The organism is Citrobacter sp. CK191, assembly GCF_030333435.1.
Taxonomy (GTDB): domain Bacteria; phylum Pseudomonadota; class Gammaproteobacteria; order Enterobacterales; family Enterobacteriaceae; genus Citrobacter_B; species Citrobacter_B koseri.
In genome coordinates, this window is sequence record NZ_JAOWFX010000034.1 from 462,706 (window position 1) to 679,460 (window position 216,755).

Genomic DNA, 216,755 nt, shown 5'->3' on the forward strand with positions numbered 1-216,755 from the left:
ACCAGGATAAAGGCATTCCTGCTCTTGAAGAGTGGCTGGCCTCCGCGCTGACCACCCCTTTTGACGTACAAACCCGACTGATCCCGGATGAGCAGGCGATCATTGAGCAAACGCTGTGTGAGCTGGTGGATGAAATGAGCTGTCACCTGGTACTGACGACGGGCGGTACGGGGCCAGCGCGTCGTGATGTCACGCCTGACGCGACTCTGGCCGTCGCCGACAGAGAAATGCCCGGCTTTGGCGAGCAGATGCGCCAGATCAGCCTGCACTTTGTTCCTACGGCGATCCTTTCCCGCCAGGTTGGCGTGATCCGCAAGCAGGCGCTGATCCTGAACTTACCGGGGCAGCCAAAATCCATCAAAGAGACCCTGGAAGGGGTGAAAGATGCCGAGGGTAAGGTTGTCGTGCCGGGAATTTTCGCAAGCGTACCGTATTGTGTACAGTTGCTTGAAGGGCCTTATGTGGAAACCGCAGCGGAAGTGGTAGCATCTTTCCGCCCGAAAAATGCCAGACGCGACATAAACGCCTGAAGTTGGCCTTTCTGTGACATAAATTACGCAGGTGGTGGAGTATTGAATTGTTTACGATATAGTAATTTTTGATTTACACATATCGATAAGCGCCCTCAATAACTCCACTGACTCATGGTTTGCTATGTCACGACACACACGACCTCTGAATCGCCAGGATTATAAGACTCTTTCACTTGCCGCTCTCGGCGGCGCGCTCGAGTTTTACGACTTCATCATCTTTGTTTTCTTCGCAGCGGTTGTGGGCGAACTGTTTTTCCCCGCCGATATTCCTGAGTGGCTTCGTCAGGTTCAGACGTTTGGGATCTTCGCCGCCGGTTATCTGGCGCGCCCGCTGGGCGGCATTATCATGGCGCACTTTGGCGATCTGGTAGGGCGCAAGAAGATGTTCACCCTGAGTATTCTATTGATGGCTGTTCCAACGCTGGCGATTGGCCTGCTGCCGACTTACGCCTCAATGGGCATCCTTGCGCCGTTGTTATTGCTGCTGATGCGTATTTTGCAAGGCGCAGCGATTGGCGGCGAAGTGCCGGGAGCGTGGGTGTTTGTGGCTGAACATGTGCCGGAGCGCCGTATCGGCATCGCCTGCGGCACGCTGACTGCGGGACTGACGGTCGGTATCCTGCTTGGCTCTGTCGTGGCGACGCTGGTGAATACCAGTATGACCCAGCAGGCGGTGCATGATTATGGCTGGCGTATTCCCTTCCTGCTCGGCGGCGTATTTGGTCTGATTGCGATGTATTTACGTCGTTGGTTGCAGGAAACGCCCATCTTCCTTGAAATGCAGCAGCGCAAAACGCTCGCGCAGGAATTGCCCGTCAAAGCGGTAGTGGTGAAACATAAAAAAGCGGTGGCGATTTCGATGCTGCTGACCTGGTTGTTATCGGCCGGCATTGTCGTCGTGATTTTGATGTCGCCGGTCTGGTTGCAAAAGCAGTACGGGTTTGCGCCCGCGTTAACTTTACAGGCAAATAGCGTGGCGACCATTATGCTGTGCGTGGGATGCCTGCTGGCAGGGTTCATTGTCGATCGGGTTGGCGCCAGCAAAACCTTTATTGTAGGTAGTTTTCTGCTGGCCTGCTCAAGCTGGATCTTCTATCACTTGTCTGGCGCGCATCCCGAGCAGTTGTTTTTATTATACGGGCTGGTGGGGCTGTGTGTTGGTGTTGTTGGCGCGGTGCCGTACGTAATGGTGCGAGCCTTCCCGGCGGAAGTGCGTTTCACCGGCATCTCTTTTTCTTACAACGTCTCGTATGCCATTTTTGGCGGCCTGACGCCAATTGCGGTCACCATGTTGATGGGCGTGTCGCCAATGGCGCCGGCCTGGTATGTGCTGGCGTTGTCACTGGTGGGGCTGGGGTTGGGCGTCTGGTTGCGACAGGATATTTATTATCGCGATGCGGATGTGCAGGCAGAATTACAACAGCTGTAAAAATTATCCCCCCGGTCGGGGGGATAACGGAAGATTAGTGCGCTTCACCGATTGGCAGGATGGTGCGGCCAAACTGTTCGTTCAGCACTTCGCCCATCGCCAGGTAAATGGCGCTGGCGCCACACACTAAGCCAATCCAACCCGCAACGTGGATCACCGCTTCATTACCCGCGATGTTGCCGAAGGCCAGCAGGGCGAACAGTACGGTCAGGCTCAGGAAGACAAACTGTAGCGCGCGAGCGGCTTTCAGCGTGCCAAAGAACATGAACAGTGTGAACACGCCCCACAGCCCCAGGTAGGCGCCCAGGAACTGCGCGTTCGGCGCTTCTGTCAGACCCATTTTCGGCATTAACAGGATCGCGACCAGCGTCAGCCAGAAAGAACCGTAAGAGGTAAATGCGGTTAAGCCGAAGGTGTTGCCTTTTTTATATTCCAGCAGGCCAGCAAAAATTTGCGCGATACCGCCGTAGAAAATGCCCATCGCCAGAATAATGCCGTCTAAAGCGAAGAAACCCGCGTTGTGCAGGTTAAGCAGAATGGTGGTCATGCCGAAGCCCATCAGGCCCAGCGGAGCCGGGTTAGCCAACTTAGTGTTGCCCATAATTCCTCAAAATCATCATTAATTGAATGGTGAAATAGTTTCCCCGAACAACCGATACCGTATTCGGGGCGCGGCATGATAATCAGGGGAATAGAGGCTGTCTATGATCTAATAGGGGGAAAATGAAATATTTCCCCTTGTGATGACGATCACGGAAGAAAAAGGCTTAACCGTTGCGCCGGCAGAGGTGTTTTCCATATGCCCGGTGAAGAAAATTATCGTTTTTCGCAAAAAAAATTTTTCATGCCCCCCTTGATGACGTGGGTTACGACCCCATCTTGTAGTCAACCGCAGTGAGTGAGTCTGAAAAAAAACGATTCAGGGTAGTTGAAACCGCACGTTTCGCCCTTATTACAGATTCACAACCACATGATGACCGAATTTTTAGTGGAGACGTTTAGATGGGTAAAATTATTGGTATCGACCTGGGTACTACCAACTCTTGTGTAGCTATTATGGATGGCACAACTGCACGTGTGCTGGAGAACGCCGAGGGCGATCGCACCACGCCTTCTATCATTGCTTATACCCAGGATGGTGAAACTCTGGTTGGTCAGCCGGCTAAACGTCAGGCAGTGACAAACCCGCAAAACACCCTGTTTGCGATTAAACGCCTGATTGGCCGCCGCTTCCAGGACGAAGAAGTTCAGCGTGACGTTTCCATCATGCCGTACAAAATCATCGGCGCCGATAACGGCGACGCATGGCTTGATGTGAAAGGTCAGAAAATGGCACCGCCGCAGATCTCTGCTGAAGTGCTGAAAAAAATGAAGAAAACCGCAGAAGATTACCTGGGCGAACCGGTAACTGAAGCTGTTATCACCGTACCTGCTTACTTCAACGATGCTCAGCGTCAGGCAACGAAAGATGCCGGTCGTATCGCAGGTCTGGAAGTAAAACGTATCATCAACGAACCAACCGCCGCCGCGCTGGCTTATGGTCTGGATAAAGAAGTCGGCAACCGTACTATCGCGGTTTACGACCTCGGTGGTGGTACTTTCGATATCTCTATTATCGAAATCGACGAAGTTGACGGCGAAAAAACCTTCGAAGTTCTGGCAACCAACGGTGATACCCACCTGGGTGGTGAAGACTTCGACAGCCGTATGATTAACTACCTGGTTGAAGAATTTAAGAAAGATCAGGGCATTGACCTGCGTAACGACCCGCTGGCGATGCAGCGTCTGAAAGAAGCGGCAGAAAAAGCGAAAATCGAGCTTTCTTCCGCACAGCAGACCGACGTGAACCTGCCGTACATCACCGCAGATGCCACCGGTCCGAAGCACATGAACATCAAAGTGACTCGCGCGAAACTGGAAAGCCTGGTCGAAGACCTGGTGAACCGTTCCATCGAGCCGCTGAAAGTCGCGTTGCAGGATGCTGGCCTGTCCGTATCTGATATCAACGACGTTATCCTCGTTGGTGGTCAGACGCGTATGCCGATGGTGCAGAAAAAAGTGGCGGAGTTCTTTGGTAAAGAACCGCGTAAAGACGTTAACCCGGACGAAGCTGTTGCTATTGGCGCAGCGGTGCAGGGCGGCGTACTGACCGGTGATGTGAAAGACGTTCTGCTGCTGGACGTTACCCCGCTGTCTCTGGGTATCGAAACCATGGGCGGCGTAATGACGGCGCTGATCAGCAAAAACACCACTATCCCGACCAAGCACAGCCAGGTGTTCTCTACCGCGGAAGACAACCAGTCTGCGGTAACCATCCATGTGTTGCAGGGTGAGCGTAAACGCGCGTCTGATAACAAATCTCTGGGTCAGTTCAACCTGGATGGCATCAACCCGGCGCCGCGCGGTATGCCGCAGATCGAAGTCACCTTTGATATCGATGCTGACGGTATCCTGCACGTTTCCGCGAAAGACAAAAACAGCGGTAAAGAGCAGAAGATCACCATCAAGGCTTCTTCTGGTCTGAACGAGGACGAAATTCAGAAAATGGTTCGCGATGCTGAAGCGAACGCAGAATCTGACCGTAAGTTCGAAGAGCTGGTTCAGACGCGTAACCAGGGCGACCATCTGCTGCACAGCACGCGTAAGCAGGTTGAAGAAGCGGGCGATCAGCTGCCAGCAGACGACAAAACGGCTATCGAGTCTGCACTGAGCGCGCTGGAAACGGCGCTGAAAGGTGAAGACAAAGCGGCTATCGAAGCGAAAATGCAGGAACTGGCGCAGGCTTCCCAGAAACTGATGGAAATCGCTCAGCAGCAGCATGCACAGCAGCAGGCTGGCGGCGCTGACGCTTCTGCAAACAACGCGAAAGATGACGATGTTGTCGACGCTGAGTTTGAAGAAGTGAAAGACAAAAAATAATCGCCCTTTGAACGGGTAAAATACTGGCACGGGCGAAGAGGGTTCCTCTCCGCCCGTGCACGCATGTTAGGGGCAGATAAAAACAAGATGGCTAAGCAAGACTATTACGAGATTTTAGGCGTTTCCAAAACAGCGGAAGAGCGTGAAATCAAAAAGGCGTACAAGCGCCTGGCCATGAAATATCACCCGGACCGTAACCAGGGTGATAAAGAGGCCGAGGCCAAGTTCAAAGAGATCAAGGAAGCCTACGAAGTTCTGACCGATGCGCAAAAACGTGCGGCATACGATCAGTACGGGCACGCTGCGTTTGAACAAGGCGGTGGTGGATTTGGCGGCGGCTTCGGCGGCGGTGCTGACTTCAGCGATATCTTTGGTGACGTTTTCGGCGATATCTTTGGCGGCGGACGTGGTCGTCAGCGCGCAGCGCGTGGTGCTGATTTACGTTACAACATGGATCTCACCCTGGAAGAAGCCGTACGTGGCGTGACCAAAGAGATCCGTATTCCGACGCTGGAAGAGTGCGACGTTTGCCACGGCAGCGGTGCGAAAGCAGGCACTCAGCCGCAGACCTGTCCAACCTGTCATGGCTCCGGTCAGGTGCAGATGCGTCAGGGCTTCTTCGCCGTGCAGCAAACCTGCCCGCACTGTCAGGGGCGCGGTACGCTGATTAAAGATCCGTGCAACAAATGCCACGGTCATGGCCGCGTGGAGAAAACCAAAACCCTGTCGGTTAAAATCCCGGCGGGTGTGGACACAGGCGATCGTATTCGTCTTTCCGGTGAAGGTGAAGCGGGCGAGCATGGCGCGCCAGCGGGCGATCTGTACGTTCAGGTGCAGGTGAAGCAGCACCCGATCTTCGAGCGTGAAGGCAACAACCTGTATTGCGAAGTGCCGATTAACTTTGCAATGGCAGCGCTGGGTGGTGAGATTGAAGTCCCGACGCTGGATGGCCGTGTGAAGTTGAAAGTGCCGCACGAAACGCAAACCGGCAAGCTGTTCCGTATGCGCGGAAGAGGCGTGAAATCCGTACGCGGCGGCGCACAGGGCGATCTGCTGTGCCGTGTTGTGGTCGAAACGCCGGTAGGTCTGAACGAGAAGCAGAAGCAGTTGCTGAAAGATCTGCAAGAAAGCTTCGGTGGCCCGACAGGCGAGAAAAACAGCCCGCGTTCGAAGAGTTTCTTCGACGGCGTGAAGAAGTTTTTCGATGATTTGACGCGTTAATTACCGCTGTTACATTGCATAAAAAGCCCGGGATTGCACAATCCCGGGCTTTTTTGTTTGTCGGCGGTGATGATTTTATTTCGTAAAAACCGAATGTTTCACCATAAATAATCTAATTTTAACGATAGATCATGCGAGGTAAGATAGACGCCACGAGGTTTGATTATATTGAGAGAATAAAAAGTGAAACACCTGCATCGTTTTTTTAGCAGTGATGCCTCCGGGGGCATCATTCTCATTATCGCCGCCGTGCTGGCTATGCTGATGGCGAACAGCGGATTCACCAGCGGGTGGTATCACGCCTTTCTGGAGACGCCCGTTCAGCTACGGGTTGGGGCGCTTGAGATCAACAAAAATATGCTGCTGTGGATCAACGACGCGCTAATGGCGGTATTTTTCCTGCTGATTGGTCTGGAGGTCAAGCGTGAGCTTATGCAGGGCTCGCTTGCCAGTTTACGTCAGGCGGCGTTTCCGGTGATTGCCGCCATTGGCGGTATGATTGTTCCGGCGCTGCTCTATCTGGCTTTTAACTATTCCGACCCGATTACGCGCGAAGGCTGGGCGATCCCGGCGGCAACGGATATTGCTTTTGCGCTGGGCGTATTGGCCTTGCTGGGCAGCAGGGTGCCGCTGGCGTTGAAGATATTCCTGATGGCGCTGGCTATTATTGACGACCTGGGCGCGATTGTGATCATTGCGCTGTTCTACACCAGCGATCTTTCGATGGTCTCGCTGGGAGTTGCGGCATTTGCGATTGTGCTTCTGGCCGTGCTGAACCTGTGTGATGTCAGACGAACAGGGGTTTATATCCTGGTCGGCGTGGTGCTGTGGACTGCCGTATTGAAATCTGGCGTCCATGCCACTCTTGCCGGGGTGATCGTCGGTTTCTTCATCCCATTGAAGGAGAAGCATGGTCGTTCTCCGGCGAAGCGTCTGGAACATGTGCTGCACCCGTGGGTGGCGTATCTGATTCTGCCGCTGTTCGCCTTCGCCAATGCGGGCGTCTCGCTACAGGGGGTAACGCTTGACGGGCTGACCTCAATACTCCCGCTGGGAATCATTGCCGGGTTGCTGATCGGTAAACCGCTGGGGATTAGCCTGTTTTGCTGGCTGGCGCTGCGTCTCAAACTGGCGAAGCTGCCGGAAGGAACACGTTTTCAGCAAATAATGGCGGTCGGTATTCTGTGCGGGATCGGTTTTACGATGTCGATTTTCATCGCCAGTCTGGCGTTTGGTAGTGTAGATCCGGCACTGATTAACTGGGCGAAGCTGGGGATTTTGATTGGTTCTCTGCTTTCGGCAGTGATCGGCTATAGCTGGCTGCGTACACGTTTAAGCCCGGTGGTCTGAGCGGGGAGAGGGGGGGGCTGATGTGGCCCCCCTTGCGACACAGATCAGGGAGAGGAGTGAGCATGTCTCATATTAACTACAACCATCTTTATTATTTTTGGCATGTGTATAAAGAAGGTTCCGTTGTCGGGGCGGCAGAAGCGCTTTACCTGACGCCGCAAACTATCACCGGTCAGATCAAAGCCCTTGAGGAGCGCTTGCAGGGAAAATTATTCAAGCGTAAAGGGCGTGGGCTGGAGCCCAGTGAATTAGGGGAACTGGTGTTTCGCTATGCGGACAAAATGTTTACCTTAAGCCAGGAAATGCTGGATATCGTTAACTACCGCAAAGAGTCTAACCTGCTGTTTGATGTCGGCGTGGCGGATGCGTTGTCAAAACGTCTGGTCAGCAATGTGCTGGACGCGGCCGTGGTTGACGACGAACAAATTCATTTGCGCTGTTTTGAATCCACCCATGAGATGCTGCTTGAGCAGCTTAGCCAGCATAAGCTGGATATGATTATCTCGGATTGCCCAATCGACTCTACTCAGCAGGAGGGGCTGTTTTCGGTGAAGATAGGTGAATGCAGCGTGAGCTTCTGGTGTACGAAACCGCTGCCTGCAAAACCCTTCCCGGCGTGTCTGGAAGAGCGTCGGCTGCTGATCCCTGGCCGTCGCTCTATGCTCGGTCGCAAATTATTAAACTGGTTTAATTCGCAGGGCTTAAACGTCGAAATCCTTGGCGAGTTTGATGATGCGGCGCTGATGAAAGCGTTTGGCGCTACCCACAATGCGATTTTCGTCGCGCCGACGCTCTATGCGCATGACTTTTACGCCGATGAGTCGATTGTTGAGATTGGCCGTGTGGAAAACGTCATGGAAGAGTACCACGCCATTTTTGCCGAGAGGATGATTCAGCACCCGGCCGTACAGCGTATTTGTCACGCGGATTACTCGGCGCTATTTAGCCACAAAGGGTAAGCGCTACAGGCCGGATAAGGCGTTTGCCCGCCATCCGGCAGACATAAAAAAACCCGCTTGCGCGGGCTTTTTTACAAAGCTGATAACAAGCGGGCGATTAAGCCAGTTTGTTGATCTGTGCAGTCAGGTTTGCTTTATGACGTGCAGCTTTGTTTTTGTGGATCAGACCTTTAGCAGCCTGACGGTCCACGATCGGTTGCATTTCGTTAAATGCTTTCAGTGCAGCAGCTTTGTCGCCAGCTTCGATAGCTGCGTATACTTTCTTGATGAAAGTACGCATCATAGAGCGACGGCTTGCGTTGTGCTTACGAGCCTTTTCAGACTGAACGGCGCGCTTCTTAGCTGATTTGATATTAGCCAAGGTCCAACTCCCAAATGTGTTCTATATGGACAATTCAAAGGCCGAGGAATATGCCCTTTTAGCCTTCTTTTGTCAATGGATTTGTGCAAATAAGCGCCGTTAATATGGCGGCACTCGTTACGTAGTGATGGCGCAGGATTCTACCAGCTTGCGGGTCGTGAATACAGCTTTTCCATGATAAAAATTACATTGAATGGGCAGTTTCTTGTTCTGATTTGCCCCATAACAATGAAAACAATCTTCTTTATGTTTCACAGGGGCAATCGTCGGTTAACCTTGACCGCTGTACAAGGTATACTCTGACGATTTTCACTGTTTTGAGCCAGACATGAAGCTGATACGCGGCATACATAATCTCAGTCAGGCCCCGCATGGGTGTGTGCTGACTATTGGTAATTTCGACGGTGTGCATCGTGGCCATCGTGCATTGCTGCAGGGCTTGCGGGAAGAAGGGCGCAAGCGGGGTTTACCAGTGATGGTAATGATTTTCGAACCGCAGCCGCTGGAACTCTTCGCTACGGAAAAGGCCCCTGCGCGCCTGACCCGCCTGCGGGAAAAACTGCGTTACCTGGCGGAATGCGGCGTGGACTACGTGCTGTGCGTACGCTTCGATCGCCGCTTTGCCGCCCTGACCGCACAAAACTTTATCAGCGATCTGCTGGTGAAGCGTCTCGGCGTGCGGTTCCTCGCTGTCGGTGATGATTTCCGTTTTGGCGCTGGTCGCGAAGGCGATTTCTTGTTATTACAGAAAGCCGGAGCGGAGTACGGTTTTGACATCACCAACACGCAGACCTTTTGCGAAGGTGGCGTACGAATCAGCAGTACGGCCGTGCGTCAGGCGCTGGCGGAGGACAACCTGCCGCTGGCTGAAAGTTTGCTGGGGCATCCATTTACCATCTCCGGGCGTGTCGTCCACGGCGATGAGTTAGGGCGCACCATTGGTTTCCCGACGGCGAATTTACCGCTGCGTCGTCAGGTCTCCCCGGTAAAAGGGGTTTATGCGGTGGAAGTGATGGGGCTGGGTGATAAACCCATGCCTGGCGTTGCCAATATCGGCACGCGTCCGACAGTGGCAGGTGTACGCCAACAGTTAGAAGTGCATCTGCTGGACGTTGTAATGGACCTCTATGGTCGCCATATAGATGTAATACTGCGTAAAAAAATACGCAACGAACAGCGATTCGCATCGCTGGATGAACTCAAAGCGCAGATTGCGCGTGATGAGTTAACTGCCCGCGATTTTTTTGGGCTATCAAAACCGGCTTAATGCCTATACGAGTTTTAAATACGGAACCGAGAATCTGATGAGTGACTATAAATCAACCCTGAATTTGCCGGAAACAGGGTTCCCGATGCGCGGCGATCTCGCCAAGCGTGAACCGGGAATGCTGGCGCGTTGGACCGATGATGATCTGTACGGCATCATTCGTGCGGCCAAAAAAGGCAAAAAAACCTTCATTCTGCATGATGGCCCTCCTTATGCGAATGGCAGCATTCATATTGGTCACTCGGTTAATAAGATTCTGAAAGACATTATCGTGAAGTCCAAAGGACTCGCGGGATTTGACTCGCCTTACGTTCCGGGCTGGGACTGCCACGGTCTGCCGATCGAGCTGAAAGTCGAGCAGGAATACGGTAAGCCGGGCGAAAAATTCACGGCTGCGGAATTCCGTGCGAAGTGTCGCGAATACGCCGCCACCCAGGTTGACGGCCAGCGTAAAGACTTCATCCGTCTGGGCGTGCTGGGCGACTGGTCGCATCCGTATTTGACGATGGACTTCAAAACTGAAGCCAACATCATTCGCGCGCTGGGTAAAATCATCGGCAACGGCCATCTGCATAAAGGCGCGAAGCCGGTGCACTGGTGCGTGGACTGCCGTTCCGCGCTGGCGGAAGCGGAAGTTGAATATTATGACAAAACGTCTCCGTCTATCGACGTGGCGTTCCACGCCGCTGACCAGGATGCGGTGAAAGCGAAGTTTGGCGTTTCCAGCGTCAACGGCCCGATCTCGCTGGTTATCTGGACCACCACCCCGTGGACGTTACCTGCGAACCGCGCGATCTCTCTGGCGCCGGATTTTGATTACGCGCTGGTACAAATTGACGGCCAGGCGCTGATTCTGGCGAAAGACCTGGTGGAAAGCGTGATGCAGCGCCTTGGCGCGGCTGACTATACCATCCTCGGCACCGTAAAAGGCGCGGAGCTGGAGCTGTTGCGCTTTACCCATCCGTTTATGGACTTCGACGTTCCGGCGATCCTCGGCGATCACGTCACGCTGGATGCCGGTACGGGGGCGGTGCATACCGCGCCTGGTCATGGCCCGGACGACTATGTCATCGGTCAAAAATACGGTCTGGAAACCGCTAACCCGGTCGGACCGGACGGCGCTTACCTGCCAGGCACGTATCCGACGCTCGATGGCGTGAACGTTTTCAAAGCGAACGACATCGTCGTTGCGCTGCTGCGTGAAAAAGGCGCGCTGCTACACGTTGAGAAGCTGCAACACAGCTATCCGTGCTGCTGGCGTCACAAAACGCCGATCATCTTCCGTGCGACGCCGCAGTGGTTCGTCAGCATGGATCAGAAAGGCCTGCGCGAGCAGTCGCTGAAAGAGATCAAAGGCGTACAGTGGATCCCGGACTGGGGTCAGGCGCGTATTGAATCAATGGTTGCGAACCGTCCTGACTGGTGTATTTCTCGTCAGCGTACCTGGGGCGTGCCGATGTCTCTGTTCGTACATAAAGACACTGAAGAGCTGCACCCGCGCGCCATCGAACTGATGGAAGAAGTGGCGAAGCGCGTTGAAGTGGACGGCATTCAGGCATGGTGGGATCTCGATCCGAAAGAGATCCTCGGCGACGACGCTGACCAGTACGTGAAAGTGCCGGATACGCTGGACGTCTGGTTTGACTCCGGTTCGACGCACGCTTCTGTGGTCGATGTGCGTCCTGAGTTTGCCGGTCATGCGGCGGATATGTATCTGGAAGGTTCCGACCAGCATCGCGGCTGGTTCATGTCCTCCCTGATGATCTCCACTGCGATGAAGGGCAAAGCGCCGTACCGTCAGGTACTGACCCACGGCTTCACCGTGGATGGTCAGGGCCGCAAAATGTCCAAATCCATCGGTAACACCGTTTCTCCGCAGGATGTGATGAACAAACTGGGCGCGGATATTCTGCGTCTGTGGGTGGCGTCTACCGACTACACTGGCGAAATGGCCGTTTCCGACGAGATCCTGAAACGCGCTGCTGACAGCTATCGTCGTATCCGTAACACCGCGCGCTTCCTGCTGGCGAACCTGAACGGGTTTGATCCGGTAAAAGATATGGTGAAACCGGAAGATATGGTGGTGCTGGATCGCTGGGCGGTGGGCTGCGCGAAAGCGGCGCAGGACGATATCCTGAAAGCCTACGAAGCCTATGATTTCCACGAAGTGGTACAGCGTCTGATGCGCTTCTGCTCCGTTGAGATGGGCTCGTTCTACCTCGACATCATCAAAGACCGCCAGTACACCGCGAAAGCCGACAGCGTGGCGCGTCGTAGTTGCCAGAGCGCGCTGTACCATATCGCAGAAGCGCTGGTGCGCTGGATGGCGCCGATCATGTCCTTCACCGCAGATGAAATCTGGGGTTATCTGCCAGGCGATCGTGAGAAGTACGTCTTTACCGGTGAGTGGTATGAAGGGCTGTTTGGCCTGGCCGCGACTGAGCCGATGAACGATAGTTTCTGGGACGAGCTGCTGAAAGTGCGTGGCGAAGTGAACAAGGTTATCGAGCAGGCGCGTGCGGATAAGAAAGTCGGTGGTTCTCTCGAAGCGGCTGTCACCCTGTACGCTGAACCGGAACTGGCGGCGAAGCTGACTGCACTGGGCGATGAATTACGATTTGTCCTGTTGACCTCTGGCGCGAAAGTCGCTGACTATGCGGAGGCTTCTGCTGATGCGCAGCAGAGCGAACTGCTCAAAGGGCTGAAAGTCGCGTTGAGTAAAGCCGAAGGTGAGAAGTGCCCACGCTGCTGGCACTACACCACGGATGTCGGCAAGGTAGCGGAACACGCAGAGATCTGCGGCCGCTGTGTCAGCAACATCGCCGGTGACGGCGAAAAACGTAAGTTTGCCTGATGAGTAAGCCTCTTTGTTCAACAGGACTGCGCTGGCTGTGGCTGGTGGTAGTCGTGCTGATTATCGATTTAGGCAGCAAGTACCTGATCCTCCAGAACTTTGCTCTGGGGGATACGGTGTCGCTGTTCCCGTCGCTTAATCTGCACTACGCGCGCAACTATGGTGCGGCGTTTAGCTTCCTCGCCGACAGCGGCGGCTGGCAGCGCTGGTTCTTTGCCGGTATCGCCATCGGTATTTGCGTTATCCTGATGGTGATGATGTATCGCTCGAAGGCGACGCAAAAGCTGAATAACATCGCCTATGCGTTAATCATTGGCGGTGCGCTGGGCAACCTGTTCGACCGCCTGTGGCATGGCTTTGTTGTCGATATGATCGACTTCTATGTTGGCGACTGGCATTTCGCCACCTTTAACCTGGCCGATAGCGCGATTTGTATCGGTGCGGCGTTGATTGTGCTGGAGGGTTTCCTGCCGAAAAAGCAGGCGTAATAAAATGCCGGATGGCGGCGTAAGCGCCTTATCCGGCCTACAAAATAGCGCGATTCTTGTAGGCCCGGTAAGCGTAGCGCCACCGGGCAAACAGGTGACCCAAAACAAGTGAGCAAACCTGCATGTCTAAATCAGTACAGAGTAACAGTGCGGTGCTGGTGCACTTCACCTTAAAGCTTGACGATGGCTCTACCGCTGAGTCAACGCATAACAATGGTAAGCCAGCGCTATTCCGCCTGGGTGACGGCTCCCTGTCCGAAGGGCTGGAGCAGCATCTTCTGGGACTGAAAGACGGCGACAAAACCATGTTTTCTCTGGAACCGGATGCCGCGTTTGGCGTACCGAGCCCGGACCTGGTTCAATACTTCTCTCGCCGCGAGTTTATGGACGCGGGCGAGCCTGAAGTGGGGGCAATTATGCTCTTTACCGCAATGGACGGCAGTGAGATGCCTGGCGTGATCCGCGAAATTAACGGTGACTCGATTACCGTCGATTTCAACCATCCGCTGGCCGGGCATACCGTTCATTTTGATATTGAAGTGCTGGAAATCGATCCGGCACTGGAGGCGTAAAATGCAGATCCTGTTGGCCAACCCGCGCGGCTTTTGCGCAGGTGTAGACCGCGCTATCAGCATTGTAGAAAACGCGCTGGCTATTTACGGCGCGCCAATTTATGTCCGTCACGAAGTGGTGCACAACCGCTACGTGGTGGATAGCCTGCGTGAGCGCGGGGCGATTTTCATCGAGCAGATCAGTGAAGTGCCGGACGGCGCGATCCTGATTTTCTCCGCACACGGGGTTTCCCAGGCGGTACGTAACGAGGCGAAAAGCCGCGATCTCACCGTTTTTGACGCCACCTGTCCGCTGGTAACAAAAGTGCATATGGAAGTGGCGCGCGCCAGCCGTCGCGGCGAAGAGTCAATCCTGATCGGCCACGCCGGGCACCCGGAAGTGGAAGGGACGATGGGGCAGTACAGCAACCCGGAAGGGGGCATGTATCTGGTCGAGTCGCCGGACGACGTTCTGTCGCTTGATGTCAAAAACGAAGGCAAACTCTCCTTTATGACCCAGACGACGCTCTCCGTCGACGACACGTCTGATGTGATTGACGCGCTGCGTCAACGCTTCCCGAAAATTGTCGGGCCGCGTAAAGATGACATTTGCTACGCCACGACGAACCGCCAGGAAGCGGTGCGCGCGCTGGCGGAACAGGCCGATGTCGTGCTGGTGGTCGGTTCGAAAAACTCCTCCAACTCCAACCGTCTGGCTGAACTGGCGCAGCGTATGGGGAAAGCGGCGTTTCTGATCGACGATGCCACCGACATCCAGGAAGCCTGGGTGAAAGAGGCGAAGTGCGTTGGCGTGACCGCTGGCGCTTCCGCACCGGATATTCTGGTGCAGAATGTGATCGCTCGCCTGCAAGAGCTTGGCGGCGGCGAAGCCATTCCGCTGGAAGGCCGCGAAGAGAACATTGTTTTCGAAGTGCCGAAAGAACTGCGTGTGGATGTTCGTGAAGTAGAGTAATTACGCTTTGACGCCGGTCTGCTATCCGACCGGCATCTTTTATGCCATTACGTTTCGCTCAGGCGATACATCCTGCGCGGATGCCCTGGCTTGCCATACAGCATTTCGACGCGAAGAAAACCCGTCTCGACACCGTGTTCAACATAGCGGCGTGCCGTGGTTTTACTTAACCCCGTTCCGGCAACCACATCGTCAACGGAGAAGCTGCGCGTGCTGTTTTCTGTAAAAAGCTTCTGCACCAGCGCCAGCGTGATTTCTTCAATCCCCTTACTGCTATTCTCCTGACGGTAATTCTTCGCCTGTAACAGGTAGAGTGAATCGACGTTTTGCTGATCGACAATTTTCCATACCCGCTGCTGTTCGGCAAACTGGACAAAACGTTCCAGCGACTGGCTGAGCCGTTTCCACGAGATTGGCTTCAGGATATAGTCAAACGCGCCGTTGCGAATCGCCAGGCTACAGGTATCCATATCACTGGCGGCAGTAATAAAGATCACTGAGCAATTCGTGTTCATGACTAACGGATCGCTGATGAGCGTAATACCCTTACCATCCGGTAGATAGTTGTCCAGCAGCAGTAGCTGAGGCCGCAGCTGGTTGAGTTTTTGCCGGGCATCGGCAAGCGTGGAGGCAATGCCTGCCAGTCGGAGTCTCGGATGTTTGTCGATCAGTTCAGCGTGCAGCTGCGCCAGTTCGTTCTCGTCCTCAACGATCAGGACATCGATAAGTTCAGGTTGCATAATCGGTACCTTCCAGTTCCTGTACGGGACTGCGGGAAATTCCCGTAGCGGGAATAAACAACGTAAATATGGCGCCGCGCGGCGAATTATCAGCGACTTCTATCACCCCTCCCGCCTGAGTGACATAACTTTCAATCAGATACAATCCAATGCCATGATCGCCCCGGGTTTTCGTGGTGACGCCACGTTCGAAAATATGCTCGCGAATCTCCGGTTTAATACCGACTCCCTGATCGGCCACTTCGATAATCAGCTCATGCTCGTTGAGTCTGATCAGCACGTCCACTGGCGCATGCGGTAATGGCGATCGCTGCGTTGCTTCGATCGCGTTATCGAGTAAATTGCCCAGGATCGAAATCAGTTCTGATTCCGCAAGTGGCGGAAAAGGCCTATCCATCCGGCAACTGGGATCGAAATTCAGTTCCACCCCTTTTTCACCCGCTCTTGCCGCTTTACCTAACAACAGGCCGCACAACGTCGGTGAACTGAAGCGCGATGAGATAAAGTCCAGCAGCTCCTGGGCATGTTCCGACTGGGCCTGAATATAATCAATGGCTTCATTGTAACGACCCATATGCAGTAAACCAGAAAGGGTCGTCATGCAATTGAGCTGCTCGTGGCGCATGATGCGCAAATTATCTACGTAACGTTTTACCTGGCTTAGCTGAGCGCTCAAACTGTCTATTTCATTGCGATCGCGGAAGGTTATCACCCATCCCTGAAGCGAGTTCTCCAGCATGATGCGCACCCGGCTGGCGATAACCGTCAATTCATTGAAACGGCAGATTTCATCATGAGTGTCATTCTTCAGCATTACCTCTTTAAGGAAGAAGGGGGATGGCGTAATCACTTCGGTAATGTGTTGACCGCGTATCGCCTGCGCAGGCTGGCCTAAACCCAGCAGCTCGCGGGCAGCCTGATTGATCACCTCAATGTGCAAATTATTATCAATGGCGATTACCCCTTCATAAATCGATTCCATCATCGCTTTTTGCTGACGAACCAGCAGGCCTATCTCTCGCGGCTCCAGTGAAAAAATCTGTTTTTTAATACTGCGGGTGAAGAACCAGGAAAAGACAAAAAGGGATATCAGCAGCAGGATGGCGGCAACCAGGATACTGACGGCTTTATTCACCGTAATAGTGTTGAGGTAACTGGTGAGGTATCCAACGGAGACGATACCAATAACCTCGCCCTGATCGTCAACAATGGGCGCTTTACTGCGCAGGGAGATGCCCAGGCCGCCACGGCGAATTGTCGTGGTGCTCTTTCCGTGAAGCACTTCAGTGTTATCGTCGCCAACCAGCTTTTTTCCTACTCTGTCGGCATAAACCGAATGAAACAGATGGATGCCTTCTTTATCTCCGATAACAATAAAACTGGCGTCGCTATGCGCGGCTATTTTTTGCATAAATTGATGAATCGCCGTGGTATCTCTTTCTACGACTTCTTTTCGCAAATTCGGAATAAGCGCAATTTCTTCCGCCTGTATTTTCGCCCTGGCTCCCATCTCCTGATAAAGCTGTTTTTCTACGTGCATATAATAGTATCCACCCAGTAAGGCAAATAATATGGAGAAAAAAGCAATCAGCGATATAAACAGTTTGATCTGAAATGAAACTTTCATAATGTTCAGGCATCGTCATCAGGGATACGTCACTGTATCATCTTTTGGCCTGAATGAAGCGATTTTGCCAGAAACCTGTGATCTTTTGCACAGCAGAATATATTGCAGTAGGCAGCGCGCAGGCGCAACGGTGTTGCCAAACGTTGCTTTAAATACGCGCTGAAAAGAAACCATAAAAACCACGGCGTTAAATAAGAGATAAATCACATAAAATAATAGAAACCATTAAAACTATAGAGACCATTAAAACTTCTTTTTGAATTCGTCAGTACTCACACAAAGTAAATATTGAAGCCCATAAACTAACCCTGAAAAATAACCGAGGGCTTAATAATGAGCACGACTGATGATTCTTTCTCTGTTACTCATGAACCGTTAAACATTCAGCGCTTGTCACTTAAAGAGCGCTGGTGGCACATTATGGATACATGGAAAATCGGTATTATTCCATTACCGATGTTTTTGTTGGCCGGCGCATTAATCGCGATTGATTGCCTGGGCGGGAAGCTGCCGAGCGATATTGTCGTGATGGTCGCCACGCTGGCTTTTTTTGGCTTTGCCTGCGGAGAGTTTGGGAAGCGTTTGCCCATCGTCGGCAAACTGGGGGCCGCCGCAATTTGCGCGACCTTTATTCCTTCCGCGTTAGTTTACTATGGCCTGCTGCCGGATGTGGTGGTGGAGTCGACGACCAAATTCTATAAATCTACCAACATCCTGTATCTCTATATCTGCTGCATTATCGTCGGCAGTATTATGAGTATGAATCGCACCGTGCTGATTCAGGGTTTCCTGCGTATTTTCTTCCCAATGTTATGCGGTGAAATCGTCGGCATGGTTGTTGGTATGGGCGTCGGCCTGGCGCTTGGCCTCGAACCCTTTCAGATTTTCTTCTTTATTATTTTACCCATCATGGCCGGCGGCGTTGGCGAAGGCGCCATTCCGCTTTCAATTGGCTATGCGACCCTGTTACACATGGATCAAGGGGTGGCGCTTGGTCGTATCTTACCGATGGTGATGCTGGGCAGTCTGACCGCCATTATCATCTCCGGCTGCCTGAACCAACTGGGCAAGCGCTTCCCGCATCTGACCGGCGAAGGTCAATTGATGCCAAACCGTGCGAATGCCGATGAACAATCGCCGTCACTGGCGGAAGGCGTCTCTGGCAAAACGGATGTGACCACGATTGCCGCAGGCGCGCTGCTGGCGATACTGCTCTATATGCTGGGGATGTTAGGGCACAAGCTGATTGGCTTGCCCGCACCGGTTGGCATGTTGTTTGTGGCTGTGCTGGTCAAGTTAGTTAACGGCGTATCGCCCCGCGTTCTTGAAGGCTCGCAAGTGGTGTACAAATTCTTCCAGACTTCAGTGACTTATCCCATTCTGTTCGCGGTTGGCGTAGCCATTACGCCGTGGGAGGAGCTGGTGAACGCCTTCACCCTGACCAATCTTCTGGTCATTATCAGTACCGTTGCTGCGCTGGTCGCGACAGGATTCTTTGTCGGTAAAAAAATCGGTATGCATCCTATTGATGTCGCCATTGTCTCCTGCTGTCAGAGTGGGCAAGGCGGTACGGGCGACGTAGCGATTTTAACCGCAGGCAACCGCATGAGCCTGATGCCATTCGCACAAATTGCGACGCGTATCGGTGGGGCGATAAATGTTTCCATTTCGCTGCTGGTGCTGGGTAACTTTCTTATTTAATTGAAGTATGCAGGATTGATAATTATGAAACTCGCAAGCTTTCTTTATCAGGGCACTCGCAGCTATGGCATCGTTACTGCCGGAGGCGTTATTGATTTGGGGAACCGCATCGGCGACCAGTATCGGGACCTGAAGGCGCTATTGCAGGGGGATGGTCTGGAGCAGGCGCGGCGCTTCGCGCAGGCGCCGGTCGATCTAAAAATGGATGCAATCACCTTTTTACCGGTAATAGAGCGACCGGAAAAAATACTCTGTGTCGGCATGAACTACGCCGAAAAGCGCCAGGAGTTCGATCAGCATGACCCCGCGCCGACGCTGTTTGTTCGTTTTGCGGATTCGCAAACCGGGCACAACATGCCGGTACTCAAGCCACGTCATTCGCATGAGTTTGATTACGAGGGGGAGCTGGCGGTGATCATAGGTAACGGTGGCGAGAATATCTCCCGCGACCATGCGCTTGACCATGTCGCCGGATACAGCTGCTATATGGATGGCTCCGCACGCGACTGGCAGCACAGCTGGTTTACTGCGGGGAAAAACTGGCGGCAGACCGGCGCTTTTGGCCCGTGGATGGTCACTGCCGATGAAATTCCCGACCCGCATCAGCTGGCGATCCGCACCTGGCTCAACGGCCGCATGGTACAGGAAGATAACACCAGCAGTATGATCCATAAAGTTGCTGAATTAATTGAGTATATAAGCACTTTCACCCGTCTTAATTCCGGTGACGTCATCATTACGGGCTCGCCGGGCGGCGTAGGGAAAAAGAGGAATCCGCCGTTATTCATGCAGGAAGGCGATCGTATTGAGGTGGAGATTGAGCACATTGGCCATCTGAGTAATGTCATTATGGAAGCCCCGCTACAGGCCTTTGCGGCGGCGCATTAATACGATGAGCCAACACGTTTTGGCGTATGGGATTAATGACAAATTTTGTTTCGTCTCCTTTTGTCGGTCGGTCGCTTGCCAACCGGCAAAAGGTTTGCCAATAATCGGATGCCAACCCTGGAGCTTGTCATCTTTTTATGGAGGAAACATGCGCCTGCCCATTATTCTGGATACCGATCCGGGTATCGACGATGCCGCCGCCATTGCCGCCGCCCTGTTTGCCCCGCAGCTTGACCTGCAACTGATGACCACCGTCGCGGGGAATGTCTCCGTAGAGAAAACCACCCGCAACGCGCTGCAACTGCTGCATTTCTGGAACGTGGATATCCCGCTGGCGCAGGGGGCCGCCACGCCGCTGCTGCGCCCGTTGCGCGATGCTGCTTACGTCCACGGCGAGTCGGGCATGGAAGGCTATGACTTTGTTGCCCATGATTGCCAGCCACTGGCAAAACCGGCCTTTATCGCCATTCGGGATGCCCTGATGAGCGCCCCGGAACCCGTCACGCTGGTCGCGATCGGCCCGTTAACCAATATTGCGCTGCTGCTGACTCACTACCCGGAATGCGCTTTTAACATTCGTCGTCTGGTGATCATGGGCGGCTCTGCGGGGCGGGGGAACTTTACGCCGAACGCTGAATTCAATATTGCCGTCGACCCGGAAGCCGCTTCCCGCGTTTTTCAGAGTGGGATAGAGATTGTGATGTGCGGGCTGGATGTGACCAACCAGGCCCTGCTGGCGCCGGATTATCTGGCAAAACTGCCCGAACTTAACCGGACGGGAAAAATGCTGCATGCGTTGTTTAGCCACTACCGCAGCGGCAGCATGAACACCGGGCTGCGCATGCACGATCTCTGCGCCATCGCCTGGCTGGTTCGCCCGGATCTGTTCACCGTTAAACCCTGTTTTGTCGCGGTAGAGACGCAGGGGGAATACACCGCAGGCACAACGGTTGTTGATATTGAAGGCCGGCTGGGTAAAAGCCCTAACGTGCAGGTGGCGCTGGAGATTGATGTGGCTGGCTTCCAGCAGTGGGCCGCCGACGTGCTGGCGCTGGCGCCCTAGGATTTTAGTTGTTGGCTAAGGTAATCAATCATGGCCCGTATTTTGAGAGGCATATGCTTGTTTCCAGCCCACAAAAGCCATAGCTCGCCGGAGTAGTTGCTGATAAACGTCCACTCCGGCAACACCTGCATGATTTCGCCGTCTTGTAACGCTTCTCTGGCTGTGAATGCGGGGAGACTGCCAATTCCCAGATGGCGCTTTACTGCGTCCAGTCTTACACCCGTATGATTAGCCGCATAGCGCCCCGTTGTTTGAACGACTTCTGTCTTACCTTGTTTACGAAATTTCCAGCGTGAGTCCGTTGGCGTCTCTCCGAGGCTAATGCAACTGTGCTGACGTAAATCTTCCGGGTGCGTCGGTGTCCCCTGTTTTTGCAGATACTCTGGCGTGGCGCAGAGGATGTGGGTGATTGGCATTAACGGCTTGCCATGCAACCCGGGCGAGGGGGTATTGGTGATTTGCAGCGCCAGATCGACACCATCATCAATGAGATCCATATAGCGGTCTTCGAGCCTCAGGCAAACATCAACCAGGGGAAAACGTTCAAGAAATTGCGGGATCAGTGGATGAATAACGAAGCGTCCGACGGCTTTGGGTACGCTGAGCGTAATCTTTCCCTGAGGAACGTGTTGTACGCTTCCCCCGGAATCAATGGCCTGTCGCGCTGCTTCCAGCATCATTTTTGCGTGTTCATACACCATCTTTCCTGTTTCACTTAATGCCAGCTTACGTGTTGAACGATGCAACAACTGGCTGCCCGTTTCGCGTTCAAGGCGTGAAACGCTGCGGCTCATGGCTGATGGGGTCACACCTGCTGCGCGCGCTGCGGCAGAAAAGCTACCGTGATCAACAATCAACACAAAAGTGGCCAGATCGGGAAGGAGTGTCAAATTCATTTGTGTTTCTCAGGCAAAGATTCATTGCCGGGCAGGCGGATTATCTGCTCCGGGATAAATAATATACTGCCCTTCACGACAGGAGGACATATGACAGAACGTCTTTATTACAACACCGATGATACAGAAGGCATGGCATGTGTGACGGGGTGCTCTCCACAAATGGATGGCCTGTATGCCGTTACGCTCGATAAAACATTATTCCACCCTCAGGGAGGTGGACAACCCGCAGACAAAGGCTGGATTGCGGATATTCCGGTTTGCGGAATCATGTTACGTGATAATCAAATTATACATATTCTGCCGCAACCCGTTGCAGCGGGAGTGGTGCAGCTAAAAGTCGATGCACAGACACGTTTGCTCAACTCTCGTCTGCATTCAGCAGGCCATCTTATCGGGTGTGCGGGAGAAACATGGGGTTGGTCGCCAGTGAAAGCGCACCACTGGCCGGGTGAGGGGCGCATTACCTTTTCAGCAGGTGAACATGCTCGTCTTCCTGATGCTGAAAATCTGCTGGCGTGTATTGAACAGTGGCAGGCGAAGGATTATGCCCGCCGAATTGAGTTTGACGGTGAGCGACGTAAAGTGGGGTTTGGCGAACTTCCGATGTACTTCTGTGGAGGAACACATGTCACTTCGCTCGGCCAACTTGGTCGTATAATGATCGGTGGGATTAAAATGAAGAAAGGGCAGCTCATCATTAACTATTCCATTGAATAGCGCCCATTTGCTCTTGATCGCAGGCAGAGTTGCCTGCGGTGTCCCGCTTTTCCCGCATATAGCTTTTACTGATATCTCTCCCTGTTTATCATTAAATTCTAATTATCGACGTTTTTGGCTAGCGGCGCGGCGTGGCGCTGGTTAATCTGAAAACGATTTACGCAAAATTAACAAAAGAGAATAGCTATGCATGATGCACAAATCCGCGTTGCCATCGTGGGAGCCGGGGGACGCATGGGACGTCAGCTGATTCAGGCCGCCCTGGGGATGGACGGCGTTCAACTCGGCGCGGCGCTGGAGCGGGAAGGTTCTTCATTACTGGGCAGCGATGCCGGTGAATTAGCAGGCGCAGGGAAAACGGGCGTCACCGTGCAAAGTAGCCTGGAAGCGGTAAAAGATGATTTTGACATCTTTATCGATTTCACTCGCCCGGAAGGGACGCTGGCGCACCTGGCGTTTTGCCGTCAGCACGGTAAAGGCATCGTCATTGGCACGACGGGATTTGATGACGCAGGCAAGCAGGCCATTCGCGATGCCGCGCAGGATATCGGCATTGTGTTCGCCGCCAACTTTAGCGTCGGTGTTAACGTCATGCTGAAGCTACTTGAGAAAGCGGCGAAAGTGATGGGCGACTATACCGATATTGAAATTATCGAAGCGCACCATCGCCATAAAGTGGATGCGCCGTCAGGCACCGCGCTGGCGATGGGGGAAGCGATCGCCCACGCGCTGGACAAAGATCTGAAAGCGTGCGCGGTATACAGTCGTGAAGGTTATACCGGCGAACGCGTGCCGGGCACCATCGGTTTTGCGACGGTTCGTGCTGGCGACATTGTGGGTGAACATACCGCGATGTTTGCTGATATCGGTGAACGTATTGAAATCACGCATAAGGCCTCCAGCCGTATGACGTTTGCGAATGGCGCGGTCAGATCGGCTATCTGGCTAAAATCAAAGCCAAATGGTCTTTTTGATATGAGTGATGTACTGAATTTAAACAATTTATAGCTGGTTTTTACCCTTCGTGATGTGGTTATGGTAATCATAATTTGTTGATTACATAGGGCAATAATTTATTGCCCTATTATTTTTAGCATTATCTTTCTGTTTTTTATTTAAACTCGTGAATTTATCTGTTTTCTTCTGTTTATTTGTTGCTTTTATGTAAATTTTGACCAAATGGTCCACTTTTTCCTTCTCTCTGGTTTCATAATGCATTCTTTCAGCCACGCAAGCGTTTTCCAGGACAAGTTAGCTGATCTTTTTGCCTGTTAAATCAGAACATCCTTCCCTGAGTCGTAAAACAATACAAAAAATACCGCCTTTAAGTTGACTTTTACCCGCCTTATCTTCAGAATGCCGCCGTTTGCCAGAAATCCACGGGTAAGCAGATTTGCATTGATTCAGGTTATACAAATGAATTAATATGCAAATAAAGTGAGTGAATATTCTCTGGAGGGTGTTTTGATTAAGTCAGCGCTATTGGTTCTGGAAGACGGAACCCAGTTTCACGGTCGGGCCATAGGGGCAACAGGTTCGGCGGTTGGGGAAGTCGTTTTCAATACTTCAATGACCGGTTATCAAGAAATCCTCACTGATCCTTCCTATTCCCGCCAAATTGTCACTCTTACTTATCCTCATATCGGTAATGTCGGCACCAATGAAGCCGATGAAGAATCCTCTCAGGTTCATGCGCAAGGTCTGGTCATTCGCGATCTGCCGCTGATTGCCAGCAACTTCCGCAATACTGAAGACCTCTCTTCTTACCTGAAACGCCATAACATCGTGGCGATTGCCGATATTGATACCCGTAAGCTGACGCGCCTGCTGCGTGAGAAGGGCGCACAGAACGGCTGCATTATCGCGGGTGATAACCCGGATGCGGCACTGGCGCTGGAGAAAGCGAAAGCCTTCCCGGGCCTCAATGGAATGGATCTGGCGAAAGAAGTGACCACCGCTGAATCCTATAGCTGGACGCAGGGAAGCTGGACGCTTGCAGACGACCTGCCGGAAGCCAAATCAGAAACTGACCTGCCGTTCCACGTTGTGGCTTACGACTACGGCGCGAAACGCAACATCCTGCGTATGCTGGTAGACAGAGGCTGCCGCCTGACGGTGGTTCCGGCGAAGACCTCCGCCGAAGAGGTGCTGAAGATGAACCCGGACGGTATCTTCCTCTCTAACGGCCCTGGCGATCCGGCGCCGTGCGACTACGCTATCGAGGCGATTCAGGCATTCCTCGAAACCGATATTCCGGTTTTCGGCATCTGCCTCGGCCATCAGCTGCTGGCGCTGGCGAGCGGCGCGAAAACCATCAAGATGAAGTTCGGCCACCACGGCGGTAACCATCCGGTAAAAGATATCGATAACAATACCGTGATGATTACGGCGCAGAACCACGGTTTTGCGGTGGATGAGGCTTCTATGCCTGCAAATCTGCGAGTGACGCACAAATCGCTGTTCGACGGCACTCTGCAAGGGATTCATCGCACCGATAAACCGGCGTTCAGCTTCCAGGGACACCCTGAGGCGAGCCCTGGCCCGCATGATGCCGCGCCATTGTTCGACCACTTTATCGAGTTAATTGAGCAGTACCGTCAGTCCGCGAAATAATCAGGAGTAAACAGAGCCATGCCAAAACGTACAGACATAAAAAGTATCCTGATTCTGGGTGCGGGCCCGATTGTTATCGGCCAGGCGTGTGAGTTTGACTACTCTGGCGCCCAGGCGTGTAAAGCGCTGCGCGAAGAAGGTTATCGCGTCATCCTGGTGAACTCTAACCCCGCGACCATCATGACCGACCCGGAAATGGCCGATGCGACCTACATCGAGCCGATTCACTGGGAAGTGGTGCGTAAAATTATTGAGAAAGAGCGCCCGGATGCGGTGCTGCCGACGATGGGCGGCCAGACGGCGCTGAACTGCGCGCTGGAGCTGGAGCGTCAGGGCGTGCTGGCTGAGTTCGGCGTGACCATGATTGGCGCCACTGCCGATGCGATTGATAAAGCCGAAGACCGCCGCCGTTTCGATGTGGCGATGAAGAAAATCGGCCTCGACACTGCCCGCTCCGGTATTGCGCATACGATGGAAGAGGCGCTGGCGGTTGCCGCTGACGTCGGTTATCCGTGCATTATCCGTCCATCCTTTACGATGGGGGGCACCGGCGGCGGTATTGCCTACAACCGCGAAGAGTTCGAAGAAATTTGCGCGCGCGGTCTGGATCTCTCCCCAACCAACGAACTGCTGATTGATGAGTCGCTGATTGGCTGGAAAGAGTACGAAATGGAAGTGGTGCGTGATAAGAACGACAACTGCATTATCGTCTGCTCCATTGAGAACTTTGACGCGATGGGCATCCACACCGGTGATTCCATCACGGTGGCTCCGGCGCAAACGCTGACGGACAAAGAGTACCAAATCATGCGTAACGCCTCGATGGCGGTACTGCGTGAAATTGGCGTGGAAACCGGCGGTTCCAACGTTCAGTTTGCGGTGAACCCGAAAAACGGTCGTCTGATTGTCATCGAAATGAACCCGCGCGTCTCCCGCTCCTCGGCGCTGGCGTCAAAAGCCACCGGCTTCCCGATTGCCAAAGTGGCGGCGAAACTGGCGGTGGGTTACACCCTCGACGAACTGATGAACGACATCACCGGCGGCCGTACTCCGGCATCGTTCGAACCGTCCATCGACTACGTTGTCACCAAAATTCCTCGCTTCAACTTTGAAAAATTCGCGGGCAGCAACGACCGTCTCACCACCCAGATGAAATCCGTCGGCGAAGTGATGGCGATTGGTCGCACTCAGCAGGAATCCTTACAGAAAGCGCTGCGCGGTCTGGAAGTGGGCGCCGCCGGTTTTGACCCGAAAGTGAGCCTGGATGACCCGGAAGCGCTGACCAAAATTCGTCGCGAGCTGAAAGATGCGGGCGCCGAGCGTATCTGGTACATCGCTGATGCGTTCCGCGCGGGTCTGTCTGTCGATGGCGTCTTTAACCTGACCAACATCGACCGCTGGTTCCTGGTGCAGATTGAAGAACTGGTTCGTCTGGAAGAGAAAGTGGCGGAGCTTGGCATCACCGGCCTCGACGCTGACTTCCTGCGGATGCTGAAGCGCAAAGGCTTCGCCGATGCGCGCCTGGCTAAACTGGCGGGCGTGCGCGAAGCGGAAGTGCGCAAACTGCGCGACCAGTTCAACCTGCACCCGGTTTACAAGCGCGTGGATACCTGTGCGGCGGAATTTGCTACCGACACCGCCTACATGTACTCCACTTATGAAGATGAGTGCGAAGCGAATCCGAACCAGGATCGCGACAAAATCATGGTGCTCGGCGGCGGCCCGAACCGTATCGGCCAGGGGATTGAATTTGACTATTGCTGCGTACACGCCTCGCTGGCGCTGCGCGAAGACGGTTACGAGACCATTATGGTCAACTGTAACCCGGAAACGGTCTCCACCGACTACGACACCTCCGACCGCCTGTACTTCGAGCCGGTCACGCTGGAAGATGTGCTGGAAATCGTGCGCGTCGAGAAACCGAAAGGCGTCATCGTACAGTACGGCGGCCAGACTCCGCTGAAACTGGCGCGCGCGCTGGAAGCGGCAGGCGTGCCGGTTATCGGCACCAGCCCGGATGCGATTGACCGCGCGGAAGACCGTGAACGCTTCCAGCAGGCGGTTGACCGTCTGAAACTGAAACAGCCTGCTAACGCCACCGTGACGGCGATTGAACAGGCCGTTGAGAAGGCAAAAGAGATTGGCTATCCGCTGGTGGTTCGCCCGTCCTACGTGCTGGGTGGCCGCGCGATGGAAATCGTTTACGACGAAGCTGACCTGCGTCGTTACTTCCAGACCGCAGTCAGCGTCTCTAACGATGCGCCGGTACTGCTGGACCGCTTCCTTGATGACGCGGTGGAAGTGGATGTGGATGCTATCTGCGACGGTGAAATGGTGCTGATTGGCGGCATCATGGAACACATCGAACAGGCGGGCGTGCACTCCGGTGACTCCGCATGTTCTCTGCCGGCCTACACGTTAAGCAAAGAGATTCAGGACGTGATGCGCCAGCAGGTGCAGAAGCTGGCCTTTGAGTTGCAGGTGCGTGGTCTGATGAACGTGCAGTTCGCGGTGAAAGACAACGAAGTCTACCTGATTGAAGTGAACCCGCGTGCGGCGCGTACCGTACCGTTCGTCTCCAAAGCGACTGGCTTACCGCTGGCGAAAGTGGCGGCGCGCGTGATGGCGGGCAAATCGCTGACCGAGCAGGGCGTGACGAAAGAAATCATCCCGCCGTACTACTCGGTGAAAGAAGTGGTGCTGCCGTTCAACAAATTCCCGGGCGTTGACCCGCTGTTAGGGCCAGAAATGCGCTCTACCGGGGAAGTGATGGGCGTCGGCCGCACCTTCGCTGAAGCGTTCGCCAAAGCACAGCTTGGCAGCAGCTCGACGATGAAGAAATCGGGCCGTGCGCTGCTCTCCGTTCGTGAAGGCGACAAAGAACGTGTGGTGGACCTGGCGGCGAAGTTGCTGAAACAGGGCTTCGAACTGGATGCGACTCACGGTACGGCGATTGTGCTGGGTGAGGCGGGCATCAACCCGCGTCTGGTCAACAAGGTGCATGAAGGTCGTCCGCACATTCAGGACCGTATCAAGAATGGCGAATACACCTACATCATCAACACCACCGCAGGTCGTCAGGCGATTGAGGACTCTAAACTGATTCGCCGCAGCGCGTTGCAGTATAAAGTGCATTACGACACGACCCTGAACGGCGGCTTCGCCACGACGATGGCGCTGAACGCCGATGCGACTGAAAAGGTGATCTCCGTACAGGAAATGCACGCGCAAATTACGAAGTAAGCGGCAGACGCATTTATCTGGTGATATAAAAAGGTTCCTGCAAAGGAACCTTTTTTTACGCCATAAGGTCATTCCTGGTCACATACGCTTCCTGGATGTGGTTTTCAATGTAACAAGCACGATTTCGCTCACACTAATCAACAATTAAGTCGCATACTATCCCCTTATATCCACAATTTATTTATGGTTAATGGCGTTATTTATATTCAGGCCATAACGAACCGTAGCAAGATTTTTAATTTGTAAAATGGTGTGCTTATGAGTGAAAAATATGTTGAGAAACCACTTTATTTGTTAATTGCTGATTGGGTAATGGCAGAAAACCGGTGGGTGAGCGCCAAAGAGATCGCGAAGCAATTTAATATGGATTATTGCAAAGCGATTAATACAGTTTCGTATATTCTTTCTGAAGTGGGGGAAATAGAGTGCGAGACCAGGACGATCCCTAATCAGCTGGAAGGGCGAGGATGCCAGTGCCAGCGTCTGGTGCGTATTAAGCGTATTGACGCGCAGCTCTATGCGCGTTTGGGTCATAGCGCGCAGGAGAAGATGGTAAAAGCGGAGAGAACCCCGCGAATGCCGGTTCCGCCCGCAGAGCTAAACCGCGAGCAGAAATGGCAGATGATGCTATCAAAAAGTATGCGTCGGTAATGTCGGCGTAAATGCCTTATCCGGCCTGCAACGGTGTGTTGACTCGTAGGCCGGATAAGCGCCAGCGCCATCCGGCACAAAGCGCTACGCCGATTTTGGCTTCACCTCCGTCGTGCCTTTCAGGCGCGGTCGGTTCTTTTCGACCTGGGTTAAGGGTTGCGTTTCACATAGCGATGCCCGACAGCGTACCGCGAGATCCTGATATTCCTGCGTGTTGAGCCGTTTCCAGTGCAGCTCTTCATCCGTGACATCACGTTTGACGCGTGCAGGCGCGCCAACCAGCAGCTGCCTGGGCGCGCCGACAAAACCTGCTTTTACAAAACTCATGGCGGCAACGATACTCTCTTCGCCGATGATTGCGCCATCCATGATTACGCTGTTCATGCCCACTAACGCATCACGACCAATCACGCAGCCGTGAAGGATTGCGCCATGCCCGATATGCCCGTTTTCATGCACGATGGTGTCGGTATCGCAATAACCGTGCATGATGCAGCTATCCTGAAGGTTAGCGCCCGCCTCAAGAATCAGACGCCCATAGTCGCCGCGCAGCGATGCAAGCGGGCCGATATAGACGCCGGCACCGACGATGACATCGCCAATCAACACGGCGCTGGGATGCACGTACGCCTCTGGATGTACTACCGGAATCAGGCCTTCAAAGGCGTAATAGCTCATGGTTATTCCTCCGTGATTGTTGTCGGATGGCGACAGCGCCTTATCCGACCTACGGCAGTAGGCGGATAAGCGTTAGCGCCATCCGGCAGTACGGCGCTAGCGGCCTTTCCAGACCGGATCGCGTTTTTCGGCAAACGCCTGCGGGCCTTCGATCGCATCTTCAGAGTGCAGTACCGACGGGTAGTGCTTCAATGCGCCGCTGCGAATGTAGCGATAACCTTCTTCCACCGGCATTTCACTGGTTGCGCGGTAGATCTCTTTGAGGGCGGCGATCGCCAACGGCGCGCTGTTCACCAGCTGTTGCGCCAGTTCACGGGCGCTGTCCATTAACGCTTGCTGGCTGACAACCCGGTTCACAATTCCCCAGCGCAAGGCTTCTTCTGCGTCCATTCGTCTGCCGGTCATCAGCATTTCGTTGACGACAGCAGGCGGCAACAGCTTAGGCAGGCGCAGCACGCCGCCGCTGTCAGGCACAATGCCGAGCTTTGCTTCAGGCAGCGCGAAACTGGCGTTATCGGCGCAGACGATAAAATCCGCCGCCAGCGCCAGTTCGAACCCGCCGCCGAAGGCATAGCCGTTAACGGCGGCAATCACCGGTTTATCCAGGTCAAAGATCTCGGTTAAACCGGCAAACCCGCCGGGGCCAAAATCGGCGTCCGGGGCTTCGCCTTCGGCCGCCGCTTTTAAATCCCAGCCTGCGGAGAAGAATTTTTCGCCGCCACCGGTGATGATCGCCACACGCAATTCGGGATCGTCACGGAAATTGAGAAAAACTTCGCCCATCTCAAAACTGGTTTTTGCGTCTATTGCATTCGCTTTCGGGCGATCCAGCATAATTTCCAGAATTGGGCCGTGACGGGTCAAATGTAATGATTCACTCATATCTTCACTCCATTATTTAAAATCGGACGGGTAAGAATGCTTATTTCAGGTTCTTTTTAATTATTTTTCCTGAACAGTTTCGGGGCAGATCATTTCTTATCTCAAGAAAAGAGGGGACTTTGAATTTCGCCATATTTTGTTCACAGAAAGCGAAAAACTCCTCTTCCGTTAATGTTTCACCTTCATTAAGCACCACAAAGGCTTTAATGGCTTCATCGCGAATCGAATCGTGAATACCAATAACGACGATGTCCTGAATTTTGGGATGAGCCGAAATAATGTTTTCCAGTTCGACGCAGGAGACATTTTCGCCGCCGCGCTTAATCATGTTGCAACGCCTGTCGACGAAATAGAAAAATCCTTCCTCATCCCGATAGCCGGAATCACCGGTATGCAGCCAGCCGTTGGCTTCCAGCGCTTTGGCGGTGGCTTCCGGCCTGGCGTAATACTCTTTAAAGATGGTTTTTCCCGGCACGCCTTTAATACAGATTTCACCGATTTCTCCGGCGGGCAGCGAGCGGTTCTGCTCATCGCGGATGTCCGCCTCATAGCAAAATCCAGGGCGACCAATAGATGGCCAGCGCCGTTTATCGCCGGGACGATCGCCAATAATGCCGACAATGGTTTCCGTCATCCCGTAAGAGGTCAGCAGCCGGACGCCGAAACGTGCAATAAAAGCGTCTTTTTCCTGCACGGAAAGGTTGAGATAGAACATCACTTCGCGCAGACAATGCTGCCTCTCTTCCGGGGAGGCGGGCTGCACCATCAGCGTCCTGATCATCATCGGAATACATTCCGTGACGGTGGCGCGATACTTTCGTACCTGTCCCCAGAACGCGCGGGCGCTGTATTTTTCGATCAGCACAAAGGTGCTGCCTGCGGAGAATGCCGCCATTGCCGCAGTACACTGACAGTCAATATGAAAGGCGGGCATCACCGTCAGATAGACGTCATCTTCACGCAGCGCACACTGCCAGGAGGAGTAGTAACCCGCAAAACGCAGGTTGTAATGGGTAATGACCACGCCTTTTGGCCGCGAGGTGGTGCCAGAAGTAAACAGAATCTCCGCCGTGTCGTCAGTGGATAACGGCGGCGCATAGCACAATGTGGCAGGCTGCTGGTCTTTCAGTTGAGAAAAATGGCTAACGTTATCTTCAACGGGCGCATTTTCGCCAATCAGACAGATATGATTGAGCAGGGTATCGTCCTCAAGCAGTATCTGGCGATACATCGGATAAAATTCAGCGCTGGTGACGATGAGCTGCGCGCGGCTGTTTTGTAAAATCCAGGCGCTCTCTTCGCGCAGGAGCCTGGCATTGATCGGCACCATGATGGCGCCAATTTTGGCCAGACCAAACCAGCAGAAAAAGAACTCCGGGCAGTTATCCAGATGCAGCGCGACGTTATCGCCTTTCTGAATGCCTGAGGCGAGGAAAAGGTTCGCCGTGCGGTTGATCTCCTCATTCAGCGACGCGTAGCTGAATTGCCGGACAACGCCTTCGCTGGATTCAAAAATAAGCGCCGTTTTATTTCCGTATACCTCGGCCAGGTCGTCCCACATCTGACGTAAGTTTTGTCCGCCAACGATATCCATTGCACTGTTATCCGTTCGAAAATAGGCATGCGCGCTAACCGGATAAACCGGTTAGCGCTTTGCGTTTAATCCTCAACTTTGGCCAGACCCTTGCTGACCAGTTCCTGTATATCTGCTTCGTTGTAACCGATGTTTTTTAGAATGGCGGCGGTGTCCATGCCATGCGACGGCATGCCACGCCAGATTTTCCCTGGGTTGTTTTTGAATTTCGGCATGATGTTTGGCCCTTTACAGGTGCGGCCATCCATCGTGTGCCACTCGGTAATGGATTCGCGGGCGACGTACTGCGGGTTGCTTTCCAGTTCTGGAATGGTCAGCACTTTCGCGCAGGCGATATTCAGCTCGGCGAAACGCGCCTGCACGTCGGCGATGGAACGGGTCGCCAGCCACGCATCCAGTTTTTCCTCGACTAACGGCCCGTAAGGGCACTCAACGCGATGGATAAGCTGGGTGCCTTCCGGCACCTCTGGCGTACCCAGAATGTGCGCCAGGCCGATATCCTTAAAGCACTCGTTGATCTGCGTAATACCGACCAGCTCCATCACGATGTAACCGTCTGCGCATTTATACAGCCCGCATCCGGCGTAGTAGGGGTCTTTGCCTTTGGTCATGCGCGGGCAAATTTCGCCGCCGTTGAAGTAATCCATCATGAAGTACTGGCCCATACGCAGCATCACTTCATACATCGCCACATCAATGCTTTCGCCTTTGCCGGTTTCACGCACTCTGTGCAAAGCCGCCAGCGCGGCGGTGGTGGCGGTCATCCCGGAAAAATAGTCCGCCGTATACGGGAACGCGGGCATGGGTTGATCGACATCGCCGTTCTGAATCAGGTAGCCGCTAAAGGCCTGGGCGATGGTGTTGTAAGCCGGGAGGTTGGTGTACTCCTCCGTGCCGTACTGGCCGAAACCGGAAAGGTGGGCGATCACCAGTTTGGGGTTGTGTTCCCACAGCACGTCATCGGTAATTCCGCGACGGGCAAACGCCGGGCCTTTGCTGGCTTCGATGAAGATGTCAGTGGTTTCCATGAGTTTCAGAAACGCTTCCCGACCTTCATCTTTGAAGATGTTTAGGGAGAGGGCATGCAAGTTTCGGCGTGAAAGCTGCGGATAGTTCGGCTGGACGCGAATGGTATCGGCCCAGGCGACGTTTTCAATCCAGATCACTTCCGCGCCCCACTCTGCGAACATTTGTCCGGCGAACGGCCCGGCGATTTCAATCCCGGAGAACACGACCCGCAATCCGGCGAGCGGCCCGAAAGTGGGCATCGGTAAACGGTTCATAAATAAATTCCTGCATTTTTTGTAGACCCGGCAAGCGCAGCGCCACCGGGCAAATTGCCGGATGGCGGCATAAACGCCTTATCCGGCCTACGATGGTTTGTAGGCCTGGTAAGCGCAGCGCCACCGGGCATGTTGCCGGATGGCGGCGTAAACGCCTTATCCGGCCTACGATGGTTTGTAGGCCCGGTAAGCGCAGCGCCACCGGGCATATCGCCGGATGGCGGCGTAAACGCCTTATCCGTCCTACGATGGACCGGGCAATGTTTAACGGTATTGCTTCAGCACGGCGCGGCCGAGCGTCAGGATCTGCATTTCGTCAGAGCCGCCGGAGACGCGGTCAACGCGCAGGTCACGCCAGAAACGCGTAATGCGGTGGTTGCCCGCAATCCCGACGCCGCCCAATACCTGCATGGCGCTGTCTACCACGTCAAACGCGGCGTTGGCGCAGAAGTATTTACACATCGCGGCATCGCCCGAGGTGATGGTGCCGTTATCCGCTTTCCACGCGGCTTCCAGCAGCATGTTTTTCATGGAGTTTAATTTGATCGCCATATGCGCGAACTTCTCCTGAATCAGCTGGAAGCGGCCGATCGTCTCGCCAAACTGCACGCGCTGATTGGCGTAACGCGCAGCGTCTTCGAACGCGCACATCGCCGTACCGTAGTTGGTTAAAGCCACCAGGAAACGTTCGTGGTCGAACTCTTCTTTTACGCGGTTAAAGCCATTACCTTCCCGGCCGAACATGTCTTTTTCGTCCAGCTCAACATCGTCAAAATTGATTTCACAGCAGCTGTCCATGCGCAGGCCGAGCTTCTCAAGTTTGTTAACCTTGATGCCGGGTTTGCTCATATCGACAAACCATTCGGTATAAATCGGTTTGTCCGGGGAGGCGCCGTCCCGTGCCATCACCACGATGTAGGGGGTGTAGGCGCTACTGGTGATGAAACACTTGCTGCCGTTAAGATAAACCTTACCATTTTTACGGGTATAGGTAGTTTTTAAACTGCCAACATCCGATCCCGCTCCCGGTTCGGTGATCGCCGAGTTCCACATCTGCTTGCCGGTTCCCTGGAACGCCATGATTTTATCAATTTGCTCCTGGGTCCCTTCACGCAGGAAAGTGTTAAAACCTCCCGGCAATTGGTACAACACGTAAGTGGGCGCGCCCAGACGCCCCAGTTCCATCCATACGGCGGCAACGGTGACGAAACCGGCTTCCAGCCCGCCGTGTTCTTCCGGGATCAACAGGCTGTCGATGCCCATATCCGCCAGCGCTTTCACAAAACGTTCCGGGTAGACGCTGTCGCGATCGCACTCGGCAAAGTAGGCTTCCCAGTTCTCACTGGCCATCAGTTCACGAATACCGGCGACAAACAGTTCCTGCTCGTCATTCAAATTAAAATCCATCTTCCAGCCTCATTTGTAAGGAGTTTATTGAGTTTATTTATCTTTCCAGTGCACTTTGGCGTCTTTGATAAAGGAGAGCGTTACCATGATGTTGACGAAGAACAGCGGGCATCCTCCGGCGATAATCGCGGTTTGAATGGGTTTTAACCCGCCGAGTGCTAACAGGACGATGCCGATAACGCCAACCAGCACCGACCAGCCGATACGTACCAGCAGCGGCGGCTCTTCACCGTCGCGCACTTCGCGGCAGGTGGACATGGCCAGCGTGTAGGAGCAGGCGTTAATCAGCGTGACGGTAGCGATAAAGCAGAGGATGAAGAATCCCCACATCGTAGCCGTGCTGAATGGCAGTGCGGCCCAGGTTTCGATGATGGCGCGCGCCACGCCGTGCTGTTCGATAAGTTGTGGAATATTGAGAATATTTTTATCCATCAGCAGCAAGGTGTTGTTGCCAAGAACGGTCCACAGAATCCAGGTGGAGGCGGTCAGGCCGAGCACCATCCCAAAGCACAGTTCGCGCACGGTACGGCCGCGGGAAATACGCGCGAGGAAGATACTCATCTGGATGGCGTAAATGACCCACCATGCCCAGTAGAAAACGGTCCAGCCTTGCGGGAAGCCGCCTTTGCCGATCGCATCGGTGTAGAACAACATGCGTGGCAGATACATCAACAGCATACCGACGGAATCGGTGAAGTAGTTCATGATGAAACTGGCGCCGCTGACGATAAACACCCAGCCGAGCATCAGGAAGCTGAGATAGCTACGCACGTCACTGGCGATTTTCACCCCTTTTTGCAGGCCGCAGGCCACGCAAATGGCGTTCAGAACGATCCAGCAGGTAATGATGATGGCGTCCAGTTCCAGCGTATGAGGGATGCCGAACAGATACTGCATACACTCTGTCACCAGCGGCGTCGCCAGACCGAGGCTGGTGCCCATCGCGAAGATCAGCGCCACCAGATAGAAGTTATCGACAATAGTACCGAATAACCCTTTCGCGTGTTTCTCGCCCACTAAAGGTACCAGCGTGGAGCTGGGACGAATCACGTCCATTTTGCGAACAAAAAAGAAGTAGGCGAACGCGACGGAGAGGAAGCTGTAAGTTGCCCACGGTAACGGCCCCCAGTGAAACAGGCTGTAGGCGAGGCCGATCTCTTTGGCGCCGTTGGAGCCAGGTGCCAGAGCAAAGGGCGGCGTCGAGATGTAATAATAAATTTCGATTGAGCCCCAGAACAGCACGGCGGCGGAAGTGCAGGAGGCGAACATCATGAAAATCCAGCTGGCGGTGCTGAATTCAGGCGGTTCATCACCTAATCTTTTTTTAGCGTAAGGGCCGAAGACCAGCCAGAACCAGCCAAAAAGCATCACCACCATGTACCATTCAAATGCCCAACCCCAGATATTTGTGACATAACTGAAGACGGCATTAATAACAATATTCGCAGCGTCGAGATCTCTGACGGTTAGCCAACAAAGTATCCCTACAATTATTAACGGCGGGAAAAAAACCTTAGGTTCAATCCCGGACTTTCTCTTTTCATTTTTCATGAGTCAATTCCAGTGTCAAAACGAAATTTATGTTACGTTCCCGTTTGTTATATTTTGTTTATTTTTCTTAGTAATAATCTGATGACAGTTAGACCTCAGAGTCGCTTTGGCGAGTAACTCATAATGGGTATTCATTTTGCGGTAATCCGTTATGTTGATCACACTTTTTTGTCTGGTGTTTTTGACCCTTATTTTCAAATAAAATCAATGTAAAACAATTAGATGTGTTGCATTTTGGTCGAATTGTGCGCATCTCTCATTCAATATTGGTGATCCATCAAACAATATTGAAAATTTTTATGTTCTATGGGGGCTGTTCAATATTAGTGAGGTGCTTAACAATATTGAAAGTTGTAAATATCAGCGTGTGACATTTTCAATATTGGTGATTAAAGTTTTATTTCCGAATTAAAGAGCGTGATATCTGTATTTAACACCGCCGATATGGATGACGTTTCCTTCATGATTTCTGGAGATGCAATGAAGATAATTACTTGTTACAAGTGTGTGCCTGATGAGCAGGATATTGCGATCAATAATGCCGATGGTTCATTAGATATCAGCAAAGCGGATGCCAAAATCAGTCAGTACGATCTGAATGCGATTGAAGCTGCCTGCCAGTTAAAGCAGCAGACAAGCGATGCCCAGGTGATTGCCATGAGCGTAGGCGGCAAGGCGCTGACCAACGCCAAAGGGCGTAAAGATGTGCTTTCCCGTGGGCCAGATGAACTGGTCGTGGTGATAGACGACCAGTTTGAACAGGCTTTGCCGCAACGCACCGCCGTAGCGCTTGCCGCCGCCGCGCAAAAATCAGGCTTTGATCTGATCGTTTGCGGCGACGGTTCCTCCGACCTTTATGCCCAGCAGGTCAGCCTGCTGGTGGGTGAAACGCTGAACATTCCGGCCATCAACGGCGTGAGCAAAATCCTCTCCCTGACGGAAAGTGCGCTTACCGTTGAGCGTGAACTGGAAGATGAAATTGAAACCCTGAGTATTCCCCTGCCTGCGGTGGTGGCGGTCTCCACAGACATTAACGCTCCGCAGATCCCGTCGATGAAAGCGATTCTGGGCGCGGCGAAAAAACCGGTGCAGGTCTGGTCTGCGGCGGATATTGGTTTCAGTGCGCCAGACGCGTACTCCATTCAGAAGGTCGCCGCACCGAAACAACGCGAGCGTCAGCGCATCGTTATTGAAGGCGATGGTGAAGAACAGATCGCCGCGTTCGCCGAACATCTGCGCAAAATCATTTAATTACCGGGGGATATTATGAACACGTTTTCTCATGTCTGGGTATTCAGCGATACCCCTTCTCGTCTGCCGGAACTGATGAGCGGCGCACTGGCTTCAGGCGAGCAGATTCATGCGTTTGTGCAGCACGACGCCGAGGGCGAGACGGCACGCCAGCTGGGGGCGAATCACATCTGGCATTTACGCGGTAAACCGGACGACCGCATGGTGGAAGATTACGCCGGGGTGATGGCGCAGACGATTCGCCAGCAGGGGGATTCGGGTCTGGTGCTGCTGCCTAATACCCGCCGTAGCAAACTGCTGGCGGCAAAGCTGGGATTTCGTCTCGCGGCGGCCGTTTCTAACGACGCCAGTGCGGTAACGCAGCAGGAGGGCCATGCGACCGTCCGACATATGGTCTACGGCGGGCTGGCGATTGGCGAAGAGACCATTACATCACCGTATGCGGTGATCACCGTCGGCAGCGGCACGTTCGAGGCGCAACAGGCGGATGTGTCCCGCCACGGCGAGTCGCATGACGTGCAGTGGCAGTCGCCAGATGTCGTCGTAACGCGCACCGCAACGCAGGCGCGCCAGAGCAACACGGTCGATCTTGATAAAGCGCGACTGGTGGTCAGCGTCGGGCGCGGCATCGGCAGCAAAGAGAATATCTCGCTGGCCCAGGCGCTGTGTCAGGCCATTGGCGCGGAACTGGCGTGTTCTCGTCCGGTGGCGGAAAACGAAAAATGGATGGAGCACGAGCGTTATGTCGGCATCTCCAACCTGATGCTTAAACCAGAGCTTTACCTCGCGGTGGGCATTTCCGGGCAGATCCAGCACATGGTGGGCGCGAACGGTTCACAAACCATCTGCGCCATCAACAAAGATAAAAATGCGCCGATATTTCAATACGCTGATTACGGCATTGTCGGCGATGTGATGAAGATTCTGCCTGCGCTTACGAGCGCTTTAGCACGCTGATCCACTCGGGCAGGGCCTGTGGGTATCGGCCCTGCCGCTGACAGGTAAATCTGGAGTTCTTATGTCCGAAGATATCTTTGATGCCATCATCGTGGGGGCCGGACTGGCGGGTTCCGTCGCGGCGCTGGTGCTCGCCCGCGAAGGGGCGCAGGTGCTGGTTATTGAGCGCGGCAATTCCGCCGGCGCGAAGAATGTCACCGGCGGGCGCATCTACGCGCACAGTCTGGAGCGCATTATCCCCGGTTTTGCTGAACATGCCCCGGTTGAACGCGTGATCACCCATGAAAAACTCGCTTTTATGACCGAAAAAGGGGCGATGGCGGTGGATTACGTCAATGGCGAGGATGCCGCGCCTTCGCAGGTTTCTTATTCCGTCTTACGCAGCAAATTTGACGCCTGGCTGATGGAACAGGCTGAAGAGGCGGGCGCGCAGCTGATAACCGGCATCCGCGTGGATAATCTTGTTCAGCGCGACGGCAAAGTGGTGGGCGTTGAGGCGGATGGCGACGTTATTGAAGCGAAAACGGTCATTCTTGCTGATGGCGTGAACTCGCTGTTGGCGGAAAATCTGGGAATGGCGAAACGTGTAGATGCCGCCCATGTCGCGGTAGGCGTAAAAGAGTTAATTGAGTTGCCTGAATCGGTCATTGTGGATCGCTTCGGATTACAGGGAGATGAAGGTGCGGCCTGTCTGTTTGCCGGTTCTCCGACCGACGGTCTGATGGGCGGCGGCTTCCTCTATACCAATAAAACGACCCTCTCTTTGGGGCTGGTTTGCGGTCTGCATCATCTGAAAGAGGCGAAAAAGTCGGTTCCACAAATGCTGGAAGATTTTAAACAGCATCCGGCGGTGGCGCCGCTGATTGCGGGCGGAAAACTGCTGGAGTACGCCGCGCACGTCGTCCCGGAAGCGGGAATGAATATGCAGCCGGAGCTGGTGGGCGACGGCGTGCTGATTGCCGGTGACGCCGCCGGTATGTGTATGAACCTCGGTTTTACGATTCGCGGTATGGACCTGGCCGTCGCGGCAGGGGAAGCGGCGGCGAAGACCGTACTTTCGGCCATGCAGAGCAACGATTTCAGCCGACAGGGGCTGGCGGAATATCGACAGCATCTCGACAACGGGCCGATGCGGGATATGCGTATGTACCAGCGCTTACCGGCGTTTCTGGACAACCCGCGTATGTTCACGCGCTACCCTGAAATGGCGGTGGGCATTGCCCGCGATCTGTTTACCGTCGATGGCAGCGCTCCCGTCCCTGTGCGTAAAAAAATCCTGCGCCACGCGAAGAAAGTGGGCTTCATCAACCTGATGAAGGATGGCATCAAAGGAGTGACCGTATTATGACTTCTCCCGTCAATGTGGACGTCAAACTGGGCGTCAATAAATTCAATGTGGATGAAGACAATCCGCACATCATCCTGAAAACCGAACCGGATAAGCAGGCGCTGGAGGTGCTGATCAAGGCGTGTCCGGCCGGGTTGTATAAAAAGCAGGACGACGGCAGCGTGCGTTTTGATTACGCCGGGTGCCTGGAGTGCGGCACCTGTCGAATTCTCGGGTTGGGGACGGCGCTGGAGAAATGGGAATACCCGCGCGGCACCTTTGGCGTGGAATTTCGCTACGGCTGAGGTTGATGCCGGATGGCGTCGCTGACGCGTCTTATCCGGCCTACAAAATACGTGATTCGTAGGCCTGATAAGCGTCGTGCCATCAGGCATCAAGTGAAAACAAAACAGGACGCGGCTATGCAGCAGCCCAGGAACTTTGACGACATTAAATTCTCCTCTATTCACCGCAGAATTATGCTGTGGGGAAGCGGCGGGCCGTTCCTGGACGGTTACGTACTGGTCATGATTGGCGTGGCGCTGGAGCAGCTCACGCCTGCGCTGAAGCTGGATGCGCAGTGGCTGGGGTTACTGGGGGCAGGCACGCTGGCCGGGCTGTTTGTCGGTACGTCGCTGTTCGGCTATATCTCAGACAAAGTGGGGCGACGTAAAATGTTCCTCATCGATATCATCGCCATTGGGGTGATATCGGTAGCGACGATGTTTGTCTCATCGCCGATGGAGTTGCTCGTCATGCGCGTGCTGATTGGGGTGGTGATTGGCGCGGATTATCCTATCGCCACCTCGATGATTACCGAGTTTTCCAACACCCGCCAGCGCGCCTTCTCGATCAGTTTTATTGCCGCGATGTGGTACGTCGGCGCCACCTGCGCCGACCTGGTCGGCTACTGGTTGTACGATGTGGCGGGCGGATGGCGCTGGATGCTGGGGAGCGCGGCAATTCCCTGCATTATGATCCTGATCGGACGCTTCGATCTTCCCGAATCACCGCGCTGGCTGTTGCGTAAGGGGCGGGTGAAAGAGTGCGAGGAGATGATGATTAAACTGTTTGGCGAACCGGTGGCGTTTGATGAAGAACCGCCCCAGGAGACGCGCTTCTTACAGCTGTTTAATCGCCGTCACTTCCCGTTTGTTTTGTTTGTCGCCGCCATCTGGACCTGCCAGGTCATCCCGATGTTCGCCATCTATACCTTTGGCCCGCAGATTGTCGGCCTGCTGGGGCTGGGCGTCGGGAAAAGCGCGGCGCTGGGCAATGTGGTGATCAGTTTGTTCTTTATGCTGGGCTGTATTCCGCCGATGTACTGGCTGAACAGCATAGGGCGACGGCCATTGCTGATCGGCAGCTTTGTCATGATGACGCTGGCGCTGGCTGTGCTGGGGCTGATCCCAGAAATGGGGATCTGGCTGGTGGTTGCGGCCTTTGCGGTGTACGCCTTTTTCTCCGGCGGCCCGGGGAACCTTCAGTGGCTCTATCCGAATGAGCTGTTCCCGACGGATATTCGCGCGTCTGCCGTGGGCGTCATTATGTCCCTGAGTCGAATTGGCACCATCCTTTCAACGTGGGCGCTGCCGATCTTCATCACCAGATATGGGATCAGCTACGTCATGCTGATGGGGGCGGGAATTTCACTTATCGGTCTGCTTATTTCCATCGCCTTTGCGCCGGAGACGCGTGGACTGACGCTTGCCCAGACGAGCAGTATGACGATTCGCAACAAGCCTCTGTGCTAGGGGATATCTTCAGAGTGTTCTGTATTTTCTTTTAAGGTCAGTCAGTTAGTCTATAGTTAATGGGTATACCACTGAAAATGACTGAAAAGCAGGGAGAACACCATGCAAAAACAACTTCTTATTGCGTCTCTTTTTGCCGCTGCGACGGTATTTACCGTAGCGGGCTGTTCATCAAACCAGGCCATAAAAACCACCGACGGCAAGACGATCGTCACTGATGGTAAACCACAGGTCGATGATGATACCGGACTGGTGTCCTACAAAAATGCAGAAACCGGTAAAACGGAACAGATCAACCGCGATCAGGTGAAGAACATGAGCGAACTGGATAATTAATTCAGTTTTATCCATTTAGCTGCTCAATAATATTCACTATTAGCCTGTTAAATTACTGACTACACTCTGTGGTAAAACAGAGATGTAAAATAACAGGCTACTTCATGATCCTCATTATTTATGCCCATCCGTATCCGCAGCACTCGCATGCGAATAAACGGATGCTGGAACAGGCAAGGACGCTGGATGGCGTCGAAATTCGCTCGCTCTATCAACTTTACCCTGACTTCAATATTGATGTTGCCGCCGAGCAGCAGGCGCTGGCGCGCGCGCGTCTTATCATCTGGCAGCATCCAATGCAGTGGTACAGCGTTCCCCCTTTACTCAAACTCTGGATGGACAAAGTCCTCGCGCATGGCTGGGCCTACGGGCATGGCGGCACGGCGCTCCGGGGTAAAGATCTGATGTGGGCCGTGACGACCGGCGGAGGCGAAAGCCACTTCGCTATTGGCGCCTATCCGGGCTTTGATGTGCTCTCGCAGCCGTTACAGGCTACCGCGCTCTATTGTGGGCTCAACTGGCTGCCGCCTTTTGCGATGCACTGTACGTTTGTCTGTGATGACGAAACGCTCCAGGCGCAGGCGCGCCACTACAAGCAACGTTTGCTGGCGTGGCAGGAGGCAAATCATGGATAGCCATACGCTGATACAGGCGCTGATTTACCTGGGGTCGGCCGCGCTGATTGTGCCGATTGCCGTCCGGCTGGGCTTAGGGTCGGTGCTGGGCTACCTCATTGCCGGGTGTATTATCGGCCCGTGGGGGCTGCGTCTGGTGACGGACGCTGAAGCTATTCTTCATTTCGCCGAAATTGGCGTGGTGCTGATGCTGTTTGTGATTGGGCTGGAGCTGGACCCGCAGCGTTTGTGGAAACTGCGTGCGTCGGTTTTTGGCGGCGGCGCGTTGCAGATGGTGGTATGCGGTGGGTTGATTGGCCTGTTCTGTATGTTCCTCGGTCTGCGCTGGCAGGTGGCGGAGCTGATCGGCATGACGCTGGCGCTCTCTTCCACGGCTATTGCGATGCAGGCGATGGATGAGCGTAACCTGACCGTCTCGCAAATGGGCCGTAGCATATTCGCCGTGCTGCTGTTTCAGGATATTGCCGCTATTCCGCTGGTGGCGATGATCCCCTTGCTGGCCGCCAGCAGCGCCTCAACGACGCTGGGCGTCTTTGCGCTGTCTGCGTTAAAAGTGGCGGGAGCGCTGGCGCTGGTGGTGCTGTTAGGGCGCTATGTCACGCGCCCGGTGTTGCGTTTTGTCGCGCGTTCCGGTTTGCGTGAAGTGTTCAGCGCCGTGGCTCTATTTCTGGTCTTTGGCTTCGGCTTGCTGCTGGAAGAAGTGGGGCTGTCGATGGCGATGGGGGCGTTTCTGGCGGGCGTATTGCTGGCAAGCTCGGAATACCGGCATGCGCTGGAAAGCGACATAGAACCGTTTAAAGGGCTGCTGCTGGGGCTGTTCTTTATCGGCGTCGGCATGTCTATCGACTTTGGCACGCTGATCGATAATCCGTTACGCATTCTTATCTTGCTGGTCGGTTTCCTGGTAATTAAAACGGTAATGCTGTGGCTGGTCGCCAGGCCGCTACGGGTGCCAAATAAGCAACGTCTCTGGTTTGCCGTATTATTAGGACAGGGGAGTGAGTTTGCCTTTGTGGTATTCGGCGCGGCGCAAATGTCCAGTGTACTCGACCCGGAATGGGCGAAGGCCTTGACGCTCACCGTTGCGCTCTCAATGGCGGCGACGCCCATTTTTCTGGTGCTCCTGAGCCGTCTGGAAAAATCCGCAATCGGCGAAGCGCGTGAAGCGGATGAGATCGATGCGGAGCAACCGCGCGTGATCATCGCCGGATTTGGCCGTTTTGGGCAGATTACGGGACGTCTGCTGCTGTCGAGCGGGGTAAAAATGGTGGTTCTCGACCATGACCCGGATCATATTGAAACGCTGCGCAAATTTGGCATGAAGGTCTTTTACGGGGACGCGACGCGTATGGATCTGCTGGAGTCTGCCGGTGCGGCGAAAGCGGAAGTGCTGATCAACGCGATTGACGATCCGCAAACCAGTTTACAACTGACAGAAATGGTAAAAGCCCATTTCCCCGACCTGCAAATTATTGCCCGCGCCCGCGATGTCGATCACTACATTCGTTTGCGACAGGCCGGTGTTGATATGCCGGAGCGTGAAACGTTTGAAGGCGCGTTAAAAACAGGGCGTCAGGCGCTGGAGAAATTAGGGCTGGGACGCTACGAGGCGCGCGAGCGTGCCGATCTGTTCCGTCGTTTTAATACGCAGATGGTGGAAGAGATGGCGAAAGGGGAAAACGATCCAACGTCCCGCGCGGCTGTCTATAAACGCACCAGCGCTATGTTGAGCGAGATTATTACTGAAGACCGTGAACATTTATCGTTAATTCAACGCCACGGCTGGCAAGGCACGGATGAAGGTAAACATACGGGTGATGCAGCTGATGAGCCGGAAGTGAAACCGTCAACGTAGGCCAGGTAAGGCGTTTACGCCGCCATCCGGCAATTTGCCCGGTGGCGCTAAGCTTACCGGGCCTACAAACCATCGTAGGCCGGATGGCGCGTCTGATTGCCTGATGGCGGCCTGCGAGCTGACACCGCTTTAAATAAGTCGGGTTGCCAGCAGAACGGAAAATTTTCGTGCTATTCCTCTTTTCGTTAGTCGACGAAAGATTGCTCTTTCCGTATAGTGGCGACAATTTTTTGTATCCAGGAAATATTCAATGATCAGTCTGATTGCGGCGTTAGCGGTAGATCGCGTTATCGGCATGGAAAACGCCATGCCGTGGAACCTGCCTGCCGATCTCGCCTGGTTTAAACGTAACACCTTAAACAAGCCTGTGGTTATGGGGCGCCATACCTGGGAATCCATCGGGCGACCGCTGCCAGGGCGTAAAAACATCGTCATCAGCAGCCAGCCTGGCACTGACGATCGCGTGCAGTGGGTGAAATCGGTCGATGAAGCGATTGCCGCCTGCGGCGATGCGCCAGAGATTATGGTGATTGGCGGCGGACGCGTGTACGAACAGTTCTTGCCGAAAGCGCAGAAACTGTATCTGACGCATATTGATGCCGAAGTGGAAGGGGACACCCATTTCCCGGACTACGAACCGGATGACTGGGAATCGGTCTTCAGCGAGTTCCACGACGCCGATGAGCAGAATTCTCACAGCTACTGCTTCGAGATTCTGGAACGTCGTTAATCCGGCATGTTGTAATGCGGATTTGTAGGCCTGATAAGCGAAGCGCCATCAGGCAATAATGTGGCGTGAATGCCGGATAGCGGCGTAAATGCCTTATCCGGCCTACAAAATAACGCTCAGGCGTTTACCGCCTCGCCTTTGCCTGAATCAAGATGACGATTCGACGGCTGCACGAAGTAGCGCTTATCTTCCCAACGCAGGCAGGTTAAATCCCCGCCCCAGCAGCAGCCGGTATCCAGACCATAAATGCCTTCCGGCGTCCCTTTACCTTCCAGCGACGCCCAGTGACCAAAGACAATGCTGTATGCTTCGCTAACCGGTCCCGGAATGGCGAACCAGGGTTTCAGCGGCGCAGGGGCGTTTTCCGGCGACTCTTTGCTGTACATATCCAGTTGGCCGTTCGGGAAACAGTAACGCATACGGGTGAAGGCATTCGTGATAAAACGCAGCCGCGCCAGACCCGTTAGCTCCGGCGTCCAGTTGTTCGGCATATCGCCGTACATCGCGTCGAGGAAAAAGGGGTAGGAGTCGCTCGACAGCACGGCTTCAACATCGCGCGCGCAGTCTTTCGCTGTCTGTAAATCCCACTGCGGCGTAATGCCCGCATGCGCCATCACCAGCTTCTTCTCTTCGTCTACCTGCAACAGCGGCTGACGGCGCAGCCAGTTGAGCAGTTCGTCGGCGTCTGGCGCTTCCAGCAGCGGAGTCAGCCTGTCTTTCGGCTTATTGCGGCTAATGCCCGCAAAGACGGCCAACAGATGTAAATCGTGATTGCCAAGCACCAGACGCACGCAGTCGCCCAGTGATTTCACGTAGCGGAGCACTTCCAGAGAACCAGGGCCGCGAGCGACCAGATCGCCGGTAAGCCACAGGGCATCTGAACCGGGGGTAAATTCCACCTGGTGTAACAATGCGATCAGTTCGTCGTAGCAACCGTGAACGTCGCCAATGAGGTATGTTGCCATTGCTTTAGTTTTAATGAATAAGTGTTGGAACGGCGAGTCGGAACACGGGAATATCGATAGTAAAGGCGACGCCTTTTTCATCGATCATTTCGTAGTGACCCTGCATGGTGCCCAGCGGCGTTTCAATAACGGCGCCGCTGGTGTACTGGTACTCTTCTCCGGGCGCGATGTGCGGCTGCACGCCAACCACACCTTCGCCCTGTACTTCGGTTTCGCGGCCATGACCATTGGTTATCAGCCAATAACGCCCCAACAACTGCACTGGCGCTCGCCCCAAATTGCGGATGGTTACCGTGTATGCGAATACGTAACGTTCATCATCAGGTGAAGATTGCGCTTCAATGTAGACGCTCTGAACCTGAATACACACTCGGGGCGAATTGATCATGCTTAACTCTCCTTCGAAGGCGCGTTTTCTGACAGATAGTTCGCCATCTGGCAATATTGCGCGACAGAGATATTTTCCGCTCGCAATGCCGGGTCAATGCCCAGTTCCGTCAGCACCTCGACGCTGAACAGATTGCCGAGGCTGTTGCGAATCGTTTTACGACGCTGGTTAAACGCCTCGGTGGTGATGCGGCTCAACACGCGTATGTCTTTCACCGGATACGGCATCGTCGTGTGAGGCACCAGACGCACAACGGCGGAATCGACTTTAGGCGGCGGCGTGAAGGCGGATGGTGGCACTTCCAGCACCGGGATCACCTGGCAATAATATTGCGCCATGACGCTTAATCGACCATACGCCTTACTGTTCGGCCCTGCAACCAGACGATTGACCACTTCTTTTTGCAACATAAAGTGCATGTCGGCAATGGCATCAGTATAGCTAAAGAGGTGGAACATCAACGGGGTGGAGATGTTGTAGGGCAAGTTGCCGAATACGCGCAGCGGCTGACCTATCTTCTCAGACAGCTCACCGAAGTTCATGGTCATGGCATCTTGCTGATAAATCGTCAGTTTCGGCCCCAAAAACGGGTGCGTTTGCAGACGCGCGGCCAGATCGCGGTCAAGTTCGATCACCGTGAGCTGGTCCAGACGTTCGCCGACAGGCTCCGTCAGCGCCGCCAGACCGGGGCCGATTTCGACCATTGCCTGACCCTTTTGCGGGTTAATGGCGGAGACAATACTGTCGATCACAAACTGATCGTTGAGAAAGTTTTGCCCGAAGCGTTTACGGGCTAAGTGGCCCTGATGGACTCGATTATTCATTGGGTATTAACAATCATTTTGATGGCGAGATTAAGCGCCGTAATAAAACTGCCGACATCCGCTTGCCCCCGACCCGCCAGTTCAAGCGCGGTGCCGTGGTCTACGGATGTTCGAATAAAAGGCAGGCCCAGCGTGATATTCACGCCGCGACCAAATCCCTGGTATTTTAGCACGGGGAGACCCTGATCGTGGTACATCGCCAGCACGGCATCGGCATGATCGAGATATTTAGGCTGGAAAAGCGTGTCGGCGGGCAAGGGGCCGCTTAAGCGCATCCCCTGAGCGCGCAGATCATCCAGTACCGGAACGATCGTGTCGATCTCTTCGGTTCCCATATGGCCGCCTTCACCCGCATGGGGATTTAGCCCGCACACCAGAATATGCGGATCGGCAAGGCCGAATTTCGTGCGTAAATCATGATGCAGAATGCCGATCACCTCATGCAGCAAAGCGGGCGTAATGGCGTCGGCAACCGCTCTTAACGGCAGGTGCGTTGTCGCCAGCGCGACCCGCAGCTCCTCGGTGGCCAGCATCATCACCACTTTCTTCGCCTGCGAACGCGCTTCAAAAAACTCCGTGTGCCCAGTAAACGGTACGCCTGCGTCATTGATGACGCCTTTGTGAACCGGCCCGGTGATCAGCGCCGCAAATTCCCCTTGCAGACAACCGTCGCAGGCGCGCGCCAGCGTATCCACCACATACTGCCCATTCTCAACGCTGAGTTGACCTGGGGTGACAGGAGCGCGAAGCGCTGTCGGCAACAGGGTCAGCGTGCCGGCGGATTGCGGTTTTGCAGGGTGATTTGGCGAGTAGGGAAGAAGCGAGAGGGGCAAACCGAGCAACGCGGCCCGGTCGGTTAACAGACGGGCATCTGCGCAGACGACGAGTTCGACCGGCCACTCACGCTGTGCGAGCTGAACGACTAAGTCAGGACCAATCCCGGCGGGTTCGCCGGGAGTGATAACAACGCGTTGAACAGTAGCCATTAATTGCTCAGGATTTTGACGTAAGCGCTGGCGCGTTGTTCCTGCATCCAGGTCGCCGCTTCTTCCGAGAACTTACGGTTCATCAGCATACGGTAAGCTCTGTCTTTCTGCGCCGCGTCGGTTTTATCAACGTTACGCGTATCCAGCAGTTCGATCAGGTGCCAGCCAAATGAGGAGTGCACCGGGGCGCTCATCTGGCCTTTGTTGAGGCGGGTCAGCGCGTCGCGGAAGGCAGGATCGAAAATATCCGCTGCCGCCCAGCCCAGATCTCCGCCCTGGTTGGCAGAACCTGGGTCCTGTGAAAACTCTTTCGCTGCGGCAGCAAAGGTCGTTTTGCCGCTCTTAATGTCTGCTGCGATCTCTTCCAGTTTCAGGCGCGCCTGTTGATCGGTCATGATCGGCGAGGGTTTCAGCAGAATATGGCGGGCATGAACTTCAGTGACGGAGATGCTCTGGCTCTGGCCGCGCAGATCGTTCACTTTCAGAATGTGGAAGCCAACGCCGGAACGAATCGGGCCAACGATGTCGCCTTTTTTCGCCGTGCTCAGCGCCTGCGCGAAAATGCCCGGCAGCTCCTGAATACGTCCCCAGCCCATCTGGCCGCCTTTCAGCGCCTGTTGGTCGGCGGAGTAGGTGATCGCCAGTTTGCCGAAATCGCTGCCGTTACGCGCTTCATCAACAATCGAGCGCGCCTGGGCTTCCGCTTCGCTTACCTGATCCGACGTCGGGTTTTCCGGCAGCGGGATCAGAATGTGGCTCAGGTTCAGCTCTGTGCTGGCATCGTTCTGGTTACCGACCTGTTGGGCCAGCGCATCCACTTCCTGCGGCAGGATGGTGACGCGACGACGCACTTCGTTGTTACGCACTTCGGAGATGATCATCTCTTTGCGGATCTGGCTACGGTAGGTTGAGTAGCTCAGACCATCGTAAGCCAGACGGCTGCGCATCTGGTCCAGCGTCATGTTGTTCTGTTTAGCGATATTGGCGATAGCCTGATCCAGCTGTTCATCAGAGATTTTCACCCCCATCTTCTGACCCATCTGGAGAACGATTTGATCCATGATCAAACGTTCCAGGATCTGATGACGTAGCGTGGCATCATCAGGAAGCTGCTGACCAGCCTGACCCGCATTAAGTTTTACTGATTGCATTAAGCCATCAACGTCGCTTTCCAGCACGACGCCGTTATTGACGACGGCTGCGACTTTATCGACCACCTGCGGGGCAGCGAAACTGGTATTCGCGATCATGGCGATACCGAGAAGCAGCGTTTTCCAGTTCTTCATACTTTTTCCATTTCAATTAACCGCAATGCGGATTACGTGGTAAATCAATCAAATCACAGAGAGCTTTGATACGGCAAAATGTTCGAACGCAACATCTCTTTGGTGCCGAGACCGTAGTTGGAGCTCAGACCACGCAATTCAATGTTAAAGCCGATCACGTTGTCATAAACAGCGTGTTCTTTATCGTTATCCCAACCGTTCAGCTTACGCTCATAACCGAAGCGAATCGCATAGCAGCAGGAGTTGTACTGCACGCCGAGCATCTGGTCGGCAGGCTTATTCACATTGGTATCAAAGTAGTAAGCGCCTACGATAGACCAACGATCGGCAATCGGCCAACTGGCAACGCCCCCGACCTGGGAAATCCCGTTTTTATACTGCTCCGCAGTGGAATAAGACGGCAGCGTAGCCTGAATATATTCCGCGCTGGCATAACGGTAGTTCAACTGCAAGAGACGATTTTCATCGCGACGGTATTCGATCGTACTGCTGCTGGTCGCGACGCTGTCCAGACGCGTGTCGTACTGAATGCCGCTACGCAGTCCCCAGCGGTCGGAGATACGCCAGTAGGTGTCGCCCGCCCAAACCAGTGAGCCCGTTTTGTCGTCATTCTCCCAGGTTATGTTGTCATCGCCGGTGCGAGACTCCGTGAAATAGTAGATTTGACCCACGGAAACATTAAAACGTTCAATTGCGGCATCATCATAAATACGCGATGTGACGCCGGTCGTGACCTGGTTTGCGGAGGCGATACGATCCAGACCGCCATATGTGCGGTCGCGGAACAGACCGCTGTAGTCGGACTGCAATAATGAGGAGTCGTAGTTATTGATGCTGCTCTGGTTACGATAGGGAACGTACAGATACTGCGCGCGCGGCTCCAGCGTCTGGGTGTAACCCGGCGCCAACGTCGTCATATCGCGTTCAAACACCATCCTGCCGTCGACTTTGAACTGCGGCATTACGCGGTTAACCGACTCATCGAGTTTATTGACGTTTCGCGAATTGTTGTTGTACGAGTCCAGATTGGTTTGCTGGTAGTGCGTCGCCAGCAGCTTCGCTTCAGTATTGATGCTGCCCCACTGATTCGATAACGGCAGATTGATGGTTGGCTCCAGGTGAACGCGAGTCGCTTCCGGCATGTTGTCTCGGGTGTTCACAAACTTCACGGCCTGGCCGTAAATACGCGTATCGAATGGACCAACGTCATTCTGGTAGAAGTTAACGTCTAACTGCGGCTCAGCGGAGTAACTGCTGGTATTCTGATCGCTGAATACCTGGAACTGTTTGGTTGACACCGTGGCATCAAAGTTCTGCACGGCATAGCCGACGCTGAATTTCTGCGTGGCGTAACCGTCGGTACTGGAACCGTACTTATTGTCAAAGTCATTGAAGTAGCTGGAGTCGCTGACCTTGGTATAGTCGACATTAAAGCGCCATACCTGATCCATCACGCCGCCATGACGCCAGTAGAACAACCAGCGACGGGAGTTGCTGTCGTTCGGATGCTCATCGTCGTAAACGCGATCGGAATTCAGATAGTCGAATTCCATTAAACCCGCGCCCGCCTGGCTGAGGTAGCGGAACTCATTCTCCCACATGATACCGCCACGACGGTGCATATAATGCGGCGTAATGGTGGCGTCCATATTGGGCGCGATGTTCCAGTAATACGGCAGGTAGAACTCAAAATAGTTCTTGGTGGTATACTTCGCGTTCGGGATCAGGAAACCGGAGCGGCGTTTGTCACCGACCGGCAGCTGTAAATAAGGGCTGTAAAAGACGGGAACCGGACCCAGTTTAAAACGGGCGTTCCAGATTTCCGCTACCTGCTCTTCACGATCGTGAATCACTTCGCTGCCCACAACGCTCCAGGTATCGGAGCCTGGCAGACAGGAGGTAAAGCTGCCATTTTCCAGAATGGTATAGCGGTTTTCGCCACGCTGCTTCATCAGATCCGCTTTCCCGCGCCCCTGACGGCCGACCATCTGGTAGTCGCCTTCCCACACGTTTGTGTCTTTGGTGTTCAGGTTCGCCCAGCCTTTCGGCCCCTTCAGAATAACCTGATTGTCGTCATAATGGACGTTGCCGAGCGCATCGACGGTACGAACCGGTTCCGGCTGGTCTGGCGCCTCTTTTTGATGGAGTTGCACCTCATCAGCTTGCAGGCGACTGTTACCCTGGTTGATATCGACATTACCGGTGAATACCGCGTCGTCCGGGTAGTTCCCTTTCGCGTGATCGGCGTTGATCGTCACGGGTAATTCGTTCGTCTCGCCTTTCACCAGAGGACGGTCGTAGCTTGGCACACCCAACATGCACTGCGAGGCAAGGTCGGCGGCCAGGCCCTGCTGACTATAAAGGGCGCTGGCGATCATGGTGGCCAGGAAAGTGGGAATACGTTTTTTCATACGTTGTATTTATTGTTCCATCATCAGTAGCGTTGCGCGTGACAAACGGTCAGAGACTAACGTACTCATCTTCACTACGCTAGTGTTAATCCTGTCCCTTTTCTACCCGTCGTCTTTCAGGTTGCGCTTTCGTGGACGTTATTCGCATGCCCCCGGCGACTTGCCTGGATAAGCGTCTGGCGGCTGTGCGGCGGTCTTGCTGCAACGTGAAATCCAATGGGTATGTGTCTGTGGTGTTAGGCACGGCATTGAATGACAGGTATGATAATGCAAATTATAGGCGATGTCCCACAATTGACCGCAGCCTTCATTCCAGGAAAAGCACTCTATATTGTGGGACATAGCCTCACTGTCAGCGTAAAGATTTGGGGAGTCTATGCAGTACTGGGGAAAGATTGTAGGTGTCGCAGTGGCGCTGATGATGGGAGGCGGCTTCTGGGGCGTGGTATTAGGTCTGCTGATAGGCCACATGTTCGACAAAGCCCGCAGCCGCAAAATGGCATGGTTCGCCAATCAGCGTGAACGGCAGGCACTGTTTTTCGCCACCACTTTTGAGGTCATGGGGCATTTAACCAAATCGAAAGGGCGCGTGACGGAAGCGGATATCCATATTGCCAGCCAGTTGATGGACCGGATGAACTTACACGGCGAATCACGTACCGCCGCCCAACACGCGTTTCGCGTGGGAAAATCGGATAATTACCCGTTACGTGAAAAAATGCGCCAGTTTCGCAGCGTCTGCTTTGGGCGGTTTGATCTGATACGGATGTTTCTGGAAATTCAGATTCAGGCGGCGTTTGCGGATGGAACGCTCCATCCGAACGAGCGGGAAGTGCTGTACGTTATCGCCGAGGAGCTGGGGATTTCCCGCGCTCAGTTCGATCAGTTCTTACGCATGATGCAGGGCGGGGCGCAGTTTGGCGGCGGTTATCAGCAACAGCAGTCCGGCGGCGGCTGGCAGCAGGCGCAGCGTGGCCCTACGCTGGAAGATGCCTGCAACGTGCTGGGGGTTAAGCCGACAGATGATGCGACAACCATTAAACGCGCGTACCGCAGACTGATGAGCGAGCACCACCCGGACAAACTGGTCGCAAAAGGGTTGCCGCCGGAGATGATGGAGATGGCGAAGCAAAAAGCGCAGGAAATTCAGAAAGCGTATGAAATGATTAAAGAGCAGAAAGGTTTTAAATAATGCTTTTGCCGGATGGCGACGTAAAGCGTCTTATCCGGCTTACGTTGAGAACGGTAGGCCGGGTAAGCGAAGCGCCCCCGGCACAAATGGGCACAGAATTTAAAAATCTACCGGGGCTTTAAAGGTCATACTGTTGCCATACGCGGGATGGGTGATGGTTAGCGTTTCGGCATGCAGCAACAGACGCGGTGCCATCGCCAGCGCTTCTGGCGACGCGTAGAAGCGATCGCCGAGAATGGGGTGTCCCAACGCCAGCATATGCACACGTAGCTGATGAGAACGCCCGGTAATCGGTTTAAGCACCACCCGTGCGGTGTTATCCGCAGCGAAGTCCACCACCTCATACCCGGTTTGCGCAGGTTTACCCGTCTCATAACACACTTTCTGTTTTGGCCTGTTCGGCCAGTCGCAGATCAGCGGTAAATCAACCAGCCCTTCGGCAGGGGCTGGATGCCCCCACACGCGCGCAACGTACTGTTTTTTCGGTTCACGCTCGCGGAACTGGCGTTTCAGCTCCCGTTCCGCCGCTTTGGTCAGCGCCACTACAATCACGCCGCTGGTCGCCATATCCAGACGATGCACCGACTCCGCCTGCGGATAATCGCGTTGAATACGCGTCATCACGCTATCTTTGTGCTCCTCAAGGCGGCCCGGCACGGACAACAAGCCGCTGGGCTTGTTGACCACCATAATATGCTCATCCTGATACAGGATAATCAGCCAGGGCTCCTGCGGCGGATTGTAGTTTTCCATCCCCATTTTTTGCTCCGTTACTGATGCGTGACGACGATAAGACGTAAGGCATCCAGACGCCAGTTGGCCTGATCCAGGCTTTCCATTACCTGCTGACGGTTGCTGTCGATCGCCGCAAGTTCATCATCACGGATGTTCGGGTTAACGGCGCGCAGCGCTTCCAGACGCGACAGTTCGGCAGACAGTTTTTCATCCGCTTCGCTACGCGCGGCGTCGATCAGCGCCCGGGCCGATTTCTCCGCCTGCGCTTCGCCCAGTTGCAGAATCGCGTGTACGTCCTGTTGCACCGCGTTGACCAGCTTGCTGCCGGTATGACGGTTAACGGCGCTCAGCTGGCGGTTGAAGGTTTCAAACTCCACCTGCGCGGCCAGGTTATTGCCGTTTTTATCCAGCAGCATGCGCACCGGCGTCGGCGGCAGGAAACGGTTAAGCTGTAAATGTTTCGGTGCCTGCGCTTCAACGACATACACCAGTTCCACCAGCAGCGTTCCCACCGGCAACGCTTTGTTTTTCAACAGCGAAATCGTGCTGCTGCCGGTATCGCCAGACAGAATCAGATCCAGTCCGTTGCGAATCAGCGGATGTTCCCAGGTAACAAACTGCGCATCTTCACGCGACAGCGCCACATCACGCTCGAACGTAATGGTGCAGCCATCTTCCGGCAGGCCAGGGAAGTCCGGCACCAGCATATGATCGGAAGGCGTCAGCACAATCAGGTTCTCACCACGGTCATCCTGGTTAATCCCGACGATATCAAACAGGTTCATGGCGAAGGCGATCAGGCTGGTGTCGTCATCCTGTTCTTCAATGCTCTCTGCCAGCGCCTGCGCTTTCTCGCCGCCGTTAGAGTGGATCTCCAGCAGACGGTCGCGCCCTTGCTCCAGCTGCGCCTTCAGCGCTTCGTGCTGCTCGCGGCAGGTTTTGATCAGCGCGTCAAAACCGTCGGTGTTTTCAGGCGTCGCCAGGTAAGCGATCAGATCGTGACACACCGTATCGTAGATGGCGCGACCGGTCGGGCAGGTGTGCTCAAAGGCATCCAGCCCTTCGTGATACCAGCGAACCAGCACGGACTGCGCGGTTTTTTCCAGATACGGAACGTGGATCTGAATATCGTGCGCCTGGCCGATACGGTCCAGACGGCCAATACGCTGCTCCAGCAAATCCGGGTTAAACGGCAGGTCAAACATCACCAGGTTGCTGGCGAACTGGAAGTTACGGCCTTCAGAACCGATTTCCGAGCACAGCAGAACCTGCGCGCCGCTGTCTTCTTCGCTAAACCACGCGGCGGCGCGGTCACGTTCAATAATGGACATGCCTTCATGGAATACGGCGGCGCGGATGCCTTCGCGCTCGCGCAGCACCTGCTCCAGTTGCAGCGCGGTGGCGGCTTTCGCGCAGATCACCAGCACTTTCTGCGAGCGGTGGCTGGTCAGATGCCCCATCAGCCACTCCACGCGCGGGTCGAAGTTCCACCAGGTGCCGCTATCCCCTTCGAATTCCTGATAAATCTGCTCCGGGTAGAGCATATCGCGCGCTCTGTCCTCCGCGCTTTTACGCGCGCCCATAATGCCGGAGACTTTAATCGCCGTCTGATATTGCGTTGGCAGCGGCAGCTTGATGGTGTGCAGCTCGCGTTTCGGGAAGCCTTTGACGCCGTTACGGGTGTTGCGGAACAGTACGCGGCTGGTGCCGTGTCTGTCCATCAGCATGGAGACCAGCTCCTGGCGGGCATTCTGCGCGCCATCGCGGTCGCTGTTCGCCGTTTGCAGCAGCGGTTCGATGTCCTGCTCGCCAATCAGGTCGCCGAGCATGTTCAGCTCTTCGTTGCTCAGCTTGTTGCCTGCCAGCAGCATGGCGACGGCGTCGGCGACCGGGCGATAATTTTTTTGCTCTTCGACAAATTGTTCGAAGTCGTGGAAACGGCTCGGGTCGAGCAGACGCAGACGGGCGAAGTGGCTTTCCATTCCCAGCTGTTCCGGCGTTGCGGTCAGCAGCAGGACGCCAGGCACGCGTTCCGCCAGTTGTTCAATCGCCATATATTCGCGGCTTGGCGCGTCTTCGCTCCACACCAGGTGGTGAGCTTCATCGACGACCAGCAGGTCCCATTGTGCGTCGCACAGATGTTCCAGACGCTGTTTGTTGCGACGCGCGAAGTCCAGCGAGCAGATAACCAGTTGCTCGGTTTCAAACGGGTTGTAGGCATCGTGCTGGGCTTCGGTGTAACGCTCGTCGTCGAACAGCGCGAAGCGCAGGTTGAAGCGGCGCAGCATTTCAACCAGCCACTGATGCTGCAAAGTTTCCGGGACGATGATCAGCACGCGTTCCGCCGCGCCAGACAGCAGCTGTTGGTGCAGGATCATCCCGGCTTCGATGGTTTTTCCTAAGCCCACTTCATCCGCCAGCAGGACGCGCGGCGCGTGGCGGCGACCGACATCATGGGCAATGTTGAGCTGGTGGGGAATCAGGCTGGTGCGCTGACCGCGCAGGCCGCTCCACGGCATGCGGTACTGCTCGCTCTGAAATTTACGTGCGCGGTAGCGCAGAGCGAATCGGTCCATCCGGTCGATTTGCCCGGCGAACAGGCGATCCTGCGGTTTACTGAAAACCAGCTTGCTGTCGAGCAGGACTTCACGCAGCGTGACGGCGGTTTCTTCGGTATCAAGGCGGGTGCCAGTATAGGCAAGCAGACCGTTTTCTTCTTTTACTTCATCGATTTGTAGCTGCCAGCCTTCATGGCTTGTAATCGTATCACCAGGGTTAAACATCACGCGGGTCACGGGGGAGTCACTGCGCGCATACAGACGGTTTTCACCTGTCGCCGGGAAAAGTAAGGTGACAGTTCGCGCATCCATCGCGACGACGGTTCCAAGTCCCAGTTCGCTTTCTGTATCGCTGATCCAGCGTTGACCAAGTGTAAAAGGCATATATGTTCGGCTCTATATCTTTAATTGCAGGCAATAATCACCCGCTACCAAAATAGAATGGCAGCAGTGTTAATTGGGTCCAGGAATGGAAAGGGCGCTATGGTAATGGATGGCGGCGCATTCGTCACGCGTCAAAATAACCCCAGTTGTCCTGTGAGTAGTGTAGCAAAATTATCATCGATGAAGGGAAGTATTCCCTCTGCGACCGGCTGTAGCTGGCGGGTTAAATAGTGCTCGTAATCCAGCGGTGAATGCCGGTAATCCAGCGGCTCAGGGCCGTTAGTCGTCCACACGTATTTGATCGTGCCGCGGTTCTGATACTGCGCCGGGCGCCCCAGCTTGATGTTTTGTTCATCGGCGAGCCGGGCGGCGCGAACGTGCGGCGGAACGTTACGCTGATATTCGCTCAACGGGCGGCGCAGTCGCTTGCGGTAAACCAGCTGTTCATCCAGCTTGCCCGTCATCAGGTTATCGATGGTTTCCCGGACATACTCCTGATAGGGTTCCTGGCGGAAGATACGCAGGTAAAGCTCCTGCTGGAATTGCTGCGCCAGCGGCGTCCAGTCGGTGCGCACGGTCTCCAGCCCTTTAAATACCATTCGCTGCTTCTCGCCTTCCTGAATCAGCCCGGCATAGCGCTTTTTGCTACCGGTGTCCGCCCCGCGAATGGTCGGCATCAGAAAGCGGCGGAAGTGGGTTTCAAACTCTAATTCCAGCGCGCTGGTCAGCTTTTGCTGTTGCAGGGATTGCGTCCACCAGTCATTCACATGACGCACCAACTCGCGGCCAATCCTTGCCGCCTCGTCTTCAGAATGCGCGCCTTTCAGCCAGACGAAAGTGGAATCCGTATCGCCGTAGATCACGTCATAGCCCTGCGCCTCGATCAGCGCTTTGGTCTGACGCATGATCGCGTGGCCGCGCATGGTGATCGACGAGGCCAGTCGGGGATCGAAAAAGCGGCAGGCCGTCGTCCCGAGCACGCCGTAAAACGCATTCATGATGATCTTCAGCGCCTGGGACAGCGGTTTATTGCCGTGGCGTTTGGCCTCATCGCGCCCGTGCCAGATCTGCGTGACGATCTCCGGGAGACAGTGCGTTTCTCGCGAGAACCAGGCGTCAAGAAAGCCTTCGGTACTGTGTGTCGGGTCCGGTTGCGCCATCCCTTCCACCAGCCCAACCGGGTCGATCAGGAATGTGCGGATGATCGACGGGTACAGGCTCTTATAATCCAGCACCAGTACGGAGTCATACAGGCCAGGGCGCGAGTCCATCACGTAACCGCCAGGACTGGCATGCGGCGGGACTTCACCGAGATTCGGCGCAACGTAACCGGCGCGATGCATACGGGGAAAATAGAGATGACCGAAGGCGGCGACAGAACCGCCGTGGCGGTCAGCGGGCAGACCGTTAACGGTGGCGCGCTCCAGTAAAAACGGCATGATCTCCGTCTTATGAAAAATCTGCGTCACCAGCTCGCAGTCCTTGAGGTTATACGTGGCGAGCGCGGGCTTATCTTCGGCGAAACGGCGGTCAATTTCGTCCATTCTGTCCCAGGGATTATCGATCGATTTCCCTTCGCCAAGCAGCTCCTGGGCCACGGTTTCCAGTGAAAATGATGAGAAATTCCAGAACGCGGATTTGAGCGCCTCAATGCCGTCAATAATCAACCGCCCTTTGGCCTGGGCGAAAAACACGCCGTTCTTGAAACCGTGCTCGCGCCATTCCAGCTCGGTGTTGTCGCGCCCCAGACGTAGAGGGATACGATAGCGCTCGGCATGTTTTTGCAGGATGCGTAAATCAAACTGCACCACGTTCCAGCCGATGATCACATCGGGATCGTGCCGGGCAAACCAGTCGTTGAGTTTTTCCAGCAGCAGCGGGCGACTCGCCGCATACTCAAGCTGGAAATCCAGCGCCGAGGCATCGCCATTCGCCGGGCCGAGCATAAAAACGACGCGTTGCCCGCAGCCTTGCAGACCAATGCAGTACAGCTCGCCGTGTCGGGTGGTTTCAATATCCAGCGATACCCATTTCAGCGGGGGACGGTAGTCTGGGTGCGGTTTCAGGCGGGCATTGACGATCGCGCCGTCTTTTGTGTCGCCCTCCAGCCAAACGGGAGCGGTGATAAACCGCTCCATCAGGTAACGTTCCGGCGGGCGCACATCGGCTTCATAGACCGTTACGCCCTGTTCTTTCAGCTGTTTTTCCAGACGCATCAGCTGTCGGTGAGAGCGGCAGTACAACCCCGAGACGGGCTGGCGATGAAAATCCTGCAAATTGAGCGGCGTCAGGCGATAGCCGTTTTCTGTGCGCAGCAGCGAGGTGACGCGGGCGGCCTGATGCGTAGGGATAAACGCGACCGACTCCTGCGGCGCGAGCGTGACCTGCAAAGGACCGGTGTCCGTTGCCAGCCAGAATGAGACCTCCGTTCCTTGCGGGGTATCCCGCCAGTGCCGGGTTAAAATAAAACCTGCCTGCGCCACGCTGCGTACTCATTAAAAAACCAGGCATGATTATAGCCTGGTTTGGAACGTTTTGCTGTGGTTTTATACAGGTGTGGTTGCGCCGTCGGGCTATCCATTACTGCCCGTAATAGGCCTTCGCCCCGTGTTTGCGCAGGTAGTGCTTATCCAGCAACGTTTGCTGCATATCCGGCAACTGTGGCGCAAGCTGGCGGCAAAAGATGCCCATACAGGCGACCTCCTCCAGCACAATGGCGTTATGCACCGCGTCTTCGGCGTTTTTGCCCCAGGTGAACGGACCGTGTGAATGCACCAGCACGCCGGGCATCTGCGCGGCATCGATACCCTGTTTTGCAAAGGTTTCAACGATGACGTTGCCCGTTTCCCATTCATATTCGCCGTTGATCTCCGCATCGGTCATTTTGCGTGTGCAGGGGATCGTGCCGTAAAAATAGTCCGCATGGGTCGTCCCCGTCGCCGGGATGGATTGCCCGGCCTGCGCCCAGATGGTCGCGTGGCGCGAATGGGTGTGGACGATGCTGCCAATCGACGGGAAAGACTGATACAACAGACGGTGGGTCGGCGTATCGGAGGAGGGCTTTTTCGTTCCTTCCACCACTTCACCCGTGGCAATGCTGACCACCACCATATCCTCTGCGCTCATCACGCTGTAGTCGACGCCGGAAGGTTTGATGATGAAGACGCCGCGCTCGCGATCGACGGCGCTGACGTTCCCCCAGGTGAGAGTCACCAGATTGTGTTTTGGCAGCGCCAGATTGGCTTCCAGTACCTGACGTTTGAGGTCTTCTAACATAGCTGTCTCCACGCCGGATGGCGCTGCGCTTATCCGGCCTACGAGGTTGGTGCGACCTGTAGGCCGGATAAGGCATTTACGCCGCTATCCGGCAACTGTTAACGTTTGAAACCGTAATAAACTTCGTTCCAGCGCAGCGCGTCTTTAAAGGCGGGCAGACGGGTATCGTTATCGATGACGGTGATTTCGATATCGTGCATCTCTGCGAACTGGCGCATATCGTTCAGATCCAGCGCATGGCTGAAGACGGTGTGATGCGCGCCACCGGCGAGAATCCACGCTTCGGATGCGGTGGTCAGATCCGGCTGGGCTTTCCACAGCGCGTTGGCGACCGGCAGCTTCGGCAGGTCATGCGGCGTTTTTACGGTGTCGATGCAGTTGACCAGCAGACGATAGCGATCACCGAGGTCGATCAGGCTGGCGACGATCGCCGGGCCGGTTTGGGTGTTGAAGATCAGACGGGCGGGCGCGTCTTTACCCCCGATGCCGAGGTGCTGCACGTCGAGGATCGGTTTTTCTTCCACCGCGATAGACGGGCATACTTCCAGCATGTGCGAGCCGAGCACCAGATCGTTGCCCTTCTCAAAGTGGTAGGTGTAATCCTCCATAAATGAGGTGCCGCCCGGCAAACCGCCAGACATCACTTTCATGATGCGAAGCAGCGCGGCGGTTTTCCAGTCACCTTCGCCAGCGAAACCGTAGCCCTGTTGCATCAGGCGCTGTACGGCCAGTCCTGGGAGCTGCTTCAGGCCGTGCAAATCTTCAAACGTCGTGGTGAACGCGTGGAAGCCGCCCTGTTCCAGAAAGCGCTTCATGCCCAGTTCAATACGCGCGGCTTCCAGCACGTTCTGCCGCTTGTCGCCGTGAATTTGCGTCGCGGGCGTCAGGGTATAGCGGCTTTCGTATTCATCCACCAGCGCGTTAATGTCGCCGTCGCTAACCGCATTCACGACCTGCACCAGGTCGCCCACCGCCCAGGTATTCACCGAGAAGCCGAACTTGATCTGCGCCGCCACTTTATCGCCGTCGGTCACGGCCACTTCACGCATGTTGTCGCCAAAGCGGCACACTTTCAGGTGGCGGGTGTCCTGCCTGGAGACCGCCTGGCGCATCCATGAGCCGATACGCGCGTGCGCGTGTTTATCCTGCCAGTGACCGGTCACTACCGCGTGCTGCTGACGCATACGCGCGCCGATAAAACCAAACTCGCGTCCGCCGTGCGCGGTCTGATTCAGGTTCATAAAGTCCATGTCGATGCTGTCCCACGGCAGGGCGGCATTGAACTGGGTGTGGAACTGCAACAGCGGCTTGTTGAGAATACTCAGCCCGTTAATCCACATTTTCGCGGGCGAGAAGGTGTGCAGCCAGACCACCAGGCCCGCACAGCGATCGTCATAACTGGCGTCACGACAAATCGCGGTGATCTCGTCAGGCGACGTCCCCAGCGGCTTCAGCACCAGTTTGCAGGGCAGTTTTGCTTCGGTATTCAGCGCCTTTACCACATGTTCGGCATGCTGAGTAACCTGGCGCAGCGTTTCAGAGCCATACAAATGCTGGCTGCCAATCACAAACCACACTTCATAGTTGTCAAAAATCGTCATTGTCGTGTCCTTAATGGGTCAGGGTTGCCTAGCTGACCGGGGTTTTTGGCGCCGGGGCGGCAGTCGGAAGATAGTGTTGTTCAGCGCTGACCGCCCACTGCCGGTAGCGCTGATAAAGCTGTTCGAAGCGTTGAGCCTGTTCCGGGCGCGGTTGCAGGGTGTTCTCTACGGCGCTGGCCATTTTTTGTTGTGCGGCAGGGATATCGACATGCGCTTTTGCGGCGACGGCGGCAAAAATGGCGGCGCCTAACGCGCAGCACTGGTCTGAGGCGACAATCTGTAGCGGGCGGTTGAGCACGTCGCAGCAGGCCTGCATGATCACCTGATTCTTACGGGCGATGCCGCCCAGCGCCATCACGTTGTTGACGGCAATGCCCTGTTCGGTAAAGCATTCCTGAATGGCGCGTGCGCCGAAGGCGGTGGCGGCGATCAGCCCGCCAAACAGCGCTGGCGCATCGGTGGCGAGATTCAGATCGCTAATCACCCCTTTCAGACGCTGGTTAGCGTTCGGCGTGCGGCGACCGTTAAACCAGTCGAGTACCACGGGCAGATGATCCAGCGATGGATTCTTCGCCCACGCCTCGGTCAGCGCCGGGAGTAGCTGCTTTTGGCTGATGGCGATTTGGTCTTTCAGTTCAGGATGCTGCGCCGCAAGCTGCTCCAGCGGCCAGCCGAGAATGCGGCCAAACCAGGCATAGATATCGCCGAACGCCGATTGTCCCGCTTCCAGGCCAATAAAATCAGGCACGACGCTGCCGTCTACCTGGCCGCAAATGCCTTTCACCGCACGGTCGCCGACGCTCTGCTTGTCGGCAATCAGAATGTCGCAGGTCGATGTGCCGATCACTTTCACCAGCGCATTCGGCTGCGCGCCCGCGCCAACCGCGCCCATATGGCAGTCAAACGCGCCGCCAGAAATGACCACGCTTTCCGGCAGGCCGAGGCGTTGCGCCCACTCCGCGCACAGCGTGCCAACCGGCAGATCGGCAGTGAAGGTGTCGGTAAACAGCGGCCAGGCGAGGTGGCGGTTGATGATGGGATCGAGGTCATCGAAGAAACTGGCGGGCGGCAAACCGCCCCAGCTCTCATGCCACAGCGATTTATGTCCGGCGCTACAGCGACCACGGCGAATATCCTGCGGGCGCGTGGTGCCGGAGAGCAGGGCAGGCACCCAGTCGCACAGCTCAATCCAGGAGGCGGCAGCCTGCGCGACGGCGCTGTCCTGACGCGTAACGTGCAGAATTTTCGCCCAGAACCATTCGCTGGAGTAAATGCCGCCGATGTAGCGGGAATAATCGGTTTTGCCCGGCGTATGGCACAGGCGGGTGATGGCTTCCGCTTCTTCGACCGAGGTGTGATCTTTCCACAGGACGAACATCGCATTCGGGTTTTCGGCGAACTCAGGACGCAGCGCCAGTACGTGGCCGTCGACATCAATGGGGGCAGGGGTGGAGCCGGTGCTGTCGACGCCGATGCCGACCACCTCGCCACGCTGTGACGCGCTCAGGGTCGCGAGGACGTTTTTCAACGCGGCTTCCATTGACTCTATGTAGTCGCGTGGATGATGGCGGAACTGGTTGTTCGGGGCGTCGCAATAGCGCCCTTCCTGCCAGCGGGGATACCACTCTACGCAGGTGGCGATCTCTTCCCCGGTGGCGCAATCCACCGCCAGAGCACGAACTGAATCACTGCCAAAATCGAGGCCAATTGCAATCGCCATCGTCTTACTCCAATCGAAAAAAACAGGTATGGAGAAACAGTAGATAGCGGGGATAAAAACCGTCAGGCAGGATCCGCTAATCTTATGGATTAAAATGCTATGGCATTGCAAAGTGTGACGCCGTGCAAATATTCAATGTGGACATTTCTGCCGTAGTTATAGACACTTTTGTTACCCGTTTTTATCGCCTTCGCAATCGGCCTTTGTTACAAATCTCTTTTCGCAAGCGGGGTTGATGGTCCGTAACCGCAATGACGGCGGGGCGCAGAGGGGAAGGTGAAGATGTCTCACTCAATATGGACAATTGGTTTCTTCTCAGAACGCCGGGAGTATTGAATTTATGGCTGAAACGCAAAATGATCCCCTGCTGCCGGGTTATTCGTTTAATGCGCATCTGGTTGCCGGGCTGACGCCCATTGAGGCGAACGGCTATCTGGATTTTTTTATCGACCGCCCGCTGGGGATGAAGGGATATATCCTTAATCTTACGATTCGCGGGGAAGGGGTGATCAATAACCACGGCAAACAGTTTGTCTGCCGTCCGGGGGATATTTTGCTTTTTCCGCCTGGCGAGGTACACCACTACGGTCGCCATCCCAATGCGAGCGAATGGTATCACCAGTGGGTGTACTTCCGACCGCGCGCCTACTGGCAGGAGTGGCTCACCTGGCCGACGATTTTTGCGCAGACCGGTTTTTTCCGCCCTGACGAAGCGCACCAGCCGCGCTTTAATGAGCTTTTTGGTCAAATCATCAATGCCGGGCAGGGGGAAGGGCGCTACTCTGAACTGCTGGCGATTAACCTGCTGGAGCAGCTTCTGCTGCGACGTATGGAGGCGATCAATGAATCGTTGCATCCGCCGATGGACAGCCGGGTGCGCGACGCCTGTCAGTACATCAGCGATCATCTGGCGGACAGCCAGTTTGATATTGCCAGCGTGGCGCAGCACGTCTGCCTGTCGCCGTCCCGCCTGTCGCACCTGTTCCGCCAACAGTTAGGCATTAGCGTACTGAGCTGGCGCGAGGATCAGCGCATCAGCCAGGCGAAGCTGCTGCTCAGCACGACGCGGATGCCGATAGCCACCGTCGGGCGCAATGTCGGGTTTGACGATCAGCTTTATTTCTCTCGCGTCTTTAAAAAATGTACCGGGGCCAGCCCGAGCGAGTTCCGCGCTGGTTGTGAATAAAAAGTGAATGATGTGTCTGCAAAGATGTCATAACGCGTAATCTATTCAGACAATTGGCGACTTGACGAAGCGGGTGAGGGTTAGCAGAATCGCTGCTTCGTAAATCTGACGGACACATTATGCAAGCATTGCTGGAACACTTTATTCTCCAATCCGCTCTGTACTCGCTAATTGCGGTGGCGCTGGTGGCCTTTCTGGAGTCGCTGGCGTTGGTCGGTCTGATTCTGCCCGGTACGGTGATGATGGCGGGGCTGGGGGCGCTTATCGGCAGCGGTGAGCTGAATTTCTGGCATGCGTGGCTGGCGGGCATTATCGGTTGCCTGCTGGGGGACTGGATCTCCTTCTGGTTGGGCTGGCGCTTCAAAAAGCCGCTGCACCGCTGGTCTTTTATGAAAAAGAACAAAGCGCTGCTGGACAAAACCGAACACGCGCTGCATCAACACAGCATGTTCACCATTCTGGTCGGGCGTTTTGTCGGCCCGACGCGGCCGCTGGTGCCGATGGTGGCGGGGATGCTGGATCTGCCCGTCGCGAAATTTATCGTGCCGAATATTATTGGCTGCGTGCTGTGGCCGCCGTTCTATTTCTTGCCGGGGATTCTGGCGGGCGCTGCGATCGACATTCCGGCCGATATGCAGAGCGGCTATTTCAAATGGCTGTTGTTGGCAACGGCGCTGCTGCTGTGGCTGGCGGCCTGGCTGTGCTGGCGGTTATGGCGTAGCGGTAAGGCCGCCGCCGATCGCTTAACGCCGTTTTTACCGCGAGGCCGCCTGTTATGGCTGGCGCCGGTGATGCTCGGCGCGGGCATTGTCGCGCTGGTGATGCTGCTTCGTCATCCGCTGATGCCGGTGTATATCGATATTCTGCGTAAAGTCGTGGGTTACTGAGGAATCTTTTGCCGGATGGCGCTGACGCTTATCCGGCCTACAACGGATGCCTGTCCGTAGGCCCGGTAAGCGTAGCGCCGCCGGGCATCCTATTACGCTTTAATGCCCAGTAATGCCGAAGCGCTGGTATTGCCGCTTAATAACTCATCCGTTTTGCCCTGCCATGCGATACGCCCGTCGGCCACGACAATCGAGCGTGACGCAATGCGCGCGGCATCCTCCACGCTATGTGACACCATCAGCAGGGTTAATTGCTGGTCGCGGCAGACGTCGCTGACCAGCGTCAGCATCTCCTGACGCAGGGCGGGATCGAGAGCGGAAAACGGCTCGTCGAGCAGCAATACCGGCTGCTCGCGCACCAGGCAGCGCGCAAGCGCCACGCGTTGACGTTGCCCGCCGGAAAGCTCGCCCGGCAGGCGCTCCAGCAGATTTTCGATCCCCATCTGGCGTGCAATATGATGCAGCTTCTCCCGCTGAGCCGCGTTCAGCTTTAGCCCAGGGTTTAACCCCAGCCCGATGTTCTGCTGCACGTTCAGGTGGCTGAACAGATTATTTTCCTGAAACAGCATGGAAACGGGACGGCGGGAGGGCGGTGTCGTGGTGTGATCCTGACCTTCAATCATTATTGTGCCGCTGGCCGGTGTCAGAAACCCGGCGATTAAATTCAGCAACGTACTTTTCCCGGCGCCGCTTGGCCCGAGAACCGCCACCTGTTCACCGCGCGCCACCGACAGTGTGAAGCGCATGGGCAAATGGTGATAAAGCCAGGTGATATCAGTCAGTTTTAACATTTCGCCCCGGTAATTTTTCGATAACGGTAAACAGCATAAAGCAGAGCATCAGCAGTAATAATGCGGTAACTGCGCCATCCTGGCTGCGATAGGAGCCAATTTGCTGATACAGATAAAACGGCAGCGTGCGGAAATCGTCGTTGCCAAACAGCGCCACCACGCCAAAATCACCGATGGAGAGCACGCAGGCAAAGGCCAGCGCCTGCGCCAGAGGGCGTTTCAGGGCGCGCAGTTCCACCACCTTCAGTCGCGACCATCCCTCAATGCCCAATGACTGACACAGCATACTGTAGCGTGCGGTCACGTCGCGCATGGGGTTTTCCAGCACTTTTAGCGCATAGGGAATCGCCATTAGCGCGTTGGTGAAAATCACAATACCGTCAGCCGACTCCGGTAGTCCAATGCTGTTGTTGAGCAGTAAAAAGAAGCCGGTCGCCAGCACGATGCCGGGCATGGCAAGGATCAACATCCCGCTCAGTTCCAGCGCCTGACCTGCCAGCACCTGCTGGCGGGCGCGCAGTTCGCGGCTGCTCCATAAAAGCATCATCGTCAGGATGACGCACAGCACTCCCGCCGCCAGCGCAATGCGCAGAGAGGTCCACAGCGCCTGCCACAAAATGGGTTGCGCCAGCACGTCCAACAGGCTGCGATTGACGCCATCAATAATAACCGCCAGCAGCGGCGGGAGAAGCAACAGGAGCGCCAGGGCGATCAGCAGGCTGTCCGTCAGGCGGCTGTGGAGCCGATCGTCAGGGTCGCGCCAGCCTTGCACCAGCGTGACGCCGGGGGCAATGGCTTTACTCAGCCGCTGGCTCAGCAGCACCAGCGCCAGACAACATATCATCTGGATCAGCGCCAGCATGGCCGCACGGGCAGGATCGTAGTCGTAGCTCAGCGCCTGATAGATGGCCAGCTCGATAGTGGTAGCCTGCGGGCCGCCGCCAAGTGACAACACGGTGGCGAAACTGGCGAAACAGAGCATAAAAATCAGCGCCGCCACCGGCGGGATTTGACGACGCAGCCACGGCCATTCAACAAAGCGGAAGAAGTGCCAGCCGCGCATGCCTAGCTGTGCGGCGAGCTGTCGCTGTTCGCCGGGAATGTTTTCCAGCGCCTGAAGCAGCAGGCGGCTTGCCATCGGCAGGTTAAAAAAGACGTGCGCCAGTAAAATCCCCTGCAAGCCGTAGGGCGAGAAATGCCACTCCAGCCCCAGCGTATGCCACAGCGAGGCCAGCCAGCCCTGACGACCGTAGACGCTGAGGATACCGAAAACGGCGACCAGCACCGGTAAAATCAGCGTCATGGCGCACAGGCGCAATAACGCCAGACGTCCGGGAAAACGGCGACGATAGAGCGCTCTGGCGAGGAAAATCGCCGGGATGACGGAGAGCAGCGCCGACAGGAACGCCTGCCAGAACGAGAAACGCACGACGTGCCACAGGTAGCTGTCCTGCCACAGCGACGACCATTCACCCTGCGGCGCGTTAAGCCATAGCGCCAGAAATGCCGCCAGAGCTACTGCCACCATCAGCGCGGCGGCAGAAAGCCCGGGTATCAGCCAGCCGGGAATTAGCGGCTGACGGCGCGTTGCCATTCGCTAATCCATGCCTGACGCTGGGATGCCACTTCCGCAGGCGTAAATTCCAGCGTGGTGGATGGCTTCGTCAGTTGTTCAAATCCTGCGGGCAGGGCGACGTCAGCGACCGGATACATCCAGTTGCCGGTGGGAATGGCGTTCTGGAATGCCGGTGAAACCATAAACTTGAGGAATTTTTCTGCCAGTTCCGGCTGTTTGCTGGCGGCAGTGCGCGCAGCCACTTCCACTTGCAGGTAATGACCTTCGCTGAAGCTGGCGGCGGCGTAGTTATCTTTCTTCTCTTCGATGATGTGATACGCCGGAGAGGTGGTGTAGCTCAGCACCAGATCGCTTTCGCCTTTCAGGAACAGGCCGTAGGATTCGCTCCAGCCTTTGGTGACGGTGACCGTTTTGGCCGCCAGTTTTTGCCAGGCTTCCGGTGCGTTATCGCCGTAGACTTTCTGCATCCACAGCAGCAGACCCAGCCCTGGTGTACTGGTGCGCGGGTCCTGATAAATCACGCGCCATTTCCGATCGCTCTCTACCAGTTCTTTCAGGCTTTTCGGCGGATTTTTCAGTTTGTTTTTGTCATAGATGAAGGCGAAGTAGCCATAATCAAACGGCACGAATGTGTCGTTATGCCAGCCGCCTGGCACGTTAACCGCATCAGGCGCAATGCCGCTTTTCGCGAACAGGCGGGTTTGCGTGGCGGCTTCCAGCAGGTTGTTGTCCAGGCCAAGCACCACATCGGCTTTGCTGTTTTTCCCTTCCATTCGCAGGCGGTTGAGCAGCGAAACGCCATCTTCCAGCGCCACCAGCTTCAGTTCGCAATCACAGTCAGCTTCAAAGGCTTTTTTGATTGTCGGGCCAGGCCCCCAGTCGGCCGCGAAGGAGTCATAGGTATAGACGGTCAGAACAGGTTTGGCGAAGGCAGGCGCTGCGCACAGGAGTAGCAAGGGAAGACATTTTTTTAACACTTTGCACCTCATAAAGTGGGTGGCAAAGGACTTGAGAAGCAGTCTCAAATCCCTTCGCCGGCGTTATCCGGATCAGGTTCGACGGGTATTTTCTCAGCCCATACACTTCACGAATGGTTTTGCGTATGTTTATCAGCACCCCGTTGAGGACGGCGTTAGTGTAGTGATTTTGTTGCTAAGCGGCAATCATGGGTCGGGTGGCGCAAACCATGCCGATTTAAAGTCAAACCAGCCGAGGGTGTTCATACGTAGCCCGCGCATACTGCGCTGCCCCTGGATGATCAGCCAGTGGTGGATCAGCGGGACGATCGCTTTACTGGCGAGCAATTGCTGGCACCACACAGCCAGGTTCATCTCGCCGTTTCGCCACTGCGCGGCGTCGCCCTCCCAGTCCAGCGGGATGCAATGCTGCAACAGCGGGACTTCGCACAGGTGCGCAAACAGGGAAAAATCGAGCGGTAGCGTAAAGTTGGCGCTGTTGAGCCAGATGTCGCTTGTGACCTCCCCCGCATGCCATTGATCGTAGTCGATCTCATGGATATCCAGATGGACCTGATGTTCAGCCAGCAGCTGGCTCATGATCTGCGCGATCACCCGATGTTCAATGTGGTCGTGGTAGTAGGTCAGCGTGATTGTCTCCAGCCCGGCGGGTTTTTCGCCGTGTCCCGGGCGGGCATGGTGCCAGCGGGGCAGTAATCCGTAAGCCGGGAACCAGTGGCGCTGGTATTGCTCGTCGGCATAGAAGAGCAAATTGCTGGGGGAGAGCACGCGGCTTATCCACTCTCTGACTTCCTGATTCGCGCCGCGATTCGTCCGGGCGTCGAACAGCATATAGTAGCAGCCCTCTTCCAGCCGGCTTTCGATGGCTTTTTCATCTTCGGTCGGCCCTTTTAACGTCAGACCGCCGTTCGGCTCGTCACCAATGTCCGGCAATACCCAGACGTTCACTTCATCAATCAGCGCCCGATAGCCGAAGAAATCATCAAAGGCGTGGATTTTTAGCTGGTTGCGCGTATTACGCATCACCGCGTAAGGGCCGGTGCCGATCGGATGGCTGGAGAAATTATTCAGCGTTTCCCACTCCCGCGGCAGGATCATCGCCGGAACCTGACCCAGCAGCCACGGCAGCCAGCGATCCGGCTGCGACAGGTGAATATCCAGCGTCCAGGCGGTGGGGGAGACTATCTCGGTAATGTGCGAGTAGAGCGGCAGGGCGTTGATGCGCGTCAGTGAGGTTATGACATCCTCTATCTCCAGCTCGCGTCCGTGATGGAAGTGAATCCCCGGACGAAGAAAAAAACGCCACTGCAAAGGGGAAATCTGTTGCCAGTGGTGGGCAATATCGGCTTCCAGTTCCCCATTTTCCTCATTTACGCGCGTCAGTGCGCTGAAAATTTGCCGGGCGATATGGGTTTCTGAACGACGCAATGCGGTGCCAGGCAGCAGGTTGTGCATTGGACGATAGTAGAGCACGCGCAGAATATGCCGCCCCTGGCGAAAGCTGCGCCCCAGGTGGGACACCAGCATTTGCCGCACGGCGGTTTTGTCGCCCACCAGTTGTACCAGCTGGTCGATGCGATCTTGCTCCAGCAGGTCTTCCGCCCGCTGCTGCTGTAGCGCCAGCCCGGTATAGAGGAAGGTCAGACGGGAGCGTTTCCCGCGTCCGACCTCCGCCTCCCACGTCAACCAGCCACGTTCCTGCATGGTATTCAGCAGCGTACGCATATGGCGGCGGGAGCAGCTCAGCAGGTCCGCCAGCTCGTTGAGCGTGGTGTCTTGCGTTTTGCCGTCGCAGCATTGCCACAGACGGATGAACTGTTGTTGCAGACGACCTGAAGACATAAAAGGGGAACTCCTGCGCAAAACTCAGCAATTTTACTATCCCCATATTAGGTCAATAATGGATTCTGATGAAGCAATATGGAGAGGTCTTCGATGCGTCAGTTTTATTTGAAGTACTTTACCGCGACAGAAGGGTTGTCCTGGTTGGCTTGTCCGAGCGCGCCGCAGCGCTTAAAGATGCTTGAAGAACTGATGCAGTGGGAGGTGACTGCCTGACCTCGGATTTCCGAATTGCAGACATCATGTGTGACTGAGTATTGGTGTTTATCGCCGCGCCAGCAGATAATTCCTGCTGGCTTTTTTCGTTTCGGCTGCGTTTAGCCATAAAAAGGGAAAGTATGCTCTGGTTAATGACGATGGGACGGCGCCTCAACGGTGTTTATGCCGCTTTTATGCTGGTTGCCTTTATGATGGGCGTGGCGGGAGCGTTGCAGGCACCGACGCTGAGCCTGTTTTTGAGTCGTGAAGTCGGTGCGCAGCCGTTCTGGGTCGGCCTTTTTTACACGGTCAACGCGATTGCCGGGATTCTGGTCAGCCTTGCATTAGCAAAACGCTCGGACAGTAAAGGCGATCGCCGTAAGCTGATTATGTTCTGCTGCCTGATGGCGATTGGCAACGCGCTACTGTTCGCCTTCAATCGCCATTATCTCACCCTGATCACCTGCGGCGTGTTATTCGCGTCGCTGGCCAATACCGCCATGCCGCAGCTATTTGCGTTGGCGCGGGAATATGCCGATAACTCCGCGCGTGAAGTGGTGATGTTCAGCTCGGTAATGCGTGCGCAGCTTTCACTGGCATGGGTGATTGGCCCGCCGCTGGCTTTTATGCTGGCGCTGAACTATGGCTTCACGGCGATGTTTTCCATTGCCGCCGGCATATTCGCCATCAGCCTGGCGTTGATTGCTTTTATTCTGCCCTCGGTGGCGCGCGTTGAGCAGCCTGCCGATGTTCCGGTCACGGAAGCGGGCGGCTGGCAGGATAAAAACGTCCGTATGCTGTTTATCGCCTCCACGCTGATGTGGACCTGCAACACCATGTACATCATTGATATGCCGCTATGGATAAGCCTTGAGCTGGGTTTACCGGATAAACTGGCTGGAATATTGATGGGGACTGCGGCAGGTCTGGAGATCCCGGCGATGATTCTGGCTGGCTACTCGGTGAAGCGCTTCGGTAAGCGGCGGATGATGGTTATCGCCGTGGCTGCGGGGGTACTGTTTTATCTCGGCCTGATTTTCTTTCACAGCCAGACGGCGTTGCTTATCCTGCAACTGTTTAACGCGGTGTTTATCGGCATTGTGGCGGGGATTGGTATGCTGTGGTTTCAGGATTTAATGCCTGGCCGCGCCGGTTCAGCCACCACGCTGTTTACCAACAGTATCTCCACGGGAGTGATTCTGGCCGGGGTGATTCAGGGCGCGGTCGCGCAAAGCTACGGGCATTTCGCTGTTTACTGGGTGATAGCGGCGATTTCGCTGGTGGCGCTGGTGATGACCGGGCGGGTGAAGGATGTGTAAAAAATGCCGGATGACGGCTTCGCCTTATCCGGCCTACACAGAGTGGCAGGCCGGATAAACGAAGTGCTATCCGGCAGGTATGCTGAGAATCAGCGCATAAACGACGGTTGTTTCTCTTCGTATGCCGCAATTGCGCTTTCGTGTTGCAACGTCAGGCCGATGCTGTCCAGACCGTTCAACATGCAGTGGCGGCGGAAGTCGTCGATTTTAAAGCTGTAGGTCTTATCGCCCGCTTTTACTACCTGCGCTTCCAGATCCACTTCAAATTTAATCCCCGGATTGGCTTTCACCAGGGCGAACAGTTCATCGACCTCTTCATCGCTCAGTTTTACCGGCAGCAGCTGGTTGTTAAAGCTGTTGCCATAGAAGATATCCGCGAAGCTCGGCGCGATGACCACTTTAAAGCCGTAATCAGTCAGCGCCCACGGCGCGTGCTCGCGCGATGAACCGCAGCCGAAGTTTTCCCGCGCCAGCAGAATCGACGCGCCTTTATATTCCGGGAAGTTCAGCACGAACTCCGGGTTCGGCTGCTGACCCTTTTCATCCAGAAAACGCCAGTCATTGAACAGATGCGCGCCAAAACCGGTGCGGGTGACTTTCTGTAAAAACTGTTTCGGTATAATCGCGTCGGTATCGACGTTAGCAGCATCCAGCGGGACGACCAGGCCGGTGTGTTGGGTAAATTTCTCTGCCATGGTGTGCTCCTTATTTGATGCTGCGAATATCGGCGAAATGACCGGTGACGGCGGCAGCGGCAGCCATCGCCGGGCTAACCAGATGCGTGCGTCCGCCGCGCCCCTGACGACCTTCAAAGTTACGGTTGCTGGTGGAGGCGCAGCGCTCGCCCGGATTCAGACGGTCGTTGTTCATCGCCAGGCACATGGAACAGCCTGGTAAACGCCATTCAAAACCGGCTTCGATAAAGATCTTATCCAGACCTTCCGCCTCTGCCTGCGCTTTTACCGGGCCGGAGCCGGGAACCACCAGAGCCTGAACGCCCGGTGCAACTTTACGCCCTTTGGCGATTTCCGCCGCCGCGCGTAAATCTTCAATACGCGAGTTGGTGCAGGAACCGATAAACACTTTGTCGATCGCCACGTCGGTTAACGGAATGCCCGGTTTCAGCCCCATATAGGCCAGCGCTTTTTCGGCGCTTGCGCGCTCGACAGGATCGGCAAACGAGGCTGGATCGGGGATGTTGTCGTTGACGGAGATAACCTGACCCGGGTTGGTTCCCCAGGTAACCTGCGGCGCAATGTCTTCCGCTTGCAGGGTCACGACGGTATCGAACGTTGCGCCGTCGTCGGTTTTCAGGGTTTTCCAGTATGCGACGGCATCGTCAAAATCGCTGCCTTTCGGGGCGTGCAGACGCCCTTTTACGTAGTTGAAGGTGGTGTCATCCGGCGCGACCAGACCGGCTTTGGCGCCCATCTCGATCGCCATGTTGCACAGGGTCATACGACCTTCCATGCTCAGATTGCGAATGGCTTCGCCGCAGAACTCGACCACATGGCCCGTACCGCCCGCGCTGCCGGTTTTACCGATAATCGCCAGCACGATATCTTTCGCCGTAATACCCGGCGCAGCCGTGCCTTTCACCTCAATCTTCATGGTTTTTGCGCGGCCCTGTTTCAGGGTCTGCGTCGCCAGAACGTGTTCAACTTCGGAGGTGCCGATGCCAAACGCCAGCGCGCCGAATGCGCCGTGCGTGGCGGTATGGGAATCGCCGCAAACAATGGTCATCCCCGGTAAGGTCACGCCCTGTTCCGGCCCCATTACGTGGACGATCCCCTGATACGGGTGGTTCAGGTCATACAGCTCCACGCCGAACGCTTTGCAGTTTTTGATCAACTCCTGCATCTGAATCCGCGCCATCTCGCCAGAGGCGTTGATGTCTTTGGTTTGCGTAGAGACGTTATGATCCATCGTCGCGAAGGTTTTACCCGGCTGGCGAACCGGGCGACCGTGGGCGCGCAGGCCGTCAAACGCCTGCGGGGAGGTCACTTCATGCACCAGATGCCTGTCGATGTACAGCAGCGGGGTTTCGTTCTGCGCCTCATAGACCACATGCGCATCGAACAATTTTTCATACAACGTTTTAGCCATGATTACACCCCTTCGGCGACATAACGGGCAATGATGTCGCCCATCTCATCGGTACTGACAGCGGCAGCGCCACGGGCTAAATCACCGGTGCGAATACCTTCTTCTAATGCGCGGTTAATGGCGCTTTCAATGGCCGTTGCCGCATCGTCGGCATCCAGGCTGTAACGCAGCAGTAACGCCAGCGACAGGATCTGCGCGATCGGGTTGGCGATGTTTTTCCCGGCGATATCCGGCGCAGAACCGCCCGCCGGTTCATACAGGCCGAAACCCTGTTCGTTCAGGCTGGCAGAAGGCAACATCCCCATTGAGCCGGTGATCATCGCGCATTCGTCAGACAGAATGTCGCCAAACAGGTTGGAGCACAGCAGCACGTCAAACTGAGAGGGATCTTTAATCAACTGCATCGTGGCATTGTCGATGTACATGTGCGCCAGTTCGACATCCGGGTACGCTTTGGCGACCTCATTGACGATCTCGCGCCACAAAATGGACGTTTGCAGGACGTTGGCTTTGTCGATTGACGTAACCTTACGGCGACGTTTACGCGCCGATTCGAAGGCGATGCGCGCAATACGTTCGATTTCAAAACGGTGATACACCTCGGTATCGAAGGCTTTTTCATGTTGCCCGCTGCCTTCGCGGCCTTTCGGCTGACCAAAATAGATCCCGCCGGTTAATTCACGCACGCACAGGATGTCGAAACCGTTGGCCGCGATGTCGGCGCGCAGCGGGCAGAAGGCTTCCAGCCCCTGGTACAGCTTTGCCGGACGCAGGTTGCTGAACAATTTGAAGTGTTTACGCAGCGGCAGCAGTGCGCCGCGTTCCGGTTGGCTGTCCGGCGGCAGATTTTCCCATTTCGGGCCGCCGACGGAGCCAAACAGAATGGCATCCGCCTGTTCACAGCCTTCAACGGTCGCTTTCGGCAGCGGTTGACCGTGGTTGTCGATAGCGGCGCCGCCGACATCGTAATGGCTGGTGGTAATGCGCATGGCAAAACGACTGCGAACGGCTTCCAGGACTTTCAGGGCTTGCGCCATCACTTCCGGGCCAATACCGTCACCCGGCAAAACAGCAATATGGTAATTCTTCGACATCACACGGTTTCCTTATTGTTCTCTTTATTCTGAGCTTTGCGTTGCAATTCTTTTTCGACTTCGGCGGCGCGCCAGATGTTGTTCAGGACATGCACCATCGCTTTCGCGGAGGATTCGACGATATCGGTCGCCAGACCGACCCCGTGGAAACGACGGCCGTTATAGTTGGCGACGATATCCACCTGGCCCAGCGCATCTTTGCCGTGGCCTTTCGCCGACAGGCTGTATTTCACCAGTTCAATGTTGTAATCGGTGATGCGGTTGATGGCCTGGTAAATGGCATCGACCGGGCCGTTGCCGTTCGCGGCTTCCGCTTTGATGTCGTCGCCGCAGGCCAGTTTGACGGAGGCCGTGGCGATATCGTTAGAGCCGGACTGCACGCTGAAATAGTCCAGACGGAAATGCTCTGGCTCTTCCTGTTGTTTATTGATGAAGGCCAGCGCCTCCAGGTCGTAATCGAATACCTGACCTTTTTTATCCGCCAGCTTCAGGAAAGCGTCGTACAGGTTATCCAGATTGTATTCACTCTCTTTATAGCCCATCTCGTCCATACGGTGTTTTACGGCAGCACGCCCGGAGCGAGAGGTCAGGTTCAACTGGATCTGGTTCAGGCCGATAGACTCTGGCGTCATGATTTCGTAGTTTTCACGGTTTTTCAGCACGCCGTCCTGGTGAATGCCGGAGGAGTGGGCGAACGCGCCGCTGCCGACAATAGCTTTGTTCGCCGGGATCGGCATGTTGCAGATCTGACTGACCAACTGGCTGGTGCGCCAGATCTCCTGGTGATTGATGCGGGTATGCACATTCAGAATGTCCTGGCGTACCTTGATCGCCATGATGACTTCTTCCAGCGAGCAGTTACCGGCACGTTCGCCGATACCGTTCATGGCACCTTCAACCTGACGCGCGCCCGCGTGGACGGCCGCCAGCGCGTTGCCGACGCCCAGACCTAAATCATCATGGGTATGTACGGAGATGATGGCCTTGTCGATATTCGGTACGCGCTCATACAGCCCGGAAATAATACCGCCGAACTCGAAGGGCATGGTGTAGCCCACGGTATCGGGAATGTTGATTGTTTTCGCGCCCGCATTGATCGCCGCTTCCACGACGCGAGCGAGATCGTCAATCGGGGTACGACCTGCGTCTTCGCATGAGAACTCCACGTCATCAGTGTAATTACGCGCACGCTTAACCATATAGATAGCACGCTCAATCACTTCATCCAGCGTGCTGCGCAGCTTGGTGGCGATATGCATCGGCGAGGTGGCGATAAAGGTATGGATGCGGAAAGCGTCCGCGACCTTCAGTGATTCTGCCGCGACGTCGATATCTTTTTCCACGCAGCGGGCTAACGCGCAAACGCGGCTGTTTTTGACCTGGCGGGCGATAGTCTGTACCGACTCAAAATCGCCAGGTGAAGAGACGGGAAAACCCACTTCCATCACATCGACGCCCATACGTTCAAGGGCCAGGGCAATTTGCAGCTTTTCTTTCACACTCAGGCTAGCCTGTAACGCCTGTTCACCGTCGCGTAAAGTGGTATCGAAAATAATGACTTGCTGGCTCATGGTTTAGGTCCTTGTCTCTTTAGGGCGCCTTGCTTCGAGCATAAAAAAACCCGCGCAACGGCGCGGGTTTTTAATCTTACTGATGCTGACTTAATGCTGAATGTCGCTCACCAGTCTACCGCGCAACGAAGATGCGTTTAGTAGTAGTAGACCGTTAAAGCGAGCGATACGAATCATTAAATCAACTCCAGATGAATGCGATATGCTTTTAGTGGTACTGGATACGCTGCGCGATGTCAACCCTGTTGCAGATAAACCCTCCCATGCAGAGGGGATCTTGCGTTCTGTACTTTAGCTAATTGTGCTGAACTTTCAGGCGAATGCAAAATAAATCGACAGGAGGTGCGTACATACTTTTCACTGTTTGACATATTTGAGCATGTTTATTTGCAACTACAGCAAGCTGAAAGGGGGGTAAAGGTATTGCAAAGGTCGTACTTATCTTTTTGATTTTATTTATTTTTATATCTTTCGTGAATAAATTAATGAATCCGTTGCACACATTATTGATAAATTATTGTTAAGAGTAAAAGCACAACTAATATAAACAATTAATTAAAACTTAATTTATTATTCACCAAAAGCATGATTGTGTATTCGCCACGCTTATGTTTATATTGCTTTTGTAATTTAAACATTATGAATCATCGTGCTGTGGCCTCTGCCGTATTGTACTGGCATGGGCTTTCGCCTTTTCCTGAACGATGCCTTTATGTTTTCCTAATTTTTATGTTTTCTCTTTTTCTTATTTTATATGCATGATAAATCATATTTCCTGAGATTATTTCTGCATTTCGTCAAGAAAAAGGGAGTTTAGTGTGACAGTGGAGTTAACTATGCCAGAGATAGAAATAGATAAACCGCATCCGATAGAAATGGTTAAGCCTCAGCTTCGTATGGTTGATCTGAATTTACTGACCGTCTTTGACGCCGTGATGCAAGAGCAGAATATCACGCGGGCTGCCCACTCCCTGGGGATGTCGCAGCCTGCCGTCAGTAATGCGGTGGCGCGTCTGAAAGTCATGTTTAATGACGAGTTGTTTGTCCGGTACGGACGCGGTATCCAGCCAACGGCGCGCGCTTATCAGCTATTTGGCTCCGTTCGCCAGGCGTTACAGTTGGTGCAAAATGAGTTGCCCGGTTCAGGTTTTGAACCCGCCAGCAGCGAGCGTGTATTCCATCTTTGCGTGTGCAGCCCGCTGGATAATATTCTGACGTCGCTTATTTATAATCGCGTTGAAAAGATTGCGCCGAATATTCATGTCGTTTTTAAATCATCGTTAAATCAAAATACGGAACATCAGCTGCGTTATCAGGAAACGGAATTTGTTATTGGGTATGAAGAGTTCCGCCGTCCTGAGTTTACCAGCGTATCGTTATTTAAAGATGAAATGGTGCTGGTCGCCAGCAGAAAACATCCGCGTATCAGCGGTCCGTTGCTGGAGAGCGATGTTTATAATGAACAACATGCGGTCGTTTCACTCGATCGTTATGCCTCATTTAGCCAGCCGTGGTATGACACGCCAGACAGACAAAGCTGCATCGCTTATCAGGGAATGGCATTGATCAGCGTGCTTAATGTTGTCTCTCAAACGCAACTGGTGGCAGTTGCGCCGCGTTGGTTAGCCGATGAATTTGCCGAGTCATTAGCGTTACAGATATTACCGTTGCCTTTAAAACTGAATAGCCGGACCTGTTATCTTTCCTGGCATGATGCCGCGGGTCGGGATAAGGGTCATCAATGGATGGAAGAGTTATTGGTTTCTGTCTGTCAAAAGTGAATACGGGCGGAATAAATCAGAGTGAAATATCTGGTTTATTCTGCTTTTTCGTCTGTGTGTGAAATTTTATACTGAATTGTGCATCCAGGCGCTTTACGCATATCGCAAAAAATGGCGATATTGCTGTAAGTCCCCATTTTTAAGCGATTATTTATCATTACATCTGCTTATCCTGGTGTAATTCGCCGTTTCTTCTGCGCTTTCATCTCATTTATTCTTATTTATCTTCGAACGACGACATCAGCCTGAATTGCCTGCGTCATGGCGAGCAGTTAATGTGTTAGCAAAAGGTAAATCATCATAATAGTGGAGCAAGCCATGGAGATGTTGTCTGGAGCCGAGATGGTCGTCCGATCGCTCATCGATCAGGGCGTGAAGCAGGTATTCGGTTATCCCGGGGGCGCGGTCCTCGATATTTATGATGCGCTGCACACGGTCGGTGGTATCGATCATGTGCTTGTCCGTCATGAACAAGCGGCTGTGCATATGGCGGATGGCCTGGCGCGGGCAACAGGTGAAGTCGGGGTCGTTCTGGTCACTTCCGGGCCAGGCGCCACGAATGCGATCACCGGTATTGCCACGGCCTATATGGACTCCATTCCTCTGGTCATCCTTTCCGGGCAGGTGGCGACGTCGTTGATTGGCTATGACGCCTTTCAGGAATGCGACATGGTGGGGATATCACGTCCGGTGGTGAAACACAGCTTCCTCGTTAAACAGACGGAAGACATCCCGCAGGTGCTGAAAAAAGCGTTCTGGCTGGCGGCAAGCGGGCGTCCTGGACCCGTGGTCGTGGACCTCCCGAAAGATATTCTGAATCCGGCGAAAAAGTTGCCTTACGTCTGGCCGGAGTCGGTCAGTATGCGCTCTTATAACCCGACCACGACAGGGCATAAAGGGCAGATTAAGCGCGCGCTGCAAACGCTGGCGGCGGCAAAGAAACCGGTGGTCTACGTCGGCGGCGGTGCAGTGAATGCGGGTTGTCATGAACAACTGCGGCAAACCATTGAAGCGCTCAACCTGCCGGTCGTCTCGTCGCTGATGGGGCTGGGCGCATTCCCGGCCACGCATCGTCAGTCGTTAGGGATGCTGGGGATGCACGGCACCTATGAAGCCAACATGACCATGCATCATTCCGATGTGATTTTTGCCGTCGGGGTGCGTTTTGACGATCGCACGACCAATAATCTGGCGAAATACTGCCCGAATGCGACCGTGCTGCATATTGATATCGATCCGACGTCTATCTCTAAAACCGTGACGGCGGATATTCCCATTGTGGGCGATGCGCGCCTGGTTCTGGAGCAAATGCTGGAATTACTGCCGCAGGAAGTCGCGCAGCAGCCGCTGGATGATATTCGCGACTGGTGGCAACACATTGAACGCTGGCGCGCTCGTCAGTGCCTGAAATATGACACCCAAAGCGAGAGCATTAAACCGCAGGCGGTGATCGAAGCTATCTGGCGTCTGACGAAAGGCGATGCGTATGTCACTTCTGATGTCGGCCAGCACCAGATGTTCGCCGCGCTCTACTACCCCTTTGATAAGCCGCGTCGCTGGATTAACTCCGGCGGTCTCGGCACGATGGGCTTTGGCCTGCCAGCGGCTCTGGGCGTGAAGATGGCGCTGCCGGATGAAACGGTAGTGTGCGTCACGGGAGATGGCAGCATTCAGATGAACATCCAGGAGCTGTCGACGGCGCTGCAATATGAACTGCCGGTGCTGGTGCTCAACCTTAACAACCGCTATCTCGGCATGGTCAAACAATGGCAGGACATGATCTACTCCGGGCGCCACTCCCAGTCTTACATGCAGTCGCTGCCGGATTTTGTACGCCTTGCCGAGGCTTATGGGCATATCGGTATCCAGATTAATCATTCAGATGAACTGGAGAGCAAGCTGGGCGAAGCGCTGGAACATGTGCGTAACCATCGTCTGGTGTTTGTCGATGTCACTGTCGATGGCAGTGAGCATGTCTACCCGATGCAGATTCGTGGGGGCGGGATGGATGAAATGTGGTTAAGCAAAACGGAGAGGACCTGATTATGCGCCGGATATTATCAGTATTGCTGGAAAACGAGTCGGGTGCATTGTCGCGTGTGATTGGCCTCTTCGCCCAGCGTGGATACAACATTGAAAGCCTTACCGTCGCGCCGACCGACGATCCGACGTTATCGCGTATGACCATCCAGACAGTTGGCGATGAGAAAGTTCTGGAGCAAATTGAAAAGCAACTGCACAAGCTGGTGGATGTTCTGCGCGTAAGCGAACTTGGGCAGGGCGCGCACGTTGAGCGAGAAATCATGCTGGTGAAGATTCAGGCCAGCGGATACGGAAGGGAAGAGGTGAAGCGTAACACGGAGATTTTCCGTGGGCAGATTATTGATGTCACGCCTTCTATTTATACCGTCCAGCTGGCAGGCACCAGCGATAAGCTGGACGCGTTTCTGGCGACGCTGCGTGAAGTGGCGAAAATTGTTGAAGTTGCCCGTTCCGGCGTCGTCGGGCTTTCGCGCGGCGACAAGATCATGCGTTAATCATTGTGTTGTCTTTCAATTGTAGGCCTGATAAGACGCGGTAGCGCCGCCATCAGGCCATTTACCCTGCCGGATGGCGCTAATGCTTATCCGGCCTACAGGCGACGTCTCAACCTCCGCCGACGCTACCCGTTGGCTTTTTTTTGCGAAATCAGTGGTAACCCGGAATAAAAGCGGTTGCCGCAGTCACTATTCTGCGCTTAGATGTTAAGAAATTTAACCCATGCCGTCACAATGGTTATGGTTTGTACATTTTACGCAAGGGGCAATTGTGAAACTGGATGAAATCGCTCGGCTGGCCGGTGTATCGCGAACGACTGCAAGCTACGTTATTAACGGAAAAGCAAAGCAATACCGCGTGAGCGACAAGACCGTCGAGAAAGTCATGGCGGTGGTGCGTGAGCATAATTACCACCCGAATGCTGTGGCCGCCGGGCTGCGTGCTGGACGCACACGTTCTATCGGACTGGTCATTCCCGATCTGGAGAACACGAGTTATACCCGTATCGCAAACTACCTGGAGCGCCAGGCGCGCCAGCGCGGTTATCAACTGCTGATTGCCTGCTCAGAAGATCAGCCGGATAACGAAATGCGGTGCATCGAACATCTTCTACAACGCCAGGTGGATGCGATCATTGTATCAACCTCGTTACCGCCGGAGCATCCGTTCTACCAGCGCTGGGCCAATGGTTCATTCCCCATCGTGGCGCTGGATCGCGCGCTGGATCGCGAACATTTCACCAGCGTTGTCGGGGCGGATCAGGATGATGCGGAAATGCTGGCGGCAGAGTTACGTAAATTCCCGGCGGAAACGGTGCTTTACCTGGGCGCGTTGCCGGAGTTGTCCGTCAGTTTCCTGCGCGAGCAGGGGTTCCGTACCGCATGGAAAGACGATCCGCGCGAAGTACACTATCTGTACGCCAACAGCTACGAGCGGGAAGCGGCGGCGCAGCTGTTCGAAAAATGGCTGGAAACTCACCCGATGCCGCAGGCGCTGTTTACCACGTCGTTTGCGCTCTTGCAGGGCGTGATGGATGTGACGTTACGTCGTGACGGGAAGCTGCCTTCCAACCTGGCGATCGCCACCTTTGGCGATAATGAACTGCTCGACTTCTTGCAGTGTCCGGTTCTGGCGGTCGCACAGCGTCATCGTGATGTTGCTGAACGCGTCCTGGAGATCGTCCTGGCCAGCCTGGATGAGCCGCGTAAACCGAAGCCAGGTTTAACGCGAATCAAACGTAATTTGTACCGTCGCGGTATTCTTAGCCGCAGTTAGTCCATTTCTGTATGCCGGATAAGGCGGTTATGCCGCCATCTGGCAAATCGCCCGGCGCGTTGTCGCTGACCGGGCAAATATTCACCTGCCAACAATACTCACACCATAATTAAGATTATTCCTTAGAATTATCCGACTTATCTTTCAAATATGCTGATTTTAAACCTGTCGATACCGACTTCAGGTTTATTGAGACGTCGTATTGAACCCGTTTTGTATTATTTTGTTACATGCGGGCGACGAATTGCCGAATTAACAAACACTTTTTTTCGATGTGGCCTCTACGTCGCGGCTGGCTTGTCGGTGCGGGGCGTAGAGAGCGATAAACAGGTACTGTTATCTCGCTGCATATTGTCCTAAAATGCCGCTCGCGTCGCAAACTGACACTTTATATTTTTATCAGATGATATTGAGTCGTTTTAAACGGTGATGAGTTTTTGGATCTTTTTTCTTACAAATATTCATAACGTTAATTTGCTTCGCTCGTTGGACGGAATTTAATCAACGCTGATATTAGCCGTATACATTGGGTTTTTTACTCCGGTAAGCGTCCTGACTTGCTTGACAAGCTTTTCCTCCGCTCCGTAAACTCCTTTAAGTGGGAATTTGTGGGGCAAAGTGGTAATAAGGGGTGAGGCTGGCATGTTCCGGGGAGCAACGTTAGTCAATCTCGACAGTAAGGGGCGCTTATCTGTGCCCACCCGTTACCGGGATCAACTGATCGAGAACGCTACCGGTCAAATGGTTTGTACCATTGACATCCATCACCCGTGCCTGCTGCTTTACCCCCTGCCTGAATGGGAAATTATCGAGCAAAAATTATCGCGTCTGTCGAGCATGAACCCGGTTGAGCGCCGCGTGCAGCGTTTACTGTTGGGGCATGCCAGCGAATGTCAGATGGATAGCGCGGGTCGCTTATTGATCGCGCCGATTCTGCGGCAACATGCCGGGCTGACGAAAGAAGTGATGCTGGTTGGACAGTTCAATAAGTTTGAACTGTGGGATGAAACGACCTGGTATCAACAGGTCAAGGAAGATATCGACGCTGAGCAGTCAGTAACCGAAACCTTGTCGGAACGACTGCAGGACTTGTCTCTATAATGATGATGGAAAATTTTAAACACACTACGGTGCTGTTGGACGAGGCCGTAAACGGTCTGAACATTCGCCCTGACGGCATCTACATTGATGGGACATTTGGTCGCGGCGGCCACTCACGTCTGATCCTCTCCCGGCTTGGCGAAGAGGGACGTTTGCTGGCGATCGATCGCGATCCGCAGGCTATTGCCGAAGCCCAGGCCATCAATGATCCTCGCTTCTCCATCATTCATGGACCTTTCTCTGCGCTTGCTGATTATGTAAGTGAGCGCGAACTTATCGGCAAGATCGACGGGATTCTCCTTGATCTTGGCGTCTCTTCACCGCAACTCGATGATGCTGAACGCGGTTTTTCTTTTATGCGCGATGGCCCGCTGGATATGCGTATGGACCCAACGCGCGGTCAGTCTGCCGCAGAATGGCTGCAAACCGCGGAAGAAGCCGATATTGCCTGGGTGCTGAAAACCTTTGGCGAAGAGCGTTTTGCGAAACGTATTGCCCGCGCCATTGTGGAGCGCAACCGCGAACAGCCCATGACCCGCACCAAAGAACTGGCGGAAGTGGTCGCAGCGGCGACGCCGGTGAAGGACAAATTCAAACATCCCGCGACCCGTACCTTCCAGGCGGTGCGCATTTGGGTGAACAGTGAACTGGAGGAGATAGAGCAGGCGCTAAAAAGCTCGCTCAGTGTGCTGGCCCCGGGTGGGCGGCTTTCCATTATCAGTTTCCACTCGCTGGAAGACCGTATTGTGAAGCGCTTTATGCGTGAGCAAAGCCGCGGTCCACAGGTTCCAGCAGGGTTGCCGATGACGGAAGAGCAGCTCAAAAAACTGGGCGGTCGTGAGCTAAGAGCATTAGGCAAGTTGATGCCGGGCGAAGAAGAAGTGGCGGAAAATCCACGCGCCCGTAGTTCAGTTCTGCGTATTGCAGAGAGGACGAACGCATGATCAGCAGAGTGACAGAAGCCCTGAGCAAAGTGAAGGGATCGACGGGAATCACCAATCGCCATGCTTTGCCTGGCGTGATCGGTGACGATCTTTTGCGATTTGGGAAGCTGCCACTCTGCCTGTTCATTTGCATTATTTTAACGGCGGTCACCGTCGTGACAACGGCGCACCATACGCGCCTGTTAACCGCGCAGCGCGAGCAACTGGTGCTGGAGCGTGATGCGCTGGATATCGAATGGCGCAACCTGATTCTTGAAGAAAACGCGCTCGGCGATCATAGCCGGGTAGAACGGATCGCAACGGAAAAGTTGCAGATGCAGCATGTCGATCCCTCACAAGAAAATATCGTAGTGCAAAAATAAGGATAAACGCGACGCATGAAAGCAGCGGCAAAGACGCTCAAACCAAAACGCCAGGAAGAACAAGCCAACTTTGTCAGTTGGCGTTTTGCGTTGCTGTGCGGCTGTATTCTGCTGGCGCTGGGTTTCCTGCTGGGGCGTGTGGCCTGGCTGCAAATTATTGCGCCTGACATGTTAGTGCGTCAGGGCGACATGCGCTCTTTGCGTGTACAGGAAGTCTCCACCTCTCGTGGCATGATCACCGACCGCTCTGGTCGCCCACTGGCGGTGAGCGTGCCGGTAAAAGCCATCTGGGCGGACCCGAAAGAACTGCATGATGCAGGCGGGATCACGCTGGACAACCGCTGGAAAGCGCTGGCGGACGCGCTGAAAATGCCGCTCGACCAACTGGCGGCTCGCGTCAATGCGAACCCGAAAGGCCGCTTTATCTATCTGGCGCGTCAGGTTAACCCGGATCTCGGCGACTACATCAAAAAACTGAAGCTGCCAGGCATTCATCTGCGCGAAGAGTCCCGCCGTTACTATCCTTCCGGGGAAGTGACCGCTCACCTCATTGGCTTCACTAACGTCGATAGCCAGGGGATTGAAGGAGTTGAGAAGAGCTTCGATAAGTGGCTGACCGGCCAGCCAGGCGAACGTATTGTACGTAAAGACCGTTATGGCCGGGTTATTGAAGATATCTCTTCTACCGACAGCCAGGCCGCGCACAATCTGGCGCTGAGCATTGATGAGCGCCTGCAAGCGTTGGTCTATCGCGAACTGAACAACGCCGTGGCCTTCAACAAAGCGGAGTCAGGCAGCGCCGTGCTGGTGGATGTCAATACTGGCGAAGTGCTGGCAATGGCGAACAGCCCGTCCTACAACCCGAATAATCTGACCGGTACGCCGAAAGACGCTATGCGTAACCGTACCATCACGGACGTGTTTGAACCCGGTTCAACCGTCAAACCGATGGTGGTGATGACCGCGTTACAGCGCGGGGTCGTGCGTGAAAATACCGTGCTGAACACGGTGCCATATCGAATTAATGGTCACGAAATCAAAGACGTGGCGCGTTACAGCGAATTGACCCTGACCGGGGTTTTACAGAAGTCGAGTAACGTCGGCGTTTCTAAGCTGGCGTTAGCGATGCCGTCCTCAGCGTTAGTAGATACTTACTCACGTTTTGGGCTAGGAAAGGCGACCAATTTGGGGTTGGTCGGAGAACGCAGTGGCTTATATCCTCAAAAACAACGGTGGTCTGACATAGAGAGGGCCACCTTCTCTTTCGGCTATGGGCTAATGGTAACCCCGTTACAGTTAGCGCGAGTCTACGCAACGATTGGCAGCTACGGCGTTTATCGTCCGCTGTCGATTACCAAAGTTGATCCTCCTGTACCGGGCGAGCGCGTCTTCCCGGAAGCGACCGTTCGTACCGTCGTCCACATGATGGAAAGCGTGGCGCTGCCGGGCGGCGGCGGCGTGAAGGCGGCGATCAAAGGTTATCGCATCGCCATTAAAACCGGTACGGCGAAAAAAGTGGGGCCGGATGGCCGCTACATCAACAAATACATTGCTTATACCGCAGGCGTTGCGCCTGCGAGTCAGCCGCGCTTCGCGCTGGTGGTTGTTATCAACGATCCGCAGGCGGGTAAATACTACGGCGGCGCCGTTTCCGCGCCGGTATTCGGTGCCATTATGGGCGGCGTACTGCGCACCATGAACATCGAACCGGATGCGCTGGCAACGGGCGAAAAAAGTGAATTTGTAATTAACCAAGGCGAGGGAACAGGTGGCAGATCGTAATTTGCGCGACCTTCTCGCTCCGTGGGTGCCTGGCGCACCGGAGCGAGCACTGCGGGAGATGACACTCGACAGCCGTGTGGCTGCATCGGGCGATCTCTTTGTGGCAGTGGTGGGTCATCAGGCGGACGGGCGTCGATATATCCCGCAGGCGATAGCGCAAGGTGTGGCTGCCATTATTGCAGAGGCCAAAGATGAGGCGACCGACGGGGAAATCCGTGAAATGCACGGTGTGCCGGTTATCTATCTGAGCCAGCTCAACGAGCGTTTATCTGCACTGGCGGGCCGCTTCTACCACGAGCCATCTGAACATATGCGTCTGGTCGGCGTGACCGGAACGAACGGAAAAACCACCACCACGCAACTGCTGGCGCAGTGGAGCCAACTGCTTGGCGAAACCAGCGCGGTAATGGGAACGGTGGGTAATGGCCTGTTGGGCAAAGTGATCCCGACGGAGAACACAACCGGTTCCGCCGTTGACGTACAGCATGTGCTGGCCGGTCTGGTTGAGCAGGGCGCAACATTTGGCGCAATGGAAGTCTCTTCCCACGGCCTGGTGCAGCACCGGGTCGCCGCGCTGAAATTTGCCGCCTCTGTTTTCACGAATTTAAGCCGCGATCACCTTGATTATCACGGTGACATGGAACATTACGAAGCGGCGAAATGGATGCTCTATTCAACGCACCATTACGGCGAGGCTATCGTCAATGCCGATGATGAAGTCGGACGCCGATGGCTGGTGAGGTTGCCGGATGCCGTTGCGGTCTCGATGGAGGATCATATCAACCCGAACTGCCACGGACGTTGGCTGAAAGCGGTTGAGGTGAAGTACCACGATAGCGGCGCGACGATCCGTTTCGACTCCAGTTGGGGCGAAGGCGAGGTTGAAAGCCGTCTGATGGGCGCGTTTAACGTCAGCAACCTGCTGCTGGCGCTGGCAACGTTGCTGGCGCTTGGCTATCCCCTGGCGGATCTGCTGAAAACCGCCCCCCGACTGCAACCGGTTTGCGGGCGGATGGAGGTGTTCAGCGCGCCGGGCAAAACCACGGTGGTGGTCGATTACGCCCACACGCCGGATGCGCTGGAAAAAGCGTTGCAGGCTGCGCGGTTGCACTGTACTGGTCAACTGTGGTGCGTCTTTGGCTGCGGCGGCGATCGCGATAAAGGTAAACGTCCGCTGATGGGGGCGATTGCCGAAGAGTTCGCGGACGTGGTGGTCGTGACGGACGATAACCCACGCACCGAAGAGCCGCGCGCGATCATCAACGACATTCTGACGGGTATGCTGGATGCCGGGCACGCGAAAGTGATGGAAGGCCGCGCGGAGGCGGTGACCTGCGCCATTATGCAGGCGAAAGAAAACGACGTGGTTCTGGTCGCGGGTAAAGGGCATGAGGATTACCAGATTGTCGGTACTCAGCGCCTTGATTACTCCGACCGCGTGACGGCTGCGCGTCTGCTGGGGGTGATCGCATGATTAGCGTAACGCTCAGCCAACTGGCCGGTATTCTGCACGGCGAATTACAGGGCGCCGACCTGACGATTGACGCAGTCACGACCGATACGCGTAAAGTGACGCCGGGCTGCCTGTTTGTGGCGCTGAAAGGCGAGCGTTTCGACGCCCATGATTTTGCGGATAACGCGAAAGAGGGCGGCGCCGGTGCGCTGCTGGTGAGTCGCCCGCTGGATTGCGACCTGCCGCAGCTGATCGTCAAAGATACGCGGCTGGCCTTCGGCGAACTGGCCGCATGGGTTCGGGCGCAGGTTCCCGCTCGCGTCGTGGCGTTAACCGGCTCCTCCGGCAAAACATCCGTTAAAGAGATGACCGCCGCCATTCTGAGTCAGTGTGGCAACACCTTATACACCGCGGGCAACCTGAATAACGATATCGGCGTACCGATGACGTTGCTGCGGTTAAACAACGATTATGACTATGCCGTCATTGAGTTAGGCGCCAATCACCAGGGCGAAATTGCCTGGACCGTCGGCCTGACGCGTCCTGAAGCGGCACTGGTTAATAATCTGGCGGCAGCGCACCTGGAAGGATTCGGTTCGCTGGCGGGCGTGGCGAAAGCGAAAGGCGAAATCTATACCGGCTTGCCGGTGAATGGGATCGCCATTATGAACGCCGATAACAACGACTGGCTGAACTGGCAGGGCATTATTGGCGATCGCAAAGTGTGGCGTTTTTCACCGAATGCCGCCAACAGCGATTTTACCGCGACCAATATCCATGTGACCTCGCACGGTACGGAATTCACGCTGCAAACGCCGACGGGCGACATTGACGTCCTGCTGCCGCTTCCTGGTCGTCACAATATTGCAAACGCGCTGGCGGCGGCTGCGCTGTCGATGGCGGTAGGGGCGACCCTTGACGCCATTAAAACCGGTCTGGCGAACCTGAAAGCCGTGCCGGGGCGCCTGTTCCCCATCCAGTTGAATGACAACCAGCTGTTACTTGATGACTCCTATAACGCCAACGTCGGTTCGATGACCGCCGCTGTGCAGGTGCTGTCTGAAATGCCGGGCTACCGGGTGCTGGTGGTCGGCGATATGGCGGAGCTGGGCGCGGAAAGCGAAGCATGCCATGTTCAGGTCGGTGACGCGGCAAAAGCGGCGGGTATCGACAGCGTGCTGAGTACAGGAAAACTGAGTCAGGCGATCGGCAATGCCAGCGGCGTTGGCGAGCATTTTGCGGATAAATCGGCTCTGGTCGCGCGTCTTAACACGCTGATTGCGGAGCATCAGATTATTACCATTTTAGTGAAGGGTTCACGTAGTGCCGCCATGGAAGAGGTAGTACGCGCATTACAGGAGAATGGAACATGTTAGTTTGGCTGGCCGAACATTTGGTCAAATATTATTCCGGCTTTAACGTCTTTTCCTATCTGACGTTTCGCGCCATCGTCAGCCTGCTGACCGCGCTGTTCATCTCCTTGTGGATGGGCCCGCGTATGATTGCCCGCTTACAAAAATTGTCTTTTGGCCAGGTCGTGCGTAATGACGGCCCGGAATCGCACTTTAGCAAGCGCGGTACGCCGACAATGGGCGGCATTATGATTCTGACGGCGATTGTGGTCTCCGTCCTGCTGTGGGCTTACCCGTCTAACCCGTACGTCTGGTGCGTGCTGGTGGTGCTGGTGGGCTACGGCATTATTGGTTTTGTCGATGATTACCGCAAAGTGGTGCGTAAAGACACCAAAGGGCTGATTGCTCGCTGGAAATATTTCTGGATGTCGGTGATTGCGCTGGGCGTGGCGTTCGCGCTGTATCTGGCGGGGAAAGACACGCCGGCCACCGAACTGGTGGTGCCGTTCTTTAAAGACGTGATGCCGCAACTGGGTCTGTTCTACGTGCTGCTGGCGTACTTCGTGATCGTCGGAACGGGCAACGCGGTTAACCTGACCGATGGCCTGGACGGCCTGGCGATTATGCCGACCGTATTCGTCGCCGCTGGTTTTGCGCTGGTGGCGTGGGCAACCGGCAACATGAATTTCGCCAACTACCTGCATATTCCGTACTTACGTCATGCCGGTGAACTGGTGATTGTCTGTACGGCGATTGTCGGCGCGGGCTTAGGTTTCCTGTGGTTTAACACCTATCCGGCGCAGGTCTTTATGGGAGACGTCGGGTCGCTGGCGCTGGGCGGCGCGCTGGGCATCATCGCGGTGCTGCTGCGTCAGGAGTTTTTGCTGGTGATTATGGGCGGCGTGTTTGTGGTGGAAACCCTGTCAGTCATTTTGCAGGTCGGTTCCTTTAAATTGCGCGGACAGCGCATCTTCCGCATGGCGCCGATTCATCATCACTATGAACTGAAAGGCTGGCCGGAACCGCGCGTTATCGTGCGCTTCTGGATTATTTCGCTGATGCTGGTCCTGATTGGCCTGGCAACGCTGAAGGTACGTTAATCATGGCTGATTACCAGGGTAAAAAAGTCGTCATTATTGGTCTGGGATTGACCGGGCTTTCCTGCGTGGACTTTTTCCTGGCGCGCGGCGTAACGCCGCGCGTAATGGATACCCGTGCGACGCCGCCGGGTCTGGACAAATTACCGGAAGCGGTAGAGCGTCACGTCGGCAGCCTGAATGATGACTGGCTACTGGCGGCGGATCTGATCGTCGCCAGCCCTGGTATTGCTCTGGCGCATCCTTCACTGAGCGCTGCCGCCGATGCAGGTATTGAGATTGTCGGCGATATCGAACTGTTCTGTCGCGAAGCGCAGGCGCCGATCGTGGCGATCACCGGATCGAACGGTAAAAGCACCGTGACCACGCTGGTAGGCGAGATGGCGAAAGCGGCGGGCGTGAACGTGGGCATTGGCGGTAACATCGGTCTGCCTGCGTTGATGCTGCTGGACGCCGCTCGCGAGCTGTACGTACTGGAGCTTTCCAGCTTCCAGCTGGAAACGACATCCAGCCTACAGGCCGTTGCCGCAACCATCCTGAACGTTACCGAAGACCATATGGACCGATATCCGTTTGGTCTGCAACAGTATCGCGCGGCAAAACTGCGCGTGTATGAGAATGCGAAAGTTTGCGTGGTGAATGCCGATGACGCGCTGACCATGCCGGTACGCGGCGCGGATGCGCGTTGCGTCAGTTTTGGCGTCAACATGGGGGATTATCACCTCAATCGCCAGCAGGGCGAGACCTGGCTGCGGGTGAAGGGTGAAAAAGTGTTGAACGTGAAAGAGATGAAGCTTTCCGGCCAGCACAACTACACCAATGCGCTGGCGGCGCTGGCGCTGGCCGATGCGGCGGGTTTACCGCACGCCAGCAGCCTGAAAGCGTTGACGACCTTTACCGGCCTGGCGCATCGCTTCCAGCTGGCGCTGGAGCATAACGGCGTGCGCTGGATTAACGACTCCAAAGCCACCAACGTAGGCAGCACGGAAGCGGCGCTGAATGGCCTGCACGTAGACGGTACGCTGCACCTGCTGCTCGGCGGCGATAGTAAATCGGCGGATTTCTCTTCGCTCACCCGTTACCTGGGCGGCGATCGCGTTCGCCTGTACTGCTTTGGTCGTGATGGCGCGCAGCTGGCGGCGCTGCGCCCAGAAATCGCAGAACAAACTGAGACGATGGAAGAGGCGATGCGTCTGCTGGCGCCGCGTTTGCAACCGGGCGATATGGTCCTGCTGTCTCCGGCCTGCGCCAGCCTCGATCAGTTTAAGAATTTTGAGCAACGGGGCGATGTCTTTACCCGTCTGGCGAAGGAGTTAGGTTGATGCGTTTATCTCTCCCTCGCCTGAGAATGCCGCGCCTGCCGGGATTTGGAATCCTGGTATGGGTCTTTACGGCGCTTAAAGGCTGGGTGATGGCGTCGCGCGATAAAGACGACGATAGCCTGATCATGTACGACCGCACGTTGCTCTGGCTGACATTTGGCCTGGCGGCGATCGGTTTCATCATGGTGACGTCGGCGTCAATGCCTGTCGGACAACGTCTGGCGAACGATCCTTTCCTGTTTGCCAAGCGTGACGCGCTGTACATACTCCTGGCGTTTTGCCTGGCGATGATCACGCTGCGTTTACCGATGGAGTTCTGGCAAAAGTACAGCACCACGATGCTGATCGCGTCGATCATCATGTTGTTGATCGTGCTGGTGGTGGGTAGCTCAGTTAACGGGGCATCGCGTTGGATTGCGCTGGGGCCGCTGCGTATTCAGCCTGCGGAATTTACCAAACTGTCGCTGTTCTGCTACCTCGCCAACTATCTGGTGCGCAAAGTTGATGAAGTGCGTAATAACCTGCGCGGCTTCTTAAAACCGATGGGCGTGATTCTGGTGCTGGCGATTTTGCTGCTGGCGCAGCCCGATCTCGGGACGGTGGTGGTGCTGTTCGTTACCACGCTGGCGATGCTGTTTCTCGCCGGGGCGAAGTTATGGCAGTTCATTGCCATCATCGGCATGGGGATATCGGCGGTGATCCTGCTGATCCTCGCCGAACCGTATCGTATTCGCCGTGTGACCTCTTTCTGGAACCCCTGGGAAGATCCGTTTGGCAGCGGCTACCAGCTGACGCAATCCCTGATGGCATTTGGCCGTGGTGAGATGTGGGGGCAGGGGCTGGGGAACTCGGTACAAAAACTGGAGTATCTGCCGGAAGCGCATACTGACTTCATCTTCGCCATTATTGGGGAAGAACTGGGTTATATCGGTGTGGTACTGGCGCTTTTAATGGTATTCTTCGTCGCTTTTCGCGCGATGTCGATTGGCCGTAAGGCGCTGGAGATTGATCACCGTTTTTCAGGGTTCCTGGCCTGCTCGATTGGAATCTGGTTCAGTTTCCAGGCGCTGGTCAACGTCGGCGCGGCGGCAGGCATGCTGCCAACGAAGGGGCTGACGCTGCCGCTGATCAGTTATGGTGGTTCCAGTTTGCTGATCATGTCGACGGCCATCATGTTTTTGTTACGTATTGATTATGAAACGCGTCTGGAAAAAGCGCAGGCGTTTACACGAGGTTCACGATGAGTGGTCAACCGAAGCGGTTAATGGTGATGGCGGGCGGTACTGGCGGACATGTGTTCCCGGGACTGGCCGTCGCGCACCATTTAATGGACCAGGGCTGGCAAGTACGCTGGCTCGGAACCGCCGATCGTATGGAAGCGGATTTAGTGCCGAAGCATGGCATTGAGATTGATTTTATTCGCATTTCCGGTTTGCGCGGAAAAGGCGTGAAAGCGCTGCTGGCGGCACCGCTGCGTATTTTTAACGCCTGGCGTCAGGCGCGGGCGATCATGAAGCGGTTTAAGCCTGATGTGGTGCTCGGCATGGGCGGCTATGTCTCTGGCCCCGGCGGTCTGGCGGCGTGGTCGCTGGGTATTCCGGTTGTGCTGCATGAGCAAAACGGCATTGCAGGGTTGACCAATAAGTGGCTGGCGAAAATCGCCACGACGGTGATGCAGGCTTTTCCCGGCGCGTTTCCGAAAGCGGACGTGGTCGGAAACCCGGTACGTACTGACGTACTGGCGCTTCCCTTGCCGCAAGAACGCCTGGCCGGACGTGAAGGGCCGATTCGCGTGCTGGTGGTGGGCGGCTCTCAGGGGGCGCGGGTATTGAACCAGACGCTGCCGCAGGTTGCGGCAAAACTGGGCGATACGGTCACTATCTGGCATCAAAGCGGTAAAGGCGCGCAGCAGACCGTAGAGCAGGCTTATGCCGGGGCGGGGCAACCGCAGCATAAGGTGACGGAATTTATTGATGACATGGCCGCAGCCTATGCGTGGGCGGATGTTGTCGTTTGCCGCTCTGGCGCGTTAACGGTGAGTGAAATCGCCGCCGCCGGTTTGCCCGCGCTGTTTGTGCCGTTTCAGCATAAAGACCGGCAGCAGTACTGGAATGCCCTGCCGCTGGAGAAAGCGGGGGCCGCCAAAATTTTTGAGCAGCCGCAGTTTACTGTGGATGCCGTCGCCAGCACCCTGGCCGGGTGGTCGCGAGAAACGTTATTAACCATGGCAGAACGTGCCCGCGCTGCATCTATTCCAGATGCCACCGAGCGTGTTGCAAATGAAGTGAGCCGGGCTGCCCGGGCGTAATTGTGGCGGTGCCTTTTGCACCGCATGAATTGAGAAGTGAATGGCGTAAAGAATGAATACACAACAACTGGCAAAACTGCGTTCTATCGTGCCCGAAATGCGTCGCGTTCGGCACATCCACTTTGTCGGCATCGGTGGTGCCGGTATGGGCGGTATTGCCGAAGTTCTGGCCAATGAAGGGTATCAGATCAGTGGTTCTGATTTAGCGCCGAATCCGGTTACGCAGCAACTGGCGAACCTCGGCGCCACCATTTTCTTTAATCATCGCCCGGAAAACGTGCGCGATGCGAGCGTGGTGGTGGTTTCCAGCGCGATCTCTGCGGATAACCCGGAGATTGTCGCGGCGCATGAAGCGCGTATTCCGGTGATCCGCCGCGCGGAGATGCTGGCGGAGTTAATGCGTTTTCGTCACGGCATCGCCATTGCTGGGACGCACGGTAAAACAACGACCACCGCGATGGTCTCCAGCATTTACGCGGAAGCGGGGCTGGACCCGACCTTCGTCAACGGTGGGCTGGTGAAAGCGGCTGGCGTGCATGCGCGTTTAGGCCACAGCCGTTATCTGATTGCGGAAGCGGATGAGAGCGATGCGTCGTTCCTGCATCTGCAACCGATGGTGGCGATTGTCACCAATATTGAAGCCGACCATATGGATACTTACCAGGGCGACTTCGAAAATTTGAAGCAGACCTTTATTAATTTCCTGCACAATTTGCCGTTTTATGGTCGTGCAGTGATGTGTGTTGACGATCCGGTGATCCGCGAGCTGCTGCCGCGCGTGGGCCGTCAGACCACAACTTATGGTTTTAGCGACGACGCTGACGTGCGTGTGGAAGAGTACCAGCAGGTTGGGCCGCAGGGGCATTTTACGCTGCTGCGTCAGGATAAACCTGCAATGCAGGTGACGCTGAATGCGCCGGGCCGCCACAATGCGCTGAATGCGGCGGCTGCCGTGGCGGTGGCGACCGAAGAGGGGATTGACGACGAGGCGATTCTGCGCGCGCTGGAAAGCTTCCAGGGTACCGGGCGTCGCTTCGATTTCCTCGGCGAATTCCCGCTTGAGCCGGTAAACGGTAAAGCAGGGACGGCGATGCTGGTCGATGATTACGGCCATCATCCAACGGAAGTCGACGCCACCATTAAAGCCGCGCGTGCAGGCTGGCCGGATAAAAATCTGGTGATGGTTTTCCAGCCGCACCGCTTCACGCGTACGCGCGATCTGTACGACGATTTCGCCAACGTGCTGACGCAGGTTGACGCGCTGTTAATGCTGGATGTTTACGCCGCAGGCGAAGCGCCAATTCCGGGAGCGGACAGCCGTTCGCTGTGCCGTACGATTCGCGGTCGCGGTAAAATTGACCCGATTCTGGTCTCCGATCCGGCGCAGGTTGCGCAAATGCTGGCGCCGGTATTAACCGGTAATGATTTGATTTTGGTGCAAGGCGCGGGAAATATCGGCAAAATTGCGCGCACCTTAGCTGAAATTAAACTGAAGCCGCAAACCCAGGAGGAGGAGCAACATGGCTGATAAAATCGCGGTCCTGTTGGGTGGAACCTCCGCCGAACGTGATGTTTCGCTGAATTCCGGCACGGCGGTGCTGGCCGGGTTACGCGAAGGCGGCGTGGATGCGCATCCGATCGACCCGAAAGAGGTTGATGTCACCTTGCTGAAATCAATGGGTTTTCAGAAGGTGTTTATTGCGTTGCATGGTCGCGGCGGTGAAGATGGCACGCTGCAAGGGATGCTGGATCTGATTGGCCTGCCCTATACCGGCAGCGGGGTGATGGCTTCAGCAATCTCAATGGATAAACTGCGCAGCAAATTGCTGTGGCAGGGCGCCGGATTACCGGTTGCGCCGTGGGTGGCATTGACGCGCGCTGAGTTTGAAAAAGGGCTTAGCGACGACGCGCTAACGCGAATTTCTGCGCTGGGTTTGCCGCTGATTGTGAAGCCGAGCCGTGAAGGTTCCAGCGTCGGCATGTCGAAAGTGGTAGAAGAAAATGCTTTGCAGGCAGCATTAGCATTGGCTTTTCAGCATGATGAAGAAGTACTGATTGAGAAATGGCTCAGTGGCCCGGAATTTACGGTTGCGATACTCGGTGAAGAAATTTTACCGTCAATTCGTATCCAACCCGCCGGAACCTTCTATGATTATGAGGCGAAGTATCTCTCTGATGAGACACAATATTTCTGCCCGGCAGGTCTGGAAGAGGAACAAGAGGCTATTTTGCAGACATTGGTCCTGAAAGCGTGGACCGCGTTGGGTTGCAAAGGATGGGGCCGCATCGACGTCATGCTGGACAGCGATGGCCAGTTTTATCTGCTGGAAGCGAATACCTCGCCGGGTATGACCAGCCACAGTCTGGTGCCGATGGCGGCGCGTCAGGCGGGCATGAGCTTCTCGCAGTTGGTGGTACGAATTCTGGAGTTGGCGGACTGATATGTCGCAGGCTGCGCTGAACACGCGAAACAGTGATGAAGAGGTGTCTTCTTCACGGCGCAATAATGGAACGCGTCTTGCAGGAATACTGTTCCTGCTGACGGTGCTCTGCACCGTGTTTGTCAGCGGCTGGGTTGTGTTGGGCTGGATGGAAGACGCGCAGCGTTTGCCGTTGTCGAAACTGGTGTTGACCGGCGAGCGGCATTACACGCGCAATGATGACATCCGCCAGTCGATTCTGGCGTTGGGCGCGCCGGGTACGTTTATGACTCAGGATGTGAACATTATCCAGAGCCAGATAGAGCGTTTACCGTGGATTAAACAGGCCAGCGTCAGAAAGCAATGGCCTGATGAATTGAAGATTCATCTGGTTGAATATGTGCCGATTGCGCGTTGGAATGATCAGCATATGGTTGATGCCGAAGGCAATACCTTCAGCGTACCGGCAGAGCGAACCAGTAAACAGGTATTACCCATGTTGTATGGCCCGGAAGGCAGCGCGAGTGAAGTGTTGCAGGGGTATCGCGATATGGGGCAGGTGCTGGCTAAGGACAGATTCACCCTGAAGGAAGCGGCAATGACCGCGCGTCGTTCCTGGCAGTTGACGCTGAATAACGATATTAAGCTCAACCTCGGCAGGGGCGATACGATGAAACGTTTGGCTCGCTTTGTAGAACTTTATCCGGTTTTACAGCAGCAGGCGCAAACCGATGGCAAACGGATAAGCTACGTTGATTTGCGTTATGACTCGGGGGCGGCAGTAGGGTGGGCACCCTTACCTCCAGAGGAATCTAATCAGCAACAGAATCAGGCACAGGCAGAACAACAATGATCAAGGCGACGGACAGAAAACTGGTAGTAGGACTGGAGATTGGCACCGCGAAGGTTGCCGCTTTAGTAGGGGAAGTTCTGCCCGACGGTATGGTCAATATCATTGGCGTGGGCAGTTGCCCGTCGCGAGGTATGGATAAAGGCGGGGTGAACGACCTCGAGTCAGTGGTGAAATGCGTACAGCGCGCCATTGACCAGGCGGAGCTGATGGCGGATTGCCAGATCTCCTCGGTGTATCTGGCGCTTTCTGGCAAGCACATTAGCTGTCAGAATGAAATTGGTATGGTGCCGATCTCCGAAGAAGAAGTGACGCAGGAAGATGTGGAAAACGTCGTGCATACCGCGAAGTCGGTGCGCGTGCGTGATGAGCATCGTGTACTGCATGTCATTCCGCAGGAATATGCGATCGATTACCAGGAAGGCATTAAGAATCCGGTTGGCCTTTCCGGCGTGCGTATGCAGGCAAAAGTGCACTTGATCACATGCCACAACGACATGGCGAAAAACATCGTTAAAGCGGTGGAACGTTGTGGCCTGAAAGTTGACCAACTCATATTTGCCGGGTTAGCGGCCAGTTACTCCGTTTTAACGGAAGATGAACGTGAACTGGGCGTCTGCGTGGTTGATATCGGTGGTGGTACAATGGATATCGCCGTTTATACTGGCGGGGCGTTGCGCCATACCAAGGTAATCCCTTACGCAGGGAATGTCGTGACCAGCGATATCGCGTATGCCTTCGGTACGCCGCCGAGCGATGCTGAAGCCATCAAAGTGCGTCACGGCTGCGCGCTGGGTTCTATCGTCGGCAAAGACGAAAGCGTTGAAGTGCCGAGCGTGGGCGGTCGTCCGCCGCGTAGTCTGCAACGTCAGACGCTTGCGGAGGTGATTGAGCCGCGTTACACCGAGCTGCTCAACTTGGTCAACGAAGAGATTTTGCAATTACAGGAACAGCTTCGCCAGCAGGGTGTGAAACATCATCTGGCGGCGGGGATTGTATTAACCGGCGGCGCGGCGCAAATTGAAGGTCTTGCTGCCTGTGCTCAGCGCGTGTTCCATACGCAAGTGCGTATTGGCGCGCCGCTGAATATTACCGGACTGACGGATTATGCCCAGGAGCCGTACTACTCAACGGCGGTGGGGCTGCTTCACTACGGGAAAGAGTCCCACTTAAGTGGCGAAGCGGAAGTGGAAAAACGTGTTACGGCATCAGTTGGCTCGTGGATCAAGCGACTTAATAGCTGGCTGCGAAAAGAGTTTTAATTTTTATGAGACCGGCGACTATTAACGGTCTCAGGCGACAGGCACAAAACGGAGAGAAACTATGTTTGAACCTATGGAACTGACCAACGACGCGGTGATTAAAGTCATCGGCGTCGGTGGCGGCGGCGGTAATGCCGTTGAACACATGGTGCGCGAGCGCATCGAAGGTGTTGAATTCTTCGCGGTGAATACCGACGCTCAGGCGTTGCGTAAGACTGCGGTTGGGCAGACCATTCAGATTGGTAGCGGCATCACCAAAGGTCTGGGCGCGGGTGCAAACCCGGAAGTCGGTCGCAATGCGGCGGACGAAGATCGTGAAGCACTGCGTGCAGCGCTTGACGGCGCAGACATGGTGTTTATCGCAGCAGGCATGGGCGGCGGTACCGGTACCGGTGCAGCGCCAGTGGTTGCGGAAGTGGCAAAAGATTTAGGTATCCTGACCGTTGCCGTGGTGACGAAGCCTTTCAACTTCGAAGGCAAGAAGCGCATGGCATTCGCGGAGCAGGGTATTACTGAGCTGTCCAAACATGTGGACTCGCTGATCACCATCCCGAACGACAAACTGCTGAAAGTGCTGGGGCGCGGTATCTCCCTGCTGGATGCGTTTGGCGCGGCGAACGACGTGCTGAAAGGCGCGGTTCAGGGTATCGCTGAGCTGATTACCCGCCCGGGTCTGATGAACGTCGACTTTGCAGACGTGCGCACCGTGATGTCCGAAATGGGCTACGCGATGATGGGCTCCGGCGTGGCAAGCGGTGAAGATCGTGCGGAAGAAGCGGCAGAAATGGCGATCTCTTCTCCACTGCTGGAAGATATCGATCTGTCTGGCGCGCGCGGCGTGCTGGTTAACATCACTGCGGGCTTCGACCTGCGTCTGGATGAGTTCGAAACCGTCGGTAACACCATCCGTGCTTTTGCGTCGGATAACGCGACCGTGGTTATCGGTACTTCTCTGGACCCGGATATGAACGACGAACTGCGCGTCACCGTTGTGGCAACCGGTATTGGTATGGACAAGCGTCCTGAAATCACCCTGGTGACCAACAAACAGGTACAGCAGCCGGTGATGGATCGTTACCAGCAGCACGGCATGGCGCCGCTGACGCAAGAGCAGAAGCCGGTCGCAAAAGTGGTGAACGACAATACGCCGCAAACGGCAAAAGAACCGGATTATCTGGATATCCCTGCGTTCCTGCGTAAGCAAGCCGATTAAGAATTGGCTGGAATTTGGGATTCACGGCTCTTTGTGCTAAACTGGCCCACCGAATGTATAGTACACTTCGGTTGGATAGGTAATTTGGCGAGATTATACGATGATCAAACAAAGGACACTTAAACGTATCGTTCAGGCGACAGGTGTCGGTTTACATACCGGCAAGAAAGTCACCCTGACCTTACGCCCTGCGCCGGCCAACACCGGGGTCATCTATCGTCGCACCGACTTGAATCCACCGGTAGATTTCCCGGCCGATGCCAAATCTGTGCGTGATACCATGCTCTGTACGTGTCTGGTCAACGAGCATGATGTACGGATTTCAACCGTAGAGCACCTTAACGCTGCTCTGGCGGGTCTGGGTATCGATAATATCGTTATCGAAGTCGATGCGCCGGAAATCCCGATCATGGATGGCAGTGCTGCTCCGTTCGTCTACCTGCTGCTTGATGCGGGTATTGATGAGCTGAACTGCGCCAAAAAATTTGTACGCATCAAAGAGACGGTTCGCGTCGAAGATGGCGATAAGTGGGCTGAATTTAAGCCGTACAATGGTTTTACGTTGGATTTCACCATCGACTTTAACCATCCGGCGATTGATTCCAGCAGCCAGCGCTATGCGATGAACTTCTCTGCGGATGCGTTCATGCGCCAGATCAGCCGTGCGCGTACCTTCGGTTTCATGCGTGATATCGAATATTTGCAGTCCCGTGGCCTGTGCCTGGGCGGCAGCTTCGATTGTGCCATCGTTGTTGACGATTATCGCGTACTGAACGAGGACGGCCTGCGTTTTGAAGACGAATTTGTTCGTCACAAAATGCTCGACGCGATCGGTGATTTGTTCATGTGTGGTCACAACATTATTGGTGCGTTTACCGCGTATAAGTCCGGTCACGCATTGAATAACAAACTGTTGCAGGCTGTCCTGGCGAAACAGGAAGCCTGGGAATATGTGACCTTCCAGGACGACGCAGAACTGCCGTTGGCTTTCAAAGCGCCTTCGACTGTACTGGCATAATAGCTATACACAAAATCATTCAAGTTGCATCAAGACGGCAACTGAGCGAATTCCCAGGAACGTACGACCAGTACGTGACTGGGGTGAGAGAAGGCAGCCAACAAAGAGGCAGCTTGAAGGATGAAGTGTATACCTGTCGCATAAATTCGACTGGTTAATCTGGCACCCTCTCCGGCCAGGTAAGCCAGTCGTTTTTTTATCTCTTCCGTCCGGCGTTTGCCTTCGCCTTTTTCTCTGTCGCTGAACCGAGATACAGTGCGTTCGCTGCTTTCTTAAGCATTTTTATCCTCAGCGCCATGTCATTACTGCTGTAGAGCGTACGCTTTAATGGTAAGATTTGTGCGCAAAAAACGTTTTGAATTCGTAAGCCCACATGCCGGGCATATCAGGGTGGCAATGACGTGAGTGGAATACTGACGCGCTGGCGACAGTTAGGTAGACGGTACTTCTGGCCGCATCTCTTATTGGGGATGGTCGCGGCTAGCTTTGGTCTGCCCGCTCTCAGTAACGCAGCCGAGCCTAATACGCCGGCGAAAGCGACCGCCAGTAACCACGATCAATCCGTTAAGGTTAACTTCAGCCAGCTCGCGCTGCTGGAGGCGAGTAACCGCCGCCCGAATTTTACCGTCGACTACTGGCATCAGCATGCGATTCGCACGGTTATCCGCCATCTCTCTTTTGCCATGGCGCCGCAAACGCTGCCGGTTGTTGAAGAGTCTTCGCCACTTCAGGCGCACCATATTGCGTTACTGAACACGCTCAGCGCGATGCTGACGCAGGAAGGCACACCGCCAACGATTGTACGTCGCGTCGCCCGTGCGCACTTTACGCCTCAGGCCTCATTTAGCGTTCCCGCCTGGATAAGTCAGGCGCAGGGAATCCGCGCTGGCCCTCAACGCCTCAGCTAAAAACAAAAAACCTTCAACTAATTATAGAGACTCCGCATCGCGGGGCGTTTGAGATTTTATTATGCTAATCAAATTGTTAACCAAAGTATTCGGTAGTCGTAACGATCGTACCTTGCGTCGTATGCGTAAAGCGGTCGGCATCATCAATGCCATGGAACCGGAGATGGAAAAACTCTCCGATGACGAACTGAAAGGGAAAACGGCAGAGTTCCGCGCGCGTCTGGAGAAAGGCGAAAGCGTTGAAAGCCTGATCCCGGAAGCGTTCGCCGTGGTTCGTGAAGCGAGTAAGCGCGTATTCGGCATGCGTCACTTTGACGTCCAGTTGCTGGGCGGTATGGTGCTGAACGATCGCTGTATCGCGGAAATGCGTACTGGTGAAGGTAAAACCCTGACCGCAACGCTGCCTGCTTACCTGAACGCATTAAGCGGTAAGGGCGTACACGTCGTCACAGTGAACGACTATCTGGCGCAACGTGATGCTGAAAACAACCGCCCGCTGTTTGAATTCCTCGGGATGAGCGTCGGTATTAACCTGCCGGGCATGCCTGCCCCAGCAAAACGTGAAGCTTACGCCGCCGACATCACTTACGGCACCAACAACGAATACGGCTTTGACTACCTGCGCGATAACATGGCGTTCAGCCCGGAAGAGCGCGTACAGCGTAAGCTGCACTATGCGCTGGTGGATGAGGTCGACTCCATCCTGATCGATGAAGCGCGTACGCCGCTGATCATTTCCGGCCCGGCTGAAGACAGCTCGGAAATGTACAAGAAAGTAAACAAGATCATCCCGCACCTGATTCGCCAGGAGAAAGAAGACTCTGATACCTTCCAGGGCGAAGGCCACTTCTCCGTTGATGAGAAAGCGCGTCAGGTCAACCTGACGGAACGCGGTCTGGTGCTGATCGAAGAACTGCTGGTGAAAGAAGGCATTATGGATGAAGGCGAGTCCCTGTACTCTCCGGGCAACATCATGCTGATGCATCACGTAACCGCCGCGCTGCGCGCGCACGCGCTGTTTACCCGCGACGTGGATTACATCGTTAAAGATGGCGAAGTGATCATCGTTGACGAACACACCGGTCGTACCATGCAGGGTCGCCGCTGGTCCGACGGTCTGCACCAGGCTGTGGAAGCGAAAGAAGGCGTGGAAATCCAGAACGAGAACCAGACGCTGGCATCCATCACCTTCCAGAACTACTTCCGTCTGTATGAGAAACTGGCCGGTATGACCGGTACCGCAGATACCGAAGCGTTCGAATTCAGCTCCATCTATAAGCTGGATACCGTTGTGGTTCCGACCAACCGTCCGATGATCCGTAAGGATATGCCGGATCTGGTCTACATGACCGAAGCGGAAAAAATTCAGGCGATCATTGAAGACATCAAAGAGCGTACCGCGAACGGCCAGCCGGTGCTGGTGGGTACGATCTCGATCGAGAAGTCTGAAGTGGTCTCTAATGAGCTGACCAAAGCGGGCATCAAGCATAACGTTCTGAACGCCAAATTCCACGCCAACGAAGCGGCGATTGTCGCGCAGGCGGGCTACCCGGCTGCGGTCACTATCGCCACCAACATGGCCGGTCGTGGTACGGACATCGTGCTGGGCGGTAGCTGGCAGGCTGAAGTGGCGGAGCTGGAAAACCCAACGCCAGAGCAGATCGCGCAGATCAAAGCGGACTGGCAGGTTCGTCATGAGGCGGTGCTGGCGTCTGGCGGTCTGCACATCATCGGTACTGAGCGCCACGAATCTCGCCGTATCGACAACCAGTTGCGTGGTCGTTCCGGTCGTCAGGGCGATGCGGGTTCTTCCCGTTTCTACCTGTCAATGGAAGATGCGCTGATGCGTATTTTTGCCTCTGACCGTGTATCGGGCATGATGCGTAAACTGGGTATGAAACCAGGTGAAGCCATTGAGCACCCGTGGGTGACTAAAGCGATTGCTAATGCACAGCGTAAAGTTGAAAGCCGCAACTTCGATATTCGTAAGCAGCTGCTGGAATACGACGATGTCGCGAACGATCAGCGTCGCGCCATTTACACCCAGCGTAACGAACTGCTGGATGTCAGCGACGTCAGCGAAACCATCAACAGCATTCGTGAAGACGTCTTTAAAGTGACGATCGATGCGTACATTCCGCCGCAGTCGCTGGAAGAGATGTGGGATATTCCGGGTTTGCAGGAACGTCTGAAAAACGACTTCGATCTGGATATGCCAATTGCCGAGTGGCTGGATAAAGAGCCGGAGCTGCACGAAGAGACGCTGCGTGAGCGTATTCTGGCGCACTCAATCGAAGTGTATCAGCGTAAAGAAGAAGTGGTTGGCGCAGAGATGATGCGTCACTTCGAAAAAGGCGTCATGCTGCAAACTCTTGATTCGCTGTGGAAAGAGCACCTGGCGGCGATGGATTACCTGCGTCAGGGTATCCACCTGCGTGGCTATGCGCAGAAAGATCCGAAGCAGGAATACAAACGCGAGTCCTTCTCCATGTTTGCAGCAATGCTGGAATCGCTGAAGTATGAAGTGGTCAGTACGCTGAGCAAAGTTCAGGTTCGTATGCCTGAAGAAGTGGAGGCGATGGAACAACAGCGCCGCGAAGAAGCCGAACGTTTAGCGCAGATGCAGCAGCTTAGTCATCAGGATGACGACAGCGCAGCGGCGGCTGCTCTGGCAGCGCAAACGGGCGATCGTAAAGTGGGTCGTAACGATCCTTGCCCTTGCGGTTCCGGTAAAAAATACAAACAGTGCCACGGCCGTCTGAGCTAAGGTCTGAATAAAGACAATGAGGCGCAGGTGACTGCGCCTTTTTTATGGATGTAACCGTATGAAAAAACTGCAAATCGCTGTCGGGATTATTCGCAACCCGAACCACGAAATTTTTATTACCCAACGTGCGGCCGATGCTCATATGGCCAATAAACTGGAGTTTCCCGGCGGGAAAATCGAAGCGGGCGAAACGCCGGAGCAGGCGCTGATCCGGGAGTTGCAGGAAGAAGTGGGGATCACCCCGCGTGAAGCAACGCTATTTGAAAAGCTGGAATATCAGTTCCCGGACAGGCACATCACACTGTGGTTCTGGTTAGTTGATCACTGGGAAGGGGAGCCGTGGGGAAAAGAGGGGCAACCGGGGCGGTGGATTGCGCAAGATGCTCTGAATGCGAAAGATTTCCCGCCCGCGAATGCGCCAGTAATTGAAAAGCTGATTGCTGGCTAATGGTGTTTGTAGGCCGGATAAGGCAACGCCGCCATCCGGCAAATTATGGCGGGGGCGCTACGCTTGCCCGCCCTACGTTTTAGTGGAATTACTTCTGCTCTTCACTCCAGTCGTCGCTTTCTGACAAGTCGCCAGAGCTTGGAATACGCTTCTCTTCAGCGGCCCACTCGCCGAGATCGATCAACTGGCAGCGTTTGGAACAAAATGGACGGAACGGACTCACTTCGCCCCAGACAACGGTTTTCCCGCAGGTTGGGCAGCTAACGGTGATAGTTTCTGACATCTTTACTCCTTAACAACATGCCAGTTCGAAATCGAGGCGCTCAGGCACCAGCCCATTTTCGCTATCCAGCGGCATAAAGCGAATCGCAAAGCGGCTCTTATGCCCGGAAATTTGCGGATAGAGCTGTGAATCAAGCGCCAGTTGCAAACGCAGCAGGTCGGCATCATCGCCATTGTCCTGATAAAAACCATTCAGGCTGGTTTGCTTACGGAACGGCGAGGAATTACGAATCAAATCCAGGATCAGCGTTAATGCCTGATTGAGCGGATTCAGGCTGGCGATCCAGGTTTCAACTTGCGCATCACGCTGTTCCTGCGGCAAATGCAGCCAGATATGCAGGGTCGGCAAATCAAAACTACAACAACCGCCCGGAATACTCAGGCGCTGACGAACCAGAGCAATCAGGCGATCTTCACGTAGCTGCTGTCCGATACGCGGAGCAGAAATCAGAATGCTGCCCGCCGTCTTCAATTGCTGGCGCAGAGCCTCAATTCGACTCTGGTCAACCCCCGGCACTTCAACCCAGGCCTGAAGTTTGCGCTGCTGACGCTCAAGCTCTTTTAGCAACTCGGTCCGCACTTCACCACGTTCGAACACATCCAGCAAATCACCGATGTTACGGAAAAAATGCAGGGCGTCCGCATGATCTGCAAGGGGCAAATTGACGGAGAGTTGCTGAATCAGAAACTCAATGCGCAGCCATGTACGCATCTTCTCATTGAGAGGGTGTTCAAAAAGGACCTGGGTGTGCATTACGGTTTTTCCTGTGAGACAAACTGCGACGCAAGCTGTAAATAGCGCGCGTGCAGGCGGGCGACATCCGACGCGATAGCGTCCGGTGCGCCATTATTATCAATAACATCATCTGCCACGGCAAGGCGTGCTTCACGCGTTGCCTGGGCAGCCAGAATTTGTTCAACATGTTCACGCGTCACATCATCGCGCTGCATGGTTCGCAAGAGCTGCGTTTCGGGCGTCACGTCGACCACCAGAACGCGATTGGCTTGTTTATACAGCGCATTTTCGACGAGCAGGGGCACAACCCATAGCACGTAAGGGGACGTTGCCTGCTGAAACTGACGCCGGGTTTCCTGCTGAATTAACGGATGGAGCAGGGCATTCAGCCAGGATTTCTCTTCAGGACTGGCAAAGATACGTTCGCGCAACATCCGGCGTTGTAGCGAACCGTCTGGCGCGATAAGTGCAGAACCAAAATGTTCAGCGATCGCCATAAGGGCGGGTTGACCGGGTTCAACCACCTGACGCGCAATAATATCGGCGTCGATAACGTTTATTCCGAGGTCAGCGAATGCATTCGCAACGGTGCTTTTACCACTGCCAATGCCGCCGGTTAAGGCTACTGTATACCTCATAAGTCCAGATCCTGGGATTTAGGTTTGATAATCAAATGGTTAAAAGTTGAGCGCGCGAAGGCGATATTACTGTAGGCATTATCTACTATTCGCCAGGTAAATTTATGGGATTGTAGCGTAAAAAAAGAGAATTTCGCAGTCTTGCGCAAGCCTGATTAGTGCGTATGATAACGTCACTGGAGTTGTGAGTTTCGCTTTTTTGCCATTAACCCCAGGAATCCGCACATGCGTATCGAAGAAGATCTGAAATTAGGTTTCAAAGACGTTCTTATCCGCCCTAAACGCTCTACCCTCAAAAGTCGTTCTGATGTTGAACTGGAACGTCAATTCACCTTTAAACATTCAGGTCAGACCTGGTCCGGCGTGCCGATTATCGCGGCCAATATGGACACCGTCGGGACTTTCGAGATGGCAAGCGCTCTGGCATCGTTCGACATTCTGACTGCCGTACATAAGCACTATTCCGTTGAGGACTGGAACGCCTTCACCAGTACCGCCTCTGAGGATGTTCTCAGGCATGTGATGGTTTCAACAGGCACCTCCGATGCTGATTTCGAAAAAACCAAACAGATTCTGGCGCAGAGCCCGGCACTGAACTTTGTTTGTATTGATGTGGCAAATGGTTACTCCGAACACTTCGTGCAGTTTGTTTCAAAGGCGCGTGAAGCATGGCCGACAAAAACCATTTGTGCCGGTAACGTGGTGACCGGTGAAATGTGTGAAGAGTTGGTTCTCTCCGGCGCGGATATTGTAAAAGTCGGGATTGGTCCTGGCTCCGTATGTACCACGCGTGTGAAAACTGGCGTGGGCTATCCGCAGCTTTCTGCGGTGATTGAATGCGCCGATGCCGCGCATGGTCTGGGCGGTATGATTGTCAGCGATGGCGGTTGCACCATGCCTGGCGATGTCGCAAAAGCGTTCGGCGGCGGCGCGGATTTCGTGATGCTGGGCGGTATGCTGGCAGGCCATGAAGAAAGCGGCGGTAAAATTGTTGAAGAGAATGGCGAGAAATTTATGCTGTTCTATGGCATGAGTTCTGAATCTGCTATGACCCGTCACGTTGGCGGCGTTGCGCAATATCGTGCAGCAGAAGGGAAAACCGTTAAGCTGCCGCTGCGTGGCCCGGTGGAATACACCGCGCGTGATATCCTCGGTGGCCTGCGTTCAGCCTGTACTTACGTCGGCGCCTCCCGTCTGAAAGAGCTGACGAAACGCACGACGTTTATTCGGGTACAGGAACAAGAAAACCGCGTTTTCAATAGCCTGTAATCCCTTGCGCTGGCGCAGCACAATGCGCCAGCATTATCCCATACCGCTCATCGCATCCCCCAAATGGAAAACGGGCAAATACATTGCCACGACCAACGTACCAATAATGACCCCTGTGATAACAAGCAAGGCGGGTTCCAGTAGCGCCGCCAGGTTATCCGCCAGTGATAGCGTATTCTCGCCGTGGTGTCGGGCAAGGTTATGCAACATTGCATCCAGCGCGCCGGAAGTTTCACCGGTCATGACCAACTGTATGCACAATGGGCTGAACTCACCGGCATTTTTAAGCGCCTGCCAGACCGGTTTTCCGGCATGAATATCGCGATGAACCTGAGCTAAACGCTGAGACCAGTAAGGGCAATTCAGGGTTTCTGCGACACTTTCCAGCCCTTGTGAAAAGGGAATTCCGGCGCGTTGCGTTAATGCCAGGATGGTGAAAATCTGCGTAAGTTTTTGGCCTCTGACCAGGCGTGCAATAACGGGACAGCGCAGCAGAAGACGCTGGCGTTGAATCTGCCAGTACGGTTTTTTTATTATTAAACCGTAGATTACCCCCGTTGCGATACCGAGCAGCGCCATCAGCCAGCCCCATTGGGCACTCCACTGCGCCAGTGTGATGATGCCCTGCGTCAGTGCCGGTAACGGCGTATTGAATGTCCGGTAGATAGCGGCAAACTCTGGCAGGACAAAGTGCAGCATGGCGAAAACAACCATCACGGCCATCGTCAGAATTATGATGGGATAACGCAGCGCTTTTTTGACTTTGTCAGCAAGCTGTTTTTGGGCATTTTGCTGACGCGCCAGCTCAAAGCAGCATTCATCGAGTTTTCCGGTAAGTTCCCCGGTACGGATCATCGCCTGATAGAGTGGAGGAAAGACCTGCGGCCATTGCGCCAGCGCGGAAGAAAGCGGGGCGCCTTGCTCCAGGTTATGGGCCAGCGTTTGCAGCAGCGCCTGCCATTGTCGACTGGGATGCTGCCCGGCAAGCAATGTCAGTCCTTCGGAAAGCGTAAGCCCCGCTTTGAGAAGCGTCGCCAGTTGGTGGACGATCTCCGCGCTTTGCTCTGCGCGCCAGTGTGCCGCTTTAACGCTCAAACGTTTTGCGCGTATCGGCATGATGTGCTGATGTTCCAGAGCAACGAGTAGTGCGGCACGATCGTCAGCCCATAATGCCCCCTCTTCCGAATGGCCCGTGGCATTAATCCCTTGCCAGCGCCAAAGCTGTTTAGCTGACATGGGGTAGCCCCAGAACGCGCAGGAGTTCTTCAAAGGTCGTCAATCCTTGTTCAACCGCATGACAGCCGTTCTCAAAAAGCGTACTCATCCCTTCCTGTCGGGCGCAGGACTCCAGCGCCTCAACGGTTGCATTGTTGATAAGCAACTGTCGCAATGCGGGCGTAACAGGCAAAACCTCGAAGAGCGCGGTACGCCCATAAAATCCGTGGTAGCAACGTTCGCAACCGGGCGCTTGCCAGCGGGGAAGCGTGGTAGGCCATAGCGCGGCGGGAAGCGAGACAGACTCTGCGGCAATATGACGGCAGTACGGACATAATTTTCTGACCAGTCGCTGGGCGACGACCAGCGTCAGGGCGGATGAGATCATCCAACGCGCGACGCCCATCTGCTGTAAACGTATCAGCGTTTCACTGGTGGAGTTAGTATGCAGCGTAGACAGCACCAGGTGGCCGGTTTGCGCGGCTTTAATCGCAATTTCTGCCGTTTCGCCATCACGGATTTCGCCCACCATTATAATGTCGGGGTCCTGACGCAGCAGCGCGCGTAATACGCTCTGAAAGGTAAGTCCGGCGCGCGGATGAATTTGTGTCTGATTAAGGCCCTCGACAGGGATTTCGACCGGGTCCTCTACGCTACAGAGATTCACATCCTGGGTGTTGCGCGCCTGTAGCGCGCTGTAGAGCGTTACGGTTTTTCCACTGCCGGTAGGGCCAGTCACCAGAACCAGTCCCTGCGGTTGCCGTAGCGCCTGCATGAACAGGGCGAGTTGCGTATCAGGCATGCCTAACGCGTTGAGATCAAGCGCCTGCTCGACCTGGTGAAGTAACCGCAGTACCACTTTCTCACCGTCCCGGCAGGGGATGACCGCGACACGAAATGAAACCGCATTGCCCGCAAGCGTCACGGTAAATTGCCCGTCTTGCGGGAGTCGATGTTCGGCAATATCCAGATTGCCCAGTACCTTTAACCTTGCCGTCAGTGTCGCGCCGGTGACGGATGACACGCCGGGCAAGGCATGAAGTACGCCATCCACGCGCAGCCTGATTCGGTAGTGGTTTTCCGCAGGTTCAATGTGGATGTCGGAAGCGCGTTTTGCCAGCGCGGATTCCAGCGTCTGCTGCAAAAGTTCCGCCGCCGTGCGGCTATCGTCGGCGATGACGGCCGGGAGCATTTTCCGGGGCTTATGCATATGGCCTTCCATCTGCTGACGAGTCCAGCAGACAATGTCGATCCGCTTTGTTGTGGCAAAGTGCAGGGCGTCCAGTAGTTCATGGGACGGTGAATCTACGACCGCGACGTGAACCACCTCGTTATCGGCATCGAGCAATATTCCCTGATGACGCAGGCACAGCGCCGTAAGTTGCGTGATGTTCATTGCTTTCTCCTTAGCTGGCGTCAAAGCGGAAAACATCTTCACAAGCCTGTTGCAGCGCGCTGTCGCTCTGGATGTTGCAACTGCGCGTCCAGCCGGTGATGCCGTTGGCGTTATCCCAGTTGGGCGTCATGGTGATGCTCAGACCGTTGAGGCTCTCCTGCCCGGTGAGCATTACCACGCCTTTTTCTATGCTCATGCCAGAGACGTAGCGGGTGGTGGTCGGAGAGGGGATGCCGTTGCTGCTGGCGTCGCAGGTTGCAATGCCGCCGTGTTCCAGCGCGCAGAGTTCGACGGCGGTGCGGTAAGGAACGAATGTCTGCAACATATCCGTCAGTGCGGCTTTGCGCAGGTAGTTCTGGTAGGCCGGAATGCCGATGGCGCTCAGGATGGCGATAATGCCGATCACCACCATCAGTTCGATAAGCGTAAATCCGCGTTGTTTGTCCATTGTCTGCTCCTTGAGTTAACAGGCGCTACTTTGGCAAACGCAGGATATGATCCGCGAGCGGCAAAAATCGAAACGGGAAAGGGGATTCAGAAGATTGTTAGCGGGTTGCATAGCAAGGCAGCAGGTTTGCGAGGCCGCCCGAAAAAATGTGCCGGATGGCGGCGTAAACGCCTTATCCGGCCTACGGATTTACATCGTTTGTAGGCCCGATAAGCGGAGCGCCACCGGGCATTATCAGCCGGGATTTGCATCATTTGTAGGCCCGATAAGCGGAGCGCCACCGGGCATTATCGGCAGGGTGTTGCATCGTTTGTAGGCCCGATAAGCGAAGCGCTATCGGGCATTATCGGCAGGGCGTTGCATCATTTGTAGGCTCGATAAGCAAAGCGCCATCGGGCATTATCGGCAGGGATTTGCATCGTTTGTAGGCCCGATAAGCGAAGTGCCATCGGGCATGACAATCCGGCGTTAGCGAAAACGCATGGAGAGATCGAGCGCTCTCACATGTTTGGTCAGCGCGCCAACGGAGATAAAATCCACACCGGTTTCGGCAAATTCGCGCAGGGTTTCATCAGTGACATTGCCGGAAACTTCCAGCCGCGCCTGTCCGTTGGTGCGTTTCACCGCTTCACGCATCTGATCCGTTTCGAAGTTATCCAGCATGATGATGTCTGCGCCCGCTTTCAGCGCGTCGTCCAGCTCATCCAGATTCTCAACTTCAACTTCAACCGGCACATCAGGATGCAACCAGAAGGCTTTCTCGACCGCCTGGCGCACTGAGCCGGAAGCGATGATGTGGTTCTCTTTAATCAGAAAGGCGTCGGAAAGCCCCAGGCGGTGATTCGCGCCGCCGCCGCACAATACGGCGTATTTTAATGCGGTTCGCAGACCCGGCAGGGTTTTGCGGGTGTCCAGCAGTTGCGTTTTTGTCCCCGCCAGCAAATCAACGTATTTACGGACTTCGCTTGCGACGCCGGAAAGCGTCTGAACAAAGTTCAACGCGGTGCGCTCGCCGGTCAGCAGGATGCGAGACGGGCCGTCCAGTTCAAACAGCGGCTGGTTGGCTTTAATGCTGTCGCCGTCCTGTACGCGCCAGGTGATGCTGACATCATCGCCGGCCAGTTGAATAAAGACCTCTTCTACCCAACGTTTTCCGCAGAATACGCCATCTTCACGGGTAATCACCGTGGCGTGAGAACGGGTGTTCTCCGGTAAAAGCTGCGCGGTAATATCGTTATTTGCGTCAACTTCTCCGCCTAAATCTTCACGCAGTGCCTGGGCGACAGCGGTGGGGATATCCAGATTTATGCGTTCCAACAGCGCGTCACGTCGGTAGTCAGGGTTGTAGCGGCGAGGCGGCATGATAAAACTCCAAATTGGTAACGAATCATAAGGTAGAAACATGCTACTCTGAACCGGATAACTGCACCATATAAAAGGAGGTTCTGTATGCTGTTAGACAAGGGTTGGCTGGCGGAGGCGCGACGCGTCCCCTCTCCTCATTTTGACTGCCGCCCGGATGACGAAACCCCTTCTTTGCTGGTGGTGCACAATATCAGCCTGCCGCCGGGCGAGTTTGGCGGTCCGTGGATTGATGCGCTATTCACCGGAACACTCGATTCCGCTGCCCATCCTTTTTTTGCCGAGATTGCCCATTTGCGCGTTTCGGCACATTGTCTGATTCGCCGTGATGGCGAAATTGTGCAGTATGTCCCTTTCGATAAACGTGCCTGGCATGCGGGCGTGTCGAACTATCAGGGGCGTGAGCGCTGTAATGATTTTTCCATTGGTATCGAGCTGGAGGGAACGGACACGCTGGCTTATACCGATGCGCAGTATCAGCAACTGGCCGCCGTGACGCGCACGCTGATTGCGCTTTACCCGGCGATAGCCGACAACATGACCGGACACTGCAATATTGCGCCTGAGCGTAAAACCGATCCCGGTCCGTCTTTCGACTGGGCGAAGTTTCGCGCGCTGGTCACCGCCTCGTCACACAAGGAGATGACATGACGCTGTTTACGACATTACTGGTGCTGATTGTTGAGCGCCTGTTCAAGCTGGGTGAGCACTGGCACCTCGACCACCGACTGGAGGTGCTGTTCCGCCGGACGACGCATTTTTCGATGGTGCGTACGCTGGGGATGACGATTGTTGCGATGGCGGTGACGTTCCTGCTGCTGCGTGCGCTGGAAGGTTTACTGTTTAACGCTCCCACGCTGGTGGTCTGGATACTGATTGGTGTGTTGTGTATTGGCGCAGGGAAAGTTCGTCTGCATTATCACGCGTACCTGAACGCGGCTTCCCGTAATGATGCCCATGCGCGTGAAGCGATGGCTAACGAACTGACGCTGATCCACGGCGTGCCGCCAGACTGCAACGAACGGGAGTTTTTGCGCGAGCTGCAAAATGCGCTGCTCTGGATAAATTTCCGCTTCTATCTGGCGCCGCTGTTCTGGTTTATTGTCGGCGGCCCGTGGGGGCCGGTGACGCTGGTCGGCTATGCGTTTCTGCGCGCCTGGCAGTCCTGGCTGGCGCGTTATCAAACGCCGCATCAACGTTTGCAGTCTGGCATTGACGCGATTCTTCATGTTCTGGACTGGATTCCGGTGCGTCTGGCTGGCGTGGTTTATGCGCTGCTGGGGCATGGCGAGAAGGCGCTGCCCGCCTGGTTTGTTTCGCTGGCGGATCTGCGCACGTCTCAGTACCAGGTGTTGACGCGTCTGGCACAGTTCTCGCTGGCCCGCGAGCCGCACACGGATAAGGTCGAAACGCCGAAAGCCGCTGTCTCAATGGCGAAGAAAACGTCTCTGGCGGTGGTGGTGGCGATCGCATTTCTGACCATTTACGGAGCGCTGGTGTAATGTCGTTTTGCCGGATGGCGCTGCGCTTATCCGGCCTACGGCATCACTCATTTATAGGTTTATAGGCCCGGTAAGCGCAGCGCCGCCGGGCAACGTGCTCAGACGGTATCCGCAGGCGGGATGCCAAAATCTGGCATTCCGTTTTCGTCCCAGCGAATCAGCTTCAGGCGGGTATGACGGTTCGGATCGTACAGCGGATCGCCTTCAATCTCCGTATAATTTCGCGCATGGTAGACCAGTACATCATCGCCTTCCGGCGTTTGGGTAAAGCTGTTGTGCCCTGGCCCATACTGGCGGTTTTCATTGCTGGTGGTAAAGACCGGACGCGGTGATTTGTGCCAGTTTGCCGGATTTTGCGGATCGGCATGTATATCAATCCACAGCAGACCCATACAGTAGTTTTCGTCGGTGGCGCTGGCGGAATAGCTGATAAACAGCTTATCGTCGTGCGTTATAACCGCAGGCCCTTCATTGACGCGAAAACCCCGACACTCCCAGTCATATTCCGGCTTGCTGAGCATCACCGGCGCGCCTTTGATCGTCCACGGATTTTCCAGCCCGGCAAGATAGATATTGGAGTTTCCGGCGATATCCGGCGCTTTCTGCGCCCACAAATACCACTGTTTTCCCTGATGGCTAAAAGTCGTGGCATCCAGCGCGAAGGTATCAAATGGTGTTTTGATCTGACCTTTTTCTTCCCAGACGCCGCTGAGTGGGTCGGCATCTGTACACTCCAGGACAAACATGCGGTGCTGGAACATTCCCAGTTTGTCGAGCGCCTGGGTATGCGCGGCGGCGAAATAGATGTACCACTTGCCGTCGATGCGGTGAATCTCTGGCGCCCAGATAAGCTCGCACATCGTGCCGCTTTCAGGTTTACGCCAGACAACGACAGGGGAGGCGGTGCGTAAGTTTTCCAGCGAGTTTGCCCGACGGATCTCCAGCCGGTCATACTCCGGCACCGAGGCGATAAAGTAATAATGGTTGCCGTCGCGAAGAATAAACGGATCGGCGCGTTGTTCAATAAACGGGTTGGGCCAGTTTTGCATCAGGCTTTCCTTACTGTTTCAGCGACGTTAAATTGCGGGTCATCGTTGAGCTCGCGGTAGCTGGCGCGGCGTTTTTCCAGGTCCTTCTGAATCTGTTTCATCAGTTCGCGATCCACTTTCAGCAGGCGAACCACGCCGGCGGTGATCAGATAGCCGACGCCGGGGATCACCGTGAAGAGCAGAACAATACCGCCGATTGCCGTGTCGCTCTGCGCTTTGGCGCCAGCGTCGTAGCCATACCAGGATAACAGGAAACCGACCATTGCTCCGGCAATCGCCAGACCCAGTTTCAGGAAGAACAGGTTGCCGGAAAAGCTGATGCCGGTGATGCGCTTGCCGGTTTTCCATTCGCCGTAGTCATCGACGTCTGCCATCAGCGACCAGTGCAGCGGGGAAGGGATCTGATGCAGGATGTTAAGCAGGAAGTAAAGCACCACGATAAGCGTAGTGGCTTTTGGATCGAAGAAGTAAAAAGCGCAGGAGAACAGCGCCAGCGCGATATTGGTCCAGAAGAAGACCTTCAGTTTGCACCAGCGGTCGGTCAGCACTTTCGCCAGCATACTGCCGATCATCATTCCCACCACGCCAAGGCTAATGAAAAGGGTGGCGAAGTGAGTGCTTTGCCCCATTACCCAGGTCACGTAATACATGGTTGCCGCCATGCGGATAAAACCCGGACAGACGTTACACAACGTCAGCAGCAGGATGCGCACCCATTGATCGTTTTTCCATACGTCTTTGAAATCGTTCTTCATGTCATCATGGGTAGGAACGGCAGGACGAATGCGTTCACGAACGGTGGCGAAGCAGAACAGGAACATGCACATGCCGATAATCGCCAGTACGGTCATCGCCATCTGGTAGCCTTTGGCTTTATTGTCGCCGCCAAACCACTCCACCATCGGCAGCAGCGTTAATGACAACAGCAGAGTGGCAATCCCGACCAGCACAAAACGGTATGACTGACAGGCCACGCGCTCTTGCGGATCGTTGGTGATGACGCCGCCTAATGAGCAGTAGGGAATATTGATGGCGGTGTAGGTAATCGACAGCAGAAAATAAGTGACAAACGCATAGATAACCTTGCTGTTATATGTCCATTCCGGGGTGGTGAACATCAGGATGCTGAACAGCGCATAAGGGAAGGCAATCCACAGCAGCCAGGGACGAAATCGCCCGTATTTGCTTTGGGTACGATCGGCGATTGCGCCCATAATCGGGTCGGTAACGGCATCAATCACGCGAACGGAGAGGAGTAATACGCCGACCAGAGCGGGAGCCAGCCCAAAAATATCTGTATAAAAATAGTTAACAAACAGCATTATGGCGCCAAAGATGATGTTGCATCCGGCGTCACCCATGCCATAGCCGATTTTTTCTTTTATCGACAGCTTACCCTTTTCCATTGAAACGTCTCCCATCAGATGATGTAGAGAATTATTCTGCGCAAGCGAAGTAATTGCGTTGCAGGATAACGCCGCTGATATGGATAAAATGGCTATACAGAGGAAAATGTGAGGCAGGTTGCAACCCTCACTCTTGCAAGTGAGGGCCGTGGGGATTAATGCGCTTTAACGGTTTTTGCGGTTTTCTGTTTACACAGATAGCCTACGCCCAGAATGACAATCCACACCGGAATCAGGTAGACCGAGATGGCCATGCCTGGCGTCATCAGCATAATGACCAGCACCGCCGCCATAAACAGCAGGCAGACCCAGTTACCCAGCGGGTAGAACAGCGCCGGGAAGCGAGTTTTCACTCCCTGCTGCTGTTTGGCGCGACGGAACTTTATGTGCGCGAGGCTGATCATTGCCCAGTTGATCACCAGAGCAGAGACCACCAGCGCCATCAGCAAGCCGAATGCCGAGTCCGGCGCCATATAGTTAATCAGCACGCAGAGCGCGGTAACCAGTGCGGAAACCAGAATGGTGTTCACCGGTACGCCGCGTTTATCCACGCTTAAAAACACTTTCGGCGCGTTGCCCTGCTGAGCCAGGCCGAACAGCATACGGCTGTTGCAGTATACGCAGCTGTTATAGACGGACAGCGCCGCAGTCAGTACCACGATATTCAGCGCGTTGGCTACGAGGGTATCGCCCAGTTCGTGGAAGATCAGAACGAACGGGCTGGTATCCGCTGTTACGCGCGTCCACGGCAGCAGAGAAAGCAGCACCGCCAGCGAACCAATATAGAAAATCAAAATACGGTAGATAACCTGGTTCGTCGCTTTCGGAATGCTTTGCTCCGGGTTGTCCGCTTCCGCCGCCGTGATCCCGACCAGCTCCAGTCCGCCGAAGGAGAACATGATAATCGCCATCATCATGACCAGCCCGGTGAAGCCATGCGGCAGAAAGCCGCCCTGTTCCCACAGGTTACGCACGGTCGCCTGCGGGCCGCCGTTGCCGCTAAACAGCAGCCAGCCGCCGAAGAGGATCATCGCCACCACTGCGATAACTTTAATGATGGCAAACCAGAACTCCATCTCACCAAACACTTTCACGTTGGTCAGGTTGATGGCGTTGATGAGCACAAAGAAGGCCGCAGCGGAGACCCAGGTGGGGATTTCAGGCCACCAGAACTGAATGTATTTCCCGACCGCCGTCAGTTCCGCCATCGCAACCAGCACATACAGCACCCAATAGTTCCAGCCGGAAGCGAAGCCTGCAAATCCGCCCCAGTATTTATAGGCGAAGTGGCTGAACGAACCGGCAACCGGCTCTTCAACCACCATTTCACCTAACTGACGCATGATCAGAAAAGCGATAAAGCCCGCGATGGCATAACCCAGAATAATCCCTGGCCCTGCTGACTGGATAACGGATGCGCTGCCCAGAAACAGCCCGGTACCGATTGCGCCCCCCAGGGCGATTAGCTGGATATGGCGGTTTTTAAGACCGCGCTTTAGCTGCTCGCCATGCTGTTGACCTTCCATCATGAAACCTCGTGTGTGGTTATTTTTGAACTACGCAGTGACGCGTGTGTAAGTTTGCAATTCCATTTGTTGTATTAATATGTTTACGCTGATGAAATCTTAATTGTTACCGAAAGTCTTTCGTCGGCTAAAGAATAATGGTATGCGGGCGTTAATGCACCTGCTTTATGAAGGGACGATGACGAGTTGAATAAAAAGAAACCATTTGTAAATACCACCTCTCCCACCTCAAATTTTAGCTGATAAATATTTATTCATTATTTGTGAATATAAAGTCATTAAATAAGCGGTTGAATCGGTTCAGATAAAATTTTTCCTCGTTTCAATTACGTTAAATCTACTCCCGGGGGAGTAAATTTAACATTTGTGCATAGTTACATCTTTGAAACGTTATTTCTGTAATCTTGTTAAAATGTGCGTGGTTTACTGATTTCAATCAAAACCTGTATGGACAGAAGGTGAATACTTTGTTACTTTAGCGTCACGAACGTGAAATTGGTAAGACCAATTGACTCCGGGCAAATGGCTTAAGACAGGAAATCATGGCCTACAGCAAAATCCGCCAACCAAAACTATCCGATGTGATTGAGCAGCAGCTGGAGTTTTTAATTCTTGAGGGGACTTTGCGCCCCGGCGAAAAACTCCCACCGGAACGTGAACTGGCTAAACAGTTCGACGTCTCCCGCCCCTCTTTACGCGAGGCGATCCAACGTCTCGAAGCGAAGGGTTTGCTGCTTCGTCGCCAGGGCGGCGGAACTTTTGTGCAGAGCAGTCTGTGGCAGAGCTTTAGCGACCCACTGGTAGAACTGCTCTCCGATCATCCTGAATCCCAATTTGACCTGCTTGAGACGCGCCATGCGCTGGAAGGCATTGCCGCTTATTACGCGGCATTGCGTAGCACGGATGAAGACAAAACCCGCATTCGTGAACTCCATCATGCCATCGAGCTTGCTCAACAGTCCGGCGATCTGGATGCCGAATCCGACGCGGTTCTCCAGTATCAAATCGCTGTCACCGAAGCGGCGCACAATGTGGTGTTGCTCCATCTGCTAAGGTGTATGGAGCCGATGCTGGCGCAAAACGTTCGTCAGAACTTTGAATTGCTGTATGCGCGCCGGGAGATGCTTCCGCTGGTGAGCAGTCATCGTACCCGTATTTTTGAAGCGATCATCGCCGGTAACCCGATCGATGCGCGTGAAGCGTCGCATCGTCACCTGGCGTTTATCGAAGAGATTCTCCTGGACAGAAGCCGTGAGGAAAGCCGTCGTGAACGCGCCTTACGCCGTCTGGAGCAACGAAAGAATTAGTGATTTTTCTGGCAGAACGTTAACCAGAAGATGTTGTAAATCAAGCGCAAATTATAGCGCGCGGCAACTAAACGCAGAACCTGTCTTATTGCGCTTTCTGGCGAAAGCTCAATGGGACAGGTTCCAGACAAATCAACGTATTAGATAGATAAGGAATACCCCCATGTCAGAACGTTTCCCAAATGACGTGGATCCGATCGAAACTCGCGACTGGCTACAGGCGATCGAATCGGTCATCCGTGAAGAAGGTGTTGAGCGTGCTCAGTATCTGATTGACCAGCTTCTTTCTGAAGCCCGCAAAGGCGGCGTGAAAGTAGCGGCAGGTGCAGGGGCTAGCAACTATGTAAACACTATTGCCGTTGAAGATGAACCGGAATACCCGGGCAATCTGGAACTGGAGCGTCGTATCCGTTCAGCTATCCGCTGGAACGCCATCATGACCGTACTGCGTGCGTCTAAAAAAGACCTCGAACTGGGTGGCCACATGGCTTCCTTCCAGTCTTCCGCAACCGTTTATGATGTTTGCTTCAACCACTTCTTCCGCGCACGCAATGAGCAGGATGGCGGCGACCTGGTATACTTCCAGGGCCACATCTCCCCGGGCGTGTATGCACGCGCATTCCTGGAAGGCCGTCTGACTGAAGAGCAGATGGACAACTTCCGTCAGGAAGTTCATGGCAAAGGCCTCTCTTCCTACCCGCACCCGAAACTGATGCCGGAATTCTGGCAGTTCCCGACCGTATCTATGGGTCTGGGCCCAATCGGCGCGATCTACCAGGCTAAATTCCTGAAATATCTGGAACACCGTGGTCTGAAAGACACGTCCAAACAGACCGTTTACGCTTTCCTGGGCGACGGCGAGATGGACGAGCCGGAATCCAAAGGGGCTATCACCATCGCCACCCGTGAGAAACTGGACAACCTGGTCTTCATCATCAACTGTAACCTGCAACGTCTGGACGGCCCGGTAACCGGTAACGGCAAAATCGTTAACGAACTGGAAGGCATCTTTGACGGCGCTGGCTGGAACGTGATCAAAGTGATGTGGGGCGGTCGTTGGGATGAGCTGCTGCGTAAAGACACCAGCGGTAAACTGATCCAACTGATGAACGAAACCGTTGACGGTGACTACCAGACCTTCAAATCCAAAGATGGCGCTTACGTACGTGAGCACTTCTTCGGTAAATATCCAGAAACCGCAGCCCTGGTTGCTGACTGGACTGATGAGCAGATCTGGGCACTGAACCGTGGTGGTCACGATCCGAAGAAAGTCTACGCTGCACTGAAAAAAGCGCAGGAAACCAAAGGCAAAGCAACAGTAATCCTGGCCCATACCATCAAAGGTTATGGCATGGGTGACACTGCCGAAGGTAAAAACATCGCGCACCAGGTTAAGAAAATGAACATGGACGGCGTTCGTTACGTCCGCGATCGTTTCAACGTGCCGGTATCCGATGCTGACATCGAAAAACTGCCGTACATTACCTTCCCGGAAGGCTCTGAAGAGCACACTTATCTGCACGCACAGCGTCAGAAACTGCACGGCTACCTGCCGAGCCGCCAGCCGAACTTCACTGAGAAGCTGGAACTGCCGACCCTGGAAGATTTCGGCGCGCTGCTGGAAGAGCAGAACAAAGAAATCTCCACCACTATCGCTTTCGTTCGTGCCCTGAACGTGATGCTGAAAAACAAGTCGATCAAAGATCGTCTGGTTCCGATCATCGCTGACGAAGCGCGTACTTTCGGTATGGAAGGTCTGTTCCGTCAGATCGGTATTTACAGCCCGAACGGCCAGCAGTACACCCCGCAGGACCGTGAGCAGGTTGCTTACTACAAAGAAGACGAGAAAGGTCAGATTTTGCAGGAAGGCATCAACGAGCTGGGCGCAGGTTCTTCCTGGCTGGCCGCTGCGACCTCTTACAGCACCAACAACCTGCCGATGATCCCGTTCTACATCTACTACTCCATGTTCGGGTTCCAGCGTATTGGCGACCTGTGCTGGGCAGCAGGTGACCAACAGGCGCGCGGCTTCCTGATCGGTGGTACTTCCGGTCGTACGACGCTGAACGGCGAAGGTTTGCAGCACGAAGATGGTCACAGCCACATTCAGTCTCTGACTATCCCGAACTGTATCTCTTACGATCCGTCTTACGCGTACGAAGTTGCGGTCATCATGCACGATGGTCTGGAGCGTATGTACGGTGAGAAACAAGAGAACGTTTACTACTACATCACCACGCTGAATGAAAACTACCACATGCCAGCCATGCCGGAAGGTGCTGAGGAAGGTATCCGTAAAGGTATCTACAAACTCGAAACCCTCGAAGGTAAGAAAGGTAAAGTTCAGCTGCTGGGCTCCGGTTCTATCCTGCGTCACGTTCGCGAAGCAGCAGAGATCCTGGCGAAAGATTACGGCGTAGGTTCTGACGTTTACAGCGTCACCTCCTTCACTGAACTGGCGCGTGATGGCCAGGATTGTGAGCGCTGGAACATGCTGCACCCGCTGGAAACTCCACGCGTTCCGTACATTGCTCAGGTAATGAACGACGCGCCGGCAGTGGCATCGACTGACTATATGAAACTGTTCGCCGAGCAGGTTCGTACTTATGTACCGGCTGATGATTACCGCGTACTGGGTACTGACGGTTTCGGCCGCTCTGACAGCCGTGAGAACCTGCGTCACCACTTCGAAGTGGATGCATCTTATGTGGTTGTTGCGGCTCTGGGCGAGCTGGCTAAACGTGGCGAAATCGATAAGAAAGTGGTAGCGGAAGCCATCACCAAATTCAACATCGATGCAGATAAAGTTAACCCGCGTCTGGCGTAAGAGGTAAAAGAATAATGGCTATCGAAATCAACGTACCGGACATCGGGGCTGATGAAGTTGAAATCACCGAGATCCTGGTCAAAGTGGGCGACAAAGTTGAAGCTGAACAGTCGCTGATCACCGTAGAAGGCGACAAGGCCTCTATGGAAGTTCCATCGCCGCAGGCGGGCGTCGTTAAAGAGATTAAAGTCTCTGTTGGCGACAAAACCGCGACGGGCGCACTTATCATGGTTTTCGATTCCGCCGACGGTGCAGCTGACGCTGCGCCAGCTCCGGCAGAAGAGAAGAAAGAAGCCGCTCCGGCAGCCGCTCCTGCTGCTGCGGCAGCGAAAGACGTACACGTACCGGATATCGGCGGCGACGAAGTTGAAGTCACCGAGATCCTGGTGAAAGTGGGCGACACCGTTGCGGCTGAGCAGTCGCTGATCACCGTAGAAGGCGACAAGGCCTCTATGGAAGTGCCGGCGCCGTTCGCGGGTACGGTTAAAGAGATCAAAGTCAACGCTGGCGATAAAGTGTCTACCGGCTCTCTGATCATGGTATTCGAAGTAGCGGGCGCTGCGCCTGCTACTGCGCCCGCTCAGGCGGCAGCACCAGCAGCGGCGGCTCCGGCAGCAGCGGCTGGCGCGAAAGACGTTAACGTACCGGACATCGGCGGCGACGAAGTTGAAGTCACCGAAGTGATGGTTAAAGTCGGCGATAAAGTTGAAGCTGAACAGTCGCTGATCACCGTAGAAGGCGACAAAGCCTCTATGGAAGTGCCGGCGCCGTTCGCGGGCGTGGTTAAAGAGCTGAAAGTTAACGTTGGCGACAAAGTGTCTACCGGCTCTCTGATTATGGTCTTCGAAGTGGAAGGCGCTGCCCCTGCCGCGGCTCCGGCTGCTGCTCCGGCACCTGCCGCTGCACCTGCTCAGGCCGCTAAACCGGCTGCTGCGCCTGCGGCAAAAGCGGAAGGCAAATCTGAGTTTGCTGAAAACGACGCTTACGTTCACGCGACCCCGCTGATTCGCCGCCTGGCGCGCGAGTTCGGCGTTAACCTGGCGAAAGTGAAGGGCACTGGCCGTAAAGGTCGTATCCTGCGCGAAGACGTTCAGGCTTACGTGAAAGACGCTATCAAGCGCGCTGAATCCGCGCCAGCGGGCGCAACCGGCGGTTCTCTGCCAGGTCTGCTGCCGTGGCCGAAAGTGGACTTCAGCAAGTTTGGTGAAGTGGAAGAAGTTGAACTGGGCCGCATCCAGAAAATCTCTGGTGCTAACCTGAGCCGTAACTGGGTGATGATCCCGCACGTTACGCACTTCGACAAAACGGATATCACCGATCTGGAAGCGTTCCGTAAGCAGCAGAATGCGGAAGCTGAAAAACGTAAGCTGGACGTGAAATTCACGCCAGTGGTCTTCATCATGAAAGCCGTTGCCGCTGCTCTGGAACAGATGCCGCGCTTCAACAGCTCTCTGTCTGAAGACGGTCAGCGCCTGACGTTGAAGAAGTACATCAACATTGGTGTTGCGGTTGACACGCCGAACGGTCTGGTTGTTCCGGTGTTCAAAGATGTGAACAAGAAGAGCATTACTGAGCTGTCCCGTGAACTGACGACCATCTCTAAGAAAGCGCGTGATGGTAAGCTGACCGCTGGCGAAATGCAGGGCGGTTGCTTCACTATCTCCAGCATCGGCGGCCTGGGCACCACCCACTTCGCGCCGATTGTGAACGCGCCAGAAGTGGCTATCCTCGGCGTTTCTAAGTCCGCAATGGAACCGGTGTGGAATGGTAAAGAGTTTACTCCGCGTCTGATGATGCCGATTTCTCTCTCCTTCGACCACCGCGTGATTGACGGTGCTGATGGTGCTCGCTTTATCACCATCATCAACAACACGCTGTCTGACATTCGCCGTCTGGTGATGTAAGCAAGCAAAAAAGTCGGCCTGACGGCCGGCTTTTTTCTGGTAATCTCATGAAGTGAGTGAGGTTATCGTGCGAAAGACAAATCGGTTGCCGTTTGTTGTTTCAAAATTGTTAACAATTTTGTAAAATACGGGCGGATAGAACGACCCGGTGGATGATGGGCGACAAGACCAGGGATCGCCGGGAATAAATTAAGAGGTCATGATGAGTACTGAAATCAAAACTCAGGTCGTGGTACTTGGGGCAGGCCCGGCAGGTTACTCTGCTGCCTTCCGTTGCGCTGATTTAGGTCTGGAAACCGTAATCGTAGAACGTTACAACACCCTCGGCGGTGTTTGTCTGAACGTCGGCTGTATCCCTTCTAAAGCTCTTCTGCACGTAGCAAAAGTTATCGAAGAAGCCAAAGCACTGGCTGAACACGGTATCGTTTTTGGCGAGCCGAAAACCGATATCGACAAAATTCGTACCTGGAAAGAGAAAGTTATCACTCAGCTGACCGGCGGTCTGGCTGGCATGGCGAAAGGCCGTAAAGTGAAAGTGGTAAACGGTCTGGGTAAATTCACCGGGGCCAACACCCTGGAAGTGGAAGGCGAGAACGGCAAAACCGTGATCAACTTCGACAACGCGATTATCGCAGCAGGTTCCCGTCCGATCCAACTGCCGTTTATTCCGCACGAAGATCCGCGCGTCTGGGACTCCACCGACGCACTGGAACTGAAATCCGTACCGAAACGTCTGCTGGTTATGGGCGGCGGTATCATCGGTCTGGAAATGGGTACGGTGTACCATGCGCTGGGTTCAGAGATCGACGTGGTTGAAATGTTCGACCAGGTTATCCCGGCGGCTGACAAAGACATCGTTAAAGTCTTCACCAAACGCATCGGCAAGAAATTCAACCTGATGCTGGAAACCAAAGTGACTGCCGTTGAAGCGAAAGAAGACGGTATTTACGTTTCCATGGAAGGCAAAAAAGCGCCAGCAGAAGCACAGCGTTACGATGCGGTGCTGGTGGCTATCGGCCGTGTGCCGAACGGTAAAAACCTCGATGCTGGTAAGGCTGGCGTAGAAGTTGACGACCGTGGCTTCATCCGCGTAGACAAACAGCTGCGCACTAACGTACCGCACATCTTTGCTATCGGCGATATCGTCGGTCAGCCGATGCTGGCGCACAAAGGTGTTCACGAAGGTCACGTTGCCGCTGAAGTTATCGCCGGTAAGAAACACTACTTCGATCCGAAAGTTATTCCGTCCATCGCCTACACTGAGCCAGAAGTTGCATGGGTAGGTCTGACGGAGAAAGAAGCGAAAGAGAAAGGCATCAGCTACGAAACCGCCACCTTCCCGTGGGCTGCGTCTGGCCGTGCTATCGCTTCTGACTGCGCAGACGGTATGACCAAGCTGATTTTCGACAAAGAATCTCACCGTGTTATCGGTGGTGCGATTGTCGGCACCAACGGCGGCGAGCTGCTGGGCGAAATCGGTCTGGCGATCGAGATGGGCTGTGATGCTGAAGACATCGCGCTGACTATCCACGCTCACCCGACTCTGCACGAGTCCGTTGGCCTGGCAGCCGAAGTGTTCGAAGGCAGCATCACCGACCTGCCGAACCCGAAAGCGAAGAAGAAATAATCTTCTGAGTAGATAAAGAAAAAGCGGCTTAGCGGCCGCTTTTTTATTGGGGCAAATCCTGACCCGGGTTTTGCCGGATGGCGGCATCAACGCCTTATCCGGCCTGTAATCTTTGATAACCGCTTTTACTCAACGGTCTGCCAGTGGGCATCGGCATTGAATTTATTGATTGTCGCGACGTTCTTTTCCGTCTCTCTTCCCAGGTTCGCCTGATACACCTTATCGTCCTGATTCACCATAAAGCTCATGACGCCCGTCTTCCCCCAAATTACCGGCCAGGCCAGCAGGGCGAAACCGTCCTTTTCGCTATCAGGAATAATGCGGAAATGGTAGCCGTGATAACCCTCACCGGGTGCCGAAGGACTGAATGCCGGGCCTAACGGGCTGGGCATCTCGCCGGGTTGTACCGGCCAGTACAGTCCATCCTGCTGACCTTTGCTACTGATGAGTTTTGTCGCGAACCTCTGTTTGCGTTGCCAGTAATCGTATTGGGCATCCACATAGGCGCGCATCGCTTCTATCGCCGACAGTTCATTGCGGCCGATGGCGCGGGTGAGGATCTCATCCTGAGCGGCCGCCATATCAAAATGCCAGCCATCAGCATCTTTCATCATCGGTACAGGCAGTTGCCACTCGTCGCGCCCGACGTTCAGGTGCGCGGTATCGCCTTGCTGCACGATACGGTGGCTGATTTTCCAGTCGCGGTTAAAGCGAGCAACGGCTTCGGGATCGGCGCCTTCCTGCGGCAGAAACTGTCGCCAGTTATCTCCCAATAGCGCAGTCAACTGCGCCTCGTTTTGCGTGACGACTGCGGTCGCGAACGCCGTTGCCGCGTCGTCAGGCGAAGGGAAGCGTTGTTGCGCGTAGCTCAACAACGGCAGCGACAGCAGCAGGGTGCTTAACAGGATTTTTTTCATCATCGACTCCGGTTAACGACGGCGAAATTCATGGCGCTCGGAAAGGTGTTCACGCGCAGCGGCACGCTGTTCAGTATTGAGATTGCCGACGTGACGACTCTGCTGGCCGCGCTGCTGCTGAGATTGCCAGGAGGGCGAACGGCTGTCGTTACCGCTGAACACATTGGCATGGTTCTGCCGGAAGGTCTGACGCTGCTGCGGCGTGGCGGATGCGACGCGCTGGTGAACGGTCTCCCGTTGCTGCTGTGACAGTGAATGTGACTGAACCGACTCCCTGTGAACGCTGTCTTGCCGGGTGTCGTAGCCGCGATAGTTATTCCGCTGGGCAATCTGGTTTAGCTGCTGCGAGGCCGCTTTGCGCTGGGCATCGCGGGACGTCGCGCCAGGCGGTTGGGTTTGCGTGGCGGGAGATGCGTGGCTGTGCTGCTGGAATTGCGCCATCGCAGCCTGGCGCTGGCTGTCACGGGAGGCTGGCGTCTGTTGAGTGGCGCTTAACCCGCCGCTGACATCGGTTTGATGAAAACGTTGGGACACTGCGTTGTTCTGATAGGGCACGCCGTTGCGATACGCCGGGTTGTGCTGCCAGGCCATTGTCTGCCCTTTGAGATTTTGCCCGGTAATGTGATTGAAGTTATTCACATTGATATTGATGTTATCCCCGTTGTGCTGGTAGCCATTGCCGCCGTGATGGTCGTTATCATCGTGGTGGTGATGGTCATCGTCGTGGTGATGATGATCGTCGTCCCAGTCGATGCTGCTGAACAACGCGTAGGTGGTGGCGACGCCGAGGCTATAACCAAAGCCTTTCACGAAACTGTCGGCGAATTGCTGTCCGGGAGGCGGCGGCACATACACGGGCGGGTAAGCGGTATTCGGCCAGGCGCCGTAAACGGTCGCGGGATTATAGTTGGGAACATAGACGACCTGTGGATCGGCGGGCTCAATTTTGATCACCGTCGGCGTCGTGCTTTGTACGTTAGCGTCGGCGCTCTGCTTCGGTGTGCTGCTAACCGTTTGCTGCGGCGTGGATTTCAGCGAGCCGGTTTGCTGAGCCAGTAAACGCAACCGTTGCACCGCGTCCATGACGTCCTGCGGCTGGGCCAGAAAAGCGTCGCCAAGGTTTTGCACCCACGTTGGGTTTTCGCCCATCAGCGCCATCAACTGGGGAAACGCCACCAGTGATTTCACGCTCGGGTCCCAGGGCTGACCGGAGACGGCCTGTATTGCCGCATCGCCTTGCAGGGTTGGGTTGTCATGCGACCACTGCACCGCCTGAACCACGTTCGCCGGATAGGTGGCGGCCATCAGCACCTGAGAAAGCAGTGAGTCAGGGTAGAGCGCTATCGGGGCGACCCATTGATCGATTTGCGCTGCGGTAAACGCGGCTTTTGCTTCAGGTTCCGCGGCGGCGGTCGGCTGCGGCTGCACGGCAACGGGAGCGGGTTGAAGCGGGGCTTCGGGCGTGCGGCTTTTTACATACAACACACCCGAAGCGGCAAATAACCCTGCGCTGCATACCAGCGCAATTACATGGGGCTTAAAGGGCAACGTCATTTTATCTCTCCCGATTCCTGAAGAATCGTCATGGTCATTATGCCTGCCGCCAGCGGGTGCGGTGTTGCGTGAGTATAGGGCGGCGGGAGTTTAATTTTTGACTAATATTGGGATCGCTACCGTCAGGTGATGATTAGCGTTCGAAATAATGTGAGCAAACGTTGCAGGGGAAAATGTCTCTTTCCTGAAAAGGCGAAGGGCAATAGACCATGCGTAACGATTCAGCCACTTTTTTATGTTGCTTTTTTGTAAACAGATTAACACCCCACTAAAATCCTGCTATTCTGCCCGTTGCGGTATCGGGCATTTACCCTACAAACTGCTGTCTCACAGGAGCGTGAAGAGAATCGCCCATATACAAAAGCGCCGCACTATGACAATGAGAGCGAGGAGAACCGTCGTGCTAGAAGAATACCGTAAGCACGTAGCTGAGCGTGCCGCCCTTGGGATTGTGCCCAAACCCTTAGATGCAACCCAAATGGCCGCACTTGTCGAGCTGCTGAAGACCCCGCCTGTGGGCGAAGAAGAATTCCTGTTAGACCTGTTAATCAACCGCGTTCCCCCTGGCGTCGATGAAGCCGCCTATGTAAAAGCGGGCTTTCTCGCTGCCGTCGCGAAAGGCGACACCACCTCCCCGCTGGTTACTCCAGAAAAAGCCATTGAACTGCTGGGCACCATGCAGGGTGGTTACAACATTCATCCGCTGATTGACGCGCTGGACGATGCCAAACTGGCGCCGATTGCCGCTAAAGCGCTGTCCCATACCCTGCTGATGTTCGACAACTTCTACGATGTAGAAGAAAAAGCCAAAGCGGGCAACGAATATGCGAAGCAGGTGATGCAGTCCTGGGCCGATGCCGAATGGTTCCTGAACCGTCCTGCTCTGGCTGAAAAAATCACTGTTACCGTCTTTAAAGTGACCGGTGAAACCAACACCGACGACCTCTCTCCGGCGCCAGATGCCTGGTCCCGCCCGGACATTCCGCTGCACGCGCTGGCGATGCTGAAAAACGCCCGTGAAGGCATTGAGCCGGATCAGCCTGGCGTGGTGGGGCCGATCAAACAGATCGAAGCGTTGCAGCAAAAAGGCTATCCGTTAGCCTACGTGGGCGACGTTGTCGGCACCGGTTCTTCGCGTAAATCTGCCACCAACTCCGTGTTGTGGTTCATGGGCGATGACATCCCGAATGTGCCGAACAAACGCGGCGGCGGTCTGTGTCTTGGCGGCAAAATTGCGCCTATCTTCTTTAACACGATGGAAGATGCGGGCGCGCTGCCCATTGAAGTGGACGTGAATAACCTGAACATGGGCGATGTGATTGACGTTTACCCGTACAAAGGTGAAGTCCGCCATCACGAAACCGGCGAACTGCTGGCGAGCTTTGAACTGAAAACCGACGTGCTGATCGACGAAGTGCGCGCGGGCGGTCGTATTCCGTTGATCATCGGTCGCGGCCTGACCACCAAAGCGCGTGAAGCGCTGGGTCTGCCGCACAGCGATGTGTTCCGTCAGGCGAAAGACGTGGCGGAAAGCGCTCGCGGCTACTCGCTGGCGCAGAAGATGGTGGGCCGCGCCTGCGGCGTTGCCGGTATCCGTCCGGGCGCTTACTGCGAACCGAAAATGACCTCCGTAGGCTCTCAGGATACCACTGGCCCAATGACCCGTGACGAACTGAAAGACCTGGCGTGCCTGGGCTTCTCGTCTGACCTGGTGATGCAGTCTTTCTGCCATACTGCGGCGTATCCGAAGCCGGTTGACGTAACTACGCACCACACGCTGCCGGATTTCATCATGAACCGTGGCGGCGTCTCTCTGCGTCCGGGCGATGGCGTAATCCACTCCTGGCTGAACCGTATGCTGCTGCCGGATACCGTTGGTACGGGCGGCGACTCCCATACCCGTTTCCCGATTGGCATCTCCTTCCCGGCGGGTTCTGGCCTGGTGGCATTTGCGGCGGCGACTGGCGTCATGCCGCTGGATATGCCGGAATCAGTGCTGGTGCGCTTCAAAGGCAAAATGCAGCCGGGTATCACCCTGCGCGATCTGGTACACGCGATCCCGCTGTACGCGATCAAACAGGGTCTGCTGACCGTTGAGAAGAAGGGTAAGAAAAACATCTTCTCTGGCCGTATTCTGGAAATCGAAGGGCTGCCGGACCTGAAAGTGGAACAGGCGTTTGAGCTGACCGATGCCTCTGCGGAGCGTTCTGCGGCAGGCTGTACCATTAAGCTCAACAAAGAGCCGATTATCGAGTACCTGAACTCCAACATCGTTCTGCTGAAGTGGATGATTGCGGAAGGTTACGGTGATCGCCGCACCCTGGAGCGCCGTATTCAGGGCATGGAAAAATGGCTGGCGGACCCGCAGTTGCTGGAAGCGGACGCGGATGCCGATTATGCGGCGGTGATCGAGATCGATCTGGCTGATATCAAAGAGCCGATCCTCTGCGCGCCGAACGATCCTGACGATGCGCGTCTGCTGTCTGATGTGCAGGGCGAGAAGATTGACGAAGTCTTTATCGGTTCCTGTATGACCAACATCGGTCACTTCCGTGCGGCAGGTAAACTGCTGGATGCGCACAAAGGCCAGTTGCCGACCCGCCTGTGGGTGGCGCCGCCAACCCGTATGGATGCCGCGCAGTTGACCGAAGAGGGCTACTATAGCGTCTTTGGTAAGAGCGGCGCGCGGATTGAAATTCCAGGCTGTTCACTGTGCATGGGGAACCAGGCGCGTGTGGCTGACGGGGCGACGGTTGTTTCTACCTCAACCCGTAACTTCCCGAACCGTCTGGGAACCGGGGCGAACGTCTATCTGGCTTCTGCGGAACTGGCGGCGGTTGCGGCGCTGATCGGCAAACTGCCGACGCCGGAAGAGTACCAGACCTACGTTGCGCAGGTGGATAAAACCGCCGTGGATACCTACCGTTATCTGAACTTCGATCAGCTTTCCCAGTACACCGAGAAAGCCGACGGCGTGATTTTCCAGACCGCGGTGTAACGGCTCCGACCTGTTCTGCGTAAAAACGCATCAATGCCCGGTGAACCTTGCGTCACCGGGCATTTTTATTTCTATTCCTTCCGCCCGTTCCGCTTTTTTTCTTCCGTTGTGCTGCGATAATTACAGCATGGGCGCAATGCGGTAATGGCGCATTGCCGGGAGCAGAGGAACACATTATGGATTACGAATTTCTGCGCGATATTACCGGAGTGGTAAAAGTGCGAATGTCCATGGGCCACGAGGTGGTGGGGCACTGGTTTAACGAAGAAGTGAAAGAGAACCTGGCCTTGCTTGATGAAGTGGAACAAGCGGCGCGTGCGCTAAAGGGCAGTGAGCGTTCCTGGCAACGGGCGGGACATGAATATACGCTCTGGATGGATGGCGAAGAGGTGATGGTTCGCGCTAATCAACTGGAGTTTACCGGCGACGAAATGGAAGAGGGGATGAACTACTACGACGAAGAGAGCTTATCGCTCTGCGGCGTGGAGGACTTTCTTCAGGTTGTTGCGGCTTACCGTCATTTCATTCAACAACGCTAAATACGGTGGAGCCTCCGTGCTCCGCCGTTACGCTTATACCGCAGGGATATTGCGGCCGTAGTAAATCTCGCGCATCTCTTTCCACAGCGCAGCGGTAATCTCTTTGCGCTCGGTTTCCGTCAGATCTTCCGGTTTAGTGTGGAACATGTAGTGCTTAAGATCGAACTCTTTAAGCAGCATCTTGGTATGGAAGATATTTTCCTGATACACGTTCACATCCACCATGTCATACAGCGACTTCATGTCGTCGGACATAAAGTTCTGAATGGAATTAATCTCATGATCGATAAAGTGTTTCATGCCGTTGACGTCGCGGGTAAACCCACGCACGCGGTAGTCGATGGTGACGATATCGGACTCTAACTGGTGGATCAGGTAATTCAGCGCCTTCAGCGGGGAAATCACGCCGCAGGTCGAAACTTCAATGTCGGCGCGGAAGGTGCACAATCCGCCTTCCGGGTGGCTTTCCGGGTAGGTATGCACGCAGATATGGCTCTTATCCAGATGGGCGACGACGGCCTCGGGCAGCGGGCCGGGATGCTCTGTTTTGTCGATAAGCTGTGGGTCGACCAGCTCTTCGCTTACCAGAATAGTGACGCTGGCGCCCTGGGGTTCATAATCCTGGCGGGCGATATTCAGGATATTCGCGCCGATGATGGAGCACGTCTCTGACAGAATTTCCGTCAGGCGATTGGCGTTATAGAGTTCATCGATATAGGCAATGTAACCATCGCGCTCTTCTGCGGTTTTGGCGTAGCAGATATCGTAAATACAAAAACTCAGACTTTTGGTCAGATTATTAAAGCCATGCAGTTTCAGTTTTTTCAATTTCTTATCTTCTCCTTAGGACGACGGTGTTGCGAGCGCGTCTTGCAAATACTGAGGTAAGGCAAAAGCTGCCGTGTGAACAGACGGATTGTAGTAACGGCATTTCAGGCCGGAGGTATGGAAACGCGCCTGAATAATCTCGGTTGACAGGTGGCGCAGCGCGTCATTGTCCGTCGCCCACGCGAAGGTCATAATGCCGCCGTAGTAGGTCGGAATGGCTGCCTGGTAGAAGCTGACATCGCCAAAGTAATGGCTGAGCTTGCGGTGGCTGTCAATGGCTTCATCCTGTTGCAGGAAGCAGACGCCGTTCTGTGCGACAAAGATCCCGCCAGGATTCAGACAGCGCTTGCAACCTTCATAGAAGGTTGAGGTGAACAGACTCTCGCCGGGGCCGATCGGATCGGTACAGTCGGAGATGATCACATCAAAGGTCTGGCTGGTCTGATTCACGAAGTTAACGCCATCGTCGATCACCAGATTAAAACGCGGATCGTCATAGCTGCCTGCGTTGTGATTCGGCAGATACTGACGGCAGAAAGAGACCACGCCTGCGTCGATCTCCACCATCGTGATGGTTTCGACATTTTTATGCCGTGTCACTTCACGCAGCATTGCGCCGTCGCCGCCGCCGATGATCAGCACATGTTTCGCGTGGCCGTGTGCCAGCAGCGGAACGTGGGTCATCATCTCGTGATAGATAAACTCATCGCGCTCGGTGGTTTGCACCACGCCGTCCAGCGCCATTACGCGGCCAAACGCGGCGTTCTCGAAAATAATCAGATCCTGGTGATCGGTTTTCTCGTGATACAGCACGTTGTCCACGGCAAAGTACTGACCAAACTGGTCGTGTAGCGTTTCATGCCACTTCGTATTTTCGGCCATTGGCTGATACCTCCATTGTTAACACCCGTAAAAAATGGGCGCAACATAATAGCTAACAATGACCGATGATGCACGGTCATTATTTCAGCAATAAGGTATCCGTTGGGTATAACGCGAGTTATTTTACGTAGGCCAGCAAACTCAGGGAATCGCGCGCCAGCGCTTTGCATTTTTTGGCGACGGGAATACCGATGCCGCTCAGATCGCGGTAGCTGTCTTCACCGAGGGATTTCATGTCGAAGGAGTCGTAATTGCTGAGGTCCCACTGGTTTTGCTGGGCAAAAAAGACCAGTGCGCGACGAATCTGACCGTTCGGGAGATTCTGGTAGCCGCAGTCATTTTTCAGAAAGACGAACACCGCCGTTAAATCTGCCATATCTTCGGCTTCGGATTCACTGAGCGCATAGCTGTTTGCGCATACGGCCATCAGGCTGCCGAACAACACTGTTCTGAAAAACGTCTTCATTGCTTCTACCACTGCATCACGGAAATTAAACGTTAGCACACTGCGGGCGAGGCGACGACATTTATTATTGTATCCGACGGGCGTCTGTGACTTGACCTTCCCGTAAGGGGAGGGTCTATGCTCAAAGGTCAGACTGCGTCCCGCCGGTTGAAAATAAGGAAGTGATTATGCAACGTCGTGATTTCTTAAAATATTCTGTGGCGCTTGGGGTCGCATCGGCACTGCCGTTGTGGAGCCGCGCCGCGTTTGCTGCGGAACATCCCGCGTTACCCATTCCCGATCTTTTAACCGCCGACGCGCGCAATCACATTTCGCTGATTGTCAAAGCCGGACAGTCGACCTTCGCGGGTAAAACGGCAACGACCTGGGGTTACAACGGCACGCTACTCGGGCCGGCGCTAAAACTGCGCAAAGGTCAGCGTATTACCGTGGATATTCATAACCAGCTTGCCGAGGAGACGACGCTGCACTGGCATGGGCTGGAAGTCCCCGGCGAGGTGGACGGCGGCCCGCAGGGGGTGATTGCGGCGGGCGGCAAGCGCTCCGTCACCTTCACGCCTGAACAGCGTGCGGCAACCTGCTGGTTCCACCCTCATCAGCATGGGAAAACCGGTCGTCAGGTGGCGATGGGACTGGCGGGCCTGGTACTGATTGAAGATGAAGACATTGGCAAACTGCTCCTGCCGAAACAGTGGGGGATAGACGATGTGCCGGTGATTATTCAGGACAAACAGTTTTCTCCTGACGGACAAATCAATTATCAGCTGGATATGATGACCGCCGCCGTCGGGTGGTTTGGCGACACGCTGCTGACCAACGGGGCGATTTATCCGCAGCATGCTGCGCCAAAAGGCTGGCTGCGTCTGCGCCTGCTGAATGGCTGCAACGCGCGTTCATTGAACATCGCTACCAGCGACAACCGCCCGCTGTATGTTATCGCCAGCGATGGCGGCCTGCTGGCGGAGCCGGTGAAGGTAAACGCACTGCCCATGTTAATGGGGGAGCGTTTCGAAGTGCTTATCGACATCAGCGACGGCAAAGCGTTTGAGTTGATGACGTTGCCCGTCAGCCAGATGGGGATGACGATCGCGCCGTTTGATAAACCGCACCCGGTTATGCATATCCAGCCGCTGGCGGTCACGGCCTCCGGCACTTTGCCGGATACGCTGACCACGATGCCTGCATTGCCTTCTCTTGATGGCCTGAAGCAGCGAAAACTGCAACTGTCGATGGACCCGATGCTCGACATGATGGGTATGCAGATGCTGATGCAAAAGTATGGCGATCGGGCGATGGCGGGAATGGATCATGGGCAGATGATGGGGCATATGAATCATGGCTCAATGGATCACGGCGGGAAGTTCGATTTCCACAATGCCAATAAGATCAACGGCCAGGCGTTTGATATGACGACACCGATGTTTGCCGCCGCCAAAGGGCAGTATGAGCGCTGGGTTATTTCCGGCGAAGGCGACATGATGCTGCATCCGTTCCATATTCATGGTACGCAGTTCCGCATCCTGTCGGAAAACGGCAACGCTCCGGCGGCGCATCGCGCAGGCTGGAAGGATACGGTGCGGGTTGAAGGCGGGATCAGCGAGGTGCTGGTGAAGTTTGATCACGAGGCATCGCAAGAACATGCTTACATGGCGCACTGCCATCTGCTGGAGCATGAAGATACAGGCATGATGCTTGGCTTTACGGTATAAACATGCCGGATGGCGCTGGTGCTTATCCGGCCTACAGTCTCGGTTTTACGGTATAAACATGCCGGATGGCGCTGACGCTTATCCGGCCTACAGTAAAGTGAGCATCCTGTAGGCCGGATAAGGCGAAGCCGCCATCCGGCATAAACGTTACTGCGCGTCGTCAGGCAGAGCGTACGCGACAATATAGTCGCCCATCTTCGTCCCGAACGAACCGTGACCCCCGGCGGAAATCACGACATACTGCTTACCGTTGACTTCATACGTCATCGGCGTTGCCTGACCGCCTGCGGGCAGACGGCCTTCCCACAGTTTTTCACCATTGCTCATGTTGTAAGCGCGCAGGTAGTTATCTGCGGTCGCGGCAATAAACAGCACGTTGCCAGCGGTAGATATTGGGCCGCCCAGCATTGGCATTCCCATATTGAACGGCACCTTAAACGGCATCGGGAACGGCATGCTGTCCTGCGGCGTACCAATACGTTTTTTCCAGACAACTTCGTTGGTTTTCAGATCCAGCGCGGAGATGTAACCCCAGGCAGGCTGTTTACACGGCAGACCAAACGGCGACAGGAACGGGTTCAGCGTCACGCCATACGGTACGCCATACTGCGGCTGAATACCCGATTCCGAACCGGTGCCTTTGGCATCTTCCGGCGGCTCCATCGGATTACCTGGGCCGCGTGGGATCAGTTTAGAGACAAACGGCAGCGCCATCGGGTTGGCAATCGCCACCTGACGGTTCGGATCGACGGAAATGCCGCCCCATTCGAACATACCGAGGTTGCCCGGGAAGACCAGCGTGCCTTTTTCTGATGGCGGGGTAAAGATCCCTTCATAACGCATCTGATGGAACATCACGCGGCACACCAGCTGATCGAACATGGTGGCGCCCCACATATCCGCACCGGTCAGGTCTTTCGTCGGACGGAAGCTCAAATCAGAGAACGGCTGCGTTTTGGTGACGTAATCCCCTTTGGCCGCGCCCTGTGGCACCGGTTTTTCCGGGGCAGGCACCACAAGCTGACCATTGCGACGGTCCAGCACGAAAATATTACCGGTTTTTGCCGGGGCGTAGATGACCGGAACGGTTTGCCCTTTCACGGTGATATCCGCCAGCGTCGGCTGAGACGGCATATCCATATCCCACAGATCGTGATGAACGGTCTGATAGCTCCAGGCCAGTTTACCGGTCGTTGCATTGAGCGCCAGGATCGAGCTGGCATAGCGCTCCTGCTCTGGCGTACGGTTGCCGCCCCAGATATCCGGGGTGGTGACGCCCATCGGCAGATAGACCAGATCCAGCTTCGCGTCATACGCGGCTGGCGCCCAGGAGTTTGGCGAGTTTGGCGTGAAGTGGTGCTCATCCGACGGGATCGCGTTCGGGTCTTTCGCACCGGGATCGAATGCCCACAGCAGTTTACCGCTGTTCACGTCAAAGCCGCGAATAACCCCGGACGGCTCGCGGGTAGAGAAGTTATCGGTGACGGCGCCTGCAATGACGATCACCTTGTCGGTTACGACCGGCGGTGACGTGGGTTCATACATGCCCGGCGTAGTGACCGGCATATTGGTTTGCAGGTTCAGAATGCCGTTGTTGGCAAAGGATTTGCACAACTTGCCGTTGTCTGCGTTGAGGGCGAAAATACGGCCATCGTTCACCGGCAGAATAATGCGGCGTGGGCAGTCTGAAACGACATCCGGCGAGGCGTTATCGGCCGTGGCTTCATGATAGGAGACGCCACGGCAGGTGACATGCTGGAAGCTGGGATCGGTATTGAGCTGCGGGTCGAAATGCCACTTCTCTTTCCCGCTCGCCGCGTCCAGCGCGAACAGACGTTGGTGGGCGGTACACAGATACAGCGTATCGCCGACTTTAATCGGGGTCACTTCGTTGGTGATTTCACCCGGATCGTTCGGCTGCTTCAGATCGCCGGTACGGAACACCCACGCTTCTTTCAGGTTGTGGACGTTATCAGCCGTGATCTGCTTCAGCGGAGAGTAGCGCTGCCCTTCCTGATTGCGGCCATAGGCAGGCCAGTCCTGGTCCGCAACCGGAGAGATCGGTTCGGCAGGCACCGCGTCCGCGCTTAGCGTACCGTTGATCTCTTGCGGGTCGTTGAAGCCAGCCCAGGTGAGGATGCCGCCGCTTATCAGCAGGGCAACCACCAGCGCACTGACAGCGCCGCTGGAAGGGACGCTCAGGCGATGCCAGACAAACGGTAAAATCAGCCAGATGCCGAAGAAGACCAGAATGTCGCTACGCGGGGTCAGCGCCCAGAAGTCGAAGCCGACTTCCCACACGCCCCAGATCATAGTGGCGAGGAGCAGGGCGGCATACAGCCACAGCGCGGAACGCTTGCTGCGCCATAATAGCCCGGCGACGCCAAGCATGACGATGCCCGCAATCGGGTAGTACCAGGAGCCGCCGATGGCGACCAGCCAGCCGCCGCCGATCAGCAGATACAGCCCGCAGAGTGCAGCGAAGAGGGCTGTCAGCGTCACGAGAAGCCGTGGCGCTTTTGCGTTGTTATTTGCCATAAAAAGATACCATCTCAATTTGTTAATTTTTTAGTAGCAATTAATTATAGGATTTAACAAGTGTGATCGTCATCACAAAATGAGCTTTATTAACAGATGCCGCGAATAAATACTTTTGCTGGTATACTGCGTGCCTTGCGCTTCGATGCTGTCTTATCAAGAGCAGGCATGAAGTGATTTGTTTTTAAATCATATGGTTAGAGATATGAAACATACTGTAGAAGTAATGATCCCCGAAGCGGAGATCAAAGCGCGCATTGCCGAACTGGGTCGTCAAATTACTGAACGTTATAAAGACAGCGGCAGTGACATGGTGCTGGTAGGTCTGCTGCGTGGCTCATTTATGTTTATGGCGGATCTGTGCCGCGAGGTACAGGTGTCTCATGAAGTCGATTTTATGACCGCCTCCAGCTACGGTAGCGGCATGTCCACCACTCGCGATGTGAAAATTCTCAAGGACCTGGATGAAGATATCCGTGGCAAGGATGTGCTGATTGTCGAAGATATTATCGATTCCGGGAATACGCTGTCGAAAGTGCGGGAAATCCTGAGCCTGCGTGAGCCAAAGTCTCTGGCGATTTGTACGCTGCTGGATAAGCCGTCTCGCCGTGAGGTTGACGTCCCGGTTGAGTTTATCGGTTTCTCGATCCCGGATGAGTTCGTTGTGGGTTACGGCATTGACTATGCTCAGCGTTATCGCCATCTGCCGTATGTTGGTAAAGTGGTGCTGCTGGACGAGTAAGAACGTTGTGCCGGATGGCGCTACAGGTGCTATGTCCGTAGAAATGTAGGCCGGGTAAGGCGTAGCCGCCACCCGGCAATACACGTTTACTTGTGGTTAATATGCTTTTTGCTGAGGTTTGAAACCCCCCGACGATAGCGCTGTTCCAGCGTTTCACGGTTGGTCGCCGTGACTTCCAGATCGCGCAGCAGGCCGTCGTGAATACCGTAGGCCCAGCCGTGAATCGTCACTTTCTGACCGCGTTTCCACGCGGACTGCATGATGGTTGAGTGGCCCAGGTTATATACCTGTTCCATCACGTTCAGCTCGCACAGGGTATCGATTCGACGCTCCTGCGGCATTTCTCCGAGTAATGAGCTATGTTTGAACCAGATATCGCGAATGTGCAGCAACCAGTTGTTAATTAACCCCAGTTCCGGGTTTTCAACAGCCGCCTGGACGCCGCCACAACCGTAGTGACCACAAATAATAATGTGTTCAACTTCCAGTACATCGACGGCATACTGCACCACGGAGAGGCAGTTGAGATCGGTATGAATAACCAGGTTGGCAACATTGCGGTGAACAAATAATTCGCCCGGCTCAAGGCCGGTTAAACGTTCTGCGGGAACGCGGCTGTCGGAACATCCAATCCATAGAAAGCGCGGTTTCTGCGCTTGCGCCAGTTTCTCAAAAAATCCGGGATCCTCTTCCACCAGCATTTTTGACCATAGTGCATTGTTGCTGATGAGTGTATCTATGTCTTTCATGGAGGTTAACGACCTGTAACCAAATAAGTGCGTTGGGCTAATATAGGGCAACTCCGGGATTATTTAAACCATATACTCGTCATTCTTCACGTTGCAGGTGCGTTGGCTTCCTCGCTCACCCCGGTCACTTACTGGTGTAAGCTTCCGGGGATTCACTGCGTTGCCGCCTTCCTGCAACTCGAATTATTTAGAGTGTAAATAAAGTGTAAGAACGTAAGGTAAGTAAAAATTCATGACCATTGCACTGGAACTTCAGCAACTTAAAAAAACGTATCCGGGCGGCGTTCAGGCGCTCCGTGGGATCGATTTGCAGGTTGAGGCGGGTGATTTTTATGCGCTTCTGGGGCCAAACGGGGCGGGGAAATCAACCACCATTGGCATTATCAGCTCGCTGGTTAACAAAACCTCCGGGCGCGTCTGCGTCTTTGGTTACGACCTTGAAAAAGATGTGGTCAACGCCAAACGCCAGCTTGGCCTGGTGCCGCAGGAATTTAACTTCAACCCGTTTGAAACCGTCCAGCAGATCGTCGTCAATCAGGCGGGGTACTACGGCGTTGAGCGTAAAGAAGCCGTTGCGCGCAGCGAAAAGTACCTGAAACAACTCGATCTGTGGGAAAAACGTAACGAACGTGCGCGTATGCTCTCCGGCGGGATGAAGCGTCGTTTGATGATCGCCCGGGCACTGATGCATGAGCCGAAACTGTTGATTCTGGATGAACCCACCGCAGGGGTGGATATTGAACTTCGCCGCTCAATGTGGGGCTTTTTGAAGGATTTAAACGACAAAGGCACCACGATTATCCTGACGACGCACTATCTTGAAGAAGCGGAAATGCTGTGTCGCAACATCGGTATCATTCAGCACGGCGCGCTGGTGGAAAACACCTCGATGAAAAATCTGCTCTCTAAGCTGAAATCCGAGACGTTTATTCTCGATCTGGCGGCGAAAAGCCCGCTGCCGAGGCTGGAAGGCTATCAGTACCGTCTGGTGGATACCTCGACGCTGGAGGTCGAAGTATTGCGGGAACAGGGCATCAATAGCGTCTTTTCGCAACTGAGCAGCCAGGGCGTTCAGGTTCTCAGTATGCGTAACAAGGCAAACCGCCTGGAAGAACTGTTTGTCTCTCTGGTGCATGATAAAAAAGGAGATCGCGGATGATGCAGCTGTATTGGGTCGCGCTGAAAAGCATCTGGGCGAAAGAGATTAACCGCTTTATGCGTATCTGGGTGCAGACGCTGGTGCCGCCGGTCATCACCATGACGCTCTATTTTATTATCTTCGGTAATCTGATTGGCTCACGCATTGGCGAGATGCACGGTTTTAGCTATATGCAGTTTATCGTGCCGGGCTTAATCATGATGGCGGTGATCACCAACGCGTATGCCAATGTGGCCTCATCCTTCTTTAGCGCCAAATTCCAGCGCAACATTGAAGAACTGCTGGTGGCGCCTGTCCCGACGCACGTCATTATCGTCGGATATATTGGCGGCGGCGTGGCGCGCGGGCTGTGCGTAGGGGTTCTGGTTACGGTGATTTCGCTGTTCTTTGTGCCGTTCCAGGTACACTCCTGGGTGTTCGTGGCGTTAACGCTGGTGCTGACGGCGGTGCTGTTTTCGCTGGCAGGGCTGCTGAACTCGGTCTTTGCGAAGACCTTTGATGATATCAGCCTGATCCCGACGTTCGTGCTGACGCCGCTCACTTACCTGGGCGGGGTGTTTTATTCCCTGACGCTGCTACCGCCGTTCTGGCAAGGATTGTCGCATCTGAACCCGATTGTCTACATGATCAGCGGCTTCCGCTATGGTTTCCTGGGCATTCACGACGTACCTCTGGTCACTACGTTCGGCGTGCTGGCCGTGTTTATCCTGGCGTTTTACCTGCTGTGCTGGTACTTAATTCAGCGCGGACGCGGCTTGCGCACGTAATGTTTTTCCTCTCCTCCGCCGGGGGGAGAGGCAGACTTTGACGTTTATCACCCTTACTCATTTATCACACTGATAAACTACTTGCTTGCTAAGGAGGTAGGCTATGTTGGGTTGGGTGATTACCTGTCATGACGATCGCGCGCAGGAGCTACAGGATCGTCTGGAAGAAAAACATGGCCCGCTGGCGCAGTGCCGGGCGGTGAACTTCTGGCGCGGTCTGAGTACCAATATGCTCAGCCGTATGATGTGTGAAGCATTACACCAGGCGGATTCCGGCGATGGGGTGATCTTTTTAACGGACACGTCCGGCGCCGCGCCTTATCGTGTGGCGTCGCTGATGAGCCATAAACATTCCGGCTGCGAAGTGATTGCCGGTGTGACGTATTCATTGCTTGAAGAAATGCTTGCCGCGCGGGAATCCATGAGCAGCGCGGCGTTCCGTGACACCATTGTTTCTCTCGGCGCGCCCGATGTCACCAGTCTCTGGCATCAACAGCAAAAAAATCCGCCTTTTGTGCTGAAGCATGATTTGTACGCGTACTGACGGTCAATTCGTGGAGGCGATGATGCGGCTGACAGGCAGTCAGCCGCAGGGAACGTTATTCGTAGCTGAGGGTGAAAGTACCGACGGTTTCAAAAGTGCCGGCTTTAATTGTACCGATTTTGATTAACTGCCCGGTGAAATCCAGACCAATAGATTCATGATACCACTCACGATTTCCGCTGTAGGTGATACCGACACGCTCCGAACCGTCTACCTTCATTGTTTGTGTGTTGTTATTGATAATGGAACGAATTTTTACGCCCACGCCCTCGGCGCTCCCTGAAGAGTTGGTGAGAATCGTATTGTCTGCGCCATGATTGCCGGTCAGGGTGACGGTAACGGTCGTCAATGAGCAGCGGAATAAGTTAAACGTAAACGGCTTTTCTACCGACTCGCCCGTTTTTTCGAAATCGGAACGGTAAAAGTCGCCAAAATCCACGTCCCGATCGTATTCGTCATTATTTATCCCCATCCCCTGGCAGGTCGGCTCCATGACGGAAAACGCCATCGATGCTCCACTCATCATAAGGTCGAGATCGTTTTGCCCGGCATCTCCTATGTGCAGAGTACCGATTTTCCCTGGCAGCGCGTTCCCGTCCGTCTGACCATTTCGGGGGTGGTAGTCTGGCGTCTGATACATCGTGACGAAGATATCCCAGTTGCGTGTTGCGCTAGGCCCCGTCCAGGGGGCATCGCCATGGCTTGGGAAGGTTGACGTTCCTCCGGGCAGCGGCAGGTTTAAATCCAGATCGTTAGTGTTGTTGCCGTTGTGGCAGTTCCCGATACACCTCACGGAATAGGTGTAAACAATGCCGGGAATCGAGGTTTTGAGCAGCCCGGTAGGGCCATTTGACCCCTGAGTGGTATAGTGATCCCACAAATTGGCATCGGTAGGGCCGGTCAACGTTACGGCATTGCTCCCATTACCTCCGCATGTGATGGGCGCCGCTCCCTGGAATAAAGGGAAATCACCCTCCATAGACTGAGGGTTCATAATGATGAGCGGCGTATCAATGCCTCCGATGGGGCCAATGAGCGTTCTGGCAGTCCAGAAAGACGGTATATCGGCCTGCTGTGTCGTAAAATGACATGCGGTGTCTGCTAACGCTTGCCTGGCGAAAATGGAGAGCACGCAAAATAATAGCGGCAGTAAATAGCGTAATTTCATCATAAATCCCTTTACTGATAGGTTACATTGACCACCACATTGCTGGTCACCAGTCCGTTGCCGACATCGCCCGTGTTCTGGTAACGGGCGTAAAACACATAATCTGCTGGAAAGAGCGGTGCCGCTTGCCCGCTAAGGTCATACGCTACGTCGGAACTGCCATCGCTATTCAATACGTTCGTGTGGTGTGTGGCGGAAAAAACAACCACACCGACATTTCTGGCCTGATCGCTGACCGCGTTATTGATAAATACCTGGCTGTTGTCGGGGTTTATACCGAATTGCGGTTCAAATCGAAAATGAAGCTGCTGGCTTCCTTCGCTTCCTGCTGGCGGCACGTCGCAGTTGACAACCTGAATGGTAAACGTTGTACCGCCAGCGTCCGTTTCCGGCCGCAGGCGATCGCTGTTGTCCGTATTGTAAAACCAACTGCGCGTGACGGTTGGCAACTCGACATTACCGCCATTTTCCAGGCTTACTTGGCAGGTATTGGCCAGAATCTTCGCCTTAAAATTGACGTCCATTCCGCTGTCGTCAGCCTGACTGACGACAGGCCACAGTCCTGCCAGGCCCACCAGCAGGGCGAAAGTAAATCGCATAAAAAATAGTGTCTGTCGCATAGTTGCCCGCTGGCTACATTACTGGTAGGTGACTAAAAAGGTGATAAGCGACGTCGCTTCACCTGTTGTGATATCAGCGGCTGTTTTACCATTCGCAACGACCCAGCGAGCCACCAGAGGATAGGTGTAGCTTTGGTTCATATTCTTCGAACCAAACGAATGCGTCAGTACATTCGAAGGGTTGCCCGTCTGGCAGGCTAACTGGGTGCCTGAGTCTGCGGCGGTTTCCCAGATCTCAACGGCGGTATTCGTGGCGCCTGTTGTCGCGTAGGAGTCGCCGGAACAGGTATTGCCTGCCCCTGGCTGAGCCGCCACGGTTGTGGTTAACACGCCCGCGCATTCGGTCAGTGCGATATTAAAGGATTCGGTACGCGTACCGACTTCGTTCTTATACAGATCGCCGAAGTCAATCGTGCTGGTCGGGCCATCTGCATCCGTCACCTGGGTGTTACAGGTGCCGGGGAGGATCTCAGTGGTAAAGATAGCCTGCAACTGATTGGTGCCTGTCACCGGGGCGGCGTGGGTCAGGCCGCTGAATAATCCACCAGCTACCGCCAGCGCGAGAAAAAGAGAATTAGATTTCATTATGATGCTCCGTTATATCGCAGGAATTATTCATAGCTAAAGTTAAAGGTTGCTGTTGCCTGGAAGGCGCCAACCGCCGGGGTTGTACCGGAGATCCTTGTCGTCACCAGACGCGCCACAAGGTCGACCTGTTTGCTGTCTATTTCAGCAGGACTCCATTTAATTACCTCGGCATCGTTATCTGAGGTCTCCGTTTCGTTGGCAAAAATAGCAAAATAGCTGGTTGGCGCACTGACACGAGAGAATTTCAGGCCAACCCCGGTGGGGCCTGTCTCACCCGTACCGGGGAGGAGGATGGTTTTCGGCGTACCGCCGTCGTAACCGGAGGTCGTGCCGCTGATGGAGGCTTTAATTCCGGTTACGGATTCCGGGCAGTTTTTAATTTTCAGGGCGAATTGCGCCATCGTTGGCCCTGACGCTGCCTCGCTGGTCTGGTATTTAATGATATCGCCCAGCGACACTTTGCCGTCGGCGCCGATGATGATGGTGGAGCTACTGTCCGAGTCATTAATCGTCATATCACAGGTTGTGTCCCGGATATTGGCTCGGAAGGTAATGTCGATGCTGTCGCCGTTGTCTGCATGAACGGATGAACACACCGCCAGCGCTAACATAGCGACAGGTAAACTGCGGAGATATTTATTACTTTTTAAAGTCATTAAGGGAACTCCCTGTAGAAAAATAACTTATTGCATATGACAGAGTTGATTGTTCAGGATTGTGGTTAATCCTGCCTTTTGTGCGCTGTCGGTAATGTGATAATTCACCGTACAGGCGCTACCTGCTTCTTTACCCCAGACAACTCGCAGGGTGCCCTGATCTTCTACGCCGCGCACATAAGCCTGCCCGGCCTGACCGACGGCGCCGACCAGCTCGCCTTTATCGGTCAGGACGTCTGCGCCGAGTGGAATAAAGCCTTTATCGTTGCGTAGAAGTTCAAGGATGAGAGAACGACCTTCGTCGGTTTCGAAGTTGACCAGCACCACGGCGCCATCACGCGGGACGATGGTTTCACTGGTGTTTTTGACCTCGACGTCGGCGTCCAGAGAACTGATATTCAGCCCAACGCGGTTCTCACGGTAAGCCGAGGCATACGGCATAATCGCGTATCCTGAACGACCTATTTCACCTTTGCCGTAACCGAGCTGCGCGCCTTTTGCGCCGCTGGCATGAACCAGAATGATGGGGCCGGTGTCACTTAATGTTCCTGGCGCCATCGTCAGGCCGCCAGTGTGAACCACCATGCCGCCGCTATAGTTGGCGGAATATTGTTTGCTGCTGTCATCGCTAAAAGAGGTAGAGACTGACAGGGGGCCATACGGACTGCTCCACGAGCCGTAACCGCTGATCTGATTCAAATCGCCATAATCACCGGTATTGCTTGCCGTACTGATGGAGTAGTTAATCTTACCGTCTTCAGTATTACCGCTGGCGGTGTTGTTAAAGTTGGCGCTGCCTTCCATATCCGTACGCGCGCTCATATTGACGTTGTTAAAACCGGCAATATTTTTACGTTCACTGGAGAACGTGCTTAACGGAATGCTGACGTTGAGATAAACGCTGTCATCTTTTTCGCCATCTTCATCATAGGTACGCTGGAGCGAGATGCTGTAGCTGCCATAGCGGAAGTCATTGCTGTAACCTGCGCTGTAGTTTGAGGTGGAACCACTCTCATTCCAGTAGTCTTCCCAGGTACCGGTGACATAGAGCGAGCCGTAGTTTTCACCATTGAACGCCAGCGGTTGACTGACGCTAATCTGAAACTGGTTTTTCATACGCTGATAGTCAGAATAGAGTTCGTCGCTGGACTCATATGACTGATTCTTATAGCTGCCGTATTTCACGTCGTCCTGTAGCGCGGCGGCGTCCCGCAAGCTGAGGTAGTCTTCCGTCGAGAAACGGTATGCCGCCACATTGAATGAGGTGTCGGTGGTTTCGATGACCTTGCTGTACGTCAGGCGATAGCTTTGGCCGGTCAGCGTCCCCAGCTCGTCAATTTGTGCATGTGACTGCGTGACGTCTAACGCGAAGGCGCCGATCGCGGTGTTCATCGCCACGCCAAGCAAACCGGCGTAAAAATCCATGTCGCTGTACTGCACGCCCGCGTAGCCGGTAAAGGTGTTGTTGAGACCGTAATACCAGGTGGCGTAACCAATGTTCGGTCTGTCATGCAGCGAATCGTCGTTCAGTTCGCCCGCGCCAAACTCCCAGCGTGAGGTTCCCGGACGCATCATCTGCGTAACCGAGGAAAAAGGAACCGTGAAGGTTCTCTTGCTGCCGTCAGACTCTTCTACAGTCACCTGTAGATCGTTACCGTAGCCGGTGGTGCTGAGATCGCTCAGTTCAAACGGGCCTGGCGGTACGGTGGTTTCATAAATTTTGCTGCCGCTTTGCATGACGGTGACTTTGGCGTTGCTGTTGGCGACGCCACGAATGACCGGTGAGTAGTTGGTACGGCCTTCCGGGCGCATGCGATCGTCGCTGTACAGGCGCATCCCGCGCAGGCTGACGGAGTCGAAGGTGTCGCCGTTGGTGTAGGTTTCGCCCGCCACAACCTGCGCGGTTAACGCCGGAATGTCGCGCTGGAGGTAAATGTCCTGGCTGGAGTAATCCGAACCGTTGTCTTTATCCCAGTTGTAGGTGCCGCGGGAGCGCAGCCGCCATGCGCCCAAATTCAGCCCATATTGCAGACCGGCGTAAGCCGTGTCGGAATTATTGCCATCGCTTTCGCTATGCCAGGCGTTGAGATTGTACGACAGCAACGCCGCCGGAATACCTGCATCCCATAATGATGGATCGACATATCCCGCCGGGCGTTTGAGAACGTAAAGCTGCGGCATCGTCAATTCCAGGGTGAGTTTTGAGGTATCGAAATTCACCGACGAGTGGGGGTAATATTTTTTGATATCAATACAGGTTGTATCATCGTCGGAAATAGTATTCCCCAGCACGCTACTATCAACGCCCGCTTGTTTCAGCAACAATGCGGTAATACACGGCGTGGCGCGTGGCGTTCCGTTATCTTTAAATTCGATGTTTTGCGTCGATTTATTTTCACCGTTCAGGCTTATTTTCGCCCGGTAGGTTCCCGGTAATATTGGATTACCCTGAGCATAACGGCTTACATCGACTGCACTCCCCATATTCAGCAGGAATTGATCGTTAAACTCTACCATTTCCTCTGAGTCGGGAGCAGAGGACTGTGCAGGCGTATTTCCCGCCGCATGAACAGAGAACGGCAATGCCGCACTAATGGCGAGACATAATAGAGATCGTCGAAAAATCATAACAAGTCCAGTCGATTAAAGCGGGTTGCCGTTATATAAGAAGAAAAAATATATTTTTAATTTATTAATTAACGTTGGCGGTGAGTTTTTCCGTTCCGCCAAAATCATTGATAGCGATATACACCACTTCTCCGCTGGCGTTATTCGTTAATCCTTTAACCGTCATGGTTTCGCTGGAGAACGGCTTAATCGACTTACTGTCAATTTCATACTCTTTGGCGCCGACCTTAAACGTTGCGCTGGAGAGTGAAACGTTATAGGGCGAGTCGTTACGGCCAACTAAAGACAGGGTGTTGCCCTGGCGCATTTGCGACCATTTAACCTGCTTCATCGCCTCACCTGGGGTGCCTTTTAAGCCGTCCGGGCGGAAAAATAGCTTAATACGGGTACGGAAAGCGAGTTGCAGTTGGTTCTGGCTTTCGCCGTCTTTCGCCGTTGCTTTTTTGGGAATTTCCAGCACGTTAAACCAGAATAAGGATTCCCGATCCTGCGGCAGCGGCTGCTGTAAATATGTCACACGCACAGACTGGCCTTTCCCTGGATCGATGCGTGAAATGGGCGGGGTAATGACAAAAGGCAGTTTTAATTCCTGCGGGTTAACGTTCGGGCTCCCGTCATCCAGCCAGATCTGAAGTAACAGCGGGTTTTTGCCTCGGTTATCCAGGTTCACAATCACATCTTTCATGGATTGTTGATATACGATGCGTGTGCCGGAGATAACCACGTCGGCGCATGCCTGAAACGAGGCGATGCCGATCATGGCGGCGGTGAGGGTTTTTAATCCGGTTTTTAACGTCAGGCTGAACATAATGCTACCCACTCCCTGTTGGATGTAACGAAAACATCCTCTGGCTTAAGCCAGAGGATGAAGAACAACAGTCCTGTTGCTTATTGGTAGTTCATGGTGAAGGCAACCTGTGCCTGCACGGAACCGCTGGTTACGCCAGTAGCCGGGCCCATATAAGCGACGGTGTAGTTCAGTTCGCCTTTGCCATCAGTCAGCGTGGTTGACTGAGTGTTGTTAGGATGATCGATTTTGATCAGATCGGTCTTCGTGTTGCCATCGTTGTGCAGAACCAGGCTTACGTTGGTTGCTGAACCTTGCAGGCCAGTTGGTGGAACCAGTGCGCCTTCGTTGTTTGCGGAAGAACCGCCCCAGGAATCAAACTGCGCATCAGCAGACTGCAACTCAGTATCCGCACAGGAAATAGACAGCGCGAACTTAGCCTGGCCCAGGGTGCTGTTAACGTCGGCAGCAGTACCTGGGGTGAAGTCTTCTACTGACACGGTCGGCAGAGTGACGTTGAAGTCTTTAGTTGTCTGGGAGCTCAGTGGATCATCTTTCAGCGTGATGTTACAGGTATTCGGGGTGACCAGGCCGTGGAAGGTGATGGTGCCACGATCCGCGTCTGCTGCGAATGCTGAACTGGAAATAGTTGCCAGAACTGCCGCAGCTAATGCGTATTTTTTCAATGCCATTTTGATAAACATCCGTATTAGATAATAAGTGTACTTTACGTTTTTAGAAAAAGTACTTCGTCTGTTAAGCGTAAAGGCCGGCCGGGGAATTACATTAACTTTGCGGAGTATAGGAAAATATTTATTGATAATTGTAATTATCTTTACTTAAATGGTGTTTAAGTAAACTTAACTGATGGTTATTTCATTGAAAGGTAAGTGTTTTTATTTTTGGTTATTCACCTGATGAATTTGTGAGGAAAAGAATTTAATGATATAAATAAATATAACGATGGATTGTTAAACGTTTGTTTAAATTTTCTGATAACGCCTCCGCTAATATTATTAGTTGTCCTGATAAGAAAGACCGGAATTATTTAAAATAAAAGGAGCTGAAGTTTTTCGGCTCCTTTTATTAATATAATAATATATTTGGGAAATATCAGGCAACCTGTACCGGGATCGCTTTCGCGGTGCGCTTCATTTCATTATCGCCTTCAAAATAGGCGACGTTGGGCTGCCAGCGACGCGCTTCTTCGTCTGACATGGTAACGAAACTTGCGATGATCACGATATCGCCCACCGCAGCGCAGTGCGCCGCTGCGCCGTTCACGGAGATGATTCTGGAACCACGTTCGGCGGCAATCGCATAGGTTGAGAAGCGCTTGCCGTTAGTCACGTTCCAGATATCAATGGCTTCGTTTTCAAGAATACCGGCTGCGTCCAGAAAATCCTGATCAATGGCGCAGGAACCTTCGTAGTGCAGGTCCGCCTGAGTCACTTTCACGCGGTGGAGTTTGCCCTGCAGCATAGTGCGAATCATAACTTCTACCTTTAAATCTTAGCGATAACGAAGCAGGCGTCGCCTGCTTTGAGGAAATTCTCAGGCAGTATTGCCTGATTTTTAACCCCTGTCTACTGGGTTAATGTAACGGACTGATTGTCGATCAGGCGAGCCTGACCCAGCCATGCCGCCATCAGGATCACCGCGCGTTTGCTGCTATCGGTGAGTTCCAGCAGCGTGTCCGCGTCGCGAATCTGAATGTCATCCGCGCGGAAGCCTTTTTCATTCAGCTCCTGCTCGGCGACGGCGATCATCTCTTCCAGATCGCGATTACCCGCCAGCAATTTCTCGGCGACGCTGTTCATCACCTTATTTAAGCCAGGAGCAATTTTGCGCTGTTCGGCGGTCAGGTAACCGTTACGCGAACTCAGCGCTAAACCATCTTTGGCGCGAATAATCGGTACGCCGACGATCTCGATGTCGTAGCCCATATCGGCCACCATCTTGCGGATTAAAGCCAGTTGCTGGAAGTCCTTTTCGCCAAAGCAGGCGATGTCCGGCTGGACGAGATTGAAGAGTTTGCTGACGATGGTGGAAACACCACGGAAATGGCCCGGACGGCTGGCGCCTTCCAGCATGGTGGACAGCCCGGGAACATCAACGTAAGTCTGGCCGTCGGTGCCTTGCGGGTAAATTTCCGCTGGCGCCGGCGCGAACACGAAATCCACTTTGCGTTTGTTCAGCTTTTCGCAATCTTCCTGCAACGTTCGTGGGTAGCGTACCAGATCGTCCGGGCGGTCAAACTGCATTGGGTTAACGAAAATACTGACCACCACGACGTCAGCGCGCGCTTTCGCTTCCTCAACCAGTTTCATATGACCATCGTGCAGGTTGCCCATCGTTGGCACCAGCGCAATGCGTTTACCGTCCTGGCGCAGGCGGCGAATATGCTGTCGCAGCAGCGGCAGGGTTTCAATAATTAGCACAACAAGACTCCTTAAGTTGCCTGATGGACCGTGGTTTGTAGGCCTGATAAGCGTAGCGCCATCAGGCATTTTGCCGGATGGCGACGCAGGGCGTTTTATCCGGCCTACAAGCACCCCATTAATGGAAGCTGTGTTCTTCGCCCGGATAGACGCTGGACTCAACCTCGGCAATATACTGCCGCACGGCGGCGCGCATGTCGCCTGCTTCCGCCAGGAAATTTTTAGCAAATTTCGGAATGTGGCCGCCGGTAATGCCGAAGGCGTCGTGCATCACCAGGATCTGACCGTCGGTTACGTTGCCTGCGCCAATGCCGATGACCGGAATGGAGAGCGCTTCGGTGACGCGTTTAGCAAGCTCAACCGGTACGCATTCCAGCACCAGCAACTGCGCGCCTGCCGCTTCCAGCGCCAGCGCATCATCCAGCAGTATCTGCCCCGCATCGCCGCGCCCCTGGATCTTATAGCCGCCAAAGATGTTGACGGATTGCGGCGTCAGTCCCAGATGGCCGCACACCGGCACCGCGCGTTCGGTGAGCATTTTTACCGTATCGACCAGCCAGGCGCCGCCTTCGATTTTGACCATATTCGCCCCCGCGCGCATCACCACGGCGGCGTTTTCAAACGCCTGCTCCGGGGTGGCATAGGCCATAAACGGCAGGTCGGAGAGCAGGAGACAGTTAGGCGCGCCACGGCGCACCGCACGCGTGTGGTAAGCGATATCTTCTACGGTAACAGGCAGGGTGGAATCGTGTCCCTGAACCGTCATGCCCAGCGAGTCGCCTACCAGCATCACGTTGATACCCTCGTCAGCGAAGAGTCTGGCAAAGCTGTAATCGTAGGCGGTGATAGTTGCGAAGCGCTTTTTCTCTTGCTTACATTTTTGCAGCAAGGCGATAGTCGTCGGTTTCATAACGTTTCCTGATGGTGGAGGTCATATTAACCGGCATTTTAACAGCAGCATTGATGGGGGCAATGGATTTAAGCAATCGATTAACCCGAAAGCAGTAAACGCTAAAGAGGGGCGGGCAATTTACCAGTGGGCAGGTTTTTCTGCTGCGAGGCGCGTGAGGTAATGATGCAGCGTGACGCCGTCTGGGAACACCAGGTCGGGGGCGATTTCAAAGAGTGGCCACAGCATAAAACCGCGATTTTTCATGTCGTAGTGCGGTATCGTCAGGCGGGGCGTGTTTATTACGTCATCACCAAACAGCATGATGTCGAGATCGAGTGTGCGCGGCCCCCAGCGTTCGGCTTTGCGAACGCGACCCTGTTGTAACTCAATACGCTGCGTGTGGTTGAGCAGTTCTTCCGGCGCCAGTTGGGTTTCCAGCGCAACGGCGGCGTTCAGGTAGTCGGGCTGATCCTGCGGGCCTAGCGGGGGAGTGCGGTAAAACGAGGAAACGGCAACAATACGGCTGTCCGGGATGTCGCCGATAGCCTTCACGGCAGCATTAACCTGCTCCAGCGGAGAGGCTAAGTTGCTGCCGAGCGCGATATAGGCAACCGTCACGCGGTTCCCTCGCGGCGTGGCGCGCGTTTGCGCGGACGACGATGGCGGCGGCGCGGCGCGGGGTCTTCATCCAGCTCATTCAGCATGCCTTTCTGATCGGGCGGCGCTGAAACCTGGAACTCGCCCCACCACTGCGCCAGACGTTGCAGTTCAGCGTTGTTTTCCACCTCGGCGCGCAACGCCAGCAGATCGTATGCGGCGCGGAATTTCGGGTGCTCCAGCAGCTTCCAGGCGCGTTTGCCCTGGCGGCGGGACATCCGCAACTGGAGTTGCCAGATATCACGGGTTAACGTGGTGAGGCGTTTCGGGATCGCCAGCGAACGGCACGCTTCGTCCAGCACCTCGTTCATGGCCAGCGCAAAGGCGTCGTAATAGGCCAGGCCGCTCTCCTGAGCGATTTTCTGCGCCATTTCCAGCAACGGATACCAGAACATGGCGGCAAACAAGAACGCCGGGTTAACGCGCATGTCGTTATGGATGCGGTTATCGGTATTTTTCAGCACCTGCGCAATGATGCGCTCCATCGCGCTGTCGCCGTTTTCGGTGAAATAACGCGTAATGGTGGGGAACAGGGGCTGGAACAGGCTGTATTCACGCAGCTTTTTGTAGGTTTCGAAACCATATCCCGCTTGCAGAAGCTTCAGGGACTCTTCAAACAGACGCGCGGGCGGAATATCGTTGAGTAAGGTCGCCAGGCGCGGAATCGGCTCTGCGGTTTCCGGGCTGATGCGCATATCGAGTTTTGCGGCGAAACGGACTGCACGCAGCATTCGCACCGGATCTTCGCGGTAACGCGTTTCAGGGTTGCCGATCAGGCGAATCACGCCGTCTTTCAGATCCTGCATACCGCCGACGTAATCGCGCACGGTGAAATCCGCCACGCTGTAATAGAGGCTGTTAATGGTGAAGTCGCGACGCTGGGCGTCTTCTTCAATGGAGCCGAAGATGTTATCGCGCAACAGCATGCCGTTTTGCCCGCGCTGGGAGGTGGCGCGGTCGCTGTCGTTGCCTTCATGGTGGCCACGAAATGTCGCCACTTCGATAATCTCCGGGCCGAACATGACGTGCGCCAGACGGAAACGGCGACCCACCAGACGACAGTTACGGAACAACTTCCGCACCTGATCCGGCGTTGCGTTGGTGGTGACATCGAAATCTTTCGGTTTTTTGCCGAGCAGAAGATCGCGCACGCCGCCGCCAACCAGCCAGGCCTCATATCCCGCTTTATTGAGCCTGTACATTACTTTCAGAGCATTTTCACTGATATCTTTGCGGGAAATAGCGTGCTGCTCACGCGGGATTACCGTCATATGTGGACGGGCGACGGCAAGCTCGGCCTCGCTCTCCTCGCGGTTTAGCACCTTGCGGCAAAAATTAGCGACTCGGGTAAAAATAGTGCACCTCGGTAGTGTCAAACATCAATCAGGACAAGTTACTGCGTAAAAATAGCGGCTAATCATAGCTCAGCAAGACGCATTTGAGAATGCTGGATTTACACTTGCCGATTCCGGCACCGTCGTAAGCGTCCAGTTATCCACTGCGTACTGCAATAATTCGTCGGTATGCATATCCTGCCATTGCGCCGTGGCGTTCTGGCCCAGAAAGCGCAGCGCGGCAATGAGTACGGGGCGTGGATCGCCCTCCGGCAAGGCTGGGGCATGATTCTGTTTGGAAAGTTTAGCGCCTTGTTCGTTGAGCGCCAACGGCAGATGAATATAGTCCGGCGCGCGCCAGCCGAACTGCTGGTACAACGAAATTTGCCGTACCGTGGGTTCGATTAAATCCGCGCCGCGCACGATTTCCGTGACGCCCTGAAAATGATCGTCCACGACCACCGCCAGGTTATAGGCGAACAGACCATCGCGGCGATGAATAATAAAATCCTCGCGCGCCAGCAGCGGGTCGGCCTGGATATCACCGCGCAGCACGTCATGAAATTGCATCACCGGACTGAACTGTTTAATCCGCACGGCGGCATTTTCCGGCCCATGCTGCAAGGTTCGGCAATGGCCGTCGTAAACGCCGCCAATGCGTTGAATACGCGCGCGCGGGCAGGTGCAGTAGTAGCTTAAATTCTGCTGGCGCAGCCAGGCGAGCGCGTCGCGGTAGGCGTCATGGCGTTGGGACTGCCACAATATATCGCCATCCCAGTGCAGGCCGTAATGTTCCAGCTGACGCAGAATTGTCTCTGCGGCACCGGGAACTTCACGAGGGGGATCGATATCTTCAATGCGTACTCGCCAGATCCCATGCTGAGAGCGGGCTCGCAGGTAACTACCGAGGGCGGCGATCAGTGAACCAAAGTGCAGCTCGCCAGAGGGGGACGGGGCGAAGCGGCCAATATAGTGTGCGTTGGTCATACCGGTGGACAATATAAAAGAATAAGGCGGGAGATAACCCCGCCCGGATTTTGCCGGATGGCGGCGCAAACCCTTCATCCGGCCTATGAATTGTTGCCAGGCAGGATAAGCGTAGCGCCATCCGGCGTTCTACGGTCTGACGGGATTAGCCCGCCATTTGTTTTTCGCGGATCTCAGCCAGCGTTTTGCAGTCGATGCACAGATCGGCTGTTGGACGCGCTTCCAGACGGCGAATACCAATTTCGACACCGCAGGATTCGCAGTAGCCAAAATCTTCGTCTTCCACTTTCTTCAGCGTTTTCTCGATCTTTTTGATCAGTTTGCGCTCACGGTCGCGGTTACGCAGCTCAAGGCTAAATTCTTCTTCCTGCGCGGCACGGTCAACCGGATCAGGGAAGTTAGCCGCTTCGTCCTGCATATGAGTCACAGTGCGATCGACTTCATCCCTGAGTTGATTACGCCATGCTTCAAGAATACGCTTGAAGTGCGACAGCTGGGCTTCGTTCATATACTCTTCGCCCGGTTTCTCCTGGTACGGCTCCACCCCAGCGATGGCGAGAATACTCAGGGACGATGTTTTACGGTTTTGCCCTTCTTGCATGTTGCTTCTCCTTAACACGCACTATCGATCCCCATTGTCGGGGGAAAAATCAGGTCGCTATAAATAGCAGATGCTTTTCAGGATAGCAATTATCTAAACGTAACACTTGACAACCCTGTGAGGAAAAGCGTATTTGCGTACGCGACCAGAATACTAATTAACCGATTGTTTACGCCATTATAAAGTCATGGGTAACGGTTCTTTTAGAGTCATACCTTCGGCAGAAAGTTCGGCTTTATAAACCAGAATTTCTACCCCCTTTAGCTGTGCTTCAATCAATAGTTGCGCATATTTTGCATCGATATGCCGCGCGGGTGAAAACCGTGTAATGGCTGAATGCAGCACCGCGAATAACACCACGGCGCGATGGCCTTCAGCCGCTACGCTCATCAGTTCCCGAAGGTGTTTTTGTCCCCGTAAGGTGACGGCATCGGGAAAATAACCATACTCTTGTTCCGCTAATGTGACCGATTTCACTTCAATATAGCAGTCGGGTCGGGAATCTGCCTGTAACATGAAATCAATACGGCTGCGTTCCGCGCCGTATTTTACTTCGCTTTTTAACAGGCTGTAGCCTGAAAGTTCTGAAAGCTGCTCATTCTGAATCGCTTCCTTCGTTAATCTGTTTGCCCACAGGGTGTTAACGCAGATAAGTGCGCCTGTCCGGGTTTGCGTTAATTCCCAGGTGTGCGGATATTTGCGTTTAGTATTTTCTGATGTCGAATACCAGACGGTATCGCCCGGCGTGGCGCATCCGGTCATCGCACCGGTATTTGGGCAGTGTAACGTTAATTCCGTGCCGTCCGGCGTAATGACATCAGCTAAAAAACGTTTGTAGCGCTGAATTAAGGTGGCGCGCTGTAATGGCGGAGAGAACTGCATGTGATTTCCTTAAAGCCTGCTTTTGCAGACTATTTTATTCGGCAAGCGTCCAGCGCTGTAGCTGTGTGTAACGTGTGCGGCCGCGTTCGAACGACGAGGCATAAAGCGCAAATTCATTGACCGGAAACGACCAGCAAAAACCCGGCGCTGGAATGGCGACCGCATGGCTGGCGTCGCGCAGCAGCGTAATATGCGGATGAAAAGGCTGCGGGCTTTGATAACAACCGCTGCGCGCCGCCTGGGCGCGTAACATGTTTGCCAGTTGCAGCAGCCCGCGCGGCGGCTGTCGCATCCCCAGCCAGACGACCCGCGAACGTAGCCACTGGCCCGCGTCATCCAGCCTGAGCGTAAAGCCCGGCTGACGGATGCGTCCGGCAAGCTGTGATAACGCCTGTTGCTTGCTCGCGCTCACCTCGCCTAAAAACGCCAGCGTCAGGTGCAAATTCGCTGCGGCGACCGGCCTGCCGTCGTCCGGGGAAAAATGACCGGCGCGCCAGGCGATGATCTGCTCACGAACCTCGTCGGGCAATTCAATGGCAAAGAACAGCCTTTTCGGCTCAGACATGATGGGTACTCGGTTATGAATTAACGCGATGCTACAATGCAGCGCGAAGAATGTTAACCCTCTGGAGCCATTTGTGACGTCGTTGCCCGTTGCCGCCGTACTGCCCGAATTACTTGCCGCGCTTGAAAGCGCGCCCCAGGTTTTGCTCACCGCCCCAACCGGCGCGGGGAAATCGACCTGGCTGCCGTTGCAGTTTCTGACGCATAAAGGCATTCAGGGGCGAATTATCCTGCTGGAGCCGCGCCGCCTGGCGGCACGCAATGTGGCGCAGCGGCTGGCGGAACTCCTGAACGAGAAGCCTGGCGAAACGGTCGGTTATCGGATGCGCGCGCAAAGCTGTGTTGGCCCGCAGACGCGGCTTGAAGTGGTGACGGAAGGGGTGTTGACAAGAATGATCCAGCGCGATCCCGAGCTGAGCGGCGTCGGGCTGGTGATCCTCGATGAATTTCATGAGCGTAGTTTGCAGGCGGATCTGGCGCTGGCCCTGCTGCTGGACGTGCAGCAAGGGCTGCGTGACGATCTGAAACTGCTGATCATGTCTGCGACGCTGGACAACGGGAAGCTGCAACAGCGGCTTCCTGATGCGCCGCAGGTGGTGTCTGAGGGGCGTGCCTGGCCCGTTGAGCGTCGCTACCAGTCACTTCCGGCCCAACTGCGTTTTGATGAGGCGGTGGCCATCGCCACGGCAGATTTGCTGCGTCACGAAACCGGCTCTCTGCTGCTGTTTTTACCGGGCGTTGGGGAAATCCTGCGCGTACAGGAACACCTGGCCGCGCGCGTGGCGGATGATGTGCTGTTATGCCCGCTGTATGGCGCGTTGTCTCTGGAGGCGCAGCGTAAAGCGATACTGCCTGCGCCGCGCGGGATGCGCAAAGTCGTGCTGGCGACCAATATTGCCGAAACCAGTTTAACCATCGAGGGTATCCGTCTGGTGGTGGACAGCGCGCAGGAGCGCGTGGCGCGCTATGACGTGCGAACCGGCCTGACGCGGCTGATTACCCAGCGCGTCAGTCAGGCCTCCATGACGCAGCGAGCCGGACGCGCCGGGCGTCTGGAACCGGGCGTGTGTGTTCACCTGCTGGCGAAAGAGCAGGCGGAAAGGGCGGCGGCGCAAAGCGAGCCGGAGATTTTACAAAGCGATCTGTCCGGTTTATTGCTGGAGCTGCTGCAATGGGGATGCAGCGATCCCGCGCAGCTAAACTGGCTGGACCTTCCCCCGTCTGCCAACGTGCAGGCAGCCCGGCGGCTGTTGCAGATGCTGAATGCGCTGGATGGCGAGCGGCTGAGCGCGACGGGGCAGAAAATGGCGCGGCTTGGCAACGACCCCCGTCTGGCGGCGATGCTGGTCAGCGCCGGTAATGACAGCGAAAAGGCGACAGCGGCGAAACTGGCGGCGATTCTGGAGGAACCGCCGCGCGCGGGCAATACCGACCTCAGCGTGGCGTTTTCGCGCCAGCAACCGGGCTGGCAGCAGCGTAGCCAGCAGCTCCTGAAACGGCTCAACGGGCGAGGCGGCGAAGTGGACGGCACGATGCTGGCGCCGCTGCTTGCGCAGGCGTTTGCCGATCGTATCGCGCGTCGACGCGGTCAGGAAGGGCGCTATCAACTGGCGAATGGCATGGGCGCGGTGCTTGACGCCGATGACGCGCTGGGTCGCCATGAGTGGCTTATCGCACCGTTGCTGTTGCAGGGGAGCGCGTCGCCGGATGCCCGTATTCTGCTGGCTTTACCGCTGGATATTGAGGCGCTTATTCAGGCATGTCCGGCGCTGTTGCAGCAGTCCGACACGGTAGAGTGGGACGACGCGCAGGGAACGTTAAAGGCGCTGCGCCGAATGCGCATCGGGCAACTGACGGTAAAAGTTCAGCCGCTGGCTAAGCCTTCGGAAGAGGAACTGCACCAGGCGATGCTCAATGGCATTCGCGATAAAGGGCTAAGTGTGCTCAACTGGACGCCGGAGGCTGAACAGTTCCGCCTGCGTCTGCTGTGCGCGGCGCAATGGTTGCCGGAGTACGACTGGCCCGCCGTTGATGACGCTTCTCTTCTGGCGACGCTGGAAAGCTGGCTGCTGCCGCACATGACGGGCGTTCATACGCTGCGCGCCCTGAAAGCCCTGAATATTACCCAGGCGTTACGTGGCCTGCTGGACTGGTCTATGCTGCAACGTCTGGATAGTGAGCTGCCCGCGCATTACACTGTGCCGACGGGAAGCCGGATAGCCATTCGTTATCACGAAGATAACCCGCCAGCGCTGGCGGTCAGAATGCAGGAGATGTTTGGCGAAGCGAATACGCCTGCTATCGCGCAGGGGCGCGTGCCGCTGGTGCTGGAGTTGCTCTCACCAGCTCAACGCCCGCTACAGATTACGCGCGATTTAAGCGCGTTCTGGCAGGGAGCGTACCGCGAGGTACAAAAAGAGATGAAAGGGCGTTATCCCAAACATGTCTGGCCGGACGATCCGGCGAATACCGCGCCAACGCGGCGCACAAAGAAGTATTCATGACTGCCGGATGGCGCTGTGCTTATCAGGCCTGCTCGCTCAAATGTAGGCCGGATAAGGCGAAGCCGCCATCCGGCATAAACATGGCAGAAAATTGAGAGATTTCTTCTTCTGTCGACTGACGGAAGAACAGAGAATCGGGCCTTTGCGCCTGTATGTTGCGGAGAAAAAGCATGGCCGGGAATGACCGCGAGCCAATTGGACGCAAAGGGAAACCACCGCGTCCGGTGAAACAAAAGGTAAGCCGTCGTCGACTCAGAGATGAAGAGTACGACGACGATTATGATGATGACTATGAGGATGAAGAACCGATGCCGCGTAACGGTAAGGGCAAAGGGCGTAAGCCTCGTGGCAAGCGTGGCTGGCTCTGGCTACTGCTAAAACTGTCGATTGTTTTTGTCGTGCTGATTGCGATCTACGGTGTCTATCTGGATCAAAAAATCCGTAGCCGTATTGATGGCAAAGTCTGGCAGCTTCCTGCGGCGGTATATGGCCGGATGGTTAACCTTGAGCCGGAAATGCCCGTCAGCAAGAATGAAATGGTGAAATTGCTGGAGGCCACCCAGTACCGTCAGGTGACGAAAATGACGCGTCCCGGCGAGTTTACCGTGCAGGCGAACAGCATCGAGATGATCCGCCGTCCGTTTGACTTCCCGGACAGCAAAGAAGGGCAGGTGCGTGCGCGTCTGACCTTTGACGGCGGCCATCTGGATACGATCGTGAATATGGATAACAACCGTCAGTTTGGTTTCTTCCGTCTCGATCCGCGCCTGATCACCATGCTCTCTTCGCCGAATGGCGAACAGCGCCTGTTCGTGCCGCGCAACGGTTTCCCGGATCTGCTGGTGGATACGCTGCTGGCGACGGAAGACCGTCATTTCTATGAGCACGATGGCGTTAGCCTGTATTCCATCGGTCGTGCGGTGCTGGCGAACCTTACCGCCGGGCGCACGGTTCAGGGGGCGAGTACGCTGACGCAACAGCTGGTGAAAAACCTGTTCCTCACCAGCGAACGCTCCTACTGGCGTAAAGCGAACGAAGCTTACATGGCGCTGCTGATGGATGCGCGCTACAGCAAGGACAGGATCCTTGAGTTGTACATGAACGAAGTCTATCTCGGCCAGAGCGGCGATAACGAGATTCGCGGCTTCCCGTTGGCGAGCCTGTACTACTTTGGCCGCCCGGTCGAAGAGTTGAGCCTCGATCAGCAGGCGCTGTTGGTGGGGATGGTGAAAGGGGCGTCAATCTACAACCCGTGGCGTAACCCGAAACTGGCGCTGGAGCGTCGTAATCTGGTGCTACGTCTGCTGCAACAACAGCAGGTGATCGACCAGGAGCTGTACGACATGCTGAGCGCGCGTCCGCTGGGCGTGCAGCCGCGCGGCGGGGTGATCTCGCCACAGCCAGCCTTTATGCAGATGGTGCGTCAGGAGTTGCAGGCGAAGCTCGGCGACAAAGTGAAAGACCTTTCTGGCGTGAAGATCTTCACCACTTTTGATTCCGTGGCGCAGGATGCGGCTGAAAAAGCGGCCGTTGAGGGCATTCCGGCGCTGAAGAAACAGCGCAATCTGAGCGATCTGGAAACCGCGATTGTGGTGGTAGACCGCTTCAGCGGTGAGGTGCGTGCGATGGTCGGCGGGGCGGAGCCGCAATTCGCCGGGTACAACCGTGCGATGCAGGCGCGCCGTTCTATCGGCTCTCTGGCAAAACCGGCGACCTATCTGACGGCGTTAAGCCAGCCGAAGCTGTATCGCCTGAACACCTGGATTGCCGACGCGCCGATCGCGCTTCGTCAGCCGAACGGGCAGGTCTGGTCTCCGCAGAACGATGACCGTCGTTACAGCGAAAGTGGCAAAGTGATGCTGGTGGACGCGCTGACGCGCTCCATGAACGTGCCGACGGTGAATCTGGGGATGGCGCTGGGGCTTCCTGCCGTCACCGATACCTGGATGAAGCTGGGCGTGCCGAAAGATCAGCTGCATCCGGTTCCGGCCATGCTGCTGGGGGCGCTGAACCTGACGCCAATCGAAGTGGCGCAAGCGTTCCAGACCATCGCCAGCGGCGGCAACCGGGCGCCGTTGTCAGCATTGCGTTCGGTGATTGCGGAAGACGGTACGGTGTTGTACCAGAGCTTCCCGCAGGCTGAGCGCGCGGTTCCGGCGCAGGCGGCGTATATGACGTTGTGGACGATGCAGCAGGTTGTGCAGCGCGGCACCGGGCGTCAGCTGGGCGCGAAATATCCGGGCCTGCATCTGGCGGGTAAAACCGGAACCACCAACAACAACGTCGATACCTGGTTTGCAGGGATTGATGGCAGCCAGGTGACGATTACCTGGGTGGGTCGCGATAATAACCAGCCGACGAAACTGTACGGTGCCAGCGGCGCGATGTCGATTTATCAGCGTTATCTGGCGAACCAAACGCCAACGCCGCTGACGCTGACGCCGCCGGAAGATGTGGTGGATATGGGCGTTGATTACGACGGTAATTTCGTCTGTAGCGGTGGAATGCGTGCGCTGCCGGTCTGGACGACCGACCCGGACGCGCTGTGCCAGCAGGGCGAAATGATGCAACAGCAGCAGCCGACCGGGAATCCGTTCGATCAGTCTTCTTCGCAGCAACAGCAGCCTCAACAGCAGCAACCGGCGCAGCAGGAGAAGAAAGACAGCGACGGCGTGGCGGGGTGGATCAAGGATATGTTTGGTAGTAACTAACCGTTGCGCCTGATGGCGCTGCGCTTATCAGGCCTACAGAACCAATAAACGCATTGGATCTTGTAGGCCTGATAAGGCGCGCCAGCGCCGCCATCCGGCAAGATGGCAAAAACAGGCGCGAACCGTAGGCCGGATAAGGCGCGCTAGCGCCGCCATCCGGCAAATTTCCGCAGAATAACGTTCCAGCCTAAATCATTAACCCTTCCTTTTCATCTGGTTATTTCTTAACCCCTTAGTTTTGATAGGGGCGCGTATTGCTTGCTATCGCGCCAACGTTTCGAATATTATGCTGCGGTCATAAGAATAATTCTCGTTTACGTTATCATTCACTTTTCATTAGAGATATACCAATGGCGCGTCTTAAAACTGCTCAGCCAAACTCTTCGCTGCGTAAAATCGCAGTCGTAGTAGCCACAGCGGTTAGCGGCATGTCTGTCTATGCACAGGCGGCGGTTGAACCGAAAGAAGAAACTATCACCGTAACCGCTGCACCTGCCCAGCAGGAAAGTGCCTGGGGACCATCACCAACGATTGCGGCCAAACGATCCGCAACCACCACCAAGACTGATACCCCGATTGAGAAAACACCACAGTCTGTTTCGGTGGTGACTAACGAAGAGATGCAGATGCATCAATTCCAGTCGGTAAAAGAAGCATTGGGTTATACGCCTGGCGTAACGGTAAGCAGCCGTGGTGCGTCTAATACCTATGATTTTGTGATTATCCGTGGTTTTTCATCTGTTGGCCTGAACCAGAATAACTATCTGGATGGCCTGAAGCTCCAGGGTAACTTTTATAACGATGCGGTCATCGATCCTTACATGCTTGAGCGTGTTGAACTGATGCGTGGCCCAACTTCGGTTCTCTACGGTAAGAGCAACCCTGGTGGTATTATCTCCATGGTCAGTAAACGCCCGACCACGGAACCGCTGAAAGAAATTCAGTTTAAAATGGGAACAGATAATCTGTTCCAGACAGGGTTTGATTTTAGCGATTCGCTGGATGACAACGGTGAGTTTTCTTATCGTTTAACGGGGCTGGCGCGTTCTACGAACGAACAGCAGAAGAGTTCTGAGTCCCAGCGTTATACTATCGCGCCATCTTTCAGCTGGCGCCCGGATGATAAAACCAACTTTACCTTCTTGTCCTATTTCCAGAATGAACCAGAAACAGGTTATTACGGCTGGCTGCCGAAAGAAGGGACTGTTGAGCCATTACCAAACGGTAAGCGTTTACCCACTGATTTTAATGAAGGCGCATCGAATAATACGTATTCCCGTAACCAGAAAATGGTGGGATACAGTTTTGAACACGGCTTTAATGATACCTTTACTGTCCGTCAGAACCTGCGTTTTACAGAAATGAAAACTTCGCAGAAGAGCGTTTATGGTACAGGGATTGCTGCGGATGGTCATACCCTGAACCGTGGCACCGTTGTTGATGATGAGCGTCTGCAAAACTTCAGCGTAGATACGCAACTGGAAAGCAAATTTGCTACAGGCGCGGTTGATCACACCTTGCTGACAGGTGTGGACTTCATGCGTATGCGCAACGATATTAACGCGGCCTTTGGTAGCGCGCCGTCAATTGATCTGTATAACAATTATCACCCGGAATATTTTGCTTTTGGTGGCACAGAGCCATATCAGATGAATGAAAGCAAACAGACCGGTATCTATGTTCAGGATCAGGCTGAATGGGATAAGTGGGTATTTACCCTCGGTGGTCGTTATGACTGGTCTAAACAAGCGACGACGGTACGTCAGAACTCTTATACGCCAACTGAAGGGTATATTGAGCGTAATGACCATAAATTCACCTGGCGCGGTGGTGTGAACTATCTGTTTGATAACGGTATTACGCCATACTTCAGCTATAGTCAGTCCTTTGAGCCTAGCTCATTTGACCTGTGGAGCAATCCGCGTGTTTCTTACGAGCCGTCGAAAGGCGAGCAGTATGAAGCCGGTGTGAAATATGTACCGAAAGATATGCCGATCGTCATTACTGGCGCGGTTTATCAGCTCACTAAGACCAATAACCTGACAGCTGATCCAAACAACCCATTGGCACAGGTGCCAGCAGGTGAAATTCGTGCTCGTGGCGTTGAACTGGAAGCCAAAGCCGCGCTTACCGCCAACATTAACATGACGGCATCGTATACCTATACTGATGCTGAATACACGAAGGACACTACGCTTAAAGGCAATACACCTGAGCAGGTGCCAGAGCATATGGCGTCTTTGTGGGGTGACTACACCTTTAACGAAGGCCCGCTGTCTGGTCTGACATTAGGTACTGGTGGTCGCTTTATCGGCTCCAGCTACGGCGATCCGGCGAACAGCTTCAAAGTTGGTAGCGCGGCAGTGATGGATGCGGTCGTAAAATACGATCTGGCTCGCTTTGGTATGGCGGGTTCCAGCGTCGCGGTTAACGTCAACAACCTGCTTGATCGTGAATACGTTGCCAGTTGCTTCCAGACCTATGGCTGCTTCTGGGGCGCGGAGCGTCAGGTCGTTGCAACCGCAACCTTCCGTTTCTAATTTCTCTTTGGGCACGGTTCGCCGTGCCCGCTTTACAAGTTGGCCGCTATGCAGGAAAACATAACCCGTCCCGACACGACTTTCGCCCTACGTAATGTCTCCTTTCGTGTGCCTGGCCGCACGCTTCTGCATCCTCTTTCGCTGACCTTTCCGGTGGGTAAAGTTACCGGGCTTATTGGTCACAACGGTTCAGGTAAATCAACCTTACTGAAAATGCTGGGGCGGCATCAACCGCCGTCGGAAGGCGACGTGTTGCTCGACGATCAGCCGTTGAACAGCTGGAACAGTAAAGCGTTTGCCCGCAAGGTCGCCTATCTGCCGCAGCAGCTTCCGCAGGCGGAAGGGATGACGGTGCGCGAGCTGGTGGCGATTGGGCGTTATCCGTGGCACGGCGCGTTGGGTCGTTTTGGCGTAACCGACAGAGAAAAAGTGGAAGAGGCGATTACGCTGGTGGGACTAAAACCACTGGCGCACCGTCTGGTGGACAGCCTCTCCGGCGGGGAACGTCAGCGGGCGTGGATCGCCATGCTGGTGGCCCAGGATAGCCGCTGTCTGCTACTCGACGAACCCACCTCCGCGCTGGATATCGCGCATCAGGTTGATGTGCTGGCGCTGGTGCACCGCTTAAGCCAGCAGCGTGGGCTGACGGTGATTACCGTTCTGCACGACATCAACATGGCGGCCCGCTACTGTGATTATCTGGTGGCGCTGCGCGGTGGCGAAATGATTGCCCAGGGAACGCCAGCAGAGTTGATGCGTGGTGAAACGCTGGAGCTGATTTATGGCATCCCGATGGGAATTTTGCCGCATCCGGCTGGCGCCGCACCCGTGAGTTTTGTCTATTAATGAGCGGTTTACATTCTATTACCCGACGTCGATTGTTAACGGCGATGGCGCTTTCTCCTCTGCTCTGGCAAATGGGGCAAGCCCGGGCCGCAACCGTCGATCCTCATCGTATTGTCGCCCTGGAGTGGTTGCCGGTAGAGCTGCTGTTAGCGCTCGGCATCATGCCTTACGGCGTGGCGGATATTCCCAATTATCGCCTGTGGGTTAACGAGCCGGCATTGCCGGAGTCGGTCATTGACGTTGGGCTGCGTACCGAACCTAATCTGGAACTGCTGACCGAAATGAAGCCCTCATTTATGGTCTGGTCGGCAGGCTATGGCCCTTCGCCTGAAAAGCTGGCGCGTATCGCGCCGGGGCGCGGCTTTAGCTTCAGCGACGGCAAAAAACCGTTAGCGGTAGCGCGTCAGTCGTTAATTGAAATGGCGCAACTGCTTAATCTTGAGTCTGCGGCCAGCCGCCATCTGGCGGAATACGATAGCTTTATCGACAGCCAGAAACCGCGCTTTGCCCGGCGTGGCGACCGGCCCCTGCTGCTGATGACGTTGCTCGATCCGCGCCATATGCTGGTTTTCGGCCCGAACTGCTTATTCCAGGAGACGCTGGACGCGTTCGGCATTCGCAATGCCTGGCAGGGGGAAACCAATTTCTGGGGCAGCACTGCGGTTGGTATCGACCGGCTGGCGGCCTATAAAGACGCTGACGTCCTCTGTTTTGATCACGGCAATAACCCGGATATGGCTGCGCTGATGGCGACGCCGCTGTGGCAGGCGATGCCGTTTGTTCGCGCCGGACGTTTTCAGCGCGTGCCTGCCGTCTGGTTTTATGGCGCGACGCTGTCGAGCATGCGTTTCGTGCGCATTCTGGATAATGCGCTGGGAGGTAAAGCGTGAGTCGACGTATTGCGCTATTTCCGGCGTTGCTGCTGGCGGTGTTATTTATCGCCGCCGCCTGGCTGACCTGGTTTAACTTCTCCATCGCATTGCCGCGCAGCCAGTGGCAGCAAGCGTTCTGGTCGCCGGATATCGACAGCATTGAGCAGATGATTTTCCACTATAGCCTATTGCCGCGTCTGGCGATCGCCTTGCTGGTCGGGGCCGGGCTTGGGCTGGTGGGCGTATTGTTCCAGCAGGTGCTGCGTAACCCGCTGGCGGAGCCAACGACGCTCGGCGTGGCGACGGGGGCGCAGCTCGGGATTACGCTAACGACGCTGTGGGCGATTCCCGGCGCGATGGCCACGCAATTTGCGGCGCTGGCAGGCGCGTGCGTGGTAGGCGCGCTGGTGTTTGGCGTCGCCTGGGGAAAACGCCTGTCACCGGTTACGCTGATTCTCGCCGGTCTGGTGGTGAGCCTGTATTGCGGGGCGATTAACCAGCTGATGGTGATTTTCCACCACGACCAGTTGCAAAGTATGTTCCTGTGGAGCACCGGAACGCTGACGCAAACCGACTGGAGCGGGGTGCAGAGGCTATGGCCGCAACTGCTGGGCGGCGTGATGCTCACCTTGCTATTGCTGCGTCCGATGACACTGATGGGGCTGGATGACGGCGTAGCGCGCAATCTGGGGCTGGCCTTGTCGCTGGCGCGTCTGGCGGCTTTATCGCTGGCGATCGTGCTCAGCGCGATGCTGGTTAACGCCGTTGGGATTATCGGCTTTATCGGCCTGTTCGCCCCGCTGCTGGCGAAAATGCTTGGGGCGCGTCGCTTACTGGCGCGCCTGATGCTGGCGCCGCTGATTGGCGCGCTGATCCTCTGGCTTTCCGATCAGACTATTTTGTGGCTGACCCGCGTCTGGATGGAGGTCTCCACGGGTTCCGTGACCGCGCTGATTGGCGCGCCGCTGTTGCTGTGGCTGCTGCCGCGTCTGCGCAGCATGAGCGCGCCGGCAATGAATGCCAATGACCGCGTAGCGGCGGAACGCCAGCATGTGTTGAGTTTTGCGCTGGCAGGCGGTGTCATGCTGCTGCTGGCGGTGTTCGTGGCGCTCTCTTTTGGCCGTGACGCGCACGGCTGGAACTGGGCGAGCGGCGCGCTGCTGGATGAACTGATGCCCTGGCGCTGGCCGCGTATTCTGGCGGCATTGATTGCGGGCGTGATGCTGGCGGTGGCGGGGTGCATTATTCAACGCCTGACCGGAAACCCGATGGCCAGCCCGGAAGTGCTGGGTATCAGCTCCGGCGCGGCGTTCGGCGTGGTGCTGATGCTGTTCCTGGTGCCGGGTAACGCTTTTGGCTGGCTGCTGCCTGCCGGGAGCATCGGCGCGGCGGCGACGTTGCTGATCATCATGGTCGCGGCAGGACGCGGGGGCTTTTCTCCGCACCGTATGCTGCTGGCGGGGATGGCGCTCAGTACGGCGTTTACGATGCTGTTGATGATGTTACAGGCGAGCGGCGATCCGCGCATGGCGGGAGTGCTGACCTGGATTTCCGGTTCGACCTACAACGCGTCGGAAGAACAGGTGGTACGCACCGGCATTGTGATGGTGATTCTGCTGGCGATTACGCCGCTGTGTCGTCGCTGGTTAACCATTTTACCGCTGGGCGGCGAGACGGCGCGGGCGGTGGGTATCGCGTTGACGCCATCGCGTGTTGGGCTGTTGTTGCTGGCGGCCTGTCTGACGGCAACCGCGACGATGACCATTGGGCCGCTGAGCTTCGTCGGGCTGATGGCGCCGCATATCGCGCGGATGCTCGGTTTTCGCCGCACGATGCCGCATATGATTATGTCGGCGCTGGCGGGGGGAATACTGCTGGTTTTCGCCGACTGGTGCGGCAGAATGGTGTTGTTCCCGTATCAGATCCCGGCGGGATTGCTCTCGACGTTTATCGGCGCGCCGTATTTTATTTATCTGTTACGCAAGCAGAGCCGGTAATGGTGCTTTATCCGGCCTACGGCGCCATATGTAGGCCGGGTAAGCGTAAGCGCCACCCGGCAATGACAATTTACAGCTTCGCAAATACCCGACGCGCGGCATCGATGGTGTTGTTGATATCGTCCATGCTGTGCGCCACGGACATAAAGCCTGCCTCGAAGGCGGACGGCGCCAGGTAAACGCCTTCATCCAGCATCATGTGGAAGAAACGTTTGAAGCGCTCAACGTCGCATGCCATTACATCCTGATAGCAGTTTACGGATTCCGCATCGGTAAAGAAGATGCCGAACATACCGCCGACGTGATTCACCACCAGTGGAATATTGGCTTCCTGCGCGGCGTCCAGCAGGCCTTCTGCCAGGCGGGTCGTCAGTTCGTCCAGCGTCTCGTGAATCCCCGGCTGGGCGACTTCGGTCAGGCAGGCGAAACCCGCCGCCATAGCAATCGGGTTGCCGGAAAGCGTTCCCGCCTGGTAAACCGGGCCAGTCGGCGCCAGTGCGTCCATCACATCGCGGCGTCCGCCAAATGCGCCTACCGGCATGCCGCCGCCGATGATTTTTCCCAGACAGGTCAGATCCGGCACTACGCCGTAATAATCCTGTGCGCCCGCCAGCGCCACGCGGAAACCGGTCATCACTTCGTCGATGATCAGCAGCGCGCCGAATTCGTCGCACAGGGCGCGCAGGCCCGGCAGGAATTCCGGCTGCGGAGGGATGCAGTTCATATTGCCCGCCACCGGCTCGACGATAATACAGGCAATCTCTTGCGGATATTGTTCGAACGCCGCGCGTACAGAAGCCAGATCGTTATAGGTGCAGGTCAGGGTATGTCTGGCGAAATCAGCCGGAACGCCCGGTGAGTTCGGCTGGCCCAGCGTCAGTGCGCCGGAACCCGCTTTCACCAGCAGGCAGTCGGCGTGGCCGTGGTAGCAGCCTTCAAATTTGATGATCTTGTCGCGACCGGTGAAGCCGCGCGCCAGGCGAATCGCACTCATTGTGGCTTCGGTGCCGGAGTTCACCATCCGCACCATGTCCATAGTCGGCACCAGTTCGGTGACCAGCTCCGCCATTTTAACTTCCATCTCGGTCGGCGCGCCGAAGCTCAGCCCGCGCGCAGCGGCTTCAATCACTGCATTACGGATGGCGGGGTGGTTATGGCCCAGCACCATCGGACCCCAGGAGCCGACGTAATCGATGTACGCTTTGCCATCGACATCATACAGATACGCGCCGTCTGCTTTTTCGATAAACAGCGGGGTGCCACCCACGCCAGTGAAGGCGCGAACAGGGGAGTTGACGCCGCCGGGGATAAGCTCGCGCGCTGCGCTGTAGAGGTTTTCAGACTTGCTCATGGATGGGGTTCCTGGTTCGTAGAAAAAGTGAATGCCCTTTATTCTAAGTTATTCACAGAAGGTTATGAACATTTTGCGCATTTGAAACATGACGATTTACAGGGGATTTTCCCGAAACAGGCGGGTACAATGCCGCTTCTGTATTTGTATTACCAATTAATGATCATCTGATGAACACAGACACTCCCACTTTCGAAGCACAGCAAGTTGTGCGCTTACGGCGCGGGGATCTGATCCGCAGACTACTTCAGCGGGATAAAACGCCGCTGGCCATCTTATTCACGGCGGCGGTGGTCGGCACCGTCACGGGTCTTATTGGCGTCGCGTTTGAGAAAGCCGTGACCTGGGTGCAGAACTTACGCATCGGCGCGCTCGTTCAGACGGCCGATTACGCGATTCTGGTCTGGCCGCTGGCCTTTATTCTCTCTGCGCTGCTGGCGATGGTCGGTTATTTTCTGGTGCGTAAGTTTGCGCCGGAAGCCGGTGGGTCGGGCATCCCGGAAATAGAAGGCGCGCTGGAAGAGTTGCGTCCTGTTCGCTGGTGGCGCGTGCTGCCGGTGAAATTTGTGGGCGGTATGGGAACGCTGGGCGCTGGCATGGTGCTGGGGCGGGAAGGGCCGACGGTACAAATCGGGGGTAATATCGGGCGGATGGTGCTGGATCTCTTCCGTATGCGTAGCGCCGAGGCGCGTCACACCTTACTGGCAACCGGTGCGGCCGCAGGGTTATCGGCAGCCTTTAACGCGCCGCTGGCGGGGATCTTATTTATCATCGAAGAGATGCGCCCGCAGTTTCGCTACAATTTAATTTCGATCAAAGCCGTGTTTACGGGCGTGATCATGTCGAGCATTGTGTTTCGTATTTTTAACGGTGAAGCGCCGATTATTGAGGTCGGGAAGCTCTCAAACGCACCGGTTAATACGCTATGGTTATATTTAATCCTCGGTATGATTTTTGGCTGCGTCGGGCCGCTGTTCAATCACCTGGTATTGCGCACTCAGGATATGTTCCAGCGTTTTCACGGCGGCGAAATCAAAAAGTGGGTTCTGATGGGCGGCGTGATCGGTGGCCTGTGCGGCATTCTCGGCTTAATTGAGCCGGAAGCGGCGGGCGGTGGATTTAATTTGATCCCCATTGCGGCGGCGGGAAATTACAGCGTAGGCCTGCTGCTGTTTATTTTTATCGCCCGCGTCCTTACCACGCTGCTTTGTTTCTCATCCGGCGCGCCGGGCGGAATTTTTGCGCCAATGCTGGCGCTGGGGACGTTGCTCGGCACCGCATTTGGTATGGCGGCTGCGGCGTGTTTTCCGCAGTACCATCTGGAAGCCGGAACATTCGCGATTGCCGGAATGGGCGCGTTGCTGGCGGCGTCGGTGCGTGCGCCTTTAACGGGAATCGTGTTAGTGCTGGAGATGACCGATAACTATCAGCTCATTTTGCCAATGATTATTACCTGTCTTGGCGCAACACTATTAGCACAATTTATGGGCGGAAAACCGCTATACTCCACCATCCTTGCGCGCACGCTGGCGAAACAGGATGCGGAGCAGGCGGCAAAAAGCCAGCGGTCGGTCGCTGGTGAGAATACTTGAATGAAATACCAGGGTATTAGATAATGCCATAACGATTGGGTTATAATTTGCCCAATTGCCAATGTCGTTTGGAGCAAAAAATGAGTGATGACGTAGCGCTGCCACTGCAATTTACTGAAGCAGCAGCCAAGAAAGTAAAAAGCCTGATCGCTGACGAAGATAACCCGAATCTGAAACTGCGCGTGTATATCACCGGCGGTGGTTGCAGCGGTTTCCAGTACGGTTTTACCTTTGATGATCAGGTAAACGAAGGTGATATGACCATCGAGAAGCAGGGTGTTGGCCTGGTGGTTGACCCGATGAGCCTGCAATATCTGGTAGGCGGCGCTGTCGATTACACCGAAGGTCTGGAAGGTTCCCGCTTTGTGGTCACCAACCCGAATGCGAAAAGCACCTGCGGGTGTGGTTCGTCCTTTAGTATCTGATGTATTGCCGGATGGCGACGCAGGGCGTCTTATCCGGCCTACGGTGCGTGTTGCTGCGTTCCTGAATGTAGGCCCGATAAGCGTCAGCGCCATCGGGCAGTGAAATCAACGCCCGTTCTCATCCAGAGCAAACGTCGGTAATTTTAAATGCCAACGAATTGCGGCCAGACGAATCATCAACGTCACAACCATCCCCATCATACTGGCGCTTTCCAGCGGCACGGAAAAGGTATAAAACGCCGTCGCATGCACGATGCCGCCGATAATACAGGCCGTGGCATAAATCTCCGTGCGTAAGATCATCGGCACTTCACGCGCCAGCACGTCGCGGATAATCCCGCCGCCGACGCCGGTAATCACGCCCATACAGATGGCGACCAGCGGGCCTGTTTCGGCAAGGAACGCCTTATTGACGCCAATACCGACGAACACCGCGAGGCCGACGGCATCCAGCACGGGAAGCATCCATTTAGGCAATCGTCTCGGCTGGCGCACCAGCAAAATGGTGAGCATGCTGGTGACCATCGCCACCACCAGGTCGGTCGGATCTTTGACCCAAAAGACGGGTCCGTTATCCAGCGCCATATCGCGGATCGTCCCGCCGCCCACTGCGGTCACGACGCCCAATACCAGTACGCCAAACGGGTCCATACGCAACTTTCCGGCCAGCAATACGCCAGAGATAGCAAAGACAGCTGTGCCTACAATATCCAGACAATAGACGAGCATTATCGAATCCCCACTGAGAACCTGACTGCGCAGGTTCTATTCTACTTGTGAAAGCGCATTACAGAGTTGTTTTGCGGCGAGGATGATACGCGGGCTCGCGCGTTCAAACCAGTCACCATTCAGCGGTATAACCGGGATTTTTAGCTGGTTTTGCCAGTATTGTTCGATTTTAGGAATTTCGCCCGCATCGCCGGTAACGACAATCGCCTGCGGATGTCGGGCCAGCACCTGCTCGCGGCTGACCTGCGGCCAGGGGACGCGACTGCCCGCAAAAATATTTTCTCCGCCGCAGACCTCAAGAACCTGGTGCTGGATGGAGCCTTTTCCGCTGGTGAATAACGGATTCGCGCCAAACTGGAGAAAAACGCGTTTTTTCGGTTTATCAGCGTACTGCGACTTTAGCGCGGCATACTCGTCCAGCAGCGTTTGCGCCGCGCGTCTGGCTTTTTCTGGCTCAGGACTCCATGCGGCAAGCTGGCGCAGTGCGTCGGCGACCTGCTCAATGGTTACGGCATCCACCCACATGATTTTAATGCCCAGGGACGCCAGCTGGTTAACCTGCCGTTCAGCATTGCCCCCTCGCCAGGCGATGACCAGGTCGGGTTTGAGCGCCACAATACGTTCCAGATTCATCCCTTGCCAGGTGGAGACTTCTTCGATGTTTTTCGCTTGCGGGGGATAGTCGGAATAACTGCTGACGCCAACGGGCGTGATCCCTGCGGCAAAGGCAAGTTCGGTGTTGGAAGGGGAGAGGGAAACGACGCGCGGTGCGGCGCAAAGCCACAGCGGAAGGGCTAAAAGCAGGGCGGCCAGCGCCCTGGAGAATAATTTAGCCATGCGCCAGTTTCTGCACCAGCGTTTCAACCATCAGACTGGACTGCTTCGCGGCTACGGCCAGGAATTCGTCAAAGCTGAGGTGGGATTGCTGATCGGCCACATCAGAGATGGCGCGAACCACCACGAAAGGCACGTTGAAGTTATGGCAGACATGCGCGATCGCGGTCGCTTCCATTTCCACGGCAATCGCCTGCGGGAAATTGTGGCGGATTTTCGCCAGGCCCACGGAGCCGTTAATAAAAGCGTCGCCGCTGACGATCAGTCCGCGAACCGCATTCAGGTTGAGTTTTGCGATGCAGGATTCCGCCGCCGCGATCAGCGCGTCGTCGGCTTTAAAACCTGCCGGGCAGCCAGGAAGCTGACCAAATTCATAACCAAACGCGGTAACGTCGGCGTCGTGATAACGCGCTTCATCGGAAACGACGATATCGCCGACTGTCAGCGTCGGGGCCAGACCGCCAGCGGAACCGGTATTAATAATGACATCCGGCTTGCAACGTTCCAGCAGCAACGTTGCGCCCAGCGCCGCCGCGACTTTACCGATGCCGGATTTCAGCAGCGCAATCTCGGTCCCGTTCAGTTGGCCGGTGTAAATTTCACAACCGCCCAGGGTGATCGTCTGACGGTTTTCGATTTTGTCACGCAGCAGCGTAACTTCTTCTTCCATTGCACCAATGATGCCGATTTTCATAGATTTACTCGCGATAAGCCAGATTTGAGGGCATAGTCTATCATGCGCTTAAGGGGAAGCGCATTTCTCAGGCGGGAGAGGACATGGCACAGATCGATTTCCGAAATAAAATTAACTGGCATCGTCGTTATCGTTCACCGCAGGGTGTGAAGACCGAACATGAGATCCTGCGGATCTTTGAAAGCGATCGTGGACGCATCATCAATTCCCCGGCGATCCGTCGGCTTCAGCAAAAAACGCAGGTCTTTCCACTGGAGCGTAACGCCGCCGTTCGGACGCGGTTGACGCATTCTATGGAGGTGCAGCAGGTCGGGCGTTATATCGCGAAAGAGATCCTGAGCCGGTTAAAAGAGTTAAAGCTGCTGGAACAATACGGTCTGGATGAACTGACCGGCCCCTTTGAGAGCATTGTGGAAATGTCCTGCCTGATGCATGACATTGGCAATCCGCCGTTTGGTCATTTCGGCGAGGCGGCGATCAATGACTGGTTTCGCCAGCGCCTGCACCCGTCGGATGCGGAAAGCCAGCCGCTTAGCGACGATCGCTGCGCGGTGGCGGCGCTGCGTCTGCGTGAAGGCGAGGAGTCTTTGAATGATATTCGTCGCAAAGTGCGTCAGGATTTATGTCATTTCGAGGGCAACGCGCAGGGCATCCGCCTGGTGCATACATTAATGCGCATGAATCTGACCTGGGCGCAGGTGGGCGGCATTTTAAAATACACTCGCCCGGCATGGTGGCGAGGAGAAACGCCCGCGACGCACCGTTATTTAATGAAAAAGCCGGGGTATTATCTCTCTGAAGCGCCGTATATTGAGAGGTTACGTAAAGAACTTGCGTTAGCGCCTTACAGCCGTTTCCCATTAACATGGATTATGGAGGCCGCCGATGATATCTCTTATTGCGTGGCCGATCTGGAAGATGCCGTCGAGAAAAGAATCTTCAGCGTTGAACAGTTATATCACCATCTTTACGAAGCATGGGGCCACCATGAAAAAGGATCGCTGTTTACTCAGGTTGTTGAGAATGCCTGGGAAAAATCTCGCTCAAATTCGCTAAGCCGCAGTACGGAAGATCAGTTCTTTATGTATTTGCGCGTGAATACGCTAAATAAACTGGTGCCCTACGCCGCTCAGCGTTTTATTGATAATCTGCCGCAAATCTTTGACGGCAGTTTCAATCATGCGCTGCTGGAAGACGCCAGCAGCTTCAGCCAGTTGCTTGAGTTATATAAAAATGTGGCGATAAAACATGTGTTTAGCCACCCGGATGTTGAACAACTGGAATTACAGGGCTACCGCGTCATCAGCGGGTTATTAGAAATTTACCAACCGTTATTACGTATGTCCCTGGTCGATTTCAGGGAACTGGTTGAAAAAGAGCGGGTGAAGCGTTTTCCAATAGAATCTCGTTTATTCCAGAAGCTCTCTACGCGCCATCGCCTGGCTTACGTGGAGGCCGTCAGTAAATTATCGCCGGAGGCGCCGGAGTATCCCACGCTGGAATATTATTATCGCTGCCGTTTGATCCAGGATTATATCAGCGGGATGACGGATCTGTACGCCTGGGATGAATACCGGCGTCTGATGGCGGTTGAATAATAAATACGCTTTTGTAAAGATGGACAATAAATTTTTACTTTTTCCAGAAACTTTATTCTGGAACTTCGCGCTATAAAACGAATCTGACGTACACAGCAATTTTGCGTTATCTGTTAATCGAGATTGAAACACATGAAAAAAACCACATTAGCAATGAGTGCACTGGCTCTGAGTTTAGGTTTGGCGCTGTCCCCCCTGTCTGCAACGGCGGCTGAGACGGCGTCTTCGGCAACGACTGCCCAGCAGATGCCAAGTCTGGCACCGATGCTCGAAAAAGTGATGCCATCGGTGGTGAGTATCAACGTGGAAGGTAGCACAACCGTCAACACGCCGCGTATGCCGCGTAATTTCCAGCAGTTCTTTGGCGATGATTCGCCATTCTGCCAGGACGGTTCGCCGTTCCAGAGTTCTCCGTTCTGCCAGGGCGGGGGTCAGGGCGGCGGTCAGCAACAGAAATTTATGGCGCTGGGCTCCGGCGTCATTATTGATGCCGCAAAAGGTTATGTCGTCACCAACAACCATGTGGTGGATAACGCGACGGTCATCAAAGTTCAACTGAGCGATGGCCGTAAATTTGACGCTAAGGTCGTCGGTAAAGATCCGCGCTCTGATATCGCGCTGGTTCAAATTCAGGACCCGAAAAATCTGACGGCCATTAAGCTGGCGGATTCCGATGCGCTGCGCGTGGGGGATTATACCGTCGCTATCGGCAACCCGTTTGGTCTGGGCGAAACGGTGACTTCCGGTATCGTCTCCGCACTGGGCCGTAGCGGTCTGAACGCGGAAAACTACGAAAACTTTATCCAGACGGATGCCGCCATCAACCGTGGTAACTCCGGTGGCGCGCTGGTGAACCTGAACGGCGAACTGATCGGGATTAACACCGCGATTCTTGCGCCGGACGGCGGCAACATCGGTATTGGTTTTGCTATCCCCAGCAACATGGTGAAAAACCTGACCTCCCAGATGGTGGAGTATGGCCAGGTTAAACGCGGTGAGCTGGGTATCATGGGGACGGAGCTAAACTCTGAACTGGCGAAAGCGATGAAAGTCGATGCCCAGCGCGGCGCGTTTGTCAGCCAGGTGATGGCGAACTCTTCTGCGGCGAAAGCCGGTATTAAAGCCGGGGATGTGATCACGTCCCTGAACGGTAAGCCGATCAGCAGCTTTGCCGCGCTGCGCGCCCAGGTGGGTACGATGCCGGTAGGCAGCAAAATCAGCCTTGGTCTGCTGCGTGATGGCAAGCCGGTGACCGTCAACCTGGAACTGCAACAGAGCAGCCAGAATCAGGTTGATTCCAGCTCCATCTTCAATGGTATTGAAGGCGCGGAAATGAGCAACAAAGGCCAGGATAAAGGCGTTGTCGTCAGCAACGTGAAGCCGAATACGCCGGCTGCGCAGATTGGCCTGAAGAAAGGGGATGTGATTGTGGGGGCCAACCAGCAGGCGATTAAGAACATCGCTGAGCTGCGTAAAATCCTCGACAGCAAACCTTCTGTTCTGGCGCTGAATATTCAGCGCGGCGATAGCACCATCTATCTGCTGATGCAGTAATTTCCTCTCTTGCCCTTTTCCTGTCCGGGAAAAGGGCATTTCTCACATTCTGTGAGGCCTCCCACAACTCCATACTTCTCTGCTTTAGTTTGTGCAGATGCACAATGATGCAGGTTAGCATCTTCCCTATGCTTGAGCTCTGCTCACAGGAGGGGATTATGGCTGGCTGGCATCTTGATACCAAAATGGCACAGGATATTGTGGCGCGCACAATGCGCATCATCGATACCAATATCAACGTAATGGATGCCCGTGGGCGTATTATCGGTAGCGGCGATCGGGAGCGCATTGGTGAATTGCACGAAGGCGCGCTGTTGGTGCTGTCGCAGGGGCGCGTGGTCGATATTGATGATGCGGTGGCACGGCATCTCCACGGCGTGCGCCAGGGGATCAACCTGCCGTTGCGCCTGGAAGGGGAGATCGTCGGCGTTATTGGTTTAACCGGTGAGCCGCAACACCTGCGAAAATACGGTGAGCTGGTCTGTATGACGGCCGAAATGATGCTGGAGCAGTCGCGGCTGATGCATCTGTTGGCTCAGGACAGCCGTCTGCGTGAAGAACTGGTGATGAACCTGATTCAGGCTGAGGAAAATACGCCAGCGTTGACGGAGTGGGCGCAGCGGCTGGGTATCGACCTGAACCAACCGCGTGTGGCTGCCGTGGTTGAAGTGGACAGCGGGCAGCTTGGCGTTGACAGCGCGATGGAGGAGTTGCAGCAACTGCAAAATGCGTTAACGACGCCTGAACGCAACAATTTGATTGCTATCGTTTCTTTGACGGAAATGGTTGTGCTGAAACCGGCGCTGAATCAGTTTGGGCGCTGGGATGCGGACGACCATCGCAAGCGTATTGAGCAGTTGATTGCCCGGATGAAAGAGAACGGGCAATTGCGCTTTCGGGTCGCACTGGGGAACTATTTTACCGGCCCGGGCAGTATCGCCCGTTCCTGGCGCACTGCGCGTACTACCATGATGGTGGGCAAGCAGCGTATGCCGGAGCAACGTAGCTACTTTTACCAGGATTTGATGTTGCCAGTGCTGCTGGACAGCCTGCGTGGCGGCTGGCAGGCCAATGAGCTGGCGCGCCCGCTCTCAAAGCTGAAGGCGATGGATAATAACGGGCTGTTACGCCGGACGCTGGCCGCGTGGTTTCGCCATAACGTGCAGCCGCTGGCAACGTCGAAGGCGCTCTTTATTCACCGTAATACGCTGGAATACCGTCTGAACCGCATCTCTGAGTTGACGGGGCTGGATTTGGGCAATTTTGACGATCGGCTGTTGCTGTATGTCGCGTTGCAACTGGACGAGCAGCGGTGATTGCCTGATGGCGCGACGCTTATCAGGCCTACCGGGAGTTACCTGTAGGCCGGATAAGGCGTAACACGCCGCCATCCGGCAACACACAGCTTACTTACGCGTTAGTTTTTCCAGATCCGCTTCGATTTCGTTGATCTTGTTGGCGACCACGCTTTCCAGATGACGTAAATCATCCAGGATCTTACGTTTGAGATCGACTTCCGTGCGATCGCGCTGGCAGATCTGATCCAGTTCATCGATCACATAGCGCAGGTTAGGACTGATCTCCTGCACCTCTTTGTAACCTTGTCCGATACCATCGGCGACGACGGTTTTACGCTGGCGGGGATATTTGAACTTTACGCTTTTGGCAAAGAACTCGCCTCTATCCTTCTGGAAATAGATTTTCAGGATATCGTTGTTGGCTTCTTGCCGCAGGCTGTAACGATCGATTTCTTCAGGATTGGTAATGCCCAGACTTTTCAGATTGTCATACATAGCGGTACCCTTCATCTCAACATAACCTATGAATAATTAACGAAAAGTTCTCTTTCCGCCAGCCACAGATGTAAAAAAAGCGGGCTCAGCCCGCTTTTTCAAATCATTGTTAGTCGATGGTACGTAACAACTCGTTGATCCCGACTTTGCCGCGCGTCTTCGCGTCGACTTTTTTCACGATGACCGCACAGTACAGGCTGTATTTACCGTCTTTCGACGGCAGGTTGCCGGAAACCACAACGGAGCCTGCCGGTACGCGGCCATAATGGATTTCGCCCGTTTCGCGATCGTAAATACGGGTGCTTTGACCGATGTACACGCCCATAGAGATCACGGAGCCTTCCTCAACGATCACCCCTTCAACTACTTCCGAACGCGCGCCGATGAAGCAGTTATCTTCGATGATTGTCGGGTTCGCCTGTAGCGGTTCCAGTACGCCGCCGATGCCGACGCCGCCGGACAGGTGTACGTTTTTACCAATCTGCGCGCAGGAACCTACGGTCGCCCAGGTATCTACCATCGTGCCTTCATCAACGAATGCGCCGATGTTTACATAGGATGGCATCAGCACGGTGTTGCGTGCGATAAACGCGCCCTGACGCACAGCGGCAGGCGGCACTACGCGGAAGCCTTCTTTCTGGAAGCGCGCTTCGTCATAGTCGGCGAATTTCATCGGCACTTTATCGAAGTAGCGGCTTTCCGCACCGTCGATAACCTGGTTATCGTTAATACGGAAAGAGAGCAGAACCGCTTTCTTCAGCCACTGGTGAGTCACCCACTGACCATCAATCTTTTCTGCCACACGCAGCGCACCGGAATCCAGCAGAGAAATGACCTGGTTAACCGCTTCACGGGTCACGGTATCTACATTCGCCGGAGTGATGTCGGCACGGCGCTCGAAAGCGGACTCAATAACGTTCTGTAACTGCTGCATTGTTAAACTCTTTCCATATGAATAAACACACTACCCTTTATCGTTTGGATTGAGGGCCGCTGTCAACCGTTGATGCACTTCCTGCTGTAGCTCATTATTAAGGGCACGCCGGTCGGCTGTCGCGATTATGAATAAATCTTCTACTCGCTCGCCAATGGTTGTAATTCGGGCGCCATGAAGCGAAATTCCCAGATCGGCAAAAATTTGCCCGACCCGCGCCAGCAGGCCCGGCTGATCGAGAGCGATAAGTTCAAGGAACGATTTTCTGTCGGTGTGAGTAGGCAGAAAAGTGACCTCGGTATCGACGGTAAAGTGGCGCAGTTTGGCCGGCTGGCGACGCGGCTGCGGAGGCTGCCAGCTGCTCTGGGTAATCGCCTGCTCCAGTCCAAAACGGATGGCTTCGTGACGGTCGGCGGAGAGAGGGCTGCCGTCCGGCTCCAGCACAATAAAGGTATCCATCGCCATGCCGTCGCGGGTGGTGAAGATTTGCGCGTCATGAACGCTCAGATTGCGCCTGTCCAGCTCTGCGCAAACGGCGGCAAACAGATAAGGGCGGTCAGGACTCCAGATGAAGATCTCCGTTCCGCCGCGCGTGGCCTGCGGGCTGACCAGAATCAGCGGTCGGGTCAGATCGTGCTGTAACAGATGACGCGCATGCCAGGCCAGCTGATTCGGGCTATGGCGCACGAAATAGTTAGCGCGGCAGCGTGTCCAGATTTGATGCAGCGCCTCTTCGTTTATATTGTCCATTCGCAGCAGCGCCAGCGCCTGAAGCTGATGATGGCGCACGCGTTCGCGCATATCCGGCGTGTTTTGCATGCCGCGACGTAGCTGTTTTTCGGTGGCGAAGTACAGTTCGCGCAACAGGCTTTGCTTCCAGCTGTTCCACAGCGTTTCGTTAGTGGCGCAAATGTCAGCGACCGTCAGGCATACCAGGAAGCGCAGGCGGTGTTCCGTTTGCACCTCTTCGGCGAACTGTTTGATGACCTCAGGGTCCTGGATATCGCGCCGCTGGGCGGTAACCGACATCAGCAGGTGCTGGCGTACCAGCCAGGCGACCAGTTGCGTTTCGCGTGAGTTCAGGCCGTGCAGTTCGGCAAATTTGAGCACGTCCTGCGCGCCGAGTACCGAGTGATCGCCGCCGCGCCCTTTGGCGATATCATGGAACAGCGCCGCGATCAGGATCAGTTCCGGTTGCCGCAGGCGCGGCCAGAGATCGACGCACAGTGGATGGCGCTGGCGGGTCTCTTCTTTGGCGAAACTTTCCAGCTTCAGCATTACGCGAATGGTGTGCTCATCCACCGTATAGGCATGGAACAGGTCGAACTGCATTTGGCCGACGATATGCGACCATTGCGGCATGTAAGCCCAAAGCACGCTGTGGCGATGCATTGGCAGCAAACCGCGGCTGACGGCGCCCGGATGACGCAGCATACTGAGAAACAGAGAGCGCGCTTCCGGGATGTAGCACAGCGGCTGGGTCAGGTGGCGGCGGGCATGGCGCAGATGGCGCAGCGTGGTGGAATAGATGCCAGTGATGGTGCTATTACGCACCATCGTATAAAACATCCGCAGGATCGCTTCCGGTGAACGGATAAACAGATCGTCATCGCGCAGGTCGATCAGCGTGCCGCGCAGTTGAAACTCGTCATCAATCGGGCGCGGTTTTTCATCGGCGGGCAGGGCGAGGATCGCTTCATCAAACAGTTGCAATAGCATCTGGTTCAGTTCGCTCACCCGACGCGTGACCCGGAAATAGTCTTTCATCATGTGCTCAACCGGCTCGTTGCCTTCGCCAGTGTAGTTGAGCCGCTGGGCAACGCTGAGTTGCCTGTCGAACAACAGGCGGTTGTCGTAACGGCTGACCACCAGGTGCAGCGCGAAGCGAATGCGCCACAAAATATGCAGGCACTCGTTTAGCTCGGCGCGTTCTGCCTGGGTTAAGAAGCCGAAGCCGACCATCTCATTGAGAGACGTTGCGCCGAAGTGGCGGCGGGCCACCCATTGCAGGGTGTGGATATCACGCAGGCCGCCAGGGCTGCTTTTAATATCGGGTTCAAGGTTATAGCTGGTGCCGTGATAGCGCTGGTGGCGCTGGTTTTGTTCTTCGACTTTGGCGGCGAAAAATTTCTCCGACGGCCAGAAGCCTTCACTGAAAATATGCTTTTGCAGCTCCAGAAAAAGCGCCACATCGCCGATCAGCAGACGTGTTTCAATCAGATTGGTGGCGACGGTTAAGTCCGACAGCCCTTCCAGCAAACACTCTTCCAGTGTGCGCACGCTATGCCCGACTTCCAGCTTCACATCCCACAGCAAGGTCAGCAGTTCCCCGACCTTTTGCGCCTGAGCGTCGGGCAGCTTTTTACGGCTCAGGATGAGCAGGTCAATGTCGGAAAGCGGATGCAGCTCGCCCCGGCCATAGCCGCCGACGGCCACCAGGGCCAGATCGGCAATTTGCCCGAATCCGGCGTCGATCCACAGTCGTTGCAGCAGCTGGTCGATAAATTCGGTGCGGGCTTCAATCAATTGCTCTGCGGAAATCCCGCTGTCAAAAGCGTCTCCCAGCCACTGCTGGAAAATATCAATGTGGGCTTTAATTCCGCTGACGGTAAGCTCGTCACGCGACCAGGCTCCCGGATTTTGCGGTTGGCCGGGTAGGGTGGGGAGAGCCGTATTCGCGTGCTGTTCAGGAAGAGTATTCATTATGCGCCACCCATTAAAAAGCCGGATGCGGCGTTAACGCCTTATCCGGCCTACGGGTAAACGCTGATTGTAGGCCTGATAAGCGGTAGCGCCATCAGGCAAAAGTTTATGCGTCGTGCGTGATAATCGCCGGGATGGTGTCATCCTTGCGTAACGTCAGAATTTCACAGCCGTTTTCGGTTACCACAATAGTATGCTCGTACTGTGCAGACAAGCTTCTGTCTTTGGTTTTTACCGTCCAGCCGTCTTTCATGGTGCGGATGCGGTAATCACCGGCGTTCAGCATCGGTTCAACGGTGAACGTCATTCCCGGTTGCAGAACCACGCCGCCGTCGTCCGCATCGTAGTGCAGAACCTGCGGTTCTTCATGGAAGCCGCGACCAATCCCGTGACCGCAATATTCGCGAACGACAGAGAAACCTTCGCCTTCCGCGTATTTCTGAATGGCTGCACCCAGCGTGCGCAGACGGATGCCCGGTTTGACCATTCGCAGCGCCAGATACAGGCTTTCCTGGGTTACACGGCACAGGCGCTCGCCCAGAATCGTCGGTTTGCCGACGATAAACATTTTCGACGTATCGCCGTGGTATTCATCTTTAATTACGGTTACGTCGATATTGACGATATCGCCGTCTTTCAGCAATTTGCCGTCGTCCGGGATACCGTGGCACACCACTTCATTAATGGAGATACAAACGGATTTCGGATAACCGTGGTAGCCGAGGCAAGCGGAGATCGCGTGTTGTTCATTGACGATGTAGTCGTTGCAGATGCGATCCAGTTCCCCGGTGCTGACGCCCGGTTTGATATACGGTTCGATCATCTCCAGCACTTCAGCGGCCAGGCGGCCAGCGACGCGCATTTTTTCGATTTCTTCAGGGGTCTTGATTGAGATAGCCATGAATTCTGTCCATCGGTGTCGATTATTTCGACAATAATTGTGTAAGTGCTGTCAATGGTATCAGTCCAAAGCGTAGCCTGCCAAATTGAGAATCATTAACAGCACATCGAGCCAACAATTATTGGTGTCTGCGGCGTATTTGTGGTATAAAGCGCGCCGGACTTCCGTTCCATTCGAAGACTACACAAGATGGACTGAAGCGACAAATCTCACTTTGTGTAACAACACACACGTATCGGCACATATTCCGGGGTGCCCTTTGGGGTCGGTAATATGGGATACGTGGAGGCATAACCCCAACTTTTATATATAGAGGTTTTAATCATGGCAACTGTTTCCATGCGCGACATGCTCAAGGCTGGTGTTCACTTCGGTCACCAGACCCGTTACTGGAACCCGAAAATGAAGCCGTTCATCTTCGGTGCGCGTAACAAAGTTCACATCATCAACCTTGAGAAAACGGTACCGATGTTCAACGAAGCGCTGGCTGAACTGAACAAGATTGCTTCTCGCAAAGGTAAAATCCTTTTCGTTGGTACTAAACGTGCTGCAAGCGAAGCGGTGAAAGACGCTGCTAACAGCTGCGACCAGTTCTTCGTGAACCATCGCTGGCTGGGCGGTATGCTGACTAACTGGAAAACCGTTCGTCAGTCCATCAAACGTCTGAAAGACCTGGAAACTCAGTCTCAGGACGGTACTTTCGAAAAGCTGACCAAAAAAGAAGCGCTGATGCGCACTCGTGAGCTTGAGAAACTGGAAAACAGCCTGGGCGGTATCAAAGACATGGGCGGCCTGCCGGACGCACTGTTCGTTATCGATGCTGACCACGAGCACATTGCTATCAAAGAAGCAAACAACCTGGGTATCCCGGTATTTGCTATCGTTGATACCAACTCTGATCCGGACGGTGTTGACTTCGTTATCCCGGGTAACGACGACGCAATCCGTGCTGTTAGCCTGTACCTGGGCGCTGTAGCTGCAACCGTTCGTGAAGGCCGTTCTCAGGATCTGGCTTCTCAGGCGGAAGAAAGCTTCGTAGAAGCTGAATAATAAGGCACGCTCGTTCGAGCCCCCTTATAAACCAGGTAGTATCACGTTTGGTTAGGGGCCCTTTAGGCCCCTTTTTCACTTTTAAATCTGTGCGGTTTGATGCCGGGCAGATCAAATCTTCCGAGGATTTTAGAATGGCTGAAATTACCGCATCCCTGGTAAAAGAGCTGCGTGAGCGTACTGGCGCAGGCATGATGGATTGCAAAAAAGCACTGACTGAAGCGAATGGCGACATCGAGCTGGCAATTGAAAACATGCGTAAATCCGGTGCGATCAAAGCAGCGAAAAAAGCAGGCAACGTTGCTGCTGACGGCGTGATCAAAACCAAAATCGACGGCAACTACGGCATCATTCTGGAAGTTAACTGCCAGACTGACTTCGTTGCTAAAGATGCTGGTTTCCAGGCATTTGCTGACAAAGTGCTGGACGCCGCTGTTGCTGGCAAAATCACTGACGTTGACGTGCTGAAAGCACAGTTCGAAGAAGAGCGCGTTGCTCTGGTGGCAAAAATCGGTGAAAACATCAACATTCGCCGTGTTGCTTCCCTGGAAGGCGACGTTCTGGGTTCTTACCAGCACGGTGCGCGCATTGGTGTTCTGGTTGCGGCTAAAGGCGCTGACGAAGAGCTGGTTAAACAGCTGGCAATGCACGTTGCTGCAAGCAAGCCTGAGTTCGTTAAGCCGGAAGACGTGTCTGCTGAAGTGGTAGAGAAAGAATACCAGGTACAGCTGGACATCGCGATGCAGTCTGGTAAGCCGAAAGAAATCGCAGAGAAAATGGTTGAAGGCCGCATGAAGAAATTCACTGGCGAAGTTTCTCTGACCGGTCAGCCTTTCGTTATGGAACCGAGCAAATCTGTTGGTCAGCTGCTGAAAGAGCACAACGCCGACGTAACTGGCTTCATCCGCTTTGAAGTGGGCGAAGGCATCGAGAAAGTTGAGACTGACTTTGCAGCAGAAGTTGCTGCGATGTCCAAGCAGTCTTAATTGTCGAAAAGGAGCCGCCTGAGGGCGGCTTCTTTTTGCGTCCATCTTGTAAATTCAGCCAACCCCTATAGTGGCTGCGCTGAAAAGCGACATACAATGTCGCCGGAATTAACTCATCTCAATCGTTGACAGTCTCAGGAAAGAAACATGGCTACCAATGCAAAACCCGTCTATAAACGTATTCTGCTTAAATTGAGTGGCGAAGCTCTGCAGGGTTCGGAAGGCTTCGGTATTGATGCAAGCATACTGGATCGTATGGCTCAGGAAATCAAAGAACTGGTGGAACTGGGCATTCAGGTTGGTGTGGTGATTGGTGGCGGTAACCTGTTCCGTGGTGCTGGTCTGGCGAAAGCGGGTATGAACCGCGTTGTGGGCGACCACATGGGCATGCTGGCCACCGTGATGAACGGTCTGGCGATGCGCGATGCGCTCCACCGCGCCTATGTGAACGCCCGCCTGATGTCCGCTATTCCGCTGAATGGCGTGTGTGACAATTACAGCTGGGCAGAAGCCATTAGTCTGCTGCGTAATAACCGTGTGGTTATCCTGTCAGCGGGCACCGGCAACCCCTTCTTCACCACCGACTCTGCGGCTTGCCTGCGCGGTATCGAAATTGAAGCGGATGTGGTGCTGAAAGCCACGAAAGTCGATGGCGTATTTACTGCGGACCCGGCCAAAGATCCGTCCGCCACGATGTATGAGCAACTCACCTACGGCGAAGTGCTGGATAAAGAGCTGAAAGTGATGGATCTGGCCGCGTTCACGCTGGCTCGTGACCACAAATTGCCAATTCGTGTCTTCAATATGAACAAGCCGGGCGCGCTGCGTCGCGTCGTGATGGGCGAAAAAGAAGGGACTTTAATCACGGAATAATTCCCGTGATGGCCAATTCCGGGTAAGATTCGCCTTTACCCGGCAGGATTTATATATCCTGTGGCATGAATTAAACGAGACTATACTGAGCATACTCTGTATACACGAAATCATTCATGCTGCATCACGGCGGCAAGAGCGTGAATCCCGAGGCGCGTACACTGGTACGTGGCAGGGAAGAACGTTCGCAGCCAACGCAGAGGCAGCCTGAAGGATGAAGTGTATTGTGTGATTGTCTGGTCGACTGAGACTAGTTTTCAAGGATTCGTAACGTGATTAGCGATATCAGAAAAGATGCTGAAGTACGCATGGAAAAATGCGTTGAAGCGTTTAAAAACCAAATCAGCAAAATTCGCACGGGTCGTGCTTCTCCCAGCCTGCTGGATGGCATTGTCGTGGAATATTACGGCACGCCGACTCCGCTGCGTCAGCTGGCGAGCGTAACGGTAGAAGACTCCCGCACGCTGAAAATCAACGTGTTCGATCGCTCCATGAGCCCGGCGGTTGAGAAAGCGATTATGGCTTCTGACCTCGGCCTGAACCCGAGTTCTGCGGGTAGCGATATCCGTGTTCCGCTGCCGCCGCTGACTGAAGAACGCCGTAAAGACCTGACCAAAATCGTTCGTGGCGAAGCAGAGCAGGCGCGTGTTGCCGTGCGTAACGTACGCCGTGATGCGAACGACAAAGTAAAAGCGCTGCTGAAAGATAAAGAGATCAGCGAAGATGACGATCGCCGTTCTCAGGACGAAGTACAGAAACTGACTGACGCTGCCATCAAGAAAGTTGATGCGGCGCTGACGGAAAAAGAAGCGGAACTGATGCAGTTCTGATTTTCCTGTACGACTAAAACGCCGCTGGTTGACCCTGACGGGTCTTCCGGGCGGCGTTTTGCTTTCTATCCTGTCTCAATTCTTCTGGACGTTTCATGAAGCAACTAACCATTCTGGGCTCGACCGGCTCTATTGGTTGCAGCACGCTGGATGTGGTGCGCCATAATCCTGAAAGCTTCCGTGTTGTCGCGCTGGTTGCGGGTAAAAATGTCACCCGTATGGTAGAGCAGTGCCTGGAGTTTTCGCCGCGTTATGCGGTGATGGACGACGAACAGAGCGCTCAACGGCTGAAAACTGCGCTTCTGGAACATGGAAGCCGCACTGACGTCCTGAGCGGACAACAGGCCGCCTGCGATATGGCTGCGCTGGATGAGGTCGATCAGGTGATGGCGGCTATCGTGGGCGCGGCGGGTCTGCTGCCTACGCTGGCGGCGATTCGTGCCGGTAAAACCATCCTGCTTGCCAATAAAGAGTCGCTGATTACCTGCGGGCGCCTGTTTATGGACGAGGTGAAACGCAGTAAAGCCCGGCTTTTACCGGTAGATAGCGAACATAACGCGATTTTTCAGAGTATGCCCCAACCTATTCAAAACGATCTGGGATACGCTGAGCTGGAGCAAAATGGCGTGATGTCGATTTTGCTTACCGGGTCTGGTGGCCCTTTTCGTGAAACGCCATTGTGCGATCTGGCGGCCATGACGCCCGATCAGGCATGTCGTCATCCGAACTGGTCTATGGGACGAAAAATTTCCGTCGATTCCGCCACCATGATGAATAAAGGTCTGGAATACATTGAAGCGCGTTGGTTGTTTAACGCCAGCGCAAGCCAGATGGACGTGTTGATTCACCCGCAGTCGGTTATTCACTCAATGGTGCGTTATCAGGACGGCAGCGTTCTGGCGCAACTGGGGGAGCCGGATATGCGTACGCCAATCGCGCATACGATGGCGTGGCCGAATCGCGTGAACTCTGGCGTGAAGCCGCTCGATTTTTGCAAGCTCAGTGCGTTGACGTTCTCTGCGCCGGATTATCAGCGCTATCCGTGCCTGAAACTGGCGATGGACGCGTTTGAGCAAGGTCAGGCCGCGACAACCGCGCTGAATGCGGCGAATGAAATCACCGTCGCCGCATTTCTGGCTGAAGAGATTCGCTTTACAGATATTGCTGAGCTCAATTTATCTGTGCTGGAGAAAATGGATTTGCAGGAACCGGGAAGCGTTGACGACGTTCTCAGGGTTGATGCCGTCGCGCGTGACGTCGCCAGAAAACAGGTGATGCGACTCGCAAGCTGATGATAATCCCTCTACACAGGATCGTGCTATTTGTTAGCGTTGGGCTTCAGTGATATAGTCTGCGCCACCCGATCGCAGATATTTGGCTTTATGCGGTCAGGTAAGCCGTGGTTTGACACGGCTTTTTTGTGGATGCACAAAATCATTCAGGTTGCATCATTCATAGCCAACGAAGAGGCAGCCTGAAGGATGAAGCGCAAAAGGCTTCAGTATTCCTGAGTACCGTTAAATCCTTTCAGGGACTAAAAACGCGTTATGTTGTCTGCAACTCAACCATTAAGCGAAAATTTGCCAGCACATGGCTGTCGCCATGTAGCAATCATTATGGATGGCAATGGCCGCTGGGCGAAAAAGCAAGGGAAGATTCGCGCCTTTGGGCATAAGGCCGGAGCAAAATCCGTCCGTCGGGCCGTATCTTTCGCTGCCAACAACGGTATTGATGCGTTAACGCTGTATGCCTTTAGCAGTGAGAACTGGAACCGACCAGCGCAGGAAGTGAGTGCGTTAATGGAGCTGTTCGTGTGGGCGCTGGATAGCGAAGTAAAAAGCCTGCATCGCCATAACGTTCGCCTGCGCATTATTGGCGACACCAGTCGATTTAACTCGCGTTTGCAAGACCGTATTCGCAAGTCTGAAGCGCTTACCGCCCAGAATACCGGGCTGACGCTGAATATCGCGGCGAATTATGGCGGACGTTGGGATATTGTCCAGGGAGTCAGACAACTGGCAGAACAGGTGCAGGAAGGACTGCTGCGCCCTGATCAGATTGACGAAGAGATGCTAAACCAGAAAATCTGTATGCATGAACTGGCTCCTGTAGATTTAGTAATTAGGACTGGGGGAGAGCATCGCATTAGTAACTTTTTGCTTTGGCAAATTGCCTATGCCGAACTTTACTTTACTGATGTTCTTTGGCCCGATTTCGATGAACAAGACTTTGAAGGGGCGCTGCATGCCTTTGCCAATCGAGAGCGTCGTTTCGGCGGCACCGAGCCCGGTGATGAAAAAGCCTGATGGGGGTCGCTTTTGCTGAAGTATCGCCTGATTTCTGCTTTTGTTTTAATACCCGTTGTCATCGCGGCGCTTTTTTTACTCCCGCCGGTGGGGTTCGCCATTGTCACGCTGGTCGTTTGTATGCTGGCCGCCTGGGAATGGGGACAGTTAAGCGGTTTTACCACGCGTACTCAGCGGGTCTGGCTGGCGGTGCTGTGCGGGTTATTGCTGGCGCTGATGCTGTTTTTGCTGCCTGAATATCACCGCAACATTCATCAACCGCTTGTTGAGGTTTCGCTTTGGGCGTCGTTGGGCTGGTGGGTCGTTGCATTATTACTGGTGTTATTTTATCCCGGTTCGGCGGCGATCTGGCGTAATTCAAAGACATTACGCGTAATTTTCGGGGTGTTAACCATCATTCCTTTTTTTTGGGGAATGCTGGCGCTGCGCGCCTGGCACTATGATGAGAATCATTACAGTGGCGCCATATGGCTGCTCTATGTCATGATCCTCGTCTGGGGGGCAGACTCCGGGGCATATATGTTTGGCAAACTGTTCGGCAAACATAAACTTGCGCCAAAGGTTTCTCCTGGTAAAACCTGGCAGGGCTTTATTGGCGGACTCGCGACTGCCGCCGTGATTTCATGGGGTTACGGCATGTGGGCGAATCTGGATGTTGCGCCTTCAACCTTACTGATTTGCTCTGTCATCGCGGCCCTGGCGTCAGTGCTGGGCGATCTGACTGAGAGCATGTTTAAGCGTGAAGCAGGAATTAAGGACAGTGGTCACTTGATCCCAGGGCATGGTGGTATTCTGGATCGTATTGATAGCCTGACGGCGGCAGTACCGGTCTTTGCTTGCCTGTTGTTACTGGTATTCAGGACACTCTAACGGAAGGTTTTATGCTGAGTATTCTCTGGAATCTGGCTGCATTCATCGTCGCACTGGGTGTGCTTATCACCGTGCATGAATTTGGTCATTTCTGGGTTGCCCGGCGCTGCGGTGTTCGTGTCGAGCGCTTTTCTATCGGTTTTGGGAAAGCGCTTTGGCGGCGTACCGATCGATACGGTACGGAATATGTGATCGCCATGATTCCCCTCGGCGGTTACGTCAAAATGCTGGATGAGCGCGCTGAGCCGGTTGTGCCGGAACTGCGCCACCACGCTTTCAACAATAAAACCGTGGGACAGCGGGCGGCGATTATCGCCGCAGGTCCGATTGCAAATTTTCTTTTCGCTATTTTTGCCTACTGGCTGGTTTTTATCATCGGCGTCCCTGGCGTTCGTCCGGTAGTTGGTGAAATAACACCCAACTCGATTGCCGCCCAGGCGCAAATTCTTCCTGGTACGGAACTTAAAGCCATTGATGGCATCGAAACCCCTGATTGGGATGCGGTGCGCTTACAGCTGGTGTCCAAAATCGGCGATGAGCGTACGACAATCAGCGTGGCGCCGTTCGGCAGTAATCAGCGCCAGGATAAAACGTTAGATTTGCGCCACTGGGCATTTGAGCCAGACAAAGAAGATCCTGTATCTTCTTTAGGGATTCGGCCGCGTGGTCCACAGATCGAACCGGTGCTGTCAGAAGTGCAAGCGAACTCCGCTGCAAGTAAGGCGGGTTTGCAAGCAGGCGACAGGATCGTTAAAGTCGATGGTCAGTCGTTAACGCAATGGATGACGTTTGTGACGCTTGTGCGCAACAATCCAGATAAGCCGTTAGCGCTGGAAATTGAAAGGCAGGGGAGTTCCTTGTCTTTGACGTTAATCCCGGATACAAAGCCGGTTAACGGAAAGGCAGAAGGTTTTGCGGGTGTTGTGCCTAAAATTATTCCTCTGCCGGATGAGTACAAGACTGTACGCCAGTATGGGCCATTCAGCGCCATCCTCGAAGCCACGGACAAGACGTGGCAGTTGATGAAGCTGACGGTCAGTATGCTGGGAAAATTGATAACCGGTGATGTGAAACTGAACAACCTCAGTGGGCCGATTTCTATCGCTCAGGGGGCTGGGATGTCAGCGGAATTTGGGGGCATTTATTACCTGATGTTTCTTGCGCTTATCAGCGTGAACTTAGGGATAATCAACCTGTTTCCGCTGCCCGTTCTTGACGGGGGGCATCTGCTGTTCCTGGCGATTGAAAAGCTGAAGGGCGGGCCGGTATCCGAGCGGGTTCAAGACTTTAGTTACCGCATTGGCGCGATTTTGCTGGTGTTGTTAATGGGGCTTGCACTTTTCAATGATTTCTCTCGGTTGTAAGAGAGTTAGTTAGGAAGAACGCATAATAACGATGGCGATGAAAAAGTTGCTCATAGCGTCGCTGCTGTTTAGCAGCGCCACCGTATACGGTGCTGAAGGGTTCGTGGTGAAGGACATTCATTTCGAAGGCCTACAGCGAGTCGCCGTTGGTGCGGCCCTCCTCAGTATGCCGGTGCGCACAGGCGACACGGTTAATGATGAAGATATCAGTAATACCATTCGTGCTCTGTTCGCCACTGGCAACTTCGAGGATGTCCGCGTCCTGCGCGATGGTGATACGCTTCTGGTTCAGGTAAAAGAACGTCCGACGATTGCCAGCATCACTTTCTCCGGTAACAAATCGGTGAAAGATGACATGCTGAAGCAGAACCTTGAGGCGTCTGGCGTGCGTGTTGGCGAATCACTGGATCGCACCACGCTCTCTGATATCGAAAAAGGACTGGAAGACTTCTACTACAGCGTTGGTAAATACAGCGCCAGCGTAAAAGCGGTCGTCACGCCGCTGCCGCGTAACCGTGTGGATCTCAAACTGGTGTTCCAGGAGGGTGTATCGGCGAAGATCCAACAGATCAATATCGTCGGCAACCATGCCTTCAGCACTGACGAACTCATTTCTCACTTCCAACTGCGCGACGAAGTGCCGTGGTGGAACGTCGTGGGCGATCGTAAATACCAGAAACAGAAACTGGCTGGCGACCTTGAGACGCTGCGCAGCTACTATCTGGATCGCGGTTATGCCCGTTTCAACATCGATTCGACGCAGGTCAGCCTGACGCCGGATAAGAAAGGCATCTACATCACCGTTAATATCACCGAAGGCGATCAGTACAAGCTTTCCGGTGTGCAGGTGAGCGGTAACCTGGCTGGACACTCCGCCGAGATTGAGAACCTGACGAAGATCGAACCAGGTGAACTCTATAACGGCACCAAAGTGACCAAAATGGAAGACGACATCAAGAAACTTCTTGGTCGTTATGGCTATGCCTACCCGCGCGTGCAGTCGCAGCCTGAAATCAACGATGCCGACAAAACCGTTAAATTACGTGTGAACGTTGATGCGGGTAACCGTTTCTACGTGCGTAAGATCCGTTTTGAAGGCAACGACACCTCGAAAGATTCCGTCCTGCGCCGCGAAATGCGCCAGATGGAAGGGGCATGGTTAGGCAGCGATCTGGTCGATCAGGGTAAAGAGCGTCTGAACCGTCTGGGTTACTTCGAAACCGTCGATACCGACACGCAGCGTGTTCCGGGCAGCCCGGACCAGGTTGACGTCGTCTATAAAGTGAAAGAGCGTAACACCGGTAGCTTTAACTTCGGTATTGGTTACGGCACAGAAAGCGGCGTGAGCTTCCAGGCGGGCGTTCAGCAGGACAACTGGTTAGGTACGGGTTATTCCGTGGGTATTAACGGGACCAAAAACGACTACCAGACCTATACTGAACTGTCTGTCACTAACCCATACTTCACCGTTGATGGCGTCAGCCTCGGCGGCCGTATCTTCTATAATGACTTCCAGGCAGATGATGCGGACCTGTCCGACTATACCAACAAAAGTTATGGTACGGACGTTACGCTGGGCTTCCCGATTAACGAGTACAACACGCTGCGTGCAGGTTTAGGTTATGTACATAACTCCCTGTCCAACATGCAGCCGCAGGTTGCCATGTGGCGTTACCTGAACTCGATGGGTGAATATCCGTCCAATACGAATGACCGCAACTCATTCAGTGCTAACGACTTCACCTTCAACTACGGTTGGACTTATAACAAGCTGGACCGTGGCTTCTTCCCGACGGAAGGTACGCGTGTCAACCTGAATGGTAAAGTGACCATCCCGGGCTCTGATAACGAATACTACAAAGCGACGCTGGATACCGCGACCTATGTGCCGATCGATGACGATCACAAATGGGTGGTTCTGGGTCGTACTCGTTGGGGTTATGGTGACGGTATTGGCGGCAAAGAGATGCCGTTCTATGAGAACTTCTATGCCGGTGGCTCAAGCACCGTGCGTGGCTTCCAGTCCAATACTATCGGTCCAAAAGCGGTGTACTACCCGGCGAGCAGCCGTCATGACGGCGATGACGACTACGATAACGATTGTAAGAGCACTGAAACTGCGCCGTGTAAGTCTGATGACGCAGTAGGCGGTAACGCTATGGCTGTCGCCAGCCTCGAATTCATCACCCCGACGCCGTTTATTAGCGACAAGTACGCTAATTCGGTTCGTACTTCCTTCTTCTGGGACGTAGGTACTGTCTGGGATACGAACTGGGATTCGAACGCGTATGCCGGTTACCCGGACTACAGCGATCCGAGTAATATCCGTATGTCTGCTGGTATCGCATTACAATGGATGTCCCCATTGGGGCCGTTGGTCTTCTCCTACGCCCAGCCGTTCAAAAAGTACGATGGAGACAAATCGGAACAGTTCCAGTTTAACATTGGTAAGACCTGGTAATTGTTCTGTGCAAAGGAATGTAATGGTAGTGTAGCGATGACTTTTGGCGATCTCGTCTGAGATCGCTTGGCCACGCAAAGAACTGTGCCTGCGGGCACAAATGGGATGGTAAGGAGTTTATTGTGAAAAAGTGGTTATTAGCTGCAGGTCTCGGTTTAGCGATGGTAACGTCCGCACAGGCTGCTGACAAAATTGCGATCGTTAATATGGGTAGCCTGTTCCAACAGGTCGCACAGAAGACGGGTGTTTCTAACACGCTGGAAAACGAGTTCAAAGGCCGTGCCAGCGAATTGCAGCGTATGGAAACCGATCTGCAATCTAAAATGCAGCGTTTGCAGTCCATGAAAGCAGGTAGCGAACGTACTAAACTGGAAAAAGACGTGATGGCTCAACGCCAGACTTTCTCTCAGAAAGCCCAGGCTTTTGAACAGGATCGCGCGCGTCGTTCCAACGAAGAGCGTGGCAAACTGGTTACCCGTATCCAGACTGCTGTGAAATCCGTTGCTAACAGCCAGAGCATCGATCTGGTCGTTGATGCCAACACCGTTGCTTATAACAGCAGCGACGTGAAAGACATCACTGCTGACGTACTGAAACAGGTTAAATAAGTAATGCCTTCAATTCGACTGGCTGATTTAGCAGAGCAGTTGGATGCAGAATTACACGGTGATGGCGATATCGTCATCACCGGCGTTGCGTCCATGCAATCTGCGCAAACAGGCCACATCACGTTCATGGTGAATCCTAAATACCGTGAACACTTAGGCGTATGCCAGGCTTCTGCCGTTGTCATGACGCAGGACGATCTTCCTTTTGCTAAGAGTGCTGCGCTGGTAGTGAAGAACCCCTACCTGACGTATGCGCGAATGGCGCAAATTTTAGATACCACGCCGCAGCCTGCGCAGAATATTGCACCGAGTGCAGCGATCGATGCGACAGCGACGCTGGGTAACAATGTTTCAGTTGGCGCGAATGCGGTAATTGAGTCTGGCGTAGAACTGGGCGATAACGTGATTATCGGCGCAGGTTGCTTCGTCGGGAAAAACACAAAAATCGGTGCAGGTTCGCGTCTGTGGGCGAATGTAACGATTTACCACGACATTCAGATCGGTGAGAATTGCCTGATCCAGTCGAGCACTGTCGTCGGCGCAGACGGTTTTGGTTACGCTAACGATCGGGGTAACTGGGTGAAGATCCCGCAGCTTGGTCGCGTCATTATTGGCGATCGTGTTGAGATCGGCGCCTGTACGACGATTGACCGTGGCGCGCTGGATGACACTGTGATCGGCAACGGCGTTATCATTGATAACCAGTGCCAGATTGCACATAACGTTGTGATTGGCGACAATACGGCGGTTGCCGGTGGCGTCATTATGGCGGGCAGCCTGAAGATTGGCCGTTACTGCATGATTGGCGGGGCCAGCGTGATTAACGGGCATATGGAAATATGCGATAAAGTCACGGTGACGGGTATGGGGATGGTCATGCGTCCTGTCACTGAGCCTGGCGTCTATTCTTCAGGCATTCCGTTGCAGCCTAACAAAGTATGGCGTAAAACCGCTGCACTGGTGATGAACATTGATGATATGAGCAAGCGTCTCAAAGCGATTGAGCGCAAGGTTAATCAACAAGACTAGCGTTCCACCTGTAGTGCCATCCTTTTACGGCCTGTCACATTCATATGATTGCGGCAGGCCGTGTTATTATTGCCTTTTAGTATATTTGGACAGGAAGAGTATTTTGACTACTAACACTCATACTCTGCATATTGAAGAGATTTTAGAACTTCTGCCGCACCGTTTTCCGTTTTTGCTGGTTGACCGTGTGCTGGACTTTGAAGAAGGTCGTTTTCTGCGCGCAGTGAAGAATGTCTCCGTAAATGAGCCTTTCTTCCAGGGCCATTTCCCGGGTAAACCGATTTTTCCGGGTGTGCTGATTCTGGAAGCGATGGCGCAGGCAACAGGGATTCTGGCGTTTAAAAGCGTTGGAAAACTGGAGCCGGGTGAACTGTATTACTTCGCGGGTATTGACGAAGCGCGCTTTAAGCGTCCTGTCGTGCCTGGCGATCAGATGATCATGGAAGTGACTTTCGAGAAAACGCGCCGTGGCCTGACCCGCTTTAAAGGGGTTGCTCTGGTCGATGGCAAAGTTGTGTGCGAAGCAACCATGATGTGTGCTCGTAGCCGGGAGGCCTGATACGTGATTGATAAATCCGCCTTTATTCATCCAACTGCCATTGTGGAAGATGGCGCCTGTATTGGCGCTAATGTTCATATTGGTCCTTTTTGTATTGTTGGACCCCATGTCGAAATTGGTGAGGGTACCGTACTGAAGTCTCACGTTGTCGTGAATGGCCATACAAAAATTGGTCGCGATAACGAGATTTATCAGTTCGCCTCCATCGGTGAAGTAAACCAGGATCTGAAATATGCTGGCGAACCGACCCGTGTGGAAATTGGCGATCGTAACCGCATTCGCGAAAGCGTCACCATTCATCGTGGCACAGTGCAGGGTGGTGGGTTGACGAAGGTGGGTAGCGATAACTTACTGATGATCAATGCCCATGTGGCGCACGATTGTACAGTAGGCAACCGCTGTATTCTGGCCAATAACGCTACGCTTGCGGGCCACGTTTCGCTGGATGATTTTGTCATCATCGGCGGCATGACCGCAGTGCACCAGTTCTGCACCATTGGCGCGCATGTGATGGTTGGCGGCTGTTCTGGCGTTGCCCAGGACGTTCCGCCGTACGTTATTGCTCAGGGCAATCACGCAACGCCGTTTGGCGTCAATATCGAAGGGCTGAAGCGTCGCGGTTTCACCCGCGAAGCGATCACCGCGATCCGCAACGCCTATAAAGCGTTGTACCGCAGCGGCAAAACGCTGGATGAAGCTAAACCGGAAATTGCCGAGCTGGCGAAGCAGTACCCGGAAGTGCAACTCTTTAGCGATTTCTTTGCCCGCTCAACGCGCGGTCTGATTCGTTAATGGCGGAACAGCGTCCCTTAACGATAGCCCTGGTCGCCGGAGAAACCTCCGGCGATATTCTTGGTGCAGGCTTAATTCGCGCGCTGAAGACGCGTGTGCCCAACGCGCGTTTCGTCGGCGTGGCGGGGCCGCGTATGCAGGCTGAGGGCTGCGAAGCCTGGTATGAGATGGAAGAGCTGGCGGTAATGGGCATTGTTGAAGTGCTTGGTCGCCTGCGTCGCTTATTACATATTCGTGCCGATTTGACCCGCCGCTTTACCGAGCTTCAGCCGGATGTTTTTGTCGGCATTGATGCGCCGGACTTCAATATTACCCTTGAAGGTAACCTGAAAAAGCAGGGCATAAAAACCATCCATTATGTCAGTCCGTCCGTCTGGGCGTGGCGACAGAAACGCGTTTTCAAAATAGGCAGATCCACCAATATGGTGCTGGCTTTTCTGCCTTTCGAAAAAGCGTTTTACGACAAGTTTAACGTGCCATGCCGTTTTATCGGGCATACGATGGCGGACGCTATGCCGCTGGACCCGGATAAAAACGCCGCGCGTGATGTGCTGGGAATCTCGCATGATGCACACTGCCTGGCGCTACTGCCCGGTAGCCGTGGCGCGGAAGTGGAGATGCTGAGCGCGGATTTCCTGAAAACCGCGCAGCTGCTGCGTCAGACCTATCCTGACCTTGAAGTTGTCGTACCGCTGGTGAACGCCAAACGCCGCGAGCAGTTCGAGCGCATTAAAGCTGAGGTTGCGCCGGAGCTTTCCGTGCATCTGCTCGACGGAATGGGACGTGAAGCGATGGTGGCCAGCGACGCCGCATTGCTGGCGTCTGGTACGGCGGCGCTGGAGTGTATGCTGGCGAAATGCCCGATGGTGGTGGGGTATCGGATGAAACCCTTTACCTTCTGGCTGGCGAAGCGCCTGGTAAAGACCGATTATGTTTCGCTGCCTAATCTGCTGGCGGGAAGAGAATTAGTCAAAGAGCTGTTGCAGGAAGAGTGTGAGCCGCATGCGCTTGCAGAGGCCTTGCTACCGCTGCTGGCGAATGGCAAAACCAGCCATGCGATGCATGACACCTTCCGCGAGTTGCACCAGCAAATCCGTTGCAATGCCGATGAGCAAGCGGCGGACGCTGTCCTGGAGTTAGCACAATGATCGAATTTGTTTATCCGCATACGCAGTTGGTCGCGGGTGTGGATGAAGTTGGACGCGGCCCGCTGGTCGGCGCGGTGGTGACGGCCGCTGTGATCCTCGATCCGGCTCGCCCAATCGTGGGTCTCAATGATTCCAAGAAGCTCTCAGAAAAGCGCCGTCTGGCGCTGTATGATGAAATCAAAGAAAAAGCGTTAAGCTGGAGTCTGGGACGCGCGGAACCTCATGAAATTGATGAACTAAATATTTTGCACGCCACGATGCTGGCGATGCAGCGCGCCGTTGCCGGTTTGCATATTGCGCCGGAATATGTGCTGATTGACGGCAACCGCTGTCCGGCACTGCCCGTGCCCTCTATGGCGGTGGTGAAAGGCGACAGCCGTGTGGCCGAGATCAGCGCGGCATCTATTATTGCGAAAGTGACGCGCGATGCCGAAATGGCGGCGCTGGACGGTATTTTCCCACAGTATGGTTTTGCCCAGCACAAAGGGTATCCGACCGCTTTTCATCTGGCGGCGCTTGCTGAACATGGTGCGACGGAGCATCATCGACGTAGTTTTGCTCCTGTCAAACGCGCCCTGGGACTTGCGTCCTGATTCTTGTGTCGAGATTAAGTAAACGGGAATCTGAAGATGTCTGAACCACGTTTCGTCCACCTGCGGGTGCACAGCGACTACTCCATGATCGATGGGCTGGCGAAAACCGGGCCGCTGGTAAAAAAGGCGGCTGCGTTAGGCATGCCTGCGCTGGCGATTACCGATTTTACCAACCTTTGCGGTCTGGTGAAGTTCTACGGAACGGGCCACGGCGCAGGGATTAAGCCTATTGTCGGCGCTGATTTCCATGTTCGCGGCACTCCGCTGGGAGATGAACTTTGCCAGTTGACCGTGCTGGCGGCAAATAATACGGGCTATCAGAATCTTACTCTGTTGATCTCAAAAGCCTATCAGCGTGGCTACGGCGCAGAAGGGCCGGTGATCGACAGGGAATGGCTGACTGAATTAAAAGACGGTTTGATTTTGCTTTCCGGTGGCCGGATGGGCGATGTGGGCCGCAGTTTGTTGCGCGGCAACAGTGCGCTGGTGGACGAATGCGTCGCCTTCTATGAAGAACATTTTTCCGACCGCTACTATCTGGAGCTGATCCGCACGGGTCGGCAGGATGAGGAAACGTATCTGCATGCGGCGGTTGAGCTGGCGGAAACGCGTGGCTTGCCGGTTGTCGCAACGAATGATGTCCGCTTTATTAACAGCGAGGACTTTGACGCGCACGAAATCCGCGTGGCTATTCACGATGGTTTTACGCTCGACGATCCTAAACGCCCGCGTAACTACTCGCCGCAGCAATATATGCGTAGCGAAGACGAGATGTGCGAGCTGTTCTCCGACATCCCGGAAGCGCTGGAAAACAGCGTTGAGATAGCCAAACGCTGTAACGTGACTGTCCGTCTGGGCGAATACTTCCTGCCGCAGTTTCCGACGGGCGACATGACCACCGAAGACTTCCTGGTCAAGAAATCGAAAGAGGGTCTGGAAGAACGTCTCGAATTCCTGTTCCCTGACGAAGCGGTGCGTAAAGAGAAGCGTCCCCCCTATGACGAACGTCTGGACATTGAACTTCAGGTTATTAACCAGATGGGGTTCCCTGGCTACTTCCTCATCGTGATGGAGTTTATCCAGTGGTCGAAAGATAACGGCGTACCGGTAGGGCCGGGGCGCGGTTCCGGTGCGGGGTCGCTGGTGGCCTATGCGCTGAAAATTACCGACCTTGATCCGCTGGAATTCGACCTGCTGTTCGAACGTTTCCTTAACCCGGAACGTGTCTCCATGCCTGACTTCGACGTTGACTTCTGTATGGAGAAACGCGACCAGGTTATCGAACACGTAGCGGATATGTACGGCCGCGATGCGGTATCTCAGATTATTACCTTCGGTACGATGGCGGCGAAAGCGGTTATCCGCGACGTGGGGCGCGTGCTGGGGCACCCGTACGGTTTCGTGGATCGTATCTCGAAGCTGGTGCCGCCTGACCCAGGCATGACGCTGGCGAAAGCGTTTGAGGCGGAACCGCAACTGCCGGAAATTTACGAGGCGGATGAGGAAGTTAAAGCGCTGATCGATATGGCGCGCAAGCTGGAAGGCGTCACGCGTAACGCCGGTAAGCACGCCGGTGGCGTGGTTATCGCGCCGACCAAAATCACCGATTTTGCGCCGCTGTATTGTGATGAGGCCGGTCAGCACCCGGTAACGCAGTTTGATAAAAACGACGTGGAATACGCCGGGCTGGTCAAATTCGACTTCCTGGGGCTGCGCACGCTCACCATCATTAACTGGGCGCTGGAGATGATCAACGCCCGCCGTGAGAAGAATGGCGAACCGCCGTTGGATATCGCGGCGATCCCACTGGATGACAAGAAAAGCTTCGACATGCTGCAACGCTCGGAAACCACGGCGGTCTTCCAGCTTGAATCCCGCGGCATGAAAGATCTGATTAAGCGTCTGCAACCTGACTGCTTCGAAGATATGATCGCGCTGGTGGCGTTGTTCCGCCCCGGCCCGTTGCAGTCGGGCATGGTGGATAACTTCATCGACCGTAAGCATGGCCGTGAAGAGATTTCCTATCCAGACGTGCAATGGCAGCATGAAAGCCTGAAACCCGTACTGGAGCCGACCTACGGCATCATCCTGTACCAGGAACAGGTTATGCAGATTGCCCAGGTGCTTTCCGGTTACACCCTTGGCGGCGCGGATATGCTGCGTCGTGCGATGGGTAAGAAAAAACCGGAAGAGATGGCGAAACAACGTTCCGTCTTTGAAGAGGGCGCCAGAAAGAACGGCATCGACGGCGAGCTGGCGATAAAAATCTTCGACCTGGTGGAAAAGTTCGCCGGGTACGGGTTTAACAAATCGCACTCCGCCGCCTATGCGCTGGTGTCTTACCAGACGCTGTGGCTGAAAGCGCACTACCCGGCAGAGTTTATGGCGGCAGTAATGACCGCCGATATGGACAACACCGAAAAAGTGGTCGGTCTGGTGGATGAATGCTGGCGCATGGGGCTTAAAATCCTGCCGCCGGATATCAACTCAGGACTGTATCACTTCCACGTTAACGACGACGGCGAAATTGTTTACGGCATCGGCGCGATCAAAGGCGTGGGTGAAGGCCCGATTGAAGCTATCATCGAGGCGCGCAATAAAGACGGTTACTTCCGCGAACTGTTTGATTTATGCGCTCGCACGGACACGAAAAAGCTCAACCGCCGGGTACTGGAAAAACTGATTATGTCCGGGGCGTTTGACCGCCTTGGGCCGCACCGCGCCGCGCTGATGAACTCGCTGGGCGACGCGCTGAAAGCCGCCGATCAGCATGCCAAAGCGGAAGCGATCGGGCAGGCGGATATGTTTGGCGTACTGGCGGAAGAGCCGGAACAAATTGAACAATCCTATGCCAGCTGCCAGCCGTGGCCGGAACAGGTGGTGCTGGACGGGGAACGTGAAACGTTGGGGCTTTACCTGACGGGACACCCTATCAATCAGTATTTAAAAGAAATTGAGCGCTATGTCGGAGGCTACCGGCTGAAAGACATGCATCCGACAGAACGTGGTAAAGTCACCACGGCTGCGGGGCTCGTGATTGCTGCAAGGGTTATGGTCACCAAGCGCGGCAATCGTATCGGCATCTGTACGCTGGATGACCGCTCTGGACGTCTGGAAGTTATGCTGTTTACCGACGCTCTGGATAAATATCAGCAATTGCTGGAAAAAGACCGCATACTTATCGTCAGCGGACAGGTCAGCTTTGATGACTTCAGCGGCGGGCTTAAAATGATGGCCCGTGAAGTCATGGATATTGACGAAGCCCGGGAAAAATATGCTCGCGGGCTTGCTATCTCGCTGACGGACAGGCAAATTGATGACCAGCTTTTAAACCGACTCCGTCAGTCTCTGGAACCCCACCGCTCGGGGACAATTCCAGTACATCTCTACTATCAGAGGGCGGATGCACGCGCGCGGTTGCGTTTTGGCGCGACGTGGCGTGTCTCTCCGAGCGATCGTTTGCTAAACGATCTCCGTGGCCTCATTGGTTCGGAGCAGGTGGAACTGGAGTTTGACTAATACAGGAATACTATGAGTCTGAATTTCCTTGATTTTGAACAGCCGATTGCAGAGCTGGAAGCGAAAATCGATTCTCTGACAGCGGTAAGCCGCCAGGACGAGAAACTGGATATTAATATCGATGAAGAAGTGCATCGTCTGCGTGAAAAAAGCGTAGAACTGACGCGCAAAATCTTTGCCGATCTTGGCGCATGGCAGGTTGCTCAACTGGCGCGCCATCCGCAACGTCCATACACCCTGGATTATGTTCGCCTGGCGTTTGATGAATTTGACGAACTGGCGGGCGATCGCGCCTATGCGGATGATAAAGCTATCGTCGGCGGCATCGCGCGCCTGGACGGTCGTCCAGTGATGATTATTGGTCATCAGAAAGGCCGTGAAACGAAAGAGAAAATCCGTCGTAACTTCGGCATGCCGGCACCTGAAGGGTATCGCAAAGCGCTGCGTCTGATGGAAATGGCTGAGCGTTTCAACATGCCGATCATTACCTTTATCGACACCCCTGGCGCTTACCCTGGCGTGGGCGCGGAAGAACGCGGTCAGTCTGAAGCGATCGCCCGTAACCTGCGTGAAATGTCACGCCTGAGCGTACCGGTGATTTGTACCGTTATTGGCGAAGGGGGTTCCGGCGGCGCGCTGGCGATTGGCGTGGGCGATAAAGTGAATATGTTGCAGTACAGCACCTATTCCGTTATCTCCCCGGAAGGCTGTGCGTCCATTCTGTGGAAAAGCGCGGACAAAGCGCCATTGGCCGCCGAAGCGATGGGTATTATCGCGCCGCGCCTGAAAGAGCTGAAGCTGATTGATTCCATCATTCAGGAACCGCTGGGTGGCGCGCACCGTAACCCGGAAGCGATGGCGGCTTCTCTGAAAGCGCAACTGCTGGCCGATCTCGCCGATCTCGACGTGTTGAGCAAAGACGATTTGAAAAACCGTCGTTATCAGCGCCTGATGAGCTACGGCTACGCGTAAACATCATCAATGCCTGATGGCGCTTGCGCTTATCGGACATGGAGTAAAAAGGGTCACATTTTGTGGCCCTTTTTTTTACCTGCGGTTTGACCAGGCTATGATTAGCTAAGGTTTTTCCAGGAGGAACGCATGAATATCATTGCCATCATGGGGCCGCATGGCGTTTTTTATAAAGACGAACCCATCAAGGAACTTGAGCTTGCCCTACAGTCGCAGGGGTTTCAGATTATCTGGCCGCAAAATAGCGTCGACCTGCTGAAATTCATTGAACACAATCCGCGAATCTGTGGCGTCATTTTTGACTGGGATGAGTACAGCCTCGATTTGTGTAGCGATATCAACCAGCTAAATGAATACCTGCCGTTGTATGCGTTTATCAATACGCATTCGACGATGGATGTCAGCGTGCATGATATGCGTATGGCACTGTGGTTTTTTGAATACGCGCTCGGCCAGTCAGAAGATATTGCGACGCGCATCCGCCAGTATACGAATGAATACCTTGATAACATCACGCCGCCGTTCACCCGGGCGCTGTTTACCTATGTGAAAGAGGGAAAATACACCTTTTGCACGCCGGGGCATATGGCGGGAACCGCTTACCAGAAAAGCCCGATTGGCTGCCTGTTTTATGACTTCTTCGGGGGGAATACGCTAAAAGCGGATGTGTCTATTTCCGTGACCGAACTGGGGTCGCTGCTGGACCATACCGGGCCGCACCTGGAGGCGGAAGAGTATATTGCCCGCACCTTCGGCGCCGAGCAGAGTTATATGGTGACCAACGGCACCTCCACATCGAACAAAATTGTCGGCATGTACGCGGCGCCGTCGGGCAGCACGCTGCTGATTGACCGCAACTGCCATAAATCTCTCGCGCACCTGTTGATGATGAGCGATGTGGTGCCCCTCTGGCTGAAACCCACGCGCAACGCACTCGGTATTCTGGGGGGCATTCCTAAGCGTGAATTTACGCGTGAGAGTATTGAACATAAGGTTTCGGAGACGGCGCAGGCGCAGTGGCCGGTACATGCGGTTATCACCAACTCGACCTATGACGGCCTGCTGTACAACACCAACTGGATTAAACAAACGCTGGATGTCCCTTCGATCCATTTCGACTCGGCCTGGGTGCCCTATACCCATTTTCACCCGATTTATCAGGGGAAAAGCGGGATGAGCGGCGAGCGGGTGCCGGGAAAAGTCATCTTCGAAACGCAGTCGACGCATAAAATGCTGGCGGCGCTGTCTCAGGCATCGCTTATTCACATTAAAGGGGATTACGATGAAGATACCTTTAATGAAGCGTTTATGATGCACACCTCAACATCGCCAAGCTACCCCATCGTGGCGTCGATTGAGACGGCTGCGGCAATGCTGCGTGGCAATCCGGGTAAACGATTGATCAATCGCTCCGTGGAGCGGGCGCTTCATTTTCGCAAAGAGGTACAGCGGCTGCGCGAAGAGTCGGAAGGCTGGTTCTTTGATATCTGGCAACCGGAAGAGGTGGATGAAGCGGAATGCTGGCCCGTTGCGCCCGGCGAGGAGTGGCACGGTTTTACCGATGCGGATGCCGACCATATGTTTCTCGATCCGGTGAAAGTCACCATTTTGACGCCCGGTATGGATGAGCAGGGCAACATGAGCGAGGAGGGGATTCCCGCCGCGCTGGTGGCGAAGTTCCTTGATGAGCGCGGCGTGGTGGTAGAAAAAACCGGGCCTTATAACCTGCTGTTCCTGTTTAGTATTGGTATTGATAAAACCCGGGCGATGGGATTGCTGCGCGGCCTGACGGAGTTTAAACGCGCTTACGATCTTAATCTGCGCGTTAAAAATATGCTGCCGGATCTGTACGCCGAAGATCCCGATTTTTATCGTAATATGCGGATTCAGGATCTGGCGCAGGGTATCCATAAACTGATCCGCCAGTACGATCTTTCCGGGTTGATGTTACGGGCGTTCGACACATTGCCCGAAATGAAAATGACGCCGCATCAGGCCTGGCAGAGGCAGATAAAAGGCGAAGTGGAGACCATCGCGATTGATCAACTGGTGGGGCGTATTTCCGCCAGTATGGTGCTGCCGTATCCGCCTGGCGTGCCGTTGCTGATGCCGGGGGAGATGATCACCGAAGCGAGCCGCGCGGTACTCGATTTTCTGCTGATGCTGTGTTCCATCGGCCACCATTACCCTGGCTTTGAGACCGATATTCATGGCGCAAAACAGGATGAAGATGGCGTTTACCGAGTGAGAGTCTTAAAAACGGCATGATGGCTTGCCTGAGCGACTGCAAGGCGGGTAACGTGCTGATAACACATTAAGGAGACGCTATGCTGGGATTAAAACAGGTTCACCATATTGCGATTATCGCGACGGATTATGCGGCGAGCAAAACGTTTTATTGTGACGTACTGGGTTTCACGCTGTTGAGTGAAGCGTACCGGGAAGAACGTGATTCCTGGAAAGGCGACCTGGCGTTAAACGGGCAATATGTGATTGAGCTTTTTTCTTTTCCCTTCCCGCCTTTGCGACCGAGCCGACCGGAGGCCTGTGGTCTGCGGCATCTGGCGTTCAGCGTGGAAGACGTAGACAAAGCGGTAGCGCATCTGGAGGCGAACAACGTTAAATGCGAGCCGGTTCGCGTTGATCCGTTTACGAATAAACGTTTTACCTTTTTCAACGATCCAGACGGACTACCGCTCGAACTGTATGAGCAGTAAAGCTTGTCATCACGGTTTCTGCCCGGTAACGTGCCGGGCAGTGCCACAGTTAAGCAATGATCATGACAACACTCACCCTGAACGCCTCACTCCTGCCATACCGCCAGATTCTGGTGGCCTTTAGTGGTGGGCTGGATTCTACCGTACTGCTGCATCAACTGGTGCAATGGCGAGAACAGCAGCCTGATGTCACGCTGCGCGCCATCCATATTCATCATGGGTTAAGCTCTCATGCCGATAGCTGGGTGACGCATTGCGAGGCTGTGTGCCAGCAGTGGCAGGTGCCGCTGGTTGTCCGACGAGTGCAACTCCAGGATGAGGGGTTGGGGATTGAGGCTCAGGCGCGCCAGGCGCGATACGCGGCCTTTGCGCAGGCGCTGCATCCCGGTGAAGTCCTGGTCACGGCCCAGCATCTTGACGATCAATGTGAAACGTTTTTGCTGGCGTTGAAGCGCGGCAGCGGCCCGGCGGGATTGTCCGCTATGGGGGAATGCTCGTCGTTTGCCGGAACGCAGCTGATCCGCCCGCTACTTGGGGAAACCCGTGCGGCGCTGGAGCAGTGGGCAAAACGCTATGCGCTGAGCTGGATTGAGGATGAAAGCAATCAGGATGATGCCTACGATCGTAATTTCCTGCGCCTTAGGGTGCTGCCGCTGCTGCAACAACGCTGGCCGCATTTTGCTGAAGCGACTGCCCGTAGCGCCGCGCTTTGCGCAGAACAGGAGCGCCTGCTGGATGAGCTTCTGGCAGAGGATTTAGCGGGCTGTATCACCGCTGATGGAGCGTTGCAGTTAGCGCCGTTAATGGCGATGAGCGGCCCGCGACGTGCTGCGCTATTGCGCCGCTGGCTGGCCGCGAAGCATGCGCCGATGCCTTCCCGCGACGGGCTGGAACGTATCTGGCAGGAGGTGGCGCTGGCGCGTGAGGACGCCGCTCCCTGTTTGCGCTTTGGCGAGTACGGCATTCGCCGTTATCAGTCACAACTATGGTGGATAAAATCCGTTACCGGCCAAAGCGCGACGGTGATCCCGTGGCCATCGTGGCAAACACCGTTATCGCTGCCCGTTGGACTTGGGACGGTGCGGCTCGTTCCAGGAGGCGACCTGCGCATGCCGCGTGCCGACGAGCCGGTTAGCATACGCTTTAAGGCATCTGGGTTACTGCATATTATCGGGCGTAATGGCGGGCGTAAGCTAAAGAAAATCTGGCAGGAGCTGGGCGTACCGCCCTGGCGGCGGGATACCACGCCGCTGCTGTTTTATGGCGAGACGTTGATTGCTGCCGCAGGTATTTTTGTTACCTGTGATGGTCTGGCGGAGGAGGGAGCAGGCGTCAGGCTGGAATGGAAGGAAGAGACGTCGTCATCACGTAATGCCTGATGGCGCTGCGCTTATCAGGCCTACGTATCGCATGGAAAGTAGGCCGGATAAGGTGCTTGCACCGCCATCCGGCAACAAAAGAATCAGGATTCGCTGACGATTACAGTACCGATTTTTGGATGACTGAAGCTGGTAATTTTGTCCAGACGCAGCTCGCGTGTTTCACCGGCGACATCCGCGATCAGATATTCCACGTTTTTGCGCGACACCAGATCGTTGGCTTTCGCCTGTAAAACTTCTCCATCCTTAAGTTCCAGCGTCAGTAACAGATGATGCTGGCAGGCGAGCTCAAGATTATCGTAATCATCGCAGTTGATGGGTTGATACGTTTCATTCATTGACATAATCGCTCACCAGTAAGTTCGCGGCAGCATATGCCGCCTTTTCCCTGACCGACTCTGAAAGGGCATCGTCTGCTGCCACTTCATTAAGCACTTTCAATACACAACCCAGCGCATCCGGGACATACCCTAAGTCTCCGCTGGCGATTTCCGCATACCGCTTGCGTATTAACTCACAATATTTTTCCACATGCCCTCCTGTCAGCACTCTGACTTAACCGTGGATGCAAGTCTAAGCCTACGAAGATAAACTCTGTTTAGCAAGGTGACTATAACATACCCATCCAGGCAATATCAGCAGGTTGACGGCGCAGGTATACGACATCCGTTAACAGCCTTTTGACGCAGATTTCGCTACAATGTGTCCCTGATTCGAAAGGAGTTCTCTCATGGCGCTTAAAGCGACGATTTATAAAGCCGTAGTCAATGTGGCGGATCTTGACCGCAACCAGTTTCTTGACGCGGCATTGACGCTGGCGCGTCACCCTTCTGAAACGCAGGAGCGCATGATGCTGCGCCTGCTGGCCTGGATTAAATATGCCGATGAGCGCCTACAGTTCACGCGTGGTCTGAGCGCAGAAGATGAGCCTGAGGCATGGCTGCGTAACGACCATCTGGGGATTGATTTATGGGTTGAGCTGGGGCTGCCGGATGAGCGCCGCATTAAGAAAGCCTGTACTCAGGCTGCGGAGGTTGCGCTGTTTGCCTATAATAGTCGTGCCGCGCAAATCTGGTGGCAGCAGAACCAGAGTAAATGCGCGCAGTACGCTAACCTGTCCGTGTGGTATCTGGATGATGAGCAACTGGCGAAACTGAGTGATTTTGCTGGCCGAACCATGACGTTGCAGGCAACGATTCAGGATGGCGCCATCTGGCTGTCGGATTCTCAGAATAATCTGGAAATTCATCTGACTGCATGGCAACAGCCTTCATGATTGTCATCTCCCGAAATGTCTCGATTCCCGACAATGAGCTGGAAATCACAGCCATTCGTGCGCAGGGAGCGGGTGGACAGCACGTTAATAAGACCTCAACGGCTATCCATTTGCGCTTTGACATTCGGGCCTCTGGCCTGCCAGAGTATTATAAGGAACGTTTGTTGGCTGCCAGCCATCATCTTATTAGCAGCGATGGCGTCATTATTATCAAGGCGCAGGAGTATCGCAGCCAGGAGCTCAATCGGGAGGCGGCTATCGCCCGGCTGGTGGCAGTCATCAAAGAATTAACCGCAGTGCAAAAAAGCCGACGGGCAACCCGCCCTACGCGCGCGTCGAAAGAACGCAGGTTGTCATCGAAGGCACAAAAATCCACAGTGAAGGCGCTTCGCGGTAGAGTTCGTCGTCCTCAGGAGTGACGAGCGGGGATAACATTTCATAAGGAATTTATGGTGAAAACAGCGATATTGTCAGTAGCGGCAGCATGTACGCTCTTTGCCTTGATCGGATGTAATAATCGTACTGAAGTGGAGGCGCTACAGCCGACGCAGACGGCAGAATTAAAACCGATGCAGCAAAGCTGGCGTGGCGTATTGCCTTGCGCAGACTGTGAAGGGATCGAAACCTCTTTGTTCCTGGAAAAAGATGGAACATGGGTGATGAATGAACGTTATCAGGGCGTTCGTGAAGAACCCTCTTCGTTTGCCTCGTATGGCACCTGGGCGCGTACAGCCGATAAACTGGTATTGACCGACAGCAAAGGCGAGAAGTCTTACTATCGTGCGAAAGGCGACGCTCTGGAAATGCTTGATCGTGAAGGTAATCCGATTGAGTCGCAGTTTAATTACACGCTTGAGTCGGTGTCTGCCAGTTTGCCCGTAACGCCAATGCCGGTGCGCGGCATGTATTTCTATATGGCGGATGCGGCGACCTTTACCGATTGCGCTACCGGGAAACGCATGCCGGTGGCGAACAATGCTCAGTTGGAACGTGATTATCTGGCGGCACGAGGCGCTGCGGAAAAACCGGTATTATTAACGGTGGAAGGTCACTTTACGCAGGAAGCCAACCCGGATACGGGCGCGCAGGTAAAAACGCTGGTGGCCGATAAAGAGATTAAATTCGTTCCTGGACAGGATTGTTCCAGCAAGTAATTGCGGTATCGACCTCGTCTGGACATTAAAAAACCCCGCTAATGCGGGGTTTTTTGTGTTTAGCCTTTGATGGCTTTCACCAGGAAATCGACGATCTCGCCAGTTTTAATCAACTGCTTCTCGCCGTTACGACGGTATTTGTATTCAATATCGTCGTTGTCCAGGTTACGGTCGCCCAGCACGATAGTGTGCGGGATGCCGATCAGTTCCATATCCGCGAACATGACGCCCGGACGCTCTTTACGGTCATCCATCAGCACTTCGATGCCTTGTGCGCGCAGTTCGCCGTACAGTTTTTCCGCCAGTTCCTGCACCCGGAAGGACTTGTGCATATTCATCGGCAGAATGGCAACCTGGAATGGCGCGATGGCGTCAGGCCATACAATACCGCGTTCGTCGTAGTTCTGCTCAATCGCCGCCGCCACCACGCGCGTTACCCCGATACCGTAGCAACCCATCGTCAGGATCTGGTTACGACCATCTTCACCCTGTACGGAGGCTTTCAGCGCTTCGGAATACTTGGTGCCCAGCTGGAAGATATGACCCACTTCGATGCCGCGCTTAATCAGCAGCGTGCCCTGGCCGTCCGGGCTTGGATCGCCTGCCACGACGTTACGGATATCGGCGACTTCTGGCGTCGCGACATCGCGATCCCAGTTGATGCCGAAGTAGTGCTTACCGTCGATGTTGGCGCCTGCCGCGAAATCGCTCATTACTGCAACGGTACGGTCTATCACCACCGGAACCGGCATATTTACCGGGCCGAGAGAACCCGGGCCGGCTTTCACCAGCGCACGAATCTCTTCTTCTGTGGCGAAGGTCAGCGGGCTGGCAACCTGCGGCAGTTTTTCCGCTTTCACTTCGTTCAGTTCGTGATCGCCACGTACCAGCAGAGCAACCAGCGGGTAGCTGCTTCCTTCAACCGCTTTCACCAGCAGCGTTTTGACGGTTTTCTCAATCGGCAGATTGAACTGCTCAACCAGCTCCGCGATGGTTTTCGCGTTTGGCGTATCAACCAGCGTCATCTCCTGGCTGGCAGCCGCGCGCGGCGCTTTCGGCGCAACGGCTTCGGCGAACTCAATGTTAGCCGCGTAGTCAGAAGAATCAGAGAAGATCACATCATCTTCACCGCTTTGCGCCAGTACCTGGAACTCGTGGGATGCGTTACCGCCGATAGACCCCGTGTCTGCCTGTACCGCGCGGAAATCCAGGCCCATACGGCTGAAGATTTTGCTGTAAGCGGCATACATCGCGTCGTAAGTTTCCTGTAGTGATTCCTGAGAGGTATGGAAAGAGTAGGCGTCTTTCATCAGGAACTCGCGGGAACGCATTACGCCGAAACGCGGACGTACTTCGTCACGGAATTTGGTCTGGATCTGGAAGAAGTTCAGCGGCAGCTGTTTGTAAGAGCTGAGTTCGTTACGAATCAGGTCGGTGATAACTTCTTCGTGAGTCGGGCCGAGTACGAACGGACGCTCGCCACGGTCAACAAAACGCAGCAGTTCCGGGCCGTACTGTTCCCAACGACCACTCTCTTGCCACAGGTCAGCAGGCTGAACCACTGGCATTGACACCTCGATGGCACCGGCGTTATTCATCTCTTCACGCACGATGTTTTCGACTTTTTTCAGGACGCGCAGGCCAGTCGGCAGCCAGGTATATAACCCGGAGGCGAGCTTGCGGATCATCCCGGCGCGCAGCATCAGCTGATGGCTGATAACCTCGGCGTCGGCAGGTGTCTCCTTCAGAGTGGAGAGCAGATATTGGCTAGTACGCATGTTGTTACGGTTCCAGTTGGACGATCGAACAGGCTCAACGCGAGCCTGACACAAAAAAAGTGATTTAGTTTACCAGCGAGAAAGGGATGTCAAAAGAGAAGGGCGTGAAATTAGCGGGGTTCCAGCGCAAAGACTTCAAAACCCTCTTCGGTGACGCGCCAGCGCACGTTGAAATCGTGCAGCCAGACGGCGTACGTTTTACCTGTCTCTTCACCTTTACGATAGGCGGGACGCGGATCTTGCGCCAGCACTTCGCCGATAAATGTTTTCAGTTGCGGGTAACGTTGTTCAAGCCGTGAAAGCTGTTGGTCAATGTCGGCCGTGAAGCTGACGTGCATCTCTGCCACAGGCGCCTGTTGCGCGTAGCTGGCCGTTGCGCCCGGTAATGACTCGGCAAACGGCAGGTAGGGTTTGATATCAATAACCGGCGTACCATCAACCAGATCCAGGCTGCCCAGCTTCAGGATGACTTTCTCTTTCTGACAGACAATCTCTTTCAACTCAACCAGCGACATGCCGACAGGGTTAGGGCGAAAGGTGGAGCGGGTCGCGAAGACGCCCATCCGGGCATTGCCGCCGAGACGGGGAGGGCGAACCGTCGGGCGCCATCCGCCCGCCATCGTCTGATGAAAGACGAAGATTACCCACAAATGGCTGAACGCTTCCAGACCGCGAACGGCATCGGCCTGATTATAGGGCGCAACAAGATGCAGTTCGCCGTCGGCGCTTTTTACCAGACCAGGCTGGCGCGGGACGGCGAACTTTTCTTTATAGGGGGAGCGAATAACGCCTATTTGCTCGAACTGAAAACTGCTCATTTAGCCGAGATGTTAAGGGCGGAACCGATGCAAACAGCCTGACGGTAGCAGCCTGGCGTTCCACTGGTGACTTCGCAGCTGTGCAGCAGTACAGCATTCGCCTTCATTTTAGAGGCGTTAATCTGCATGCGTTTACGTGCCGTCGGGATGCTCGGCGGGGAATCCTGATTAGATGCCTGGCAGGAGTCACCGCTGACTTCGCCAAGATCGCGGAACGGTTTACCCACTAACTCTTCGGCGTTGGTGTAAATTCGGACCGGTGCGGCACGCGGCGCTTTCGGTTTTTCCGACTCCGCTTTTGGCGGGGTTGCGGTGCTTTGAACGGGTTCAACAGGGGATCTGCTTAGCATGGAACAACCGCCCAGCATGAGTGCCAATAAACAGATCGGTAAAGCACGCATAATATTTCCTCAATGAATGATCTAATCGTCAGATATTGAATCAGGAGCTTGCATAAATGACAAGACGGGCAAGCGCCCGTCCTGAATGATATTACAGATTGTGGAAACCGCCTAAAAATTACCAGCCTTTAACAGCACCGCCGTTGAAGACTTTATTCGCGGCTTCGTAGACTTCGTCAGACTGATAAGCCTGAACGAATTTCTTCACGTTCTCTGCGTCTTTATTGTCTTCACGCGTTACGATCAGGTTAACGTACGGGGAATCTTTATCTTCCACGAAGATACCGTCTTTTGCCGGCGTCAGGTCAATCTGGCTGGCGTAAGTGGTGTTAATCACGGCCAGAGCAATTTGCGCATCGTCCAGAGAGCGCGGCAGTTGCGGTGCTTCCAGCTCAACAATTTTCAGGTTCTTCGGGTTTTCGGTCACGTCCAGAACGGTTGGCAGCAGGCCAACACCATCTTTCAGTTTGATTAATCCTACTTTCTGCAACAGTAGCAGTGAACGACCAAGGTTAGTCGGATCGTTTGGTACGGCTACCTGAGAACCATCCTGTAGCTCATCAAGTGATTTGATTTTTTTGGAATAACCGGCAATCGGATAAACAAAGGTATTGCCAACGGCAACCAGTTTATAACCGCGATCTTTGATCTGCTGATCCAGGTACGGCTTGTGCTGGAAAGCGTTCGCGTCGATATCGCCTTTGCTTAACGCTTCGTTCGGTAATACGTAGTCGTTGAACGTCACCAGCTCAACATCCAGACCGTATTTTTCTTTCGCTACTTTTTGCGCGACTTCCGCTACCTGCTGTTCAGCGCCGACAATCACGCCCACTTTGATGTGGTTCGGATCTTTTTCATCCTGGCCGCAACCCACAAGTGCCAGAGAACCAATCAGGGCTCCCACTGCCGCAAAGGTTTTAAATTTGAACGCCATGCTTATTTCCTTAATGAGTCATTTGTGTTGTGTTTAATGTTACTTGTGCGTCACTGCCCGAACGATGCGATCGCCGGATAACTGAATTAAATAAACCAGAACGACCAGTAATACCAGCACCGTATTCATCACGGTAGCATTGTAGCCAATGTAACCATACTGATAGCCAATCTGACCGAGTCCGCCAGCGCCAACGGCGCCGCCCATAGCAGAGTAGCCCACCAGAGTGATCAGGGTAATGGTTGCGGCATTGACCAGACCCGGTAATGCTTCCGGCAGCAGCACCTTACGCACGATTTGCAGCGGCGTGGCCCCCATCGCACGGGAGGCTTCGATCAATCCGGTTGGGATTTCCAGCAATGCGTTTTCCACCATGCGGGCGATAAACGGCGCGGCGCCGACGGTTAACGGCACAATCGCCGCCTGCAAACCGATGGAGGTGCCGACAATCACACGGGTAAACGGAATCATCCATACCAGTAAGATAATGAACGGGATTGAACGGAAGATATTGACGACCGCAGAGAGTGTGCGGTAGAGCTTCGCGTTTTCAATAATTTGCCCTGGACGCGTAACGTACAGCAGTACGCCAACCGGCAGACCAATAACAAAACCAAAAAAGCCGGATACAAAAGTCATCGCCAGCGTTTCCCAGACGCCGCGCGCCAGTAACCACATCATCGCCTCAGACATAACCCAGTACCTCTACTTTCACATGGTGTTCCTGCAACCAGGCAATTGCGGCTTGCGTCTCTTCTTGCGTGCCGTGCATTTCCGTCAGCATGATGCCGAACTTCACGCCGCCTGCGTAATCCATCTGCGCGCTAATAATGTTGTTGTTCACATTGAAGCGGCGGGCCGTCTCAGACAGCAGCGGGGCGTCTACGGATTGTCCGGTAAATTCCATACGCAGCATGGGGACGCTGTCCGCATACGGCTCCGCTTTTAAACGTTCCAGATAATCTTCCGGGATATCCAGATGCAATGTGGACTGGATAAACTTCTGCGCCAGCGGCGTCTTTGGATGGGAGAACACTTCGCTGACCGTATCCTGCTCAATCAGCTCTCCGTTACTGATAACTGCGACACAATCGCAAATGCGCTTAACCACATCCATCTCATGAGTAATAAGAAGAATGGTCAGGCCAAGGCGACGGTTAATATCTTTCAGCAGTTCCAGAATCGAACGGGTCGTTGCCGGATCGAGGGCGCTGGTGGCCTCGTCGCACAGCAGGACTTTGGGATTGCTGGCTAATGCGCGAGCAATCGCCACACGCTGTTTCTGGCCGCCGGAAAGGTTGGCCGGGTAGCTGTCGTGCTTATCGCCGAGCCCTACCAGATCCAACAGCTCTGTGACGCGGCGTTTAATCTCGTCTTTCGGCGTATTGTCCAGTTCCAGCGGCAACGCCACGTTGCCAAAAACGGTACGTGAAGCTAACAGGTTAAAATGCTGGAAAATCATGCCAATCTGGCGACGGGCTTTCGTCAACTCAGATTCAGAAAGGGTGGTCAGCTCCTGGCCGCCAACCAATACGCTCCCTTCCGTGGGACGTTCCAGCAGATTCACACAGCGAATGAGTGTGCTTTTACCGGCGCCGGAGGCGCCAATAACGCCATAAATTTGTCCGGCAGGGACATGCAGGCTGACGTTGTTCAGCGCCTGAATGGTGCGAGTCCCCTGTTGGAACACTTTGGTGATATTCGAAAGTTTAATCATTGATTATTTATTATCGTAATTAAGTTAGCCGTGGCATTTTCTTCTGCCTGATACGGTCGAAGCCGTCAACAAAATGGATGTTAAGGCATCCAGACGTCTAAATCAATCAGGCTTTCGATGATGAGCACTTTCTTGCTCGCTGAAACATGCGATACTAACGGCACATGCCTTATTCAGGAGCTATAAAAGGTGGCAAAGTCCGTACCCGCAATTTTCCTCGACCGTGATGGCACTATTAATGTGGATCATGGTTACGTACATGAAATCGATGAGTTCGAGTTTATTGAAGGCGTCATTGACGCGATGCGTGAACTGAAAAAGATGGGCTTTGCGCTTGTCGTTGTTACCAACCAGTCTGGTATTGCGCGCGGTAAATTTACGGAAGCGCAGTTCGAGACGCTGACCGAATGGATGGACTGGTCGCTGGCAGACCGCGATGTCGATCTGGATGGCATCTATTATTGTCCGCATCATCCGCAGGGCAGCGTAGAAGAGTTCCGTCAGGCGTGTGATTGTCGTAAACCGCATCCGGGGATGCTTATCTCTGCGCGTGATTTTCTGCACATTGATATGGCCGCGTCTTATATGGTGGGTGACAAAATAGAAGATATGCAGGCGGCGGCAGCGGCAAATGTTGGTACGAAAGTATTGGTACGCACCGGCAAGCCCGTTACGCCTGAAGCAGAAAATGCGGCAGATTGGGTGTTAAATAGCCTTGCTGACCTGCCATCGGCGATAAGAAAGCAGCAAAAATAAGCGTTATGATTAAAAGATGAGCGGTTGAGATAAAAATGCATTTTTCCGCTTGTCTTCCTGAGACGACCCCCTATAATGCGCCTCCATCGACACGGCGGATGTGAATCACTTCACACAAACAGCCGGTTGATTAAAGAGAAAAATCCTGAAATTCAGGGTTGACTCTGAAAGAGGAAAGCGTAATATACGCCACCTCGCGACAGAGCGCTAAAGCGCGTCGCAACTGCTCTTTAAC

The 216,755-nt window shown here is 54.7% G+C and carries 187 protein-coding genes, 1 pseudogene and 1 riboswitch (1 of these 189 running past the window's edge); of the genes and pseudogenes, 107 read left to right on the forward strand and 81 right to left on the reverse strand.

Annotation, left to right across the window (positions count from 1 at the left end; all coding sequences use genetic code 11):
* A protein-coding gene (gene mog / locus OGV82_RS21920; RefSeq protein WP_012134162.1) for a molybdopterin adenylyltransferase crosses the window boundary here: on the forward strand, nucleotides 1–530 show its 3' portion. It extends 58 nt beyond the left edge of the window; the window shows 530 of its 588 coding nt (coding positions 59–588); the start codon falls outside the window, past its left edge; its stop codon occupies nucleotides 528–530.
* Nucleotides 531–654: 124 nt separating this feature from the next.
* The gene (locus OGV82_RS21925) at nucleotides 655–1,962 is read left to right on the forward strand and encodes an MFS transporter (protein ID WP_012134161.1); all 1,308 of its coding nucleotides are present in this window, start codon (nucleotides 655–657) and stop codon (nucleotides 1,960–1,962) included.
* Between the two features lie 34 nt (nucleotides 1,963–1,996).
* On the opposite strand, the gene satP is transcribed toward OGV82_RS21925, so the two are convergent.
* Nucleotides 1,997–2,563 carry an acetate uptake transporter gene (gene satP / locus OGV82_RS21930; RefSeq protein ID WP_012134160.1) on the reverse strand — a complete coding sequence of 189 codons (567 nt, stop codon included), beginning with the start codon at nucleotides 2,561–2,563 and terminating at the stop codon, nucleotides 1,997–1,999.
* A gap of 401 nt (nucleotides 2,564–2,964) precedes the next feature.
* Between satP and dnaK the strand changes: the two genes are divergently transcribed.
* The 4 genes from dnaK to nhaR all read left to right on the forward strand — a co-directional run bounded on the left by dnaK (nucleotide 2,965) and on the right by nhaR (nucleotide 8,411).
* Nucleotides 2,965–4,881, forward strand: coding sequence for a molecular chaperone DnaK (gene dnaK / locus OGV82_RS21935; protein ID WP_012134158.1), 1,917 nt, complete (start codon nucleotides 2,965–2,967; stop codon nucleotides 4,879–4,881).
* Between the two features lie 87 nt (nucleotides 4,882–4,968).
* On the forward strand, nucleotides 4,969–6,102 hold the full coding sequence (gene dnaJ / locus OGV82_RS21940) for a molecular chaperone DnaJ (RefSeq protein ID WP_047463780.1): 1,134 nt from the start codon (nucleotides 4,969–4,971) through the stop codon (nucleotides 6,100–6,102).
* A gap of 183 nt (nucleotides 6,103–6,285) precedes the next feature.
* Nucleotides 6,286–7,452, forward strand: a complete 1,167-nt coding sequence (gene nhaA / locus OGV82_RS21945) for a Na+/H+ antiporter NhaA (protein ID WP_012134155.1) — start codon at nucleotides 6,286–6,288, stop codon at nucleotides 7,450–7,452.
* 62 nt (nucleotides 7,453–7,514) lie between these two features.
* Nucleotides 7,515–8,411 (forward strand): transcriptional activator NhaR, encoded by an 897-nt coding sequence (gene nhaR, locus OGV82_RS21950; protein WP_012134154.1) that lies wholly within the window; start codon nucleotides 7,515–7,517, stop codon nucleotides 8,409–8,411.
* Nucleotides 8,412–8,508: 97 nt separating this feature from the next.
* Here the strand turns inward: nhaR and rpsT are convergent, their stop codons facing one another.
* Nucleotides 8,509–8,772: a 30S ribosomal protein S20 gene (gene rpsT / locus OGV82_RS21955; protein ID WP_001518655.1), complete on the reverse strand. Its 264-nt coding sequence runs from the start codon at nucleotides 8,770–8,772 to the stop codon at nucleotides 8,509–8,511.
* A 102-nt stretch (nucleotides 8,773–8,874) separates the two neighbouring features.
* On the opposite strand from rpsT, the gene OGV82_RS21960 reads away from it, so the two are divergent.
* From OGV82_RS21960 to ispH, 6 genes are all read left to right on the forward strand, one after another.
* A complete protein-coding gene (locus OGV82_RS21960; protein WP_047459028.1) occupies nucleotides 8,875–9,075 on the forward strand; it encodes a DUF2575 family protein in 201 nt (66 codons plus the stop codon).
* 25 nt (nucleotides 9,076–9,100) lie between these two features.
* Nucleotides 9,101–10,039 carry a bifunctional riboflavin kinase/FAD synthetase gene (gene ribF / locus OGV82_RS21965; RefSeq protein ID WP_012134153.1) on the forward strand — a complete coding sequence of 313 codons (939 nt, stop codon included), beginning with the start codon at nucleotides 9,101–9,103 and terminating at the stop codon, nucleotides 10,037–10,039.
* A 37-nt stretch (nucleotides 10,040–10,076) separates the two neighbouring features.
* Entirely contained in the window at nucleotides 10,077–12,893 is a 2,817-nt protein-coding gene (gene ileS, locus OGV82_RS21970; RefSeq protein ID WP_047459025.1) for an isoleucine--tRNA ligase, read from the forward strand.
* Nucleotides 12,893–13,381, forward strand: a complete 489-nt coding sequence (gene lspA, locus OGV82_RS21975) for a signal peptidase II (protein WP_047459022.1) — start codon at nucleotides 12,893–12,895, stop codon at nucleotides 13,379–13,381. Before ileS ends, lspA begins: the two co-directional genes overlap by 1 nt.
* Nucleotides 13,382–13,503: 122 nt before the next feature.
* Nucleotides 13,504–13,953: an FKBP-type peptidyl-prolyl cis-trans isomerase gene (fkpB, locus tag OGV82_RS21980; RefSeq protein WP_047459019.1), complete on the forward strand. Its 450-nt coding sequence runs from the start codon at nucleotides 13,504–13,506 to the stop codon at nucleotides 13,951–13,953.
* 1 nt (nucleotide 13,954) lies between these two features.
* Entirely contained in the window at nucleotides 13,955–14,905 is a 951-nt protein-coding gene (ispH, locus tag OGV82_RS21985) for a 4-hydroxy-3-methylbut-2-enyl diphosphate reductase (protein ID WP_012134149.1), read from the forward strand.
* Between the two features lie 47 nt (nucleotides 14,906–14,952).
* Here the strand turns inward: ispH and OGV82_RS21990 are convergent, their stop codons facing one another.
* Nucleotides 14,953–15,645 carry a response regulator gene (locus OGV82_RS21990; protein ID WP_012134148.1) on the reverse strand — a complete coding sequence of 231 codons (693 nt, stop codon included), beginning with the start codon at nucleotides 15,643–15,645 and terminating at the stop codon, nucleotides 14,953–14,955.
* Nucleotides 15,635–17,272, reverse strand: a complete 1,638-nt coding sequence (locus tag OGV82_RS21995) for an ATP-binding protein (RefSeq protein ID WP_012134147.1) — start codon at nucleotides 17,270–17,272, stop codon at nucleotides 15,635–15,637. The genes OGV82_RS21990 and OGV82_RS21995 overlap by 11 nt, the downstream gene beginning before the upstream one ends.
* Nucleotides 17,273–17,605: 333 nt before the next feature.
* Here OGV82_RS21995 and OGV82_RS22000 point away from each other — a divergent pair, with 333 nt between their 5' ends.
* From OGV82_RS22000 to rihC, 3 genes are all read left to right on the forward strand, one after another.
* On the forward strand, nucleotides 17,606–18,973 hold the full coding sequence (locus tag OGV82_RS22000) for a 2-hydroxycarboxylate transporter family protein (RefSeq protein ID WP_012134145.1): 1,368 nt from the start codon (nucleotides 17,606–17,608) through the stop codon (nucleotides 18,971–18,973).
* A 24-nt stretch (nucleotides 18,974–18,997) separates the two neighbouring features.
* The gene (locus tag OGV82_RS22005) at nucleotides 18,998–19,861 is read left to right on the forward strand and encodes a fumarylacetoacetate hydrolase family protein (protein ID WP_024130722.1); all 864 of its coding nucleotides are present in this window, start codon (nucleotides 18,998–19,000) and stop codon (nucleotides 19,859–19,861) included.
* Nucleotides 19,862–20,009: 148 nt separating this feature from the next.
* Nucleotides 20,010–20,924: a ribonucleoside hydrolase RihC gene (gene rihC / locus OGV82_RS22010; RefSeq protein WP_101744251.1), complete on the forward strand. Its 915-nt coding sequence runs from the start codon at nucleotides 20,010–20,012 to the stop codon at nucleotides 20,922–20,924.
* Here the strand turns inward: rihC and OGV82_RS22015 are convergent.
* The gene (locus tag OGV82_RS22015; protein WP_012134142.1) at nucleotides 20,921–21,820 is read right to left on the reverse strand and encodes a LysR family transcriptional regulator; all 900 of its coding nucleotides are present in this window, start codon (nucleotides 21,818–21,820) and stop codon (nucleotides 20,921–20,923) included. The two genes, rihC and OGV82_RS22015, sit on opposite strands and share 4 nt — an antisense overlap.
* Before the next feature lie 90 nt (nucleotides 21,821–21,910).
* Between OGV82_RS22015 and OGV82_RS22020 the strand changes: the two genes are divergently transcribed.
* The 5 genes from OGV82_RS22020 (at nucleotide 21,911) to caiF (ending at nucleotide 29,047) form a co-directional block, all read left to right on the forward strand.
* Nucleotides 21,911–22,540: a serine-tRNA(Ala) deacylase AlaX gene (locus OGV82_RS22020; RefSeq protein WP_024130721.1), complete on the forward strand. Its 630-nt coding sequence runs from the start codon at nucleotides 21,911–21,913 to the stop codon at nucleotides 22,538–22,540.
* A 186-nt stretch (nucleotides 22,541–22,726) separates the two neighbouring features.
* The gene (dapB, locus tag OGV82_RS22025) at nucleotides 22,727–23,548 is read left to right on the forward strand and encodes a 4-hydroxy-tetrahydrodipicolinate reductase (protein WP_047459014.1); all 822 of its coding nucleotides are present in this window, start codon (nucleotides 22,727–22,729) and stop codon (nucleotides 23,546–23,548) included.
* Nucleotides 23,549–24,004: 456 nt separating this feature from the next.
* Entirely contained in the window at nucleotides 24,005–25,153 is a 1,149-nt protein-coding gene (gene carA / locus OGV82_RS22030) for a glutamine-hydrolyzing carbamoyl-phosphate synthase small subunit (RefSeq protein ID WP_024130719.1), read from the forward strand.
* A gap of 18 nt (nucleotides 25,154–25,171) precedes the next feature.
* Nucleotides 25,172–28,396, forward strand: coding sequence for a carbamoyl-phosphate synthase large subunit (gene carB, locus OGV82_RS22035; protein ID WP_012134136.1), 3,225 nt, complete (start codon nucleotides 25,172–25,174; stop codon nucleotides 28,394–28,396).
* A gap of 258 nt (nucleotides 28,397–28,654) precedes the next feature.
* Nucleotides 28,655–29,047: a carnitine metabolism transcriptional regulator CaiF gene (gene caiF, locus OGV82_RS22040; RefSeq protein ID WP_012134135.1), complete on the forward strand. Its 393-nt coding sequence runs from the start codon at nucleotides 28,655–28,657 to the stop codon at nucleotides 29,045–29,047.
* Nucleotides 29,048–29,131: 84 nt separating this feature from the next.
* Here caiF and caiE read toward each other — a convergent pair whose 3' ends face one another.
* From caiE to caiT, 6 genes are all read right to left on the reverse strand, one after another.
* On the reverse strand, nucleotides 29,132–29,725 hold the full coding sequence (gene caiE / locus OGV82_RS22045) for a carnitine operon protein CaiE (protein WP_047459010.1): 594 nt from the start codon (nucleotides 29,723–29,725) through the stop codon (nucleotides 29,132–29,134).
* Nucleotides 29,726–29,821: 96 nt separating this feature from the next.
* On the reverse strand, nucleotides 29,822–30,607 hold the full coding sequence (gene caiD, locus OGV82_RS22050; RefSeq protein ID WP_047459007.1) for a crotonobetainyl-CoA hydratase: 786 nt from the start codon (nucleotides 30,605–30,607) through the stop codon (nucleotides 29,822–29,824).
* 40 nt (nucleotides 30,608–30,647) lie between these two features.
* Nucleotides 30,648–32,201, reverse strand: a complete 1,554-nt coding sequence (caiC, locus tag OGV82_RS22055; RefSeq protein ID WP_047459004.1) for a crotonobetaine/carnitine-CoA ligase — start codon at nucleotides 32,199–32,201, stop codon at nucleotides 30,648–30,650.
* A 65-nt stretch (nucleotides 32,202–32,266) separates the two neighbouring features.
* A complete protein-coding gene (caiB, locus tag OGV82_RS22060; RefSeq protein ID WP_024130718.1) occupies nucleotides 32,267–33,484 on the reverse strand; it encodes an L-carnitine CoA-transferase in 1,218 nt (405 codons plus the stop codon).
* Nucleotides 33,485–33,748: 264 nt separating this feature from the next.
* Nucleotides 33,749–34,891, reverse strand: coding sequence for a crotonobetainyl-CoA dehydrogenase (caiA, locus tag OGV82_RS22065; protein ID WP_012134130.1), 1,143 nt, complete (start codon nucleotides 34,889–34,891; stop codon nucleotides 33,749–33,751).
* A 33-nt stretch (nucleotides 34,892–34,924) separates the two neighbouring features.
* Nucleotides 34,925–36,442 (reverse strand): L-carnitine/gamma-butyrobetaine antiporter, encoded by a 1,518-nt coding sequence (gene caiT / locus OGV82_RS22070; protein WP_286462847.1) that lies wholly within the window; start codon nucleotides 36,440–36,442, stop codon nucleotides 34,925–34,927.
* Nucleotides 36,443–36,922: 480 nt separating this feature from the next.
* Here caiT and OGV82_RS22075 point away from each other — a divergent pair, with 480 nt between their 5' ends.
* From OGV82_RS22075 to folA, 9 genes are all read left to right on the forward strand, one after another.
* Complete coding sequence (locus tag OGV82_RS22075) at nucleotides 36,923–37,693, forward strand: electron transfer flavoprotein FixA (protein ID WP_047459000.1); 771 nt, start codon at nucleotides 36,923–36,925, stop codon at nucleotides 37,691–37,693.
* 15 nt (nucleotides 37,694–37,708) lie between these two features.
* The gene (locus OGV82_RS22080) at nucleotides 37,709–38,650 is read left to right on the forward strand and encodes an electron transfer flavoprotein subunit alpha/FixB family protein (RefSeq protein ID WP_047458997.1); all 942 of its coding nucleotides are present in this window, start codon (nucleotides 37,709–37,711) and stop codon (nucleotides 38,648–38,650) included.
* 61 nt (nucleotides 38,651–38,711) lie between these two features.
* Nucleotides 38,712–39,998, forward strand: a complete 1,287-nt coding sequence (locus OGV82_RS22085) for an FAD-dependent oxidoreductase (RefSeq protein WP_101744249.1) — start codon at nucleotides 38,712–38,714, stop codon at nucleotides 39,996–39,998.
* Nucleotides 39,995–40,282 carry a ferredoxin-like protein FixX gene (gene fixX, locus OGV82_RS22090; protein WP_012134124.1) on the forward strand — a complete coding sequence of 96 codons (288 nt, stop codon included), beginning with the start codon at nucleotides 39,995–39,997 and terminating at the stop codon, nucleotides 40,280–40,282. Before OGV82_RS22085 ends, fixX begins: the two co-directional genes overlap by 4 nt.
* A gap of 117 nt (nucleotides 40,283–40,399) precedes the next feature.
* A complete protein-coding gene (locus OGV82_RS22095) occupies nucleotides 40,400–41,731 on the forward strand; it encodes an MFS transporter (RefSeq protein ID WP_024130715.1) in 1,332 nt (443 codons plus the stop codon).
* Between the two features lie 102 nt (nucleotides 41,732–41,833).
* Nucleotides 41,834–42,067 carry a YgdI/YgdR family lipoprotein gene (locus tag OGV82_RS22100; protein WP_012134122.1) on the forward strand — a complete coding sequence of 78 codons (234 nt, stop codon included), beginning with the start codon at nucleotides 41,834–41,836 and terminating at the stop codon, nucleotides 42,065–42,067.
* A 104-nt stretch (nucleotides 42,068–42,171) separates the two neighbouring features.
* Nucleotides 42,172–42,702 (forward strand): glutathione-regulated potassium-efflux system oxidoreductase KefF, encoded by a 531-nt coding sequence (gene kefF, locus OGV82_RS22105; RefSeq protein ID WP_047458991.1) that lies wholly within the window; start codon nucleotides 42,172–42,174, stop codon nucleotides 42,700–42,702.
* Entirely contained in the window at nucleotides 42,695–44,557 is a 1,863-nt protein-coding gene (kefC, locus tag OGV82_RS22110) for a glutathione-regulated potassium-efflux system protein KefC (RefSeq protein WP_047458988.1), read from the forward strand. Before kefF ends, kefC begins: the two co-directional genes overlap by 8 nt.
* 250 nt (nucleotides 44,558–44,807) lie before the next feature.
* Entirely contained in the window at nucleotides 44,808–45,287 is a 480-nt protein-coding gene (gene folA, locus OGV82_RS22115) for a type 3 dihydrofolate reductase (protein WP_012134119.1), read from the forward strand.
* A gap of 116 nt (nucleotides 45,288–45,403) precedes the next feature.
* On the opposite strand, the gene apaH is transcribed toward folA, so the two are convergent.
* The 6 genes from apaH to lptD are packed head-to-tail and all read right to left on the reverse strand — an operon-like array spanning nucleotide 45,404 to nucleotide 52,147.
* Complete coding sequence (gene apaH / locus OGV82_RS22120) at nucleotides 45,404–46,252, reverse strand: bis(5'-nucleosyl)-tetraphosphatase (symmetrical) ApaH (protein ID WP_047458985.1); 849 nt, start codon at nucleotides 46,250–46,252, stop codon at nucleotides 45,404–45,406.
* Between the two features lie 10 nt (nucleotides 46,253–46,262).
* Complete coding sequence (gene apaG, locus OGV82_RS22125) at nucleotides 46,263–46,640, reverse strand: Co2+/Mg2+ efflux facilitator ApaG/CorD (RefSeq protein WP_012134116.1); 378 nt, start codon at nucleotides 46,638–46,640, stop codon at nucleotides 46,263–46,265.
* 2 nt (nucleotides 46,641–46,642) lie between these two features.
* Nucleotides 46,643–47,464: a 16S rRNA (adenine(1518)-N(6)/adenine(1519)-N(6))-dimethyltransferase RsmA gene (gene rsmA, locus OGV82_RS22130; protein WP_012134115.1), complete on the reverse strand. Its 822-nt coding sequence runs from the start codon at nucleotides 47,462–47,464 to the stop codon at nucleotides 46,643–46,645.
* Entirely contained in the window at nucleotides 47,461–48,450 is a 990-nt protein-coding gene (gene pdxA, locus OGV82_RS22135) for a 4-hydroxythreonine-4-phosphate dehydrogenase PdxA (protein ID WP_012134114.1), read from the reverse strand. The genes rsmA and pdxA overlap by 4 nt, the downstream gene beginning before the upstream one ends.
* Nucleotides 48,450–49,736 carry a peptidylprolyl isomerase SurA gene (surA, locus tag OGV82_RS22140; RefSeq protein WP_047458976.1) on the reverse strand — a complete coding sequence of 429 codons (1,287 nt, stop codon included), beginning with the start codon at nucleotides 49,734–49,736 and terminating at the stop codon, nucleotides 48,450–48,452. Before surA ends, pdxA begins: the two co-directional genes overlap by 1 nt.
* Nucleotides 49,737–49,789: 53 nt before the next feature.
* On the reverse strand, nucleotides 49,790–52,147 hold the full coding sequence (gene lptD / locus OGV82_RS22145; RefSeq protein ID WP_047458973.1) for an LPS assembly protein LptD: 2,358 nt from the start codon (nucleotides 52,145–52,147) through the stop codon (nucleotides 49,790–49,792).
* Between the two features lie 376 nt (nucleotides 52,148–52,523).
* Here lptD and djlA point away from each other — a divergent pair, with 376 nt between their 5' ends.
* Nucleotides 52,524–53,339: a co-chaperone DjlA gene (djlA, locus tag OGV82_RS22150; RefSeq protein WP_012134111.1), complete on the forward strand. Its 816-nt coding sequence runs from the start codon at nucleotides 52,524–52,526 to the stop codon at nucleotides 53,337–53,339.
* Nucleotides 53,340–53,438: 99 nt separating this feature from the next.
* On the opposite strand, the gene rluA is transcribed toward djlA, so the two are convergent.
* From rluA to araB, 6 genes are all read right to left on the reverse strand, one after another.
* A complete protein-coding gene (gene rluA, locus OGV82_RS22155; RefSeq protein ID WP_012134110.1) occupies nucleotides 53,439–54,098 on the reverse strand; it encodes a bifunctional tRNA pseudouridine(32) synthase/23S rRNA pseudouridine(746) synthase RluA in 660 nt (219 codons plus the stop codon).
* A gap of 11 nt (nucleotides 54,099–54,109) precedes the next feature.
* Nucleotides 54,110–57,016 (reverse strand): RNA polymerase-associated protein RapA, encoded by a 2,907-nt coding sequence (gene rapA, locus OGV82_RS22160; protein WP_286462849.1) that lies wholly within the window; start codon nucleotides 57,014–57,016, stop codon nucleotides 54,110–54,112.
* Nucleotides 57,017–57,147: 131 nt separating this feature from the next.
* Nucleotides 57,148–59,499 carry a DNA polymerase II gene (gene polB / locus OGV82_RS22165; RefSeq protein WP_047458970.1) on the reverse strand — a complete coding sequence of 784 codons (2,352 nt, stop codon included), beginning with the start codon at nucleotides 59,497–59,499 and terminating at the stop codon, nucleotides 57,148–57,150.
* 97 nt (nucleotides 59,500–59,596) lie between these two features.
* The gene (gene araD / locus OGV82_RS22170) at nucleotides 59,597–60,292 is read right to left on the reverse strand and encodes an L-ribulose-5-phosphate 4-epimerase (RefSeq protein WP_047458967.1); all 696 of its coding nucleotides are present in this window, start codon (nucleotides 60,290–60,292) and stop codon (nucleotides 59,597–59,599) included.
* 98 nt (nucleotides 60,293–60,390) lie between these two features.
* The gene (gene araA / locus OGV82_RS22175; protein WP_047458964.1) at nucleotides 60,391–61,893 is read right to left on the reverse strand and encodes an L-arabinose isomerase; all 1,503 of its coding nucleotides are present in this window, start codon (nucleotides 61,891–61,893) and stop codon (nucleotides 60,391–60,393) included.
* Nucleotides 61,894–61,921: 28 nt separating this feature from the next.
* Nucleotides 61,922–63,613, reverse strand: a complete 1,692-nt coding sequence (araB, locus tag OGV82_RS22180; protein ID WP_101744248.1) for a ribulokinase — start codon at nucleotides 63,611–63,613, stop codon at nucleotides 61,922–61,924.
* A gap of 340 nt (nucleotides 63,614–63,953) precedes the next feature.
* Between araB and araC the strand changes: the two genes are divergently transcribed.
* Together araC and OGV82_RS22190 are read left to right on the forward strand one after the other, a co-directional pair.
* Nucleotides 63,954–64,799 (forward strand): arabinose operon transcriptional regulator AraC, encoded by an 846-nt coding sequence (araC, locus tag OGV82_RS22185; protein ID WP_012134104.1) that lies wholly within the window; start codon nucleotides 63,954–63,956, stop codon nucleotides 64,797–64,799.
* 119 nt (nucleotides 64,800–64,918) lie between these two features.
* The gene (locus OGV82_RS22190; protein ID WP_012134103.1) at nucleotides 64,919–65,686 is read left to right on the forward strand and encodes a DedA family protein; all 768 of its coding nucleotides are present in this window, start codon (nucleotides 64,919–64,921) and stop codon (nucleotides 65,684–65,686) included.
* 92 nt (nucleotides 65,687–65,778) lie between these two features.
* Here the strand turns inward: OGV82_RS22190 and thiQ are convergent, their stop codons facing one another.
* The 4 genes from thiQ to sgrR form a co-directional block, all read right to left on the reverse strand.
* A complete protein-coding gene (gene thiQ, locus OGV82_RS22195) occupies nucleotides 65,779–66,477 on the reverse strand; it encodes a thiamine ABC transporter ATP-binding protein ThiQ (RefSeq protein WP_047458959.1) in 699 nt (232 codons plus the stop codon).
* Nucleotides 66,461–68,071, reverse strand: a complete 1,611-nt coding sequence (gene thiP / locus OGV82_RS22200) for a thiamine/thiamine pyrophosphate ABC transporter permease ThiP (RefSeq protein WP_047458956.1) — start codon at nucleotides 68,069–68,071, stop codon at nucleotides 66,461–66,463. The genes thiQ and thiP overlap by 17 nt, the downstream gene beginning before the upstream one ends.
* The gene (gene thiB, locus OGV82_RS22205; protein ID WP_047458953.1) at nucleotides 68,047–69,030 is read right to left on the reverse strand and encodes a thiamine ABC transporter substrate binding subunit; all 984 of its coding nucleotides are present in this window, start codon (nucleotides 69,028–69,030) and stop codon (nucleotides 68,047–68,049) included. Before thiB ends, thiP begins: the two co-directional genes overlap by 25 nt.
* A 31-nt stretch (nucleotides 69,031–69,061) precedes the next feature.
* Nucleotides 69,062–69,183: riboswitch (TPP riboswitch) on the reverse strand.
* A 33-nt stretch (nucleotides 69,184–69,216) separates the two neighbouring features.
* On the reverse strand, nucleotides 69,217–70,872 hold the full coding sequence (gene sgrR / locus OGV82_RS22210) for an HTH-type transcriptional regulator SgrR (RefSeq protein ID WP_047458950.1): 1,656 nt from the start codon (nucleotides 70,870–70,872) through the stop codon (nucleotides 69,217–69,219).
* A 93-nt stretch (nucleotides 70,873–70,965) separates the two neighbouring features.
* Between sgrR and sgrT the strand changes: the two genes are divergently transcribed.
* Both sgrT and OGV82_RS22220 read left to right on the forward strand, forming a co-directional pair.
* Nucleotides 70,966–71,088 carry a glucose uptake inhibitor SgrT gene (gene sgrT, locus OGV82_RS22215; RefSeq protein ID WP_024130713.1) on the forward strand — a complete coding sequence of 41 codons (123 nt, stop codon included), beginning with the start codon at nucleotides 70,966–70,968 and terminating at the stop codon, nucleotides 71,086–71,088.
* A gap of 122 nt (nucleotides 71,089–71,210) precedes the next feature.
* Nucleotides 71,211–72,389: a sugar efflux transporter gene (locus OGV82_RS22220; RefSeq protein WP_012134096.1), complete on the forward strand. Its 1,179-nt coding sequence runs from the start codon at nucleotides 71,211–71,213 to the stop codon at nucleotides 72,387–72,389.
* Between the two features lie 89 nt (nucleotides 72,390–72,478).
* Here the strand turns inward: OGV82_RS22220 and leuD are convergent, their stop codons facing one another.
* The 5 genes from leuD to leuL form a co-directional block, all read right to left on the reverse strand.
* Nucleotides 72,479–73,084 carry a 3-isopropylmalate dehydratase small subunit gene (leuD, locus tag OGV82_RS22225; RefSeq protein ID WP_012134094.1) on the reverse strand — a complete coding sequence of 202 codons (606 nt, stop codon included), beginning with the start codon at nucleotides 73,082–73,084 and terminating at the stop codon, nucleotides 72,479–72,481.
* A gap of 10 nt (nucleotides 73,085–73,094) precedes the next feature.
* Complete coding sequence (leuC, locus tag OGV82_RS22230; RefSeq protein WP_012134093.1) at nucleotides 73,095–74,495, reverse strand: 3-isopropylmalate dehydratase large subunit; 1,401 nt, start codon at nucleotides 74,493–74,495, stop codon at nucleotides 73,095–73,097.
* A 2-nt stretch (nucleotides 74,496–74,497) separates the two neighbouring features.
* Nucleotides 74,498–75,589: a 3-isopropylmalate dehydrogenase gene (gene leuB, locus OGV82_RS22235; RefSeq protein WP_012134092.1), complete on the reverse strand. Its 1,092-nt coding sequence runs from the start codon at nucleotides 75,587–75,589 to the stop codon at nucleotides 74,498–74,500.
* A complete protein-coding gene (gene leuA, locus OGV82_RS22240; protein WP_012134091.1) occupies nucleotides 75,589–77,160 on the reverse strand; it encodes a 2-isopropylmalate synthase in 1,572 nt (523 codons plus the stop codon). Before leuA ends, leuB begins: the two co-directional genes overlap by 1 nt.
* A 90-nt stretch (nucleotides 77,161–77,250) precedes the next feature.
* On the reverse strand, nucleotides 77,251–77,337 hold the full coding sequence (gene leuL, locus OGV82_RS22245; RefSeq protein ID WP_047458945.1) for a leu operon leader peptide: 87 nt from the start codon (nucleotides 77,335–77,337) through the stop codon (nucleotides 77,251–77,253).
* 659 nt (nucleotides 77,338–77,996) lie between these two features.
* On the opposite strand from leuL, the gene leuO reads away from it, so the two are divergent.
* From leuO to mutT, 23 genes are all read left to right on the forward strand, one after another.
* The gene (leuO, locus tag OGV82_RS22250) at nucleotides 77,997–78,941 is read left to right on the forward strand and encodes a transcriptional regulator LeuO (protein ID WP_012134089.1); all 945 of its coding nucleotides are present in this window, start codon (nucleotides 77,997–77,999) and stop codon (nucleotides 78,939–78,941) included.
* Nucleotides 78,942–79,259: 318 nt separating this feature from the next.
* Nucleotides 79,260–80,984: an acetolactate synthase 3 large subunit gene (ilvI, locus tag OGV82_RS22255; RefSeq protein ID WP_047458942.1), complete on the forward strand. Its 1,725-nt coding sequence runs from the start codon at nucleotides 79,260–79,262 to the stop codon at nucleotides 80,982–80,984.
* A 2-nt stretch (nucleotides 80,985–80,986) separates the two neighbouring features.
* Nucleotides 80,987–81,478 (forward strand): acetolactate synthase small subunit, encoded by a 492-nt coding sequence (ilvN, locus tag OGV82_RS22260; RefSeq protein WP_003829566.1) that lies wholly within the window; start codon nucleotides 80,987–80,989, stop codon nucleotides 81,476–81,478.
* Between the two features lie 271 nt (nucleotides 81,479–81,749).
* The gene (gene cra / locus OGV82_RS22265) at nucleotides 81,750–82,754 is read left to right on the forward strand and encodes a catabolite repressor/activator (RefSeq protein WP_024130712.1); all 1,005 of its coding nucleotides are present in this window, start codon (nucleotides 81,750–81,752) and stop codon (nucleotides 82,752–82,754) included.
* A 642-nt stretch (nucleotides 82,755–83,396) separates the two neighbouring features.
* Nucleotides 83,397–83,855, forward strand: a complete 459-nt coding sequence (gene mraZ / locus OGV82_RS22270) for a division/cell wall cluster transcriptional repressor MraZ (protein ID WP_012134081.1) — start codon at nucleotides 83,397–83,399, stop codon at nucleotides 83,853–83,855.
* A gap of 2 nt (nucleotides 83,856–83,857) precedes the next feature.
* Nucleotides 83,858–84,799, forward strand: coding sequence for a 16S rRNA (cytosine(1402)-N(4))-methyltransferase RsmH (gene rsmH / locus OGV82_RS22275; RefSeq protein WP_024130711.1), 942 nt, complete (start codon nucleotides 83,858–83,860; stop codon nucleotides 84,797–84,799).
* Nucleotides 84,796–85,161, forward strand: a complete 366-nt coding sequence (ftsL, locus tag OGV82_RS22280) for a cell division protein FtsL (protein WP_012134079.1) — start codon at nucleotides 84,796–84,798, stop codon at nucleotides 85,159–85,161. The genes rsmH and ftsL overlap by 4 nt, the downstream gene beginning before the upstream one ends.
* Before the next feature lie 15 nt (nucleotides 85,162–85,176).
* Nucleotides 85,177–86,943 carry a peptidoglycan glycosyltransferase FtsI gene (ftsI, locus tag OGV82_RS22285; RefSeq protein ID WP_012134078.1) on the forward strand — a complete coding sequence of 589 codons (1,767 nt, stop codon included), beginning with the start codon at nucleotides 85,177–85,179 and terminating at the stop codon, nucleotides 86,941–86,943.
* Nucleotides 86,930–88,417 carry a UDP-N-acetylmuramoyl-L-alanyl-D-glutamate--2,6-diaminopimelate ligase gene (murE, locus tag OGV82_RS22290; RefSeq protein ID WP_047458939.1) on the forward strand — a complete coding sequence of 496 codons (1,488 nt, stop codon included), beginning with the start codon at nucleotides 86,930–86,932 and terminating at the stop codon, nucleotides 88,415–88,417. Before ftsI ends, murE begins: the two co-directional genes overlap by 14 nt.
* Nucleotides 88,414–89,772 carry a UDP-N-acetylmuramoyl-tripeptide--D-alanyl-D-alanine ligase gene (murF, locus tag OGV82_RS22295; protein WP_047458936.1) on the forward strand — a complete coding sequence of 453 codons (1,359 nt, stop codon included), beginning with the start codon at nucleotides 88,414–88,416 and terminating at the stop codon, nucleotides 89,770–89,772. Before murE ends, murF begins: the two co-directional genes overlap by 4 nt.
* On the forward strand, nucleotides 89,766–90,848 hold the full coding sequence (gene mraY / locus OGV82_RS22300) for a phospho-N-acetylmuramoyl-pentapeptide-transferase (RefSeq protein WP_012134075.1): 1,083 nt from the start codon (nucleotides 89,766–89,768) through the stop codon (nucleotides 90,846–90,848). The genes murF and mraY overlap by 7 nt, the downstream gene beginning before the upstream one ends.
* 2 nt (nucleotides 90,849–90,850) lie before the next feature.
* Nucleotides 90,851–92,167 (forward strand): UDP-N-acetylmuramoyl-L-alanine--D-glutamate ligase, encoded by a 1,317-nt coding sequence (murD, locus tag OGV82_RS22305; protein ID WP_047458932.1) that lies wholly within the window; start codon nucleotides 90,851–90,853, stop codon nucleotides 92,165–92,167.
* Nucleotides 92,167–93,411, forward strand: a complete 1,245-nt coding sequence (ftsW, locus tag OGV82_RS22310) for a cell division protein FtsW (protein WP_024130710.1) — start codon at nucleotides 92,167–92,169, stop codon at nucleotides 93,409–93,411. Before murD ends, ftsW begins: the two co-directional genes overlap by 1 nt.
* A complete protein-coding gene (gene murG, locus OGV82_RS22315) occupies nucleotides 93,408–94,475 on the forward strand; it encodes an undecaprenyldiphospho-muramoylpentapeptide beta-N-acetylglucosaminyltransferase (RefSeq protein ID WP_047458929.1) in 1,068 nt (355 codons plus the stop codon). Before ftsW ends, murG begins: the two co-directional genes overlap by 4 nt.
* 52 nt (nucleotides 94,476–94,527) lie before the next feature.
* Entirely contained in the window at nucleotides 94,528–96,003 is a 1,476-nt protein-coding gene (murC, locus tag OGV82_RS22320; RefSeq protein ID WP_047458927.1) for a UDP-N-acetylmuramate--L-alanine ligase, read from the forward strand.
* Entirely contained in the window at nucleotides 95,996–96,916 is a 921-nt protein-coding gene (locus OGV82_RS22325; RefSeq protein ID WP_101744246.1) for a D-alanine--D-alanine ligase, read from the forward strand. The genes murC and OGV82_RS22325 overlap by 8 nt, the downstream gene beginning before the upstream one ends.
* A gap of 1 nt (nucleotide 96,917) precedes the next feature.
* The gene (gene ftsQ / locus OGV82_RS22330) at nucleotides 96,918–97,748 is read left to right on the forward strand and encodes a cell division protein FtsQ (RefSeq protein WP_012134069.1); all 831 of its coding nucleotides are present in this window, start codon (nucleotides 96,918–96,920) and stop codon (nucleotides 97,746–97,748) included.
* A complete protein-coding gene (gene ftsA, locus OGV82_RS22335; RefSeq protein WP_003018755.1) occupies nucleotides 97,745–99,007 on the forward strand; it encodes a cell division protein FtsA in 1,263 nt (420 codons plus the stop codon). Before ftsQ ends, ftsA begins: the two co-directional genes overlap by 4 nt.
* Nucleotides 99,008–99,068: 61 nt before the next feature.
* The gene (gene ftsZ / locus OGV82_RS22340; RefSeq protein WP_004857884.1) at nucleotides 99,069–100,220 is read left to right on the forward strand and encodes a cell division protein FtsZ; all 1,152 of its coding nucleotides are present in this window, start codon (nucleotides 99,069–99,071) and stop codon (nucleotides 100,218–100,220) included.
* 100 nt (nucleotides 100,221–100,320) lie between these two features.
* Nucleotides 100,321–101,238 carry a UDP-3-O-acyl-N-acetylglucosamine deacetylase gene (gene lpxC, locus OGV82_RS22345; RefSeq protein WP_012134068.1) on the forward strand — a complete coding sequence of 306 codons (918 nt, stop codon included), beginning with the start codon at nucleotides 100,321–100,323 and terminating at the stop codon, nucleotides 101,236–101,238.
* Between the two features lie 401 nt (nucleotides 101,239–101,639).
* A complete protein-coding gene (secM, locus tag OGV82_RS22350; RefSeq protein ID WP_024130709.1) occupies nucleotides 101,640–102,146 on the forward strand; it encodes a secA translation cis-regulator SecM in 507 nt (168 codons plus the stop codon).
* A 61-nt stretch (nucleotides 102,147–102,207) separates the two neighbouring features.
* Complete coding sequence (gene secA, locus OGV82_RS22355) at nucleotides 102,208–104,913, forward strand: preprotein translocase subunit SecA (protein WP_047458916.1); 2,706 nt, start codon at nucleotides 102,208–102,210, stop codon at nucleotides 104,911–104,913.
* 58 nt (nucleotides 104,914–104,971) lie between these two features.
* The gene (gene mutT, locus OGV82_RS22360; protein ID WP_101744245.1) at nucleotides 104,972–105,361 is read left to right on the forward strand and encodes an 8-oxo-dGTP diphosphatase MutT; all 390 of its coding nucleotides are present in this window, start codon (nucleotides 104,972–104,974) and stop codon (nucleotides 105,359–105,361) included.
* A gap of 88 nt (nucleotides 105,362–105,449) precedes the next feature.
* On the opposite strand, the gene yacG is transcribed toward mutT, so the two are convergent.
* The 3 genes from yacG to coaE are packed head-to-tail and all read right to left on the reverse strand — an operon-like array spanning nucleotide 105,450 to nucleotide 107,017.
* Nucleotides 105,450–105,644 (reverse strand): DNA gyrase inhibitor YacG, encoded by a 195-nt coding sequence (gene yacG, locus OGV82_RS22365; RefSeq protein ID WP_047458910.1) that lies wholly within the window; start codon nucleotides 105,642–105,644, stop codon nucleotides 105,450–105,452.
* A gap of 9 nt (nucleotides 105,645–105,653) precedes the next feature.
* Nucleotides 105,654–106,397 (reverse strand): cell division protein ZapD, encoded by a 744-nt coding sequence (gene zapD / locus OGV82_RS22370; RefSeq protein WP_012134063.1) that lies wholly within the window; start codon nucleotides 106,395–106,397, stop codon nucleotides 105,654–105,656.
* Nucleotides 106,397–107,017: a dephospho-CoA kinase gene (gene coaE / locus OGV82_RS22375; RefSeq protein WP_058668570.1), complete on the reverse strand. Its 621-nt coding sequence runs from the start codon at nucleotides 107,015–107,017 to the stop codon at nucleotides 106,397–106,399. The genes zapD and coaE overlap by 1 nt, the downstream gene beginning before the upstream one ends.
* A gap of 225 nt (nucleotides 107,018–107,242) precedes the next feature.
* Between coaE and OGV82_RS22380 the strand changes: the two genes are divergently transcribed.
* Nucleotides 107,243–108,286: a GMP reductase gene (locus OGV82_RS22380; RefSeq protein ID WP_012134060.1), complete on the forward strand. Its 1,044-nt coding sequence runs from the start codon at nucleotides 107,243–107,245 to the stop codon at nucleotides 108,284–108,286.
* 33 nt (nucleotides 108,287–108,319) lie between these two features.
* Here the strand turns inward: OGV82_RS22380 and hofC are convergent, their stop codons facing one another.
* The 4 genes from hofC to nadC all read right to left on the reverse strand — a co-directional run bounded on the left by hofC (nucleotide 108,320) and on the right by nadC (nucleotide 112,707).
* Entirely contained in the window at nucleotides 108,320–109,522 is a 1,203-nt protein-coding gene (gene hofC / locus OGV82_RS22385) for a protein transport protein HofC (RefSeq protein ID WP_101744244.1), read from the reverse strand.
* Complete coding sequence (gene gspE / locus OGV82_RS22390; RefSeq protein WP_101744243.1) at nucleotides 109,512–110,897, reverse strand: type II secretion system protein GspE; 1,386 nt, start codon at nucleotides 110,895–110,897, stop codon at nucleotides 109,512–109,514. Before gspE ends, hofC begins: the two co-directional genes overlap by 11 nt.
* 10 nt (nucleotides 110,898–110,907) lie before the next feature.
* Nucleotides 110,908–111,345 (reverse strand): prepilin peptidase-dependent pilin, encoded by a 438-nt coding sequence (gene ppdD / locus OGV82_RS22395; protein ID WP_047458901.1) that lies wholly within the window; start codon nucleotides 111,343–111,345, stop codon nucleotides 110,908–110,910.
* A gap of 468 nt (nucleotides 111,346–111,813) precedes the next feature.
* Nucleotides 111,814–112,707, reverse strand: a complete 894-nt coding sequence (nadC, locus tag OGV82_RS22400; protein ID WP_012134056.1) for a carboxylating nicotinate-nucleotide diphosphorylase — start codon at nucleotides 112,705–112,707, stop codon at nucleotides 111,814–111,816.
* Between the two features lie 87 nt (nucleotides 112,708–112,794).
* On the opposite strand from nadC, the gene ampD reads away from it, so the two are divergent.
* Together ampD and ampE are read left to right on the forward strand one after the other, a co-directional pair.
* A complete protein-coding gene (gene ampD, locus OGV82_RS22405; protein WP_101744242.1) occupies nucleotides 112,795–113,358 on the forward strand; it encodes a 1,6-anhydro-N-acetylmuramyl-L-alanine amidase AmpD in 564 nt (187 codons plus the stop codon).
* On the forward strand, nucleotides 113,355–114,209 hold the full coding sequence (gene ampE / locus OGV82_RS22410) for a beta-lactamase regulator AmpE (RefSeq protein WP_012134054.1): 855 nt from the start codon (nucleotides 113,355–113,357) through the stop codon (nucleotides 114,207–114,209). Before ampD ends, ampE begins: the two co-directional genes overlap by 4 nt.
* A 98-nt stretch (nucleotides 114,210–114,307) precedes the next feature.
* Here ampE and OGV82_RS22415 read toward each other — a convergent pair whose 3' ends face one another.
* The 3 genes from OGV82_RS22415 to aroP all read right to left on the reverse strand — a co-directional run bounded on the left by OGV82_RS22415 (nucleotide 114,308) and on the right by aroP (nucleotide 118,193).
* A complete protein-coding gene (locus OGV82_RS22415) occupies nucleotides 114,308–115,258 on the reverse strand; it encodes a glycoside hydrolase family 43 protein (RefSeq protein ID WP_101744241.1) in 951 nt (316 codons plus the stop codon).
* Nucleotides 115,258–116,664, reverse strand: coding sequence for a glycoside-pentoside-hexuronide (GPH):cation symporter (locus tag OGV82_RS22420; protein ID WP_101744240.1), 1,407 nt, complete (start codon nucleotides 116,662–116,664; stop codon nucleotides 115,258–115,260). Before OGV82_RS22420 ends, OGV82_RS22415 begins: the two co-directional genes overlap by 1 nt.
* A gap of 155 nt (nucleotides 116,665–116,819) precedes the next feature.
* Nucleotides 116,820–118,193: an aromatic amino acid transporter AroP gene (gene aroP / locus OGV82_RS22425; protein WP_012134051.1), complete on the reverse strand. Its 1,374-nt coding sequence runs from the start codon at nucleotides 118,191–118,193 to the stop codon at nucleotides 116,820–116,822.
* 539 nt (nucleotides 118,194–118,732) lie between these two features.
* Between aroP and pdhR the strand changes: the two genes are divergently transcribed.
* From pdhR to lpdA, 4 genes are all read left to right on the forward strand, one after another.
* On the forward strand, nucleotides 118,733–119,497 hold the full coding sequence (pdhR, locus tag OGV82_RS22430) for a pyruvate dehydrogenase complex transcriptional repressor PdhR (RefSeq protein ID WP_012134049.1): 765 nt from the start codon (nucleotides 118,733–118,735) through the stop codon (nucleotides 119,495–119,497).
* Nucleotides 119,498–119,660: 163 nt separating this feature from the next.
* Nucleotides 119,661–122,324 carry a pyruvate dehydrogenase (acetyl-transferring), homodimeric type gene (gene aceE / locus OGV82_RS22435; RefSeq protein ID WP_012134048.1) on the forward strand — a complete coding sequence of 888 codons (2,664 nt, stop codon included), beginning with the start codon at nucleotides 119,661–119,663 and terminating at the stop codon, nucleotides 122,322–122,324.
* Between the two features lie 14 nt (nucleotides 122,325–122,338).
* On the forward strand, nucleotides 122,339–124,228 hold the full coding sequence (gene aceF / locus OGV82_RS22440; RefSeq protein WP_101744239.1) for a pyruvate dehydrogenase complex dihydrolipoyllysine-residue acetyltransferase: 1,890 nt from the start codon (nucleotides 122,339–122,341) through the stop codon (nucleotides 124,226–124,228).
* 202 nt (nucleotides 124,229–124,430) lie between these two features.
* Nucleotides 124,431–125,855, forward strand: coding sequence for a dihydrolipoyl dehydrogenase (gene lpdA, locus OGV82_RS22445; protein ID WP_047463778.1), 1,425 nt, complete (start codon nucleotides 124,431–124,433; stop codon nucleotides 125,853–125,855).
* 125 nt (nucleotides 125,856–125,980) lie between these two features.
* Here the strand turns inward: lpdA and OGV82_RS22450 are convergent, their stop codons facing one another.
* Together OGV82_RS22450 and OGV82_RS22455 are read right to left on the reverse strand one after the other, a co-directional pair.
* On the reverse strand, nucleotides 125,981–126,772 hold the full coding sequence (locus OGV82_RS22450) for a DUF2950 family protein (RefSeq protein ID WP_101744238.1): 792 nt from the start codon (nucleotides 126,770–126,772) through the stop codon (nucleotides 125,981–125,983).
* A gap of 12 nt (nucleotides 126,773–126,784) precedes the next feature.
* A complete protein-coding gene (locus OGV82_RS22455) occupies nucleotides 126,785–128,326 on the reverse strand; it encodes a DUF3300 domain-containing protein (protein ID WP_101744237.1) in 1,542 nt (513 codons plus the stop codon).
* A gap of 400 nt (nucleotides 128,327–128,726) precedes the next feature.
* Here OGV82_RS22455 and acnB point away from each other — a divergent pair, with 400 nt between their 5' ends.
* Together acnB and yacL are read left to right on the forward strand one after the other, a co-directional pair.
* On the forward strand, nucleotides 128,727–131,324 hold the full coding sequence (gene acnB / locus OGV82_RS22460) for a bifunctional aconitate hydratase 2/2-methylisocitrate dehydratase (RefSeq protein ID WP_047458888.1): 2,598 nt from the start codon (nucleotides 128,727–128,729) through the stop codon (nucleotides 131,322–131,324).
* Between the two features lie 176 nt (nucleotides 131,325–131,500).
* Nucleotides 131,501–131,863, forward strand: a complete 363-nt coding sequence (gene yacL / locus OGV82_RS22465) for a protein YacL (RefSeq protein ID WP_012134038.1) — start codon at nucleotides 131,501–131,503, stop codon at nucleotides 131,861–131,863.
* Between the two features lie 33 nt (nucleotides 131,864–131,896).
* On the opposite strand, the gene speD is transcribed toward yacL, so the two are convergent.
* The 3 genes from speD to OGV82_RS22480 all read right to left on the reverse strand — a co-directional run bounded on the left by speD (nucleotide 131,897) and on the right by OGV82_RS22480 (nucleotide 134,039).
* Nucleotides 131,897–132,691 (reverse strand): adenosylmethionine decarboxylase, encoded by a 795-nt coding sequence (gene speD / locus OGV82_RS22470; RefSeq protein WP_101744236.1) that lies wholly within the window; start codon nucleotides 132,689–132,691, stop codon nucleotides 131,897–131,899.
* 15 nt (nucleotides 132,692–132,706) lie between these two features.
* Nucleotides 132,707–133,573 carry a polyamine aminopropyltransferase gene (gene speE, locus OGV82_RS22475; protein ID WP_012134036.1) on the reverse strand — a complete coding sequence of 289 codons (867 nt, stop codon included), beginning with the start codon at nucleotides 133,571–133,573 and terminating at the stop codon, nucleotides 132,707–132,709.
* A gap of 118 nt (nucleotides 133,574–133,691) precedes the next feature.
* Complete coding sequence (locus OGV82_RS22480) at nucleotides 133,692–134,039, reverse strand: YacC family pilotin-like protein (RefSeq protein ID WP_012134034.1); 348 nt, start codon at nucleotides 134,037–134,039, stop codon at nucleotides 133,692–133,694.
* 167 nt (nucleotides 134,040–134,206) lie between these two features.
* On the opposite strand from OGV82_RS22480, the gene cueO reads away from it, so the two are divergent.
* The gene (gene cueO, locus OGV82_RS22485; protein WP_101744235.1) at nucleotides 134,207–135,748 is read left to right on the forward strand and encodes a multicopper oxidase CueO; all 1,542 of its coding nucleotides are present in this window, start codon (nucleotides 134,207–134,209) and stop codon (nucleotides 135,746–135,748) included.
* 147 nt (nucleotides 135,749–135,895) lie between these two features.
* Here cueO and OGV82_RS22490 read toward each other — a convergent pair whose 3' ends face one another.
* Nucleotides 135,896–138,286 carry a glucose/quinate/shikimate family membrane-bound PQQ-dependent dehydrogenase gene (locus OGV82_RS22490; RefSeq protein ID WP_200052919.1) on the reverse strand — a complete coding sequence of 797 codons (2,391 nt, stop codon included), beginning with the start codon at nucleotides 138,284–138,286 and terminating at the stop codon, nucleotides 135,896–135,898.
* A 205-nt stretch (nucleotides 138,287–138,491) separates the two neighbouring features.
* On the opposite strand from OGV82_RS22490, the gene hpt reads away from it, so the two are divergent.
* A complete protein-coding gene (gene hpt / locus OGV82_RS22495; protein ID WP_024130701.1) occupies nucleotides 138,492–139,028 on the forward strand; it encodes a hypoxanthine phosphoribosyltransferase in 537 nt (178 codons plus the stop codon).
* Nucleotides 139,029–139,114: 86 nt separating this feature from the next.
* On the opposite strand, the gene can is transcribed toward hpt, so the two are convergent.
* Nucleotides 139,115–139,777: a carbonate dehydratase gene (can, locus tag OGV82_RS22500; protein WP_012134030.1), complete on the reverse strand. Its 663-nt coding sequence runs from the start codon at nucleotides 139,775–139,777 to the stop codon at nucleotides 139,115–139,117.
* A 232-nt stretch (nucleotides 139,778–140,009) separates the two neighbouring features.
* Between can and OGV82_RS22505 the strand changes: the two genes are divergently transcribed.
* The 3 genes from OGV82_RS22505 (at nucleotide 140,010) to OGV82_RS22515 (ending at nucleotide 142,247) form a co-directional block, all read left to right on the forward strand.
* Complete coding sequence (locus tag OGV82_RS22505; protein ID WP_012134029.1) at nucleotides 140,010–140,936, forward strand: ABC transporter ATP-binding protein; 927 nt, start codon at nucleotides 140,010–140,012, stop codon at nucleotides 140,934–140,936.
* Nucleotides 140,933–141,703, forward strand: coding sequence for an ABC transporter permease (locus tag OGV82_RS22510; RefSeq protein WP_012134028.1), 771 nt, complete (start codon nucleotides 140,933–140,935; stop codon nucleotides 141,701–141,703). Before OGV82_RS22505 ends, OGV82_RS22510 begins: the two co-directional genes overlap by 4 nt.
* Nucleotides 141,704–141,806: 103 nt before the next feature.
* Entirely contained in the window at nucleotides 141,807–142,247 is a 441-nt protein-coding gene (locus OGV82_RS22515) for a PTS sugar transporter subunit IIA (RefSeq protein ID WP_012134027.1), read from the forward strand.
* Between the two features lie 55 nt (nucleotides 142,248–142,302).
* On the opposite strand, the gene OGV82_RS22520 is transcribed toward OGV82_RS22515, so the two are convergent.
* The 16 genes from OGV82_RS22520 to thpR form a co-directional block, all read right to left on the reverse strand.
* Nucleotides 142,303–143,418, reverse strand: coding sequence for a fimbrial protein (locus OGV82_RS22520; RefSeq protein WP_101744232.1), 1,116 nt, complete (start codon nucleotides 143,416–143,418; stop codon nucleotides 142,303–142,305).
* Between the two features lie 8 nt (nucleotides 143,419–143,426).
* A complete protein-coding gene (locus OGV82_RS22525) occupies nucleotides 143,427–144,035 on the reverse strand; it encodes a fimbrial-like protein (protein ID WP_012134025.1) in 609 nt (202 codons plus the stop codon).
* 18 nt (nucleotides 144,036–144,053) lie between these two features.
* Nucleotides 144,054–144,620 (reverse strand): fimbrial protein, encoded by a 567-nt coding sequence (locus OGV82_RS22530; RefSeq protein ID WP_012134024.1) that lies wholly within the window; start codon nucleotides 144,618–144,620, stop codon nucleotides 144,054–144,056.
* A gap of 26 nt (nucleotides 144,621–144,646) precedes the next feature.
* Complete coding sequence (locus tag OGV82_RS22535) at nucleotides 144,647–145,279, reverse strand: fimbrial protein (protein WP_101744231.1); 633 nt, start codon at nucleotides 145,277–145,279, stop codon at nucleotides 144,647–144,649.
* 27 nt (nucleotides 145,280–145,306) lie between these two features.
* On the reverse strand, nucleotides 145,307–147,907 hold the full coding sequence (locus OGV82_RS22540) for an outer membrane usher protein (protein WP_101744230.1): 2,601 nt from the start codon (nucleotides 147,905–147,907) through the stop codon (nucleotides 145,307–145,309).
* A 64-nt stretch (nucleotides 147,908–147,971) separates the two neighbouring features.
* A complete protein-coding gene (locus OGV82_RS22545) occupies nucleotides 147,972–148,715 on the reverse strand; it encodes a fimbrial chaperone (RefSeq protein ID WP_101744229.1) in 744 nt (247 codons plus the stop codon).
* Nucleotides 148,716–148,795: 80 nt separating this feature from the next.
* Nucleotides 148,796–149,386 (reverse strand): fimbrial protein, encoded by a 591-nt coding sequence (locus tag OGV82_RS22550; protein ID WP_024130696.1) that lies wholly within the window; start codon nucleotides 149,384–149,386, stop codon nucleotides 148,796–148,798.
* A 421-nt stretch (nucleotides 149,387–149,807) separates the two neighbouring features.
* Complete coding sequence (gene panD / locus OGV82_RS22555) at nucleotides 149,808–150,188, reverse strand: aspartate 1-decarboxylase (protein ID WP_012134019.1); 381 nt, start codon at nucleotides 150,186–150,188, stop codon at nucleotides 149,808–149,810.
* Nucleotides 150,189–150,280: 92 nt separating this feature from the next.
* Complete coding sequence (gene panC, locus OGV82_RS22560; protein WP_024130695.1) at nucleotides 150,281–151,135, reverse strand: pantoate--beta-alanine ligase; 855 nt, start codon at nucleotides 151,133–151,135, stop codon at nucleotides 150,281–150,283.
* Between the two features lie 118 nt (nucleotides 151,136–151,253).
* A complete protein-coding gene (gene panB / locus OGV82_RS22565) occupies nucleotides 151,254–152,045 on the reverse strand; it encodes a 3-methyl-2-oxobutanoate hydroxymethyltransferase (protein WP_047458863.1) in 792 nt (263 codons plus the stop codon).
* 120 nt (nucleotides 152,046–152,165) lie between these two features.
* The gene (gene folK / locus OGV82_RS22570; protein ID WP_101744228.1) at nucleotides 152,166–152,645 is read right to left on the reverse strand and encodes a 2-amino-4-hydroxy-6-hydroxymethyldihydropteridine diphosphokinase; all 480 of its coding nucleotides are present in this window, start codon (nucleotides 152,643–152,645) and stop codon (nucleotides 152,166–152,168) included.
* Nucleotides 152,642–154,039: a polynucleotide adenylyltransferase PcnB gene (gene pcnB, locus OGV82_RS22575; protein ID WP_204267647.1), complete on the reverse strand. Its 1,398-nt coding sequence runs from the start codon at nucleotides 154,037–154,039 to the stop codon at nucleotides 152,642–152,644. Before pcnB ends, folK begins: the two co-directional genes overlap by 4 nt.
* A 69-nt stretch (nucleotides 154,040–154,108) precedes the next feature.
* Entirely contained in the window at nucleotides 154,109–155,005 is an 897-nt protein-coding gene (gluQRS, locus tag OGV82_RS22580; RefSeq protein ID WP_012134014.1) for a tRNA glutamyl-Q(34) synthetase GluQRS, read from the reverse strand.
* A gap of 145 nt (nucleotides 155,006–155,150) precedes the next feature.
* Nucleotides 155,151–155,606 carry an RNA polymerase-binding protein DksA gene (dksA, locus tag OGV82_RS22585; RefSeq protein ID WP_001155232.1) on the reverse strand — a complete coding sequence of 152 codons (456 nt, stop codon included), beginning with the start codon at nucleotides 155,604–155,606 and terminating at the stop codon, nucleotides 155,151–155,153.
* A gap of 177 nt (nucleotides 155,607–155,783) precedes the next feature.
* On the reverse strand, nucleotides 155,784–156,488 hold the full coding sequence (gene sfsA / locus OGV82_RS22590) for a DNA/RNA nuclease SfsA (RefSeq protein ID WP_012134013.1): 705 nt from the start codon (nucleotides 156,486–156,488) through the stop codon (nucleotides 155,784–155,786).
* Nucleotides 156,489–156,522: 34 nt separating this feature from the next.
* Nucleotides 156,523–157,053, reverse strand: coding sequence for an RNA 2',3'-cyclic phosphodiesterase (gene thpR, locus OGV82_RS22595; RefSeq protein ID WP_047458852.1), 531 nt, complete (start codon nucleotides 157,051–157,053; stop codon nucleotides 156,523–156,525).
* Between the two features lie 73 nt (nucleotides 157,054–157,126).
* On the opposite strand from thpR, the gene hrpB reads away from it, so the two are divergent.
* The 6 genes from hrpB to fhuB all read left to right on the forward strand — a co-directional run bounded on the left by hrpB (nucleotide 157,127) and on the right by fhuB (nucleotide 168,522).
* Nucleotides 157,127–159,556 (forward strand): ATP-dependent helicase HrpB, encoded by a 2,430-nt coding sequence (gene hrpB / locus OGV82_RS22600; protein ID WP_180961903.1) that lies wholly within the window; start codon nucleotides 157,127–157,129, stop codon nucleotides 159,554–159,556.
* Nucleotides 159,557–159,726: 170 nt separating this feature from the next.
* Nucleotides 159,727–162,267 (forward strand): bifunctional glycosyl transferase/transpeptidase, encoded by a 2,541-nt coding sequence (gene mrcB, locus OGV82_RS22605; protein WP_047458846.1) that lies wholly within the window; start codon nucleotides 159,727–159,729, stop codon nucleotides 162,265–162,267.
* Nucleotides 162,268–162,617: 350 nt separating this feature from the next.
* Entirely contained in the window at nucleotides 162,618–164,807 is a 2,190-nt protein-coding gene (fhuA, locus tag OGV82_RS22610) for a ferrichrome porin FhuA (protein ID WP_047458843.1), read from the forward strand.
* 48 nt (nucleotides 164,808–164,855) lie between these two features.
* Nucleotides 164,856–165,653 carry a Fe3+-hydroxamate ABC transporter ATP-binding protein FhuC gene (gene fhuC / locus OGV82_RS22615; RefSeq protein ID WP_047458840.1) on the forward strand — a complete coding sequence of 266 codons (798 nt, stop codon included), beginning with the start codon at nucleotides 164,856–164,858 and terminating at the stop codon, nucleotides 165,651–165,653.
* Complete coding sequence (gene fhuD, locus OGV82_RS22620; RefSeq protein ID WP_024130692.1) at nucleotides 165,653–166,543, forward strand: Fe(3+)-hydroxamate ABC transporter substrate-binding protein FhuD; 891 nt, start codon at nucleotides 165,653–165,655, stop codon at nucleotides 166,541–166,543. The genes fhuC and fhuD overlap by 1 nt, the downstream gene beginning before the upstream one ends.
* Nucleotides 166,540–168,522 (forward strand): Fe(3+)-hydroxamate ABC transporter permease FhuB, encoded by a 1,983-nt coding sequence (gene fhuB, locus OGV82_RS22625; RefSeq protein ID WP_101744225.1) that lies wholly within the window; start codon nucleotides 166,540–166,542, stop codon nucleotides 168,520–168,522. The genes fhuD and fhuB overlap by 4 nt, the downstream gene beginning before the upstream one ends.
* A 70-nt stretch (nucleotides 168,523–168,592) precedes the next feature.
* On the opposite strand, the gene hemL is transcribed toward fhuB, so the two are convergent.
* Entirely contained in the window at nucleotides 168,593–169,873 is a 1,281-nt protein-coding gene (gene hemL / locus OGV82_RS22630) for a glutamate-1-semialdehyde 2,1-aminomutase (protein WP_101744224.1), read from the reverse strand.
* A 170-nt stretch (nucleotides 169,874–170,043) separates the two neighbouring features.
* Here hemL and clcA point away from each other — a divergent pair, with 170 nt between their 5' ends.
* The 3 genes and pseudogenes from clcA (at nucleotide 170,044) to erpA (ending at nucleotide 171,890) form a co-directional block, all read left to right on the forward strand.
* The gene (gene clcA / locus OGV82_RS22635) at nucleotides 170,044–171,465 is read left to right on the forward strand and encodes a H(+)/Cl(-) exchange transporter ClcA (RefSeq protein WP_101744223.1); all 1,422 of its coding nucleotides are present in this window, start codon (nucleotides 170,044–170,046) and stop codon (nucleotides 171,463–171,465) included.
* Between the two features lie 28 nt (nucleotides 171,466–171,493).
* Nucleotides 171,494–171,553 (forward strand): annotated as a pseudogene (yadW, locus tag OGV82_RS22640) (small protein YadW).
* Complete coding sequence (gene erpA / locus OGV82_RS22645) at nucleotides 171,546–171,890, forward strand: iron-sulfur cluster insertion protein ErpA (protein ID WP_012134001.1); 345 nt, start codon at nucleotides 171,546–171,548, stop codon at nucleotides 171,888–171,890. The pseudogene yadW and the gene erpA overlap by 8 nt, the downstream one beginning before the upstream one ends.
* Before the next feature lie 105 nt (nucleotides 171,891–171,995).
* Here erpA and OGV82_RS22650 read toward each other — a convergent pair whose 3' ends face one another.
* From OGV82_RS22650 to mtnN, 3 genes are read right to left on the reverse strand one after another with little or no spacing between them, the layout of a single operon-like run.
* On the reverse strand, nucleotides 171,996–172,619 hold the full coding sequence (locus tag OGV82_RS22650) for a TRIC cation channel family protein (protein WP_047458828.1): 624 nt from the start codon (nucleotides 172,617–172,619) through the stop codon (nucleotides 171,996–171,998).
* Between the two features lie 36 nt (nucleotides 172,620–172,655).
* Complete coding sequence (btuF, locus tag OGV82_RS22655) at nucleotides 172,656–173,456, reverse strand: vitamin B12 ABC transporter substrate-binding protein BtuF (RefSeq protein WP_012133999.1); 801 nt, start codon at nucleotides 173,454–173,456, stop codon at nucleotides 172,656–172,658.
* The gene (gene mtnN / locus OGV82_RS22660; protein WP_012133998.1) at nucleotides 173,449–174,147 is read right to left on the reverse strand and encodes a 5'-methylthioadenosine/S-adenosylhomocysteine nucleosidase; all 699 of its coding nucleotides are present in this window, start codon (nucleotides 174,145–174,147) and stop codon (nucleotides 173,449–173,451) included. Before mtnN ends, btuF begins: the two co-directional genes overlap by 8 nt.
* Before the next feature lie 83 nt (nucleotides 174,148–174,230).
* Here mtnN and dgt point away from each other — a divergent pair, with 83 nt between their 5' ends.
* From dgt to cdaR, 3 genes are all read left to right on the forward strand, one after another.
* Nucleotides 174,231–175,745, forward strand: coding sequence for a dGTPase (gene dgt / locus OGV82_RS22665; protein ID WP_047458825.1), 1,515 nt, complete (start codon nucleotides 174,231–174,233; stop codon nucleotides 175,743–175,745).
* Nucleotides 175,746–175,877: 132 nt separating this feature from the next.
* Entirely contained in the window at nucleotides 175,878–177,299 is a 1,422-nt protein-coding gene (gene degP / locus OGV82_RS22670; protein ID WP_012133996.1) for a serine endoprotease DegP, read from the forward strand.
* 158 nt (nucleotides 177,300–177,457) lie between these two features.
* The gene (cdaR, locus tag OGV82_RS22675) at nucleotides 177,458–178,615 is read left to right on the forward strand and encodes a DNA-binding transcriptional regulator CdaR (RefSeq protein ID WP_047458822.1); all 1,158 of its coding nucleotides are present in this window, start codon (nucleotides 177,458–177,460) and stop codon (nucleotides 178,613–178,615) included.
* 90 nt (nucleotides 178,616–178,705) lie between these two features.
* Here the strand turns inward: cdaR and OGV82_RS22680 are convergent, their stop codons facing one another.
* The 4 genes from OGV82_RS22680 to map form a co-directional block, all read right to left on the reverse strand.
* Nucleotides 178,706–179,092 carry a DUF3461 family protein gene (locus OGV82_RS22680; protein ID WP_024130689.1) on the reverse strand — a complete coding sequence of 129 codons (387 nt, stop codon included), beginning with the start codon at nucleotides 179,090–179,092 and terminating at the stop codon, nucleotides 178,706–178,708.
* Nucleotides 179,093–179,201: 109 nt separating this feature from the next.
* Nucleotides 179,202–180,026, reverse strand: coding sequence for a 2,3,4,5-tetrahydropyridine-2,6-dicarboxylate N-succinyltransferase (gene dapD / locus OGV82_RS22685; protein WP_012133993.1), 825 nt, complete (start codon nucleotides 180,024–180,026; stop codon nucleotides 179,202–179,204).
* A 30-nt stretch (nucleotides 180,027–180,056) separates the two neighbouring features.
* Nucleotides 180,057–182,729, reverse strand: a complete 2,673-nt coding sequence (glnD, locus tag OGV82_RS22690) for a bifunctional uridylyltransferase/uridylyl-removing protein GlnD (RefSeq protein WP_047458818.1) — start codon at nucleotides 182,727–182,729, stop codon at nucleotides 180,057–180,059.
* A 106-nt stretch (nucleotides 182,730–182,835) separates the two neighbouring features.
* Nucleotides 182,836–183,630, reverse strand: coding sequence for a type I methionyl aminopeptidase (map, locus tag OGV82_RS22695; RefSeq protein WP_012133991.1), 795 nt, complete (start codon nucleotides 183,628–183,630; stop codon nucleotides 182,836–182,838).
* Between the two features lie 324 nt (nucleotides 183,631–183,954).
* On the opposite strand from map, the gene rpsB reads away from it, so the two are divergent.
* From rpsB to tilS, 20 genes are all read left to right on the forward strand, one after another.
* The gene (gene rpsB / locus OGV82_RS22700) at nucleotides 183,955–184,680 is read left to right on the forward strand and encodes a 30S ribosomal protein S2 (RefSeq protein ID WP_012133990.1); all 726 of its coding nucleotides are present in this window, start codon (nucleotides 183,955–183,957) and stop codon (nucleotides 184,678–184,680) included.
* A 134-nt stretch (nucleotides 184,681–184,814) separates the two neighbouring features.
* Complete coding sequence (tsf, locus tag OGV82_RS22705; RefSeq protein ID WP_024130688.1) at nucleotides 184,815–185,666, forward strand: translation elongation factor Ts; 852 nt, start codon at nucleotides 184,815–184,817, stop codon at nucleotides 185,664–185,666.
* A 147-nt stretch (nucleotides 185,667–185,813) separates the two neighbouring features.
* Nucleotides 185,814–186,539: a UMP kinase gene (gene pyrH / locus OGV82_RS22710; RefSeq protein ID WP_012133987.1), complete on the forward strand. Its 726-nt coding sequence runs from the start codon at nucleotides 185,814–185,816 to the stop codon at nucleotides 186,537–186,539.
* 272 nt (nucleotides 186,540–186,811) lie between these two features.
* Nucleotides 186,812–187,369 carry a ribosome recycling factor gene (gene frr / locus OGV82_RS22715; RefSeq protein ID WP_024130687.1) on the forward strand — a complete coding sequence of 186 codons (558 nt, stop codon included), beginning with the start codon at nucleotides 186,812–186,814 and terminating at the stop codon, nucleotides 187,367–187,369.
* A gap of 95 nt (nucleotides 187,370–187,464) precedes the next feature.
* A complete protein-coding gene (gene ispC, locus OGV82_RS22720) occupies nucleotides 187,465–188,661 on the forward strand; it encodes a 1-deoxy-D-xylulose-5-phosphate reductoisomerase (RefSeq protein ID WP_012133985.1) in 1,197 nt (398 codons plus the stop codon).
* 255 nt (nucleotides 188,662–188,916) lie between these two features.
* Nucleotides 188,917–189,675 (forward strand): (2E,6E)-farnesyl-diphosphate-specific ditrans,polycis-undecaprenyl-diphosphate synthase, encoded by a 759-nt coding sequence (gene ispU / locus OGV82_RS22725; protein WP_024130686.1) that lies wholly within the window; start codon nucleotides 188,917–188,919, stop codon nucleotides 189,673–189,675.
* A 12-nt stretch (nucleotides 189,676–189,687) separates the two neighbouring features.
* Complete coding sequence (gene cdsA, locus OGV82_RS22730; RefSeq protein WP_012133982.1) at nucleotides 189,688–190,545, forward strand: phosphatidate cytidylyltransferase; 858 nt, start codon at nucleotides 189,688–189,690, stop codon at nucleotides 190,543–190,545.
* 11 nt (nucleotides 190,546–190,556) lie between these two features.
* A complete protein-coding gene (gene rseP, locus OGV82_RS22735; RefSeq protein WP_012133981.1) occupies nucleotides 190,557–191,909 on the forward strand; it encodes a sigma E protease regulator RseP in 1,353 nt (450 codons plus the stop codon).
* Between the two features lie 31 nt (nucleotides 191,910–191,940).
* On the forward strand, nucleotides 191,941–194,370 hold the full coding sequence (bamA, locus tag OGV82_RS22740; RefSeq protein WP_012133980.1) for an outer membrane protein assembly factor BamA: 2,430 nt from the start codon (nucleotides 191,941–191,943) through the stop codon (nucleotides 194,368–194,370).
* Nucleotides 194,371–194,492: 122 nt separating this feature from the next.
* The gene (gene skp / locus OGV82_RS22745) at nucleotides 194,493–194,978 is read left to right on the forward strand and encodes a molecular chaperone Skp (protein WP_024130685.1); all 486 of its coding nucleotides are present in this window, start codon (nucleotides 194,493–194,495) and stop codon (nucleotides 194,976–194,978) included.
* Between the two features lie 3 nt (nucleotides 194,979–194,981).
* A complete protein-coding gene (gene lpxD, locus OGV82_RS22750) occupies nucleotides 194,982–196,007 on the forward strand; it encodes a UDP-3-O-(3-hydroxymyristoyl)glucosamine N-acyltransferase (RefSeq protein ID WP_047458811.1) in 1,026 nt (341 codons plus the stop codon).
* Nucleotides 196,008–196,110: 103 nt separating this feature from the next.
* Complete coding sequence (gene fabZ, locus OGV82_RS22755) at nucleotides 196,111–196,566, forward strand: 3-hydroxyacyl-ACP dehydratase FabZ (protein ID WP_003018528.1); 456 nt, start codon at nucleotides 196,111–196,113, stop codon at nucleotides 196,564–196,566.
* Between the two features lie 3 nt (nucleotides 196,567–196,569).
* Nucleotides 196,570–197,358 (forward strand): acyl-ACP--UDP-N-acetylglucosamine O-acyltransferase, encoded by a 789-nt coding sequence (gene lpxA, locus OGV82_RS22760; protein ID WP_024130684.1) that lies wholly within the window; start codon nucleotides 196,570–196,572, stop codon nucleotides 197,356–197,358.
* A complete protein-coding gene (lpxB, locus tag OGV82_RS22765) occupies nucleotides 197,358–198,506 on the forward strand; it encodes a lipid-A-disaccharide synthase (RefSeq protein WP_047458808.1) in 1,149 nt (382 codons plus the stop codon). The genes lpxA and lpxB overlap by 1 nt, the downstream gene beginning before the upstream one ends.
* Nucleotides 198,503–199,099 carry a ribonuclease HII gene (gene rnhB, locus OGV82_RS22770; protein ID WP_012133974.1) on the forward strand — a complete coding sequence of 199 codons (597 nt, stop codon included), beginning with the start codon at nucleotides 198,503–198,505 and terminating at the stop codon, nucleotides 199,097–199,099. The genes lpxB and rnhB overlap by 4 nt, the downstream gene beginning before the upstream one ends.
* 36 nt (nucleotides 199,100–199,135) lie before the next feature.
* Nucleotides 199,136–202,618 carry a DNA polymerase III subunit alpha gene (gene dnaE, locus OGV82_RS22775; protein WP_024130683.1) on the forward strand — a complete coding sequence of 1,161 codons (3,483 nt, stop codon included), beginning with the start codon at nucleotides 199,136–199,138 and terminating at the stop codon, nucleotides 202,616–202,618.
* A gap of 12 nt (nucleotides 202,619–202,630) precedes the next feature.
* A complete protein-coding gene (accA, locus tag OGV82_RS22780) occupies nucleotides 202,631–203,590 on the forward strand; it encodes an acetyl-CoA carboxylase carboxyl transferase subunit alpha (RefSeq protein ID WP_012133972.1) in 960 nt (319 codons plus the stop codon).
* Between the two features lie 129 nt (nucleotides 203,591–203,719).
* The gene (gene ldcC, locus OGV82_RS22785) at nucleotides 203,720–205,858 is read left to right on the forward strand and encodes a lysine decarboxylase LdcC (RefSeq protein ID WP_101744222.1); all 2,139 of its coding nucleotides are present in this window, start codon (nucleotides 203,720–203,722) and stop codon (nucleotides 205,856–205,858) included.
* Nucleotides 205,859–205,917: 59 nt separating this feature from the next.
* Nucleotides 205,918–206,307 carry a VOC family protein gene (locus OGV82_RS22790; RefSeq protein ID WP_047458801.1) on the forward strand — a complete coding sequence of 130 codons (390 nt, stop codon included), beginning with the start codon at nucleotides 205,918–205,920 and terminating at the stop codon, nucleotides 206,305–206,307.
* Between the two features lie 62 nt (nucleotides 206,308–206,369).
* Complete coding sequence (gene tilS, locus OGV82_RS22795; RefSeq protein ID WP_047458796.1) at nucleotides 206,370–207,686, forward strand: tRNA lysidine(34) synthetase TilS; 1,317 nt, start codon at nucleotides 206,370–206,372, stop codon at nucleotides 207,684–207,686.
* 83 nt (nucleotides 207,687–207,769) lie between these two features.
* Here the strand turns inward: tilS and rof are convergent, their stop codons facing one another.
* Entirely contained in the window at nucleotides 207,770–208,030 is a 261-nt protein-coding gene (gene rof / locus OGV82_RS22800) for a Rho-binding antiterminator (RefSeq protein ID WP_047458793.1), read from the reverse strand.
* Complete coding sequence (locus OGV82_RS22805) at nucleotides 208,017–208,217, reverse strand: YaeP family protein (RefSeq protein WP_012133967.1); 201 nt, start codon at nucleotides 208,215–208,217, stop codon at nucleotides 208,017–208,019. The genes rof and OGV82_RS22805 overlap by 14 nt, the downstream gene beginning before the upstream one ends.
* A gap of 199 nt (nucleotides 208,218–208,416) precedes the next feature.
* Here OGV82_RS22805 and OGV82_RS22810 point away from each other — a divergent pair, with 199 nt between their 5' ends.
* From OGV82_RS22810 to nlpE, 3 genes are read left to right on the forward strand one after another with little or no spacing between them, the layout of a single operon-like run.
* Nucleotides 208,417–208,962 carry a YaeQ family protein gene (locus tag OGV82_RS22810; RefSeq protein WP_047458789.1) on the forward strand — a complete coding sequence of 182 codons (546 nt, stop codon included), beginning with the start codon at nucleotides 208,417–208,419 and terminating at the stop codon, nucleotides 208,960–208,962.
* Complete coding sequence (gene arfB, locus OGV82_RS22815) at nucleotides 208,959–209,381, forward strand: alternative ribosome rescue aminoacyl-tRNA hydrolase ArfB (RefSeq protein ID WP_012133965.1); 423 nt, start codon at nucleotides 208,959–208,961, stop codon at nucleotides 209,379–209,381. Before OGV82_RS22810 ends, arfB begins: the two co-directional genes overlap by 4 nt.
* A 30-nt stretch (nucleotides 209,382–209,411) precedes the next feature.
* A complete protein-coding gene (gene nlpE, locus OGV82_RS22820; protein ID WP_012133964.1) occupies nucleotides 209,412–210,116 on the forward strand; it encodes an envelope stress response activation lipoprotein NlpE in 705 nt (234 codons plus the stop codon).
* Nucleotides 210,117–210,175: 59 nt separating this feature from the next.
* Here nlpE and proS read toward each other — a convergent pair whose 3' ends face one another.
* The 6 genes from proS to metN all read right to left on the reverse strand — a co-directional run bounded on the left by proS (nucleotide 210,176) and on the right by metN (nucleotide 215,764).
* Complete coding sequence (gene proS / locus OGV82_RS22825) at nucleotides 210,176–211,894, reverse strand: proline--tRNA ligase (protein WP_012133963.1); 1,719 nt, start codon at nucleotides 211,892–211,894, stop codon at nucleotides 210,176–210,178.
* 110 nt (nucleotides 211,895–212,004) lie between these two features.
* Nucleotides 212,005–212,712: a tRNA (N6-threonylcarbamoyladenosine(37)-N6)-methyltransferase TrmO gene (gene tsaA / locus OGV82_RS22830; RefSeq protein ID WP_024130680.1), complete on the reverse strand. Its 708-nt coding sequence runs from the start codon at nucleotides 212,710–212,712 to the stop codon at nucleotides 212,005–212,007.
* Nucleotides 212,709–213,113, reverse strand: a complete 405-nt coding sequence (gene rcsF / locus OGV82_RS22835) for an envelope stress sensor lipoprotein RcsF (protein ID WP_012133960.1) — start codon at nucleotides 213,111–213,113, stop codon at nucleotides 212,709–212,711. Before rcsF ends, tsaA begins: the two co-directional genes overlap by 4 nt.
* Nucleotides 213,114–213,231: 118 nt before the next feature.
* Nucleotides 213,232–214,047: a methionine ABC transporter substrate-binding lipoprotein MetQ gene (metQ, locus tag OGV82_RS22840; RefSeq protein WP_012133959.1), complete on the reverse strand. Its 816-nt coding sequence runs from the start codon at nucleotides 214,045–214,047 to the stop codon at nucleotides 213,232–213,234.
* Nucleotides 214,048–214,086: 39 nt separating this feature from the next.
* Entirely contained in the window at nucleotides 214,087–214,740 is a 654-nt protein-coding gene (locus OGV82_RS22845) for a methionine ABC transporter permease MetI (protein WP_012133958.1), read from the reverse strand.
* Complete coding sequence (gene metN / locus OGV82_RS22850) at nucleotides 214,733–215,764, reverse strand: methionine ABC transporter ATP-binding protein MetN (protein ID WP_012133957.1); 1,032 nt, start codon at nucleotides 215,762–215,764, stop codon at nucleotides 214,733–214,735. Before metN ends, OGV82_RS22845 begins: the two co-directional genes overlap by 8 nt.
* Before the next feature lie 189 nt (nucleotides 215,765–215,953).
* Here metN and gmhB point away from each other — a divergent pair, with 189 nt between their 5' ends.
* Entirely contained in the window at nucleotides 215,954–216,520 is a 567-nt protein-coding gene (gene gmhB / locus OGV82_RS22855; RefSeq protein ID WP_047458784.1) for a D-glycero-beta-D-manno-heptose 1,7-bisphosphate 7-phosphatase, read from the forward strand.
* Nucleotides 216,521–216,755 lie beyond the last annotated feature (235 nt).

What these genes read in the sequence shown, in the direction of transcription:
- OGV82_RS21925 (WP_012134161.1), top strand. Translation starts at nt 655, where the DNA reads ATGTCACGACACACACGACCTCTGAATCGCCAGGATTATAAGACTCTT.
- satP (WP_012134160.1), bottom strand. Translation starts at nt 2,563, where the DNA reads ATGGGCAACACTAAGTTGGCTAACCCGGCTCCGCTGGGCCTGATGGGC.
- dnaK (WP_012134158.1), top strand. Translation starts at nt 2,965, where the DNA reads ATGGGTAAAATTATTGGTATCGACCTGGGTACTACCAACTCTTGTGTA.
- dnaJ (WP_047463780.1), top strand. Translation starts at nt 4,969, where the DNA reads ATGGCTAAGCAAGACTATTACGAGATTTTAGGCGTTTCCAAAACAGCG.
- nhaR (WP_012134154.1), top strand. Translation starts at nt 7,515, where the DNA reads ATGTCTCATATTAACTACAACCATCTTTATTATTTTTGGCATGTGTAT.
- ribF (WP_012134153.1), top strand. Translation starts at nt 9,101, where the DNA reads ATGAAGCTGATACGCGGCATACATAATCTCAGTCAGGCCCCGCATGGG.
- ileS (WP_047459025.1), top strand. Translation starts at nt 10,077, where the DNA reads ATGAGTGACTATAAATCAACCCTGAATTTGCCGGAAACAGGGTTCCCG.
- lspA (WP_047459022.1), top strand. Translation starts at nt 12,893, where the DNA reads ATGAGTAAGCCTCTTTGTTCAACAGGACTGCGCTGGCTGTGGCTGGTG.
- fkpB (WP_047459019.1), top strand. Translation starts at nt 13,504, where the DNA reads ATGTCTAAATCAGTACAGAGTAACAGTGCGGTGCTGGTGCACTTCACC.
- ispH (WP_012134149.1), top strand. Translation starts at nt 13,955, where the DNA reads ATGCAGATCCTGTTGGCCAACCCGCGCGGCTTTTGCGCAGGTGTAGAC.
- OGV82_RS21990 (WP_012134148.1), bottom strand. Translation starts at nt 15,645, where the DNA reads ATGCAACCTGAACTTATCGATGTCCTGATCGTTGAGGACGAGAACGAA.
- OGV82_RS21995 (WP_012134147.1), bottom strand. Translation starts at nt 17,272, where the DNA reads ATGAAAGTTTCATTTCAGATCAAACTGTTTATATCGCTGATTGCTTTT.
- OGV82_RS22000 (WP_012134145.1), top strand. Translation starts at nt 17,606, where the DNA reads ATGAGCACGACTGATGATTCTTTCTCTGTTACTCATGAACCGTTAAAC.
- OGV82_RS22005 (WP_024130722.1), top strand. Translation starts at nt 18,998, where the DNA reads ATGAAACTCGCAAGCTTTCTTTATCAGGGCACTCGCAGCTATGGCATC.
- rihC (WP_101744251.1), top strand. Translation starts at nt 20,010, where the DNA reads ATGCGCCTGCCCATTATTCTGGATACCGATCCGGGTATCGACGATGCC.
- OGV82_RS22015 (WP_012134142.1), bottom strand. Translation starts at nt 21,820, where the DNA reads ATGAATTTGACACTCCTTCCCGATCTGGCCACTTTTGTGTTGATTGTT.
- OGV82_RS22020 (WP_024130721.1), top strand. Translation starts at nt 21,911, where the DNA reads ATGACAGAACGTCTTTATTACAACACCGATGATACAGAAGGCATGGCA.
- dapB (WP_047459014.1), top strand. Translation starts at nt 22,727, where the DNA reads ATGCATGATGCACAAATCCGCGTTGCCATCGTGGGAGCCGGGGGACGC.
- carB (WP_012134136.1), top strand. Translation starts at nt 25,172, where the DNA reads ATGCCAAAACGTACAGACATAAAAAGTATCCTGATTCTGGGTGCGGGC.
- caiF (WP_012134135.1), top strand. Translation starts at nt 28,655, where the DNA reads ATGAGTGAAAAATATGTTGAGAAACCACTTTATTTGTTAATTGCTGAT.
- caiE (WP_047459010.1), bottom strand. Translation starts at nt 29,725, where the DNA reads ATGAGCTATTACGCCTTTGAAGGCCTGATTCCGGTAGTACATCCAGAG.
- caiD (WP_047459007.1), bottom strand. Translation starts at nt 30,607, where the DNA reads ATGAGTGAATCATTACATTTGACCCGTCACGGCCCAATTCTGGAAATT.
- caiC (WP_047459004.1), bottom strand. Translation starts at nt 32,201, where the DNA reads ATGGATATCGTTGGCGGACAAAACTTACGTCAGATGTGGGACGACCTG.
- caiB (WP_024130718.1), bottom strand. Translation starts at nt 33,484, where the DNA reads ATGAACCGTTTACCGATGCCCACTTTCGGGCCGCTCGCCGGATTGCGG.
- caiA (WP_012134130.1), bottom strand. Translation starts at nt 34,891, where the DNA reads ATGGATTTTAATTTGAATGACGAGCAGGAACTGTTTGTCGCCGGTATT.
- caiT (WP_286462847.1), bottom strand. Translation starts at nt 36,442, where the DNA reads ATGAAAAATGAAAAGAGAAAGTCCGGGATTGAACCTAAGGTTTTTTTC.
- OGV82_RS22075 (WP_047459000.1), top strand. Translation starts at nt 36,923, where the DNA reads ATGAAGATAATTACTTGTTACAAGTGTGTGCCTGATGAGCAGGATATT.
- OGV82_RS22080 (WP_047458997.1), top strand. Translation starts at nt 37,709, where the DNA reads ATGAACACGTTTTCTCATGTCTGGGTATTCAGCGATACCCCTTCTCGT.
- OGV82_RS22085 (WP_101744249.1), top strand. Translation starts at nt 38,712, where the DNA reads ATGTCCGAAGATATCTTTGATGCCATCATCGTGGGGGCCGGACTGGCG.
- fixX (WP_012134124.1), top strand. Translation starts at nt 39,995, where the DNA reads ATGACTTCTCCCGTCAATGTGGACGTCAAACTGGGCGTCAATAAATTC.
- OGV82_RS22095 (WP_024130715.1), top strand. Translation starts at nt 40,400, where the DNA reads ATGCAGCAGCCCAGGAACTTTGACGACATTAAATTCTCCTCTATTCAC.
- OGV82_RS22100 (WP_012134122.1), top strand. Translation starts at nt 41,834, where the DNA reads ATGCAAAAACAACTTCTTATTGCGTCTCTTTTTGCCGCTGCGACGGTA.
- kefF (WP_047458991.1), top strand. Translation starts at nt 42,172, where the DNA reads ATGATCCTCATTATTTATGCCCATCCGTATCCGCAGCACTCGCATGCG.
- kefC (WP_047458988.1), top strand. Translation starts at nt 42,695, where the DNA reads ATGGATAGCCATACGCTGATACAGGCGCTGATTTACCTGGGGTCGGCC.
- folA (WP_012134119.1), top strand. Translation starts at nt 44,808, where the DNA reads ATGATCAGTCTGATTGCGGCGTTAGCGGTAGATCGCGTTATCGGCATG.
- apaH (WP_047458985.1), bottom strand. Translation starts at nt 46,252, where the DNA reads ATGGCAACATACCTCATTGGCGACGTTCACGGTTGCTACGACGAACTG.
- apaG (WP_012134116.1), bottom strand. Translation starts at nt 46,640, where the DNA reads ATGATCAATTCGCCCCGAGTGTGTATTCAGGTTCAGAGCGTCTACATT.
- rsmA (WP_012134115.1), bottom strand. Translation starts at nt 47,464, where the DNA reads ATGAATAATCGAGTCCATCAGGGCCACTTAGCCCGTAAACGCTTCGGG.
- pdxA (WP_012134114.1), bottom strand. Translation starts at nt 48,450, where the DNA reads ATGGCTACTGTTCAACGCGTTGTTATCACTCCCGGCGAACCCGCCGGG.
- surA (WP_047458976.1), bottom strand. Translation starts at nt 49,736, where the DNA reads ATGAAGAACTGGAAAACGCTGCTTCTCGGTATCGCCATGATCGCGAAT.
- lptD (WP_047458973.1), bottom strand. Translation starts at nt 52,147, where the DNA reads ATGAAAAAACGTATTCCCACTTTCCTGGCCACCATGATCGCCAGCGCC.
- djlA (WP_012134111.1), top strand. Translation starts at nt 52,524, where the DNA reads ATGCAGTACTGGGGAAAGATTGTAGGTGTCGCAGTGGCGCTGATGATG.
- rluA (WP_012134110.1), bottom strand. Translation starts at nt 54,098, where the DNA reads ATGGGGATGGAAAACTACAATCCGCCGCAGGAGCCCTGGCTGATTATC.
- rapA (WP_286462849.1), bottom strand. Translation starts at nt 57,016, where the DNA reads ATGCCTTTTACACTTGGTCAACGCTGGATCAGCGATACAGAAAGCGAA.
- araD (WP_047458967.1), bottom strand. Translation starts at nt 60,292, where the DNA reads ATGTTAGAAGACCTCAAACGTCAGGTACTGGAAGCCAATCTGGCGCTG.
- araA (WP_047458964.1), bottom strand. Translation starts at nt 61,893, where the DNA reads ATGACGATTTTTGACAACTATGAAGTGTGGTTTGTGATTGGCAGCCAG.
- araB (WP_101744248.1), bottom strand. Translation starts at nt 63,613, where the DNA reads ATGGCGATTGCAATTGGCCTCGATTTTGGCAGTGATTCAGTTCGTGCT.
- araC (WP_012134104.1), top strand. Translation starts at nt 63,954, where the DNA reads ATGGCTGAAACGCAAAATGATCCCCTGCTGCCGGGTTATTCGTTTAAT.
- OGV82_RS22190 (WP_012134103.1), top strand. Translation starts at nt 64,919, where the DNA reads ATGCAAGCATTGCTGGAACACTTTATTCTCCAATCCGCTCTGTACTCG.
- thiQ (WP_047458959.1), bottom strand. Translation starts at nt 66,477, where the DNA reads ATGTTAAAACTGACTGATATCACCTGGCTTTATCACCATTTGCCCATG.
- thiP (WP_047458956.1), bottom strand. Translation starts at nt 68,071, where the DNA reads ATGGCAACGCGCCGTCAGCCGCTAATTCCCGGCTGGCTGATACCCGGG.
- sgrR (WP_047458950.1), bottom strand. Translation starts at nt 70,872, where the DNA reads ATGTCTTCAGGTCGTCTGCAACAACAGTTCATCCGTCTGTGGCAATGC.
- sgrT (WP_024130713.1), top strand. Translation starts at nt 70,966, where the DNA reads ATGCGTCAGTTTTATTTGAAGTACTTTACCGCGACAGAAGGGTTGTCC.
- OGV82_RS22220 (WP_012134096.1), top strand. Translation starts at nt 71,211, where the DNA reads ATGCTCTGGTTAATGACGATGGGACGGCGCCTCAACGGTGTTTATGCC.
- leuD (WP_012134094.1), bottom strand. Translation starts at nt 73,084, where the DNA reads ATGGCAGAGAAATTTACCCAACACACCGGCCTGGTCGTCCCGCTGGAT.
- leuC (WP_012134093.1), bottom strand. Translation starts at nt 74,495, where the DNA reads ATGGCTAAAACGTTGTATGAAAAATTGTTCGATGCGCATGTGGTCTAT.
- leuB (WP_012134092.1), bottom strand. Translation starts at nt 75,589, where the DNA reads ATGTCGAAGAATTACCATATTGCTGTTTTGCCGGGTGACGGTATTGGC.
- leuA (WP_012134091.1), bottom strand. Translation starts at nt 77,160, where the DNA reads ATGAGCCAGCAAGTCATTATTTTCGATACCACTTTACGCGACGGTGAA.
- leuL (WP_047458945.1), bottom strand. Translation starts at nt 77,337, where the DNA reads ATGATTCGTATCGCTCGCTTTAACGGTCTACTACTACTAAACGCATCT.
- leuO (WP_012134089.1), top strand. Translation starts at nt 77,997, where the DNA reads ATGCCAGAGATAGAAATAGATAAACCGCATCCGATAGAAATGGTTAAG.
- ilvI (WP_047458942.1), top strand. Translation starts at nt 79,260, where the DNA reads ATGGAGATGTTGTCTGGAGCCGAGATGGTCGTCCGATCGCTCATCGAT.
- ilvN (WP_003829566.1), top strand. Translation starts at nt 80,987, where the DNA reads ATGCGCCGGATATTATCAGTATTGCTGGAAAACGAGTCGGGTGCATTG.
- mraZ (WP_012134081.1), top strand. Translation starts at nt 83,397, where the DNA reads ATGTTCCGGGGAGCAACGTTAGTCAATCTCGACAGTAAGGGGCGCTTA.
- rsmH (WP_024130711.1), top strand. Translation starts at nt 83,858, where the DNA reads ATGATGGAAAATTTTAAACACACTACGGTGCTGTTGGACGAGGCCGTA.
- ftsL (WP_012134079.1), top strand. Translation starts at nt 84,796, where the DNA reads ATGATCAGCAGAGTGACAGAAGCCCTGAGCAAAGTGAAGGGATCGACG.
- ftsI (WP_012134078.1), top strand. Translation starts at nt 85,177, where the DNA reads ATGAAAGCAGCGGCAAAGACGCTCAAACCAAAACGCCAGGAAGAACAA.
- murF (WP_047458936.1), top strand. Translation starts at nt 88,414, where the DNA reads ATGATTAGCGTAACGCTCAGCCAACTGGCCGGTATTCTGCACGGCGAA.
- mraY (WP_012134075.1), top strand. Translation starts at nt 89,766, where the DNA reads ATGTTAGTTTGGCTGGCCGAACATTTGGTCAAATATTATTCCGGCTTT.
- murD (WP_047458932.1), top strand. Translation starts at nt 90,851, where the DNA reads ATGGCTGATTACCAGGGTAAAAAAGTCGTCATTATTGGTCTGGGATTG.
- ftsW (WP_024130710.1), top strand. Translation starts at nt 92,167, where the DNA reads ATGCGTTTATCTCTCCCTCGCCTGAGAATGCCGCGCCTGCCGGGATTT.
- murG (WP_047458929.1), top strand. Translation starts at nt 93,408, where the DNA reads ATGAGTGGTCAACCGAAGCGGTTAATGGTGATGGCGGGCGGTACTGGC.
- murC (WP_047458927.1), top strand. Translation starts at nt 94,528, where the DNA reads ATGAATACACAACAACTGGCAAAACTGCGTTCTATCGTGCCCGAAATG.
- OGV82_RS22325 (WP_101744246.1), top strand. Translation starts at nt 95,996, where the DNA reads ATGGCTGATAAAATCGCGGTCCTGTTGGGTGGAACCTCCGCCGAACGT.
- ftsQ (WP_012134069.1), top strand. Translation starts at nt 96,918, where the DNA reads ATGTCGCAGGCTGCGCTGAACACGCGAAACAGTGATGAAGAGGTGTCT.
- ftsA (WP_003018755.1), top strand. Translation starts at nt 97,745, where the DNA reads ATGATCAAGGCGACGGACAGAAAACTGGTAGTAGGACTGGAGATTGGC.
- ftsZ (WP_004857884.1), top strand. Translation starts at nt 99,069, where the DNA reads ATGTTTGAACCTATGGAACTGACCAACGACGCGGTGATTAAAGTCATC.
- lpxC (WP_012134068.1), top strand. Translation starts at nt 100,321, where the DNA reads ATGATCAAACAAAGGACACTTAAACGTATCGTTCAGGCGACAGGTGTC.
- secA (WP_047458916.1), top strand. Translation starts at nt 102,208, where the DNA reads ATGCTAATCAAATTGTTAACCAAAGTATTCGGTAGTCGTAACGATCGT.
- mutT (WP_101744245.1), top strand. Translation starts at nt 104,972, where the DNA reads ATGAAAAAACTGCAAATCGCTGTCGGGATTATTCGCAACCCGAACCAC.
- yacG (WP_047458910.1), bottom strand. Translation starts at nt 105,644, where the DNA reads ATGTCAGAAACTATCACCGTTAGCTGCCCAACCTGCGGGAAAACCGTT.
- zapD (WP_012134063.1), bottom strand. Translation starts at nt 106,397, where the DNA reads ATGCACACCCAGGTCCTTTTTGAACACCCTCTCAATGAGAAGATGCGT.
- coaE (WP_058668570.1), bottom strand. Translation starts at nt 107,017, where the DNA reads ATGAGGTATACAGTAGCCTTAACCGGCGGCATTGGCAGTGGTAAAAGC.
- OGV82_RS22380 (WP_012134060.1), top strand. Translation starts at nt 107,243, where the DNA reads ATGCGTATCGAAGAAGATCTGAAATTAGGTTTCAAAGACGTTCTTATC.
- hofC (WP_101744244.1), bottom strand. Translation starts at nt 109,522, where the DNA reads ATGTCAGCTAAACAGCTTTGGCGCTGGCAAGGGATTAATGCCACGGGC.
- gspE (WP_101744243.1), bottom strand. Translation starts at nt 110,897, where the DNA reads ATGAACATCACGCAACTTACGGCGCTGTGCCTGCGTCATCAGGGAATA.
- ppdD (WP_047458901.1), bottom strand. Translation starts at nt 111,345, where the DNA reads ATGGACAAACAACGCGGATTTACGCTTATCGAACTGATGGTGGTGATC.
- nadC (WP_012134056.1), bottom strand. Translation starts at nt 112,707, where the DNA reads ATGCCGCCTCGCCGCTACAACCCTGACTACCGACGTGACGCGCTGTTG.
- ampD (WP_101744242.1), top strand. Translation starts at nt 112,795, where the DNA reads ATGCTGTTAGACAAGGGTTGGCTGGCGGAGGCGCGACGCGTCCCCTCT.
- ampE (WP_012134054.1), top strand. Translation starts at nt 113,355, where the DNA reads ATGACGCTGTTTACGACATTACTGGTGCTGATTGTTGAGCGCCTGTTC.
- OGV82_RS22415 (WP_101744241.1), bottom strand. Translation starts at nt 115,258, where the DNA reads ATGCAAAACTGGCCCAACCCGTTTATTGAACAACGCGCCGATCCGTTT.
- OGV82_RS22420 (WP_101744240.1), bottom strand. Translation starts at nt 116,664, where the DNA reads ATGGAAAAGGGTAAGCTGTCGATAAAAGAAAAAATCGGCTATGGCATG.
- aroP (WP_012134051.1), bottom strand. Translation starts at nt 118,193, where the DNA reads ATGATGGAAGGTCAACAGCATGGCGAGCAGCTAAAGCGCGGTCTTAAA.
- pdhR (WP_012134049.1), top strand. Translation starts at nt 118,733, where the DNA reads ATGGCCTACAGCAAAATCCGCCAACCAAAACTATCCGATGTGATTGAG.
- aceE (WP_012134048.1), top strand. Translation starts at nt 119,661, where the DNA reads ATGTCAGAACGTTTCCCAAATGACGTGGATCCGATCGAAACTCGCGAC.
- aceF (WP_101744239.1), top strand. Translation starts at nt 122,339, where the DNA reads ATGGCTATCGAAATCAACGTACCGGACATCGGGGCTGATGAAGTTGAA.
- lpdA (WP_047463778.1), top strand. Translation starts at nt 124,431, where the DNA reads ATGAGTACTGAAATCAAAACTCAGGTCGTGGTACTTGGGGCAGGCCCG.
- OGV82_RS22450 (WP_101744238.1), bottom strand. Translation starts at nt 126,772, where the DNA reads ATGAAAAAAATCCTGTTAAGCACCCTGCTGCTGTCGCTGCCGTTGTTG.
- OGV82_RS22455 (WP_101744237.1), bottom strand. Translation starts at nt 128,326, where the DNA reads ATGACGTTGCCCTTTAAGCCCCATGTAATTGCGCTGGTATGCAGCGCA.
- yacL (WP_012134038.1), top strand. Translation starts at nt 131,501, where the DNA reads ATGGATTACGAATTTCTGCGCGATATTACCGGAGTGGTAAAAGTGCGA.
- speE (WP_012134036.1), bottom strand. Translation starts at nt 133,573, where the DNA reads ATGGCCGAAAATACGAAGTGGCATGAAACGCTACACGACCAGTTTGGT.
- OGV82_RS22480 (WP_012134034.1), bottom strand. Translation starts at nt 134,039, where the DNA reads ATGAAGACGTTTTTCAGAACAGTGTTGTTCGGCAGCCTGATGGCCGTA.
- cueO (WP_101744235.1), top strand. Translation starts at nt 134,207, where the DNA reads ATGCAACGTCGTGATTTCTTAAAATATTCTGTGGCGCTTGGGGTCGCA.
- OGV82_RS22490 (WP_200052919.1), bottom strand. Translation starts at nt 138,286, where the DNA reads ATGGCAAATAACAACGCAAAAGCGCCACGGCTTCTCGTGACGCTGACA.
- hpt (WP_024130701.1), top strand. Translation starts at nt 138,492, where the DNA reads ATGAAACATACTGTAGAAGTAATGATCCCCGAAGCGGAGATCAAAGCG.
- can (WP_012134030.1), bottom strand. Translation starts at nt 139,777, where the DNA reads ATGAAAGACATAGATACACTCATCAGCAACAATGCACTATGGTCAAAA.
- OGV82_RS22505 (WP_012134029.1), top strand. Translation starts at nt 140,010, where the DNA reads ATGACCATTGCACTGGAACTTCAGCAACTTAAAAAAACGTATCCGGGC.
- OGV82_RS22510 (WP_012134028.1), top strand. Translation starts at nt 140,933, where the DNA reads ATGATGCAGCTGTATTGGGTCGCGCTGAAAAGCATCTGGGCGAAAGAG.
- OGV82_RS22515 (WP_012134027.1), top strand. Translation starts at nt 141,807, where the DNA reads ATGTTGGGTTGGGTGATTACCTGTCATGACGATCGCGCGCAGGAGCTA.
- OGV82_RS22520 (WP_101744232.1), bottom strand. Translation starts at nt 143,418, where the DNA reads ATGATGAAATTACGCTATTTACTGCCGCTATTATTTTGCGTGCTCTCC.
- OGV82_RS22525 (WP_012134025.1), bottom strand. Translation starts at nt 144,035, where the DNA reads ATGCGACAGACACTATTTTTTATGCGATTTACTTTCGCCCTGCTGGTG.
- OGV82_RS22530 (WP_012134024.1), bottom strand. Translation starts at nt 144,620, where the DNA reads ATGAAATCTAATTCTCTTTTTCTCGCGCTGGCGGTAGCTGGTGGATTA.
- OGV82_RS22535 (WP_101744231.1), bottom strand. Translation starts at nt 145,279, where the DNA reads ATGACTTTAAAAAGTAATAAATATCTCCGCAGTTTACCTGTCGCTATG.
- OGV82_RS22540 (WP_101744230.1), bottom strand. Translation starts at nt 147,907, where the DNA reads ATGATTTTTCGACGATCTCTATTATGTCTCGCCATTAGTGCGGCATTG.
- OGV82_RS22545 (WP_101744229.1), bottom strand. Translation starts at nt 148,715, where the DNA reads ATGTTCAGCCTGACGTTAAAAACCGGATTAAAAACCCTCACCGCCGCC.
- OGV82_RS22550 (WP_024130696.1), bottom strand. Translation starts at nt 149,386, where the DNA reads ATGGCATTGAAAAAATACGCATTAGCTGCGGCAGTTCTGGCAACTATT.
- panD (WP_012134019.1), bottom strand. Translation starts at nt 150,188, where the DNA reads ATGATTCGCACTATGCTGCAGGGCAAACTCCACCGCGTGAAAGTGACT.
- panB (WP_047458863.1), bottom strand. Translation starts at nt 152,045, where the DNA reads ATGAAACCGACGACTATCGCCTTGCTGCAAAAATGTAAGCAAGAGAAA.
- gluQRS (WP_012134014.1), bottom strand. Translation starts at nt 155,005, where the DNA reads ATGACCAACGCACACTATATTGGCCGCTTCGCCCCGTCCCCCTCTGGC.
- dksA (WP_001155232.1), bottom strand. Translation starts at nt 155,606, where the DNA reads ATGCAAGAAGGGCAAAACCGTAAAACATCGTCCCTGAGTATTCTCGCC.
- sfsA (WP_012134013.1), bottom strand. Translation starts at nt 156,488, where the DNA reads ATGCAGTTCTCTCCGCCATTACAGCGCGCCACCTTAATTCAGCGCTAC.
- thpR (WP_047458852.1), bottom strand. Translation starts at nt 157,053, where the DNA reads ATGTCTGAGCCGAAAAGGCTGTTCTTTGCCATTGAATTGCCCGACGAG.
- mrcB (WP_047458846.1), top strand. Translation starts at nt 159,727, where the DNA reads ATGGCCGGGAATGACCGCGAGCCAATTGGACGCAAAGGGAAACCACCG.
- fhuA (WP_047458843.1), top strand. Translation starts at nt 162,618, where the DNA reads ATGGCGCGTCTTAAAACTGCTCAGCCAAACTCTTCGCTGCGTAAAATC.
- fhuC (WP_047458840.1), top strand. Translation starts at nt 164,856, where the DNA reads ATGCAGGAAAACATAACCCGTCCCGACACGACTTTCGCCCTACGTAAT.
- fhuD (WP_024130692.1), top strand. Translation starts at nt 165,653, where the DNA reads ATGAGCGGTTTACATTCTATTACCCGACGTCGATTGTTAACGGCGATG.
- hemL (WP_101744224.1), bottom strand. Translation starts at nt 169,873, where the DNA reads ATGAGCAAGTCTGAAAACCTCTACAGCGCAGCGCGCGAGCTTATCCCC.
- clcA (WP_101744223.1), top strand. Translation starts at nt 170,044, where the DNA reads ATGAACACAGACACTCCCACTTTCGAAGCACAGCAAGTTGTGCGCTTA.
- erpA (WP_012134001.1), top strand. Translation starts at nt 171,546, where the DNA reads ATGAGTGATGACGTAGCGCTGCCACTGCAATTTACTGAAGCAGCAGCC.
- OGV82_RS22650 (WP_047458828.1), bottom strand. Translation starts at nt 172,619, where the DNA reads ATGCTCGTCTATTGTCTGGATATTGTAGGCACAGCTGTCTTTGCTATC.
- btuF (WP_012133999.1), bottom strand. Translation starts at nt 173,456, where the DNA reads ATGGCTAAATTATTCTCCAGGGCGCTGGCCGCCCTGCTTTTAGCCCTT.
- mtnN (WP_012133998.1), bottom strand. Translation starts at nt 174,147, where the DNA reads ATGAAAATCGGCATCATTGGTGCAATGGAAGAAGAAGTTACGCTGCTG.
- dgt (WP_047458825.1), top strand. Translation starts at nt 174,231, where the DNA reads ATGGCACAGATCGATTTCCGAAATAAAATTAACTGGCATCGTCGTTAT.
- degP (WP_012133996.1), top strand. Translation starts at nt 175,878, where the DNA reads ATGAAAAAAACCACATTAGCAATGAGTGCACTGGCTCTGAGTTTAGGT.
- cdaR (WP_047458822.1), top strand. Translation starts at nt 177,458, where the DNA reads ATGGCTGGCTGGCATCTTGATACCAAAATGGCACAGGATATTGTGGCG.
- OGV82_RS22680 (WP_024130689.1), bottom strand. Translation starts at nt 179,092, where the DNA reads ATGTATGACAATCTGAAAAGTCTGGGCATTACCAATCCTGAAGAAATC.
- dapD (WP_012133993.1), bottom strand. Translation starts at nt 180,026, where the DNA reads ATGCAGCAGTTACAGAACGTTATTGAGTCCGCTTTCGAGCGCCGTGCC.
- glnD (WP_047458818.1), bottom strand. Translation starts at nt 182,729, where the DNA reads ATGAATACTCTTCCTGAACAGCACGCGAATACGGCTCTCCCCACCCTA.
- map (WP_012133991.1), bottom strand. Translation starts at nt 183,630, where the DNA reads ATGGCTATCTCAATCAAGACCCCTGAAGAAATCGAAAAAATGCGCGTC.
- rpsB (WP_012133990.1), top strand. Translation starts at nt 183,955, where the DNA reads ATGGCAACTGTTTCCATGCGCGACATGCTCAAGGCTGGTGTTCACTTC.
- tsf (WP_024130688.1), top strand. Translation starts at nt 184,815, where the DNA reads ATGGCTGAAATTACCGCATCCCTGGTAAAAGAGCTGCGTGAGCGTACT.
- pyrH (WP_012133987.1), top strand. Translation starts at nt 185,814, where the DNA reads ATGGCTACCAATGCAAAACCCGTCTATAAACGTATTCTGCTTAAATTG.
- ispC (WP_012133985.1), top strand. Translation starts at nt 187,465, where the DNA reads ATGAAGCAACTAACCATTCTGGGCTCGACCGGCTCTATTGGTTGCAGC.
- ispU (WP_024130686.1), top strand. Translation starts at nt 188,917, where the DNA reads ATGTTGTCTGCAACTCAACCATTAAGCGAAAATTTGCCAGCACATGGC.
- rseP (WP_012133981.1), top strand. Translation starts at nt 190,557, where the DNA reads ATGCTGAGTATTCTCTGGAATCTGGCTGCATTCATCGTCGCACTGGGT.
- bamA (WP_012133980.1), top strand. Translation starts at nt 191,941, where the DNA reads ATGGCGATGAAAAAGTTGCTCATAGCGTCGCTGCTGTTTAGCAGCGCC.
- lpxD (WP_047458811.1), top strand. Translation starts at nt 194,982, where the DNA reads ATGCCTTCAATTCGACTGGCTGATTTAGCAGAGCAGTTGGATGCAGAA.
- lpxB (WP_047458808.1), top strand. Translation starts at nt 197,358, where the DNA reads ATGGCGGAACAGCGTCCCTTAACGATAGCCCTGGTCGCCGGAGAAACC.
- rnhB (WP_012133974.1), top strand. Translation starts at nt 198,503, where the DNA reads ATGATCGAATTTGTTTATCCGCATACGCAGTTGGTCGCGGGTGTGGAT.
- dnaE (WP_024130683.1), top strand. Translation starts at nt 199,136, where the DNA reads ATGTCTGAACCACGTTTCGTCCACCTGCGGGTGCACAGCGACTACTCC.
- accA (WP_012133972.1), top strand. Translation starts at nt 202,631, where the DNA reads ATGAGTCTGAATTTCCTTGATTTTGAACAGCCGATTGCAGAGCTGGAA.
- ldcC (WP_101744222.1), top strand. Translation starts at nt 203,720, where the DNA reads ATGAATATCATTGCCATCATGGGGCCGCATGGCGTTTTTTATAAAGAC.
- OGV82_RS22790 (WP_047458801.1), top strand. Translation starts at nt 205,918, where the DNA reads ATGCTGGGATTAAAACAGGTTCACCATATTGCGATTATCGCGACGGAT.
- tilS (WP_047458796.1), top strand. Translation starts at nt 206,370, where the DNA reads ATGACAACACTCACCCTGAACGCCTCACTCCTGCCATACCGCCAGATT.
- rof (WP_047458793.1), bottom strand. Translation starts at nt 208,030, where the DNA reads ATGTCAATGAATGAAACGTATCAACCCATCAACTGCGATGATTACGAT.
- OGV82_RS22810 (WP_047458789.1), top strand. Translation starts at nt 208,417, where the DNA reads ATGGCGCTTAAAGCGACGATTTATAAAGCCGTAGTCAATGTGGCGGAT.
- arfB (WP_012133965.1), top strand. Translation starts at nt 208,959, where the DNA reads ATGATTGTCATCTCCCGAAATGTCTCGATTCCCGACAATGAGCTGGAA.
- nlpE (WP_012133964.1), top strand. Translation starts at nt 209,412, where the DNA reads ATGGTGAAAACAGCGATATTGTCAGTAGCGGCAGCATGTACGCTCTTT.
- proS (WP_012133963.1), bottom strand. Translation starts at nt 211,894, where the DNA reads ATGCGTACTAGCCAATATCTGCTCTCCACTCTGAAGGAGACACCTGCC.
- tsaA (WP_024130680.1), bottom strand. Translation starts at nt 212,712, where the DNA reads ATGAGCAGTTTTCAGTTCGAGCAAATAGGCGTTATTCGCTCCCCCTAT.
- rcsF (WP_012133960.1), bottom strand. Translation starts at nt 213,113, where the DNA reads ATGCGTGCTTTACCGATCTGTTTATTGGCACTCATGCTGGGCGGTTGT.
- metQ (WP_012133959.1), bottom strand. Translation starts at nt 214,047, where the DNA reads ATGGCGTTCAAATTTAAAACCTTTGCGGCAGTGGGAGCCCTGATTGGT.
- OGV82_RS22845 (WP_012133958.1), bottom strand. Translation starts at nt 214,740, where the DNA reads ATGTCTGAGGCGATGATGTGGTTACTGGCGCGCGGCGTCTGGGAAACG.
- metN (WP_012133957.1), bottom strand. Translation starts at nt 215,764, where the DNA reads ATGATTAAACTTTCGAATATCACCAAAGTGTTCCAACAGGGGACTCGC.